This window comes from Streptomyces sp. MP131-18 (assembly GCF_001984575.1).
Lineage (GTDB): Bacteria > Actinomycetota > Actinomycetes > Streptomycetales > Streptomycetaceae > Streptomyces > Streptomyces johnsoniae.
Window position 1 is genome coordinate 2,776,872 of the sequence record NZ_LZNS01000001.1, and the last position, 224,076, is coordinate 3,000,947.

The following is a 224,076-nucleotide window of genomic DNA, read 5'->3' on the forward strand; positions in this document are numbered from 1 at the left end:
TAGTCCACCAGGTCGATGCCCTGCCGCTGAGTCCCCTCGGTACGGCCAGGCCGAAGGCGACGTCAACGTCGCCGGACAGATGATATTGAAGTCAAGCCGCTGGAAGACCAGTTCCACGCCCAGCAGATCGCCGATGGCCGCGACCGGTTCGCGGTCCACCCCGTTCTCGTCGTCGTCCGCGAAGAACATGGGCGGGTACGGTCCCGTGGTGCCGACGGTGATCACCCCGGCCTCCTGGATCTCTGCCGGGAGCATGTCGTGCGGCGGCACCTCCGAACCGCCCGCGGGGTCCTCCGCCCGAAGCAGCACCACGGCCAGCACCAGCGCCGCGGTACGGCCATGGCGGGACGGCAGGGACGGGGGGTGGTCCGGCCGGGAGCCAGGTGCCGTCCGCCGCGTTCACCTGCGCATGCGCCGCTGCCGGCCGGCCCACTTCGTCGACGGCGGGCGGCGCTGCCGGTTTTTGGCCAGGCAGCGTACCGCCGGCTCGCGCAACGGCCGGACAGGGAGCAGAGGTCGGGCCCCTCGTACGGCCTTCGGTAGATCACCACATGCGCGGGCACCTCGCCGGCGGAGAACGGCGCCACCCCAGTGGCCGCGTGCACCAGCACCGCCCCCAGGCTTAAGACGCCGGCGGCAGTGGCCAGTTGCTCGGCGCGCGCCTGTTCTGGCGCCATGAAGCCGGGCGAGCCGGACCCGCGAGCCGGTCCTGGTCCGCACCGAGGCGTGGATGGCGCGCAGCGCCTCGCTCAGCCCCCGGGCCAGCGCCCAGACGGTGGGGTGCAGCGCGTCGGCCACGTCCCGCAGTGCCGGTCCCGGCACGTAGCCGGTGCCACCCACGGCACGCTCGACCCCATGTCCGCAGCCAGCACCGGCGCCGTCCACCGGCCGCCGGCCGCTCCCCCAGTACGTCCGGGGTGTCCCCCGAGGCCGGGCCACCCGGAGTGCCTCGGATTGAAAAAATCAAGACTCCTGCGTTGCCATCTTAAAAAAATCAATATACAAATGAATGGCAAGCGCGTCGCCGAGAGTGAGGGAGCCGAGGGTGGACTGGCAGGAGCTGACGGATCTGACGCGCGGACAGCCGTTCACGGTCGAGCGGGTCCGCCTCGCCGGCAGCGGCGTCGTGGTCGAGGGACAGTTCGAGCCGCCGCAGCTGGCTCAGCTCAGCATTGACGACCAGGTGTTCGTTGCCGCGTTCGTTCGGTCGCACGGTTCGATCAAGGAGATGGAGCGGATCTTCGGGGTGAGCTACCCGACGATCAAGTCCCGGCTGAAACGGATCGCCGAGCACCTCGACTTCGTCGACACCGACCCGGCAGCTACCGGCGCCGACGTCGTTGACCGCCTGCGGCGGGGGGAGATCAGCGCGCAGGAGGCGCTTGCCGAACTGGAACGACCGCGATGATCCCGCAGCTGGTGACGGTGCGCTATCGCCGTTCCGACGGCCGTCGGCGGCGGTTGTTCGTCCCAGTCCTGCCGGTGGGTCTTGTGCTGTCACCGCTGCTGCTGCTCGCCGTGCCGGCCGGGCTGGTCGCATGCCTCGCCACCCGGGTGAGCCCGGTGGGCGCGCTGCGCGGCACCGGGCAGCTGCTGTGGGCACTGCCCGGCACCCGGTTCGAGATCGAGTACGGCCGAACGGCCGTGCTGGTAAGCGTCAGATGAGTCGGAGGAGAAGGAGCAACGATGGATGAGCAGCGCCGCCATATCCTGGAGATGCTGGCCGAGGGCAAGGTCACCGCGGACGAGGCCGAGCGGCTGATCGACGCCCTCGAACGAGAGCGGCCCGAGTCGCCGCCGCGAGCCGCGTCCGGCCCGAAGCCCCGGCCCAAGTACCTGCGCGTCATGGTGAACTGGGCGGGCGACTCCGGCGGTGACGGGCCGGGCCGGGTCAACGTCCGGGTCCCGCTACAGCTGTTGCGCGCCGGGGTCCGGCTCACGAGCCTCGTCCCGCCGCAGGCGCTCACCAAGGTCAACGCGAAGCTGGACAAGTCAGGGGTCCCGATCGACCTCACCGAGCTCAAGCCGCAGCACCTTGAGGAGCTCATCGAGCAACTCGACGACGTCACCGTCGACGTCGACGACCCCGACGCCAAGGTGCAGGTCTTCTGCGAGTGACGCCGCCGCGGTCCCGGACGCGGCACCGCGCACGCGCTTCAGTGCCCCTGCCCCCCGGAGTGGTCGTCGTCGATGCGTACGCCGCGCAGCGCGACGACGGCCACGACCGCGCTGACGGCCAGCAGTCCCGCACCGACCACCGCAGCGGCGTTGATCCCGTTGGTGAAGGCCGTGGTGGCGGCCTGGACCACCGGTCCGGCGAGCTGACCGGGTAGTTGCTCGGCCGTGCCGAGTGCCTCGCCCAGGGTCGAGCCGACCGCGTCGGCTGCGCCCGCGGGCAGGTCCGCCGGGAGGGCCGCGGTGACGTCCCGCTCGTACACGGCGGTGGCGATGCTGCCGAGGAAGGCGATACCGAGGGCGCCGCCCAGCTCGGTTCCGGTCTCGTTGAGAGCGGCTGCCGCGCCGGCCTTCTGCGGCGGTGCGGTGGCCACCACGAGGTTGTAGGCCAGGGTGATGACCATGCCCATCCCGAATCCGAGCACGCTGTAGCCGGTGAGTATCGCCCCGACGGTGTCGTCGGCCTCCAGCCGGGTGAGCAGGCCGAAGCCGACGGCGGCACACGCCAGTCCGGCGCCGATGACGGACCCGGGCCGCAGCCGGCGGACGATGACAGTGCCCACCACGATGCCGGCCATCGTCATGCCGACCATGGGAACCATCCAGAGCGCGGCCACGAACGGTCGGTAGCCGAGCACGAGTTGAAGGTGCTGGACGACCAGCATGCTGACTCCGGCCGAGGCCACGGTGAGTACGACGTTGGAGCCGATGGCCGCAGAGAATGCAGGACGCCGGAACAGACGGAGGTCGATCAGCGGCTGGACGGCCGCACGTTGACGCCGGACGAACAGGTAGCCCATGACCAGCCCGGCGGCGATGGCGACGAACGGCAGGGCGGCCGGCCCGTCCTCGGCCAGTTTCTTCAGCCCCCAGATGCCCGCCAGGATGGCCGCCATCGACAGTGCCGCGCCGAGCAGGTCGAAGCGTCCGGGGTGGGGATCGGAGTGCTCCGGCAACAGCAGCGGGGCAAGGATCAGCAGCAGCGCCATCACCGGAATATTGATCAGGAAGACCGATCCCCACCAGAAGTGCTCGACGAGCAGGCCGCCGATGATCGAGCCGATGGGGACGCCGGCGCCGAAGGCTGCTGTCCAGACCGCGACCGCGGTGCGCCGCTGGACGTCGTCGCGGAACATGTTGCGGATCAGCGCCAGCGTGGACGGGGCGAGAGTGGCCCCGCCGACACCGAGCAGCGCCCGGGCGAGTATCAGCATCTCGGGGCTGGTGGAGATGGCGGCCAGCAGCGAGGCACCCCCGAAGGCGACGGCGCCGAGCATCAGCAGCCGTCGCCGTCCGATCCGGTCGCCCAGGGTGCCCATCGTGATGAGCAGCCCGGCCATCAGGAAGCCGTAGATGTCCATGATCCACAGCAACTGGCCGGCGCTGGGCTCCAGCTCGGCGCTGATGCGGGGAGCGGCCATGAACAGCACCGACAGGTCCATGGACACCAGGAGGGCGGGCACGGTCAGGACACCCAGGCCGACCCACTCCTTGCGGCTCGCCTTGGTCGAGGTGGAGATCATGCAGCCATATGTACAAGCGTCAAAGACATTTGTCTAGTACAGGCGTACACGCTATGCTCACACTCATGGGAAGTCGCGAGGATCTGCTCGAAGGAGCGAAGCGCTGTCTGTCCGAGCGCGGTTACGCTCGGACCACGGCGCGCGACATCGTGGCCGCCGCTCCTGGCACCCACTTGGCCTCGATCGGATACCACTACGGTTCCAAGGAAGCTCTTCTCGACGCCGCGCTGATGGAGGCGATCGCGGAGTTGAGCGACCTGCTGGCGCAGTTGAGCACGGAGGACCCCCGGCGCCTGCCCGACGCCTGGCAGCGCAGCCTGGCCGAGTTCGACGAACACAAGCCCTTGCTGATCGCACATGTCGAGGCGTGGTCGCAGATTCAACGCTCGCCCCAGCTGCGAGAGCAGTTCGCGAGGCTCCACGCCGGCCAGGTGGCCAAAGGGGTCGAGCGCACGCAGGCCGTACGCCCCGGCCTCGATGCCGACACGGCCCGCGCCGTCACGACAGTCTCCGGCGCACTGGCCGACGGACTGATCGTGCAATGGCTGATCGACCCGGAGCAGTTGCCCAGTGGCCACCAGATCGCGGCAGGTCTGCGGGCCCTGGCCGACATGATCGACACGGCCGACGACTAGGCCCTGTCCGGCCGATCTTGCCGGGCCCGCGACGCCAGCTACGGCACCTCGCTGCGTTACCGAATCGCGCGAATACGGACAGGTATGAGCTGCGATCCGGCGCCTTGCGATGCACCGCATCTGACGCCGCGGGCTTATCCGACAAGATCGACAGGACAGGACCTAGGCCCCGTCCCGCGTCGTCCTGCCGCGTCGGCCCTGCCGCGGTTTCGGGCCCGGCCGGTACCCTTCCGAAGTGACAGAGCGACCTACGGCAGATGATGGGCGGCGGCCGGCGAATCAGGGGCCGAAGGCTGCCGCCCGCAATCGGACCGCGCTGATCGCGGCCGCCCGCGAAATCTTCGCGGAGCATGGTCTGAGCGCCCCGCTTTCCGCGATCGCGCGCCGGGCCGGGGTCGGGCAGGGCGTTCTGTACCGGCATTTTCCCGACCGGAACGCCGTGGCCGCGGCGGTTCTGGAGGAGAACGTACGGCAGATCGAGCAGGCGGCCGCAGCCGAGGACGCGACCCTGGCCATGGTGCTCGGTGTGGTGACCTGGCATCTGACGGAGTCAGCCGCCTTCGTGAGCCTCGTGCACGCCGAGACGGCGAACGGCCGGGTCGGCACCCACGCATACGCCCGGGACTTGTCGGAGCGTGTCGAGCGCGCCCTGCGGGGACTTCTGCCGGACGGTCACCGGCTGGGCGCGGCGAACGACCTCATGCTCGCCGTGGCCATGGTTTCCGGTGCTGTCACCGGCCCCACGCGCGAGGAGCAGGAACACCGGGCGCTGGCGGCCTGGCGGCTGCTCGGCGTCGAGGTGGGACCGGTGCGCCCCCACGACGGATGAGTACCGCAGGCGGTCAGCCGCCGTTGGACTGGCGGGTGCCTTCCGCCAAGGCATCGAAGGAGTACACGTAGCCTCCGGCGGGCCCGCTGACGGTCATGTACGCCGTGGTTCCCCCGGGGGTGATCGCCACGTTCGTCGCCGACTCGAGCCCTTCGCCGCGACCGGGCACCTCGACCGTGGCCAGGCGCTCACCGTGCTCGTCGTACACGATCATCGCCGGCCGGCCGTGCAGCGCCTGGTAGAGGTTGCCGTCCGCGTCCACGGCGATCGAGTCGGTCTGAGCGATGCCGCCGTCGACGCGGATGGCGGTGTGCCGGGACGTCACCGCCCCCTCGTCGTCGAGACGGAGGTAGGAGATCCGGTTCTCCACGAGTTCGCTGATCCACAGCCCGCCGTAGTCCCGATCGAACGAGATCCCGTTCGTCGCCGCCAGCTCCTCGGCCAGGACCGTGGCCTCGCCGTCGCGGTCGATGCGCACCACCCGGCCGTTCGCCTCGCCTTCGGACAGGCCTCGTGAGTCGCTGACATACAGGTTGCCCTCCGGGTCGAAGGCGATGTCGTCGGGGTTCATCCGCGCTCCGTCGACCTCGCCGGAGAAGAAGGCCCGCGGATCGCTGCCGTCCGAAGCCAGGCTCACGACCTCGCCATGGGCGTAGTCGGTGAGGTAGAGGCGGTCGTCGTAGGGGCTGAACTGGGCGGAGGTGTAAGCCCCTCGGCTGTCGGTGAAGACCGTTTCCGCCTCCTTCTCCCCGACGTTGACGCGCATCACCTTCGGCTCGCCCGCGGGCGCGGTGACGTCGACGACGATCAGGTGTCCGTACGCGTCGAAGACCGGCCCCTCCAGCAGGGTCATTCCGGTCTCCTCGTGCACCTCGGTCAGCTGCATGACCAGCTGTGCGTGGATGGTCCTTCCCTGGCCGCCAAAAGCCGCCTCGCCGCCAGGGTCACCGGCCTCCGCACCGCATCCGGTGAGGGTCAACGCCCCGGCCGTGGCGAGCGCGGCAAGGGATCGGATCGCAGGTCGTCGCATGGGGGATCACTCTTCCTGTCTGCTCCGTGCGCGCGGCACTCCCGGTCGGACGGTGCGCGGCCGGGCGTGCCCACACCTAACCGGACAATCTTGTCCGGTAGTTGCTACAGTAGTCGCAGGCCACGCAAGTGCGGGCTCCCCCAGCCCGGTTGCCGAGCGATGAAGCGGCTCCAGAAGACGCAGCAGGGCAAGACGCAGCACAGCAAGGATCGAGGCCCCCCATGACGATCCCCCGGGCGCCGGCCGCCGGCGACCTCGCCGCACTGAGGCGGCGCTACCGCATCGAACGTGAACGGCGCGTCCGCCCGGACGGCGGGCGCCAGTACCAGGCCGCCGACGCCGAGTTCGGCACTTACGCCGCGGACCCGTACGCCGGGGCGGTGCCCGAGCGCGAACCGCTGCGCGACACCGTCGACGTCGCCGTGGTCGGCGGCGGATTCGGCGGCATTCTCGCCGGGGCGCGGATGAGGCAGCAGGGTGTGGAGCGCGTCCGGATCGTGGAGAAGGGCGGCGACTTCGGCGGGACCTGGTACTGGAACCGGTACCCGGGCATCCACTGCGACATCGAGTCGCACGTATACCTGCCGATGCTCGACGAGACCGGATACGTGCCGAAGTGGAAGTACGCCCCCGGCGAGGAGATCCGGCTCCACGCGATGCGTATCGCCCAGCGGTTCGACCTGTACGCGCACGCCCTGTTCTCCACCACGGTCACCTCGCTCGCCTGGGACGAGGCATCCGCGTCATGGATCGTGGCCACCGACCGCGGCGACTCGTTCAGGGCCACGTACGTCGTCACCGCCACCGGCACCCTCTCCGAGCCCAAGCTTCCCGGCATTCCCGGCATCAAGGACTTCAAAGGGCACACTTTCCATACCTCGCGGTGGGACTACGCTTACACCGGCGGCGCACCGGACGGCGGCATGACCGGACTCGCACACAAACGCGTGGGGCTGGTGGGCACGGGCGCCACCGGGGTTCAGGTCGTTCCGATGCTGGCCGAGGATGCCGGTCACGTCTACGTCTTCCAGCGCACCCCCTCCAGCGTGGACGTACGCGCCAACTGCCCCACCACGGCCCGGGACGTCGGCGCCGACCACGACGGCTGGGCACGCGAGCGCCGGGAGAACTTCCTGCGCATCGTCTCGGGGGAGACAGCCGACCGGGATCTCGTGGCGGACGGCTGGACGGAATCAGCGGCCCTGCTCGAAAAGCTGCTGCCGAGCTTCCGCCGCCAGGGTGACCGGCGGGCGTTCGAAGCCGAGTACGAGGCAGCCGACGCGGCCAAGATGAACGAACTCCGGGCCCGCGTCGAGCGGACCGTCACCGATCGGGACACGGCAGAAAAGCTCAAGCCCTGGTACCGGTACGCGTGCAAGCGCCCCGCCTTCTCGGACCACTACTACCCGGCGTTCAACCGCGGCAACGTCACCCTGGTCGACACGGCGGACACCCACGGCATCGAGCGCGTCACCGAACACGGCGTCGTGGTCGGTGACACCGCCTACGAACTCGACTGCCTGATCTTCGCCACGGGATTCTCCGTCGGTGTCTCCGGCGTCCATTCCGGGAAGCTCCCCGTCCACGGCCGCGGCGGCACCCAGCTGCTGCACGCCTGGGCGCGGCAGGGACCGCGGACTCTGCACGGCCTCACCAGCCACGGCTTTCCCAACCTCATCCAGATGGGATCGCTGCAGAACGCCAGCAGCGTGAACTTCACGCATGTCCTGGACGAGCAGGCCGTCCACATCGCCGCCCTCGTCGCGGCCGCCGAAGCCAGGGCCGCGCTGATCGAACCGTCCCGCCGCACCGAGGACGCCTGGCTGGCGACCCTGGCGAAGGACGCCCCCGACCACGCGTGGTTCCACGCCGAGTGCACCCCCGGCTACTACAACCGCGAAGGAGGCGGCCGCCCGAACGGCCCGAGCGCCTACCCCCACGGCGCGTTCGCCTTCCATGAACTGCTGAAGCGCTGGCGCGAGACATCCATGGACGAGGCCCTGCGCAGTCCCCGGGCCGGGTGACGTGCCCTCGGTCGGCGGGGCAACGGGAGCCGGGACCGGAGAACCGAGGTGCCGGTGCGCTGCGTGTCGTAGGGCAGGCAACGAGGAAATCGCGCACAAAGGGGCCCCTGTGACGTCTGTCAACCGCACCCGCCGCACCGGAACGCTCGCCGCCATCGGTCTCATGACCGCCGCCGGTCTGTTCCTGACCGCGTGCAACGAAGACGAAGTCGCCGGCTCCGGCGGCGGTTCGGGCTCCGGCGGCGGTTCCGCTTCCGAGGGCGGCTCCGGCGGGGAAGAAGGAGAGGTCATCCCGGAGGGCGAGGGATACACCGGCGCGGTCGCCGGCACGCTGAGCTACCTGGCGCCGGGCGAGCTGCGGGTCGATGACCAGGCTTTCTACCTCGCCGAGAGCACGGAAGTCGTGGGTGGCGCGTTCTGCGCCGATCCGGAGGTCCCGGACACGGAGTGCACCACCGATCAGCTGGAACAGGCCGCACAGAACGGGGACATGACCGTGCTGGTGCAAATCCGGGACGGAGCCGCGGTGCGGGTCGACGGTCCCGGCATCGACCACCCCGTCAGCGGGTGGGAGATATCGGCCACCGGTCCGGTGTCCTATGTGGGCGAAGACCTGCTCGCGATCGAGGACCGTCACTTCCTCGTCACCGAGGACACGGCGGTCATGGGCAGCGACAATTGCGGCACCTACGACATCGAGCAGACGGACTGCACCGCCGAAATCCTTCAGGAGGTCGTGCAGGAGAGCGAGCTGTCCGCCACCGCGACGATCGTGGATGGCGTCGCCCAGCGGATCGAGTGGTGACGACGGCCGCTGGTTCGTGATCACCGCCGGAGGGGCCGTCAGCGAGCTGACGGCCCCTCCGCGCGGCACGCGGGCCGGGGCGGCGTTCGCGTCAACCGTGCTCCACGGTCAGGGGCTCGAAGCCGATGCGCGTGGTGGAGCCGTCGTCCGCCCACCGCACTTCCACCACGGCGCCGTCGACGGACACCCGAGTCACGGCGGTCGGCAGCGGGGCGGGCTCCGGCGTCGCCGTGAGGGTGGCCAGCGCCGCGAACAGCGCCGTGCCCTCTACCGCGGCCGTCAGGCGCGGGACGCCTGCCGTGCGCGTGAACGCCGTGCCCTGCGGGGCCCGGCGTTCCTCCAGGTCCGTCCAGCCGTGCAGGCCGTGCAGGGCCGAGACCAGGGGCTCGTCCGGTCCGGTCGCCCAGCCGGACTGCGCGACCCGGGACCCCGGTGGCGCCCCGATCACGCGGTGCACGCGCAGCTCGTACCGGCCCCGCGCCACCGTGACGCTCTCCACCCGCAGAGCCGGCACCATTCGGGCGCCCGAGGCGAAGACGGGCCGGTGCCAGGAGGCCGCCCAGCCCCAGCCGTCGCCGTGTCCGGCGCCCAGCGGGTGGATGCGGCGGCGCACGCTGGGCACCCCGGCGACCTCGACGCACAGGTGGTTGTCGGGGGCGTTGGCCGGCGCCGTCGGCCCGGTCCGCGTCGAGTACGCCTGCCGACCGTACAGCGGGTCCTCTTCCGCGGCCGACTCGCCCTGGTGCGGGGCGACATGGTCGCTGCCGTGGTTGTGCAGCCGGACGATGCCGTCCGCCCGGGTGCTGTGCACCAGCAGGCCGGGGGCGGGCAGCGCCAGCACCTGGTCGGCGGCCTCGCCGGGGGCGCTCTCCTCGGGCGCGGTCCACAGCGGGTGGTCCGCCGGAGCCAGCAGCGACACGAACGCCTTCGACGCCCAGTACGGCGAGGCGGGCCCTGAGTAGCGCTGCAGTGTCGCCTCGTGCGGTCCGTGCCAGCCGAGGCTGAGCAGGCCGTCCTCGCCGACCGCGCCGCGGTGCAGGAAGTAGCGCAGCGAGCCGCTCAGCAGGCGCCGTGACACCCCCGGCGCGAGCGGCGTGTGGCCGGTGACGGCGCCCAGCGCGACGGCCGTGCCGGCGGCGAAGCGGTAGGTCATGGAGCGTCCGAAGTACAGCGGGGCGCCGTCGCCGCCGAAGAAGTGCGCGAAACCGGCCAGATGCTCGCGCAGCCGGGAGCCGTACCGGTCCTCGTTCGCCGCCCTGCGGTCGTCCGCCAGGTGGGCGTCGAGCACCGGATAGGCGTGCAGCGCCCAGCCGTTGTAGTGGTCGAAGGCCCGGCCGTCGCCGTCGGCGTACCAGCCCTGGCCGCGGTACCAGGTCTCCAGCAGCTCCAGTGCGCGTTCCCGCGCGCGGGCCGTCTCGGCGTCGCCGCGCCCCACGGACTCCAGGAAGCCGGCCACGGTGAAGGGGAAGAGGTACCAGTTGTTGGCCGCGGGGACATGGCGGAGCGCGCCGCGCAGCCACTCCTCGGCGCGGTCCTGCACGGCCGGGTCGAGCCGGTCCCACAGCCAGGGCCGGGTCAGCCGCAGTCCGAGCGCCACCGACGCGGACTCGACCATGGGCTGGCCCTGGACGTGGTGGTCGAGGATGAGGGGCCAGGACTCGGTGTCGTCCCGGCCGGGGGCGCGCGTTCCGGAGGCGAGCCCCGCCGCGTACCGTTCGAGCCACCCGTGCGGGTCCTCGCCCCCCGCGCCGGCGACCCGGAACGCGGCGGCGAGGAATGTACGCGCGTACCCTTCCAGACCGTCCGACCGCACGCCGGAACGGGACGGCCGGCCCGGCAGGTCGAGCAGCGCGCGGCCGGGCGTGGCCCACCGCCACGCGGCGTCGAGCAGCCCGTCGGCGGCGGCCTCCCAGTGCGCACGTGCGTAGCCGGTGTACGGGCTCAGACCGCGGTCCTCCTCGGGGAGGCGCAGCGCGGGATGCGGGGATGGGCTCATGCCAGGAACTCCAGTCTTTCGCGTCGTACGGGGTGGGCGAAGCCGTCTCCGGCGGCCCAGCGGCGGGTCTCCGCGACGGCCAGGTCGGCCAGCCGCCGCCACTCGTTGCCCTGCGAGCCGGCGAGGTGCGGGGTGATGAGGACGTTCTCGCGGTCCCACAGCGGGTGGTCGGGCGGCAGCACCTCCGGATCGGTCACGTCCAGCACCGCGCGAATCCTGTCCAGGGACAGCACGTCCGTGAGCGCGTCCTGGTCCACGACGGCGCCGCGGGCGGTGTTGATCAGGCAGCTGCCGGGGCGCATGGCGGCGAGCAGTTCCCTGCTGACCAGCCCCCGGGTGGCGGGCAGCAGCGGGGTGTGGATGCTCACGATGTCGCTCTGCGCGAAGAGTTCGTCCAGGCCGACCGGGCGGGTGCCGAGGGCAGCCGCCTCCTCGTCCGGGACGTAGGGATCGTGCAGCAGGAGCCGCAGGTCGTACGGGCGCAGCAGGTCGATCACGCGGCGGCCGACGAGCGAGGCGGAGAGGATGCCCACGGTGCGGCCGTAGTTGCCGACGCCGTCGAGCCCGGTGAGCGGGTGTTCGCGCCGCCGGGTGACGCGCAGGGCACGGGCCCGTTCCAGGACGTGTTTGCCGGCGAGCAGAATCATCGCGACCGTGTACTCGGCGACCGGGAGGGCGTTGGCGGCGGCGGCCGAGGACACCTCGATGCCCCGCTCCCAGCAGGCTTCGGTGACGTGGTGGCGCACCGAGCCGGCGGTGTGCACGATCGCGCGCAGCCGTGGTGCGGCGTCGAGCACGGCCTGGTCCAGGGGCGGGCAGCCCCAGCCGGTGACGAGGAGTTCGACGTCCGCGAGCACGGCGCGGGCCCGGTCGGTGGTGAGGTCGTCCAGTGCGGGCGGCGGCTCCAGGTCGCACACCTCGGCGAGCGCGGCCAGGGACGCGGGGTCGAGGACGGCCGCCGCGGCCTGCCGTGACATGGCGAGGGCGGCACGCGGGCGGGTGGGGGCGGCGGGCGAGGTGGGCATCTGTCTCCCGGGTCCGGCTGGCATGACGGCTGGCGTAACGGCTGACATGACGTGAAAGTCGTTGCCGGCGTTGACGGCTTCGGGCTATTTGACCGCCCCCGCCGTGAGCCCCGAGCGCCAGAATCGTTGCAGCAGCACGAAGGCCAGGATCAGCGGCAGGACCGCGAGCAGCGAGCCCATGATCACCACGGGGAAGTACTCGGGCGAGACCGAGGCGGAGCTGTTCCACTGGTACAGGCCGAGGCTCACCGGGTACAGGTCCTGGTCCGACAGCATCACCATGGGCAGGAAGAAATTGTTCCAGATCGCGGTGAGCTGGAAGAGGAAGACGGTGACAAGGCCAGGACCGAGCATGCGCAACGCGACCCGCAGGTAGGTGGCCAGCTCGCCGGCGCCGTCCACCCGGGCGGCCTCGAGCACCTCGTCGGGCACGTAGCCCTGGCTGAAGATGCGGCCGAGATAGACGCCGAAGGGGTTGAAGAGGACGGGGATGAAGACCGACCAGAAGGTGTTCACCACGCCGGCTTCTGAGGCCATCAGGTACAGCGGCAGCGCCAGCACCGTCTGGGGCACCATGACCGCGGCCAGCACCAGACCGAACAGCTTCTCCTTGTGCGGGAAGTGGTACTTGTCGAAGGCGTAGCCGCAGGCCACGCTCAGCAGGGCGCCGATGGCGGCCCCAAGGAGCGCGTACAGCAGGCTGTTGACGTACCAGCGTCCGTAAAGGCCGCCGTCCATCGCGAAGAGGTCCTGGAGATTCTGTACGAAGGAGAAGCCGTCCAGGGACAGCAGATCGCTGCTGAAGAGGGAGTCACGGTCCTTCGAGGCGGCCAGGACCAGCCACAGCACCGGCAACAGCGTGTAGAGCACGGATATGCCGACCACGGCGTTCACGGCGGAACGGCCCAGCAGGCGGGGGCGCAGCAGAGGCGTTCCGCGGGTGTCCGGTGCCCTCATCGGGTGGCCTCCTCGGCGGAGTTGACGCGGCTGGTCCAGCGGGTCACGCCGTAGGACAGAGCGATCGTGCAGATCAGGAGCACGACGGCGGCGGCCGCGGCCAGACTGTAGTTGTTGCGTGTGAAGGCGGCGTCGTAGATGTACATGCTCGGCGAGAACCGCGAACTGATCATCGGTGACGACTGGCTGAGCAGCATCGGCTCGGTGAACAGCTGCAACGACCAGATGAAGGTGAACATCGCGACCATCACGATCGACGGGCGCACCAGCGGCGTCTTCACCTGCACGGCGGCGCGGACCGGGCCCGCGCCGTCGACGACCGCGGCCTCGACGACCTCGCGGGGCACGGCCTGGAGGGCGGCGTAGAAGATCACCATGTTGTAGCCGAGGTTGCTCCACAGCGCGATGTTCACGATGGACGGCAGGACGGTGTGCACGCCCAGGAAGTCGACGGTGATGTCGGCCTTGCCCAGCACCTCGATCACCGGGCTGATGCCGGGCGTGTACAGGTACAGCCAGATCAGCGCGGCGATGATGCCGGGCACCGCGTGCGGCAGGAACAGACCGAGTTGCGCCCACGACCGCAGGCGTACGACGCCGGAGTCCAGCAGCAGCGCCAGGGCGAGGGCGCCGAGCACCATCACCGGGATGTAGATCACGCAGTACAGCACGACCGTGCCGAGCCCGGACAGGAACGTCGGGTCGTTCAGCACGGCGGCGTAGCTGCGCAGGCCGACGAAGACGGTGCGTTCCGGGCCGAAGCCGAGGCCCGGCTGGTCCTCGCTGAAGAAGCTCAGCCACACGGCGGTCCCGACGGGGATCAGGAAGACCGTCACCAGGAGGATGAAGAACGGTGCCATCAGCACGCCGCAGGCGCCGAGTTGCCGGCGGCGGGCCACCTTGCGGGGGTCCCGGGCCCGCACGCGGCGGGAGCCGTCTGCGGTGGTGCCGTTCGGCGGAGCGGTCGTGACCGCGGGGGTCGCCGGGGCGGAGGGGGTCATGGGGGTGTCACCTGCCTTGCGTACGACCCGCGGGTGGGGTGGGGGCTCACGTGCTGTGCTCGCTGGTGGACAGTCCCAGCGCCCGCAGGTCGGGCATGGTGCCGGCCTGGGCGTCGCGTACCGAGTCGATGATCGTGCCCTCGCCACCGCTGGCCCGGGCGAAGCCGTCCTGCATGACCCGGCTGGTGGCGGTCATCCTCGGCCCCCAGACCCAGCCGTCGCGGACCGCGTGCGCCTGCTCCTCGAACAGGGTGTAGATGTCCTGGTCGCTGTAGTAGGAGCGGTCGAACGCGTCGCGGCCGACGGCGACCAGGTCCGGGACGGTCGGGTACGCGCTGCTGGCGCCGCTGGAGAGCCGGGCGCGCAGCGCGTCGGCGTGGGAGACCTGCCACTCGATGAACTCCATGGCGGCTTCCGGGTGCCGGCTGTCCTTGGTGACGGCGAAGGTGGAGCCGCCGTGGGTGCCGACGGCCGGCCGGTCCGGGTCCCACTGCGGCAGCGGTGCGATCCGCCACAGCCCCCGCTGCCCCGGGCGTTCGTTCATCTGCGCGCCCGCGTCCCAGGCGCCGGTGAGCCGGGCCAGTATCAGGCCGTTGCCGACCTGGGCGTCGAACTGTCTGCTGTCGCCCGGGTTCATGAAGACCAGGTCGTCGTCGATCAGCCGCTGCCAGTACGCCGCGACGTGCCGGGTCGGCCGGTCGGCGAGCGACACGTTCCAGGCGCCGCTACGGGTGTCGAACCACTGGGCGCCCGCCTGCCAGGCGTAGGCGGCGAAGTTCATCGCGCCGTCGGTGGGGAAGAGGGCGAGCCGCCGGTCGGGCGCCTTCCGGCGCACCGCCCGCGCGGTCTGCTCGAACTCCTCCCAGGTGCGGGGCACGGTGAGGCCGTAGCGGTCGAAGAGGTCGGCGCGGTAGTGCAGGACCATCGGCTCGATGTCCAGCGGCACACTGAAGGTCCGGTCCTGGAACGTGGTCAGGCCCAGCGACTGCGGCAGCAGCCGCGCGCGCAGCCGGTCGCTGATGAGCGAGGTGATGTCGCTGGCGACGCCGTCGATGGCGAAGCCGGGCACCTCGGGGTACTCGATGGTGGCCACGTCCGGGGCGTTGCCCGCGCGGGCGGCGTTGCTGAGCTTGGCGTAGCCGCCCTGGCCGCCGCTCGGGATCTGCTGGAAGTCGACCTGGACGCGGTCGTGTGTGCGATTGAACGCATCCACCACCTCCTGGCTGCCGCGAATGGCGGACCAGAAGGTGATGCGCGTGGTGGTGCTCGTGCCGCCTGATCCTCCGCTGCCGCTTCCGCTGCAGGCACCGAGGGTGCCTGTCAGGGGGAGCGCGGCGATCGCGGCGAGCACGGATCGACGGCTTTGTCGACCGGGCATGGACGCCTCCCCGGGTCGTGTTCGGGATACGGGCATCCTGATCGCATGAGCAGTAGCGGTCAATAGATCGATCAGAAAAGTTTCAAACGATCAATCAGTCATCCCGGCGGCCGGGTGAGGTACGGCGGAGCCGCGCACCATCAACGTGGGCAGCAGCTCGACCCGGCGCACCGGCCCGGCCGCCGCCCCCGAGCCGGCCGCTTGCCCGCCCGCCGCCAGCCGCAGCAGCAGCAACTCGGCGGCCAGGCGCCCGATCTCCACCTTGGGCGGCGCCACCGCCGTCAGCGGCGGACTGGCCAGCGCGGCCACCACGTCGTCGTACGCCACCACCGAGCAGTCCTGCGGAACCCGCACGCCACTGTCCGTCAACTGCTGCACCAGCATCAGCGCGTCCACATCGCTGTGCAGCACGGCGGCCGTGGCGCCACGCTGCCGCAGCAGCGCCGCGAGGTCGACGGCGACGTCCGCCTCGCCCTCGCCGCCCTGGCCCTCGCCGTGCCCGTCGCGCCGCTCGGGCACGGCGTTCGGGGAGCTGAGGGCCACCGACCAGTCCTCGACCAGCGGGTGCCCGGCCGCGATGTCGGCGAAGGCGGCACGGATCGCGCGCGCCGACGGGCTGTCGTTGCGGGCGGCCAGCACGATCCGCCGGTGCCCGAGGGAGAGCAGGTGGTCCACGGCGAGGTGCACGCCGTACCAGTGGTCGGAGCACACCGAGTCCACGGCGTGCAGCACGCTGCCGGGCCGGGGCCGGCGTTCCATCAGCACGGTCGGCACCGCCACCCGGGACAGCCAGCGACAGCCGGCCTCCTCCGCCGCCACGCTGCGCCAGCGCGGGGCGATCAGCAGCCCGGCGGCGCCGCCCGCCACCGCGCGCTCCACGATGGGCTGTTCGCTGTGCGCCGCGCTCGGCGCGATGTGCAGGGCGATCCGCATGCCGGCCTCCTCCAGCACCGGACGCGCGCCGTGCAGCGTCTCGTACAGGTACCCGTGGCGCTCCGGCACGACGAGGGCGATCGCGCCGCCCCCGGCCGGCGGCCCGGAAGGAGCCGCCGGCTCCTCCTTCGGGGGCGCGGCCGAGCGCGCCACCCCGTGCCCGCGCCGCAGCTTGCCGGCGCGCGCCAGCTCCTCGACGTCCCGGCGTATCGTGACCACCGATACGTCCAACTCCGAGGCGAGATCGGCGAGGCGGGCCACACCGTGCGACTGCACGGCCGCCAGAATCCGCTGACGCCTCACATCGACCGGCTCCCGCATGACGACTCCCTCGCCGTGTCCGTGTCCGTTTCCGTTGCGCGTTTCGCGTTGAGCGTTTGAACGCTTCGCGCGACAGGATATCGATCGGAGCCGCACCCGTCAGGTGGGAGGCCCCGGGCGCGGCCGGAAGATGGAGCTGGGACGGCATCGGCACGCGCACCACGCTGTCCCGCCTGGCTGAGCCGTTTCCCGGGCAGGAGGTCGACGAGCCGCCCGATGACGAGCCGCGGCGCAAGGACTTCACGAGCGACGAGGCGTACCTGGCCGAATTGGCCAAGTGGGAGAACGAGGAGCCGCCCTATGACGGCGATCCGGTCGGCGAGCTGACCCGCGGTGCGCTGTGCCTGCACTCGCTGGGCTGCGGCGAGGCGATCTGGCCGGTCGTCAGCGGACCTCTTGCGGGGCGGATGTGGGTCGACCACCTCGTGAGCGAAGGCGGGCTGTACGCCCTGCACACGGGCCGGCGCGCACCCGTGTTCTTCCGTGACTGGTTCCTCGGCGCCCGCGGTCGGTGACACCGATGGAGAAGCCAGTCGGACACCGCCGGTGCGCGACGTGCGGCGGCCGCTACCCCACCACCTTGTCGAACTACCGGGACCGCCAGGTGCCCCGCCCCATCTGCGAGGAACGGAAGCAGCGGTACCAGGAGATGCTCGTCCGGGCCGAAGAGCGGGCGTGGTCCACCTGCGCACGGTGCGGCGCACGGTACAACCCGCAGCGGCAGGACCTCTTCGGCTGCCCGGCCTGCGAGGCCAGGAAGCGCAGACGCCTGGTCGCCCTCGGCGCCGTCGTGGGCCTCCTCTGCGCAGCCGCCGGCGTGGCGGCGGGCAGCCCGCACGGCGTGCCCGGGTACGTGGGCGGCGGGCTCGCGGGCGCCGTCGTCGGCCTGTTCATGGGCGGCGTCATCGCCATCGCCTTCCCACCCGGCAGAGCACGCGGCAGCTGAGAACGGGCGGGCCCACGCTGGTGGACGTGCCACTGCCCACCGACGAGGTGCTGCTCCTCCGCCGTTTCGACGGCAGGTCCCATGCGTGCTTGAGCACCTCGCACGCCTGGGCGTAGTTGCCCGCCTCCGGCCCCGTGGTGTCCCGGGTCCGGTGAAAGGCCTGTTCAAGGACCTCGATGGCCTCCATGGCCCGGTCCGCGTCGGCCAGCAGTTCGAAAAGTTCGAGCTGAAGGGCGAAGGTGGTATCCCGGTCGGTGCCGGCGCGTTCATCGAAGGACATCCGCAGCACCGCCGGCGCGTCCCGGTGGTGGCCGGTCGCGCGCAGCAGGCGCCCGAGCCGCAGCCCGGCGGTGGTCATCGCGGCGCGCACCTCCCCGTCGAGCACCGGACCGGCGGCCGCCTCCGGCCGGCTCAGCGCCCGGTTGCGGACCAGAGGCAGCCTGCCGATGTCGTTCTCCTGACTGCGCCGCGGCAGCGGGCGGGACTTGGCCCGCAGCCGGTCGCCCACTACTGCCGCCCGGCGCACGGAGCGGGTGGACTGTCCGCTACCGGCGCAGTTCGAACGACATGTGCGCCGGCAGGGCGCGGAGGAAGTCGGGCGCGTCGAAGATCGCGCCGGCGGAGGCGACACCGACCGTCCTGGTTCGCCTCGTGAGGACACGGTGGACCGCTTCCACCGCGAGCGGCGCACTGACGGCGTAGATGTCCCGGCCGCTCACCACAGCGCGCCGTTCCGCGCCGCCGGAGCGCGCGACGGCTTCGACGAGGAAGGTCTGCGCGGACCGCCCGCGCTCGTCGACCGGCGTCGGCGCCGGGGTGTCCGGAGCCGCCAGGTCGCGGGCCGCCTCGACCGTCATATAGGTGCGCACCTCGGGGATGGCCAGGTGGCTGGGGACGGTGACGACATCGGCCATGGTGAACTCCCCGATCACTTCCCGGGCCCCCATCGGGGCGGGGAAGGACCACTTCAGGGTCGGCAGGTCGTCCTGGTGGTACTCCAGCCGTCCGTGGCGGTAGCGGACGCGCCGGCCGCCCCTGCGCTGCCCGGAGACCGCGCCCGCGTCGCGAGTCCCGGCTGTGGGGTGCCAACCGCTCAGCCCGTAGGCGACATGCGCCTCGTCGGCTGCTGTCCAATCGCCCATCGCCGCGGTGACCAGCAGGTCGCCGAGGCCGCCGAAGAAGGCCATCGCGGGGATCACCGCGGTGCCCGCGGCGCGGGCGCGGTCCGCGAAGTGCGTGAACGTGTCGAGGTTGGCCTCGATCTCGGCCGCCACATCCACATACGGGACCCTGGCGCGCAGTGCCGCCTCGATCACCGGTGCGGCAGTCGCGGCGAAGGGTCCGGCACAGTTGATCACGGCAGCCGCGTCGCCCAGCGCGCGGTCAAGTGAGGCCGGGTCGTCGACCGAAGCCGGCCGGGCGTCGAGCCCCGGATGGGACGCCGCGAGCGCCCGCAGCTTGTCCGCGTCGCGTCCGGACAGGACCGGGACGAACCCCCGATCACGCAACTCCGCCACCACGAAGCGCCCGGTGTGCCCGTAGGCGCCGAACACCGCCACTGTGTGACCCGATCTCATCAGTTCTCCCGTTGCCCTCGAATGACCAACGGTGGACATCCTGACGGCCGCGATTGACCATCGCGAGTGTCTGGAATGCCATGGCCCGTACAATTTCGGACATGAGTACCGTCGCGCTGGCCGTCACCGACGGGATGCTGCACTTCGAACTGTCCGTGGCGTACGAGGTCTTCGACGCCGCACCGGTCGGCGTGGCCGTCCCCTGGTACGACGTCGCCGTCTGCGGGTCGGACGCCGTGCGAGTCGGCAGGTTCCGGCTGGAGCCCGACCACGATCTCGACCGGCTCCGTCACGCCGGCACCGTGATCGTCCCCGCCTGGGCGGACGTCGACGAGGACCCACCCGCCGACCTGGTCGAAGCGGTGCGTGCGGCCCACGAGGCAGGCGCACGGGTGGCCTCCCTCTGCACGGGCGCGTTCGTGCTGGCCGCCGCCGGCCTGCTGGAGGGGAAGCGCGCGACCACGCACTGGGCGCACACCGAGGCCCTGGCCGCCCGCTACCCCCGGGCGATGGTCGATCCGGACGTGCTCTACGTGGACAACGGCAGCGTGCTCACCTCCGCCGGCAAGGCCGCCGCGCTGGATCTGTGCCTGCATCTGGTCCGCCTCGACCACGGCTCGGCGGTCGCCAACGCCGTCGCCCGCCGCCTGGTCGTGCCGCCGCACCGGGCCGGCGGCCAGGCCCAGTTCGTCGCCGCCCCCGTTCCCACCCGGGACAACCACCCGCTCGCCGCACTGTTCCCCTGGGTGATCGAACGGCTTGGCCGACCGCTGACCGTGGAGGACCTGGCGCGTCAGGCCCGGATGAGCTCCCGCAACCTGACCCGCCACTTCCACGCGGCGACCGGCACCACCCCGCTGCGCTGGCTGCTGACTCAACGGGTCCGCCGCGCCCAGGAGTTGCTGGAGACCACCACCGACAGTGTCGACGCCGTAGCGGCAGCTACCGGCATGGGCACCGCCACGACGCTGCGTCGGCACTTCAACCGCACTGTCGGCGTGCCCCCCGACACCTACCGCCGCACGTTCCGGTCACGGTCCCGCCCCGGCCCGGTTCAACCGGCCGAAGAGTGATCTGTGCCCCCCACCGCGCACCGCGCCGCAGGCAAAGGCCGCACACTCCGCGCCAAGCGGACCGCTACACGTTGCAGCGGAACGTCACACGCCAGGCTGTCACCTGCGCAAACGCCCCCGTCACGGCTTCCATCCAGCACCGATCCAGCACCGTAGCCACCTACCTCGGACCACGGCGCCATAGCGGCCGGACAGCGTCGCCATCGCCTCAAACGAGTCCCCCAAAGCGCACTCGTTCGGGCGAACCAGTCACGGTTCAAACGGAGGGCGAGACGGCTCTCGCCACCGCGTCGGGATCAACGCGATCAGCTGTTGAGGCCAGCAATCCGATCGCCGGGTGGCTACCTCAGCTCCGCAGGCATCGCGGACGAGGTTGTGGCCGCCCAGGCCGTCGAGGCCGAGTTCGGCGATTGCCCTGCTGGTCACTGTCCGGCCGCACAGCCACCCGTGGCTGTCTGATCCTGGTAGATAAGCCCGGACGACCAGGAGGATGCCCATGGAGAAGCCACCGATGGATCCCGCGGCGTATGAGGCGCGGGTGACCCGGCAACGCTGTCATTTGCATAAACGCCGTTCCGAAGCGCTCGGGTCAGCACAGAATCAGCACGGGAGAAGCGCATCGACACCCACACGGACCCCAGCACCTTGCCACCACCGGTAGGATGAGAGCCATGAGTGGTAGCAAGAAGTTTTCGATCAGCCTTCCCGAGGATCTCGCCGAGGCCGCGCGCGCCCACGTCGGTCCCGGCGGCTTCTCCGCCTACGTCGCCGAGGCCCTCGCGCAACGAGTAGCCATGGACAAGCTTCGAGAGATCGTCGTGGACTTCGAGACCGACAACGACCAACTCACCCGCGATGAGATTGAGGCCGCCCGAGCCCTGTTGCGCCATGACCACCGGAAGGCCGACGGGGCCGCCGCCTGATGCCCGGCACGCTGCTGCTCGACAGCGAGGGGCTTTCGAAGCTCTATCGCAAGGATCGAACGGTTGCGGCTCTGGTTCAGGCGGCGTCAGAGGAGGGCGTCCGCGTAGCCACATGCGCCATGACCACCCTTGAGGCCGACTATAAGCACATTCACCCCGCCCGCATCACATGGGTACTCTCCCGCATCGACGTCCACGACGTCACCAAGGAGATCGCCGCCCAGGCTGCCGTCCTCCTGCGCGCTCACCACCTCCACGGCCAGAAGTACGCCATCGACGCCACCGTGGCAGTCCTCGCGCACAACGCTCCTGGGCCGGTGACCGTCCTCACTTCCGACCCGGAGGACCTGACACTCCTCTGCGGCCCGGCCGTTGAAGTCACCAAGGTGTGATCGTCGACGGATGCTTCCCAAGGGCGGCCGCCACCGCACCGGCAGCCGATCAGGAACGCCATCAGGTCGGCACCATGTCAGCACGGGAACGCTCAGAGGGCTGGACTCATCCCGGTCCGCCCCCCTCCGGCCTGCACGTTGAAGCGGAACGCCACACACCGGGCTGTCACCTGCGCAAACGCCCCCGTCACGGCTCCCGTCCAGCACCGATCCAGCACCATAGCCACCCACCTCGGACCACGGCGCCATAGCGGCCCTGGCGGACACGCCGACGCCCAGTCGGCCGGAACGCACCCGGCTCCTCGTTCGTAAGTTCATGCCCCCTGGTCGAACCCGGTGCGGTCCGTCAGCGACCTTTCCCACTCCTCACTCGCCCGGGAACTGGAGCACCAGGCCCGTTCCATGTGCCACTCGCTTGCGCTGTCATTCCCTTGGCACCGAAGCCGGCGGCGAGCCGGGCGTATGTGTTCCGGAGAGCAGGTGCGCGAGAACGAGCAGGGCCTGGCGGTTCGCACTCAGGCGGCGCCACCGTGTTCGGCCTTCCTGACGCCGTGCCCGCAGGCGGGCAGGTAGCGCAGGGCCAAGTGGACACATCGACGCCGGACGGGCAGACAAGCACGCGGAAGCTCCTGGTGGGGCAGGTGATCTTGGTCGTGAGCCCGTCTACCAGGAGCTTCTTCAGATCAGGGTGGAAAGAGATCAGTGCCGGTGGTCACGGGCGAGGGTCTCACCGGCTTCCCAGGGTGACGCATCTGACCACGCCGGCCGGCTCAGGGGCATGCGTGAACGGCCCTGGCCCGGCCAGGACGTTCGCGCCGGGGCCGGGGGCCGCCCTCGCCTGTCGAGAGGCGGACAAAGCAGCCGTCGTCGCCGCGGGTGACGACCGCAAAGCCGCCGAGGAAATGCGACACAGGTTGTCAGGTTTCAGATAGACCATGTGTCCTCGGTCGGCGTCGCCGCGACGTGGACCGGACCCCACGAACGAACGAGGAACTCCATGGCACTCCTGCCCGATACACCGACACCGGACCTCCGCGGAAAGATCGCGCTGGTGGCGGGGGCCACACGAGGAGCCGGGCGCGGCATCGCCGTCCAGCTCGGAGCGGCGGGTGCGACGGTCTACGCCACCGGCCGCACGACCCGGGAACAGCGCTCGGAGTACGACCGGCCCGAGACGATCGAGGAGACCGCGGAACTCGTCACCGCCGCGGGCGGAAGCGGTATCGCGGTACCGACCGATCACCTGGTGCCGGAGCAGGTCCGCGCGCTGGCCGAGCGCATCGGAGACGAGCAGGGACGGCTCGACGTGCTGGTCAACGACATCTGGGGCGGCGAGCGGCTGTTCGCGTTCGACAAGCCGGTCTGGGAGCACGACCTCGACGACGGATTGCGGCTGCTCCGGCTGGGTGTGGAGACCCACGCGATCACGAGCCACTTCCTGCTGCCGCTGCTGGTGCGGCAACCGGGCGGGCTCGTGATCGAGATGACCGACGGCACCTCCGAGCACAACAGCACCAACTACCGCAATTCCTTCTTCTACGATCTGGTCAAGAACAGCGTGTTGCGCATGGCGTTCGTACTCGCACACGAGCTGAAACCGCACGGCGGGACGGCGGTGGCGCTCACTCCGGGCTGGCTGCGCTCGGAGATGATGCTCGACCTGTTCGGCGTCGCCGAGGACAGCTGGCGCGACGCGCTGGCCGCGGAGCCGCACTTCTGCATGTCGGAGAGCCCGTCGTTCGTCGGACGAGCGGTCGCGGCACTGGCCGGTGACGCCGATGTCGCGCGCCGGAACGGTCAGTCGCTGTCCAGCGGCCAACTCGCCCAGGAGTACGGCTTCACCGATCTCGACGGCTCGCGCCCGGACTTCTGGAGCTACTTCGCGGAGGTCCAGAACGTTGGCAAGCCGGCGGACGCCACCGGGTACCGGTGACGAGTACGGCTCACCGGCCGGGACGTCGGCCGCAAGCGGTCGGGCGGCGGGCGGCGGGCCGGGCCGCCCGGCTCCCCGGCCCGGTGAGCCGCGCCAGGTGGGGTGCGAGAACGGGCCGGGCGGTGTCAGCGTGAGGTGACCGACGAGGACGTGGGAAGTCGGGCCGCCGGCAAAGGCGCGGGGGAACGGGAGTCCGCGGCCACGGTTGTTCTCCCGACACCGGGCGGCCCCCACAGGATGGCGGAGCTGAGGCGCTGCTGGGCGGTCATGCGGCCCAGCGGGGCCTCCGGTGCCAGGAGGTGGTCCTGTCCGACGACGTCTTCCAGCCGGGTGGGGCGCAGGCGGTCGGCGAGCGGCCGGTCGGGCTCCTGGTCGAAGAGCGGCAGGGTCGGTTCCATCGGTCCCTCGGCTCGTGGGGGGCGGGCGGGCGCGCCTGGTGCGGGACCCTGGCGGGCGAGGCTCAGTTGCTGGTGGGGAAGCTCGCGGTGCTCATCGCGCACGAGGGCGGTCGCGTCGCGGCAGTCGCTCGACGACCAGGTCGTAGGAGTCTTCGACCGCGTCGGTGACCAGTCGTTCGGTGATGCCGGGTCCCGGCCCGAGTGAGACCCAGTGCCGTTTGTCGAGATAGCGGCCCGGGGTGATCGAGGGATAGTCGTGTACGTGGGCGCGGGCGTGTTCGGGTTCGCACTTGACTGTGATGATCTGCTCGTCCGGGTCGTCAGTGACGATCAGGAACACCTTGCCCGCGACTTTGTACACGTCGAGCTGGGGGGTGAAGGGACGGCCGTGGCTGACGTCGGGCAGGGCGAGGGCCGATCGGCGGGCGGTGTCCTGGAGCCGGTCGCCGGCCGCGCTCATCGGGATGCCCGCGTGGCGCTGGCGTAGGTGTCCGGGTCGACGGGCTGCTCGGCCTTGGGCAGGTGGGCGACGACGAGCCGGTAGGACTCGGTGACGAGCTCCCTGACGAGCTTCTTGTCGATGCCGTCCCCGCCTTCCAGCGTGATCCAGTGCTTCTTGTTCATGTGGTAGCCGCGGGTGATGTGGCTGTTGTGTTCCCGCAGGGCGAGGGCCTCGCGGGGTTCCGCCTTGAGGATCACGACGGGACGCCCGGGGACCTCGGTCATCAGCATGAACACCTTGTCGCGCACCTTGAAGACCTCCCAGTCGGGGCCGAAGGGATGCTCAAGATGGGCTCCGGGAAGTTCCTCCGCGCAGTCGGCGGCGGTCCTCTGCAGGGTCGGTCCGTTCATGGGCGGAGGGCCTCCTCGGGGGTGACGGTCTGCGGCATCGAGGACGGAGGGCACGCTGCGCGCTCGCGGCGGTACAGCCCATCCTTCCTCCGAGGCCGACAAAAAGGACAGTAAGCTGCGGACACGTGATGGTCGGCAAACGACACCCCAGGCAGGGCGGACAGTCCGGACGGGCCGCGGTTCCGCTGTACGGTTTCCAGCCCCCGGTCGGCACGCCCTACGGGCTGGAGGTGAGTACCGTCGAGGATTTCTTCGCCGAGCACGACGACTGGCCGTGGAACCCGCCACGTCCGGGCCGGGCCACCTTCCACTACCTCATCGCGGTCACCGAGGGCGTATTGCGGCACGACGTCGACCACGTCACGCGGACCGTCGCCCCCGGCCAGTGGCTGTGGGTACGCCCCGGGCACACGCAGTGCCGGCATCCGCCCGGCGCCGCCCGCGGCCCGTTCCTCCTGTTCGAGCCGGACATTCTGACGCCCGGCACCGCTCGCCTCCTGGCCCCGTTCACCGCGCACGAGGCCCCTGCCGTGCTCAGCCCACACCCCGACGACGCCGCCTGGCTCCACCAGACGGCACTCCAGCTCCTGGACGAGCACCGGGCCCTCGGGCTCCGCCCCCTCGACATGCACCGCGCACTGCGCCGCAGCCTGCTCGAATCGCTGCTGCTGCGCCTCGCCAACGCCCCCGGAGCCGCCCCCACGGGCACGACGGCCAGCACCGGCCGTGGTGACACCTACTGGCGGTTGGTGGACGCCCTGGAGCTGCACTTCCGCGAACTGCACCGGGCTGCGGACTACGCCGAGCTGCTCGGCTGCTCGGTCCGCACCCTCAGCCGCGCCGCCCGGGACGCGACCGGCAAAGGGGTGCGCGAGCTCATCGACGAGCGGCGCCTCCTCGAAGCCCGGCGCCTGCTGGGGCATGCCCGGTGGGACGCCCGGGCCGTGGCCGCCCACCTCGGCTTCACCGATCCCGCGAACTTCGGCCGCTTCTTCCGCGACCGCACCGGCACCACCCCGGCCGCCTTCGCCGCCCGCGATGTCACGACCGATCCGTGAGCGCAGTGAAGCGGTGGCCCGTGGACTCGTTCCTCAGTCGTCCAGAACGACCACGTGCTTGCCCGGCATGGCGCCCGACTCGACGTCGGCATGGGCGTCACTCACCTGTTCCAGCCCGTGGTAGACCTTCGCCGCCGGGACTTTGAGGCGCCCCGCGGCGACGGCTTGGAGTTGGTCGGCGAAGACGTCCGCCGGGAGGTCGGCGGCCTCGCCCGCGTAACTGGTCAGCCGCACCCCGACGGGGAGCATGAAGGGAGTGAAGTCGGGGATCGGCCACTGCCCCGCCAGGGCTCCGGCGAAGCAGACGGTGCCGTGGCGACGGACGGTGCGCAGGGTGTCGGCGAGGACCGAGCAGCCCACCAGTCCCCGTGCGGTGTCGACGCCATCCGGCATCTGTTCGCGCACCTGGTCGGCGAGAGTGCCGTTGTCGACGAGAGGGTGGTCGACGCCCACGTCCCGCAGCTCTCCGGCCCGCTCCGGGCTGCGGGTGGTGGACAGCACGGTGGCACCGAGGTTCTTCGCGATCGTGGCCGCGCTCAGCCCGACCGTGGAGGTGCCGCCGCGGATCGGCAGCGTCTGCCCGCAGGCCGAGGCCGGTGGCGAGGGAGCCGTACGCGGTCTGGAAACATCTCCGGCAGCGCGCCGACGACGTCCCACGGCAGGCCGGTCTCGAACAGGATGACCTGCGCCGCGGGGACGGTCACGTACTGGGCATACGAGCCGTCCAGCGAGCGGCCCATGCCGCCCATCATGGTCGCCACCTGCTGCCCCGCGCGCAGCCCACTGTCCGCGTCGGCCTGGTCGACCACACCGACGCCCTCGATGCCGGGGATGCGCGGGTAGGTGACTTCGGGGTCCGACTCGCCCTTGCGGGTGGTGACCTCGGACTCGTTGACGCCGAACGCCTTCACCTTGATCCGCACCCAGCCAGGCTGGCGTACGGGCACCGGCACTTCCTTGATCTCCAGTGCGTCCAGGCCGCCGGGCCGGGTAACGACGACGGCCCGCATCATCGCCCGTGCGGCGTCGTCGGCTGCTGTCGGCCGGCTCATACCGAACTCCTTCACCATGTTCGCCCCCCTTATATGTGAACGTGAAGCCGCGGCTCCACGACGCAGGCGTGCCCGGCGAGGTCGGCGACGACGTTCCGCAGCTGCCGCGGCCGCGGCAGGCGGGCCCGGCGGACGAGGGCGGCCGCGGCCTGTACCCCGTTCAGCGGCTGGCCCGCCCAGTGGGGCGCGACGCGGCTGAGCACCGGCAAGCTGGTGTGGTTCGAGTCACGCCACTCGCCTCCGAAACTGGGGGATGTCCCGCAATCGGCTTTGGCTTCGATCAGGGCCGCGGGCTGTCGGTCGCGCCTCCATCGCGGGGGCGGCAGCCCCAAGGGACTCTGACACCGTGTGTGAGCGACCGCCTACTCGACGGGGTCGAGGGCCTGCCTGTGCGGGAGGCATCAGGTGGTTGCGCAGAGCGGTGGGGCACCTGGTGGCTCAGGGGCCGTGGGTCGCCGGCGCGCCGTATCGGGCGAGCATGGTCAGCACCGCTTGGTCGACCGCGTTGATGATGGAGGAGTCGTCGGGCTCCCAGCGTGCGAGCAGCATCCGCGGCCAGAACACGTAGTTGGAGATCATCCCGAGGAATTGGGTCGCCGCCATCTCCGCATCGTCAAGCCGGGCTGTACCAGCGGCGTTCTCCGCCGCCAGGTAGCGACGGACCGATTCGAAGTAGGGCATCTTGCCGAGCTTGAACTGGGTCTCGCCGAGCTCCGGGAAGCGCGGTACCTCGGCGATGACGATGCGGAAGAGGGCGGCCATGCCGGGCTGGGTGAGAAGGTCCACGTATCGGCGTCCGATGGTCTCAAGTCCTGCGCGGAGGTTCCCTGGCTCGGGGAGGGGGGCCTCCTCGTCGCCGACCTTCCAGTATTCGGTGACGATCGCCTCGAACAGGGCCGCCTTGGTGGTGAACTGCTTGAACAGAGTCGCCCTCGACACTCCGGCCGCCTCGGCGATGCGGGCCAGCGAGGTGCCGTCGTAGCCGGAGTCGAGGAACAGCTTCGTCGCTGCCTCGATGATGGACGTCCGCTTCTGCGCCGCCACGCGCCGGTGGTATTCCGAAGGCTGTGCCGTCATGCCCTCCAGTATGCCTCCCGCTGCGAGGTGAGTCACTTGACTCACCCCTAGTCCCGCTCTTACCTTGAGAGAGGAGGTGAGTCACTCGGCTCACCATTAATGCAAGCCTGGAAGGAAGCATCATGGGGCGCTTTGAGGGCCAGACCGTCATCGTCACGGGCGGCAGCGGGGGCATGGGCAGCAGTCATGTGCAGGGCTACCACGCCGAGGGGGCGAACGTCGTCATTGCCGGCCGCGACGACGCCGCCGGCCGCGATCTAGCTGCTCAGCTCGGCCATCGGGCTCTGTCCGTTCACCTGGATGTCGCCAGCGAGGACGACTGGGCGGCGGCGGTGCGAGAAGCCGAAGGCCACTTCGGGCCGATCAGAATCCTGGTGAACAACGCGGGCGTCCAGAACCCGGCGGCCCCTATCGAGCACACCGAACTCCGCACCTGGGAGCACACCTTCAGCGTCAACGTCACCGGCCAGTTCCTCGGCATCAGGGCCGTGGCTCCGTCGATGCGCAGGGGCGGCGGCGGAACCATCGTCAACATCGCCTCGACCATGGCCCACGTCGGCACGGCCTTCTACGCCCCCTACACCGCCAGCAAGTGGGCCGTGCGCGGACTGACCAAGACAGCCGCGCTGGAGCTGGGGCGGGACAACATCCGGGTCAACTCCATCCACCCCGGCGTCGTCTCCACACCGCTGATCAACGAACCCACCGTCGCGGGCCAGCCGGCCATCGCCGACTTCTACTCGCCCGACCCCTTCGCCATCCCCCGCCTCGCCGAACCCTCTGACATCACCCGCCTGTTGCTCTTCATCACCTCCCAGGACGCATCTTTCGCCACGGGCTCGGAATTCGTCCTGGACGGGGGCCTGCTGCTCGGCCCTGCACTCCAACCCGAAGCCGGCATCGCAGTTTGAGCTGACATTGCAGTACGGAGCGTGCAGGCGTGGGCGTCCATGTTGTTCAAGACGAAGCGACCTTGTCCTGCGATGATGACGGGCTGTGGCAGTTGTGATCACGGCGTCCGAGCCGTCCTGGACAACTCCGTTCACTGGGCTGAGCCCGGGCTGCTCCGGCAGGTTGGTGGCCGCGTTGCGACGGGAGGGCACGGATGCGGTGCGGCGGGGCCGTCCGTGGAGTCTGCCGCTGGAAGACCGGGTGCTGCTCGGGAGGATGAGGAACAAACGAGTCAATTCCCACCTGCCCCCCTCGGAGCGGTGCTGACCCCGCTACGCCATGAGCATCAGGGCACTCACACCTTGCGGTTCCGACCATCCGATGGCCGAGCAGCCCAGCAGAATCGCGCCCCCGGGCTCCGGCAGAGCCGTGCGTTTGCCCTCCTGATCACCGGAAGCCCGGTGTCGTCCGCAACCTGAGGACAATGGCGGCCGCCCCGGGCCGCTGTGCTGACCGGGGGAACCCACGAGATTCGTCAGGCCGTTGTCCCGGTTGCCGGCCGGTCGCCCACGACGCCGGTTGACATCAACGCTGACATCGACGCCGGCGGAAAGCAGCGGTCCTCGGCGACCGGCCGCGACAGTGCCCCAGCCATCCGGGCAGGGCATGAGGCGTTCGAAAAGCGGAAGGTCGCGGGTTCACGGAAGCCGTCTTCGGCAGGCTTTGGCCGCCCTCTGCGGGAGTCCGAGCGCCTCCGCATCGCCGACCGGCCGCGGGCTGCGGCCGAACGGCGACTGCTGCCGGACGCCCCCGTTCTCGGCAACAAAACCCGCAGCCAAAGACCACCGTGCCACCGGCGGGGAGCGGACCGGCCGTCCTCCCCGCAACCTCAGGCATAGCGCGACGTGCCCGTGTCCGCCCCGGGCCTCGACCGCTCAACGGCCTGACCGCCTCGTTCGAGAGCGCGGATCTCGCGGTCACGGTCATCACCGAGGTCGAACCACGACCGCTCGGGGCGAGGACCGAAGTGACCACCTACCGCATCCTTCAGGAAGCGCACACCAAAGCGCGTGGTCCTCCCCTTGGCCATGGGTGCTCGCTGTGGCGGTCGCGGTGTCCTACAGCTGGTACACGCTGCGCGCGGTTCCCGCGGTGCGCCGGCATGTGTTCGAGCTGTCCCGGCTCAAGCTGATCGGGATCTGGGCGGCGGTTGTCAGCGGCGTCGTCGAGGAGATCGTGCTCCGGCAGCTGTTGGTGGACGGGCTGTCGGCCGCCGGTGCCGCCCGCGCCGTCCAGGTCCTGACCTCGGCGGCGGTCTCCGGGGCCGCACACGCACTCTGGGTTCTGATCCGAGGCGCGTGGAGGGTGGCCCTGCCAGTGGTCGCGTCCACCGCCGCGCTCGGCGCCCTCCTGGCGATCCTCCATCTCGTCGCGGACCGCAATGTGCTGCCCGCGATCGCCGCCCACGTGGCCATCAACCTCGTGATCGAGCCCTGGCTCATCCTCGCCGCCGTATCCAGCGCGCTCATCACTCATGCGGGTGATACGGCGCGATCGCATTCGGCCGGCTGCCTGAATGAGCGGCGCGGGTGAACCACCGGCTCGTCTCCCGGCGGTGGTCATCGCCACCGGGATCTCCGCGACCGGGCACCGCGAGACCCTCGGGCTGATGGTCGGCGACAGCGAGCCGAAGCCGTTTCGGACGACGTTTGCCGGATCAGTGGGTCTGCGCTATGACGGCCGTCATACGTTGAAGCGGAACTCCACCACGTCGCCGTCGCGCATGATGTAGTCCTTGCCCTCCATGCGGGCCTTGCCGCGGGAGCGGGCCTCTGCGACGGAGCCTGCGTCGATCAGGTCGTCGAAGGAGATCACTTCTGCCTTGATGAAGCCCTTCTGGAAGTCGGTGTGGATCACACCGGCCGCTTCCGGTGCGGTTGCGCCCTTCTTGATAGTCCAGGCGCGGGCCTCCTTCGGGCCCGCCGTCAGGTAGGTCTGGAGGCCCAGGGTGTCGAAGCCGACGCCGGCGAGGGTGGCCAGGCCCGGCTCGGTCTGGCCGACGGTCTGGAGCAGCTCCAGCGCCTCATCCTCGTCCAGCTCGGCCAGGTCGGCCTCCAGCTTCGCGTTGAGGAAAATGGCCTCGGCGGGGGCGACGAGGGCCCGCTGTTCCGCCTTGAACGCCTCGTCGGTCAGCTCGTCCTCGTCCACGTTGAAGACGTAGAGGAACGGCTTCACCGTCAGCAGGTGCAGCTCGTGCAGGGGCTCGGCACGTTCGGTGCCCTGGGCGATACCGGCCGAGAACAGGGTCCGGCCGTCCTCCAGGATGGCCTTCGCCTCCTCCACGGCGCGGACCATCGGCTGCTTGTCCTTCTTTACCCTGGCCTCCTTCTGGAGGCGGGGCAGTACCTTCTCGATCGTCTGGAGGTCCGCGAGCATCAGCTCGGTGTCGATCGTTTCGATGTCGCTCTTGGGCGAGACCTTGCCGTCCACGTGTACGACGTTCTCGTCGTGGAAAGCGCGGATGACCTGGCAGATCGCGTCGGACTCGCGGATGTTGGCCAGGAACTTGTTGCCAAGGCCCTCGCCTTCGCTCGCGCCCCGCACGATGCCCGCGATGTCGACGAAGTCGACCGTGGCCGGCATGACCCGCTGGGAGCCGAACACCTCGGCGAGCCGGGCCAGGCGGGCGTCGGGGACGCCCACGACGCCGATGTTGGGCTCGATCGTGGCGAACGGGTAGTTGGCCGCGAGCACGTCATTCTTGGTCAGGGCGTTGAAAAGGGTCGACTTGCCGACATTCGGCAGGCCGACGATTCCGATCGTGAGCGACACGTGTGACTTCCCGGAACGAGGGGGTGAGCTGAGGGCCGGTGAACCAGTCTACGGGCGCCGCGGAACGGCCCCGCCTGCCCCGGGCGGACAGTCATATGGCCCGCAAGCGTGTCCATCACCTCTTCTTTCACCGCCCGCGGATTACCGTGGGGGCGTGGAACACACTACGCACACGACCCGTGACGCACGGCGCCCGCAGGCCGCGGTGCGGACACGGGTGCCGCGCCCCGCGGGGCGCCCGGCGCCGCGGCCGGGGCCGCGGCAGCGGCGCCGGCTGCCACGGCCGCGGCTCACCGGGCTCGGCTGCGGTGTGCTGGCCACGGTGACGATGGTGGCGGCGGCCCGGTGCTGCGATCTGCTGGGCGGGGCCCCCACGCTCTACGGCGTGCTGTTCGTCGCGGCCTGCGTGGCCGCCGCGGTCTGGGTCAGGCCCGCGGACCTGGTCTGCGCCCCGATCGCCGCACCGATCGCGTTCGCCACGGGCCTGCTCGCCTCGGCGGGCCCCGCGGACACCGTGACCCAGCTGGCGCTGCGCGCGCCGTGGGTGTTTCTCGGCACGCTGGCGGCGGTGGCGATCACGCTGGTGCGCAAAGGTTCGGATCTGCTCCGCCGCCGCCTCGCCCGCCGCCGCGGGAGCGGCCGGGTCAGCCGCTGAGCTGCCAGGTCAGCTCGGTCTCACCGGACTCCCAGGTCACCTCGCCAGGCTCGACGCTCTCGGGGATGAGGAATGTCTTGCACATGGTGATCTCCTCGCCGGGGCCGATGGTCGGCGGGCTGTCGCCCGATCCCTCCGGGCAGCCGTTCGGCAGCCCCAGGTCGCCGAAGGCGGTGACGAAGCCGGCCATGGAGCCGTCGGTGAGGAACAGGCTCGTGTCCGAGATCGGCCGCGGGTACTCCAGAGTGTCCCCGCCCGCATGGGCGAACGTGACGTACACGTACGCCGGCCGCTGGCCGCTGGTGTCGGCGGAGGTGTTGAGGCTCGCCAGGTCGGCGTTGGCCCCCACGTCGACCCGATCGGCCGTGATCGTCAGGTCGGCGACGGTTCCGCCCTCCTCATAGGGCACCGGCTCGCTCGGCTCGCCCTGCCCCAGGGTGCCCGGGACTCCGCCGGCCGCCGCCTCCTCCTCAGCCGCATCGGCCTCCCCCGCCGGTGCGTCATCCTCGGCCGGGGCCGCTTCCTCGGTCTGCTCGGATTCGTCGGCGCCCGGGGTGAAGGCATCCTCGGAATCGTCGTCGGAACCGCAGGCGGTGAGCGCCAGCGCCAGCACGGCGGCCGGGGCGGCGGCACGGAGCCAGGCGGACTTCCGCATGAACACGTGAATCTCCCTCGTCATGAACATCTGTCATCGTCGCTGTACGGACCGTGCCGATCCTAGGGACGGGACAGCTGTGACCAGGGATAAAGCAGATACAACTGAGGTGCAGGAGCCCGGCCGGGCCTGGCCGAGGCCTAGGGCTTGGTCTTCGCGGCGGCCTCCGCCCGCAGGTCGCGGCGCAGCTCCTTGGGCAGGGAGAACTGGATGTGCTCCTGCATCGGCTGAACGATCTCCACGTCGCCGTAGCCCCGCTCGGCCAGCCATTCCAGGACCTCGTCCACCAGCACCTCGGGCACCGAGGCGCCTGAGGAGAGCCCCACCGTGGTCACGCCCGCCAGCCACGCCTCGTCGATCTCACCCGCGTTGTCGACCAGATGGGCGGCGCCGGCGCCCGCGCCGAGGGCAACCTCGACCATGCGCGCGGAGTTCGACGAGTTTTTCGAGCCGACGACGAGGACCAGGTCCGAGTCGGCCGCGACCTGCTTGATCGCGGTCTGGCGGTTCTGCGTGGCGTAGCAGATGTCGTCGCTCGGCGGGCTGACCAGCTTGGGGAAGCGCTCCTTGAGGGCGTCGACGGTCTCCATCGTCTCGTCCACGGACAGCGTGGTCTGGGAGAGCCACACGACCTTGCCGGGGTCGCGGACCTCGACGTCGGCGACGTCCTGCGGGCCGTCGACCAGGGTGATGTGCTCGGGCGCCTCGCCGCTGGTACCGATGACCTCTTCGTGGCCCTCGTGTCCGATGAGGAGGATGTCGTAGTCCTCCTTGGCGAACCGGACGGCCTCCTTGTGCACCTTGGTGACGAGCGGGCAGGTGGCGTCGACCGTGGCGAGCCGCCCGCGCTCCGCCTCGCGGTGGACCTCGGGGGAGACGCCGTGCGCGGAGAAGATCACGATTTCGCCCTCGGGCACCTCGGCCGTCTCCTCGACGAAGATGGCGCCCTTCTTCTCCAGGGTGCGGACCACGTACTTGTTGTGCACGATCTCGTGGCGGACGTAGATGGGCGGACCGTACTGCTCCAGGGCGCGCTCGACAGCTATGACGGCGCGGTCCACTCCCGCGCAGTATCCGCGGGGCGCGGCGAGCAGGACACGGCGGCGGTCTGTGTCGTTGGCCATGGGCCCATCGTAAGGGTGCGGCCGGTCCCGGCTGTCAGTGCGCGGCGCTAGCGTGGTCGTCATGGCAGTGCAGACGTCCGCGGAGGCGCCGATTCCCGTCGGCGAGGTGTCCCGGCTGATCGGGGGGTGGATCGACCGTCTCGGTGCGGTGTGGGTGGAGGGGCAGATCACCCAGCTCTCGCGCCGGCCGGGTTTCGGCGTGGTCTTCCTCACCCTGCGGGACCCGGCGCACGACGTCTCGGTGCGGGTCACCTGCTACCGGGCCGTGTTCGACAAGGTGGCGGACGTGATAAGCGAGGGCGCCCGCGTGGTGGTGTTCGCCAAGCCCGAGTGGTATGCGCCGCGCGGGGAGTTGTCGTTGCGTGCGACGGAGATCCGCGCCGTCGGGGTGGGCGAGCTGCTGCTGCGGCTCGAGCGGCTGAAGCGGGCGCTGACCGCGGAGGGGCTGTTCGCGGAGGCGCGCAAGCGGCGGCTGCCGTTCCTGCCGCGCTGCGTCGGCCTGGTGACGGGCCGCGCCTCGGCCGCGGAGCGCGACGTCCTGCGGAACGCGCGGCTGCGCTGGCCCGCGGTCCAATTCTCCGTGCGCAATGTGGCGGTGCAGGGGGTGCATGCGGTGCCGCAGGTGATCGAGGCGGTGCGGGAGCTCGACGCGGACGCGGACGTGGAGGTGATCGTGGTGGCCAGGGGCGGCGGCAGCGTCGAGGATCTGCTGCCGTTCTCCGACGAGTTGCTGGTGCGTGCCGTCGCGGCCTGCGGCACTCCGGTGGTCTCGGCGATCGGGCACGAGCCCGATTCCCCGCTGCTGGATCTGGTGGCGGACCTGCGGGCGTCGACGCCGACCGATGCGGCCAAGCGCGTCGTGCCCGACGTGGGTGAGGAGCTGGCGCGGGTGCGGCAGTTGCGGGACCGGGCCCGGTGGGTGCTCGCGTCCCGGATCGACCGGGAGGAGCGCGGCCTCGCGGCGGCGCGCAGCCGCCCGGTGCTGGCCGAGCCGCACCGGATGGTGGACGGTCGCGCGGAGGAGCTCCAGGCGCTGCTCGGGCGCTCCCGGCGCACGCTTGCGCATCTGCTTGACCGGGCGCGCGGCGATCTGGAGCACACCAGGGCGCGCGTCGTCGCGCTGTCCCCGGCGGCGACACTGCGCCGCGGTTACGCCGTCCTCCAGCGGGCGGACGGAGCGGCAGTGCGGGAGCCGGAGGACGTGGCGGATGGCGACGTGCTGCGGGCGAGGGTGGCCGGGGGCGCCTTCGCGGTGACGGTCGGCGAGCGGCCCCCGGCGGGCGGCATAGGGTGACGCGCATGACGGGCACGACAGGCGAGACGGGAACGACGGGCACGCCGACGGACGGGACCGGCGGGGCGGCGGCGGGAGCGGCGCTGGGCTACGAGCAGGCCAGGGACGAGCTGATCGACGTCGTGCGACGGCTCGAAGCGGGCGGGGCGACGCTGGAGGAGTCGCTCGCGCTGTGGGAGCGCGGCGAGGAGCTGGCCAGGATCTGCGGGGAGTGGCTGGAGGGCGCACGGGCACGGCTGGACGCGGCACTTGCGCGCGACGAGGCCGCGGAGGAAGCGGACGAGGAGCAGACCGGCGAGGCGGACGGGGAGGACGAGTAGGGCGCTGCCCGCTCCTCCCGGTCTCCCGGTCTCCCGGTCTCCTGCTTCTTGTCCCCGGCCCGACGGCCGACTCGACGGCCTACTCGACGACTTCGAGTGCCCCGGCGAACTGGGCCAGCCGTTCGAAACCGGCCGTGCCCATGACGACGGTGGTCACGCCCGGCTCCTGGAGCACCAGCGCGTCGTACTTCGGCCCTTCCCAGCGCGCCCAGTCCCGGCCCTCGACCTGCTCGGTCCCGCCGGTGTCCTCCGCGTCCCTGGTCACGTCGGCGACGAAGCCGGCCGCGTCGCCGTCGGCCTGGGTCAGTGCGGCGTACTCCTCGTCCGGGTCGAGGAAGCCGAGCCGCCACGTGGCGCCGAAGTCGCCCAGCGGCTCGTAGCGCACGGAGGTCGCGCGCCAGTCCTCCGGCAGCCCTTCCGGCACGAGCAGGTCGTAGGGGGCGGCGCGGGCGGCGGTGGCCGACTCGACCTCATACGAAACGGTCGGCGTCGCACCCTCGGGCTGGTCCTCGGGGTTGAGCCCGACGAGCACGAAGGTTCCGGCACAGATCACCGCCATGGACAGCACCATGTTCCGGACCGACTCGAAGCGCTGCCGCTTCCCCGGCCGTGCCCCGTCCTGCGGCGGGGCCGCGTCCGCGTCCGCGCCGGTGTCCGCGCCCGTGTCCTTCGCCGGCACGTCGTCCGGCGTCACGTCCGTCGTCACGTCGTTCGCCACCCTCCCATCGTCCCGCATACCGGGACGGGCCTCGCACCCGCCCCCGGGTTCGCTCATCCGAAGGCGGTGCTGCTCATCTGTTTCCGGACCGCTACAGTCGAAGACACCCTCAGCGCGACCCGCCGCAGAAAGGTCGTTCCCGATGACTGATCACCATCTCCCGCCCCCGCTCGACGTCGCACCCGAAGCTCCCGACCGCAACCTCGCGCTCGAACTGGTCCGCGTCACCGAGGCCGGGGCGATGGCCTCGGGGCGCTGGGTGGGCCGCGGCGACAAGAACGGCGCGGACGGTGCCGCGGTGCGCGCCATGCGCGCGCTGATCTCCACCGTCTCGATGAACGGCGTGGTCGTCATCGGCGAGGGCGAGAAGGACGAGGCGCCGATGCTGTTCAACGGCGAACGTGTCGGCGACGGTTCCGGCGCCGAGTGCGACGTGGCCGTCGACCCGGTGGACGGTACGACGCTCACCGCCAAGGGCATGGCGAACGCCGTCTCCGTGCTGGCCGTGGCGGAACGCGGCGCGATGTTCGACCCGAGCGCCGTCTTCTACATGGACAAGCTGGCCACCGGCCCGGAGGCCGCCGAGTTCGTGGACATCGACGCCCCGCCGGCGGTCAACATCCGGCGGGTGGCGAAGGCCAAGGGCGGATCGCCCGGCGACGTGACCGTGTGCATCCTGGACCGCCCGCGCCACGCGGACCTGGTCAAGGAGGTGCGCGAGGCGGGCGCCCGGATCAAGTTCATCCAGGACGGCGACGTGGCAGGCGCGATCATGAGCGTCCGCGAGGGCACGGGCGTGGATCTGCTCCTCGGCGTCGGCGGCACGCCGGAGGGCATCATCGCGGCATGCGCGATCACCTGCCTCGGCGGCACGATCCAGGGCAAGTTGTGGCCCAGGGACGACGCCGAACGAAAGGCGGCGCTGGACGCGGGCCACGATCTGGACCGGGTCCTGCACACCGGCGATCTCGTGCGCGGCGAGAACGTGTTCTTCGTCGCCACCGGCATCACCGACGGCGAACTTCTGCGCGGTGTGCGCTACCGGGCGGAAACGGCCACCACCCAGTCACTGGTGGTGCGTTCGCGCTCGGGCACGATCCGGCAGATCGACTCCACGCACCGGTTGTCCAAGCTGCGCGCCTACAGCGCCATCGACTTCGACACCGGCCGCTGATCCGGCAACCGCGTCCGCGGGTGCCCATGGGTGCCCGCGGGCACGGCGGTGCGGCACCACCGCCCGGCGGCATCGTGCGGCCGGCGGGCGGGGGCCGGTGGTGGAAGCACGCCCGGGTGAGACCCGGCCCGTGGGGTGCCTCCCGCGCGCGGGTTGCGCGTGCGGGTTGAGGGCCGGGGGGCGGAACGGGGTGCGGCCTCCGGGGCGCGGCGTGTCAGGCGATGCGGGTGATATCCGTGGTGCGGCTGCCGGAGGCGGCCTCGCGGCGCCGTCGGCGGCTGAGCACCACGCGGCGCTCGGCGGCCGTCAGGCCACCCCAGACGCCGTAGGGCTCCGGCTGGAGCAGAGCGTGCTCCCGGCATTCGAGGAGCACCGGGCACCGGGCACACACCGATTTTGCCGCCTGCTCCCGGGAGAGCCTGGCCGCGGTCGGCTCCTGAGAGGGGGCGAAGAACAGCCCCGCCTCATCCCGCCGGCAGGCGGCCTCCGAGTGCCAGGGTCCAGCAACATCTCTGGAACTGCGCTGTGTGGGGCCGGCTGATGACCACTGGGACTCTTGTGGCGGTGACGATTGCAGCACGGTCAACTCCTGACGACGGCTACGGAGGTCGCTCCTGGCTGGTGGACCCTCACCCGTCAAGGGGGAAGCCGCAGTTCACCCTTCCCGCCGTGCGGCCATACGAGTGACGGTCCCCCCAGCCCTACCCGCTGTGCGCACGCTTATGCACGGAGCGACAACGTCGCCGGTCGTATCAGCCTCCCGGGTCACTCGCGGCTGAGGTCGCGCACCCGCTTTCCCGGAACGTGCTTTGCTTCCACCCCGCCCCAGATGGCGACCCCCTGGACCACGACCACGGGGGCGTGCGGCTCGGTCGACTCGGCCTCGCGCACCTCGAAGCCGCCCATGATGCCGCTGCCGGCGCTGCGCAGGCTCACGTTCTCCGGGACCTTGATCTCGATGCCCCCGCAGATCGCCGTCGCATTGATGACGATGTACTGCTGCTCGAATATCGCCTCGGTCAGGTCCAGCTCGACGCCACCGCAGACGGCCACCGCATTGATCTTGCCGCCGACGCGCCAACGGCCCTGCCGGGTCGCGCCGCTGAGGACGGCCACCACATTCTTCGCGCTGGCCACATGCACCCCGTGCGGTGCGCGGACGGGGTGCGGAGACCCGGGAGGCGGCGGGGCGGGCCGGTAGGTGCCCTGGGCCGGCGGCGGCCCGGGGGCGGGCCGCTGACCGGCCGGCAGATCCCGGATCAGCGGCTCCAGCTCGGCGAGGGTCTTGGCCTTGAAGACCGCCTCGATCCGCTCCGAGTGCTCCTCGGCGTCGAGCCGCCCCTCGGCCAGCGCCTCGCGCAGGATGTCGGCTATCCGGTCACGGTCCGCGTCGGAGGCCCGGACAGGCTGCTTCTCCAGCGGCACGGCGGGCGGATTCTCAGCGTTCACGGGCCCAAGCCTACAGATACGCGATACATCGCGACTAGCCCCTGTACGTTAAAGTGATATCAGATTGCTAACCCATGGAGCGAGGATCGCATGACACCCGACGCACCCGGCACCACCGCCACACCCGCCGCCGGCACCGCCGACACCCCGGACATGCCCGCCCCCCGGGTGCGCGAGGCCCGCGCGCACAGCGTTCCCGGCGGCCTGGCGCTGCTGCTCACCTTTCTCGGGGCCCTGTTGGGGCTCGGCGTCACCGTCATGGGCATCCCCGTGACCGCGACCGGATCGCCGGGGCTCGGGGTGCCGATGATCGTGGTCGGCGGACTGCTGTTCCTCGTATCGGTGTTCCTCATGACCGGGCTCAACATGGTCGCGCCGGGCGAGGCCCGCGTCGTCCAGTTCTTCGGCCGCTACACCGGCACCATCCGCGACGACGGCCTGCGCTGGGTCAACCCGCTGACCACGCGCGCCAAGATCTCCACCCGCGTCCGCAACCACGAGACGGCCGTGCTGAAGGTCAACGACGCCGACGGCAACCCCATCGAGCTGGCCGCGGTGATCGTCTGGCAGGTCGAGGACACCGCGCAGGCCAGCTTCGAGGTGGACGACTTCATCGAGTTCGTCGGCACTCAGACCGAGTCGGCCGTCCGGCACATCGCGATCGAATACCCCTACGACGCCCACGGCGCGGACCAGCTCTCGCTGCGCGGCGACGCGGAGGAGATCACCGAGAAGCTGGCCGTCGAGCTGACCGCCCGCGTCCGGGCGGCGGGCGTCCGCATCATCGAGTCCCGTTTCACCCACCTCGCCTACGCCCCCGAAATCGCCTCCGCCATGCTCCAGCGCCAGCAGGCGGGCGCGGTGGTGGCCGCCCGGGAGACCATCGTCGAGGGCGCCTGCGGAATGGTGGAGGCCGCCCTCGAACGCATAGCGGAGCTGGAGGCCGTCGAGTTCGACGAGGAGCGCAAGGCCGCCATGGTCTCCAACCTCCTCGTGGTGCTGTGCGGCGACCGCGCCCCCCAGCCCGTGCTGAACGCGGGATCGCTCTACCAGTGACGGAAGGCTCCGCGCGCCGCGGGCGCAAGCAGGTGCTGCTGCGGCTCGACCCGGCCGTCCACGACGCGCTGAGCAAGTGGGCGGCGGACGAGCTGCGCAGCACCAACGCGCAGATCGACTACCTGCTGCGCCAGGCGCTCAAGGAGGCCGGGCGCCTGCCCAGGGGCGCCAGGCCACACCCCGGGCGCGGCCGGCCGGCCAAGAGCCGGCCCGCGGGGGACGTACCGGAGACGGCGGAGCCGGGGACGGCGGAAGACACGCGGGAGACGGGAGGCGCGGAAGGCGAAGAGGAGACCCGGCAGGCGGGGCGGCCCGAGGGCCCGGGCGGCACACGCCCCGGCTGACGGCCCCCGGGGTCAGCAGAGCGGCGTCAGGAGAGCGGCGTCAGGAGAGCGGCGGCGCCATCTCGAACCACACCAGCTTGCCCGTGCTCAGCCGCGTCGCGCCCCACTGGCGGGCCAGCCGCTGAACGAGGTACAGGCCGCGGCCGCCCTCGTCCGCCGGGCCCGCCTGCCGCAGCCGCGGCAGCTGCGGAACGTCGTCGCCGACCTCGCAGCGCAGCACGTCGGTGCGCAGCAGCCGCACGGACACCGGCCGTTCCGCGTACCTGACCGCGTTCGTCACGACCTCGCTGACCAGCAGCTCGACCGAATCCTCCAGCTCGCCGAGATCCCAGCGCGCCAGGCTCTCGCGGACCAGCCGACGCGCCTCGCGCACCGACTCGGCCCGCGGGTCCAGGCGGCAGTACGCGACATCGTCCGGTGCGATGCCCTCGAACCTGGCGGCCAGCAGCGCAATGTCGTCGTCCCGGTCGCCCGGGCCCACGATGTCGAGGATCTCGTCGCACAGCGGCTCCAGCGGCGCCGCCGAGTTGGGCCGGACCAGCCGCGAGATCTCGGCGAGCTTCTCGCGTAGATGTTCCACTCCGGTCCATACGTCCCGACTTCGCGACTCCACCAGGCCGTCGGTGTAGAGCACGAGCGTCGCCCCGGCCGGGGCGGCCAGCTCCACCGTCTCGAAGTCGACGCCGCCCACGCCGATCGGCGCGTTCGGCGGCAGGTCGAGCACCTCGGTCGAGCCGTCGACGTGCAGCAGAACGGGCGGCGGATGGCCCGCGTTCGCCGCCGTGATGCGGTGCGCGACCGGGTCGTACACCGCGTACAGGCAGGTCGCCATCCGGTCCGTGCCCAGCCGCTGCGCCTGCTCGTCGAGATGGTGCAGCACCTCCTGCGGCGGCAGGTCCAGCCCGGCCAGCGTCTGCACGGTGGTCCGCAGCTGGCCCATGATGGCCGCTGATGTGGTCGAGTGGCCCATCACGTCGCCGACGACGAGCGCGACCCGGCTGCCGGGCAGCGGGATCGCGTCGTACCAGTCGCCGCCGACGCGGGCGGACTGCGCCGCCGGGAGGTAACGGCTGGCCAGCCGCACACCGGTGGGCTGCGGCAGGTCGTCCGGCAGCATGGTGCGCTGCAACTCGTCGGCGATCGACGCCTCGCGGCCGTACAGCACCGCCTTGTCGACGCCCAGCGCCGAGTGGGTCGCCAGCTGCTGGGCGACCTGGAGGTCCTCCGCCTCAAACGATTCACGATCGGGCCTGCGGAGAAAGACGGCGGCGCCGATCACCCGGCGCCGACCGCGCAGCGGCGCGACGATCGCGCGCTGCCCCTCGGGCAGCGACACGGCGCCGGTCAGCTCGCGCAGCGCGGCCCTGGGCACCTGCGACTCCACGAAGACCGGCCGCACCCCGCGCAGGACCTCGGCGAGCGGCCCGTTACCCCGGACCTCGACCAGGGAGGTCGCGCTGGCCAGTATCGGCAGCACCGGGCCCGAGCCGTCCGCGCGCAGATCGCCGACCGAGCCGAGGGCGAGCGCCTCCGGGATGCGGTCGGTGCGGCGCAGCTTCAGCACCCAGGGCGTCACCGGCTGCTCGTCACCGACCGGCAGCGGATGTCTGAGGTAGACGAGGATCGCGTCGGAGAACGTCGGCACCGAGGCGCGGCACAGGCCGAGCACGATCTCGTCCAGGTCCATGCCCCGGGCGATACGACGGGTGGCGGCCCCCACGAACCGCAGCCGGTCGGTGTCGCCCATCCCGCCGTTCAGCCCCTCGCCCGAGGCGGGGCGCGTGGGCGGCTGCTCCGCGGATTCTGGCTCGGAGCGGGCGTGCGGCAGCCCCGAGCTGTCGGCGAAAGGAGATACGTCCGCCGTACGAGCCACGGGCTGCGGTGGGGTCGGGTCCGTCACGAGGGGGAGTCCATCCAGGCGGGAACTAGCGTGCGGGGTGGGGGCGTTGTGCGGTTGTGGGGGTCGATCCTACGGTTCTCGGCAGGGGATGCATCAAGAGGCTCTCGGGTGGGGCGGCAGGCTGCGGGCCGCCGGTGCGGGCGCCAGGCCGGTGGCGGGCCGGTCCCAGTCGCCGGGCAGCTGCGGGGTCCGCCAGCGCGGATCGGGCCGCCAGGAAGCCCAGGTCTCGGAGAACGGACGTCCCCACATGCGGACGAGGCGGATCGCCTCTTTTCCGGCCGCACGGACCCGTTCCGCCTGCCCGGTGTCCAGGAGTCCTGCCTCCTGGGCCTGGGCGAACTCGTCCTCGTCCCGCCACTCCCAGCTGCGGTCGGGATAGACCGCGATGTCGAGAAAGTGATCTTCGGAATCCACCCCGCCCGGCCACCGGCTCCGGGGCTCTTCAAGATTGACGTACCAGTTCTTGAAGCGCCACCCCCGATCCCAGAAAAGCCACACGGACCACGGCTCACCCGGCCGGGCCAGCTTCAGGACGCCGGCGCCGAACCAGCGCGAGCGCACCGCCGTCCTCGGCTTGGTGTAGCGCGTGGCCAGCGGCTCGTCGTGAACGGCGGTGCCGTCGGCCAGCTCCGGTTTGATGCACTCGGTCCCCGGCGCCATCCAGACGGCCAGCAGCCCGGGAGTGTCCTGGACAACGGTGACCGGACGGCAGATGTGCAACGCGTCGGACCCGTTGGCCCGGTATCGCCAGAGGATGTGGTCCCCCGGCCGCCACGGATGCGCGCCGCCTGCCGACTCTCTTCCCGTTGTCATCTACACATGGTATTCGGGTCGACGCGGACCGCGGGCGCATCCGGCGGCCGGGTTCAGGGGCGGGTCATACGCAGCACGTCCAGCGCCTCGTCGAGCTGCTCGATCGTCAACTCGCCGCGCTCCACATACCCCCCGTCGAGGACCGCCTCGCGGATCGTCTTGCGCTCGGCGAGCGCCCGCTTGGCGACCTTGGCGGCGGCCTCGTAGCCGATGTAGCGGTTGAGCGGGGTGACCACGGAGGGGGAGGACTCGGCGTACTCGCGGGCGCGCTCCACGTTGGCCGTGATGCCGTCGACGGTGCGGTCGGCGAGCAGGCGGGAGGCATTGGCCAGCAGCCGGACGGACTCCAGCACATTCTTGGCGATCACGGGCAGCATGACGTTCAGCTCGAAGTTGCCCGAGGCGCCGGCGGTGGTGACGGTCACGTCGTTGCCGATGACCTGGGCCGCCACCATGAGCACGGCCTCGGGGATCACCGGGTTGACCTTGCCCGGCATGATCGAGGAGCCGGGCTGGAGGTCGGGCAGCGCGATCTCGGCGAGGCCCGTGCGCGGCCCGGAGGACATCCAGCGCAGGTCGTTGCAGATCTTGGTGAACGACACGGCGATGGTCCGCAGCTGGCCCGAGGTCTCCACCAGGCCGTCACGGGCGCCCTGGGCCTCGAAGTGGTCGCGGGCCTCGGTCAACGGCAGCCCCGTGGTCCGCGCGACCTCGGCGATGACGGCGGCGGAGAAGCCGGGCGGCGTGTTGATGCCCGTGCCGACGGCGGTGCCGCCGAGCGGCAGCTCGGCCAGCCGGGGCAGCGAGGCCGTCAACCGCTCGATGCCATAACGCACCTGGGCGGCGTACCCGTCGAACTCCTGGCCGAGCGTCACGGGGGTGGCGTCCATCAGGTGCGTGCGCCCCGACTTCACCACGTCCGCGAACTCCGCGCCCTTGCGCTCCAGCGCCTCGGCCAGGTGCGTGAGCGCGGGGACCAGCTCGCCGGTCACCGCGCCGGTCGCCGCGATGTGGATGGAGGAGGGGAACACGTCGTTGGAGGACTGGCTCGCGTTGACGTGGTCATTGGGGTGGACCGGGCGGCCCAGGCGCTCGGTCGCCAGCGTCGCGAGCACCTCATTGGTGTTCATGTTCGAGGAGGTGCCGGAGCCCGTCTGGAAGACGTCGACCGGGAAGTGCTCGTCCCAGCGTCCCTCGGCCACCTCCTCCGCGGCCCGGACGATGGCCTCGGCCATGTCCTTCTCGATGACGCCCAGCTCGGCATTGACAGTGGCCGCCGCCGCCTTGATCCGGGCGAGGGCCGCAATGTGGGAGCGCTCGATGCGCTGACCCGAAATCGGGAAATTCTCCACGGCACGCTGCGTCTGCGCCCGCCACCTGGCGTCCGCGGGCACCCGCACCTCGCCCATCGAGTCGTGCTCGACGCGGTATTCGTTCGTACCACTCATAAGGACGAATCTACCGGTCTGCCGGGCGGGCTCAGTCGAGGGTTATCCGCTTGCCCGCCAACGCCCGACGAGCGCGCCGGGTGCGGCGCGCGCCGTGCTCGCGCATCAGTTGCTCGGCGACGGCGGTGCGCACCGGTGAGTCCAGCGAGCCGAGCTGGACGCACGCGCGTTCCGTCGGCCAGCCGTCGGGGCCGTAGTAGGCGGCCAGATCGGGGATGAGCCCGGCCCACAGCGCGGGCGAACGTTCCTCCAGCGCGCGCTCGGTCCGCCGGCGCAGCTCACCGGCCTCGCTCGGGCGCAGCCGGTCCGCGACGGCCGTCCGGTCGGGCGGCGCCTGCCGCCCCTCCCCCGGGTCCCGCGACGCCGTGTCCCGGCGCTCCTGCCGCGTATCGCCGGGTCCGGGGCGGGCGCGCAGACCGAGGGTGGGCGCCGTCGCGGGCGCCGGTTGCGGGGCGGCCGGGGCTGCCGGGGCCGCCGGGGCGCGCAGCAGATCGCGCAGGAGGTCGCGGGTCTCGGCGGCCGACGCCGGGCGGTCCGCGCGGTCCTTGGCGAGCAGCCGCAGCACCAGCGCATCGACCTCCGCGGGAACGTCAGGCCGCAGCGCACTCGGCGGCTCGGGCTCCTGGTGCACCTGCCGGTACATGACCTGCATCGCCGTGCCACCGGGCGGGAACACCGTCCGGCCGGTCAGCATCCCGAACAGCACGCAGCCCAGCGCGTACAGATCGGTACCGGCGTCCACGGGGCCGCCGGTGCACTGTTCGGGTGCCATGTAGTCGGGCGTTCCGATCACGGTGCCGGTGGCCGTGATCGAGGACCGACGCTGCTCGCTGAGTCCCTCGGCGAAGCGCGCGATGCCGAAGTCCAGCAGCTTCACTCGGCCGTGGCTGAGCATGACGTTGCCCGGTTTGAGGTCGCGGTGCACGATCCCCGTGCCCGGCGCGTGCGCGGCGGCCAGCGCGTCCGCGATCTGCGCGGCCCACTCCAGCGCGTCCGCCCGCGGCGGCACGCCCTCGGCCAGGCGCTCCATCAGTGACTGGCCGGGCACCAGCTCCATCACCAGGAAGACGGCGGGCCTGCCGTCGAACGTGCCGGTGAACAGGTCGTGCACCATGACGATGTGCGGATGTGCGAGCCCGGCGATGGCCATGGCCTCCCGCTCCAGACGCCGCACCAGCTCACTGTCCGCACCGTCCGTCGCGGTCTTGATCGCCACGTCGCGGCCGAGGCGCTCGTCCTTCGCCCGCCAGACCTGGCCCATGCCGCCCTCGCCGAGCTTGCTGAGCAGCCGGTACCGGCCCTCGACGACGTCCCCCACCGCCATCCGTCCCCCCTGCGCCGCGTCTGACCCGTTGTCAGTAGGACGGCTTAGGATTCCACAGCATGGCCCGGGACCGGGTCGGCGGGGCAGGGGGGTGGAGCATGCGCGGCGCCGTGGCGGCACTGGCGGGGCTGGTCGGGTCCGTTCTGATCTTAGGCCTGCTCATGGCGCCCCCGGCGCACGCCGCCGGGCAGCTGGACGCCGCGGCGGAGGCCCTGGCCGACGGCCCCGGCGTGTGGATCGCCGAGGACTACGAGGGCATCGACGAGCGGACCGTCGAGCTGATGCGCGCCCGGTACGCCGCCGCCGAGACGCCGATCCGGGTCGCGATGCTCACCGAGGAGATGGGCGAGGGCGACGCGGCGGCCGAGGAGCTGGCCGCGAGCGTCGGCGAGCGGGGCGTCTACCTCGTGTACAGCGAGGTGCCCTCGCCCGTCAGCGACAGCCCGGTGACCGCGAGCGCGTGGGCCGTGACGGGCGTGCCGGTGACCCGCGAGGACCTTGAGGCCGAGGACTCGCACCGCATCGGCATCCCCTCGGGCAACTTCCTGCTGTCGCTGCCCGACGCCCTCGACGACGACCTGCGGCCCTCGGTCGCCGCCGTCTCGGACGACGACCCGTTCTTCGTCGACCCCGCCGTCACCGCGGCGTTCCCCGCGCTGGACATGCAGTTGCTGCGCGATTCCTTCGCGGGGGTGCCGCGGATACGGGCCGCGCTGGTCTCCGGCGTCGGCGGCGCCCTGGAGGCGGCACAGGCGTCGATGCTGAGCGGCCTGCCCGACGACGGCGTTGCGGTGCTCATCCAGTGGGAGGACGACGGCGCCTTCTCCGCCGTGTTCGGCGCCGGCCCCGACGTGCCGTACGAGATATCCGATCTTGAGACCGTCATCGGCGCCTCGGCCATCACCGAAGTGCCGGTGGACCAAGTGCCGCAGCGGCTGGCCCTGCTGGCGGCGCTGCTCTCGTCCGCGGACCCCGCGGAGACCGCTCGGGCGGCGCTCGCGGACACCGCTGTCTACGTGCACCCCGGGATATCCGACTGGCGGACGACGCCGGAGGAGGTGGCGGAGCACGCCGAGGCGCTGACGGCGGCCGACCCGTCGGCCAGGGTGGCGTTCCTTCCCGAGCCCGTGCTCGACCTCCGCTTCGGCGATCCGCTGCCGGGGCCCGAGAGCGCGCTCGCCGAGCTGGTCGCCGCCGACGGGCAGAACGTGGCGGTGTTCACCGTCGCCCCCTACCACGGCGGCCGTGTGAGCACGACCTCCGCGACCGGGGAGGCGTCGTTCGTCGAGGCCGCCGGGTGGGCGCACGGCAGCGACGCGTTCATCGGGGAGACGCTGACCGACCTGCTGGGACGCATCGAGTCGGCGGACGGCTTCGGCCCCTCCCTCAGGCCTCCCGGCCCGGAGGCCCTCGGGCGCTTCGCCCTGCTGTTCCTGCTCCTGTCGGTCGCGGCCCTGCTGGCGCGCGTGCTCGGCAGGCGGCTCACCCGGCGCCAGCGCCGGGCCAGGGCCGCCGCCGTCCGCCGCAGGCGGCTGTCGATCATGCCGCCGGCCCGCGTCCGCAGCGAGTTGGCCACCGCGGAGCTGGCCGCGCGGGCGGCCGCCGCGGACCTCATACGGCTCGGCGACGACCTGGCGGACGTTCCGCTGCCCGCGTCCCCGAGTGCTCTGCGGGCGCTGAAGCGGCTGCGCGGCGAGTACGAGCGTCTGCTCGACGCCCACGCGAACGTCACGTCGCGCGAGGACGTCGTCCGCCTCCGCCAGGACCTCACGCGCGTCCGCCGCGGCCTCGACCGGCTGCCGCGCCCCGTGAGCCGCTGAGACCGCGGGACGCAGGACGCGGGCGCGGTCCGGCCGCCCCGCGGAAAACGGCGTGGGGCGGCCGGGCCCGCGTGTCACTCGGTGCGCAGCCCGTCGGGGCGCATCAGCCGCCACAGCAGCGGAAGGCTGACGAGGGTCACCAGCGCGATCGTGGCGGCCCCCGCCCCGGCCATCGGCAGGAACGCGAGCCAGCCGCCCAGCCGGAGACCGGCCATGCTCATCAGCAGCGCGCCGAGCCCCGTTCCGACGACCGCGGCCACCGCCAGGCCAAGGCCCACCGGCACGGCCGTCTGCCACAGCACCGATGCGGCCAGCGTGCCGCGCCGGGTGCCGAAGGCGACCAGCGCGGACAGCAGCCTTCTGCGTTCCCGCAGTTGCTCGAACATCGAGACGATCATGCTGGCGCCGATGAGCAGCATGATCCCGGTCGCGCCGACGAGCAGTGCCTGCTGGACCTGGAGCAGCTCGTCCGACACCCGCTCCGACTCCAGCTCCCACACCTGCGCGGGCGGGCTCGTCTCCCAGGCCACGTTCCGGACGTGCTCGATGACGTCGGCCTCGTGCGGATCGACCCGCAGCAGCACCTCGGTCCATGGGTCCGCCAGCAGTCCGGGGTCGATGGCGGCCGGCGTGGCCAGGATGCCGACGTGCTCCTGCCCGCTCGCATCCGGCCTCGACTCCACCAGGGGCGCCGTCTCGGGAACCGTCCACCACCGGGGCTCGCCGGCCGCCTCGCCGGTCTCCCAGCTGACGGCGAGGTTGAGCCGCTCCCCGGGCGCGGGCAGACGCGACTCCGGCACGTCGCCGCTGTTCGCAATGAAGACGTCGCCGTTCGCGCACGAGTCGAGGACGGCCGACTCCCGCAGCGTTCCGCAGTCGGCCACCAGCACGGGAGTGAAGTCACCTGTCTCCGTGACCGCATCCCCCACCACGCTGCCGAAGCTGTCCGTGACCCCGGGCACCGACTCAAGACGGCCGACCAGTGCGCTCATGTCGCCGCCGTCCGCGGACGTTCGGCTGACCTCGATCTGTGCGCGGTCCGGGTCGTCCCCGGTGGCCACCGTCTGGTCGGTCCGCGCGCCGAAGAACAGCATGTGCAGTGCGATCGCACCGGCGACCGCCACCGTGATGCCGCTGACCGTGCGCGCCGCGGCGCCGCTGCTGAGCTGGAGCCGCCGCGTGGCGAGCTGCCAGGAGACGGGACCGCCGCGCAGCCGCCCGACGACCCGTTCGACCAGCCACGGCAGCAGGACCGTGGTGCCCGCGAGAAGCAGCACGACGCCTGTGGCGACCTGTCCCTGTTCCGCGGAACTGCCGCTGTCGAACGAGCCCACGAACGGCAGGAGCAGCAGCAGCCCCAGCACCCCCGGGGCCAGCCGCCACATCAGACGGCGGCGCGGCACGGAGCTCTCCCGGACCACGCCCAGCGGCTCGATGGCTATCCCCCGCAGCGCGAGGAGCGACGCGACCACCGCCGAGACCGGCACCGCCACCAGGATCAGCGCGAGCAGCAGCGGGGACGGCACGATGTCGCCCGGATAGGTGCTGAACTCCCAGACCGTGATGGAGCCGAGAAACTGCCGCAGCGCGAGGAACGCCCCCACACCGGCCACCAGCCCGAACAGCGCGCCCACCAGGGCCTCGCCCGCCGCGATCCGCCGCGTCATGTCGGTGTCCGCGCCCAGCAGGCGCAGCGCCGCGAGCCGCTGGTCGCGGCGTTCGCCGCCGAACCGGACCGCGGTGGCCATGAACACGGCCACGGGCATCAGCAGGACCACGCAGATGACGACGATGAGCAGCACCAGCACGGGAGGCAGTTCGGTGCCCACGGAGTCGACGCCGAAGGCGTCAGTGCGCAACGCGCGCTCCTCGGGGAGCGCCTCGGCGCCCGCGTAGTACATCAGCTCGTTCGGGCCCTTGAGACCCTCGGCCCCGATGGTGCCGGCCCGCCGGTGGTCGAAGCGCTCGGCGAGCAGCTCGCCCTCCGGCGAATCCAGCAGCTCACCCAGCGCCGGGGAGACGGCCATCTCGCCCGGGGCGGGGAACGCGTCGAGGCCGGGCGGCGGTTCCGCCGTCGTGTCCGCACCCGCGTCGGGCCGCAGCAGCATGCCGCCGACGCTGTCGCCCCGGTATTCGGTGCCGTTGGAGATGTACTGCACCGTGTCCGGCCCGGGCGGCATTTCCTCCCCCAGGGACGCGGGAGAGCGGGCGTCGCCGCGCGCGTTCCGCTCCGCCACCGCATGCGGCACGGACGCGGCCAGCAGCAGCACGACGACGCCGAGCCCGACCCCCGCCGCGGTCAGCAGCGTGCGCGTCCAGCCCGGCCCGCCGGCCAGGGCGAACCGCGCGCCGACCGCCAGCTCCCGCGCCCACGAGGACACTCGCCCACCGCCGCTCACAGCACCACTCCGTTCGCTTCTCCGGCCGCGCGGCAACGCCCGCGCGCCCACCCCGACCGCGGCCACCAGGCCGCACGCGCGTCGCTCACAGTGCCCCCGCCATATCGCGGGCCCGGCCGTCGCGGACCACGACCTCGCGGTCGGAGTAGGCGGCCACCCGGGACTCATGGGTGACCAGCACCACCGCGGCCTTCGTGTCCCGCGCGGCGGCGACGAGAAGTTGCATGACGCGTTCGCCGTTGAGGGAGTCGAGTGCGCCGGTCGGTTCGTCGGCGAACAGCACGCGCGGCGTGTTGACCAGCGCGCGGGCCACGGCCACGCGCTGGCCCTGGCCGCCGGAGATCTGTCCCGGCCGGTGGTGCCGGACGTCGTCGACCTCGAGCCGGGCCAGCCACTCGGTGGCGCGGGCCGCGGCGGCCTTGCGCCCGGTGCCGGTCAGCCGCAGCGGCAGCGCGACGTTCTCCTCACAGGTCAACTCGGGTACCAGCTGGCCGAACTGGAACACGAAACCGAAGTCGGCGCGCCGCAGCGCGCTGCGTTCGCCGTCGGACAGGCTGCCCAGGTCGCGGCCGTTGTAGCGCACGGTGCCCTGATCCGGCGGGACGATGCCCGCCAGGCAGTGCAGCAGTGTGGACTTGCCCGAGCCCGAGGGCCCCATCACAGCGACGGTCTCGCCGGCGCGGATGGCGAAGTCGGCGCCCGCCAGGGCGGGCGTGCTGCCGTACGTCTTGTGCAGGCCCGTCGCGGCGAGCAAAGGGGTCTCCGCGGTCGCGGCCGGCGGTGCGGGGTCGTGTGCGGTGCTGCTCATGTGTGGATCTCCGATGCGAGCCGGTCGAGGCGGGCCGCGGTGAGGTCGAGCCAGCGCAGATCGGCTTCGAGGTGGAACAGGGCGTGGTCGCAGATGAGCTGGTCGGCGAGGTCGCCGGTGGCCTTGCGCCGGGTCAGCCCGCGCATCAGGCGCAGGTGTTCAGCACGCTGCATGTCGAGCAGCGAGTCGGCGTTGCGTCCGGTCAGCAGCGCGAGGACGACCTTGGTGTACAGAACGCTCTGGAGGTAGGGCTCGGGCTTCTCCGGGGTGGCGAGCCAGTCCTCGACATCGGTGACCCCGGCGTCGGTGATGGCGTACCGCTTGCGCTCGGGCCCCCCGCCCGCCTCTATGCCGTCGACCTCGACGAGGCCGTTCTTCAGGAGCCGGGACATCGTCGAGTAGACCTGCCCGTAGTGCAGTGGCCGGTCCTGCCCGAAGCGGGCGTCGAAGGCGCGCTTCAGGTCGTACCCGTGGCGCGGTCCGGCTTCGAGGAGGCCGAGGAGCGTGTGGCTGATGGACATGCCCCGCACTATACACATCGGGTATACATGCGGTGTATAGACGTGGTGCATAGCACCGTACCCGACGGTGTCGTCACCCCCGCAGCACGGAAAGGACCCAAGCACGCAACGTCGCCTGCCGCCGCCGCGTCTGATCCCCTAGCGTGAAGAGGCAGGACGCGGGGGCGGACGAGGCGGAGACGAAGTGACTGAACAGACGGCGCCGGACGCCGATCCGGAGCACAGGTCCGGCTCCGGCGCCGCCGACGGGGCCGGCGCCATCCGGGCCGACGCCGCCGAGCCGGATGCTGCCGAGCCGGACGCCGCCGACCCCGGCGCCACCGCGGACGAACGCCCCGCCGCCCCGGACGAACGACCGGCCACCGCGGCCGGTACGCGCGCCGAGGAGGCCCGCGGGACCGTCCTCACGGCCCGCCGGCTCGCGGTCGCGTTCGTCCGGCAGCCCTACTGGGAACGCCCCGGCTCCACCTGGATCGTCAGGCGCTGGCCCGACCTGACCGCCTGTCTGGCGGCCACGTTCTTCTTCTGGCTGTCGCTGACGCCCTCGCTGGTCCCCCGCCCCTGGTACTACCAGGGCGCGATCGGCGGCATCACCGCCGCCATCGGCTACGGCCTCGGGGCGCTGGCCTCCTGGCTGTTCCGCCTGCTCTCGCCCTGGCAGCCGAGCCGGCGGGTGCGGGCGCGCTGCTGGCTGGCGTACCTGCTGCTCCTTCCGTGCGTGGTCGCCTACCTGCTGGGCAGCAGCGCCGACATGCAGCGCGAGCTGCGGCGGCTCCAGGGGCTGCCGCCCACGCTCACCTGGCACTCGCTGATGATCGCCCTGATCTCCCTCGCGGTGCTCGCCCTCCTGCTGCTGGCCGCCCGCGGCATCCGCCTCGGCACGCGGCTGCTGACCCGGCTGCTCAACCGGTTCGTGCCGTGGCCCGTCGCGGTCGCGCTCGGCCTGGCGATGTCCACCACGATCGTCGTCATCGGCACCAGGGACGTCGTGTGGGACCGCGGCATCCTCGGCGTCGCCGACCGGCTGGCCGCCGCGAAGGACCGCAGCACCGACCCGGGCGTCATGCGGCCCTACTCACCGATGCTGTCCGGCAGCCCCGACTCACTCATCGACTGGGACGATCTGGGCAACAAGGGCAGAACGTTCACCGGCAGCGCCATCTCGGGCCAGGAGATCGCCGGCTTCACCGGCGAGGAGGCCGAGAACCCCATCCGCGCCTACGTCGGGCGCGCCGCCTACGACGACTACGCGGACGGCGCCGAACTGGCCGTGCGCGAACTGGAGCGCACCGGCGCCTTCGACCGCGCGGTGCTGGCCGTCACCGGTACCACCGGCACCGGCTGGGTCAACCCGACGACGGTGGAGGCGCTGGAGTACATGCACGGCGGCGACACGGCCGTCGTGACCATGCAGTACTCGTACCTGCCGAGCTGGGCCTCGTTCATGGTGGACAGGAACGAGGCGGGGCTCGCGACCGAGGCGCTGTTCGACGCGGTGCACGCACGGTGGGAGCAGGAGCCGGCGGACGAACGGCCCACCCTGCTGGTGTTCGGCGAGAGCCTGGCCGTCTCCGCGGTCGAGTCGGCGTTCGACGGCCTGGACGACATGATCGCCAGGACGGACGGCGCGCTGATGATCGGCCCGCCCGACTTCAGCCCGATCCACAGCGAGCTGACCGAGAACCGGGAGCCGGGCAGCCCGGTGTGGCGCCCGGTCTACGACGAGGGACGGAACGTCCGCTTCGCCCAGTTCCCCGACGCGGACCTGCTCCTGCCGGAGGGTCAGGTCTGGGAGGAGCCGCGGATCGTCTACCTCCAGAACGCGTCGGACCCCGTCGTGTGGTGGTCGCCCGACCTGCTGTTCAAGCGGCCCGAGTGGTTGCACGAGCCGCTGGGGCCCGACGTCACCTCGTCGATCGACTGGTTCCCGTTCGTCACGTTCTGGCAGACCACCGTGGACATGGCGGTCTCCTACGGGGCGCCCGCCCCCCACGGGCACCGCTACGGCTCCAATCCGGTCGACGCCTGGGCGGCCATCGCGCCCCCCGAAGGCTGGACCGCCACGGACACCGACCGGCTGAGCTGGCTCCTCGAAGTCCGCCACCCGCCGAAGCACGGCTGGGCCGGCTAGAGCTCCGGCCCCTGGCCTCCCGGGGTCTGCGGGCCCGGTGTCCGCGGGTCCGTGGGCGGGGGTGGCGCGGGGGCGCCGGGTGGGGGGCCGGTGGTGGGGGCGAGTTCGGCGATGGTGGCGCCGCTGCTCTCCTGGTTCGCGCGCCGGTCCGCCTCCTCCTGGTACGCCCGCAGGTAGCCGACCACCGTGCTGGTCACCGCGATCAGCGGCACCGCCACGATCGCGCCCGGAATCCCGGCCAGCATCGACCCGGCCGCAACGCCGAGCACGACGGCGAGCGGGTGCACGCGCACCATCCGGCCGAGGATGAACGGCTGGAGGACGTTGCCCTCGATCTGCTGGACCAGCAGCACCACGCCCAGCACCATCAGCGCGTCCACCGCGCCGTTGGTCACCAGCGCCACCAGCACGGCGAGCGCGCCCGAAGCGATGGCGCCGACCAGCGGCACGAACGCGGAGACGAAGACGATCACGGCCAGCGGTACGGCCATCGGCACATCGATGAAGAACAGGCCGAGCCCGATGCCGACCGCGTCGATCAGCGCCACTATCACCGTGCCGCGCACGTACCCGGTCAGCGTGATCCAGGCGCGCGGCCCGGCGCCGGCGACGCCCTCGCGGGCCGCCCGCGGCACAAGACGCAGGAACCAGTGCCACACCGCGCGGCCGTCGTAGAGGAGGAACAGGACGATGAACAGCGTGATACCGGCACCGGTGAAGAACTCGACCACGTAGTTGACGCCTTCGAGCCCGGCCGAGGTCAGCGTGTCGCTGTTGTCGCTGATCCATTCGTTGATGTCGTCGACCCAGCCGTCGAGGTTCTCCTCGGTGATGTCGAACGGCAGCTCCAGGACCCAGTCCCGCAGCTCCTCGATGCCCTCCTGGACCCGGCCGGTCAGATCCTCGGAGTTGTCTATCACCTGCCAGACCACGAACCAGCCCATCAGGCCCATGACGGCGAAACCGCCGAACGCCGTCACCGCCGTGGCCGCCCCGCGGCTGAAGCCCATCCGCTTCAGCCAGCCGACGAACGGCTGGAGCAGCGCGGTGATCAGCAGGCCGGCGGCGAAGGAGATGACCAGCAGGCTGACCGAGCTGACCACCTGCATGAGCATCCACACCACGGCGGCGAGCACCAGCGCCCGCCACCCGGCCTCGGCGGCCACCCGCACGCCCCACGGAATCGCCTCCGCGGGCTTGGGCCGCGGCCCGAGCGGCGGGCCGCTCGGCGGCACGGCCGGCGGCTCGCCGCCCGGGCCCGCGGGGCCGGGCGGCTCCGCCGCGGCGGGCCCCTCCCCGCTCACCACGCGCCGCGCCCTGGCCTGGAGCCGCTCCCTGGGCACGGGGCCCGTGCCGGTGTCCTTGACGACGCCCGCCGCCTCGGCCTCGGCCTCCCCCTGCCGGCCGGCCTCGTGCTCACGGCGCTCCTGCTCGCGTTCTGCGGCCGCCCGGAAGCCGGATACCCGTCTCCCCGCACGCGACAAACCGGCCCTTACCCGGCCCAGTGCTGACATCCCATTTCCCTCCGCCCCCAGTTTCCTCACGCGGTGCGCGGCACGACGTTACCGTGCACCGCGCCACGCCGGGGGACCGCACCGGACAACGGCGAAGTCCCCGTTCCGCAACGGAACGGGGACTTCGCACGGCGTGGCGTACCGGTACCTCTCAGTACCAGTTGTTGGCCTGCCAGAACTCCCAGGCACCGCACGGGCTTCCGTAGCGGTCCTCCATGTAGTTCACACCCCAGCGGATCTGGGTCGCCGGGTTCGTCTGCCAGTCGGAGCCCTGGGACGACATCTTCGAGCCGGGCAGCGCCTGCATCAGGCCGTAGGCGCCCGAGGACGGGTTGGTCGCCGTGTGGTCCCAGCCGCTCTCGTGGTCCACGATGTTGGAGAAGCACTGGAACTGGTCGGCCGCCACGATCTGGCGGGCCATGGCCTGCACTTCCGACTTCGTGTACGAGGACTGCACCGGGAACGTGGCGGACTCGCTCGCGGCGGCAGCGGCCCGCGCCTCTTCCGCGGCGCGCTCCGCCTCCTCGCGCTCGGCCTGCTCCTGCGCCTCGCGCTCGGCCTCCGCCCGGCGCTCCGCCGCGCTTTCGGCGGCCTGGATGCGTGCGGCCTCCTGCGCGGCGCGTCGCGCGTCGGCGTCGGCGGCATTGCTCTGCGACTCGACCTGCTGCGTTAGCGAGGCGGTGTGCAGATCGGCATTCGTGCCGGCGGGTATCTCAGCGAGCAGCGTCGCGTCGGCCGCGACGGCCTCGATGTTCTCCGCAGGGCGGCCCTGATCGTCTCCCGAGGCGACACCGACGGCAGCGCCGACGCTGGTCACCGCGGTGGCGGACGCCACTGCGAATCCCCGGACCGAAATCCCGGTCACACGGTTTCCTTCCGACATCGCCCGCCGGATGTCCCGCCGGGCGCAATCGTGCCCCTGACTCGGGCCTCCTCAAGTACTGATGCAGGAGGCGCTGGCCCGGTCGGGGCCGCGCGCGGTGAGGCGCGGGGTCCACGTGTTCTTCGGGCGGCATACGGCGAGCGGCTGTTCAGTTGTAAAAAGCAGTCCTTGCGGTGTCCTTGGGAGACACTCGGTGCCGTATGCGGGGCCTGACAGACGCACACACTGCCGGACCCGCACACCCGGAAGCAATTCAGCCCTCTGTGGGAAAGCTCACAGGCCGATAGGGCTTGCCAAACCGCCGATACCGTTCCGTGACCCGCCCGCCTGCGCTTATCCGGCGCGAACACCCCGGCGCGACGGGCACTTTGGGGCCGGTCACCCGATTCACGGAATTAGTCCGTCGTGCGCATACTTCGGCCCGCCCGCGCCTTTTGGGTACGAGCGGGCCGAAAAGCCGTTAAATACGGTCGTCTTCAAGCATTTCCGTCACGAGCGCGGCGATCGGCGACCGTTCCGAACGGGTCAGGGTCACGTGCGCGAAGAGCGGGTGGCCCTTCAGCTTCTCCACCACCGCCACCACGCCGTCGTAGCGCCCCACGCGCAAGTTGTCCCGCTGTGCCACGTCGTGCGTCAGCACCACCCGCGAGTCCTGCCCGATCCGGGACAGCACCGTCAGCAGCACGTTCCGTTCGAGTGACTGGGCCTCGTCGACGATGACGAACGCGTCGTGCAGCGACCGGCCCCGGATGTGGGTCAGCGGCAGCACCTCCAGCATGCCGCGGGCCACCACCTCCTCGATGACCTCGCGCGTCGTCACGGCCGACAGCGTGTCGAAGACGGCCTGCGCCCACGGGTTCATCTTCTCGGCCTCGGTACCCGGCAGGTAGCCGAGGTCCTGGCCGCCGACGGCGTACAGCGGCCGGAAGACGACCACCCGGCTGTGCTGGCGCCGTTCGAGCACCGCTTCGAGCCCCGCGCACAGCGCCAGCGCCGACTTGCCGGTGCCGGCCCTGCCCCCCATCGACACGATGCCCACCTCCGGGTCCAGCAGCAGGTCGAGCGCGATCCGCTGCTCGGCGCTCCGCCCGTGGATCCCGAACGCCTCCCGGTCCCCGCGCACCAGACGCACGCGCCCGTCCGGCGCCACGCGCCCGAGCGCGCGCCCGCGCTCGGAGGAGATCACCAGGCCGGTGTGCACCGGCAGCGTCGCGGCCGTCTCGTCGTGCAGGCTCTCCGTCGCGAACAGCTCGTCCACGGCCTCGGCACTCATCGGCATCTCCACCAGGCCGGTCCAGCCGTCCGAGTCGGTGATGGCCAGTTCCGCGCGGTACTCCTCCGCGGCCAGGCCCACCGAGGACGCCTTGATGCGCAGCGGCAGGTCCTTCGACACGACGGTGACGTCGTGGCCCTCCGCCTGGAGGTTGCGCGCCACGGCCAGGATGCGCGAGTCGTTGTCCGCGAGGCGGCCCCGCTCGTTGAGCATGGCCGGCGGGAGCACGGTCGGGTCCGAGTGGTTCAGCTCGACCCGCAGCGTGCCGCCGAGATCGCCGATGGGCAGCGGCGTGTCCAGCCGCCCGAACCGTACGCGGTACCCGTCGAGCCGGCGCAGGACCTGCCGGGCGAAGTAGCCCAGCTCCGGGTGGTGACGCTTCGCCTCTAGCTCGGAGATGACAACGACCGGAAGGACGACCTCATGCTCGTCGAAGCGGGTGATGGCCGCCGGGTCGGCGAGGAGAACGCTGGTGTCCAGGACGTACATGCGCCGGTCGTGCGAGCGCTTCTTGCTGGTGGCCACGAGTGGACGAACCCCCTCGAATGAGGTGCGGGAACAAGGCGCCCAGGGCGCCTGGGATCAAGACGGCCGGCCCCGGCCCGTGGCGCACGGGACCGGTACCGGCCCTTGTCCCCGCCTGAAAAAGGGGGTGCTGTGGTGCGCAAAGGGCCTCCCGGCGGACCACACGGATGCGCGGTCCGGGAAGAATATGCCCGCTCCCTGCGCATCTCATGCGAAGAATGCCCCGCCCGGTCCCCCCGCATCACCACCTGAAACCGGCCAGAACCGGTCAGACTCCGTAACGGCGATGACGCGCGGCGTAATCGCGCAGGGCCCGGAGAAAGTCCACCTTGCGGAACGCCGGCCAGTACGCCTCGCAGAAGTAGTACTCGGAGTGGGCGCTCTGCCAGAGCATGAATCCGGACAGCCGCTGCTCCCCGCTGGTGCGGATCACCAGGTCCGGGTCGGGCTGCCCGCGGGTATAGAGGTGCTCGGAGATGTCCTCCACCCCCAGGCCCTCGGCGACCTGGTCCAGCGTCTGCCCTTCCGCGGCGCGCTTGGCCAGCAGGGAACGGACGGCGTCGGTGATCTCCTGACGGCCCCCGTAGCCCACGGCAACGTTGACGAGTATCCCGCTGCGGTCCTTGGTCAGCTCCTCCGCCCGGCGCAGCACCTCACGCGTGCGCTCGGGAAGCACGTCGAGCGCCCCCACGTGGTTCACGCGCCAGCGGCCGTCCTCGGCGAGGTCCCGCACCGCGCCCTCGACGATCGACAGCAGCGTGGCCAGCTCGTTCGCCTCGCGGTTGAGGTTGTCCGTGGAGAGCAGCCACAGCGTGACGACCTCGACGTCCGTCTCGGCGCACCAGCCGAGCAGCTCGCGGATCTTGGCAGCGCCCGCCTCGTGCCCCTGCTTGGTCGTGCTGCCCGCGGCCTTGGCCCAGCGCCGGTTCCCATCGAGGATCACGCCGATGTGCTTGGCGCTCCTGTCGGTGTCGAGCCGGCCCTCCACCCGCCGTGCGTACAGCCTGACGGCCAGCCTGCGCAGCTTGTTCCTCATCGTGTGTGTCAGCCCCTCCATGGCCCTGACTCCCCTGGGTGTCCGGAACTCTACTGCCGCTCCACCGGGCCGTACGCCGGAACGGAGGATTCCGGCCAGCGGTGGCGCGGCGCGGGCGGCGCAGGGCGGAGCGGGGCGGGGAAAGCGGAAACGAAAGCGGGCCGGTCCGTGGGGGGGGATACGGACCGGCCCGAGGGGGGGATTCCACGGTAACGCATGAATGCCCTTGCCGGGGGCACCTTCCGTCAAGATTCAGGTCGCGAGTCCGCCGAGCAGGAGCGCGACCAGCGCGCCGAGCGCCATGAAGGGCCCGAACGGCACCGTTGACGCGCGCCCCGCCCGCCGGGCGATGACCAGCGACAACCCGTACCCGGCGACCAGCAGGAAGCCCACGAACGTGCCCAAGAACACAACCGCCCAGCCGTACCACCCAAGAGCGATCCCCACCGGCATCGCCAGCTTGACGTCCCCGAAGCCCATGCCGCGCGGGTTGATCAGGAACAGGACGAAATAAATGCCGCTCAGCACCGCCCCGGCCAGCAGCGCCCGGCCCCAGCTGCCGCCGGCCGCGTCCGACAGGGCGGCGAGCCCGAGCCCCGCGGCCACCGCGGCGGCCAGCGGCAGGGTCAGGACGTCCGGCAGCCGCTGCACCGCGAAGTCGACGGCCGCCAGCAACACCACGACCGGCACCGCGAGCAGCCACACCACCAGCTCGGGCCGCGCCCCCACCGCGGCGGCCAGCGCGGCGCAGCAGACGGCGCTCGCGGCGGCGGGCCGCACAGCCGGCGCCCCGTAACGTTCGGCGCTCGCCCCGCAGTCCCCGCAGCGGGCGGGCCCAAGCCAGCCGAACCGGCCGAGCAGACCGCGCCGCCCGTCCGCCAGCGGGTGCCCGGCGGGGCAGGCCGAACGCCACGGCCGACCCGGTTCGACGGACAGGCGGTAGGCGGGGCGCGCCAGGAGCAGCCCGGCCAGCGCGCCGTAACCTGCGGCGGCGGTGATCAGAAGGGGGTGCACGGCCCGAGCGTAATGCGGACGTGCGGCGGGCCGGCCTGCCCGAGTGGGGGGGAGGGCAGACCGGCCCGTGGAATGGGGCCGGACCGGAGCGGGGGGGTGGCTCACGGTCCGCCCCGCCAGTCGTCGTCGGGGTGGGAGTGACGACGCTGGCGCCAAAGATGTCAGCATCTGCCAACACGAGGGGAACCCTACCGCACCGTCTGGAAGGGTGTTACCCCCTCGCGCGCACAGTCCGGTGAGGTGCCGGTACACCGTTCGACCGGCTGTTCAACTGGGCTCACCATGCGCTTTTCCCGCGCTGCGGACGGTGCGGCGCAGCGCGCGGCCGTACCCGCGGGCGGCCCCGCGCTGCACCGCCCGGCCCAGCGGGCCGGCCGCCCGCGTATACCAGACGGCGCCGCGGCTGAGCGCCAGGACCGTCAGCCATACCGAGTCGTCGGGCAGCCGTTCGACGAGAAACGCCTCCTCGCCCCGTTCGGGGTGGCCGGGCAGCGTGCCGTAGGCGAACCCGGCGCGGTCCGGCTCGTTCACCGTCCACACCACGCGGCACGGCGCCCACAGCCGCAGCCGCCACACGCCGATGCCGACGGCGACCCGCACCCCCTCGGCGGCCTCGGCGGCCTCGGCCGCGACGGCCAGTCCGGCGGCGCGGTGCATGCGCCAGCCCAGCACCGCGGATCCCGCCGCGGCCCGCACCGCGGGGCCGTTCCCGAGGCGGGTGCGCGCCCGCAGCAGGTGGAACCCGTCCGGCGGCGGCCCCTCGGCCGACCGGGTCCAGCCCACGTGACCGTAGGTGAAGTCATCCGTGCTCATCCGTGAACCCCTGTTCCTCGTGCCGGACCCCGCCGCCCTACGATGCACCTCACGCCGTCCACGATCCGGGGGGAAGGACGCATGACCGCACACCGCACACCGTCGCACCCGCAACCACTCGGCCCCGCCGACCCGCGGGAGGTCGCGGGCTACGCGCTCCAGGCGCGTCTCGGCTCCGGCGGCATGGGCAGCGTGTACCTCTCCTATACACGCGGCGGCCAGCCGATCGCCCTGAAGGTGGTGCGCAGCGAGCTGGCCGACGATCCGGAGTTCCGGCGGCGCTTCGAGTTCGAAGTACGCGCGGCGCGCCGCGTACAGGGCGTCTACACCGTGCCCGTGCTCGACAGCAACACCGAGGGCTCCGCGCCGTGGCTGGCCACGGCGTATGTTCCCGGCCTCTCCCTCTCGGACGCGGTGCGCACCTACGGGCCGCTGCCGCCGGAAACGGTGCTGCTGCTGGTGGGCGGCGTGGCCGAGGCGCTCCAGTCGATCCACGCGGCCGGGATCATCCACCGCGACCTGAAGCCGGGCAACGTGCTGCTGGCCTCGGACGGGCCGAAGGTGATCGACTTCGGCATCGCGCGGGCCGCCGACGTCACCGCCCTGACGGGGACCGACGTGCGGGTGGGCACGCCCTCGTACATGGCGCCCGAGCAGATCACCGGCGCCTCGGCGGGGCCGCCGACGGACGTGTTCGCGCTCGGCCTCGTCGCGCACTACGCGGCAGGTGGCAGGCACCCGTTCGGCGAGGGTGCGGCGCACGCGGTGATGTACCGCATCGTTCAGGAGGAGCCCGATCTCGCCACGGCCCCCGAGGCGCTGCGCGGGCTGATCGCCGCCTGCCTGGCCAAGGACGCCGCGGCCCGGCCGACGCCCGCGGAGGTCATCGACGCGTGCCGGGCGCTCGCGCCCGGCCGCACGCTGCGCCGGCAGGAGAGCTGGCTGCCCGCGCCGGTCGCGGACGAGGTCACCCAGCGGCTGAACGCCCCACCGCCCGCGCCCACGCCGGAACTCGCGCCGCCCGCACCCGCGCCGCCGGCACCGCCCGCCGGGCCGCCGACGCCGGTGCCGGTGCCGGTGCCCTCGCGGCCGCCGGAGCCGGCGGGCCGGTCCAGGCCGCGCGGGCAGATCGCGCTGGCCGTGGTGGCGGTGCTCGCGGTGATCATCGCCGGCGTCCTGGCGCTGCAACTCGCCGGCGGGGACGACGAAGGCGGCGCGCCGCAGGGCGATGCCGCGGGCGGCGCAGTGGGAGAAGGAGGAGAAGGAGGAGAAGGAGAGGAGCCGGCGGACGATTCGGCGGACGGCGACCGCCCGCCGCAGCACACCGACCCGGACGCCCCCTACTACGTGGCACAGGAGGACGTCTCGCTGCCGCTGCGCGCGCCGATCTTCCACGAACAGCACAACGTCGTGGGCGGCGAGTGCTACGAGGCGAACGTCACGCAGTTCGACCCCGAGGAGCTGACCGTCCAGGCCGTCGCTTACGGCGACTTCGAGTTCCGCGGCCTCGACTCGGCCATCCGGTACATGTTCTGCGACGACGACTCGGTGGTGAACGACGGCATCTCGTTCACGCCCGAGCTGTTCGTCGGCACGATCGACATCCGGGAGCCCACGGCGGAGCAGTGCTACGCCGCCGCGCACGATGCGCCGCTGGCCAACCCCGTTCCGCCGGACGACATCCTGCGGGGCAGCAGCCTGTCGGAGGGCATGGGCATCTGCGTGGAGACGGCCACGGGCACGCTCACACTGCTGTGGATCGACCGCGTGGAGGTCAATCCCACCAACCGCGACCTGCCCACCTATGTGACGACCGCGACCCAGTGGAAGCCCAACAACGAGTAACGGCTCTCACTCCTCGGTCGGCCAGGAGATCTCCACCCGGCGGTTGCCCTGCCGGCCCTCCTCCGTGGTGTTGTCGTACAGCGGGTAGTCCTCGCTGTAGCCGCGCACGTTGAACTGGATCTCGGTCGGATTCTCGATGAGGTCGAGCAGCGCGTCCTGCGTGTTCCAGGCGCGCTCGTCGGACAGCACCCGGCCGCTCTCGTAGCTGCCCTGGTCGTCGGTGAACCCGAAGATGTTGACCTCCGCGGGGCCTGACGCGTCGATCGCGGCGGCCACGTCCTGGAGCGCCGCCTGCGCCTCGTCGCCCAGCTCGGCGCTGCCCTCCGCGAACAGCACGTCGGTCTGGAGCGTGAACTTGTGGGTGCCGCCCGTCCGTTCCTCGCGCTGCTCACCCCCGCCGGCGGGGGCCTGGCCGTCCTCGGCGCCGCCGGTTTCCCCACCGGTTTCCCCACCGGTTTCCCCGCCCGTGTCGCCGCCCGTCGTGCCGCCGCCGGTGGTGGGGTCCTCCTCGCCGGCCTCGCCGGAGGCCAGGTCCTCGGTGATGAACTTGATGTCGAGCACCCGCGGGTCGGCCAGCGTCGCGCCGTCGCCGAGCATCAGCCCGGCGGATTCCGGATCGATCTCGGGCGGCACGGGCTCCACATAGCCCGGCGGGGGGTCGTCCTCGGCCATCGCGGGCGTGCCGAGCGCGATGACGGCCGCGCCGGACAGCGCGATCGCACCCACCCGGCAGGAACGGTGCAGTCCGTACGTCATCTCTGCGTTCCCCTCAGCGGATCTGGATGGTGGCCGGGGGCATGTTGCCCACCTGGAACGAGACTTCGGCGGTCCCCTCCTCGGGCTCGGGGAACTGCGCGAACCACGGCACGGTCGCGCCCGCCTCGATGCCGGTCCCGAAACCCGTGCACAGGCAGCGCCCGCTGGTGTCGCGGAGGATCAGGTAGCGCTTGCCCTCCTCGTTGGCCACGACCGAGGCGCCTGCCATGGAGAACCCGTTCTCGGACAGCTCCCGCTCCGGGCCCGCCCAGCGCGTGGTGAACCAGGTGCCGTCGCCGCCGTTGGTGACGGTCCCCTCGACGGTCAGGAAACCGCCGGCCTCGCGCTCGGCGCGGGTGATGGCGAGTGTGATGCTCTCCTCGCCGGTCACCTCGGCCAGCAGCTCGGCCGGCTCCTCCTCGTCACCGTCCGGGGTCTCCTCGTCCCCGCCCTCCCCGCCGTCGGCGTTCGCACCGTCGTCCGGGGTGGCGTCCGCGCTCTCCTCGCTCTCCCGCGCATCACCGTCGTCGTCGCCACCCCCGCCCCCGCAGCTGGCCACGGCGATCACCAGGGCGGCGCCGAGCGCCACCACGATCAGGATGAGTCGGGACTTGTTCTCACGGAGATCCATCGGGCGCCGGTCCTTCGTGCGTCAGCATGTCGGTGGTCAGTCTTCTAGATAGACCCGGAAAAGATCACGAGCTTCGGGCAGGTCTTCATCGTCGGCGGGGTCGAACGACCAGTCCTCCTCCTCACATTCGAGCTCGACGCGGTCGGACTCCTCGGTCGTCACCTCGCACAGGCCCTCGAGAACGGCGGTCGCCCCGGCGAAGCCGTGCTGCGCCTCGGTGCCGGGGATCACCGTGTCCCCGACCGTCTCGGTGGTCCGCACGCGCACCGTGTAGCCGGTGCCGCCCTGCGCGAGCCCGCAGTCGTCGACCCCGGCGGCGTTGCGGCTCGCCAGCCGGGACGCCGACGGGCCGCAGGCCGGGGGCAGGTCCTCCCCGGCCAGGATGTCCTCCAGGTCGGCGTCCTCGTCGGCGTCCTCCCCGATGGCATCGAGGAACCTCTCGTACAGGTCGTCCCTGGCCTCCTGGGTCGCGGCCAGCGCCGCGGCGTCCGCGGCCGACTGCCCGCCGCCGCGCAGCACGGCGGCGCGTGCGAAGACGAAGAAGGTGAAGGCGACCAGCAGCAAGCCGGTCACCATCCATATATACAGCGGGAAAACGGCTCCGGCGTCCCCGCGCGGGCCGCGGGCGGTCAGCCGGAAAGGATTTCGTTGACCGCGTTCTGCACGGCGTCGGCGACCTGATTGTCGATTCCGAGACCCACCACGAGACCCACGATGGACGCGATCAGCAGCAACAGTCCCGCGTATTCCACGAATCCGGCCCCGCGGTCGGAGTAACGGCCGTGCAGCCGTTCCCCGATGGTGTGTCTCCAGGTCGACAGCAGCCTGCTCATGGCGTCCCTCTCCTCCGGCTGACGCCGGTTCAGCCGGCCTCTCCTGGCCCTTGTTCCGGCCCGATATGGGTGTCGGGCGGCAGCTGTGCCGCAACGGCGCCCGTATGAAGGCGGGATGCACCATGCCCGACCCCCTCCCAGCGGGCCAACGCGTACACCTATCGGCACTGACTGTGCCACAGAGTGCGCGGCTTGGGCAGAGAGGTCCAGCGGAAGGCGGGGGCAGGGGGCTGCCGTCGACGGCTGGGCGCACCCCTCCCGTGCGCGCGCATGAGGCACCGTGCCCATCGGCCGGGGAACCGAAACCACAGGGGCGGGAACGTTATACGCCCCGCCGCCCGGCCGCCCGCCGCGGCCTCGAACGCGCTCCCGGCGGGCGGTGGCGGTGCCGGAAGGGCGCGCGGGGCGCGCGCTCGCGGGCCCCGCGCCCGGCCCACGCCGGTCAGTCGCCGTCGAGGATGCCGGTGAAGTCCGTTCCCGAACCGAGGATCATGCCGGTGACGATGATGATCATGGTGGCCGGGACCATGAACACCAGCGTGGCCAGCGTCGCCATCGGTATGGCGCGGGCCGCGCGGCGGCGCGCGTTCTGGGCGTCGGTGCGACGCATGTCACGGGCGATCTGGATGAGCGTCTCGGCAATCGGGGCACCCAGCTCCTCGCCCTGCTGGAGCGCGGTGACGAACTGGTTGACCGGCTCCGAGTCGTTGCGGCGGCGCAGCTCGTCGAACGCCTGGCGGCGCGAGACGCCCATGTCCATCTGCCGAAGGGCGATGCGGATCTCGTCCGCCCACGGCCCCTCGTAGCGGGCCGAGACCCGGTCCAGGGCCTGGCGGAAGCCGAGCCCGGCGGAGACGACGACGGCCAGCACGTCGAGGAAATCGGGCAGGGTGCGGTCGATGACGTCGCGCCGCGACCTGATGCCCTGCCAGATGGCGGCATCCGCGGCGAACGCGCCGAAGGCCAGGCCGAACAGCGAGAAGAACGGCCAGCCCGCGCTGAAGAAGACGACGGCGGTCAGCAGCCCGAACGCGCCGTACACCGCGCGCCGGGCGGCGTACCTGTCGATCGTCAGACCGTCCGGGTTGCCCGCCTGGTCGATCCTGCGCCGCTTGCGGTTCACGTTCCGCCGGCCCATCAGCCGCAGCACCAGCGGCGCGAAGCGCATGCCGAGCCGGTCGACGGCGGAGCCCGCCGTCGAGACGCGGGACGAGCCGACCTCCAGCGCGAGCGCGAGGTCGGCGGGCAGCGGCGTGCCGGAGCGCAGCAGGCGGACGGCGACGAGGATGCCGAAAACGGCGGCACCCATGGCGAGTCCGAGCAGCAGTCCCACGGTGGCCTCCTGGGTGGGCTAGACGTCGATGCGGCCGAAGCGGCGCACGACGACGAATCCGACGATGTAGAGGCCGAGGGCCACGAGCATGGCGATCTGGCCGCCGGGGCTGCCGGTGACGCGGCCGAGGGCGCCGGGGGACATGGCGTTGATCATCAGCAGCGCGCCGAGGCCGAGCAGTGGGACGGTCACGGCGGTGGCGTTGATCTCGGCGAGCATGGTGCGCACCTCGCGGCGGGTCTCCTTGCGCTCCTCCAGCGTCGAGGTGAGGTTGCGCAGCGAGGCGACGATGGTGCCGCCGGCCCTGTTGGCCAGGATGAGGGTGGTGACCAGCACGTTCAGCTCGCGGGACGGCAGCCGCTCGCCCAGCTCGTTCAGTGCCTCCTCCAGGGAACGGCCCACGGCCAGCTGGTTGGCGACGGTGCTCAGCTCGGCACCGGCCGGGTCGTCCATCTCCTCGGCGGCCATGGACAGCGCGGTGCGCATGGCCAGTCCCGCCGCGGTGCCGTTGGCGATCAGCCGGGCCAGCTCGGGCAGTTGGCTGATGAACCGTTCGGTGCGCCTGGCGCGCTGCCAGTTGAGGAAGACGTTGCTGCCCCACACCCCCGCGGCGGCGAAGACCGGGCCGAAGAACGGCGCGAGCACCGCGGAGCCGATCAGCCAGAGCGCGGCGACGGAGGCGAGGGCGTAGGCGGCGTACTCGCCGACGGTGAGGTCCAGGCCCGTGGACTGGAGCTTCAGCCGCAGGCGGCGCCCCGGCTCGGTGCCGCGCAGCCGGCGGTCGAGTGCGTCGAAGCGGCGTTTGCGGCCGGGCGGGCCCGGCAGGGCGGCGGCCTGGAGCGGCCCCTCGTCGGGGCCCGCGAGGCGCCGCACGAGGGCCCGCCGCTGGGCCCGGCCGCCGGCGTAGACGTGGAAACCGGCGACCGCGCACACGAGGGCGAGGAGGGCGAGGCCGGTCGCCAGGAGGGAGAGGTTGCCCATGGTCAGCTCGCCTCGCGGGTGGTGAGGTGGGAGTCGTCCAGGTGGACGCCGAATGCCTGCGGGATCTGCTCGCCCGCCAGGTAGAGCCGGTCGGCGACGGCCCGCGGGATCGGGTGGTGGCGGAAGCGGCCGTGCACCCGGCCGTCGGTGGTCATCGGCTCGGCGCGGAACTCGGCGACGGTGGCGATGCGGAACGATTCGCGGCCGTGCGAGGCCAGTACGGCGATCTCGGCGAGGCGGCGGCAGCCGTCGGGGTGGCGGACGAGCTGGACCAGGATGTCGACGGCGCTGTTGATCTGGTCGCGCAGCGCCTCGAAGGGGACCTGGAGTTCGGACATCGAGGCCAGGGTCTGGAGGCGCAGCAGCGCGTCCTCGGCGCTGTTGGCGTGGACGGTGGCCAGCGAGCCGTCGTGGCCGGTCGACATGGCCTGGAGCATGTCGAGGGTTTCGCCGCCGCGGACCTCGCCGACGATGATGCGGTCGGGGCGCATGCGCAGGGAGTTGCGTACGAGGTCGCGGATGGTGACCTCGCCCTTGTTCTCGATGTTGGGCGGCCGGGATTCGAGGCGGATGACGTGGCTCTGCTGGAGCTGGAGTTCGGCGGCGTCCTCGACGGTGACGATGCGTTCGCCCTCGGGGATCAGGCCGCTGAGGGCGTTGAGCAGGGTGGTCTTTCCGGAGCCGGTGCCGCCGGAGACGATGATGTTGAACTTGGCGCGCACCAGGCCGGAGAGCAGCATCACCAGGTGCTCGTCGAGGGTGCCGAAGCCGATCAGCTCGGGGAGCGTGTAGACGCGGGGGAAGCGGCGGATGGTGAGGGTGGCGCCGCTGAGGGCGAGCGGCGGGATGATGACGTTGACGCGTTCCCCGGTGGGCAGCCGCGCGTCGACCATCGGATTGGACTCGTCGACGCGGCGGTTGACCGTGGAGACGATGCGTTCGATCGTCTGCATCAGCTGTTCCTCGGAGGCGAACCGCAGGGGCAGCCGTTCGACGCGTCCGCCGCGTTCGACGTAGATCTGGTCGGGGCCGTTGACCATGATCTCGGTGATGGAGGCGTCTTCGAGCAGCGGTTCGAGGATGCCGAGCCCGAGGGCCTCGTCGACGACGCGGCGGATGAGGAGGGCGCGCTGCTGCGTGGAGAGCACCGGGCCCTCGCGGCTGAGGATGTGGCCGAGGACGCGTTCGAGCCGGTCGCGGCGCTCGTTCAGGTCCAGGGAGGACATCTCGGCGAGGTCGATCTCCTCAAGCAGCTTGGCGCGGTAGGTCGCGACGAGCCGCCCGTCGCCCGGTCCCGCGGCGGCGGGCCGGTCGGGGGCGTTGACGCGGGACTTCAGGCCCATCGCTCGCTCCTTCAGCTCGGTTGTCTCAGTCGCACGGCATGGTCACGGTCCTGCTGACCTCGCCGAACCCGTCGATGAACGGCAGCACGGAGCGCACGTTCACGTTGGCCGTGACGCTGGCCTCCTCGCCGCACAGCGCGACGGGGTCGAACGTGACGGTCAGCCAGTCGCTGACGGCGGCCTCGCCCGCGGCTCGCCACTGGTCCTCGATCTCCTCCTGGGCGGCGGTCCGCGCGGCGGCGCGGGCCGCGGAGCCCGCCTGCTGGGCGGCATACCCGGCGATGCCGAGCTGAAGCCCGGCCAGCGCGACGAGGACCAGCAGCGGCAGCCAGCCGGCGAACTCGACGGCGGTCACGCCCGCGTCGCGCGGCAGTTCCTCGCCGTCCCGCCCGGTCCGCTCCTCCGCGTCGCGCCTCATCGTTCCCTGTTCTCCTCCGCCGCGCCGGCGCTGCCGGAGATGGTCATGGGGAGGTTCAGCGCGCCGGGAAAGAGCACGGGGACTTGCAGGTCGACGTGCGCGACGCGGACGTTGCCCTCCAGCGGGCAGGAGACGTCGGCCGACCAGGCGCCCGGCAGGCCCTCGGTGGCCGCGGCCACGCAGGCGCCCTCGGCGTCGCCTTCGGCCGCGGCGGCGGCGCGGGCGGCCTGGTCGGCCGCGTTGCCCGCGAGGGAGAAGGTGTAGCCGATGAGGATGCACTGCCAGATCACGGCCATCATCACCAGGATCAGCGGGAAGAGCCCGGCGAACTCGACGAACAGCGCACCCCGGTCGCGGTCCTGACCGGTCAGCCGCGCCCTCATGACCGCCTGCCGCGGCGTCTGCCGCCCGAGGCGGCGGGCTCGGGGGCGGTCAGGCCCAGTTCCGCGGCGACGGCCCACATCGCACGGCGCACCTGGCTGCGCCCGTCGAGGTCCTGGATGCGGCCGGCGTCCTGTGCCTCCTGCAGTTCGCGGAAACCGGCCGGGATCACGCCGCGCGCGACGTGGGTGCCGGTGATCCGGGCGATCAGCTGCGGCTGGATGGCGCTGGAACGGCCGTGGCGGTTGACGACGGTGAGGGTGTCGGCGGCCTTGCGGATGCGGAGCCGGTCCCACATGCGCACCATGCGGTTGACGGCACGTACGGAGATGACGTCGGGGGTGGTGACGAGGACGGCGACGTCCGCCATTTCGACGGCCGCCGCGTTGGCGCTGTTCATGTGGGCGCCGCAGTCCACGACGACGATGTCGTAGCGGGACCTGACGGCGGTCAGCAACTGCCGCGCGGTGGCCTCGCTGACGTCCTCGCCGCGTTCCCCCTCGGCGGGCGCGATCAGCATGGACAGGCCGGTCTCGTGCACGAAGACGGCCTCGGTGAGCACCTGCGGGGAGATGTCCTGGATGCCGGCGAGGTCGGCGACGGAACGGCGGAACTGCACGTCGAAATACGATCCGACGTCGCCGCACACCAGGTCGAGGTCGATCAGGACAGCGCCGCGTTCGAACGGCCCGGCGGTCTGGGCGGCCAGCGCCAGTTGGGTCGCGAGCAGGGTCGCGCCGACGCCGCCCTTCGCGCCGGACACGGTGATGATGCGACCGCCGGGACCGGCCGGGATCTCCTCGCCCGCGCCGAGGTGGCGGCGCATCCCGGCGGCCCACTGCGCGGCGGCGGAGACGCGGGCGGCCAGTTCGTCGTAGGACAGGGGCATGCCGACCAGGCCGCGTGCCCCGGCATCCATGGCCGCCGAGTACAGCCCGGCGGTCGGGTCGGCGGAGACCAGGACGACGCCGACGGCGGGGAAGCGGAGGGCGACCTCGCGGATCAGCTCCAGGGCGGGCAGCGGCCCCATGTGTTCGTGGACGACGACCACGTCCGGGAGTTCGGCGACCGACTGGTGGGTGAGCGCCGCGAGGGTGTCGAGGAGCGCGGTGGAGTCGGGGACGGAGCGCAGCGGCTCGCTGTCGGGGAGCTGGCTGAGCAGGGTGATCAGGGAGCGGGCGGTGTCGGGATCGCCCACCGCGGGCAGAATGCGCGTCGTCATCGGGTCCCCTGCTTCCTACGGGACGAGCCCGTCGAGCCCGGAGTGCGGTGCGCCGACGATGTCGCCAATGATGGAGTAGGAGCGTTCCTCGACCGGGACCTCCTCCTCGTCGCCCGGCGCCACGAGGGCGAGACGCACCTGCTCGGCGAACGCCTCGGCGAACGTCACCCGCTGCGCGTCGGTGTTGTCGAGCGCGAACGTGATCGGCACCGCTTCCATCCGGTTGCTGTCCTCGTCCTCCACCTCGGTCAGGTCGCCGACCTCGATGACCTCGGCGTTGTTGACCATCAGCTGGACGATCTCGGTCTCCTGCTCGGAGTCGCCGCCCTCCTCGACGCGGAACGCGGCGTACATGTTGATGGCGGCGCCGGGGTAGATCTTGCCGGCCACGCCGGTGGAGGCGTCGATCATGACCGCGATCTCCTGCTGGCCCGGGTCGAGCTCGGGTCGTTCGGCCAGCATGTCGGTCTGGAGCAGGGAGCCCTCGCGGAGCGGGCCGACGGCGACGCGGTCGTCTATCTGGCCCAGGTCGGTGACCGCGGAGTCCGGGACGTAGCGCTCCGGGATGCTCACCTCGCGCACGTGGTCGGGCGTCACCTCCTGGTACGGCTCGACGTCCTCGCTCAGCTCGTATGCGGTGGTCTCGGGACCGACCTTCGACTCCACGTCGTTGATCACCGCAAGTACCCCGGCGAACGCCGCGAGGGCGAGCAGGGCCGAGGCGAGCAGCAGCAGAATGCCGCGTCGCTGGCGCGCGTTCATGAAGCGTGTCCACCCTCTCCGTCGTGTGTGCGGTCATCCCGCGCCGGGCGCGAGCGCCTTGCGCCGTTGTGTCCCTATGGCCCGGGGCGTGCGCTCCGGCGGCGCCACCGGCGCCGAACAGAAGGCGCAGCGGTCGCCGATGAGCGTCAGGCCGCACCAGTGGCAGGCTTCCTGCCTCATCTGGCTCACCATTTGGTAGAGCAGGGAAACATCGGGAATGGCCGCGGCGAACTCCACCAGCTTTCCGGTGGCCCACCAGGCGGCGGACTCGGCGGGCATGGGGACGGGATGCAGCCCCTGTACCTGCCACTGCTCGGCCAGCCGGCCGGTGACCCACTCGCTGCCCAGCGTGCCGGGCGCGTACGTGAGCGTGGTGGAGAACTGAGGTCCGGCGAGCGTCACGTCGCCGTCGGCCCTGACGAGCTGCGGGGTGGGTCCTGCCAGCACGGCGCACTGACCGCCGGGCCGACCGGTGCCGTTGTGCGTCGGCAGCGTCACGGGGACGCGGTGCAGCCGACTGCCGGAGGCGAGCAGCGCGCCGGCGTAGATGTAGTGCGCCAGGAGGCGCGCGGAGGCGCCGAGCACGCCGGGGCTGAAGTCGCAGGCGGAGAGCTGCCGGAGCTGGCGTACCAGGACGGCGGTGCCGAGCGGCGGCAGGGCGCTCGGCAGCAGGGCTATCCGGTCGGACTCCAGCATGGCCCGTACGGCGTGGAGGCGCTGGACGTAGGGCAGCGGCGTGGTGGTCGGGTACAGCACGATGACGTGCCCGTGCCGGCCCACGAGGTCGCTGGTCTCCGCGAGGGCGTCGGTGAAGTCCTGCCGCTCCGGCGCGTTGAGCACGTGGGCACCCGGGGTGTGCTGGTCGGTGGGGGGCAGGACGAGGTCCGCGCTGGTGACCGCAATGGCAATCGGCATGCCGCTCCCCCGGGCTGAACACCCGTCTCGTTTGTAGGTGAGTCTGCCAGTTGGGCAGCCTATCGACTCCGCCTCGGGGTGGAACAGCTCGGACCGCGGGGCACGGGCTCGGTCCAGGCCATTGACAGCGCCGCTGGTCTGGACCAATCTGGCTCCTCAACGGTGGCCACCGTACCTCCACGCAGCACCCCCACCCCTGACGCTACGGAGGCGAGCGTGACCAGCATCCTTCCCCGTATCACCAAGCTGCTCGGCGCCACGGCCCTGGCCGGCGCCGTGGCCTTCGCGGGCCCCGCCATGATGGCCGGCGCCGCGGACCCGGCGGACGACGTCGCGGACGACACAGCAGGCGACATCGCGCCGAACGCCGTCCCGCGCCACGCGCTGACCGGCTATTGGCACAACTTCGACAACGGGTCCGTCGTCCAGCCGCTGAGCGAGGTGTCCGACGAGTACGACATCATCGCGGTCTCGTTCGCCGAGTCGACCGCGACGCCCGGCCAGATCGACTTCACCCTCGACCCGGCCGTCGGCTACGGCTCCGAGCAGGAGTTCAAGGACGACATCGCGGCCAAGCAGGCCGAGGGCAAGTCGGTGATCATCTCCGTCGGCGGCCAGAACGGGCACGTCGCGGTGACCGACGCCGCCTCGGCGTCAGCCTTCGCCGACAGCACCCTGGCCCTGATGGACGAGTACGGCTTCGACGGCGTGGACATCGACCTCGAACACGGCATCAACGCCCAGTACATGGGCCAGGCCATGCACGCCATCCACGCCGCCGCGGGCGACGGCCTCGTCTACACCATGGCGCCGCAGACCCTGGACATGCAGAGCACCGGCACCGAGTACTTCCAGCTCGCGCTCGACACGCGCGACTTCCTCACCGTCGTCAACATGCAGTACTACAACAGCGGTTCCATGCTGGGCTGCGACGGACAGGTCTACTCCTCGGGCAGCGTCGACTTCCTCACCGCGCTGGCCTGTATCCAGCTGGAGAACGGCCTCGCCCCCTCGCAGGTCGGCCTCGGCGTCCCCGCCTCGCCGAACGCCGCGGGCTCCGGCTACGTCACCCCCGACGTCGTCAACGCCGCGCTCGACTGCCTGACCCGCGGCACCAGTTGCGGCAGCTTCGTGCCGGACCAGACCTACCCCGACCTCCGCGGCGCCATGACGTGGTCCGTCAACTGGGACGCACACAGCGGCAACGCCTGGTCCCAGGCCGTCGGCCCGCACGTCCACGGACTGCCGTGACCGAAGGGGAACGCCGTTCCCCTCAGAGGCCCCTCAGAAGAAGGTGCGGATGTAGTCCGTGACCGTGCCGTCCCCCGCGACCAGCGGGATCAGCGGCCACTTCTCGAAGATGGTGCAGGGGTGGGACATGCCGAGGGCCACCCAGTCGCCCACCCCGGGCACCACCGCGGCCGCACCCGTGACGAACGCGTGCTGGTCGGCGAGCCGGCCGACCGCGAGGCCACCGCCGCCACGCACGCGTCCGTCGCGGGTGCGGACCGCCTGCACCTCGGGCAGCCCCAGGTCGTAGGCGATGTCCCGCTTCCCCGCGTTGATCAGCGCGAGCCCCGGCTCCGGCCGTGAGACCACCTGGGCCCACAGCCGGAACGCCGGGAGCAGCGAGCCCTCCTGCGGCACCCGGTTGAACGGCGTGACCTCGCGGTACCTGCCGTCGTCGTGGCTGACGTACGCGCCGGAGCGGAGTATCCGGCTGGCCGGGCGGGACAGTTCGGGCAGCCGCCCGAACGCCTCGGCGACCACGTCGAACCAGGCGCTGCCGCCCGCGCTGACGACGATGTCCTCGGGGCCGGTGAACCGGCCCGCCTTGTCGAACTCGATGGCGAGCGCGCACAGCGCGTCCAGCCACGCCCGCACCGACGCGGCGTCCGCACCGGGGACCTCCCCCTCGTACCCGGCGACGCCCACCAGCCGCAGCGTGTCCACCCCGGCCACGGCGTCGGCGACCGCCGCCGCCCCGGCCGGGTCCCTGACGCCGGAACGCCCGCCGGGCACGCCGAGTTCGACGACGACCTCGACAGGGCGGCCGGCGCCCGCGGCGCGCAGCGCCTCGTCCATCAGCGCGACGCCCGCGGCGGAGTCCACGTAGACCAGGCAGCGGAACGCCGGGTCCGCGTCCAGCTCCCCGGCCAGCCAGGCCAGTGCAGCCGCGTCCACCAGCTCGTTCGCCAGGAAGATGCGCCGCACCCCGAACGCCCGTGCCACACGCGCCTGGTGGGGCACGGCCACGGTGATCCCCCAGGCGCCGCGCGCCAGCTGCCGCCGGAACAGCTGCGGCGCCATCGACGTCTTCCCGTGCGGGGCGAGCGCCAGACCGTGGCGGTCGGCGAACCGTTCCATCGAGCCGATGTTGTGCTCGACCGCCTCGGCGGACAGCGTGAGCACCGGGGTGGTGAACCCACCGGTGTACAGGTCCCGCCGTTCGGCCGCGAGCGCGCCGACCGAACGGCCCGCCGCGTCGGGCGGCAGCCCCTTGAAGCGGTGATCGACGATCTCGTGGGCGAGCATGTCGAACGGCGTGGTCATGTCGACTCCGGGTGACCGAGTGAATGCGTACACGGGCAGGCCCGACCCTACCCAGCGCCGGGTACAGAGAAGGTCAACGGAGTGCGATCCGCGGGCAAGGAGCCCGCGCGGAACTGCTCGACGTACCCCGGCAGCGCGGCCGAGGCGAAGCCGGCCGCCTCGGCGGCGGCCATGTCCCTGGCCCCGTAGGCGCCTTCCCCCGCGGCGGTCATCGCCCACACCCCGGCCAGGCCGAGCCGCCACTGGAGCAGCGACTGCCGCACCTGCACCCCGCTGACCGCGTCGCGGCGCAGGGCCGAGGTGGCGCGGGTCATGGCGCCCGCGCGCACGACGAGGTAGTCGCCCGCGACGGCGTGGCCGAGCGCGAGGTGGCCGGCGCAGGCCAGCCCGAGGGCGGGCGGCAGCAGCACCGCGAACGCGACGGCCCCCGGGGTGCTGCCCGCAGGCAGGACCAGCAGGGCGCCGGCCGAGGCGGTCAGCACCCCCCACAGCAGGCGGCGGCGCAGCGCGGCCCGCGGGTGGCGGCGCAGGGGCGTGCCGAGGGCGGGGTCGCCGATGACGGCGGCCGCCACCCGGCGGGCGAGGCGCACCGGGCCGCGGGGCAGGACGGAGACACTGCTGCTCCACATCGAGAGCCCGGTGGTGATCACGGTGGTGTCGGCCATGCCCATCCAGCGCCACAGCAGCGGCTCGGAGACGGTGACGCCGCGCAGCCTGCGGTCGTCGCGGGTGACCTCGCGGGTCTTGAACAGGCCCTGCGTCGTGCGCAGGATGGTGCCGCCCTCCTCGCCGGGTATCCGGTCGAGGCGGAAGTGGGCGTGCTCGGTGACGAAGGAGCAGGCCCTGCCGACGCCGCCGAGCAGCACGGCGGCGGCGAACGCGGTGGCGGCCGTCGGGACCGGGCCGAGCTCCTCCCAGTCGGCGAGGGAGTTCAGCCAGGCGCCCGGATCGAGACCGAAGGAGGCGGCGGTCCAGAAGCCGCCCCACATCAGCCCCGCGGCGGTGACCAGGGCCCAGATGCCGGTCACGTTGTACACGATCCAGCGCCACTGGAAGGCGGCCATCGGCTCGGCCGACGGCTCGGGCGCGCTGCCGGTGAGGCGCCGGCGCAGCGCCTCGGCGTCGCGCTTGGACAGCGCGTCGAGGGTGAACGCGGCCTCCATGGCCGTGTTCATCTGGCCCGCGCCGATGGTGACGCGGCGCAGTCCGGCCAGTCGCTGGATCAGCCGGGCGCTGGTGTCGACGCTGCGGATGCGGTCGCGGCGGACGGACCTGTGGGTGCGGACGAACAGGCCGGTGCGGCGTTCCACGTACGCGTCGGTGATCCGGTAGCGCGTGGTGGCCCAGCGGACGACGTCGGCGACCGCGCCGGCCACGCCCCAGACGGCGAGCCCGGCGAGCGGGCCGATGGCGAGCGGCTCGGGCTCGAAACCGGTGAGCAGCAGGGCGAGCACGCCGGGCAGCAGGGAGACCAGCACGCGCAGCGCGTCGGCGAGGATCATGCGCGCGTCGAGCCGCTGCCAGCTCATGTCGCGTCGCCTGGGGTGCGGCCGGTGATCTCGGAGAGGCGCTCGGCCGCCCGGGTGGCCTGCTGCGGGTCGAGGCCGCTGATGCGGATGGCGCCGCTCGAGGAGGCCGTGGTGACGGTGAGCGTGGAAAGACCGAGCAGCTGCTCGAACGGGCCGCGCACGGTGTCGACGGTCTGGATGCGGGAGACGGGCGCGATGCGCCACTCGCGCACGAACCAGCCCGCGGCCGCGTACACGGCGTCGTCGGTGGTCTCCCAGCGGTGGACGGCGTAGCGCCACAGCGGCATGCCGGTGGCGTAGACGGGCCCGGCGACCGCGAGGGCCAGCAGGCCGGGGCCGGTCCAGGGGCGGACGGCGTCCCAGAGCGCGTGCGCGACGGCGAGGGCGCCGGCCAGGGGCAGTACGACGCCGAGCGCACGGGCGGCCCACAGCAGGATCGCCCGCCGCTCGACGCGGTGCCGCGGCGGCCGCAGCAGGACTTCACGATTCACCATGGGACAGACTGTCCCATGGAGGGACCCCCCTTGTCACGACGGTTTTGCGGCCTACCATTCCGGCATGGCAGAAACGGCGCCCACCGCCCCCGGCACGCTGGCGCGCACCCGCCGGGCGATCCTCGACGCGGCGATCTCGGTGTTCGCGGAGGACCGGGCGGCCTCGCTCGGCGATGTCGCGAAGGCCGCGGAGGTCGGGCGCAGCACGCTGCACCGCTATTTCCCCGACCGGGCCGCCCTGATCCTGGCCCTGTTCGAGGACTGCGCGGAGTCGGCCCACCGCACGCTGCGCGACGCGGCACTGGATCACGGGCCGCCGGCCGAGGCGTTCCGGCGCCTGATCGTCGCGCTGTTCGACCTCGGACCGCGGGTCAACTTCCTGTTCAACGAGCCGCAGCTGACCTCCGCCGAGTGGGAAGGGCCGCATTGGGAGCGGGCGAACCTGCCTGCCGCGGAGCTGTACACGCGCGGCCGGGCAGCGGGCTTCTTCGCCGCGGAGACCGACATGGAGTGGTTCTTCCGGACGCTGTGGTACATGCTCGGCGCCGGCTGGGAGGCGGTGGAGGAGGGCAGCCTCCCCCGGCACGAGGCCATCGCCGCGGTGACCAGAACGCTGGAGGGCGGCCTGCTGTCCCACGGACCGCGGGACGACGCGCGCTGACCCGCGGGGCACCACCCGCGTGGGCGAAAACACAGCGCGCCCCGCGTTTCACGGCCGTAAGGTGGCGGGCATGCAGGTGATCCAGTCGACCAAGCTCGCCAATGTCTGCTACGAAATCCGCGGCCCGGTACTCGAAGAGGCACAGCGGCTAGAGGCGGCAGGCCACCGCATCCTGAAGCTGAACACCGGCAATCCGGCAGCCTTCGGCTTCGACTGCCCGCCGGAGATCCTGGAGGACATCCTCCGCAACGTGGGGGACGCCCACGGGTACGGGGACGCGAAGGGGCTGCTGTCCGCCCGCCGCGCGGTGATGCAGCACTACCAGACCAAGGGCATCCACCTGTCGGTGGAGGACATCTACCTGGGCAACGGCGTCTCCGAGCTGATCCAGATGTCGATGCAGGCGCTGCTCGACGACGGCGACGAGGTGCTCGTCCCGGCCCCCGACTACCCGCTGTGGACCGCCTCCGTCTCGCTGGCCGGCGGCACCGCGGTGCACTACCGCTGCGACGAGCAGGCCGAGTGGATGCCGGATCTGGCCGACATCGAACGGAAGATCACCGACCGCACCAAGGCGCTGGTCGTGATCAATCCGAACAACCCCACCGGAGCCGTATACAGCACTCAGATGCTGGAGCAGCTCGCCGAGATCGCCCGGCGGCACCGGCTGGTGCTGTGCTCCGACGAGATCTACGACCGCATCCTGTACGACGGCGCCGTCCACACCTCGACCGCGGCCATCGCGCCCGACCTGCTGACGCTGACGTTCAACGGCCTGTCGAAGAACTACCGGGTGGCCGGGTTCCGCTGCGGCTGGCTGGCCGTGTGCGGGCCGAAGGAGCACGCGGCCAACTACATCGAGGGCCTGACCATCCTCGCGAACATGCGGCTGTGCGCCAATGTGCCCGCCCAGCACGCCGTGGCCGCCGCCCTCTTCGGGCGCCAGTCGATCGAGCAGCTGGTGCTGCCCGGCGGGCGCATCCTGGAGCAGCGCGACACCGCCTACGAGATGCTGACGCGGATTCCCGGGGTGACGTGCGTGAAGCCGAAGGGCGCGCTGTACGCGTTCCCGCGGCTCGACCCGAAGGTGTACAAGATCAAGGACGACCGGCAGATGGTCCTCGACCTGCTGCGGGCCGAAAAGATCATGATCGTGCACGGCACCGGGTTCAACTGGCCGGAGCCCGACCACTTCCGCATCGTGACGCTGCCGCAGGCCAGCGAGCTGGCCGACGCGGTCCAGCGCATCGGCTCGTTCCTCGACGGCTACAACCAGTACTGACCCCACGGGCGGGGCCCCGCACGCCGTTGTGCGGGGCCCGTCCCCCGTCTCAGCCCGCGCGCGCTGTCCTTTCCACGCGGTCCAGGCGGTCGGTGAGGGCCCGGTACTCGGCCCACAGCTCCTCGGGGGCTCGGGAGCCGAAGGTGTGCAGGTGCTCGGGGATCAGGGCGGCCTCCCGGCGCCAGACCTCCAGGTCGACCTCCAGCAGGAACGCCAGCTGCCGCGGCGTCAGAGCGAGCCCGTCCGTGTCGAGCGCCGCCGGCGCGGGCACCGTGCCGATCGGGGTCTCCACGCCCGCCGCCCGGCCGTCGAGCCGCTCGACGATCCACTTCAGCACCCGGATGTTCTCGCCGAAGCCCGGCCAGACGAACGCCCCGTCGGCGTCCTTCTTGAACCAGTTGACGTAGTAGATCCGCGGCAGCTTCGCCGGGTCGGGCGCCCGTTCCCCCGTCCGCAGCCAGTGCGCGAAGTAGTCCCCCATGTGGTAGCCGCAGAACGGCAGCATCGCGAACGGGTCCCGGCGCAGCTCGCCCACGGTGCCCTCGGCCGCCGCCGTCTTCTCCGAGGCGACGTTGGCGCCGAGGAACACGCCGTGCTGCCAGGAGCGGGACTCGGTGACGAGCGGCACCGCGGTCGCGCGGCGCCCGCCGAAGAGGATCGCGGAGATGGGCACCCCCGCCGGGTCCTCCCACTCCGGCGCGATCGTCGGGCACTGCGCCGCCGGCACGGTGAACCGGGCGTTGGGGTGCGCGGCCGGTGAACCGGCCGCCGGCGTCCAGTCGTTGCCGCGCCAGTCGGTGAGGTGCTCGGGCGGCTCCTCGGTCAGGCCCTCCCACCAGACGTCACCGTCGTCGGTGAGCGCGACATTGGTGAAGACGGAGTTGCCCCACAGCGTGCGGATGGCGTTCGCGTTCGTCTTCTCGCCCGTGCCGGGCGCGACGCCGAAGAACCCGGCCTCCGGGTTGATGGCGTACAGCCGCCCGTCCTCGCCGAACCGCATCCAGGCGATGTCGTCGCCGACGGTCTCCACCCGCCAGCCGGGCAGCGTCGGTTGCAGCATCGCCAGGTTGGTCTTGCCGCAGGCGGAGGGGAACGCGGCGGCCACGTACCTGGCTTCCCCCGCGGGCGGGGTGACTTTGAGGATGAGCATGTGCTCGGCCAGCCAGCCCTCGTCCCGGGCCATGACGGAGGCGATGCGCAGCGCGTAACACTTCTTGCCCAGCAGCGCGTTGCCGCCGTAGCCGGAGCCGAAGGACCAGATCTCGCGGGTCTCGGGGAAGTGCGAGATGTACTTGACCGAGTTGCACGGCCAGGGCACGTCCCGTTTCCCGGGCGCGAGGGGCGCGCCGACGGAGTGGACGGCGCGGACGAACTGGCCGTCCTCGCCCAGCTCGTCGAGCACCGCCCGGCCCATCCTGGTCATGGTGCGCATCGCGACGGCGACGTACGCGGAGTCGGTGATCTCCACGCCGAGCGCGGAGAGCGGGGAGCCGAGCGGGCCCATGCAGAACGGCACGACGTACATGGTCCGGCCGCGCATCGCACCGCGGAACAGACCTTGCGGCCCGGTGAAGGTCTCCCGCATGTCCGCGGGATCCATCCAGTTGTTGGTGGGACCGGCGTCCTCGGGCCGCTCCGAGCAGATGTAGGTGCGGTCCTCGACCCGGGCGACGTCGGTCGGGTCGGATGCGGCGTAGTAGGAGCCCGGCCGCTTCTCGGCGTTGAGCCGGATGAAGGTGCCCTTCTCGACGAGCCGCGCGCACAGGCGGTCGTACTCCTCCTGGGAGCCGTCGCACCAGACCACCTCGTCGGGTTCGGTCAGTGCGGCGATTTCTTCGACCCAGGTGACGAGCTTGTGGTGGCGAGTCGGGGCATGGGCGGCGACGGGAGCGGCTGGAGTCAGCGTCACGTTCGCTCCAGAGGGTTGAGGGTTTTACGTTCTGCGCTCATCCGACAAGACGGGCGCTCATCTGATGGTGCCGCCTTCTCACGTCTGTGTCCAGTGCGGCTCATGTGAGCGAATGGCCACCCGGAAGAGGCAACCCCCGCAGCACCCAACGCCCCGCGGCGCCCCCGAGAGGGGTTGACAGTCACTCACCTTTGAGAGTCACTGTCTTTTAATGGTCACTTCCAAGGAGGTGAGCCGTGAGCGATCCCCCGCCGCGAGGGCCGCGGCGCTGGTGGGCGCTCGGCGCCCTGACCGTCACCATGATCGTTCTGGGCTTCGACCTGACCATCCTCAACGTCGCGCTGCCCACCCTCGCCGTCGACCTCGGCGCGGACACCGCCGCCCAGCAGTGGATGATCGACGCGTTCCTCGTCGTCTTCGCCGCGGCGCTGCTGCCCGCCGGGCTCCTCGGCGACCGCCACGGCCGCCGCCGCATGCTCGTCACCGGGCTGGTCATCCTGCTGGCCGGCTCCCTGCTCGGCATGTGCGCCGACGGACCGGGACTCGTGATCGCCGCGCGCGCCGTGATGGGCCTGGGGGCCGCCCTCGTCAGCGCCCTGTCGGTCGCCGTCCTGCCGTCCCTGTTCGGTCCCGGGGAACGCACCCGGGCCATCGCCACCCTCACCACCGCACTCGCCCTCGGCATGCCGATCGGCCCGCTCATCGGCGGCTGGCTCCTCGACCACTACTGGTGGGGCGCCATCTTCCTCATCAACGTGCCGCTGCTCGCCCTCGGCATCGCCGCCTGCCTGCTGCTGCTCCCCGAGACCCGCAACCCGGCCGCGCCCTCGTTCGACCCGCTGACCTGTGCCCTGAGCGCCGGCGGCCTCGGCGCCCTCGTCCTCGGCCTGACCGAAGGACCGGCCCGCGGCTTCGCCGACCCCCTGGTGGCCGGCGCGCTCGCCACCGCCGCCGCCCTGCTCACCCTGCTGGCCGCCAGGGAACGCCGGGCAGCCGCGCCCCTGCTCCGGATCGGCCTGCTGCGCAACCCCGGATTCGGCTGGAACGCGGCGGTCGGCGCCCTGACCGGCTTCATCCTCGCCGCGCTGATCTTCGTCCTGCCCCAGTACCTCCAGTCGGTCCACGACCACGACGCGTTCGGCGCCGGGCTGCGGCTGATGCCGATGCTCGGCGGCGTGGTGCTCGCCGCCCGCGGCTGCCAGCCGCTGGTGCGGCAGTTCGGGTCCCGCGGGGTGATAGCCACCGGCCTGGTGCTGCTCTGCTTCGCCGGCGTGCTCGGCAGCACCACCCAGGTCGACTCCGGCTACGGGCTGACCGCCGTCTGGCTCGCCGTCGCGGGGCTCGGTTCCGGGCTCGCCCTCGTCCCCGCCACGGACGCGGCGCTCGACGCCCTGCCCGCCGCCCACTCGGGCGTCGGCGCCGGGCTGCTGATGACGCTGCGGCAGGTCGGCGGCGCACTCGGCGTCGCCCTGCTCGGCAGCCTCCTCGCCCGCGTCTACCGCGGTCACCTCGACACCGGCGGGCTGTCCCCCGAGGCCACCGCCACCAGCCAGGAGTCCGTCTCCGCCGCCCGTCTCCTCGCGGCCCGCACCGGCTCCGCCGAACTGGCGGAGGCGGCGCGGACCGCGTTCGTCCACGCCATGAGCGTCACGCTGTACGTCTGTGCCATCGCCGCCCTGGCCGCCGCGCTGCTCGCCGGACTGCTGCTGCCGCAGCGGCGCGCACCGGCCGCCGTCCTGACCGCCGAAGCCTCCGCCGAGGGAGAAACCCGCACATGACCCGCACGGCCCGGCCTGGGCGAACGCAAGAAGCAGCGCACCCGGCAGGCGATCCGCCGGGCCGCGTACCGCCGCTCCGCGGAACAGGGCTACGACGCCACCCGGGTCGACCAGATCGCCGAGGCCGCCGAGGCCTCCCGAGCACGGTGTTCCGGTACTTCCCGACCAAGGAGGACATCGTCCTCACCGACGACAACGACATCGTCCTTGAGGCCGCCCTGCGCGCGCGCCCCGCGCACGAGCCGCCCCTGACGGCGCTCCGCGAGGCGCTGCGCGTCTCGATCCACGAGGTCTGGTCCGCGCCCGGCGCCCGCGCCGTCACCGAACAGCGGATGCGCCTGGTCCGCACCGTGCCCGCGGTCCGGGCCCGCCTGGACGAGAGCTTCGCCGCCACCGGCGAACGCGTGGCCCCATCCTGGCCGAGCGCACCGGCCGCTCCCCCGACGAGCTGGAACTGCGCGTCTTCATCGGCGCCACCCTCGGCGGCCTGCGCGAAATGCCGCTGCACTGGGCCGCGGGCGACCTCACCGAAGACCTGATGGGCCTGCTCGACCGCGGCATAGACGTTCGCGAACACGACCTCGCGGACGATGCGGCCCCGCCGCCGCTCAGGCCAGCTGCGCCGCCAGCGACTCCGGGTCCGTGACGGGCGCGGCGCAGACGAAGCCGCGGCACACGTACGCCGCGGCGCGGCCCTCCCGCAGCGGGCGCCCGGCCAGCAGCGGCGGCGGGTCCGCGTCGTCCGGCTCGCCGCGGGCGACGACCGCGCCGGGCGCCGCCGCGCGCAGCGCGGTGCGGTGCAGCGCGTCCGCCGCCGCGTCGCCCCACGCGCCGACCACCGCGACCTCGCGCGGCCCGTCCACCGCGGCCTCGGCCACCGCCAGGCCCCAGCCGGTGAAACGCGGCGCCTGCGGACCGAGCGCCGTCACCACGCCGAGCGCCCGCTCGGCGGCGGCACGGTGCCGGCCGCTGCCGGTGTAGGCGGCGTAGGACAGCAGCGCGCCCGTCGCGGCCGACCAGCCCGACGGCGTCGCGCCGTCCGTCGGGTCCTGCGGGCGGCGGATCAGCCGCTCCGCGTCGTCCGCCGTGTCGAACAGCGTGCCGTCCGCACCCGCGAAACGCGTGAGCACCGTCTCCAGCAGCGCGCCCGCCCGGTCGAGCCACGCCCGCACGCCCGTCACCGCGTACAGGGTGAGGAAGCCCTCCGCCACGTCGCCGTAGTCCTCCAGCACGCCCGCGCCCGGCCCCGCGCGCCCGTCCCTTGAGGTGCGAACGAGGCGGCCGTCCGCGTCCAGGTGCACCGCCGCGAGCAGCTCGGCCGCGCCCGTCGCCGCCGCCACCAGGTCGTCCCGGCCGAAGCAGGCGCCGGCCTCGGCGAGCGCCGCGATGGCCAGGCCGTTCCACGCGGCGACGATCTTGTCGTCCCGCTCGGGGCGCGGGCGCGCGCCGCGGGCGTCGAGCAGCCGCGCCCGCAAACCCTCCGGCGCCTGCGCGCCCGGCAGCCGCAGCGTGCCCTCCTCGCCCGGACCGAAGACGGCCGCGGCCCGCTCCGCGTCGGCGGGCCCGAGCGCGGCTTGCAGCTGCTCGGGCGTCCAGGTGTAGAACGCGCCCTCCTCGGGCCCGCCGCCGTCCCGCGCCTCGCTGTCCGCGTCCAGCGCGGACGCGAACCCGCCCTCTCCGGTAAGCAGTTCACGCACCAGGAAATCCGCGGTCTCCAGGGCGATCCGGCGGGCGAGCGGCTCGTCGGTGACCCGCCACAGGTGGGTGTACACGCGGGCGAGCAGCGCGTTGTCGTACAGCATCTTCTCGTAGTGCGGCACCGTCCACGTGGCGTCCACCGCGTACCGCGCGAATCCGCCGCCGAGCTGGTCGTAGATACCGCCGCGCGCCATCGCCTCGCACGTCGCCGCCGCGATCCGCAGCGCCTCCCGCGAGCCCGTGCGCACGTGGTGGCGCAGCAGGAACTCCAGCGCCATCGACGGGGGGAACTTCGGCGCCCCGCCGAAACCCCCGTGCGCCTCGTCGAACTCCCCGGCGAGCCCGGCCGCGGCCATCGCCAGCTCCGCCTCGCCCGGCGGCCCCGGCGCGTCGTAGGACAGCCGCCGTTCCGCAAGGTCGCCGGTGATCCGCGCCGCGACCTGGGCGACCTCCCCGCGCCGCTCCGTCCAGGCCGTGTGGACGCCTTGCAGGAGCTGGGTGAACGAGGGGAGCCCGGCGTGCGGCTCCCTCGGGAAGTAGGTACCGAAGTAGAACGGCTCCCCGTCCGCCGTCATGAACACGGTCATCGGCCAGCCGCCCTGTCCGGTCGCGGCCTGCACGGCGTCCATGTACACGGAGTCCACGTCGGGGCGCTCCTCCCGGTCCACCTTCACCGGGAGGAAGTGCGCGTTCAGATAGGCGGCGACGGCCTCGTCCTCGAAGCTCTCGTGCGCCATGACGTGGCACCAGTGGCAGCTGGCGTACCCCACGCTCAGCAGTACCGGTACGTCCCGCCGCTTCGCTTCCGCCATCGCCTCCGCTCCCCATGGCCACCAGTCCACCGGGTTGGAGGCGTGCTGGAGCAGATAAGGCGACTGGGAGCCGGCCAGTCGATTCATACCGGTATCGTCGCACGACCGGGACCGTCCAGCCCACCGTGCGGGGCCGGGCCGGCGGGGCCGACCGCATGCCCGGTCAGTCCCTCCGGGGTGAGTCGGTACCGTCAGTGCCTCATCCGAGCGTCCACTGCTGGTTGCTGGCGCCGTGGCAGGTCCACAGGTGGACCTTGGCGCCATTGGCGGTCGAGTAGTTGCTCACGTCAAGGCAGAGCCCGGACTGCGCCGAGGTGATGGTTCCGCCGGCGTTCACCCGCCATGTCCGGTTCCGCCCGCCGTGGCACGCCCCGATGATCGCCGCCGTACCGTTGCCGGTACCGCTGCCCGCGGCCTCCGGACATCTGCGGGAATCGCCGCTGTAGACGGTCAGCTCCCCCGCGGCGGTGAGGGTCCACTGCTGATTGTCTCCTCCCCAGCAATCCCAGATCTGCGACTGCCTCCCCGGCTGAGTCGTCACATTCGGCACGTCCAGACATTCGTCCGCCGCCACCGCGCGCAACTCACCACTGCTACCGCCACCGCCGTCGCGACCGGCCGGAGGGTTGGCCCGGGTGACCAATCCGAGGTGCCACGGCCACTGGGAGTAGTCACCGCCGGCGTTCGGGCCCTTCCCCTGGTAGAGGAACTGGAGGTTGCAGGGGTCGATGGTCAGTGTCTGGTCGTTGGAGGCGCGGATCAGCTCGCCGTGACTGAAGTCGCTCGTCCACGGCTCGGCGCCGGGGGCGAAGGTGACGTTGTTGTGCCGCAGGAACGGGGTGGACTCGGTGGCGGCCAGCGGCGCCCACTCGTCGCCGACCGCGTCGAGGCTGTCGGCGGTCCAGGAGTTGAAGTAGCGCTTGCCGTCGCTGCCGATGCCCTCGATCACCATCGCCGTTGGTCGCGACGGTGAGCGTGCCGGTCTGCGCCGACGACGGCAACGCGGGCGCGACGGCGGCGAGCAGGCCCAAGTACCGCCGCAAAAGCGATCCGCACGGCTCTCAATCGCTTGCCGTTACTTGGTAGTCCACTGAGTGACATCTTTGGTACAGCCTCCCTGCTATACGGCATGAGATTGCGCAAGCGTGCAAGCGCTTGCTCAAATCTGCTTGTGCGCGGCAGGCACGGTCGAGATTCAGAAATCGACGATCCACGTCTTCAAATCTCTCTGTCGCGCCGACTCGGCCGTTATTGAAAGGATCGGCCCCGGGGATGGGCAGATCCGCGAGCGGCTTGACCACCACGGTGCCCAACGCGGGAAGGGCCGGAGCCTTCGAAACGCTTCACTCCCCGCCGGGACACCGAGGCAACCGAGCCGGGTTCGCTTATCGGAGAGATCGCTGCCGTACTGACCTGCGGGCCCTCGCGGGAAAGCAGCCGCTGCATCGCGACGCCGATCGCTTCGAAGTCCGCGACCCCGTCGAACGGGTCCCGGCGCCGCCGGAAATGGTGACGTGGCGGAGCCGGCCCGTCCGGTTCTGTCCGGACGGGCCGGCCGGGGCCCTGCCCGGGCCGGCACCGCCCGATGGATCGGCTACAGGTTCACCGAGTCCCCTCCTATGGTCACCACCAAGCGGCCGTCGGAGGCGAAGTTCCAGTCCAGGGCTCCGGAGTACGGGGCACACCTCGACCCGTTGGAGCCGGACCACCACTGGTTTCCGCCGGCGTCGTCGCCGATGATCCGGTCGTTCGACCCGCTGTCGCAGGAGGTGTTGTTCCGGAACGTCGAGTCGCCCGCGTCGAAGTTGTAGTTGCGCTCCTCGTTGCCGATGCTCAGGTTGTTCTCGATCGTCATCGACCCGGGGTTCCGGTTGTAGGTGAACCCGTGCTTGCCGTTGTCGAAGGCGATGGTCCGCACCACGGTGTGGTCGACCGCGATGTCCTCGCCACCGAGCTTGAACCCGTTGCGGTCGCCGCTGGAGTTCTGCGTGCCGTCCGACAGCGTCCCGTTCTCGTACGAGAGCGAGTCCTCGATGGTGACCGCTCCGATCGGGCCGGTGTCGTCCTTGGTGAACATGTCCCAGCCGTCATCGATATTGTTGTGGGCCACGCAGTACCGGAAGACGTTCCCCGGACCCACGGTGAGCTTCGGCGCGAAGCCGTCGGCGTCCTCGCCATCGGAGTCGGAGTTGTCGTGCGACTCCGAGCTGATGATGAGGTTGTTCGACGGCCACTGGGAGGACGGCGCACCGGCGGTGTAGCGCGACAGCTGCAGCCCGGTGTCGCGGTTGTGCCGCGTCACCACGCGCTCGATGATGTTGTTGTTCCCGCCCAGGAGTATTCCGTTGTCACCCGCGCGTTCGACGACGAGGCCATGCAGATGCCACCAGTCGCCGCCGATGGCCAGCCCGCGGTTGGCCGAGTCCTCGCTCTGGGCCGAGAAGTTCAGCACCGGGGTCTCGCCCGGGTAGGCGAACAGCTCGGTGCGGTTGCCCGAGGTGCCGTCGTTGCCCGGCTCGATGTGGACCGTCTGCGAGAAGTCGTAGGTCCCTCCCTGCATGTAGATCGTCCCGCCAGGCTCGATCCGGCCGATCGCCGAGGTGAGCGTCGTCGGGTCCGACTCGCTCCCGGAAGCGCCGTCGCTGCCGCCCGGCGCCACGTACAGCGCGTCCCCGCTCGGCGGCGGGTCGTCGCCATCATCCGGCGGGGTGCCGGTCGAGGAGTCCAGGTAGTCGATGTTCGGCAGGCCGCCCGAGCCGGTGGCGACCAGCCGGACGGTGTTGGTGCCCGAGCCCAGCTGCGCCGTCAGGGACTTGGTGGTCCAGGTGTTCCACGAGCCGGTGGTCTCGAACGAGACCGACTGGACCGTCGAGCCGTTGACGACCAGATCCGCGGTGCGGGCCGAGGTGCCGCCGTTGGCGAACCCGATCCCCAGGGCCGCCGAGCCGGCACTGGCCGCCTCGATGGTGAACCCCGCGGCCGCGCCGGTGGAGTTGGTGGTGTTGCAGAATCCGGTGCCGGAGTAGCCGGCGTAGTCGGAGTCGATCGTGCCGTCGCACGTCGCCGAGGAGGACTCGGCCTCGAACCGCACCGCCTCGCCGTCGTCCGGCGGCTCGGTGGGCCCGCCGTCGTCCGGCGGCGATCCGGCATAGGTCTCGAACTCGGCGATCCTCGGCGTGCCGCTCGAGCTGGCGATCTCGAAGTTGATCTTGCTCAGCGATGTCGTGGGGAAGGTGATGACTCCCGCCCCGCTGCCGGAGGCCAGGACGTCGCCGGTGTCGTGGTTGACGGCCCGCCAGGAGCCGATGTTGCCTTCGGCGCCTGCCGCCTCGCGAATGTTGATCGTGGACACCGTGGTGTCCGAGCCCCACTTGACCGAGATCCGACCGGTCGAGCCGGCCGGCGACCAGTAGGTGTTCATGTCGCCGTCGACGACGTTGCCGTAGCTGGTGCCGCCGGCCTTACTGGAGCCGTCGGCGCCGGCCCCGATGCTGAGGTTGGTGCCGACCGGGGGATCGGTCGGGTCCGGCGGGTCCGTCGGGTCCGGCGGGTCGGTCGGGTCCGGGGGCTCCGCTTCGCAGTTGCCGTCCGAGACCTGCAAGCCGTTGTCGGCTCCCGCCGTCTCGCTCACCACGTCCGGCACGCAGCCGGCGTCGTCGAGGCTGTAGCCGTACGGGATGCTGACGGTGGTGTTGGACTGCGGATCGGGGCCGGCCGGGTAGTTCTCGCTGCCCTCGCTCGACCAGGTCACGTTGTCGTAGATGTTGCCGTTGACCTCCCAGGAGCCGCGCTCGTCGGTGTAGAAGGTGCCCAGGACGTCCTTGGAGTCCTCGAAGTAGTTGTTGTCCACCTTGGCGCGAGCCCCGGCCCGGGAGTTGATGCCGGACTCGACGAGGCCCGCATAGTGGTTGTTGTACATGTGGGCGATGCCGCCGCGCAGCAGGGGCGTGCGGGAGTTCAGGTTCTGATACAGGTTGTGGTGGAACGTGACGAACCCGTTCGACCGGTCGCTCTCACTGGACCCGATGAGGCCGCCGCGTTCGGAGTTGCGGAGGATGCTGTAGGACAGGGTCACGTACTGGGTGTTGTTCTTCATGTCGAAGAGGCCGTCGAAGCCCTCGTCCTCGCCGCCCGAGGCCTCCAGGGTCAGGTGGTCGGCCCAGACGTTGCGGACGTTGCTCTCCATGCTGATGGCGTCGCCGCCGTTGGAGGTGGGTGAGCCCGACTTCTTGACGTTCCGAACGGTCACGTTCTGGATGATGATGTTGCTGGACTCACGGATGTGGATGCCCAGTTGGTCGAAGACGGCGCCGCTGCCGACCCCGACGATCGTGACATTGCTGACCTCCTTGAGGTCGATCACATCGTCGGTGACGTCGCAGCTGTCGCCCGAGACGTCGCTGGTGTTGCCGTGGTTGATAGTCCCTTCGACCTCGATGATGACCGGGGTGCTGGTGCTGGCCCGGTTGCACAGGGCCTCGTTGATCTCGGTCCCCGTGGTGGCCCGCACCGTCTGCCCGCCCGCACCACCGGTCGTCCCGCCGTTCTGCGTCGCGTAGCCGGTGGCGGCGGCGGTGGCGGCGGGGGCCGCCGACGCCCCGGTCACGGACACCGCCAGACCGGTGACGGCCAGGGCCGTTGTGGTCAGCACGGCACAGAGCCGCGCGGTTAATGGTCTGCTCATGCTTGTTCTTCCCGTCCGTTGTCGAATACCGGGTACTGCCGTTGCGCGGCCCGCCCGGAACGGGAGCGCGTCGCGTTGCGTGCTGCCTACTGAGAAAAGGCGTCGCCGTTGCCACCCGACGCGGCTTGATCACGGCACGCGCTCTACGGCGGCGACACCCTGTGGCCTGCTCCGAACCGGCGGCGGCTCGTACACGTCCTGCGGCGGGCACCGCGATAGACGCTCTGGCCGGTGCGAATCACTTGAGAGAGAAAGCGCTTTCTACAGCGAAGAAAGCGTAGGGCACCCGTGACGAAGTTGACAAGATTTATGACAGTAATGGTGTTCAGGGCTCTCCCCGCGTGCGGCGGGATTGCGGAAACTCAGGCGCTGTCGCAGATCAGAAGCGTTCTTCGAACCCCGGCAGGACGGGCGACCGGTGCGGCGGGCCGCCCGTGGGGACGGCCCCGAAGCCGACGCGGTAGCGAGTGCGCGGGCGCCGCGCCTTGACGATCCTGACGATGGTCTTGCCGATGACCGGCGGTGCCGATGTCATGCGGGCATTGCGCTGCGCGCTCACGGCGAGTGTCACGGCAAGCAACCCCTTCGGCCAGGGGTGAGTGTCACCGACACCGTCGAGGACCCCGTCACCAGCGACGTGACCGCCGGTCCTGACGGGACGACGTACGCGCTCAGCGGCGGGCTGGCCGCCCTCCTCGCGGGCCGGCCCAACGACGGGTTCGCCCTGCCCTCCGTCGATATCGGCTGAGCCGGGGCCGTTCTCCGGAAGACCAGCACCGCTCACCGGGGTCTGCCTCGGAGCCAGCGTCGTGCGGTAGCCCTCTCTGCTGCGGGCGGGCTACCGCACTTCTGCGTACCAAGACGGAGCACGAGGTGGTCGGCATTCTCGAACTGGTGCCGATGAGGAATCGAGCCTCGGCCCCAAGTCGCCCAGGAACGTGTGACGCCGTCACGGTGGGAGCCTGGCCGCGACGGTGCTGAAGCTGTGGGCCGACGAGCTGTGGCGTCGTGGCGCTCGACCCACCGCTCCCAGCGGACCACGAGGCGCGCTCAACGGCTATGCGGTCCGCACGCGGCCGGATGCGGTGAAGCCGGTCGCGCCAGCGCGGCGTCCACTGGTCCCGGCCGGCTTCTCACCGTACGCGCCCACACCGGTTTCCCTTGGAAACGCGGCAGGTCGGAGCCAACTGGTTGGGTGCGCCCACCGGCACCGGTGGCAGCTGGCGTACCCCACGCTCAGCAGTACCGGTACGTCCCGCCGCCGCGCCTCCTCGAAGGCTTCCGCACCACGGCCACCACGCGACCGGGTTGTCGGCGTGCTGGAGCAGGTAGGGCGAGGTCTCGGCGGCGAGTCGATTCGCCATGGGACCGGTCTGCCTCGCGGCGGGCTCAGCCCGCCTGGTAGGGCTTGGCCTCCAGGACCTTCACGTGCGCGGTGCTCCCGTTGGGCAGCTGGTACTCCGCGTCGTCGCCGACCTTCTTGCCGTTCACGCCGCTGCCCAGCGGCGACTGCGGGGAGTACGTCTCGATGTCGGACGTCGCGAACTCCCTGGAGGCCAGGAGGAAGGTCATCGTGTCGTCCGGGTCGCCGTCGAAGGCGATCGTCACCACCATGCCGGGCGCCACCACCCCGGTGTCCGCGGGGGCCTCACCGACCTGCGCACTCTCCAGCAGCTGGGTCAGCTGGCGCACGCGCGCCTCCATCTTCCCCTGCTCCTCCTTGGCCGCGTGGTACCCGGCGTTCTCCTTCAGGTCCCCCTCCTCGCGCGCCTGCTCGATCTTCTTGGCGATCTCGATGCGAGCGGGACCCGACAGGTGATCCAGCTCCGCCTTGAGCTGGTCATACGCCTCCTGGGTCAGCCAGGTGACAGTGTCGCTGGTCTGCGTCACAGGTGCTCCTTCGGGGTGAATAGGGAGGGGATAAAAAGGAAGGCCCGTCCCGGACATCTGCGCTCCTGGGCGGGCGATACATCGATCGAAATATCGACTCTAACAACGCCGGTCGATGTGCGGAAGGATTACCCTCCGCTGCCGGGGGCAAACACTGCGGCCCCTAGCCTGCGTCGGCCCGGGCCTGTGAGCAGCCCATCAGCTCCGCGGCGGTGGCCCGGCCCGTGGTGCGGAGCGTGACCGTGCGGTGCGCACTGTCGCCGTTCTCGTCGAACCTGAAGTCCGCGCGCCCCACCTCAAGGCCGTCCTCCGCCTGCGCGCGCACCGTACAGACGCCGTCGGTGTCCGCGGGCTTGCGCACCGCAAGGTTCACATCGATCTGCTCGTCGGAGACGACCTGGAAGCCGGTCAGCTCCCCCGACACCTTCTGCTCGCCGATGTAGGACACCCCCGCCCAGGCCACGAAGCCGAGCAGCAGGACGCCGAGCACCAGACCGATGATCTTCAACCGCCGGTCGGTGCGGGCGTCGGCGGCGCCGGAGCGGCCGTACCGGCCCTCGGGAGCCATTGCGCGCACATCAGCCATGACGGTCGGTCCTCGTGGTGAGACGGTCCTTGCGGTGGACGGCGGTCGGCGGGCGGTGGGAAATCCGGAATAGCCCGGCCGGTCCATCAGTCACTATAGAAGGCGTGAGCCGGACCCCGACCACCGACCAGACGACGAGGAATCTGCGTTGACCGAGCAGCTGCGACTCATGGCCGTGCATGCCCACCCGGACGACGAGTCCAGCAAGGGCGCCGCGACCATGGCGAGATATGTGTCCGAGGGCGTGGACGTACTGGTCGCCACGTGCACCGGCGGGGAGCGCGGCTCCATCCTGAACCCGAAGCTTCAGGGCGACCCCTACATCGAGGAGCACATCCACGAGGTGCGCGCCCGGGAGATGGCCGAGGCCAGGGAGATCCTGGGCGTGAAGCAGGAGTGGCTCGGCTTCGTCGACTCCGGGCTGCCCGAGGGCGACCCGCTGCCGCCGCTGCCCGAGGGGTGCTTCGCCCTCCAGGAGCTGGACGCGGCCACCGAGCCGCTGGTGCGCCTGGTCCGTTCCTTCCGGCCGCACGTGATGACCACGTACGACGAGAACGGCGGGTATCCGCACCCGGACCACATCATGACCCACAAGGTGTCGGTCGCCGCGTTCGAGGCCGCGGGGGACCCGGACCGCTTCCCCGGGGCCGGCGAGCCGTGGCAGCCGCTGAAGCTGTACTACAACCAGGGGTTCAACCGGCCGCGCACGCTCGCCCTGCACGAGGCGATGCTCGCCCGCGGCATGGAGTCGCCGTACGCGGAGTGGCTGGAGCGCTGGGACGACGCGGACCGGCCCGAGCGGCAGCTGACCACGCGGGTCCCGTGCGCGGAGTTCTTCGCGATCCGCGACAAGGCGCTGATCGCGCACGCCACGCAGATCGACCCGGACGGCGGCTGGTTCCGGGTGCCGCTCGACCTCCAGCAGGAAATCTGGCCGACCGAGGACTACGAGCTGGCCCGCTCGCGGGTGGACACTTCTCTACCCGAGTCCGACCTCTTCGCGGGTATCCGGGAGAATTGAACGCATGAGTGAGTTGCTGCCCCTCGCCGAGGAGCTGAACGAGTACACGGTGACGCCCGGTGTACTGGGCTTCATCGTCTTCGCGATCCTGGGCGTGGGCGTCTGGATATTGTTGAAGTCCATGAGCAAACACCTGGGAAAGGTCGATTTCACGGAGCAGAAGGGCAGCGCCGACGCAGAGCGGCAGCCCTCCCGTTCCTAGACCCTGTCCTGGCAACGATCACCTCCGGACCCGCCCGTACGGGAGGGTCCGGGGCCCCGGGTCAGGTGATCGGGGCGCCGATCACGTCCCGGGCGGCGCGTCCTGGCACCATGCCGAGACGCCAGGCGGGCCAGCCCGACTCAGGGCCCTGGCCGCGCTCCAGCATCAGGGCGTACGCGTGCGCGGCGTCCGTCAGCCGGGGGTCGCGCCTGGAGTGCGGCTCGCGCAGCAATTGCGCCAGCTCCTCCTGGGCGACCGCCTGGCCGACGTCCGAGCCGCCGGGTGAGGCCAGCGGCAGCAGCGTGCAGCGCAGCAGCTGCGCCCAGTCCGCGCCGCGGGCGTCCGCCCCCTCGCCCCAGCCCGCCGTGAACAGGCTCAGGGCCTCGTCGGCCAGTTGGAGGGCCGGCCCGAGGCGTTCGTTGCCCGCCTCGATGACCGCGAGTTCCACGCAGGACCACGCCTCGCCGTGGCCGACGCCGGCCCGCCGGAAGTCGCGGCGCGCGTCGGTCAGCAGCTGCCGGGCGAAGCCGCTGTTGCGCAGCGATCCGGTGGCCTCCGCCCGCATGTCGCGGGTGATGCGCGCCGAGTGGTGGCGCGCGGAGGCCAGGCCGTAGAGGTCCCGCATCCGGCTGAACATGGTCCGGGCCCGCTCCATCGTGCGCACCGCGCCCGCGGTGTCGCCCGCCTCCTCCAGCGCCTGGCCGAGGTCGTACAGCGTCCACGCCTCGCCGCGCGCGTCCTCCGTCTCCCGGTGCCTGGCCAGCGCGGTCTCCAACTGTTCCTGCGCGGCCGTCGCGTCCCCCGCGTGCACCCGCGCCTGGCCCAGCTCCGTCATCGCCCAGGCAACGCCGCGGACGTCCCTCGACCGCTCGTACAGGTCGAGGGCGAGCCGCAGTTCCCGCTCCGCGGCCGGGATCTCGCCTGCGCACAGCAGGGTCTGGCCCAGCTGGAACCGTGTCCACGCCTCGCCGTGCACGCTGCCGCTGCCCTGGTGGAGCCGCAGCGCCTCGCCCAGCATGCCGCGGGCGGCGACGATCCGGCCCTGTTCGCGCTCGACCGCGGCCAGCGCGTGCAGCGTCCAGGCGCGGTCGCCGTCCAGGACCTGGCCGTCCTGGAGCGCGAGCGCCTCGCGCAGCCGGTCGCCCGCCTCGGTGAGCTGCCCCTGGTGCTGGAGCGTGATGCCCAGGTCGCGCAGGGCGCGGGCGGTGCCCGCCTCGTGCTGCGCGCGCTGGTAGAGGGTGACGACGGAGCTGAGCGTGGAGCGCGCCTTGTCGAGATCGCCGAGCTGCCGGGCGGCGACGCCGGTGCGCCACTGCACGGAGCGGGTCAGCAGGCCCTGGTTGACGGCCTGCGTCAGCTCGTTCAGCTCGCCGAGGCGGTAGAGGTCGCCGCGCAGCAGGCAGTAGTCGCACAGCGCGCCGAGCAGGTGCGAAACGGCCTGGCGGTCGACGCGTTCGTCGGCGTGCCTGAGGGTGGCGGTGATGAAGCTGGTCTCGTCGTCCAGCCAGCGCAGCGCCGCGTCCAGGGAGGCGAAGCCGTGCCCGCCCGCCGCGGCGGGCAGCAGGTCGGCGCGCGTGGAGGTCTTGCCGTCCACCAGCCGGATCACCGTGTCGGCCAGCTCCGCGTAGCTGCGGATCAGCCGTTCCTGCGCGGCGGAACGCTCGCCGTCGCTCTCCTCGTCGAACAGCCGGGCGCGGGCGAAGCGGCGCACCAGGTCGTGCAGGCGGTAGCGGTTGCCGCGGACGTTGCGCAGCAGCCCGGTGCGGGTCAGCTCCTCCAGCTGGCGCGCCGCTTCCTGCTGGCCGACGCCGAGCAGCGCGGCGGCGGCGCGCGCGCCGAGGCTGGCGCGGCCGGCCAGCGCCAGGCGGCGCAGCAGTCTGCGGGCGATCTCCGGCTGGTCGGCATACCGCATGCGCATGACACGCTCGGGCGCGTCGAGTCCGGCGCCCACGTCCCCGTAGGCGGCCAGGTCCTCGGCGAGCCTGGCCGGGTCGCGCTCGTCCAGGGCCGAACCCGCCATCCGCAGCAGCAGCGGGCGGCCGTCGCACAGTTCGGTGACGCGCCGCCACGCCGCCTCGTCGTAAGGGCCCTGGTCGATCGTGGCCCCGTCGGTCACCGAGGCTCGCAGCAGCTCCTCCGACGCCGCCGTCTCCAGCGGGCCGAGCGTCATGTGGTGGACGGACGCGGGCAGTTCGGGGTCGAGGGCGAGCGGCTCGGCCGCGGTGACCAGGATCAGCGAGGCGGAGCGCACGGGCACGAGGGTGCGGACCTGGTCCGCGTCGGTGGCGTCGTCGAGGATGATGACGACGGGCAGTTCGGCGAGATGCCGGTGATAGCGCTCGGCGAGCCGGCGCAGCTGCGCCCCGTCGGTGTCCTGCCCGCTGTTCTCGCGGAACAGCAGCTGTTCGCGGGGCGCGCCGAGGCGGTTCATCAGGTGCAGCAGCGCGTCCCGGGTGCGCAGCGGGTCCTCGCTCTGGCCGCGCAGGTCCACCAGGCAGGCGCCGCGGAAGAGCTCGCGCAGCTCGTGGGCCGCCCACCGGGCCAGCATGGTGCGGCCGGAGCCGGACGGGCCGTGCACGACCACGACCGTGGGCCGCGTCTCGGTTCTGGCGCGGTCGCGGTTGACCCACTGGGTGATCTGCGTGAGCTGGCTGCGGCGCCCGATGAACGGGTGCCCCGGATCGGGCAGGCGGTCGAAGGAACGTGCCAGCACGGCGCGGGCGCGGGCCGCACCGCTCTTGTTCCCGACCCGCTGCTGCGGGCGGCTCTCGCGCTTGTCCCGCAGCGGATCGCGGCGGGGCGCGACGACCCGCTGCTGCTCCAGGTACGGGCGGATGCCGCGCACCTCGACCGCGGAGCGCCAGGCCAGCCGCAACTGCTCGACGCCGCCGGGCTGGTGACGGCTCCCCGCGGTGCGTTCCGCGGACCACAGGTGGGCCACGACGGCCTGTGCGGCGAAGCCGAGGAGCGCGGCGGCGGCGACGATGGCGGCATCGGTGAACGCCGTCGCGGCGGACACGTCGATGCTGCCCACGAGCAGGACGGTCGCGAGCGCGGCGGCGCCCGCCGCCCCGGCGAGGCCGCCGACGGCGCGCGGCGTGAACCGGTCGGCCAGCCGGCCGGGCGCGCTGTCCGCCTCGGCCTGGGCGTACGCCGCGTACTCCTCGTGCGCGGGGCGCACGATCTCCGCCAGCTCCCCCCGAGCGCGTTGCAGCAACTGGGCGCCGTCGATGCGCCCCTCGGAACGGCGCACCTCCTCCTCCACCGCGCGCACCAGCAGCCGGTCGGCTTCTGCCCGGTGTCGTTCGCTCAGCACGGTCTGTGTCTGCCGCATCGGCCTGCCTCCCCGTCAGTCGTCCGAACGCATGCCCAACCCGTCCTGTATCACGCTGGATTCGGTCAGATCGTTGCATGCTGGACGCATACTCGGAACGGAAGAGGGAACAACGGGGCCCCCGTTCGATCGCACAGCAATCGAACGGGGGCCTCGCGCGGCTCGGCCGTCCCGCGGGCGTCCCGCGGGCGCGCCCGTGCTCAGCCGGTGGCGCGCTTGTACTTCCGGACGGCGAGCGTGCGGAAGAGCGCGATGATGGCCACCGAGCAGAGCGCGGAGGCCAGCGCCGGGTGCTGCATGGGCCAGGCGTCGGGCGCCTGGTAGCCCGGCGGCAGATTGCCGAACAGCTCGCGCACGGCGAGGACGATGGCACTGAACGGATTCCACTCGGCGACGGGCTGGAGCCAACCAGGCATGTTCTCCGAGGGGACGAACGCCACGGAGATGAAGGTCAGCGGGAACAGCCACACCAGGCCGCCGGAGGTGGCCGCCTCCGGCGAACGCACCGAAAGGCCGATGAGCGCGCCGATCCACGTGAACGCGTACCCGAAGAGGAGCAGCAGGCCGAAGGCGGCCAGCGCGTTCAGCACGCCGTCGTTGATCCGCCACCCGACGAGGAAGGCGACGATGGCCAAGACCAGCAGGATCACCGCGGTCTGCGCCAGGTCCGCGAACGTGCGCCCCGTGAGGACCGCACCGCGCGCCATGGGCAGCGAACGGAACCGGTCGATGATGCCCTTCTGCATGTCCTCCGCGATACCGGCGCTCGCGCCCGCGGTCGCGAACGTGACCGTCTGCGCGAAGATGCCGCCCATCAGGAACTCCCGGTAGGCGCCCGCGTCGAGCCCCGCACCCGGAATGTTGATCGAGCCGCCGAAGATGTACGAGAACAGCACCACGAACATGATCGGCTGGATGAGGCCGAAAATCACGACCTCGGGAATGCGCAGCATCCGCAGCAGGTTCCGCTTCGCCACGACCAGGGAGTCCCGCATGCTCTGGGCGAACGTGATCCGTTCGCCGCTCGGCTGCGGCGCCCGCCTCGGCGCGGTGCCTTGCGCGGTGATACTCACTGGGTCTCCTCATTCTTCGCCGGGGCGGCGGACGCCGCGGCCCCGCCCGTCGTGTCGGTGCCGCCCGCCGTGCCGGCCGGTGCCGCCTCCTCGGTGGCGTGGCCGGTCAGCGAGATGAAGACGTCGTCGAGCGTCGGGCGGCGCAGGCCGATGTCGTCGATCTCGATGCCGTGGCTGTCCAGCTCGCGGATGACCTCGGCCAGCAGCTTGGCGCCGCCCGCCGCGGGAACGCTCAGCTTCCTGGTGTGCTCCACGAGCGTCGTCTCGCCGTCCCCGAGGCGCCGCAGCACCTCCTCCGCCGTGCCGATGTGCTCGCGGTCGTGCACGACGACCTCGACCACGTCGCCGCCCGTCTGGTCCTTCAGCTGGTCGGAGGTGCCGCGGGCGATGACCTTGCCGTGGTCCACGACGGCGATCGTGTCGGCGAGGTGGTCGGCCTCCTCCAGGTACTGCGTGGTCAGCAGCAGCGTCGTGCCGCCCGCCACCAGCTCCTGGATGACCTCCCACAACTGCTGCCTGTTCCGCGGGTCGAGACCGGTGGTCGGCTCGTCCATGAACATCACGGGCGGGCTGACGACCAGCGCGGCGGCCAGGTCGAGCCGGCGGCGCATGCCGCCGGAGTAGGTCTTCGCGGTGCGGTCGGCGGCCTCCGCCAGGTTGAACCGCTCCAGCAGCTCCGCGGCCCGCCGCTTCGCGTCCCGGCTCGACAGCTGGTAGAGCTGGCCCACCATCTGAAGGTTTTCCCGGCCGGTCAGGTACTCGTCGACGGCGGCGAACTGGCCGGACAGACCTATGGAACGGCGCACCTCGTTCGGATACTTGAGGACGTCGAGTCCCGCGACCTCCGCACGGCCGCTGTCGGGCTGCATGAGCGTGGTCAGGACGCGCACGGTAGTGGTCTTCCCCGCGCCGTTCGGCCCGAGCAGGCCGAGCACGGTGCCCTCAGGAACGTCGATGTCGACGCCGTCCAGTGCCCTGACATCGCCAAAGGTCTTCACCAGACCTTCGGCGTAGATGGCGCCTGGCATGTGGTCTCCCAGTGTGGAATGGCAGGGTTTCAGCGTGACCCGCGAGAGGCGGGGCCGCCAGTGTAGGCTAACGCGATGTATCGCGTTAGTGATTTATTGCGCGGGAGGCCGGCGCCCGCCGCCGGACCGCTCGCCCGCCGTCAGCCGAGGATGCGGTGCCCCGCACGCCGCAGGCCCTCCGTCACCTCCGCGCAGTGCCTCGGCCCCTGGGTCTCCAGCTGAAGCTCGACCTCCGCCTCGCTCACGCCGAGACCCGGATCGGTCCTGACGTGATTGACGGCTAGCACGTTAGCGTCGGCCACTGACAATTCCCCGAGCAGCGCCGCCAGCACCCCCGGCCGGTCCGGCACGCGCAGCCGCAGCGACAGGTAGCGCCCCGCCGCCGCCATCCCGTGCCGCAGGCTGCGGTCGAGGACCACCGGGTCGACGTTCCCGCCCGACAGCACGGCGACCACCGGACCGGTGAACGCCCCGGGATCGCTCAGCAGCGCCGCCACCGGGCTGGCACCCGCGGGCTCCACGACCAGCTTGGCCCGTTCGAGGCACAGCAGCAGCGCGCGGGAGAGCGCGTCCTCCGAGACGGTGCGCACCTCGTCCACCAGGTCGGCGATGATCCGGAACGGCACGTCGCCCGGCCTGCCGACCTTCATCCCGTCCGCCATCGTCGACACCTCGGGCAGCGCCACCGGCCGCCCCGCCGCCAGCGAGGGCGGGTAGGCCGCCGAGCCCTCCGCCTGCACCCCGACGATCCGCACGTCGGGCCGCAGCGACTTCACCGCGAGCGCCACCCCGGCCGCGAGGCCGCCGCCGCCGACGCCCACCACGATGGTGCGTACCTCGGGGCACTGCTCCAGGATCTCCAGGCCGAGCGTGCCCTGGCCGGCCACCACGTCCGGGTGGTCGAAGGGGTGGATGAGCACCGCCCCCGTCGTCTCGGCGTACTCCTGCGCCGCGGCCAGCGTCTCGTCCACCACCTGCCCGTGCGGCCGCACCTCGGCGCCGTACTCCCGGGTCGCCGCCACCTTCGGCAGCGGCGCGCCCACGGGCATGAACACCGTCGAGCGCACGCCCAGCAGCTCCGCGGCGAGCGCCACGCCCTGCGCGTGGTTCCCCGCGCTCGCCGCGACCACGCCGCGGGCGCGCTCGGCCGCGTCGAGGCCCGCGATCCTGGTGTACGCGCCGCGGAGCTTGAACGAGCCGGTCCGCTGGAGGTTTTCGCATTTGAGCCGGACGGGGGCGCCGATCAGCCGGCCTAGATGACGGCTGCCCTCCAGCGCCGTCACGCGCGTGATGCCGGTGAGCGTCTTCTGGGCGGCGAGCACGTCGGCCAGGCCGGGCCGGTGGGGAGCGGACATGCCGCAAGTCTCGCAGGCGCCCGCGGCACGGGCCCGGCCGGTGCACTCCGACCGCCGCCGCCGGATTGGCCATTGGGCATTCGCGGGCCCGCCGGGCGGCGTACGCTGTGCCAACCCCCGACCTACTCCGGTTCCGCCGACCCACCCCAGGACATGACGCCCGAATCGACGACAGACCACCTGCCCGACGTCACGGTGCTCGACGCACTCCAGCACGAGGTGGCCCTCTTCGCGCGGCGCGCCGAGCAGACCCGCCTCGGCGGGCTCGGCGCGGCGCGCGACTCGATGGACCGCGCGGCCTACCTGCTGCTCAGCAGGCTCGACCAGGACGGACCCGCCGGGGTCAAGGCCCTGGCCGCCCGGCTCGGCATCGACTCCTCGACGGTCACGCGGCAGGTCGCCCCGCTGGTCGACGCGGGCCTCGTCCACCGCACCGCGGACCCGGCGGACGGCCGTGCCGTGGTCCTGGCCCTCTCGCCGCCCGGCGCCGACCGCCTCGCCGAGGTGCGCTCCTCGCGCCGCCGGCTGATCGCCGTGCTCACCGCGGACTGGACCGGGGAGGAGCGCGCAGCCTTCCGCACGCTCCTCACTCGCTTCAATGCATCCGTCACGCGGCTCCAGGCCGCCGGGGCGGAGACCGGTCCCGAGACCGGTCCCGGGAGCGGCACGTAGGCCGGTCCCGAGACCGGCCGGTCCGCGCCTTTCAGCCGAGAGCCCGGGTGAGGTCGTCCAGGAGGTCGTCCACGGCCTCGATACCGACCGAGAGCCGCACCAGATCGCCTGGCACCTCGAGCGCGGAGCCCGCCACCGAGGCGTGCGTCATGCGGCCGGGGTGCTCGATCAGCGACTCGACGCCGCCCAGGGACTCGGCCAGCGTGAACAGCCGCGTCCGGTTGCACACCTCGACCGCCGCCGCCTCGCCGCCCGCCACCCGGAACGACACCATCCCGCCGAAGCCGCGCATCTGCTTCGCGGCCGTCTCGTGCCCCGGATGCGCGGGCAGGCCCGGGTAGTACACCTGGAGCACCTTCGGGTGCACCGTCAGGGCCTCCGCGATCCGCCCCGCGTTCTGCCCGTGCCGGTCCATCCGCACGGCCAGCGTCTTGATGCCGCGCATCACCAGCCACGAGTCGAACGGACCCGCGATGGCACCCATCGCGTTCTGGTGGAACGCCAGTTCCTCGCCCAGCCCCGTGTCCGACGTGACCAGCGCGCCGCCCACCACGTCGGAGTGCCCGCCCAGGTACTTGGTCGTGGAATACACCACCACATCGGCGCCCAGCGCCAGCGGCTGCTGGAGGTACGGGCTGGCGAACGTGTTGTCGACGACCAGTCGCGCCCCCGCCGTCCTGGCGAGGTCCGCCACCACGGCGATGTCCGTGATGCCCAGCAGCGGGTTGGACGGGGTCTCCACCCACACCAGCTTCGTCTCCGGCCGCAGCGCGGCCCGCACCGACGCCGGGTCCGTGGTGTCCGCCACCGACCACTCCACGCCCCAGCGCTCGACGACCTTGGCCACGAGCCGGAACGTGCCGCCGTAGGCGTCGTTCGGGATCAGCAGATGGTCCCCCGGCTTCAGCACCGTGCGCAGCAGGCAGTCCTCCGCGGCAAGGCCCGAGGCGAACGCCAGCGCCCGCACCCCGCCCTCGATCGCCGCCAGATTCTCCTCAAGGGCGGTACGGGTCGGGTTCGCGGACCGGCTGTACTCGTAACCGCCGCGCAGCCCCCCGACGCCGTCCTGCTTGAACGTCGAGGACTGATGAATGGGCGGGACCACCGCCCCGGTGACCGCGTCGGGCTCCTGCCCGGCGTGGATGGCGGCGGTCTCGAAGTGGCGCCGCAAACGCTGCTCGTTCATGACTCCACGGTAGTGCGCCGTACGGTGGAGTCACTGCCGTATCCGGCTCGCCACCGCACCCGGCATAAGGTGTTCACACACGCCGGGCCGCTATGCACCACACACGCCGAACGAGGGGGAGCCGCGCCGCCATGGAAGCCTTGTTGCTGCTGATCGTCCTGGTCACCGTCTTCGGTGTCGTCATCATGCCCATGCTGCGCCGGCGCAGGGAGCGCCAGGAGTTCGAACGCACCGCGGCGGCGGCCGAGGCGCAGACCGGCCCGCCGGGCCGGACCCGCGACCCCCTCTCGCTGGCCAAGGACGGCGACCCGGCCGCCGCCACCGGGCTCGTTCCCGTCGAGCAGCTCGACGTGCGCCTGCCAGGGCCCGACGAGGAGCTGGTCACGGCCCTCGACGAGGCGCAGCGCACCCAGGGCTGGCGGCCCGTGGGCCAGCTTCTCGCCCTCACCGACGACAGCGAGCAGCGCTGGCAGCGCGTGCAGTCGCTGGCCGGCGCCGCGGCCATGGAGCTGGCCACCTGGCGCTCCGCGGGCGAGCCGCCCGGCGGGAAGGACGCGGGCTGGCTGCGCACGTGGCGCGCCGAGGAGCCGAACGACGCGGGCGGCGCGCAGGTGTACGCGCAGTTCCTGGTGTGGCAGGCCATGGCCGACCCGGGCGCGGCCGAGCACCGCATCATCCTGGAGGAGGCCCGCACGGTCTGCGCCGAGGCGGCCCGGCTGGCGCCGGACGACCCGGCCCCGTACATCACGGAGCTGTTCATCGCCCGCGGGCTCAGCTACCGCAAGCCGGACTTCGAGGCGCTGTGGGGCAACATCACGCAGCGTGACCCCGCGCATATGGGCGCCCACCTCGCCGCACTGCCCTACCTGTCCGAGAAGTGGCACGGCTCCCGCGCGCAGGCCGACGCGTTCGCCACGTCCGCGGCGGCCGGCGCACCCAAGGGCAGCCTGCTGGCGGCCCTGCCGCTGTTCGCGGTCTACGACCACCTGCCCGACGTGCAGCTTTCGCAGGGGATGTACCAGGGCGCGGTGGTCTCGGACGCGATCGAGGCGGCCCAGTTCGCGGTGAACAGCGTCCGTGCCGGTCACCCGGTGGAGCCGCACGTGCGCCACCTGCTGCTGTGTTTCCTGGTGCGCGCGGAGCGGTACCCGGAGGCGGCGGAACAGGTACGGGCGATCGACGGTTATGTAGGAGCGATCCCCTGGGTGGACGGCGAGAACCCGGCCGGGCAGTACGCCGCCTACCGCGCCATGGCCATCGCCCGACAGTGAGCAGAGGAAGACCGATAACCATGCTGCATGCCTTCAAGACGCGCATCCCGACCAGCGAGGAAGCACTCCCCGGCCGGGACCGGCTCCCGTTCTCCGTCCCGGAGCGGCACACCGTCCTGGGCACCGCCCTCCAGGGGCCCTACCCGGAGGGCTTCGAGGTGGCCGATTTCGCACTCGGCTGCTTCTGGGGCGCCGAGCGGCGCTTCTGGCAGACCGAGGGCGTCTGGACCACCCTGGTCGGCTACCAGGGCGGCACGACGGCCAACCCGACGTACGAAGAGGTGTGCTCCGGCATGACCGGCCACACCGAGGCGGTGCGGGTCGTCCACGACCCGGCGAAGGTCAGCTACACCGACCTGCTGAAGGTCTTCTGGGAGTCGCACGACCCGACCCAGGGCTTCCGCCAGGGCAACGACATCGGCACCCAGTACCGCTCGGCGATCCACACCCACTCCGACGCCCAGCAGACGGCGGCCGAGGAGTCCAGGGCCGCCTACCAGAAGGTCCTCGCGGACTCCGGCTACGGCGAGATCACCACAGAGATCCTCCCCGCGGCCCCCCGCCCCTTCTACCCGGCCGAGGGCTACCACCAGCAGTACCTGGACAAGAACCCGGCCGGCTACTGCGGCCTCGGCGGCACGGGCCTCGCCTGCCCGATCGGCGTGGCGCGGGCCTGAGCGGCCGGCGGCCTCCGGCGGGCGCGGCGGGCGCGGCGGGCGCGGCGGGCGCGGCGTCCGCGAGTAGGTACTGAACGTCCGTTGCCGGGGTAGACGGTCTTCCGGACGCGCAGGGGCCGGCCGTCCTCTTCCAGCGCTGCCCGGCCTCGCCCGACCGGTGGGCGTACCACGCCGCGGGCGTCCGGGAGCCGATGGCCGGAGAGAGAAAGATGCTGGTGGAAGGCAAGTTCACGCCCTCCTATCGACAGTCTTGATGCAAGCATCGATTTCGTTCGCCAGCGGATCGTGGACTGGCAATTGCCCGCACTCGTAGATTTCAGTTCGTCAGCTTCTCCGACCTTCGGACGGAAGTAATGAACGAGCTATCCCAGAGATCTGCAAGGCGTTTCATCGTCACCAGCGTGTCGTCGGATGCCCACATGTGGAACCTCGTTTTCCTCCAGTTGCTGCTGGAAGAGCGGGGTGGCGAGGTGGTGAACCTCGGAGCGTGCGTTCCGGACGACCTGATCCTTGCCGAGTGCCGCAAACACCGCCCCGACGCCCTGGTGGTGAGCACCGTGAACGGCCACGGCCACCTGGACGGGCTCCGGCTCATCGAGAAGATCCGGTCCGATGCCGAACTGGCCGACGTGCGCGTCGTCATCGGCGGAAAGCTCGGCATCCGGGGGTCGGAAAATGCCCGGTTCGGCGCCGAGCTGGTAGCGGCGGGATTCGACGCGGCATTCGAGGCGGAGGCAGGACTCGCCGAATTCGATAACTTTCTTGGCACGCTTGAAGAGGGCTCCGTCCGTGAACTCGCGGTGACGGGGACGGGGGTTTGAAATGAACAGCGTGATGAGCAGCGCGGTGCCCGCCGCGCCCGCTGCGGCCGCACAGTCGCCCGTCGTGCCCGCACGTGGCCGGTTCTCCCGTTTCGTCCGGCGCAGCCACGAGCAGGGGCGCCTGGTGGTGCAGCCGCGGATGGGCTTCGCCGACACGGCGGCCATGCGGCGCGGCCTGGAGGCGGTACGGGCGGTGCACGGAGCCTCCGTCGGCACCGTTACCGTCGACAGCTATACCCGGGTCAACGACCATGACTCCGCCCGGCGGGCCCTGGAGCGCGGCGACGATCTGAACGGATATCCGGTCGTGGCCCACGGCATGGAGGAGACGGGCCGACTGCTTCGGGGAGTGGCCGGTGAGGACTTCCCCGTCCAGTTCCGCCACGGCTCCGCCCTTCCGCGGGACTTGTTCTCGGCGCTGGCCCGCGTGGGCGCGGACGCCACCGAGGGCGGCCCGGTCTCGTACTGCCTCCCCTACAGCCGCGTGCCACTGCCGCAGGCGACGGCGGCCTGGGCCGAGTGCTGCCGTGTCCTGGCGGACCAGGAGGGGACGGTACACCTGGAGAGCTTCGGTGGCTGCATGCTGGGACAGCTGTGCCCGCCGAGCCTGCTGATCGCCCTCAGCATCCTGGAGGGCATGTTCTTCCGCGAGCACGGGCTGCGGAGCATCTCGGTCAGCTACGCGCAGCAGACCAGCCCCGAGCAGGATCTCGAAGCGCTCGCCGCACTGCGCCGGCTGGCCGCGGAACTGCTGGGAGACGTCGACTGGCACGTGGTGCTCTACACATACATGGGCGTGTTCCCCAGGACGCCGCTGGGCGCCTACCGGATGCTGGAGGACAGCGTCCGTCTCGCGGTCCGCAGTGGTACCGAGCGGCTGATCGTGAAGACCGCGGTGGAGGCGTACCGGATTCCGACCATCGAGGAGAACGTGGACGCCCTGGAGTTCGCCGCCGCCGTGGCGGTGGACGAGCGGAGCCAGGCACCGGCCGGGCAGCCCGTCCCGCGGACCGGCATCTACGAGGAGGCGCTCGCGCTGATCACGTCGACGCTGAGCTTCGGCGACGACGTCGGGTCCGCGCTGGTGGGCGCGTTCGCCCGCGGGCACCTGGATGTGCCGTACTGCCTGCACCAGGACAACGCCAACCGGTCGCGCGCGGCCATCGACCCCGCGGGCACGCTGCGCTGGTCCGATCCGGGAGCGATGCCCGTGACCGCCTCGGGCGGATACGGCCGCGGTCCTGTCACGGCGCGCTCACTGCTCGACATGCTCGGCTACAACGAACGCCGGTTCGACAGCGAGGTGCTGGTCGGCGCGGCGATGAGGGGGCTGCTGTGATGACCGGGACGACCAGCACGCTGAACGCGGTGCGTGCCCACGGCAAGGTCCGGGCGGTGGTCAGCCAGGGCATCCGCGGGCTGTCCCTGCCGGACGGGCAGGGCTCGTGGAGCGGGCTCGACGCGGATGTCGCCCGCGCGGTGGCCGTGGCGGTGCTCGGCGACGCCGGTGGCGTGGAGTGGCTGCCGACCGACCCGGCCGAGCGGCTGACGCGGCTCGTCTCGGGCGCGGCGGACGTGGCCACCTGCAACCTGTCGTGGACGCTCGGACGGGAGGCCGCCGAGCCCGTTCTGTTCGCCGGGATCACCTGCTATGACGGGGAGGGCTTCCTGGTCAGGACCACGGACGCGATATCCGGCCCCGAGCAACTGGCCGGGCGGCGGGTGGCCATACAGGCAGGGACCACCACCGCGAGCAATCTGGCGGCCTGGTTCGGAGCGCGCGGGCTCCAGGTCGAGCCCATTGCCTATGCCACCCCCGCCGAGGCACTGGCCGCCTATGCGGACGGCGCGTGCTCGGCGTACGTCCTGGACCGCATCGCGCTGGCCGGCGCCCGTGCCACGCTGCCCCGCCCGGCGGACCATACCGTGCTGGAGGCCGCCATCTCCCGCGAGCCCATGGCACTCGCCGTCCGCGATGACGACCCGGCCTGGTTCCGGGTGTGCCGGTGGGTGCTCCAGTTCCTCATCGGCGCAGAACACGCCGTCCGCGAGGAGGGTTCGCCGCGGGCGGCGCAGGCCGCCGCCGACCAGGCGGGCAAACACGGCCAGGCACTGGGCCTGGACGAGGACTGGGCCCGTCGCGTACTGGACGCCGTCGGCACCTACGGCGACGTCTACGACCGCAACCTCGGCGCGGCTTCCGGCCTGGACATCGGCCGCGGCCCGAACGCCCCGTGGGCCGACGGAGGTCTGCATTACCCCCTGCCCCTGCACTGACGTTCCACCTGCTCGCGCCGGCCGATCGGCAGCCTCGATGAGGGCATCGATTTCGTTCCCCAGGGGAGCGTGGACCGGGCCCCGCCAGAGCTCGTAGCTTTTCCATACGCCAGCTTCTCGGAGCGGACGATGGGGGACCATCGCGACGCTGCCGACCGGCACCGCCCCACCTCATCTTCCGCCCCGCACCGACTTCCGCACCGAACGCCGGAAGAACGGGATTGCCCCCAGATCAGGAGTATGACATGAGCACGACAGAAACGCCCATGCGTCCGGAGACGCGCGGAGCGATCGAACTGACGGCGGCCATGCTGCTGTCGGGCACCCTCGGCGTCTTCGTCGTCGAGTCCGGCGCCTCCCCGTTCAACGTGGTCTTCTACCGCTGCGTGTTCGGCACCTTCTTCCTCGGCCTGTACTGCCTGATCCGCGGCTTCTTCAAGAACCACGGCTTCACCGCGAAGAAGCTCGGCCTGGCCGCACTCGGCGGCGTGTTCATCGTCTTCAACTGGGCGTTCCTCTTCGAGTCCTACGAGTCGACGTCCATCTCGGTGGCCACCGTCGTCTACCACACCCAACCATTCTTCGTGGTCCTGCTCGGGGCTGTGCTGTTCAAGGACCGCATCACCGCGCACAAGGCGGGCTGGCTGGTCGTCGCCTTCCTGGGCCTCATCCTCGTCGCCGGCGTCTCCTCCTCCGACCTCTCCGGTGACAGCGCCTACCTGACCGGCCTCGGATACGCCCTGCTGGCCGCCCTCTTCTACGGTCTGTCGACGATCATCACCAAGCGCGTCACCGGAGTGCGGCCCCACCTCGTCGCCCTCGTCCAGGTGCTGCTGGGCATCCCGCTGCTGCTGCCCTTCACCCAGCTCAGCGAGAGCGCCCAGTTCGGCTCCGGCTGGGCCTGGCTCGTCGGCCTCGGCGTCATCCACACCGGCGTCATGTACGTCCTGATGTACTCCTCGTACCAGAAGCTGCCCACCTCGAAGATCGCCGTGCTGGCCTTCGTGTACCCGGCCGCCGCCATGATCTGCGACTGGGCGGTCTACGGGCACCACGTCTCCTGGACCCAGGCGCTGGGCATCCCGCTCATCGTCGGCGCCTCCCTCGGTATCAGCCTCGGCTGGCGCCCCCGCCTGCGCCCGGCCCCCGTCTCCACGGCCCCGGCGCAGTCAGGACCGGACACCACGGCCGCGGAGGAAGCGAAGGAACTCGCCGCCACCGCCCCGGCACAGGACTCCGCCGCCCGCAAGCGCACCACCGTCTGAGAGGAAACCCCCGCCATGCCTCGCGTCACCGATCCCACCGCACCGCGTGTCGCCATGGTCGGCGCCACCGGAGTGGTCGGCACCACCCTCCTCCAGCTCATCGAGGAACGCGACTTCCGTTACCGCGAACTGCACCTGGTCGCCTCCGCCCGCTCGGCCGGGCGCGAGGTGACCGCGGAGGGCCACACCTACCGGGTGCAGGACCTGGACGGCTTCGACTTCTCCGGCGTCGACGTCGCCTTCTTCTCCGCCGGGGCCGGCGTGAGCAGGACCTTCGCGGTGAAGGCCGCCGCCCAGGGGGCCCTGGTCATCGACAACACCAGCGCCTTCCGGATGGACCCCGACAGCCCGCTGGTCGTTCCGCAGGTCAACGCACACGAGCTGGACGCCCGCCCGGCCAGTGGCATCATCGCCAACCCGAACTGCTCCACCATCCCGCTGGTCCGGCTGCTCGCGCCGATCCAGGAGCGCTGGGGCATACGTCAGGCCGTCGTCAGCACCTACCAGGCGGCCTCGGGCGCGGGCTACTCCGGCATCGAGGAGCTGCGCGCCGGCGCCCGCACCGTTCTCGACGATCCCGACAGCGCCGGCGTGACCGGAACGTTCACCCCGTCCCTCGCCTTTGATGTCATCCCGAGCATCGACCGCCTCCTGGACGACGGCTTCACCTTCGAAGAGCAGAAGATGCTCCAGGAATCCCGCAAGATCCTCGGGCTGCCGCACCTGGACGTCACCACCACCTGTGTGCGCGTGCCCGTGGTCAACAGCCACTCCGAGGCGGCCTGGGTCGAGTGCCACAACCCGGTCGACCGCGACGAGCTCGTCGGACTGCTGGCCGAGCAGTCCGAGGTCACCGTCCACGACGGCAGGACCGCGGGCGCCTTCCCCACTCCCCGCACCGCGGGGGACCCGAACCACGTCCACGTCGGCCGCATCCGCGTCTCCCCGCACAACCCGCGCGGCTTCTGGCTGTGGATCGTCGCCGACAACGTGCGCATCGGCGCGGCGCTCAACGCGCTGCAGATCGCCGAGGCCCTCACCCTGCGAGGTGTGCTGTGACCTCACCCGCCGTCCTCAAGTTCGGAGGCTCCACCTTCCCCGCCCTCCAGTCCTACGCCGACCTCGCCACGGCCCTGAGCCAGCGAATAGCGGACGAGCAGCGGCCCCTGGCCGTCGTGGTCAGCGCCATGCCAGGCGAGACCGAAAAGCTCCGGTCCATGCTCCACCAGGCCAACCCGCAGCCGGATGACGCCACCGGAGCCGGACTGCTGACCCTGCCCGACACGATCAGCGCCCACCTGCTGTCCACCGCCCTGCACCGGGCCGGGATCACGGCGACCGTGCTCGCCGGACACCAGCAGGGCCTGGTCACCGACGCCACGTTCATGTGGGCCAGGGTGGAACGGCTGGATGCCGCCCCGCTGCGGCAGGCCCTCGACCAGCACCAGGTCGTCATCATCCCCGGCGGCCAGGCCGCCGACCAGCACGGCCGTCCCACCTGGCTCGGCAAGAACAGCTCCGACCTGTCAGCCGTCCTCGTCGCCGCGGCGCTGGGCGCCGAACGCTGCGAGGTGCACTCGGACGTCGACGGCATCTACAGCGCGGACCCGAACGCGGTCAGCGGCGCCCGCCTGCTGTCCGAGGTGGCGTACGACGTCGCCGCCCTGATGTCGCTGTACGGCGCCAAGGTCCTGCACCGCAGGTCGGTCAGGACCGCCAAGCAGCACGGCATCACGCTGGTCTGCCGCCACAACCGGGCGCCCTTCCCCTCCGGCACGGTCATCGGCAGCTTGGGCGCTCCGACCGCGAGCGTCGTGCTGAACACGAAATCCACGGTCCTCGCCTACGACACCACGGCTCAGGCGGACCTGGCGCACAGCATCTTCCACACCGAAGGAATCGACACCGTACGCCTGGAGGACGGGCCGCACCTCATCATCGTCGGCGGCTACCTGGACATCGAACGCTTCCAGCGCGCCCACGATCTGCCCCGGGCCCGCGTGCTGGGCATCCCCGTCACCGAGATCACCGGAAGCCGCGCCATCACCCACATCGCCGACGAGCCCGAGCAGGCCCGCCGGCTCGCGCAGAAACTCCACGACGCACTGCCGGAACCCGCCGTCGGAATCCGGGTCCTGTGAACCACCGAACGCACCACCACCTGCACAGCCACCCGAACCACCGCACTCACCACCATGCCGAAGGAGCCACCATCATGAGCACGCCCACTCTTCAGACCAGCACCCACGCGCCGCAGACCCTGGGCCGGATCGAACTGCCGGACGCCGTCCGCGACTCGATCGGGCAGGCGCTCGCCGTCGCGCCGGACCCCGACCTGGACATCGACCGCTCCATGGCGCGCTACCACCAGATCTTTGCCACCCTGCCCCTCGAACTGCTCCAGCAGATCCTCGACTTCGGCCGCCACAGCGACACCCCCGGCGTCGGCTACGTGCGCAACCTGCCCGTCGACGCCGAGCTGCCTGCCACACCGGCGAACGGCGGCCCGGCCACCGGCAAGAAGACGTTCGTCGCCGAAGGCGTCCTGCTCGGCCTGTCCGGCCTGCTCGGCGAGCCGGTCGGCTTCCTGACGGAGAAGAACGGGCAACTCGTCCACGACGTCATACCCGTCGCGGGCGGCGCGACGTCCCAGACCAACCAGGGTTCGACCGTCTTCCTCAACTTCCACAACGACATCGTTCACGACGCCATCGGCCGCTACGACGTCAGCAACCCCGACTTCCTCGTCCTCAGCTGCTTGCGCGCCGACCACGAAGGCGTCGCCGCCACCCACTACGCCGACGCCAGGGATGTCGTCCGTGCCCTCGACTCCCGCACCTACGAGCTGCTGCGCAGCCCGCTGTTCCGCCTCAACGCCCCCGGCAGCTACGTGCGCGACGTGGCCGGCGGACGCGAGGTGCTCTCCGACCTGGTCCCCATGATCAGCGGGCCCGAGCACTTTCCGGAGATCTCGGCCTCCGCCAACGGCGTCCGTGCCATGACCACCGCGGCCGAAGCGGCCCTGGACCGCCTCCAGGCCGCCTGCCGCGAGACCGCCCACCAGGTCTACCTGCGCCCCGGGGAGGCGCTGCTGATCAACAACCGCAAGGGCCTGCACGCCCGCACCCCGTTCACCGCCCGTTATGACGGCGCCGATCGCTGGCTTCAGCGGAGTTACGTGCGCCGCAGCCAGTGGTCCATCCGCTACCGGCAGACCGAGGACAACCGCCGCGTCCACTACTGACCGGTCCCGTGGGGGGTGGGGGCGAGCCGGGGCCCCCACCCCCCACTCCGCGGGCACAACGAGCAAGAACGAGCGGGAACGACCAGCAAGAACAACGAGCGAGAACAACGAGCGAGAACGACGGGCAGGAACACGAGGAGGACACACTCATGGACGTCACGACCGCCGTACTGAGCCGCCGGAGTGCCCACACACTCGTGGAACCGGCCCCTGACGACGAGGAGTTCACCTACCTGCTCCGGGCCGCGGCCACCGCCCCCGACCACGGCCGGCTCCGCCCCTGGCGGTGGATACTGGTGCGCGGCGAAGGACGCACCGCGCTCGGCCGCTGCCTCGCCGACGACAGCCCCGCGCCCGGCCTCCGGCGGGATCAGGCGGAGGCCAAGACCCGCCGGGCGCCGCTCCTGGCCACCCTGGTGTTCAGGCCGGTGACCGACCACCGCGTGCCCGAGTGGGAACAGCTGGCCGCCACCAGCGCCATGACCGGCTTCCTGAGCCTCCTGCTGCACGCCCGCGGGTTCGGAAGCATCTGGCGCACGGGCAGGTTCACCGAATCCGCGCAGGCCCGCGGCCTGCTCGGCCTGCAGCCGACGGAACGCCTGCTGGGCTGGCTGTACATCGGCACCCCGGGCGAGCCGCAAGCGCCCAAGCGGCGGAAAGCCGACGACGTCACCGACCGGATCTCCGTCTTCGCTCCCGAACTGGTGAGCGTGTGAGGCGCCTTGACGGGCCGCCCGCACCGGCGCCGCCGGCCGGCTCAGCCGGACTCGGCCAGCGACATGTCCTCCCGCATCAGCCGCACCGCCTGGTCGATGAACAGCTTCAGCTCCCGTGACAGCCGCCGGCCGCTGCGCCACGCCAGCTGCGTGTGGACGGAGAACGGGGCTTCCCACCCCAGCTGCGTCATCTCGCCCTTCTCCAGCTCCCCGGCCACGGTCACCGAAGGCAGCAGGGCGACCCCCAGCCCGGACGTCACGCCCCTCTTGATCGCCTCTATGGTTCCGAACTCGAGGAAGGGAATCGTCCCTTCGACCCGCAGCTCCTCCTCGAACAGGTCGCGGTACGCGCATCCGGCCTCGGTCGCCAGGATGGACGCCGCTCTCAGATCGGCGAGGGATAAGCCGTTCCGTCCTGCCAGGGGGTGCCCCGGGGCCGCCACGAGCACCAGCGGCTCCTCCGCCAGCACCACGGTCTCCAGGCCCTGGTGCCGGGTCTCCTGCTCCATGAGGAAGCCGATGTCGAAGATGCCCTGGCGCAGCGCGTAGCAGGTCTCGGCGCACAGGCTCGGCCGCAGCGAGAGCTGCACCTTCGGGTAGCGATGATGGAAGAACTCCAGTAACGGTGGCATCCGGTACGAGGTGATACTCTCCATCGTGCCGATCATCAAGGTGCCCGACGGCCCGCCTCCACCGGCGAGATCCGCGCGTGCCGCGTCGGTCAGCGCCAGGATCTGCTCGGCGTACTCCAGCAGCTTCTCACCGGCAGCCGTCAGCCTGATCCGCCCGCCGAGCCGGTCGAAAAGCTCGACGCCCAGTGATGTCTCCAGCGCGCGAATCTGCGTCGTCACACTTGACTGTGCGTAGCTCAGCTCCTCCGCGGCGCGGGTGAAGCTCATCAGCGTCGCGACCTTCTGGAACGTCACCAGATGGCGAATCTCCACGGTACCCCCTGTGTTGAACATTCTGCCGAGAAAAGCATGCCTTCAACACGGGCTCCCCGCAGCACTCTCAAAGGCGACAAACGCCTAGGTATAGACCTCCCATCGAAATAGCGCGATGTGACGTTCGCCACTTGACATCTTCGCGTTGCAGTGGCACTCAACCCCCTCATCTACGGCGGCGCAACACGCGTCACCCGGGCACAGCGCCCTCTGCCGGCAGCGAATCTGCTACCGGCCGATAGCTCCCCTTTTCCACCGCAATCGGCTCCACAGTGGAGACATCGCGGCGGCATGGCCGCGTCCACATCAGGATCAGGAGGACCGATGCCATCACTCCTCACCGGGCCGGGTCCGGCCCCGGCGCCGAGGGCGGAAGAGGGGGACACCCCGGCGACGCGTTTCGACGACCACCTGTCCACCCAGCTGCTGACCCAGCGGATCGTGTTCCTCGGCACGCAGGTCGACGAGGTCTCCGCGAACCGGATCTGCGCCCAGTTGCTGCTGCTCTCCGCGGAGAACCCGCGGTCCGACATCAGCTTCTACATCAACAGCCCCGGCGGCTCCGTCTCGGCGGGGCTCGCGATCTACGACACGATGCAGCTGATCCCCAACGACGTGTCGACCCTCGCCCTGGGCTTCGCCGCCAGCATGGGGCAGTTCCTGCTCGCGGTCGGCACCCCCGGGAAGCGCCACGCACTGCCGCACGCGCGGATCATGATGCACCAGCCCTCCGGGGGCATCGGCGGTACCACCGCCGACATCGCCATCCAGGCGGAGAACCTGGAGTTCACCAAGAAAACCATCGAACGGATCACCGCCCGGCACACCGGCCAGACCGAGGAGACCATCTCCCGCGACGGCGATCGCGACCGGTGGTTCACCGCCCAGCAGGCCAAGGAGTACGGCATGGTCGACCACGTCGTCTCCTCCCTGACCGACGTCCGGCCGACCGGCACCCAGCGCAGGGCGGGGTTCTGACATGAGCCAGTACACGATCCCGACCGTCGTCGAACGCACCCCGAACGGCGAACGGGCCTACGACATCTACAGCCGGCTGCTGTCCGAGCGGGTCATCTTCCTCGGCACCGAGATCGACGACGGCGTCGCGAACGTCGTCATCGCCCAGCTCCTCCACCTGGAATCCTCAAGCCCGGACCGCGAAATCGCCATCTACATCAACTCACCCGGCGGCTCGTTCACCTCACTCATGGCCATCTACGACACCATGACGTTCATAGGCGCCCCGATCTCGACATTCTGCGTCGGCCAGGCCGCCTCCACCGCCGCGGTGCTCCTGGCCGGCGGCGACCCGGGACGACGCGTCGTACTCGAACACGCACGCGTGCTCCTCGGCCAGCCGGCGAGCCGCGGACAGCAGGGAACCGTCTCCGACCTCAGCGTCCAGGCCAAGGAGATGATGCGGATCCGCGCACAGGTCGAGGAAGTCCTCTCCCGCCACACACGGCACGACGTGGCCACCCTCCGGGCGGACATGGACCGGGACAAGGTATTCACCGCACAGGAGGCCGTGGCCTACGGACTCGCCGACCAGGTACTCAGCCGCCGCACACCGGAGAAAGGACGCTGAGTCCTCCGCCGCCACAGCCGCTCAGGCGGCCAGCAGCACAGGCCCGGAGGACACAGCCGCCCGCGGCCCGGCCGGGCGGCCCCTTCCGGTCAGCTCCGTAAGGGACGTGGCCCGGCCGTCCTCGGCGGTCGGCGCGGGGGCGGGGCCCGCCCGCCTGACGGGGGCCGGGCGGGCCACCTCGTCGTGCGCGAGGGCGAGGAGGTCGGCCAGGCCCAGGCCGAGGGCCTGGGCGGCGGCCGCGAGGACTTCGGACGACGCCTCCTTGCGGCCCCGCTCCAGCTCCGAGAGATACGGCATGGAGATGCGGGCCGCCTCGGCCACGTCCTTGAGCGTGCGCTCCTGGGCCCGGCGTTCGCGGCGCAGGACGTCGCCGACGACGTGCCGCCACAGGGGCTCCTTGGCCGGGCTGCCGGGCCCCGGCGCGGCGGGGGCCGTGGCTGGGGCCGCGGCCGTAGCTGGGGCCCCGGCCGTGGCCGAGCGCAGGGGGATGACGCGGGCTTCGTTCGGCACGTTGCTGCTGCTCACCCGTTCAGATTAGAAGCCACGCGCCGGGACGGCACCGCGCCGCATTCCGCCCCCCGCGAAACCGGGACGCCGGCCCCGCCCCGGGGTCCGGACGCCGGGGTCTCGCGCGGATCAACCGAAGTTGACGTCGCTGCAAATGTAGTAGGACTGGTCCAGGTGCGCGGCCTGCCAGATGGTGAAGACCACGTGGTGTCCGCTGCGGCCCGAGGTGCTGACCTCGATGTTGTTGATCTCCCCGGGCGGCATGCTCCCGGTTTCGGCCACGAGTTCGAGGTCGTCCCAGCCGAGCGGCTGCGTCTTCGGGTCGTAGCCCTGCTTGCTGACGTAGACCTGGAAGTAGTCGGTGCCGTGGTGGGCCTGATCCTGGAACACGACGGTGAAGTCGTCGGTCACGTCCGTCGTCTGCCACGCGCCCGGGGTGTCCATCGATGCGTAGCGGCCGTCCGCGGTCAGCCCGGCGCTGCACAGCTGGCCGTCGGGGATCGCACCCCTGTGGTCGCCGCCGACGTTCTCGCGGAACAGGCTGTTCCAGTTCCACATGGCGTTGGTGTCGTCCTGCCACGCCTCCCAGCACATGGGGTCCTGCTGCGCCATGGCCGGGTTCTGGAAGTCGTCGCCCCAGCGTTCCCAGCAGCCGTAGTTGCGGGACGGCGGGTCGATGACGGAGCCGTGGGCCGCGGCCGTGTCGGCCCACGGGATGAGGAAGAGCAGGGCGGCCGACAGCAGCGCGAGGACGCGCAGCGGGCCTCGGGCGGACAGCGCGGGTACAGCTGAGCTCATTGCGTTCTCCATCTTCCGGCTGTGGGGTTCCGGCTGGGAGCGCTCCCATAGATCAACGAGGCCCTACCCGGCACCCGTCGACTGAAACGTTCAATCCCCTCAGGGGACCGGCGCCTCGCGCGGCAGCAGGCGCGCGGCCCTCAAGTCCTGCCACAGCCCCCCGGGGACGGGGTGGGCGAGGAACGCCGCGTTCTGCTCGACCTCATCCGGCGTCCGGGCGCCGACGACGACCGTCGCGACCGCCGGGTGGGCCAGTGGGAAGCGCAGCGCGGCGGCCAGCGGCGGCACCCCGTACCGCGCGCAGATGCCGCGGATCGCCGCGACGCGGGCGCGCAGCAGCGGCGGAACGTTCCGGTAACCGTGCGGGGCACCGGGCGTGGGGTCGGCCAGCAGCCCGGACTGGAAGACGCCCGCCGCCATGACCGCGACCCCGCGCCGCGCGCACAGCGGCAGCAACTCGTCGAGTCCTGACTGGTCGAGCAGGGTGTAACGGCCCGCGAGCAGGATGCAGTCCGGGCCGGGCTCGGGCGCCTCGCGCAGGAAGCGGGCCGCGACATCCGCGTGATTCACGCCCAGCGAGACGGCCCCCACGGTGCCCGCCCGGCGCAGCTCGGCCAGGGCGCGGTAGGCGTCGGCGAGCGCGGCCGGGTAGTCCTCGTCGGGGTCGTGGATGTGCAGCACGTCGACCCGGTCGAGGCCGAGCCGGTCCAGGCTCTCGGCCAGCGAACGCAGCACCGCGGCGTACGAATAATCCAGGCGCGGCCCGAGCCCGGGAGGCGGGTCCGCCCAGATCTCCTGCGTATCGGGGCCGTTCGGCTCGATCAGGCGCCCCACCTTCGTGCACAGCACGAACCGGTCGCGCGGGCGCGGCGCGAGGGCCGCGCCGGCGTACGCCTCTGAGCGCCCGTAGCCGTACACGGGGGCGGTGTCGTACAGCCGCACGCCGAGCCGCCAGGCGCGATCGACGGTGGCGGCGGCCTGCTCGGCGGGAACGGGCACGAACAGCCCGCCGATGGACGCCAGTCCGAGCCCGAGACGGCTGACCTTCAGCCCGGTGCGGCCGAGCGGAACGAGTTCACCGGCGCGCACGGCCCGCCGCCCTCGACCTCGCGGCCGTCGCCCTCACCATCGCCGCCGCCCTCACCATCGCCGCCGCCGTCGGAACGGCGGGCGCCGGCTCCGGGCTAGCCGGCGGCGCCGTCATGGCCCCCGCCCCAGGTGCCGTTGGGGAGGCGGGAAACGGCGGCCAGCGTGGCACCGGTCTGGGCCAGCGGGTCCGGGCCGATCGGCCGCAGCACCACGGTGGAGGCACCGGCCTGCCACAGCTCCTGAACGCGGGCGGCGGCCGTGCCGGGATCACCCGCGGCCAGGAACGACTCCGCGGGCGGGATGCCGAGCCAGCCCGCCTGCGCCTCAAGGACGGGACGGGTGCGGTCGGGGTCGTCCGGCACGCAGAGATGGGTGAAGACGATCAGCTCGTGCGGGCGGCTTGCCGCGGCGGCCTCCCGTCCGCGGGTGATGTGGGGCAGCGCGGCGGCGATCTGCCGCGGACCCTGGCCCTCCGCGAGGATGGTGCCGTCCGCGGCCCGGCCGGACAGTTCGAGGGAACGCGGGCGTACCACGCCCGTCACGACCGGCGGCGGCTCGGCGGGCGGATGCACCAGGCGAACGCCATCGATGTGCACGGCCCGCCCGTCGACGTTGGCCTCCTCACCGGCGAGGAGCGTGCGCACGGTGGTGACGGTCTCCTCGAGCAGCGCGAGCGGGCTGGCGGGCGCCGCACCGACCTGCGCCATCCATTCGGGCACGCCGTGCCCGATCCCGGCGATGAGGCGGCCGGGGAACGCGCGGGCCAGGGTGGCGAGCTCCATGCCCAGCAGGGCCGGGTTGCGCAGCGGCGCGGGGGCGATGCCGATGCCGACGCGGAGGCGGGAGGTCGCGGCCAGGGCCAGCGCCGCCGAGGCGACGGCCCCGGCCCACGTCAGATCCTCGACCACCCACAGGTCGTCCGCCCCCTGTTCCTCCACCGCGGCGGCGAAATGGGCGAGGTCTTCTGGGCGTTGGTCCCGGTCGAACATCACGCCGAGGCGGAGCCTGCCGGTCGTCACAGTGGTCACGGGTCCCACCGTACGGGCAGGACATGGCGCCGTTCCATCCGGATACCCGCGGGGCGGGCGGGGCGCGTTGTCCGCGCGCCCCGCGGGTGGTTGTGCGGAGATCAGACGGCCTGCGCGCCGGGGCGGCCGGGCTCGACGATGAACCGGGCGGCCGTCTCGACGGGCGCGCCGGGGGTGGTGACATAGGGAACGACGCGGTAATCGGCCCGGAGTTCGCGCCCGGTGGCGCGCATGACCGTGTAGCCGCGCTGCGAGTTGTGCCACTTCAGGTGCGGGTTGACGCCCGCGGTGAGCCAGTCGTGGCCGACCTGGTCCATGGGGGCGCCGTCCTTGCCGGAGCTGATGGACGTACCGGCGAACTCGGTGGCGACGACCGGCGATGCCTCGTCACCGAAGTCGAGCTTCAGATCGGCGACCACGCTCCGGTGGATGTCGCCGGTCAGCACCACGGGGTTGGCGACGCCACGCCCGTGCAGGCCGGTCAGGAGCCGGTCGCGTGCGGCGGTGTAGCCGTCCCACATGTCGAGGCCGGAGGAGAGGACGGCGGGGTCGGGGTCCTGGTCGACCTGGGCGATGAGGGTCTGGTTGGCGAGCACGTTCCACGTGGCCCCGGAGCGCGCCGCGCCGTCGAGCAGCCACCGTTCCTGCGCGGCGCCCAGCATGGTGCGCGCGGGGTCGCTGCGCTCGGTGTCGCAGCCGGGCTTGGTGCCGTCACCGCAGACCTGGTCGTCGCGGTAGGAACGGGAGTCGAGCACGTGCAGGTCGAGCACGCCGCCGAACGGCAGCCGCCGGTACATGCGCACCGCCGATCCGTTCGGCTTCTGCGGCAGGCGGAGCGGCAGGTGCTCGTAGTACGCCTGGAAGGCGGCGGCCTTGCGTGCGCGGAAGCTGGCGATGTCCGCGTCGGGGAAGCCGTCGGTGTCGATGGCGGCGATGTCGGCTGCCCAGTTGTTCTCCACCTCGTGGTCGTCCCAGGTGAGAATCCAGGGGAACGCCCCGTGGGCGGACTGGAGATCGGCGTCGAGCTTGGTGAGCGCGTGCCGGTTGCGGTACTCGGCGAGGGTGTACGTCTCACGCTGGAAGGAGGCGTCCAGCTCCATGCCGCGGACCCCGGCGGTCGCGCCGACGCCGTACTCGTACTGGTAGTCGCCGAGGTGGACGACGAAGTCGAGGTTCTCCTCGGCCATGTGGCGGTAGGCGGTGTAGAAACCCTCGTACCAGCACTGGCAGGAGGCGAAGGCGAACGAGACCTCCGTGCCGCTCCCCTGGTCGTGCGGGGAGGGCGCGGTGCGGGTGCGGCCCGTCCGGCTGACCTCGCCGCCCGCGCGGAAGCGGTAGAAGTAGTCGCGGCCCGGGGCCAGTCCCGCGACCTCCACGTGGACGGAGTGGCCGAGCTCGGGCACGGCTTGGGCGATGCCCTGACGTGCCACGTCGCGGAAGCGTTCGTCGTGGGCGACCTGCCACTGCACGGCAACACGGCGCTCGGGCATGCCGCCCCGGCCGTCAACGGCGAGCGGGTCGGGGGCGAGGCGCGTCCACAGGACGACCCCGTCGGGCTCCGGGTCGCCGGAGGCCACGCCGAGGCGGAAGGGGTCCCCGGCGAAGCGAGGGCTGGCCCAGGCGGTGCCGTTGCTGAACCCGGCGGCGAAGAGGCCGAGCGCGGCCGTTCCGGCTCCGGCGCTACCGAGGAGGCGGCGTCTGGTGAGATCCATCGAAGAACCTGCCCGTCTGTGCACGGTGGTACTGACGGGCCGCCACGATCGTGGCGCGCGATGACGTTCGGGTGGAGGCTCGCCCTACGTTTCACCACCTTTCGGGGAACATCGGCACGTAGCGGGCCAATTGTCATACGGGGGATGTGGTGCGGGGGAACACCGGGTGGGGGTCATGTGAGGGGCGGCGCGGCATCCCGGACGAGGAGCGCCGCCTGAACTCGGTTCGCACAGCCGAGCTTGGCCAGCACCCGGCTCACGTAGCTCTTGATCGTCATTTCGCTCATGTGGAGGCGGTGGCCTATCTCGGCGTTCGTCAGGCCCTCGGCAATGAGCCGGGCAACGTCGGCCTCGCGCGGGCTGAGGGCTGTGATCAGCTCCGCCGCCTCCCTGCGGCGGCGCAGGTCGCCGGGGGTGACGACGCCGAGGACAAGCCTGGTCACGGCCGGGGAGAGAAACGCGTCGCCGCCATAGGCGGCCCGGACCGCCCCGATCAGCTCCTGCGGCGTGCAGTTCTTCAGGAGGAAGCCGGCGGCTCCCGCCTGAAGGGCGCGCAGCACATTGGGCTCCTGGCCGAAGGCGGTGAGCACGACGGTCCTGATCTTCGGTGCCCGGCGGTGCAACTCCTCGGCGGCGCTCAGCCCATCGAGGACGGGCATGGCGATGTCGAGCAGGGCGACGTGCACCCCCAGCCTGACCGCCTCCTCGACGGCCGCTCGGCCGTCGGTGGTCTCGGCCATCACCTCCATGTCGGATGCGGACTCCAGAACGGTGCGGATGCCCGCGGAGATCAGCGGCTCGTCGTCCGCGACCAGCACTTTGATCACCGCACCCCCATCAGCATGCCGGCGGGCAGGAAGAAGAAGATCAGGGTGGCCATGGCCACGCCCAGACCCGCGGTGCGCAGCATGGCCCGCACCCGGCCCGGATCGACGGCCTCGCTCCCCACGCCCTCCTCTTCCCCGGGTCCGGCCCCGACGGGAGCGAGGACACGGACGCGGGCACCGCCGCTTCCCGAGCCCCCCGAGCCCTCTGTGCCACCGGCGCTTCCGGGGCTTCCAGGGCTTTCGGTGCTTCCGGGGCGGGCCCGGGCGTCGGGGAGCATGGCGACGAGCCGGAACGCGCCGTCGGTCCGCCGGTGGTCGAGAAACCCGCCGACCGCGGTCACCCGCTCCCCGAGGCCGGTCAGGCCGTGCCCACCGGGCGGCTGCCGCCCGGCGGCCGCGGCGTCCGGTGCCACGCCGACGGGATTGACCACGGTGAGAAGCAGCGCATCCCCCTCCCACGCCACCCCCACCCTGACCGGGGCCCCGGGTGCGTGCTTCACGGCATTGGTCAGCCCTTCCTCGGCGACCCGGTACGCCGCCTGCCAGGCGGCGGCCGACAACTGCCGCGGCTCGCCGCGCTGCCGGAACTCGACGGCCAGCCCCGCCGTCCTGAACTCCTCGGTCAGTGTCTCTATGGCGGCCACGCCCAGGCTCTGGGCGCGCACGGCCTCCTCCTCGCCCCGCAAGGCGCCGACCAGTTCGTGCAGCTCGCTCATCGCGGCACGGGCGGCGACCGCCACGTGCGCGGCGGTCTTCCGCTCGCGCGGCGGCAGGTCGGACACCTCCAGGGCCGCGGCCTGCACGGACACCAGGGACAGCCGGTGCCCGAGGGAGTCGTGCATGTCGCGGGCTATGCGCAGGCGCTCCCTCAGCCGCTCCCGCTCGGCCAGCAGCTCCCGCTCGAGGGTCAGCTGCCGGTTCCGCTCGTCGAGGGCCGTCACCAGCCGGCGCTGCTGGGCGAGGTACCGACCGGTCAGCAGCGGCAGCGCGACGAAAGCGACGTAGCCGGATATGAGCTGCGGGAGGGCGCCCGGCCCATCCGCGCGGGCCACCAGCTGCGCCGCGAGGCTCCCGGCCACGGCGCCCGCGGTCACCGCGCCGTCGGTGCGGGACACCAGGACAGCGCCGGCCCGGTAGGCCGACCACAGCAGGACGAGGAAGGCGACGCCCGTCAGCGAGGCGAGGAGCAGCGCAGCCATCAGGGCGGGCACCGGGAGCCGCGTCCCGAGGACCGTCACCGCGCCGACGGCCAGCGCGAAGACCAGCACGGCCCAGGGCTGCCACGCCCCGGCCACGATCGCGGTATCCGCCGCGATCACTGCCGCGGCGGGGAAATGCCGTTTCATGGCGTCAGGTTACGGCGCGGCCCATCGGCTTCGGCCATGCACTTTCGTCAATGGAAGAGACGACTTTCGTCAGTAGTGGGCGACCGGGCGGACACGTAGCGTGAACGGCGTGATCGAAGTTCAGAATCTCAGCAAGTCCTACGGGGCCGCAGTCGCGGTGGACGGGCTTTCGTTCTCCGTCCTGCCCGGCCGGGTGACCGGCTTTCTCGGACCCAATGGGGCGGGGAAGTCCACGACGATGAGGATGATCCTCGGCCTGGACGGCCCGAGTGGTGGCAGGGCGCTCGTCGGCGGCCTCCCCTACCGGGAATTGGAGAAGCCGCTCCGGCAGGTCGGTGCGGTGCTGTCCGCCGGCGAGGTGCACCGCGGCCGGAGAGCGCGCGACCATCTGCGCTGGCTGGCCAGGAGCAATGGGATAGCGCCCAGACGGGTGGCGGAGGTGCTCGAGCTGACGGGCTTGGCGGCGGTGGCCGGGAAGCGGGCCGGGACCTTTTCGCTCGGCATGGCGCAGCGCCTCGGCATCGCCGCCGCGCTGCTGGGGGACCCGCACGTGCTCATGCTGGACGAGCCGGGCAACGGGCTGGACCCGGAGGGCCTTCTGTGGCTGCGGACGCTGCTGAAGAAGCTGGCGGCCGAGGGGCGGACCGTTTTGGTGTCGAGCCACCTGTTGAGTGAGATGACGCTGACGGCCGATCACCTGGTCATCATCGGCCGGGGGCGGCTGCTCGCCGACACAAGCGTGCACGCTTTCGTCGAAGAGCATGCGACGGCGGGTCAGCCCGCCTCGCTGGAGGCGGCGTTCCTGCGGCTCACGGGAGGCGAAGGGCTATGACCGGAATGGCTCTCGCCGCCGAGTGGATCAAGATGCGCACGATGCGGGGGGCCGTGTGGGCGCTGGTGGCGACCGCGGTGCTCGCCGTCGGCTTCAGCGCCCTGATAGGCGCCAGTATGCGCGGCTCCTACGACGACATGTCCCGGGAGCGCCAAGAGGACTTCGATGCGCTCGCGATGAGTTCATTCGGCATCGTCATGGCCCAGCTCGCCGTCGTCGTGTTTGCGATTCTGGTGATCGGCAGTGAGTACTCCTCGGGGACGATCCGCGCCTCGCTACTGGCCATACCGCGCCGCGGCCACTTCTTCACGGCCAAGATCCTGGCCGCCGTCCTGCCGGTGGCCGCGCTGGGGATCGTGGTCGTCCCCGTGTCGTTCGTCGTCGCGCAGGCGGCCCTCGGGCCCTACGGCGTCTCCTTCGGTGCGGAGGGGGTACCACGGCTGCTGGTGGGCGGCTGGCTGTACATGACGCTGATGGCGCTGTTCGCGCTGGGCCTCACCACGGTGCTGCGCAGCCCCGCCCGGGCGCTAGGGCTGATGCTTCCCCTGTTCTTCCTCGGCTCCCAGGGCCTGGGGAACGTGCCGGTGGTGGGCGCCGTCGCCCAGTACCTGCCGGACCAGGCGGGGGCGGTGATCCTCCACATGGCGGGGCCGCCGGAAGACATGAAGTTCGACCGAGATTTCGGCCCCTGGGCGGGCGTGGGCATCCTCGGCCTGTGGGCAGCCGTGGCGCTCGCGGCCGGTTACCGGGTACTCGGGAGGCGCGATGCCTGATCACCCCGTGGGCGCCACCCGGTCCGGCGCGGGCCGGGCCAGGAGGGTCCGCGCCAGGGCGTATGCCTCACTCAGGCTGGTGCCGCGGTAGCTCAGGGCGGCGAGCCCGGCGAGATGGTGGTCGGCGTTGACCGCGACGGTGCGGCGCAGCCGGCGGAACAGCGGGGCGTCGGACATCGAGTCGCCGTAGGCGACACAGTCCTCCACGGCGAGACCGTGGTCGGCGCACAGCTCCTCGACGATGCGGACTTTGTCCTGCGGGGTCAGCACGTTCGCCGGGTCGAGTGGGCGGGTGAAGGGAAGTTCGGGAAACCGGGAGGCCACCACATGATCGAAACCAAGCGGAAGCAGCTGTCGCGCAAAGAAGTCCGGCGACATCGTGATCACCACGGACCGGTCACCGCGGCGGCGGATGTCGGCGCACACATCCTCAATACCAGCCAGCCACGGACCGGCGGCGAATGCCGCGGTGACCGCGGCGGGGGTGAGGTGTGCCCACAGTACGCGGATGGCGGCAGAGAAGCCCTTCGTGTCCAGTTCCCCTGCCGCGAACCGCACTTCGAGTTCCGTCAGCTCGGCCAGCGTGCCGATCTGACGGGCCACCTCAAGATTGGCCGTCGTACCGCGCAGGAGTGTTCCGTCCATGTCGAAGACGTGCAGCATGACATGCCCTTTCACCGGTGTCCGCCAGGGGCGCCGCCCTTCATCCTCACCTACCGGTGTCGATCCCGGCCAGGTAGCTTTCGTCCGCCTGCGCCCCGGCCACCGAGCCGGGCGGCACCAGCTTCTCGAGCTGCTGGAAGACGGCCTCGTCCAGCGACAGGTCCGCCGCCGCCGCGTTCGCCCGCACGTTGGGCACGCGGCGCGTGCCCGGAATCGGGACGGTGCCGCGGTGCAGCAGCCAGGCCAGTGCGAGCTGTGCGGTCGTGATGCCCTGCTCCGCCGCCAGGGCGGCCAGCGCGTCGACGAGTGTCAGATTCCGGCCGAGGTTGCCGGGCTGGAAGCGGGGGTTGCCGCGGCGCCAGTCCTGCGGGCCGAGGTCCGCGGTCCCGCGCACGGAGCCGCCGAGCAGCCCTCGTCCCAGCGGGCTGTACGCGACGAACGCGGTGCCCAGCTCGGCGCAGGTCGCCAGCAGTTCGTCCTCCGGTGCCCGGTTGAAGAGCGAGTACTCGGTTTGCAGGGCCGCGACGGGATGCACCGCGTGTGCGCGGCGCAGCGTGGCCGGGGACACCTCGGACAGCCCGATGTGTCCGATCTTCCCCGCCGTGACCAACTCGGCAAGAGCACCGACGGTTTCCTCGATCGGCGTGGTCGGGTCGAGCCGGTGGAGGTAGTACACCTCTACATGGTCGGTGCCCAGCCGCTCCAGGCTGGCGTCGAGGGCTCGGCGCACGTACGCGGGGCGGCCGAGTCCGCTCAGCAGTTGCCCGTCGGCGCCCTGGTTCCCGCCGAACTTCGTGGCCAGGACGATCTCTTCGCGGCGCGCCCCCAGGACCCTGCCGATCATCCGCTCGCTGTAGCCGTCGCCGTAGATGTCGGCCGTGTCGACAAGTGTGATGCCGGCGTCCACGGCCGCGAGCAGGGCCGCCTCGGCGTCCTCGGCCGCCACCTCGTCGTACACGTTCGTCACCAGCGTCATGGCACCGAACCCGACCGCCGATACGAGCGGCCCATGCTGACCCAGGCTGCGATAGCGCACGATGCATCTCCCTTTTGCTCTTCGGGCTCACGCCGATTCGCCACCGATCCTGGCGTGCCGCGCGGACGCTCAGCCAGTGCCCAGCGGAAACTAGCCCTGGCAGGGCTAGGAACGGCTTCTGCCGACACGCTGGACCAGCGGGTCGTCACGTACCCGGCAGAGCCGGGCAGCCCGTCGCGGGCCACGCCGGGCATACGCCGGGAAACGCGAGGAGCGGGACGGGGCGCCCTTGCTGCCATAGTCAGGCGGGCGGCTGCCAGCCGGTCGCGGCGGCCCAGTGCTCCGCCGCACCCATGAGCACCTCGGTGGCCGGCGCCTTGATCTGGCCGTATTCCAGCCAGTCGGGCACGGTGGCGGACAGGCGCTGCTTGAAAGCGCCCCAGGCGCGGCGGGCGTCCGCGTCGGCCCGCAGGTAGTCGCGGAAGAGCAGCGCGAAACGGGCATTCGGGCCGTCGGTCTCGCGCACGTGGACGTTGCAGGTGCGCGCGCCGACCGGCGGAGCAAACACCAGCTTGGCGCACCGGACTCCGCCGCTGACCTCGGTGCGGTTCCACGGCTCCGGCCGGCAGCGGAAACCGATCGCCGTCATCAGGGGCACGTCCACGGCCTCGGCCACGCCGCGGACCCGCACCTGTACGTCGATGCAGTCCTTCGCGGGCAGCCCCGGCACGGCGGTGGAGCCCACGTGTTCCACCGCGATCGCCCGCGCGCCCAGTGCCGCACGCAGGGCCGCGGCCAGCCGGTCGAACTCGGCCGCCCATCCGGCCCGGTGGTCGACCACCTCGACCGGGCGCCACTCGTCCGGAAACGGCATCTCGGCACGCTCCTCCCCCAGGCATCCCGCACGCACCATCGAAGGAGATCGTATGACGCACCGCAGCACCTCGGGGCCCGGTCCGGCACGCCGGCCCGTGCCCGAAAGGGCTGCCCGGCCCGCGACTCGGCCACGACGTCGTCCGGAAGCCGCTCGCACGGCGCCGCTCGGCGGCCGACCGCTTCCGGGCAGACGGGCTCTAGCCGTTGCCGCGCTCCTGGGCGTCCTCGCGGGGCTCGGCGGGCTCGCCGCTCTCGCGGCGCGCGTCGGCCGCGAGCCGGTCGGCGAGTTCGTCCATGACCAGGCCCGGCCGGTAGATCTCTCCCGTACGGTACGCGGTTCTGCCGACGACCTGCCCGGTCACCGGCACGGTGATCAGCTGGAAGACGGCGACGAGCAGCAGCGCCCACGCAAACTTGACCGAAACCTGCAACTCGGTGCCCAGCAGGATGAGGACAACGCCGAGCGTCTGCGCCTTCGCGGCGGCGTGCAGGCGGCAGATGGCATCGGGGAACCGCAGAACCCCGACCCCGGCCAGCAGGCAGAAGAGGGCGCCCACCAGCATCAGCACGGAAGAGACGACGTTCGTCAGGGCGGTCACCGGATGTCCTCCCGCTCCCCCACCAGGTGGGCTGCGGTGACCGATCCGATGAAGCCGAGCAGCGCCAGGACCAGCAGCAGGGGAACGGAGCGCCCGGCGTCGTTGGCCGCGACGTGCACCGCCAGGGCCGAGACGATCAGGGTCACCAGCACGTCGAGCGAGACGATCCGGTCCAGCACACTGGGGCCGCGCACCAAGCGCACCAGCGTCAGCAGCGCGGACACGGACAGCATGATGAGGGTGAGGGCAAAGACCACGTTCACTTGGGGGCCTCCTTGGGTGCCTCCTTGAGTGCGGACACCGTGGCCCGCTCGGCCTGCCGCACGGAGCGGCGGCGGCGTTCGGCCTCCGCCCGGGTACCCGCGGGCAGCCCGTGCACGTACAGCACCCGGCGTTCGCGGTCGATTTCGAGTACGAGGCTGCCCGGGCTCATGGCGGTGAAGAACACGGTGGCGGCGATGATCACGTCGCTGTCCTCCTCCAGAGGCACCTCCATGACCGCGGCGGGTACGTGCCCGCCGTGCCGGATCGCGGCCCACGCCACGGAGGTGGCGGAGCTGACGAGCTGGATCAGGAGGTGCCAGAAGAGGCCGATCAGCCGCAGCGGGCGCAGGGTGACCCGCAGGTCGACCGCCGGCATGCGGAACGCGGCGCGGACCGCGATGACGACGGCGAGGCCGCCGATCAGCACCACCGCACTGACCGACCCCCAGAGCATGAGCCACAACAGCAACAGCCAGAGCGGCTGGACCAGGTAACGCAACGTCATGCTTCCTCCTCAGCGGGCGAGCAGGTCGTGGGCGGCGCGTTCGCTCAGCTCGGCCAGCGGTCCGGCTCCTGCCGCGATGGCCAGGCCGACGAGCACGATGCCCGCGGTGGCGCCGACGGTCAGCCGCTGGTGGCCGGAGGGCCCGGCGACCGGCGAGGAGACGGCGCGCCACATCCGGACCATGGCGTACAGCGTGAGCAGGCTGGTGACGAGCGCGGCGGCGGACATCAGGTAGGCGGCGGTCCCTCCGTCGGCGACCGCGGCCTTCAGCAGGGCGAATTTGGCGATGAATCCGGAGAAGGGCGGGATACCGGCCATGCTCAGCGCGGGCAGCAGGAAGAGGGCGGTGACGACGGGAGGAGTTCCGTGCTGCTCGGCCGCGCCGGCGCCCTCGGAGGAGTCGCGGGATTCGAGACGGTGCAGCGCCGCGGTGCCGGTTCTGGCCACCACCAGTCCCGCAACGAGGAACAGCCCGGCCTGCACGACGATGTGATGAATGATGTAGAGGATGGCGCCGGTGAAGCCCGCGACGTCGAAGAGTGCAATGCCGAACAGCATGAACCCGATATGGCTGACGAGGGTGAAGGACAGCAGCCGGTTGATGTCGTCCTGGGCGATGGCGCCGAGGATGCCGACGAGCATCGTCAGCACCGCCGCGCCGGCCACCAGCCACCACGTGTCCTCCCGCGGGAAGAGCTGCGACTGGGTGCGGATCATCGCGTAGACGCCGACCTTGGTGAGCAGCGCCGCGAAGACGGCGGTGATCGGCGCCGGGGCGGTGGGATAGCCGTCGGGGAGCCAGAAGTGCAGCGGCACGACGGCGGCCTTGATGGCGAAGACCACGAGCAGGAACGCACCGAGCGCCGAGCGCACACCGTCGTCGAGCCCCGCGGTCCGCTCGGCCAGTTCGGTGAGGTTGACGGTGCCGGTGGCCGCGTAGATCAGGGCGACGGCCGTCAGGAACAGGAGCGAGGACATGAGGCTGGTCATCGTGTACGTCATGCCGGCGCGCACGCGCGCGGCTCCGGCGTTCAGCGTGATCAGCACGTAGGAGGAGGCGAGCATCACTTCGAACGCGACGAACAAGTTGAACAGGTCACCCGAGAGGAAGGCCAGGCTCACGCCGCTGACGAGGAGCAGATACGCGGGGTGGAACGGGACGATCGAGGAGCCGGCACGGTCCGGCGTGCCCTGCCCGATGGCGAACAGCAGCACGGCGAGGGCGACCAGCACCGCCACCGCCAGCAGCAGCGCGGACAGCAGGTCGGCCGCGAGCGTGATGCCGAGGGTCGGTGCCCACCCGCCGAACGCGACCTCCGCGCGGCCGTCGCGGTCCACGGCGACGAGCAGGAGCACGGCGTCGACGAAGACCGCCGACAGCACCAGCACGGTCAGCAGCCGCTGCGCGAAGCCGTGACGGGACAGGCCGAGCGAGATCCCGGCCGCGAGGATCGGCAGCATCACCGGCAGCGAGACCAACCATGTCATCCGCCCTCCTCCCCTCGCCTGTCGCCGGAGCCGACGGGGCCGCGGGCGCGGGGGCCGCCGCCGAAGCCGTCGTCGCCCTCGTCCTCGTCGTCCTCGACGTCCGCGGTCGGCTCGGTGTCGGCGCGTTCCCTGACGTCGCCGATGCGGCGGTCCTCGATGTCGTCGGGCACCTCGTCGTGCCCCGACAGCCGCCAGGACCGGTAGGCGAGCGCGAGCAGGAAGGTGGTGATCCCGAAGGTGATGACGATGGCCGTCAGCGCCATGGCCTGGGGCAGCGGGTCGGCGCCGCCGGTGGTCAGCAGCAGCAGGTTGGTGCCGTGCCCGAGCACGATGAAGCCGAGCAGAATCCGCGTCAGGGACCGCTGGAGCATCAGGTGGACGCCGGCGGCGAACAGGCCGCCCACCACCAGCGCCATGGTCAGGTCGAGGCTCTTCATCAGGCTCGCGCTCCCTCCGCGGCGGACAGCAGCTTGAGGATCACGCCGACGACCAGCACGTACACCCCGATGTCGAAGCTCAGGGACGTGCTGACGTGCAGCCAGGTCGTGGCGGACAGCGGTTCACCGCCGAAGGCGAGCGGCACGAGCCCCGTTCCGGCGGCCAGGACGAGGCCGCCGCCCGCCACGATGCCGGGGTCGATGGGCGCGACGAGACCCAGGTCGGTGCGCCCGCCGACGAGGTAGCGCAGCACGAACGCCTGCCCGGCGACCAGTCCCCCGGCGAAGCCGCCGCCCGGCCCGTAGTGGCCGAAGAACAGCAGGAAGACGGAGAAGACCAGGATGGAGGGGAACAGCACGCGGGTGAGGACTTCCATCGCCACGGAACGTTCGGCGCCGGGGCGTTCCGCCACGCCGGGCAGCCAGTGCTGGCGCGGCTGGTCCCAGCGGGCGGCGGGCGACCGTTCCGGCGGCTGGTCACGTGCGTAGACGGGCGGCTCCTGGGGCCCGGTCACGGGCGCGGTCTGGCCCGGCTCCGCGTCCTCGCCGCCCCAGACACGCACGAGGCTGACCACACCGATCGCGGTGACAAGGAGGACGGAGATCTCACCGAGGGTGTCCAGGGCGCGGAAGTCGACGATGATCGCGTTCACGGCGTTCTCGCTGCCGGTCTCGGCGAGGTGCCGCGCATAGTCGGGGGCGTCGGAGCCGTCGCGCCGCGCCTGCGTCGCGACGAGCGCGAACACCGCCACCAGCGTGCCGGTGGCCAGCGCGACCGCGGCGCGCACCCAGCGGCCCCTGGCCGACGGGCTCTCCGGGGTGAACCGCGGCGGCAGCCGGCGCAGCACCAGCACGACGACGACGAGGGTGAGGGACTCCACGAGGAACTGGGTGAGCGCCAGGTCCAGCGCGTCGCGCGCCACGAAGAGGCAGGCCACGCCGTAGCCGACGGCGCCGGTGAGCAGCACGGCCGCCAGCCGGTGGCGGATCATCGTGGCCGCGAGGGCGGCGCCGAGGACGATGGCGGCGGGGGCGAGTTCGGTCCACGACCGCCACAGGTCGACGTGGCCGGTCGGGGAGGCGCCGGACAGCAGAGTGACGAACGAGAGCAGCACGACCGTGGCGAGGACGACGGTGAGATAGAACGGCAGCGAGCCGACCTGGGTGACGCGGGTGAAGCTGATCGCGAACGCGCCGAGCCCGCGGATCGACGCGCGGTACCCGCCCTGCGCATCGGGCAGCCGCGGCAGCGAGGACCTGAACGCGGCCATCCCGCGGCGGCCGAGGTGCATCGCGAGACCGAGCAGCAGGGTCAGGACGGACAGTCCCAGGACCCAGGTGAAGCCATGCCACAGCGCCAGGTGGTACGGCTTGTCACCGGCGGGCGGCTGGTAGGCGTCGGCGTACGGGCCGGTCAGGCCGTCGGTGACGCCGGGCAGCAGACCGAGGGCCGCGCCGAGCGCGGCCGGCACCGCCGCCGGCGCGAGGAACGCGGCGGCCGGTCGGCGCGCGGGCGTGTCGGGCAGACCGGGTTTCGCCGCGAACGCGCCCCACAGGTACCGCGCGGACAGGGCGACGGTCAGCACCGAGCCGGCGAACAGGGCGAGCGGGGTCCACGGCACTCCCGCGACGCCGCCATGCAGGAAGGCGTCGTAGCGGGCCTCCTCGCCGATGAAGCCGAGCAGTGGCGGCAGCCCTGCCATGGAGGCGGCGGCGAGCACGGCGACGGCGCAGGTGGCGGGCAGTCGTGCGCCGAGCCGGGACAGCCGCCGCAGGTCGCGGGTGCCGGCCTGGTGGTCGATGACGCCGGTGACCATGAAGAGGCTGGACTTGAAAAGCGCGTGCGCGAGCAGCATGACGGCGCCGGCCACCGCCGCGGTTCTGGTGCCGGCGCCGAGCAGCGCGATCAGCATGCCGAGTTCGCTGATCGTGCCCCAGGCCAGCAGCCGTTTGAGGTCCTTCTCGCGCAGCGCCCGCCAGGCGCCGAGCACCATCGTCGTGAGACCCGCGGTGAGGACCAGCAGGCGCCAGGGCGCGACGTCGGCGAAGCCGGGCGCCAGCCGCGCCACCAGGTACACGCCGGCCTTGACCATGGCGGCGGCGTGCAGGTAGGCGCTGACCGGGGTGGGCGCGACCATGGCGACGGGCAGCCAGGAGTGGAACGGCATCTGCGCCGACTTGGTGAACGCGCCGACGAGGATCAGTACCAGGGCCACCGGGACGTACCCGCCGCGCGGCGGGTCCGCGATCAGTTCGGAGAGCCGGTAGCTGTCCCCGGCCCGGCCGAGCATGATCAGGCCGAGCAGCATCGTCAGGCCGCCGAGGACGGTTGTCAGCAGGGCCTGTTCGGCGGCGCGGCGCCGTTCCGTGTCGGGTCTGCGGCCGGCGATGAGGAGGAAGGAGACGACGGTGGTGAGTTCCCAGAAGGTGTAGAGCAGCAGCAGGTGGTCCGCGATGACCAGGCCGAGCATGACCCCGGCGAACGCCAGCAGCCAGCCGGCCTCCCGGCCCGCGTCGCGGCCGCGGTAGTAGTAGGCGCCGTAGGCGAGGACCAGGGCCCCGATGCCGCTGACGATCAGCACCATCAGCAGGGACAGCGGGTCGAGCCGCACGTCGAGGCGCAGGCCGAGGGCGGGTACCCAGGCGAGGCTTTCGTGCTGGGGTTCGCCGTCGAGCACGCGGCCCGCGCGGGTGAATGCCCATACGAGGGTGGCCAGCGGCGGGAGCGCCGCGACGGCCCACGCCGCGCGGCCCAGGCGCGGCGCCAGCAGCGGCACCAGCGCGGCGACGCCGAGGTGGGCGACCACCAGCACCAACATGCAGCCGCTCCCTCACCTCGTCGTCGACGGCTCCCGCATGGGTTCCCTGTGATCAGCAGAAATAACAGGGTTTGAGCCGAATGGCCGCCGGAGGGCACGGACGAGGCGGACGGGCCGGACGGGGCGTCAGGCCACTTGGCAGCGCAGGGGTTCGCCCGCGAGGGCGCGGGCGGCTTCGTCCGCGGCGAGGCGCTGGAGGGCGTCGAGTGACTCGGTCGAGTAGAACGCTGCGTGCGGGGTGAGGAGCACGTTGGGCAGGCCGCGCAGCGGCGAGTCCGCCGGCAGCGGCTCGGGGTCGAACACGTCGAGGGCCGCCGCCGCCACATGGCCGGTGCGCAGGGCGTCGGCCAGGGCGGCGGTGTCGACGAGGGCGCCGCGCGAGGTGTTGACGAGGACGGCCCCCGGCCGCATGCGGGCGATGTTCCGCGGGCCGATCAGGTGGTGGGTGCCCGGGGTGGCGGGGGCGTGGAGTGACACGGCGTGGGACCGGGCCAGCAGCTCGGGCAGGTCGACGAACTCGGGGTCCTCCGGCCCGCCGGCGGGGTCGGCGAAGGGGTCGGTGGCCAGGACGTGGAAGCCGAACGTGCGGAGCCTGGCGTGAACGGCGCGGCCGATCTGGCCGGTGCCGACGAGCCCGACGGTGGTGGCGGCGAAGCTGGGCAGCGGCCCGGCGTCGCCGGGGGCGCACCAGCCGTGGTCGCGGATGGCCCGGTCGTAGACGGACAGCCGCCGCAGCAGCGCGAGCAGGGCGGCGGTGGCGTGGTCGGCGACGGTGTCGGTGCCGTAGTCGGGCACGTTGGCGACGCGGACGCCGAGGGAGCGGGCGGCACTCACATCGACGTTGTCGTAGCCGATGCCGTAACGGATGACGGTGGCGCCGGGCTTCAGGGCGGCCAGGACGGGCCGCGTCATCGGGGCGAAGTTGACGAAGGCGACGTCGGCGCCGCGGACGGCGCCGACGGTCTCGTCCTCGGTGGTGCAGTGGTGCTCGGCGAAGTCCGCCGCGAAGCGGGCGGCGACCGCCCGTTCGTGGCGGACATCGCCGAACGCCTGGTCGGTGACGATGACTCGGCTCACAGCAGACCCCGGCCGGCGAGGTTGGCCATGAGCGCGCGGATGCCGAACGTCCAGGGCGGCGCCTGCTCGCTGTGCGCGACGGTGTTCACCAGCGTGCCGAGGCGCGGCGCGGAGATCCGTACCACGTCGCCGAGGTGGTGGGTGAAGCCCTCGCCGGGGGCGTCGCGGTCGTGCGTGGGCGCGAACATCGTTCCGGTGAACAGCATGATCCCGTCCGGGTACTGGTGGAGCGCGCCGGTGGTCTGGGCGACCAGGTCCAGGGGGTCGCGGCTGATCTCGCCGAGCGAGCTGCCGCTCTCCAGGGTGAAGCCGTCGGTGCCGGTGATGGTCAGGGAGATGTCCAGGGCCCGCGCGTCGTCGATGGTGAAGCCGTCGTCGAAGAGGCGGATGAACGGCCCGAGGGAGCACGAGGCGTTGTTGTCCTTGGCCTTGCCGAGCAGCAGGGCGCTGCGCCCCTCGACGTCCCGCAGGTTGACGTCGTTGCCGAGGGTGGCGCCGACGGCCCGGCCGCGGGAGTCGACGGCGAGGACGAGTTCGGGCTCCGGGTTGTTCCACGTGGAGCGGCTCCAGATGCCGACGTCGGCGCCGACGCCGACCGCGGAGAGCACCGGGGCCTTGGTGAAGACCTCCGCGTCGGGGCCGATGCCGACCTCCAGGTACTGCGACCACAGGCCCTCCGCGATCAGCACCTCCTTGGCGCGCGCGGCGGTCTCCGAGCCGGGCACGAGGTCGCCGATGTGGCCGCCGATGACCTCGCGCACCCGCGAGCGCACCGCGGCGGCACGCGCCCGGTCGCCCGCGGCGCGCTCCTCGATGACCCGTTCGATCATGCTGCGGACGAACGTGACGCCGCACGCCTTCAGCACCTGGAGGTCGCAGGGCGCGAGGTAGTGCGGCACGTCGCGGCGGCCGGTGAGGGTGGCGTGCAGCACGTCGGCGGCGGGCCAGGTCCGCGCGGCGGGCGCGGTGGCGGCGAACGCGGCCGGGTCGGGGTGGTCGAGCAGGTCGGCGACGGTGGGGGCGAGCGGGGTGAGATCGGCGAGCTCCCCGCCGCGCAGGACGGCGACCGAGGGGCCGCCGTCCTGCGGGTCGTGCAGGCGGGCTATGAGGACGGCGCGGTCGGCGTCCTCGGGGAGTATCGCGGCGGAGTGGTCGATCAGGTTCATGGTCATGACTCCGTTACGGCGTGACGGCGGGCCAGTTCACGGTAGTGGGTGGCGTTGCGGCGGATGTCGGCGATTTCTTCCGCGGTCAGCTCGCGGCGCACCTTCCCCGGTACGCCCGCGACGAGCGAGCCGGGCGGCACCCGGGTGCCCGCCAGGAGGACGGTGCCCGCGGCGATCAGCGAACCGCGGCCGACGTGCGCCCCGTTGAGCAGCACGGCGCCCATGCCGATCAGCACGTCGTCCTCGATGGTGCAGCCGTGCACGACGGCGCGGTGCCCGATGGAGACGCCGGCGCCGACGAGGGCGGGGAATCCGGGGTCGGCGTGCAGCACGCAGCCGTCCTGGACGTTGCTGCCGGGGCCGATGTCGATGCGTTCCGCGTCGGCGCGGACGACGGACCCGTACCAGAGGCCGGCGTCCTGCCCGACGCGCACGGCGCCGATGACGGTCGCGCCGGGTGCCAGCCAGGCGCCGGGGGCGAGTTCGGGGTGGTGGCCTTCGAAGGGGCGCACGGTCATGGGGTCTGCACTCCGTACCATCGGGCGGCGGTGGCGCCGCGGATCTGGGCGAGGCCGTCCTGTCCGACCCCTGCCCGGGACAGTACGGCGGTGAGGTCGGCCAGCGCGCCCCCGTAGTCGCGGCGCAGCAGCACCACCGGCCAGTTGCTCGCCAGCATCAGCCGCTCGGGCCCGAACACCTCGACGGCATGCGCCACGTACGGCAGCAGCGCGTCGGCGTCCCAGCGCGGCCAGGCGGTCAGCACGTCGATGCCGACGGACACCTTCAGCGCGACCCCGGGCTGCGCGGCGAGTGCGGCCAGGCGGGCGGCCCACGGCGCGCGGTCGCCGGTCTCGACCGGAGGGCGGGCGAGGTGGTCGACGACGATGCGCAGCTCGGGAACGGCCTCGGCGAGTGCGGTGATGTTGCGGACCTGTTCCGGGGTGAGGGGGACGACGTCCCAGGTCAGGCCGCGGTCGGCGAGCTCGCGGAAGAGGGCGAGTGGCCCGGGAGCGGTGAGCCAGTCCAGCGGGTCGCGGGCGACGAGGGCGCGCACGCCGCGCAGCAGCGGGTGGGTGAACCGCGCCAGTTCCGCGCGCGCCGCGTCGGGCGCGGCGAGCGGCAGCCAGCCGACGACGGCGGCCACGTAGTCGGCTGCCTGCGTGGCGTAGGCGGCGAGGCGGTCGTTCTCCTCCTCGGTGTCCACGGACTGGACGAGCACGGTGGCGTCGACGCCCGCGGCAGCCAGTTCGGCCCGCAGGTCCGCCGGGTCGTAGTCGCGCTCGATGGAGTGGTGTTCTGCCGTGCGCCACGCCTGGTGCTGGCGCGCGACGCGCCAGAAGTGGTGGTGGGAGTCGATGACGGGCGCCGCGGCGGCGACGGACGGGTCTGCGGTCATCAGCGGCCTTCCCAGCGGGGCGTGCGGTGGTCGAGGAAGGCGCGGACGCCTTCGGCGAAGTCGGCGCTGCCGTAGGTGCGGCGCAGCAGGTCGTCGGTGTCGGCGGGCGCGGTCGCGGCGAGCAGCCGCCGGTCGGTCTCCTTGACGGCGGCCAGCGTCAACGGGGCTGAGGTGACGAGCCGTTCGACGAGGGCCGCGGCGTGCTCGTCCAGCTCCCCGCGGGGGACGACGCGGTGCACGAAGCCCGCGGTGCGGGCCTCCTCGGCGGCCAGCGTTTCGGCGGTGAGCAGCATCGCCATGGTGCGCCCGGCGCCGAGGCGGTCCTTCAGCCGGGCGATGACGGGCGCGGGCAGGCAGTTGCCGAGGGTGCGCGCGATAGGCGCGCCGAACACGGCGTCCGGGGTGGCGAGCAGCACGTCGCAGGCGGCGGCCAGGGCGAGGCCGCCGCCCACCGCGGGGCCTTCGACGACGCCGAGCAGGGGCGCGCGCAGGCGCAGCAGCCGGTCGAGGACGCGGCCGACGCGCCGCTCGTAGTCGAGGCCGTCACGGCCGGCGTTGCCGTGGGCGCCGAACGCCGTGAAGTGCCTGATGTCGGTGCCCGCGGCGAACGCCCGGCCGCCCGCGCCGCGCAGCACCACGGCGCGCACGCCCGGCTCGTCGGCGACGTCGCACGCCTGGGCGAGCTGGTCGTACATGGGGAAGGTGAGGGCGTTGCGCCGCTCGGGGTTGGACAGCGTGATGCGGACGCATGCGCCGTCGCGCACGGCCAGGACCTCGCCGTTCACTTACGCCTCCTCGCCGTCGGGCCGACGCGCCGGTTGCCCGCGCCGTTCCCCGCGCCGTTCCCCGCCCGGGACCCCGCGCCTGATCTCCGCGAGCACTTCCTCGGTGTGCTCGCCGATGAGCGGCGGGTGCCTGCGGAGGGTCGCGGGGCTCGCGCCGAGCGTCAGCGGCGGGCCGAGCACCTTCACGCGCCCCGCCACCGGGTGGTCCATCTCCCGGACCAGGCCACGGGCCTTGACGTGCGGGTCCTCGTCGAGGACCTGCGCGTAGTCGAGGATCGGCCCCGCCGGGACGCCCGCGGCGAGCAGGGCGTCCACCCAGGCCGCGGTGTCGTCGTCGGCCAGCCGTTCCTCCAGCAGCGCGGCCAGCTCGTCGCGGTGGTCCATGCGGTCCATGTTGGTGGCGAACCGCGGGTCGTCGGCCAGGTGTTCCAGACCGAGCGCGCCGCAGAGCCCGTGCCACAGGCGCTGGTTGTTCGCGCCGACGGTGAGGTGGCCGTCGCGGGTGCGCAGGGCCTGGTACGGGCCGGACATGCGGTTGGCGGAGCCGAGGGGGGCCGGGGGCTCGCCGGTCGCCCAGTACTCGGTGGACTCCCACACCGACATGGCGATGATCGCCTCGTACAGGGAGGTCTCCACGCACTGGCCGCGGCCGGTGCGCTGCCGGTAGAGGCAGGCGGCGAGGATGCCGCCGACCATCAGCAGCCCGGCGCCGAGGTCGCCGACGGGCAGCCCGTTCTTGACGGGCCGGCCGCCGGGCTCGCCGGTGACGCTCATCGCGCCGGTCATGCCCTGCGCGATCAGGTCGTAGCCGGGGCGCTGCGCGTAGGGGCCGCTGCTGCCGAAGCCGGAGACGCTGGCGTAGATGAGCCCGGGGTTGAGGGCGGACAGGGTCTCGTAGTCGGCGCCGAGGCGTTCGGCGACGCCAGGCCGCCAGTTGTGCACGACGATGTCGGCCGTGCGCACCAGGTCGTGCAGGTCGGCCAGGCCCTGCTCGGTCTTGAGGTCGAGGCAGACGCTCCGCTTGTTGCGGTTGAGGGCGAAGAACGCGGTGGAGTCGCGCCCTTCACCGGTCTCGCCCCAGGAGTGGCGGGTCTGGTCGCCGCCGCCCGGGTTCTCGACCTTGATGACGTCCGCGCCGAGGTCGGCGAGGATCATGGTGCAGTACGGCCCGGCCATGACCTGGGTCAGGTCGACGACGCGCAGGCCGGCGAGCGCGGCGTCGCCGTCGGGGTCCGTCCGGTCGTTCATGGTGCTCTCCGTGTGATCGGCGCGATCGGCGTGATCGGCGTGCGGGGGGTGCGGGGGGCGGCGTGGCCGCCTGGGCGGTTTCAGGAGGCGAGGCCGGCGTTGGCCTCGGCGAAAAAGGTGTCGACGGCCTCCGGGACGGTCGCGCTGCCGAAGGCGACGTCGTCGTAGGCGCGGGTGAACGCGGATTCGAAGACCGCCATGTAGCCGGGCGGGTAGAGGACGATCGGCGGATCGTTCTCGACGATGTCCTGGTAGAGGGTCAGCTCCCGCTTCTTCAGGTCGGGCAGCTCCGGATCGTCCAGCTGGCGCTGGAGCAGGCGCGTGTTGGTGACGGCGCCGTTGTCCGAGGCGTAGATGTCGCCGCTGCGCTCGTCGTTGGCCCAGAAGTCGATGAACGCGGCGGCGGTGGGCACGTTGCCGCAGTTGCGCGGGATCGCCATACCGGAGGTGATCAGCACGTTGCCGGGGCCGGCGGGGCCGCCGGGCAGCGGCAGCGTCGTCAGCCGCTGGCCCTCGCCCGCGCCGTCGAGGGTGCCCTGCGCGGGGGTGAGGGCGTTGCCCGGCCGGTTGTCGCTGAGGACGTCACCCTGCGCGAGGTAGCCGGCCTCGGGCGAGGTCGGCTCCTCGGAGTTGGCGGCGGGCGAGTTGGTCAGGCCCTCCTCGGTGATGTCCTGCCACATCTGCCAGTACTCCGTCAACAGCTCCTTGGAGAACCCGAGCTGATTGCCGTCGAACATGTTCTCGCCGCGGCCCTGGACGTAGGCGATGAAGAAGTTGGGCAGTCCGCCGCGCAGTGAGGTGGCGGCGATGTCGTCGGGCAGGCCCGCGTCGGCCCGGCGCAGGAAGTCGATGTAGTCCTCCCAGTCGTAGCCGGGCGCCGGCAGCGGGGCGCCGGCCTCCTCGGCCAGCGTCTCGTTGACCATCAGGGCGTCGTAGGCCGCGCCGGTCGGCAGCATGTAGAGCTTGCCGTCGGGCCCGCGGCCGGTGTCCAGGACGGCCTCGGGGATGTCGCTGACGTCGATCGCGCCGGACTCGATCATCGGATCGAGGGGCAGCAGCGCGTCGCGGTCGGTGAAGTCGCCGAGCGTGCGCGCCTGGAGCTGGGTGACGCAGGGCATGTTCCGGCCCGCGCCCTGGACGTTCAGGCGCTTGAAGTAGTTGCCGAAGTCGGCGGCCTCGCGCTTCACGCCGGCCCCGGGGAACTCCGCCTCGAAGGCGTCGGCGACCGCGTTGGTGCGTTCGTTGCGCGAGGCGGAGCCCCACCAGGAGAACCGGATGTCGCCGGAGACCTCGCCCTGGCCGCGCAGTTCGTCCTCGGTGTGGTCGGGCAGGCTCTGGCCGCAGGCCGTCAGCAGGGTCAGCAGGCCGGCGGTGGCGAGGGCCGCCGCGGAGCGGATTCTCATGATCGTGTCCTCACTTCAGCCCGCTGGTGGCGATGCCCTCGACCAGCAGCTTCTGGGCGGCGATGAAGAAGCCGAGCACCGGCACGAGGGAGAGCGTCGACATGGCGAACAGGGAGCCGTAGGCCGACTGGCCGGTGGCGTCGAGGAACGACGCGAGGCCCTGCGACACGGTCCAGGTGCCGGGCTCGGTCAGGTAGAGCATGGGGCCGAGGAAGTCGTTCCAGGTATTGATGAACGTGAACAGGGCGGTGGTGCCGAACGCCGGGATGGACAGCGGCACGATCACCCGGCGGAAGATGCCCCAGTGGCCGCAGCCGTCGATACGCGCGGCGTCGTCGAGGCTGCGCGGCAGGGCACGGATGAACTGCACCATCAGGAAGATGAAGAACGCGTCCGTGGCCATGACCTTGGGCACGACGAGCGGCAGGAAGGAGTTCACCCAGCCGAGCTGATTGAACAGGATGTACTGCGGGACGAGCGTGACGTGGTACGGCAGCAGCAGGGTGCCGATGACCAGCGCGAACAGCGTCTTCTTGAAGCGGAAGTCGAGCCGGGCGAACGCGTAGGCCGTCAGGGAGCAGCTGATCAGGTTGCCGGCGATGCACAGCACGGTCAGCGTCAGCGAGTTGAAGAAGAAGCGGGAGAAGTTCAGCTGGTCGCCGCCGGTCCAGCCGTCGCGGTAGTTGTCGGTGGTGAAGTCGCCGGTGAACAGGCCGAGGGTGCTGAAGACCTGGTTGTCCGGGCGGAAGGAGGCGCCGACCATCCACAGCAGCGGGTAGAGCATCAGCACCAGCGTGATGATCATGACGCTGTGTTTGACCAGCGCGCGCAGCAGCGGGCTGCGCGTGGGCCGGTTACCGAAGAGCAGCCGGCGCGGGCGGCGCGGGGGCGCGGCCCGGGGCGTGGGCGTGGTCGTGGTCATCGTTCGTCTCCGTAGTGGACCCAGTACCGGGAGCTGAGGAAGAGGAGCCCGGTGAACACCGCGAGCCCGAGGACCAGCACCCAGGCCATCGCCGCCGCGTAGCCCATGTTGAGCTGGGCGAAGCCCTGTTCGTAGAGGTAGAGCGTGTAGAAGAGGGTCGAGTCCGAGGGGCCGCCGGTGCCGTTGCTGACGACGTAGGCGCCGGTGAACGCCTGGAAGGCGTTGACGACGCTCAGCAGCAGGTTGAAGAACACCAGCGGCGACAGCATCGGCAGTGTGACGCTGCGGAAGCGGCGCACGGGTCCGGCGCCGTCCACGGCCGCCGCGTCGTACAGCTCCTGCGGGATCTGGCGCAGCCCGGCGAGGAAGATGACCATGGCGGAGCCGAACGTCCAGACCTGGAGCACCACGATCGTGTAGAGCGCGGAGCCCGGGTCGCCGACCCAGCTGCCGTGGTCGATGCCGACGGCGGCCAGCGCCTTGTTGACGATGCCCTCCTCGCCGAAGATCTGGCGCCACAGCGCCGCGACGGCGACGCTGCCACCGATGAGCGACGGCATGTAGAACAGCGCCCGGTAGCCCGTCAGGAACCGCATGCCGCGGTTGAGCAGCATCGCGAGGCCCAGCGAGACGGCCAGCAGCAGCGGCACCGACCACAGGACGTAGGTCAGTGTCACGTCCACCGAGTCGAAGAACCGCGGGTCCGTGGTGAACATGCGCCGGAAGTTGTCCAGGCCGATCCACTCGGGGGCGCTGGACAGGTCGTACCTGGTGAACGCCAGATAGAGGGAGAACAGCATCGGGCCGATCGTGAAAACGGCCATCCCGATGAGCCAGGGGGTGAGGAACGCGTAGGCGGCCCGGTTGTCCCCCGCGGCGCGCCGGCCGCGTCCGCGGACGGCTATGGGCTGCTGTGTCGCGGGCCGGGGGAGCCGTTCGGCGGCTCTCCCGGCCCCGCCCGCAACGTTTTCCTTCATCGCAAAACCTCCGCAGGGGCGTTGGTGCGGCTCGCGGCGCGTCAGCGCCGCCGCGCGGACCGCGCGTGTTGCTCCACGCGGTCGGCCATGATCTGGGCCAGGAGCCCGGCGACCGGAACGGCCACGCCCGCGGCGCGGGCCGCGGAGGTCACCTCCCACAGGTCCTTGCTCCAGGGGCGTTCGGCCACGGGCGTGCCGCCCGCGTCGTACGCTTCGGCGACCTCGTCGAAGAAGCCCCAGTTGCGGGCCACCCACGAGTCGCCGAGCCCGCCCGAGACCGCGGCGAGCACGTCCTGCTCGGCGACCCCGTAGGCGGCGGCCAGGTCCAGCGCCTCGTGGGCACCGGCCAGCGCGGCGAACATCATCAGCTGGTTGGCGAGCTTGGCGGCCGAACCGGCCCCGGACGGGCCGACGTGGCGCACCTGGCTGCCGACCGCGGCGAGGACGGGGCGGGCCCGTTCGAACACCTCGGCCGCGCCCCCGGCCATCACGGCCAGGTCCCCGCGGGCGGCGCGCTCGGCACCGCCGCTGACCGGCGCGTCGAGGAGGCCGACGCCCCGGTCGGCGGCGCGCGCCGCCAGGTCGCGCGCCGTCGCGGGCAGGACCGTGCTGTGCACCAGCACCAGGGCGCCCTCCGCGAGCCGCGGCAGCAGCGTGCCGAGCACGCTGCCGACCGCGGCGTCGTCGGGGACGGCGAGCGCGATCACGCCGCAGTCGGCGAGGTCGTCCGCCTCGGCGACCGGGCGGGCGCCCGGCCCGGCGAGGGCATCGGCGCGGCCGGGCGCCCGGTCGTACAGCGACACGTGCCAGCCCGCGGCCAGCAGCGCCTCGGCCATCGGCCGGCCGAGGTTGCCGAGCCCGGCGAAGCCGATACGGGTGGTTGCTTGGCTGATCACTGGACCGAGGCGTCCAGCGGGCGGCCGAGCTTCTCGTACAGCGCGCGACGGCCGCGCATGTCGTTCTCCAGCTCCTGGCGCGCGTACTTCGCGACGGTCCCGGCGTGCTCCACGGGCACCGCGAGCACGCCGTCGCCGTCCGCGACGACGATGTCGCCCGGCCGGATCAGCACGCCGCCGATGTCGACCGGCACCTGGAGGGAGTCGAACTCCACCCGGCCCTGCACCATGCTCTGTGCGCGGTACCGGCAGAAGATCGGCACCTCCTGCATGATGCACTCGTCGGTGTCCCGGACCCCGCCGCTGGTCAGCACGCCGGTGGCGCCGGCCGCGTGCCACTCCAGCGAGTTGTTGGACCCGACCTCGCCGACGGGGAGGCCGGCGGACTGGATGACGACGATCTCGCCCTGCTGGATGGTGGACGTGATCTTGTTCGGGTAGATCTCCCGGTACCAGCGCCCCGCCCACTCGGTGTACTCCTCGGGCGTCAGCGGCGGCACGGCCTTCTCCGAGGGGCGCAGCCGCATGGTGCGGGCGATGCCCGTCATGGTGGCGCCCTGCCAGAGCGGCTTCACCTCCGGCGACACGGTGCCCTTCGCGTGCAGTCCGGCCCAGTCGAGGCCGTCCCGTACGTCGGCGACGCGCAGGCCGTCGAAGAGGCGCAGCAGTTCAGCAGTCTCCATGGAATCTCATCCCCATCGATTCGGTCCCAGCGATTGGGCTGGGTGAACTATTGTCTACAATAGTCATCCGGCGGTGGCAAGACCCTGGAACGATGGAGGTTGTCATCAGTCACCGCGAGCCGAAGACCTCCCGAAAGGCTGCTCCATGGCATCCCAGCCCGCCAGCGACGGCGATCAGCTGAATCCCCCGAGCCTCGTCCACCTCGCGGCGGGGGCCATCCGGAAAATGATCCTCTCGGGCGAACTCGGCCCCGGAGAAAGGCTGATCGAGCTGTCGCTGACCGAGCGGCTCGGCATCAGCCGGCCGCCGCTGCGGGAGGCGATGCGCCTGCTGGAGCAGGAGGGCCTGATCGTCGTCCAGCCGCGGCGCGGGGCGACCGTGGCCACGCTGACCGATCAGGACGTCTACGAAATCCTGACGCTGCGCTCGGCCCTGGAGCGCACGGCGATCGAGCTGGGCGTGCCGGTGCGCGTCCCGGCGCGGCTGACCGCCTGCCGCGCGGCGCTGGAGCGGATGGAGGAGAGCGCCCGCGCCGAGGACCGCGCCAGGCTGGTGGAGAGCGGCTACGCGTTCCACGCCTCGATCGTGGCCCTCGCGGGGCACCGGCGGATCAACGAGATATATGCCTCGCTGCACCGGCAGTTGCTGCTGTGCATGGCCCGCAACCTGTTCGTACGGGAGCGGTACTACGAAGACCTCGACGTGCACGTGGCACGCCACCGCCACCTGTTCGACCTGATCGAGGCCGGCGACCCCGAGCGGGTCCTCGCCGAGCTGGCGGTCCACGGCGAGCGGTCGTTCTCCCAGCGCTGAGGCGGGCCCTGCCGCACCGCCACGACGGGCGGCGCGGCAGGACCGTGCGGTCAGGCCGTGCGGTCAGGCCGTGCGGTAGGCGTCCACGACGGTCTGCTCCGTCGTGCTGCCGTCCGGGCCCGCCACCGTGGCGCGGAACGAGACCGTGCCGCCGGCCGCCGGGTTGGTCACGGTGATCTCCCCGTCGGCCACCGGCGTTTCGACCCAGGTGCCGCCGCCGTCGTAGGACACCTCGACGGTGACGCCGTCCGTGCCCGGCCCGGCCGCCGCGCCCTCGACGGACACCGGTACGGTGCTCACCTCCCCCGCGGGCGCGGTGCTTCCCGTATCGAGCCGCGGGGCGAAGCGCACCAGCGAGGTGGGCAGCACGGCCCACTCGTCGCCGGGCACGGTCGCGGAGGTGAAGCCGAACGTCACGGTGACCTCGGTGCTCACCGCCGCCCCCGGGCGGCGGGCCGTGGTCGTCAGCTCGTAACGGCCTTCCCCCGGCGGGACGGCCAGGGCGGTCCAGCCGCGGATGTAGTCGTCCAGCTCGTGGACCACCTCCCCGTCGCGGGTCAGCGTCGTCGCGCCGGACTCGGTGTCCACGTAGCCGCTGTGGCCCGAACCGTCCGCGAGTACCGCCACGTTGACGTCGAACGTGTCGCCGTTGCGGTGGACGCCGCCGCCGGTCGGCAGGGCGGGCCCGAACACGCCCACGTTCACGACGTGTTCCACGTGGTCGCCCGGCTCGTACGCACGGGGCGCGCTGCCCAGCCACCCGGCTTCGCCCTCGCCGGAGAACTGGAGCGCGTAGTCCCACGAACCGCGCGTGACGTGCAGCGAGGTGGTGGCGGGCAGGTCGCGGTAGGGGCCGTACGAGGCGAGCCGGCCGCCGGAGACGATCAGCTGGCCCGTGGTGCCCTCGGCCAGCGCGCCCTGCGTGATGCTCAGCTCGGCGAAGTCGTCCGCCGGGTAGGCGTGCGCGTACCCGTCGAAGAACGAACCGGCCCGCTCGGCCGAGACGTGGTACTGCGCGTCGTCGCCCGCGGTCCAGGCCCCGGCGATGCGGGCGTGCAGCTGATCGTCGGGCAGTGGCGGCCCGGCGAACCCGGTGTGCAGAGTGGCCCGTTCGGGGTCGTGGTCCCAGGAGATGCCGGCCTCGACGGCCGGCAGTTCGAGATCGGCGGCCAGGGCGAACGGCACGGCCGCGGCGTCGGGCACCGTCGGCAGGACCGGCTCCGCCGCGGCGGCGTCGAAGACGACCGTGGCGTCCGCCGCGAGGTCAGGAACGTGCTCGGCCTGCGCGGCGACGTCCGTCACCCGGCCGGCGCCGTCGACGGCCTCGATGGAGGAGACCAGCAGGTAGTCGCCGTCCGCGGGCAGCCGGACGCTGCGCGTGCCCTGTCCCGTCACGTCCGTCACGTCCCAGGACTCCCCGGTCGCCACGTCGAGCGCGTACAGCGACCAGTCGTCCGGTGCCCCGCCGTCGGCGGCGATGCCCTCGACGGTGACCACGTGGGCCTCGCCGAGCAGCTCGACGCCACCGGCCGTGCGTACGGTCTGCTCGCCGCCGGTGGCCGTGACGTACACGCTGTAGCCGCCGGTGGCCCCGCCCGCCGCGGCGGTCGCGGCGGTGACGGTGACGGCGGCGGTCCCGCTCGCCGGCACGGTGACCGAGGTGGTGTCGAGGGAGAACATGCCGTCCGGCGCGGGCGTTCCGTCCGGGGCGAGGCCCGTCAGGGACAGCTCAAGCGTGACGTCCTCCGGTCCCAGGTTCCGGTAGGTCAGCTCCTCGGCGGGCGGCGGGTCCTCGGTGTGCGGCCACTCGACCGCGCCGAAGCCGAGAGAGACCGGCTCGGCCACGATGTGCTGCCCGACGGCGCGCGCCACGTCCACCCGGCCGGCGCCCTGCCGGAACGCGCCGTGGCCTGCGGCCGGTTCCGCGGATGCCACCAGCGCCGCCTTCAGCCGGTCGCCGGTCCAGTCGGGGTGCGCCTGCGCGAGCAGCGCAGCGGCGCCCGCGGCGTGCGGGGCGGCCATGGACGTACCGGAAATCGCCACATACCCGTCCGCGACGGGCTCGCCTTCCTCGGCGACGACGCTGCCCTCGGCCGCCGCGGCGCCGATGTCCACACCCGGTGCCGTCAGGTCCGGCTTGAGGCCCGCGTCGCCGGCCCGCGGGCCGGTGGCGGAGAAGGCGGCGGGCTCGTCGGCGTCGTCGACCGCGCCGACGGTCAGTGCCGCGTCCGCGGTGCCGGGCGAGCCGAGGGTGCCGGGCTCGGGCCCGTCGTTCCCCGCGGACACGACGAACAGCGCGCCGGAGGCGGCGGAGAGCGTGTTGACGGCCTCCTCCAGCGGGTCGACGCCGGGTGTGTCCGGGCCGCCGAGGCTCATGTTGACGATGTCGGCGTCCTGTTCGACGGCCCACTCCATGCCGGCGATGATCCCGGAGTCGAAGCCGTAGCCGTAGTCGTCGAGCACCTTTCCGTTCAGCAGCCGCGCGCCCGGGGCCACGCCGCTCCAGGTGCCCCCCGTTCCGGCCAGGATGGAGGCCACGTGCGTGCCGTGGCCGCGGCGGTCCTCGATCCGCTGCGCCTCGGAGAAGTTGGCCGAGGCGGTCACCTTTCCGCCGTCCAGGTCGGGGTGCGTCTCGTCGATGCCGGTGTCCAGCACGGCGACGGTGACGCCGGAGCCGTCGAATCCGGCCTCCCACGCCTGCGGGGCGCCGATCTGCGGGACGCTGGTGTCCAGGCTCGCCCGCCGCACGGTGTCCAGCGTCAGGGAGGTCACGCCCGAGGACAGCGTCCGCGGGCCGGTCAGCGCGTCCCAGGCCGCCGCGGCCTCGTCCGCGTCGAGGGTCAGGGCCTCGGCCCCGATGCTGTCCAGGTCGGCGCGTATCTCCGGCTGCCCCCCGTCGAACAGCCGGGCCGGGCGCTCGCCCTCGTAAGCCACGATGACGGGCACACCGTCGCCCGCCAGCCGCCGGTATCCGGGGCGGCTCAACTCGGTCACGTCGAACAGCCGCGGGTCGACCAGCCCCTGCGCGATCAGCGGCCGGGCGTCGGAGGGCACGACGAACGTGCCGTCGGCGCCGCGCGACACCGAGAAGGGCACGTGGGCGCGGCCTTCCGCGCGCTGCACGCCGAGCACCTCCCCGTCCGCGCCGAGGGCGACCCGGTCGCCGGTGACCAGCGTGACCTGGCCGGGCGCCCGGGTGGGCGCCGTGGTGCCGTGGTCCGCACCGGCCGGCGGGGCGATGAGCAGCCCCGCACCCATGGCGGCAGCGGTGGCCGCGATCGCCACCGGCCTTCTTCGCTTCTTGTGCACAGTGCTCCCAAGCGTCGTGAGGTGACTTGCACTTGGGGACCCTAGGAGCCCGCCACCGTTTTGTGTGCGGTGGCAAACAACTGTCTGTTCCGTTGCCCGAGATTCGGCCACATTCCGGCCGGGGGCGGACGGCATGAAAAAACCCGGCCCCTGGGCGGGACCGGGTTTTCTGGTGCGGGTGGAGCTGGGCGGGGAGCGTCAGAGGGCGCTGCCCGCCTGCCAGTCGGCCCAGCTCATATTCCAGCCGTTGAGCCCGTTGTCCGGCTGGATTTCGCGGTCCGGCGAGTTCACCACGGTGACGATGTCGCCGCGGAGCGACTCCTCGAAGAACCAGGCGCCGTCCTTGTCCGGATCGTCGGCACCCTGGGCGTCCGCGAGCCCTATGCAGCCGTGACTCGTGTTGCTGGAGCCGAAGACGCTGTTGGCGGCCCAGTAGTTGCCGTGGATGAACGTGCCGGAGGTCGACAGCCGCATCGCATGCGGCACGTCGGGTATGTCGTACTCGCCCTCGCCGTCGTCGTCCGTGAAGCCGACGGTGGCGCCGTCCATCCGGGTCTCCTTGAACTTTTCGGAGATCACCATGATGCCGTTGTACGTCGGGTTCTCCGCGCTGCCGGCGGATATCGGGATGGTGCGCAGCGGCTCCCCGTCGCGCACGACCTCCATCTGGTGGCTCTCCGCGTCGACCGTGCTGACCTGGGAGCGGCCCACGGTGAAGGAGAAGCTGCGGTCCTGCCAGCCGACGACGTCCGCGCCCGCGTCGATCCCGTCGAAGCCGAGCGCGACGGTCACCTCGCTGTTGGCCCGCCAGTAGTCCTCGGGCCGGAAGTCGAGCCGGGTGTCGCTGAACCAGTGCCCCACCACTTCCTGGCCGGAGCTGGTATTGATCTCGACCGCGGCCTCGATCTCCGCGCGGTTCTCGATGGGCTTGTCGAAATTGAGCGAGACCGGCATGCCCACGCCGACGGTCTCGCCGTCCTCGGGAGTGAAGTACCCGGTGAAGCTGCTCTCCGGGGAGACGGTGGTGAACGTGGTGCTCTGGTGCGCCTCGCGTCCCTCGCCGTCGCTGGCCCTGACGGCCAGCTGATACCTGGTACCGCGGTCCAACTGGGCGTCGGGCGCCCAGCTGGTCTGGTCCCCGGATATCGTCCCGGCCACCTCGGAGCCGCTCTCCGTGGCCGTCATGACCACTTCGTCGAGCGTGCCTTCCTCGACCGAGACCTGTACGTCGTCATTGATCCCGACGCCGTCCGCCGCGTCCTCGGGAGTAATGGAAATCACCGCGGCCGACGTGTCCGCGTCCTCCGCGGCACGGTCCGCGTCCGACTGCTCACTGCTCCCACCCCCCTCGTCGGAAGGCTCGTCGTCCCCGCCGCCGCCGCATGCCGACAGTGTCAGCACCCCGCTGAGCAGCGCCGCCGCCGTTATCAGGCCCTTGCGCCGCATCCCGTCCCTCATCCGATCGCCACTCCGTCCGCTGCCGCCTCTCCCTGAGGACACATGGGAGAGAACGTGATAAGGCGGCAGCCGGTTCCACTCTAAGTGAACCCATGCGATAGCTCGCCAGTTCGATGCCGGCTCGGTCAGTCCTCCTCGTCCTCGTCCTCCCAGCCGCCGTCCTCGTCCAGCTCCGCGGGCTCGCTGCTCCAGGACGCCTGGGCGAGCACCACCCCGGGCACGTCCCCGACCAGGTCGACCGGGTCGATGAGGTAGGCCACGGCCTCCGCCTCGTCCCTGGACACGGCCTGCGCCGCCTGGTCGCGCTCCTCCGGCGGCATCAGCGCGTCGCCCTCGATGCGCGCCCACGCGGCCCTGATCAACTCGTCGGGCTCCGCGATCTCCAGCACCATCTCCACCCGGACGCGGACGCGCCGCGTCTCCTCGCCGAGTTCCCCACTGCTCAGTTCATCACTCATGCCCCGGAGGGTAAGGCGCCCGGCCATCACCTCTTCCCCGCGACCCGCACGGGCCCGTAACATCGCTCCCCATGGACGGTCACCCTCACCGCCCGGACCGCCGCCCGCTGATATGCAGCGCCGTGGCGGCCGGCGTGCTCGGCCTCGTCTGGCTGCTGCCTTCGGCCCACGCCGACGGGGACGACGCCGACGGCACCTCGGGCGTCATGCCGGTCGAGCACACACAGCCGCACGTCGAGCCGGATCAGTAGCCGGCCCGTCGCCCCGCGTTCAGGCCAGCGGCCCGGCCGCCGACTCGGCCGCCTCGATCAGCCCTCCGCCCCGTACGAAGCGCTCCGCGGCCGCCAGGTCCGGCGCCAGATAACGGTCCTCCCCCCGCCCGGCCACCCCCGCGGCGCGGGCCGCGCCGATCACCGCGAGCGCCGCGGGCCCCGGGCGCAGTCCCCGGCCCGCCAGGCCTTCCCTGAGCTCCAGCGCACGCGTCGCCGCGTACAGCTCGACGGCCACCACCCGCCCGAGCCCGTCCACCGCGGTCCGCAGCTTGCGGGCGGCGGACCAGCCCATGGACACGTGGTCCTCCTGCATCGCCGAGGACGGGATCGAGTCGACGGACGCGGGCACCGCCAGCCGCTTCAGCTCGCCGACCAGCGCCGCCTGCGTGTACTGGGCGATCATCAGCCCCGAGTCGACCCCCGCGTCCTCGGCGAGGAACGGCGGCAGCCCGTGCGAACGGTTGCGGTCGAGCAGCCGGTCCGTGCGCCGCTCGGTGATCGAGGCCAGGTCGGCCGCCGCGATCGCCAGGAAGTCCAGCACGTACCCCAGGGGCGCGCCGTGGAAGTTCCCGTTGGACTCCACCCGCCCGTCCACCACCACCGGATTGTCGACAGCGGCCGCCAGCTCGCGCTCCGCTACGGTCCTGGCGTGCGCGAGGGTGTCCCTGGCCGCCCCCGCGACCTGCGGCGCACAGCGCACCGAGTAGGCGTCCTGGACGCGGGGGGCGTCGTCCTGATGGTGCCCGGTGAGACCGGAACCGGCCAGCACGCGCAGCATGTTGGCGGCGCTTGCGGCCTGGCCCGGGTGCGGGCGCAGGGCGTGCAGCTCGGGGGCGAGCACGCGTTCCGTGCCGAGCAGCGCCTCCAGGGTCAGCGCGGCGGTCACGTCGGCCGAGGTGAGCAGGCGGCCGAGGTCGGCGCAGGCCATGATCAGCATGCCGAGCATGCCGTCCGTGCCGTTGAGCAGCGCGAGCCCCTCCTTCTCCCGCAGCTCGACCGGGGCGATGCCGTGCGCGGCGAGCAGCGGGCCCGCCGGGCCCACGGTGCCGTCCGGGCCCTCGGCCTCCCCCTCGCCGAGGAGGGTCAGCGCGCAGTGGGCGAGCGGCGCGAGGTCGCCTGAGCAGCCGAGGGAACCGTGCTCGTGGACGACGGGGGTGAGCCCCGCGTTCAGCACGGCGGCCATCGTGGCGGCGACCTCGGGGCGCACGCCGGTGTGGCCCGAGGCGATCGTCTTCAGCCGCAGGAACATCAGCGCGCGCACCACTTCGCGCTCGACGCGCGGCCCGAGCCCCGCGGCGTGCGAACGGACGATGTTGCGCTGGAGCCGCTCGCGCAGCTCGGGCCCGATGTGGCGCACGGCGAGCGCGCCGAAGCCGGTCGAGACGCCGTAGACCGGCTCGGGCCCGGCGGCGAGCCCGTCGACGACGCGCCTGGCCGCGGCCATGGCGGCGAGCGCCTCGTCTGACAGGCCGACCCGGGCGCCGTGCCGGGCCACCGCGATGACGTCGTCGAAGGAGGTGCCGGAGGGACGCACCAGGATCTGCATGGACATATTCAGGGAGCCTAAGGAGTGAATCGGCATCCGTCATCACCGGGGCGTGGGGAACGGGCCGCCGGCCGCCCGCGGAAGCGGCGGCGCTGCGGTCCGCCCGCGCCCGGGGCGTCCGCCAGGGCGACGACCACGTCGCGCGCCCCGCCCCGGCCCGCGACGACGGGCGCCGCGGAGCCCGCGGCCTTCGCCTGGTACTGCGCGGCGTCCGCGAGCCGGAACAGCCGGCGCGCCGAGCGCAGCGGCCCGATCGCGTCCCCCGTCGATGCCATTCCGCAGGCGACGCCCTCCCCGATGTCCAGATCGCGCGCCCTGCGGCAGATCTCCGCCGCGGCCCGCTCCACCTCCGCGGCCTCCGGGCCCACCGCGAGCAGGCAGAACTCGTCTCCCCCGAGCCGCGCGGCCAGCGCCCCCGGCACCGCCGCACCGCACAGCGAGAGCACCGTGCCGAACCGTTCGAGCAGCCGGTCGCCCACGGCGTGGCCGTAGGTGTCGTTGACCCGCTTCAGGCCGTTGATGTCGCACACCACCAGGCTGACCCGGGCGCCCGTGAGCCGGTGCTCCTCCAGGGCCTCGTCCAGGCGTATGTCCACCGCGCGGCGGTTGGCGAGGCCGGTCAGCGGATCGGTGAACGCCAGCCGCCGCGCCTCCGCCAGCCGCTCGTACTGGACGAGCCCGGCCGCGATGACGGCCGCGAGCACCGACGCGAAGTCGGCGTCCGCCCGCCCGAACACGGCGGCCCCCCGGCCGCGTTCCACGTACAGCTCGCCCCACGCCCGCCCGTGCAGCACGATCGGCGCCACCACGCACGAACCGCGGCCGCGGCGGCGCAGCGCCGCCGCCCGGCGGCTGCCGCGCGGCCCGGACGCCGACTCCACCCAGGCCCGCGCCTCGCCGCCGCGCGCCCAGCGCTCGTGCAGGAACTCGGTGATCTCGGGGAAGTCCCGCACCGGATACGACTCGTCGGCCGGGAACTCCTCCTCCCCCTCCCCCAGCTCCCCGGTGTTCACCAGGACCCGCAGCCGCCCGCGTTCGCGCTCCCAGACGGACATCGCCGCGAACGTCCCGCCCAGCGCCTCCCTGGCCCCCGCGGCGGCGGCCTGCGCCACCTCGGGAAGCCCGTGCGCGGCCGCCATGCTCTGCGCCAGCTCCAGGACGGCCCGCAGCCGGCTCTCGTCACCCATACGCCCAGGCTAGGAGCGTTCCGCGCGCTTTGGGGCCTTCAACTACTCCCTGCCCCTTTCGTACGAGCGCGAGCCGCCCCCCAGCGCGGCCCGGCGCCCCCGCGCGCCGGTGCGGCACCACCGGCACGTGCGCCGGAGCCCGCCCGCTACTCACCCGGCCAGTCGGGCGTGCGCTTCTCGTTGAACGCCGCCACGCCCTCCGCCCGGTCGGGCGAAAAAGCCACCGTGCGCCAGGCCGCGTCCTCCACTTCGAGCCCCGCCTGGAGCCCGAGCCCCGAGCCGGTGCGCAGCGCGCGCTTCGCGGCGCGCAGGCCCACCGGCGAATTGGCCGCGATCCGCGCGGCCAGGGCCAGCGCCGCCGCCCGCGCACCGCCCGGCTCCGTCAGCTCGTCGACCAGGCCGAGCCGCCGCGCCTCGTCCGCCGCCACGCGGCGCCCGGTGAAGATCAGCTCCGCCGCCCGCGCCGCCCCCACCCGCCGCGGCAGCAGCTGCGTGCCGCCGCCGCCCGGGATGACGCCCACGGTCACCTCGGGGAGCCCCACCACGGCCGTCGGCTCCGCGACGATCAGGTCGCAGGACAGTGCCAGTTCGAACCCGCCGCCGAGGGCGAAGCCCGCCACCGCGGCCACCGCGGGCACCGGCAGATCGAGCACCGCCGTGAACGCGGCCCGCAGCACCGTGCGGTGCCGGCCGAACTCGGCGTCGCTCAGCCCGTTGCGCTCCTTCAGATCGGCACCCACGCAGAACGCCCGCTCCTGCGTCGAGGCCAGCACCACCGCCCGCACCGAACGGTCGGCCGCGAGGTCGGCGCAGGCGGCCGTGAGGCACCGGGCCAGCTCGGTGGAGATCGCGTTCATGGCCCGTGGCCGGTCGAGGCGCACCTCCGCCACGTGACCGTCCCGCTGGACCACGACCCATTCCCCGTACCGGCGCGTCTCCATGGCCCGTCAGACTACCCCCGCCGGGCCAGCAGCCACGGCTCGACGATGCCAAGGCCGCGGACCGGGCGCTGGTACAGCGGCTGGAGCGCGAAGCGGTACGCGGCGGCGCGGCCCTCGTCCGTGTCCGCCGCCTTCTCCGACTGCGGCGCGAGTCCCGCCGCGGTCAGCTCGTCCCGCAGGGCGCCGTCCACCAGGACCATGTTCTTGGGCGCTATCGAGGTCAGCCGGCTGGCGAGGTTGACCGTGTTCCCGAAGACGTCGCCCATGCGCGTCGTCACCGTGCCGAAGGCGATGCCGACCCGCAGCTCCGGCATCATCGGATCGTCCCCGAGCGTCTCCACCAGCCGCAGCCCGATGTCGGCCGCGGTGCCCGCATCGTCCGCCGCGAACAGCACCTCGTCGCCCAGCGTCTTGATCAGCCGCCCGCCCTGCGCGGCGACCTGGTCGGCCGCGGTCGTCTCGAACGCCTCCACCAGCTCGCCGAGCTGCTCCTCCTCCAGGCGCCTGGTCAGCCGCGTGAAGCCCACCAGATCGGCGAAGCCGACGGCGAGCCGCCGGTCCACCATCTCCGCGTCGTCCTGCGCCTGCACCACCCGGCCGCTGGCCGCGGCGAGCTGCCGCCGCCACACGTAGATCAGGAACTCCTCCAGCTCCGGCAGCAGCAGCTCGACCAGCGGATAGGTCACCTCGCTGCGCGTCATGCCGGGCTCGGGCGGCTCGGTCAGCCCTTCGAGGAACGAGTCGATCTGCCAGTCCGCGAGCCTGGCCGTCGTCTGGCCCGTCGAACGGGCGACCTGGATGGCCATGGACTCGCTCAGCAGCCCGGCCTCCACCAGACCGGCCAGCCGCCGCAGGGCCAGGACGTCCGACTCGGTCAGCACCCGGGCCTGGCCGATGTCGGGGAAACCCATCGCCCGCCAGAAGCGCGACGCGAGGTCCATGGATACGCCTGCGGCGCGGGCCGCCTGAAACGGGGTGTACTGCCGTTCCGCGCCGAGGATCAGCTCCTCGATGCGCAGTGCGATGTTTTCGGCGTCCACGGTGCCGTTCGTGTGCTCCGCGCCCGCGTCCGCGCCCGTATCCGAGTCCGTGTCCGCGTCCGCCGCGGGCCCCGGCGCGGACGTGTCCGGATCACCCTCGGCCACGGCCACCCGCCCTAGGAGAAGAAAATCCTCCGCTGCGCACTGCCCTACCGTTCCGCTCAGCCGCGCCCGTCACTCGCGGACCTTCCCGCAAGCTTCTCCGCCCGGGCCACCGGGCTGGAGGCGTCGCTCGTCATGAGGCCCAACCCTACGGCAGGTGTGCCCTATGTCACGTCGCGCGGAGATGGATGATGTCAGCCGCTGCCACTTCCCGCCGGGCACCGTCGTCACCCTCGATGACCAGCCTGCCTTCGCCGTCGACCGCCGCCGCCGTGCCCCGCACCTCGCCGCCGCCCGGCAGTTCGGCCCGCACCCGGCGGCCGAGCGTGGCGCAGCCCGCCGCGTACGCGTCGAGGAGCCCCGCGGCCGCCGGGTCGCCGCCGGCCGCGGTCCACCGCGTGTACCAGTCGTCCAGGGAACGCAGCACCGCGCGCAGCAGCGGGTCGCGGTCCGTCGAGACGGCCCCGGCCAGCAGCAGCGAACCGGCCCCGGGAACGGGCAGCTCCGCCGCGCCCAGCGACACGTTCAGCCCGATGCCGAGCACCACGGTGCCGCCCTCGGCGCGCTCCGCGAGGATGCCGCCGAGCTTGCGCTCCTCGCCGTCCACGGTCACCAGCACGTCGTTGGGCCACTTGAGCGCCGTGTCCACGCCCGCGGCGCGCGCCAGCGCGGTGGCGGTGGCCACGCCGGCCAGCAGCGGCAGCCAGGTCAGCCGCTCGTCCGGCACCGCCGGCCCGGTCCGCAGCAGCACCGAGAAGAACAGCCCGGAGCGCGGCGGCGCGCTCCAGGTCCGGTCCAGACGCCCCCGGCCGCTGTGCTGCTCCTCGGCGACCAGCACGGTGCCCGCGGCGGCCCGGCCGGCGCGGGCGGCGGCGGTCAGGTCGGCGTTCGTCGAGCCGGTGCGCGGCACGACGTCCAGGCGGGTCCACAGCCCGTCGGGCCGGATCAGCGCCCTGCGCAGGGCCCGCTCGTCGAGCGGGGGGCGGTCGAGGTCGGACCAGCGGCTCGACGGTGGAGTCATGCGGCCAGCCTACGGTGTGGCCAACGCCGCACCTGCGCCAGAACGCCGCGCCGTTAGCCTACGGATCAGCAGCCGCCGACTACATGGAGGAGCCGCTTCCGTGGCCGAGAACATCCACACCACCGCGGGGAAGATCGCCGACCTCGGGCACCGGGTCGCCGAGGCCACGCACGCGGGATCGGCGCGCGCCGTGGAGAAGCAGCACGCCCGGGGCAAGCTGACCGCGCGCGAACGGATCGGACTGCTGCTCGACGAGGGCTCGTTCACGGAGCTGGACGAGTTCGCCAGGCACCGGGCGACGGGCTTCGGCATCGAGCACAACCGCCCCTACGGCGACGGCGTGGTGACCGGTTACGGCACCGTGGACGGCCGGCCGGTGGCCGTGTACTCGCAGGACTTCACCGTGTTCGGCGGCTCGCTCGGCGAGGTCTACGGCGAAAAGATCGTGAAGGTCATGGACTTCGCGCTGAAGACCGGCTGTCCGGTCATCGGGATCAACGACGGCGGCGGGGCGCGCATTCAGGAGGGCGTGACGGCGCTGGGGCTGTTCGCGGAGATCTTCCGGCGCAACGTGCACGCCTCGGGCGTGGTGCCGCAGATCTCGCTGATCACCGGCCCGTGCGCGGGCGGCGCGGTCTACTCCCCGGCGATCACGGACTTCACGGTGATGGTCGATCAGACCTCGCACATGTTCATCACGGGCCCGGATGTGATCAAAACCGTCACCGGCGAGGACGTCGGCTTCGAGGAGCTGGGCGGCGCCCGCACGCACAACACCCTGTCCGGCGTGGCACATCACATGGCGGGCGACGAGAAGGACGCGTTCGAGTACGTCAGGGCGCTGCTGTCCTACCTGCCGTCCAACAACCTGACCGACGCACCCGCCTTCCCGCGGGAGGCCGATCTGGCGGAGTCCGCGGAGGACGCGGAGCTGGACGTGCTGATCCCGGACTCGGCGAACCAGCCGTACGACATGCACGAGGCGATCGAGCACGTGCTGGACGACCAGGAGTTCCTGGAGACGCAGCCGCTGTTCGCGCCGAACGTCATCACCGGCTTCGGCCGGGTCGAGGGCCACCCGGTCGGCGTGGTGGCCAACCAGCCGCTCCAGTTCGCGGGCTGCCTGGACATCAACGCCTCGGAGAAGGCCGCCAGGTTCGTGCGGACCTGCGACGCGTTCAACCTGCCGGTGCTGACGTTCGTCGACGTGCCGGGCTTCCTGCCGGGCACCGACCAGGAGTACAACGGCATCATCCGGCGCGGGGCCAAGCTGATCTACGCGTACGCGGAGGCGACGGTCCCGCTGATCACCGTGATCACCAGGAAGGCGTTCGGCGGCGCCTACGACGTGATGGGGTCCAAGCACCTCGGCGCCGACCTCAACCTGGCCTGGCCGACGGCGCAGATCGCCGTCATGGGGGCGCAGGGCGCGGTGAACATCCTGCACCGGCGCACGCTGGCGGCGCTCGAATCGGACGAGGAGCGCGAGGCGACACGCGCCCGGCTCACGGAGGAGTACGAGGACGCGCTGCTCAACCCGTACGCCGCCGCGGAGCGCGGCTATGTGGACGCGGTCATCAGGCCGTCGGAGACCCGCCGGCACGTGGTGCGGGGCCTGCGCGCCCTGCGGACCAAGCGCGAGCAGCTGCCGCCGAAGAAGCACGGGAACATCCCGCTGTGAGCCCTGGCCGTCAGGAGGACGTCCGTTGATCAAGGTGCTGCGGGGCAACCCGACCCCCGAGGAACTCGCCGTCGCCATCGCCGTGGTGCGGGCCAGGGCCGCCGCCGCGGCGGCGGCCGCGGAAGCGCCCGGGCCGCCCGCCGCCCGCGCCGCCTGGTCCGACCCGGCCAGGACCGTGCCGCGCGCCCCGCGCACGCCGGGGCCGCACGCCTGGCGCACCAGCTACTGGCCCGCATGACCGGGCGTTGCGGAGGCGCCCGCGCCTGCACCGCGCCTGCAACGCGCCTGCACCGCGCCTGGAGCGCCGCCGGGCGCCCGCATGGCACCGCGGTGGAGAACGGCGGGAGAACGGGGCGCCCGCCCGCGGGGAATCGCTGGAGCGCCTGTGGCCACCCTCCTGTCCGGCGCACGGCATGGCACAACTGACGGACACGTCTGAGTACGTGTACTCAGGCGCGCGGCGGGTCCCCTGCCGCACCATGACCCCATGCGGTGGTCGGACATGCGGGAGAGGCCCGACGAGGAGGCCGGGGCAGCCCAGGCCATGCTGGCCCGCCTCGGCTGGGTGCTCGCGGCGGCCATGGGCCTCGTCGTGCTGCTGCTGGCCCGCTGACGCCCCGGCGCCGCACGCCGTTACGCTGGCGCCCATGAGCCACGCGTCACCCACCCCGGCCAGGCGGCTGATCCTCGCCTCCCAGTCCCCCGCGCGCCTCGGCCTGTTGCGGCAGGCCGGGCTCGCCCCCGAGGTGATCGTCAGCGGCGTGGACGAGGACGCGCTGACCGCGTCCTCCCCCGCCGAGCTGGCCCGGGTGCTCGCCGAGGCCAAGGCCGCGGCCGTCGCGGAACGCGGAGAGGCCGCCGGGGCCCTGGTCGTGGGGTGCGACTCGGTGCTCGACATCGACGGACAGGCATTCGGCAAGCCCGCCGACGCCGAAGAGGCCACCACGCGCTGGAAGTCGATGCGCGGCCGGAGCGGGGTACTGCACACCGGGCACTGCGTGATCGACACCTCGGGCGGCGCGCGCGCCGCCGCCACGGCCTCGACGACCGTCAGATTCGGCTCGCCCTCCGACGCCGAGATCGCCGCCTACGTCGCCTCAGGCGAACCGCTGCGCGTCGCCGGGGCGTTCACCCTCGACGGCAGGTCGGCCCCGTTCATCGACGGGATCGACGGCAACGCCGGGACCGTCATCGGGCTGTCCCTGCCCCTGCTGCGCACCCTGCTCGCCCGGGTCGGGGTCGCCATCACCGACCTGTGGGCCTGACCCGGCCGCGGGGCCCGCGTCCTCGGGCGGCGGGTACAGCGTCAGCGTCAGCATGATCAGCCCGAACACCACGATCAGCACGGCGAACGCGGCCCAGCCCACGAGCCCGACCGCCAGCGCCCCGAGCACCGCGTGCAGCACCGCCGCCGCGGCCAGCGCCGCGCGGGCCACGCGGTGCGGCGCCACGTCGCGGATCGCCGTGCGGGCCAGCAGCGCCCCGCACAGCAGCAGGTAGGCGGCCAGCGCGGCGCCCGCCGACCAGGCGCCGGCCCTGATCGCCGTCGGCGACACCCCGCCGAGGGACATCTCCTGGCGGTCCGCCGCGAGTCCCAGAATCCAGTGCACCAGCCCGAGGACCGCCGCACCGCCCGTCACCACGACCGCCGCCACCGCGGCCACGCTTCGTCTGCCCCGGTTCACCCCGCGCACGCTACTGCCGGGTAACGCCCGCGACAACCCTGGTGGACAGCCCGCCGTCCGAAGAGCAAAGAATCTTTGACCTGTTTGTCAGGTCTCTACAACCACCCCCCGTACAGCCTGTGTCAGGCCACCGGAGGTGGAAGGCATCTGCCCACGTCTAAGGTGAACCTCAGCGAGGTGCGTACCTTGGGACAGCAAGGCAGCCGGACGACGAAGTGGTCGGCCCTCACAGTCCGTGTGGGCAAGGTCACCCCTGAGGGCGACTCGTTGCGGGGTGTCGCCAGTACATAAACTCGCCCTGTTCCAAGGAGGGAGCCATCGTGCGCAAGGTGCTCATCGCCAACCGCGGCGAAATCGCGGTCCGGGTCGCCCGGGCCTGCCGGGACGCCGGTATCGCCAGTGTGGCCGTCTACGCCGAGCCGGACCGGGACGCCGTGCACGCGCGCGCCACCGACGAGGCGTTCGCGCTGGGCGGTGACACTCCGGCCGCCAGCTACCTGGACTTCGACAAGGTCCTCAAGGCGGCGGCCGATGCCGGGGCGGACGCCGTCCACCCGGGATACGGATTTCTTTCCGAGAACGCCGACTTCGCGCAGGCGGTGATCGACACGGGTCTCACCTGGATCGGTCCGCCGCCCGCCGCGATCCGGGCGCTCGGTGACAAGGTCGCCGCGCGGCACATCGCGCAGCGCGCGGGCGCCCCCCTGGTCGCCGGCACCACCGACCCCGTCTCCGGCGCCGACGAAGTCGTCACGTTCGCCCGCGAACACGGGCTGCCGGTCGCCATCAAGGCCGCCTTCGGCGGCGGGGGCCGCGGTCTGAAGGTCGCCAGGACGCTGGAGGAGATCCCCGAGCTGTACGACTCGGCGGTCCGCGAGGCGCAGGTGTCGTTCGGCCGCGGCGAGTGCTTCGTCGAGCGGTACCTGGACCGCCCCCGGCACGTGGAGACGCAGTGCCTCGCCGACACCCACGGGAACGTGGTGGTGGTCTCCACCCGCGACTGCTCGCTCCAGCGGCGCCACCAGAAGCTCGTCGAGGAGGCGCCCGCGCCCTACCTGAGCGAGGCGCAGAACGCCGAGCTGTACGCGGCGTCGAAGGCCATCCTCAAGGAGGCGGGCTATGTCGGCGCCGGCACCTGCGAGTTCCTCGTGGGACAGGACGGCACCATCTCCTTCCTCGAGGTCAACACCCGTCTCCAGGTGGAGCACCCGGTCACCGAGGAGATCAGCGGCATCGACCTGGTCCGCGAGCAGCTGCGCATCGCCGAGGGCGAGGAGATCGGGTACGACGACCCCGCGCTGCGCGGCCACTCCATCGAGTTCCGCATCAACGGCGAGGACCCCGGGCGCAACTTCCTGCCCGCGCCGGGCACCGTCACCACGTTCGCCCCGCCGCACGGGCCAGGGGTGCGGGTGGACGCCGGTGTCGAGTCCGGCTCGGTGATCGGCCCGGCCTGGGACTCGCTGCTGGCCAAGCTGATCATCACCGGCGCGGACCGCAAGCAGGCGCTGGAGCGCGCGGCGCGCGCGCTGGCCGAGTTCCACGTGGAGGGCATGGCGACGGCCCTCCCGTTCCACCGCGCGGTGGTGCGCGATCCGGCGTTCGCGCCGGAGCTGGACGGCGGCAAGGGCCCGTTCAGCGTCCACACCCGGTGGATCGAAACGGAGTTCGTCTCGGCGATCCCGCCGTTCGACGCATCCGCGGGTGCGGACGGCGAGGAGGGCCACGTGCGCGAGACGGTGGTCGTCGAGGTTGGCGGCAAGCGGCTCGAAGTCTCGCTGCCCGCGACGCTGGCCATGCCGCTGGCGCGCGCCGCGGTCGCGGGGGGCGCTCGCCCGGCGCGGCGCAAGCCCGTCAAGCGCGCCGGCTCCGGCGCGACGGGTGAGACGCTGGCCTCGCCCATGCAGGGCACGATCGTGAAGGTCGCCGTCGAGGAGGGGCAACAGGTCGAGGAGGGCGAGCTGATCATCGTCCTGGAGGCGATGAAGATGGAACAGCCCATCAACGCCCACCGCTCGGGCACGATCGTGGACCTGAAGGCCGACGTCGGCGCCTCCGTCTCCTCCGGCGCCGCCATCTGCGGGATCAAGGACTAGGGAAGCACGCCGCCCGAGCAGCGAGCGGTCCCACCTCCCCGGGGGCACCTCCCCGGGGGCGCCTCCCCGGGGGCACCTCCCCGGGGGCACCTCCCCGGGGGCGCCTCCCGGACGGAGTCTGGGGGAGGAGTCCGGGGGAGGAGTCCGGGCACGTGCCGGGACGCCCCGGGGAAGACGGCCCCGGTCGTACGTCACCCCGCGCCGCGAACGGGCCGCGAACGGGCCGCGCGGCACGGACGCGGCGACCGCACCTGCGCGGGCCGCAGTCGGGTGGGCGGCCCGGCTCCGCCCCGGTGGGGGCGGAGCCGCCGGTGGCCTTCCCGACCGGCCTTGAGGCCCTACCGACGGCGGGTCGGCGCCAGGTCGGACATACGCTGGCCGAGCGGTGCGGACGCCGCGAGGCCGGGGTGCACCGCGCCGCGCGGCGCAGGCAGCGGAACGTCCCGCCGCGCGGCCTCGGTGCCGCGGTCGGTCCGCTCGGCGCGGTCCGTCCGCTCGGCGGGCCCCGCCTTCCCCCCCGCCACGGCGGCGGGGGCGGCCACCGAGATCCGCACGCCCTGGTCGGCCAGGGCCTCGATCTCCGTGCCCGCCCGTTCGCACTCGGGCGGCGGCTGATCGGTCACGAGCTGCGTGATCAGGTCCGTGGGCACGGTCTGGAAGGCCGTCTCCGCGCCGAGCTTGGTGTGGTCGGCCAGGACGACCACCTCGGCCGCCGCCCGCACCAGCGCGCGGTCCACGCTCGCGGCAAGCATGTTGGACGTGGACAGGCCGCGGTCGGCCGTCAGTCCGGAGCCCGACAGGAACGCCCGGCTGACGCGCAGCCCGACGAGCGACTGCTCGGCGCCGCTGCCGACCAGCGCATAGTTGGAGCCGCGCAACGTCCCCCCCGTCATCACCACCTCCACGCGGTTGGCGTGCGCGAGCGCCTGGGCCACCAGCAGCGAGTTGGTGACGACGGTCAGCCCCGGCACCCGGGCCAGCCGGCGGGCCAGCTCCTGGGTCGTGGTGCCGGCGCCCACCACGATGGCCTCGCCCTCCCGGACCAGGCCGGCCGCGTACTCCGCGATGGCGGTCTTCTCCGCCGTCGCGGCCAAGGCCCGCTGGGGAAAGCCCGACTCCCGGGTGAACCCACCCGGCAGGACCGCACCACCGTGTCTGCGGTCCACCAATCCTTCTGCCTCCAAGGCGCGTACATCGCGCCGAACGGTCACTTCCGAGGTCTGGACAACGCGGGCGAGCTCCCGGAGCGACACGGCTCCGTTGGCGCGCACCATTTCGAGAATCATCTGACGACGTTCTGCAGCGAACACGGAACCGACAGTAACCCCAACGACCATCTTGTTTCAGCCGGTTGCGAGGAATTACCGAAGTTGACTATGCGTACGCCCCCGGCGTGATATATGCCAGGGGCGCATTCGCGTGATACCAGTGGTGACCAGTGCCTACTGTTCTTCGGCGAGTTTCCGGGTATGCAGCTGCCGGGCCGCCTCGGCGATCGACCCGGACAAAGACGGGTACACGGTGAACGCTTTTGCGATCTGTTCCACCGTCAGACTGTTGTCGACCGCGATCGATATGGGGTGGATCAGCTCGCTCGCCCGCGGCGCGACGACCACGCCGCCGACCACGATCCCGGTACCGGGACGGCAGAACAGCTTGACGAAGCCGTCCCGCACGCCCTGCATCTTCGCCCGCGGATTGCGCAGCAACGGCAGCTTCACCAGCCGGGCGTCGATCCGCCCCTCGTCCACGTCCTCCTGCGTGTACCCGACGGTGGCGATCTCGGGGTCGGTGAAGATGTTGCCCGAGACGGTGTTGAGATCCAGCGGTGCCACCGCGTCGCCCAGGAAGTGGTACATCGCGATCCGGCCCTGCATCGCCGCCACCGAGGCCAGCGCGAGCACCCCGGTGCAGTCCCCTGCCGCGTACACGCCGGGGGCCGTCGTCCTGGAGACCTTGTCGGTCCAGATGTGACCGGAGTCCTTCAGCTTGACCCCGGCCTCCTCCAGGCCCATGTCGCTCGTGTTCGGCACGGCGCCGACCGCCATCAGGCAGTGCGTGCCCGAAATGGTCCGCCCGTCGGACAGCGTGATCTCCACCCGGCCGCCCGCACGTTTCACGGCGGCGGCGCGCGAGCGCGCCATCACGTTCATCCCGCGGCGGCGGAAGACGTCCTCGAGCACGGCCGCCGCGTCCGGGTCCTCGCCCGGCAGCACCCGGTCGCGGGAGGAGACCAGCGTGACCCGGGACCCCAGCGCCTGATAGGCGCCCGCGAACTCCGCGCCCGTCACCCCGGACCCGACCACCACCAGCTCCTCGGGCAGCTCCCCGAGGTCGTAGACCTGCGTCCAGGTGAGGATGCGCTCCCCGTCCGGGCGGGCGTCGGGCAGCTCCCGCGGCTGGCCGCCGGTGGCGATCAGCACACAGTCCGTCTCCAGGTCCTGCGCCACGCCGTCCGTACCGGTGACGGCGACCCGGCGCGAACCGTCGGACGCCCGATTGGGCATCAGCCGCGCGCGCCCGCGCAGCACCCGCACGCCGGCGCGCGTCACGGAGGAGGTGATGTCGTGCGACTGGGCGAGCGCGAGACGCTTCACCCGCCGGTTGACCTTGCCGAGGTCGACGCCGATGCCGCGCACCTCGTCGCCGATGCCGTCGCCGTCGTGATCGATCTCGATGCCCAGCTCCTCCCGCGAGGAGTCGAAACCGGTCATCACCTCGGCGGTCGCGATCAGGGTCTTGGAAGGGACGCAGTCGGTGAGCACCGACGCGCCCCCGAGGCCATCGCGATCCACGACGGTCACCTCCGCGCCGAGCTGCGCCGCCACCAGCGCCGCCTCATAGCCGCCGGGTCCGCCACCAATGATCACGATGCGAGTCACCTTTCCAGTGTCTCGTACGACTCGTCCGTTCTCGCCTTTGGCCCCCCGGCGGGCCGGATCTGCCTGCCACGCCCGCCACTCCCGTACGCTCGGGGGCATGTCGCTCTACGCCGCTTACGCCGGTAACCTCGACCCCCGGTTGATGGCCCGCCGCGCACCGCACTCACCTCTGCGTGGCACCGGCTGGATCACCGGCTGGCGGCTCACGTTCGGCGGTGAGGAGATGGGCTGGGAGGGCGCCCTGGCGACCGTCGTGGAGGACAACGGCGCGCCGCCCGGCTCCGACGTGTTCGTCGCGCTCTACGACATCGCCCCCATGGACGAGGACGCGATGGACCGCTGGGAGGGCGTGAGCCTCGGCATCTACCGCCGCACCCGCGTCCAGGTTCACACGCTGGACGGTACGGCGGCCGCCTGGGTCTACGTGCTGAACGCGTACGAGGGCGGCCTGCCCTCGGCCCGCTACCTCGGCGAGATCGCCGATGCGGCGGAGGCCGCGGGCGCACCTCACGACTACGTGATGGAGCTGCGCAAGCGCCCCTGCTGACGGCGCGTCCCGCCCGCCCCTGCGCGGCCTCCGCCGCCGGGGGCGTGAGCGGGCGCACGGTGGATGGCTGTTATGCGCCCCTAGGAACGTCCCGCGTCTACGCGCGTAGGCCGGAACCCGTTAGGCTCGGCGCGTGAACGCTTCTGAAATCGAGGACTCGGCGGACGCCGCGGCTGCACGGGTCCGGGAGTTGACCGGTGTGGCAGCCCACGACGTCGCGCTGGTCATGGGCTCGGGATGGGTCCCGGCCGCCGATGCGCTGGGGGAGCCGCAGCACGAGTTCCACGTGACCGAGCTGCCCGGCTTCCCCCCGCCGGCCGTCGAGGGTCACGCCGGCAGAGTCCGTTCCCACCGGGTGGGGAACAAGCGTGCGCTGGTCTTCCTCGGCCGCACCCACTACTACGAGGGGCGCGGCGTGGCCGCCGTCGCACACGGGGTGCGCACCGCCGTGGCGGCGGGCTGCAAGACCGTCGTGCTCACCAACGGGTGCGGCGGCCTGCGGGAGGGCATGCGCCCCGGACAGCCCGTGCTGATCAGCGACCACATCAACCTCACGGCCGCCTCGCCCATCGCCGGGGCCAACTTCGTCGACCTGACGGACCTCTACGCCCCGCGGCTGCGGGCGCTCTGCCGGGAGATCGACCCGACCCTCGAAGAGGGGGTCTACGTGCAGTTCCCCGGGCCGCACTACGAGACGCCCGCCGAGATCCGCATGGTTCGCGCGATCGGCGGGGACCTGGTCGGCATGTCCACCGTTCTCGAAGCCATCGCCGCCCGTGAGGCGGGGGCCGAGGTGCTGGGCATCTCGCTGGTGACCAACCTCGCGGCCGGTCTCACCGGCCAGCCGCTGAGCCACGAGGAAGTCCTGCGCGCGGGCCGCGACTCCGCGACGCGCATGGGCGCCCTCCTGGCCCGGCTCCTGAACCGCATCTGAACGTCCCCGCCCCGCACGCCCACGAACGACGACACGAACGACGACGACACGAACGGGACAGTCGAGACGCGATGGCGAACGAGCTGATCACGCGGGCCCGCGCCTGGCTCGCCGAGGACCCGGACCCGGAAACCCGCGCGGAGCTGGCCGCGCTCATCTCCGAGGCCGAGTCGGAGGAACGGCCCGCCGACGTTCCCGGCGGCGCGCCCGACGTGCCCGGCGGCGCGCCGGCCACCGCGGAGCTGGCCGCGCGGTTCTCCGGCACGCTCCAGTTCGGCACGGCCGGCCTGCGCGGCGAGATGGGCGCGGGCCCGATGCGCATGAACCGCACCGTCGTCATCCGGGCAGCGGCCGGCCTCGCCGCGTACCTGCGCGCCCAGGCGCGGAACGCCGAGGGGGCGGCCGCCGGCCCTGGACTCGTCGTCATCGGCTACGACGCCAGACACCGGAGCGCCGACTTCGCCAGGGACACGGCCGCCGTCGTCACGGGCGCCGGGCTGCGCGCGGCGCTGCTGCCGCGCCCGCTGCCGACGCCGGTCCTCGCGTTCGCCATCCGTCACCTCGGAGCGGTCGCCGGGGTCGCCGTGACCGCGAGCCACAACCCGCCGCAAGACAACGGGTACAAGGTCTACCTCGGCGACGGCAGCCAGATCGTGCCGCCCGCCGACGCCGCCATCGCGGACGAGATCGCCGCCGTCGGCGCGCCCGCCGACGTGCCGCGGCCCGCGGCGGGCTGGGAGGTCCTGGGCGAGGAGATCGTGGCGGCGTACCTGGCCAGGACGGCGGCGGCACTCGCGCCCGGCTCGCCGCGTGCCGCCACGGCGGTGTACACGCCGCTGCACGGCGTCGGGCAGTCCGTGCTGACCGCCGCGTTCGCCGGGGCCGGTTTCCCCGCACCGGTCGAGGTGCCCGAACAGGCGGCGCCCGATCCGGACTTCCCCACCGTCGCGTTCCCCAACCCGGAGGAGCCTGGCGCCATGGACCTGGCGCTGGCGCGCGCCCGCGCGACCGTTCCGCGGCCCGATCTGCTGATCGCCAACGACCCGGACGCGGACCGCTGCGCCGTCGGCATCCCCGATCCGGGCGCGGACGGCGGCTGGCGCATGCTGCGAGGTGACGAGTTGGGCGCGCTCCTCGCGCACCACCTCGTGCGCCGGGGCGTGCGCGGTACGTTCGCCACGTCGATCGTCTCGTCCTCCCTGACGGGCCGCATCGCGGAGGCGGCCGGGCTGCCGTTCCGCGAGACGCTGACCGGCTTCAAGTGGCTCGCGCGCGTTCCCGGGCTCGGCTTCGCCTACGAGGAGGCGCTCGGCTACTGCGTCGACCCGGCCGGGGTCCGCGACAAGGACGGCATCACGGCGGCCCTGTGCGCCGCCGAACTGGCCGCCGGGCTGAAGGCGGAGGGCCGCACGCCCGCCGACGTGCTCGACGAACTCGCGCTCGCCCACGGGCTGCACGCCACCGACCAGCTGTCGGTGCGCGTCCCTGACCTGTCCCTGATCGCCGGGGCGATGCGGCGGCTGCGCGCCCGGCCACCGCGCGAGCTGGCCGGTCTTGCCGTCACGCGCGCCGAGGATCTGGCGGAGGGCGCCGGCGAGCTGCCCCCGACGGACGGGCTGCGCTACACGCTGGGCGGCGGGGGCGAGGTCTCCGCGGCCCGGGTGATCGTGCGGCCCAGCGGAACGGAGCCGAAGCTGAAGGCGTACGTCGAGGTGGTGCTGCCGGTGTCCGCGCGCGAGGACCTGCCGGGGGCCCGGGCCGCGGCCGCCGCGGTGCTGCGGCGCGTGTCGGAGGACCTGCGCGACGCGCTGGGCCTGGTGCCGCCCGTCGGGTGACACGGCGGGCCCCTTTCGTGTGGGCGGCGCGTCCGCGCAGGCGGGGCCGTTTCGACAGGACGCGCCGCGGCCGGGCAGGATCGCCCGCATGGCATCCCCCACCACCCAGGTTTCCGTCGGCGCCGTCGGCACCGTCGCCGCGCGGCGCACCGAGCGGGCCGTGCGCCTGGCCACCGCCGCGGGCCGTGAACTCGGCCTGCGGCCGAAGGACCCGCGCGTGCTGTACGACGTCTTCAACGTGCTGGTGCACCTCGCCCCGGAGCCGGTGGTCGTTCGGGTGCCGTCGCTCGTGCTGTCCTCCGCGGAGGAGCAGGGGGTGAAGCAACGGCGGGAACTGGCCGTCGCGGGCTGGCTCGCCGACACCGGCGCCCCGGTCGTGCGCCCCAGCCCGCTGGTGCCGCGGGAGCCCGTGGTGTGCGAGGGGACCTCGATGACGTGCTGGGAGTTCGTCGACGAGAAGGACCGGCTCACCGTCGAGGAGATGGCGGCGGCCGGCCCGGAACGGCTCGCGGGGCGGTTCGCCGAGGGGGCGGGCTGGGCCGCCGGGCTGCACGAGCGGCTCGCCGCCTATCCCGGGGCGGACGACCTGCCCATGCTGACGCCGCTCGTTCCCGGCACCGGCACGATGCTGGCCGAGCTGCGGAAGCGGCCGCAGTTCCTCACCACCGCCGACCTCGACCGGGCGGCGGCGGAGTACGCGGCCGCGGAGGACTTCGTGGCGGACCCGGCGGCGTACTTCCCCGGCGTGCGGCTCCAGCCCCTGCACGGCGACGCGCCCGGTTACAACGTCCTGCGGACCGCGGACGGTCATCTCTTCTGCGATTTCGAGGACGCCACGTACGGACCGGTGGAGTGGGACCTCACCCAGGTGGGCGCCACGGGCGTCGAGGCGTACGAACGCGCCTCCGGCGTGCGCCTCGACCGTGCCCTGCTCGGCCTGCTGGACGGGGCCCGGCTGCTCCAGACCGTGGGCGCGCTGGCGCTCGTGCCGATGATGCCGGAGCTGGCATCGATGCTCGAACCGGCCATCGAGCAGTGGCGGGCGCGCGAGCCGCTGACGGTGGTGAAGGCCTGACGCCGGGCGCACAAATGCGTGGACGCGGCCGTCCGGGCCTGGCTAGGCTGCGCCCATGTCCAGCCCCGAGGCGTCAAGACGCTAGCCACCGGCCGTCCGGTGGCTGCTCGTCCGTCGCGCACGCCATGGCGCTGAGGCTCCGCCGCCCCTGAGGGCCGCGGTGCCGGGCACCGCGTTCCCGCGTCCTTCCGCCACCGGATCGTCGGCCTGCGGGCTGTTTCCGACCGGCCGTCCGTCGTGCCTCACGACGACGGCGGGTTTCTTCGCGCGGCAGTCGCGCGCGCCCGCGTCAACGGCCGTCTGCCCCGGGGACGTTCGTGTGCCGTCGTCCCTGTGCCCTGTGCCCTGTGCCCCGTGCTGCCCGTGCCGTTGCCGGTGTGTGCCTGCCGCTGCCCTGTCGGTCCACGATGTGGTTGCGGAGCTATTTCATGCCTTTTGCCCTTTATCTTCTCGGTCTTGCGGTATTTGCACAAGGCACGTCCGAGTTCATGCTGTCGGGCCTCATCCCCGGCATCGCCGACGACCTGAACGTCTCCGTTCCGGCCGCCGGCTCGCTGACCTCGGCCTTCGCCGTGGGAATGGCCGTCGGCGCCCCGCTGATGGCCGTTCTCAGCCTGCGCTGGTCGCGGCGGCTCGCGCTGCTCGCGTTCCTCGTCGTCTTCCTGCTCGTGCACGTGATCGGCGCGCTGACCACCAGCTATCACGTGCTGCTTGTCACCCGCGTCGTCGGGGCGCTCGCCAACGCCGGGTTCCTCGCGGTGGCCCTGGCGACCGCGGCCGCCATGGTCGGGCCGAACGCCAAGGGGCGCGCGACCTCGGTGCTGCTCGGCGGCGTCACCGTCGCCTGCGTGGCAGGCGTCCCCGCCGGGGCATGGCTCGGCCAGCTGTGGGGCTGGCGCGCGGCGTTCTGGGCCGTGGCCCTGATCTCCCTGCCGACGATCGCCGCGACGCTGCGGTCCGTGCCCGCGGGGGCTCCGGACGGCGCCGCCGCGCCGCGGGCGCGCCGCGAACTGCGCGCGCTGCGCAGCCCGCGCCTGCTGGTGACGCTGCTCCTCGGGGCCCTGGTGAACGGGGCGACCTTCTGCGTGTTCACCTATCTCGCGCCGCTGATGACCGAGGTGACCGGCTTCGGGGAGGGCTGGGTGCCCGCGGTACTGGCGATGTTCGGGCTCGGCTCGTTCCTCGGGGTGACGATCGCCGGGCGGGTCGCGGACGTGCGGCCCGTCCGGCTGCTGGCCTGGGGCGGAGCGGCGCTGCTGGCGGGCTGGGTGCTGTTCGCGCTGGTGGCGGGGAACGCGGTCGCGGCCCTCGTGCTCGTCCTGGCGCAGGGCACCCTGTCGTTCGCGGTCGGCTCCACGCTGATTTCCCAGGTGCTCTACGCGGCGGCGGAGGCGCCGACCCTGGCCGGCGGGTTCGCCACCGCCGCGTTCAACGTGGGGGCGGCGGTCGGCCCGTGGGCGGGCGGCCTCGCGATCGGTGCGGACCTCGGCTACCGCTCCCCGCTGTGGGTCGGCGCGGGGCTCGTGGCACTGGCCCTCGCCGTCGCGGGCACGGCCGCGGGACTGCGGGGGCGCGCCCGGCCTTGGAACGGCGGGCGAGGCACAACGGCCCGTCCGGCGACGGCGGTTGCACGGGCGGACCGGGGGGCGCGCGGCGGACCGGCCTAGGCTTGGGCGCATGGAGACGCCCCGGGCCGGCTGCTACGCCTGCGAACAGGAGACCGGCTTCGGCGCCCTGCCGCCGCGCGAGGCCGTCGCGTCCGACCGCCACTGGCGGGTGGCGCACGCGCTGGGCACGGCCCTGCCCGGCTGGCTGGTGCTCCTGCCGCGGCGGCACGTCACGGGCGTGGACGAGCTGACGGACGCGGAGGCGGCGGCGCTCGGGCCCTGGCAGGCCGCTCTGTCACGGGCGCTGCGCGAGGTGACGGGCTGCCCCAAGACGTACGTGGCGCAGTTCGGCGAGCAGGACGGCTTCGCCCACCTGCACTTCCACGTGATTCCGCGCGGCGCCGAGCTGCCCGCCGCGCGGCGCGGGCCCGGGATCTTCGACCTGCTGCGGCGGCCCGCGGCGGAGCGGGTGCCGGACGCGGAGGCCGACGGCATCGCGCGCGCCGTCGGCCGCGCCCTCCGGCACGGGCCGGCGGGCGACGGCTGAACGCGGGCGGCCCGGCCCGACCGTTCAGCGCTACGGCTGCGGCTGCGGCTGCGGAATGGCGTGCTCGGCCGCGCGGCTGGTCTCCTCCCACGCCGCCCATGTCCGCAGCCGGGCGTTGCTGACCTCCACGGCCATGTCGTAGACGGCGCTGCCGAGCAGTAGGCGCAGCGGCGGCTCCTCGCTGTCGACCAGCTTCATCAGGGCCTCCGCGGCGAGCCGCGGGTGGCTGTCGACGGAGCCTTCCGCCCACTGCTTCTCCAACTCGGCGCGCAACCCCGCGTACGACGGATCGGCGGTGGCGGTGTGCATGGCCGTGTACAGGTCGGTCCAGTAACCGCCCGGTTCGACGATGGTCAGCCGGACGCCGAAGTGCGCGGCCTCGGCGGCGAGCGCTTCGCTCATGCCCTCAAGAGCAAACTTGCTCGCGCTGTACAGGCCCGTGCTCGGGTAACCGCCAAGGGCGCCGATGCTGGAGATCTGCACGATGTGGCCGCCGCGCTGCGCGCGCAGGACCGGCATGACGGCCTGGCCGACCCACAGGGCGCCGAAGAAGTTGGTCTCCATGGCGGCGCGGGCCTCCGCCTCGGTGAACTCCTCGATCATGCCCATCGCCATCGTCCCCGCGTTGTTGACGACGATGTCCAGGCGGCCGAGGCGCGTGGCCGCCTCCTCGACCGCCGCGAAGACAGCGGCGCGGTCGGTGACGTCGGCGGTGAGCGTGATCAGCCGCCCGTCGTGGCGGGCGCGCAACTCGTCCAGGGAGGCGGTGGTGCGCGACACCGTGGCCACCCGGTCCCCCGCGTCGAGTGCGGCCTCGGCGAAGGCGCGGCCGAGGCCGCGGCTGCCGCCGGTGATGAGCCAGGTGCGGCTGGATTCGGTGCGCATGGACGCCTCCCGGGTAGGGCTTTGCCGGCACGAGACGTTGCGTCTCGCTTGTTTCCTCGACAGCATGCCCGCCGGGCGGCACGCAGTCAAGACGGACCGTCTCGTATTGCGCCTTGCTAGTCTGGCGGCCATGACGTCACGGCAGCAGAACCGGCCCAACCCCGCGCGCCGCAGCGAAGCATCCCGGCAGGCCATCCTCACCGCGGCGTTCGACCTGGTCGGCGAGGTCGGCTACGCCAGGCTGAGCATCGAGGGCATCGCTGCCAGGGCCGGCGTCGGGAAGCAGACGATCTACCGCTGGTGGCCGTCCAAGGGAGCGGTGCTGTTCGACGCGCTGCTGACCCTCGCTGCCCAGGGCTCGGACGACGCCACCGGCGCCGCCGACGCCGCCCTGCCGGACACCGGCGATCTGGAGCGGGACCTGAAGACGGTGCTGCGCGCGACCGTCGAGGAGCTGACCGACCCCCGGCTCGACGGCATGATGCGGGCACTCTCCGTGGAGATCATCACCGACCCCGCCCTCGCGGCGCTCTACGCGGAACGGCTCGACGGCCCCATGCGGAAGCTGAAGCTGGCGCGGCTGCGCAGCGCACAGCAGGCGGGCCAGCTGCCGCAGGACACGGATCTGGACCTGGCGGTGGACATGCTGTGGGGCGTGCTGCGCACCACCTGGCTGGATCGCAGCCGCCCCCTTACGGCCGAGTACGCCGATCTCCTGGTGCGGACCGCGCTGAACGGCCTCCGCGGCCCTGCGCACCGCTGACCCGCCGCGTCCGCCGATGTCGATATCGGACCGTCCGCTCCGACCTTGTCATGAGGGCCGGGCCGGCGTGGACACCCGGCCGAACCCGGCGGAAACCCCGGCGTAGCCGCTCGACGAGGCAGCGCGAACGGAAAGGACATGTCATGGGACGGCCAGTGGTGCGCTTCGAGATCATCGGGAGCGCCCCGGCGACATTGCGCGACTACTACGGACACCTGTTCGGCTGGACGTTCCACGTCGGCGACGCGGCCACCGAGCAGGTGTCCGCGCCGGGCTGCTACGGCTTCGGGACCCGACCTGCACCGGGCCGGCCTGGCGAGCGAGGCGATCCGGCTGGCCCGGCTCCTCCACGGCGTGCTGCCGGACGACGGAGAGGCCGCGGGATTGCTTGCCCTGATACTCCTCACCGACGCCAGACGCCCCGCGCGCACCTCAGCCGACGGTGGCCTGGTGCCACTCGCCGAGCAGGACCGCAGCCGCTGGCATCGCCCGTTCCTCGACGAGGGCATCGCGCTGACCAGGCGGACCCTGGCCCGCGCCCGGATCGGTCAGTACCAGGTCCAGGCGGCACTGGCAGCGGTGCACGCGGAGGCGGAACGGGCCGAGGACACCGACTGGCCACAGATCGTCGCGCTCTGCCAACTGCTCGAAACACTTGCTCCCAATCCGATGGTCACCCTCAATCACGCCGTTGCGGAGGCGATGGTCCACCTCCCCGAGCCGGACTCACGCTGCTGGAACCGCTGGACGCGGACGCCCGGCTCGCCGGCCACCACCGGCTCCACGCGGTGCGGGCCCACCTGTTGGAGATGGCGGGCGACCGTGCCTCCGCGCGCTCCTGCTACGAGACCGCGGCGAGACTGACGACCAGCCTTCCGGAACAGCGCTACCTGAGGGACCGCGCGACTCGCCTCGCCCCCTGACGTGGCCGGAGCAGGGCGTGGGAGGCGAACGGATCAGCAAGCGCGGCCCACCCCGGACGCCCACCGCCCCGAACGGCATCGCATAGCCGCACACCGGGCCCGCTCGGGCGGACCGCCACGGAACCCGGGTCAGCCGGTCAGCCGGTCAGCCGGTCAGCCGGTCAGCCGGTCAGCCGGTCAGCCGGTCAGCCGGTCAGCCGGTCAGCCACATGATGGCCAGGCCCACCGCGCCCACGGCGAGCGGCGCCAGAATCTCGTAGCTCCAGCGCACGCCGACCGTGCCGCCCTGCGTCTTCTCCCCGTGGCGCTCCGCCAGCTCCCGCAACTCGGCCACGGCCGCGTCGCCCGGCGGGACGCGCGGCCCGGTGTCCTGCGAGCCGGCCATGCCGCCCCCGCCGAAGTTGAGGCCCATCAGACCGCCGCGGGCCGGCCGCCCGGAGGCGACCTGGTCGTTGTGCCGTGTCGCCTTCGAACGGGCCCGCATCGACACCGGGATCGCCCACATCTGGTACTTCGTGCCGCCGGCCAGCACCTCCGTGGAATAGCTGGACCTGATGGTGTCCACCGCGCCCCAGGGGGCGGTGATGGTGCGGAACGGATTCCGCACGCGCAGCCGCTCGTCCGAGGCGAAGACGGCCGGACGCAGAGTGAAGGCGACGACCAGCGGCACCACGAACAGCAGGGTGGATGCCGCCGTCAGCGGCGTCCTGTCCTCACCACGCAGGATCGCATCTCCGCCCAGCCACCCGGCCAGACCGAGCAGCAGCACACCTGCCGCGATGGCGGACCCGGAGCGGTAGACGCGGTCGGCATACTTCTGGGGCTCACTCATGCCTCCGATTCTGCCGGAACGGCCCGCGTGCCGGTGCGGCCCACTACCCCTGGCCCGGAACCGCCTCCTCGGCGGAGTCGTACAGCACCTCCCCGTCCGCTCCGTATCCCTTGATCACAGGGCTGCCGCCCGGCGCGTCCTCGCCCATGCCCGCGACCGCGAAGTACCCCGCCTCCACCACGGCCTCCTCCGTGGCACCCGCGTACTCCACGGTGACCCGCACGACCTCAGGGTCCAGCGTGCCGAAGTGAGCCCAGCGGAAGGGCATCGTCCATTCACCCATCATCGGCCCGAGGTACCGGCCGGCGCCCGGCTCGGGGCGCACCGCAGGCCCCGGGTCCGAGGGCGTGTCCGTGCTGGTCTGCATGCCGACGGAGCCGGCCGCCTCCCCGCGATCCGCGCACACCAGCTGGAAGTGGGGGTCCGCCGAGGGGTCGTCGCTGACCGCAAGGACCTGGCGTATCGGCTCCGCCCCCCGATTGTCGTCGCCCTGAGAGACCCAGGCGAGGAGGATGCGCAGCTCACCGATCTCTATGTCCGGCTGCTCATGGTCCGAGAAGGCAGACGAACCGCCCCAGTCCGCTATACAGCGGGCGAGCGAATCGGCGGCCTGCTCGAACGTGATGCCGTCCAAGAGCTGCCGCTCGGGGTCCGCAGGCCCGGCCGGATCTGCGGACGCCCCCGACCCCGCCCCCGCGGCGGACTCGGAGGGCGCAGCGGACGGCGAGGCCGCAACGGACGAACGGCCGTCCCCGCCGAGCCAGTCCTGGTGCGCCCCGATGGCCACGCCGGGCACCGCGATCAGGACGGCGGCCCCGGCTCCGAGCACCGCCCGGCCACGCCGCCGAGCCCACCGGCCGCGCCGCACGATGGAGTCGTACGGCGCCTCCCGCGGCGCCGCGCCCGCCGCCCGCTCCGCGAGCATGCGCCTCAGCTCCGTCTCGACGGCGCTCGCCTCCCCGTCGTCCCCATCGCCCCCGCCGCCCACACCCGCGGCACCGGCGCGGTAGCCGGCCCCTCCGCCGCCCCCGCGGCCGTCCGGGGCCGGGCCGCCGCGCTCCCAGCGGTGCGCCTCCCGGCCGCCGTGGCGGCCCGTCGGGGCGTCACCCCCGGCGTTCGCGCCTCCGGCGCTTCTGTCGGTCATCGCATACCTCGGTCTCTCCGCATTCGCTGCCGGGGTCTCATCCGGACCGCTACGTCGTTTCATTTGCTTCGTTCGCTCGTTCGCTCGTTCGCTCGTTCGCTTAGTGCTTCGCATACTTGGCTCGTTGGCTCATCGGCTCGTTCGCTACGCAGGTCCCGGGCGCTTCAGGTGTTGTCGGCGCTGCCCGCCAACCGGCCGGTCGCCGATGAAACGGCCACGGCCCGACCGGGTCATGCGGGCACAACGGTCAGAACGGTGCGGGCACCGCGCTCTGGCCGAGGACGGCTCTGAGCTTGCTCAGCGCCTTGGACGCCTGACTCTTGACCGTGCCGACCGAGCAGCCCAGCGTCTGCGCCACCTCCGACTCGGACAGGTCCTCCCAGTACCGCAGGATCACGACCAGCCGCTGCCGCCTCGGCAGCCCCGCGAGGGCCGCCGCCAGCACCTCCCGCTCGTCCGCGCGTGCCATGTCGTCCGTGGCGACCGCGGCATCGGGCGGCATGTCCGTCAGATGCTCCGGCACCCTCCGCTTGCGGAAGCGGTCCTTGTGGCAGCTGATCAGGATGCGCCGCACATAGGCGTCCGGATTGTCACTGCGCTGGACCCGTGACCACGACCGGTACGCCTTGGCGAGCGCGGTCTGCGCGACGTCCTCCGCAAGATGACGGTCACCGGTGAACAGGAACGCCGTCCTGACCAAGCCGGGCCATCGGCTGCGCACGAACGCCTGAAACGTGTCCTCCGGCGTCTCTGAGTCCTCAGTCTTCATCCGGGCACCCCCTCACCTACCCGACCACCATTCCGCCGCCCCAGGTTGCCCACCCGAGGTCAGCAGTTCCCCTGTGCATCCGCATTGATACCGCCTCATTGCTGCCGCTCGGACTCCGCTTGGCCGGTGACAGGCGACTACGCGCGTAGATATGCTGATCTGGTGAGCATGCCATCCACAGCACCGGCGCTGCCGCTGGCGGACGTGACCGTGTCCGATGCCGCGCTGCGCCGCTTCCTGCACGGGCTGCCCGGAGTGGACGCGGTGGGGCTCGAGAGCCGCGCCGCCGCCCTGGGGACCCGTTCGATCAAGACAACGGCCAAGTCCTACGCCATCGATCTGGCGATTTCCATGATCGACCTGACCACCCTCGAAGGTTCCGACACCCCGGGGAAAGTACGGTCGCTGTGCGCGAAGGGCGCCGCGCCCGATCCGTCGGACCGTTCCGTCCCCGCGGTCGCCGCCATCTGCGTCTACTCGGACATGGTGCGCGAGGCCAAGGAGGCGCTGCGCGGCACCGGGATCGCGGTCGCCTCGGTCGCGACCGCGTTCCCCGCCGGGCGTGCGGCCCGTTCCGTCAAGCTCGCCGATACGCGGGAGGCCGTGGCCGCGGGTGCCGACGAGGTGGACATGGTCATCGACCGGGGGGCGTTCCTCTCCGGCCGCTACCTCCAGGTGTTCGAGGAGATCACCGCCGTCAAGGCCGCCTGCGGCGAGGCTCATCTGAAAGTGATCCTGGAAAACGGCGAGCTGGCGACGTACGACGCCATCCGCCGCGCCTCCTGGCTGGCGATGCTGGCGGGCGCCGACTTCATCAAGACGTCGACCGGCAAGGTCGCGGTCAACGCCACCCCCGCCAACACGCTGCTGATGCTGGAGGCGGTCCGCGACTTCCGCGCCACCACCGGCCGCCAGGTCGGCGTCAAGCCGGCCGGCGGCATCCGCACCGCGAAGGACGCGCTGAAGTACCTGGTGCTGGTGAACGAGACGGCGGGCGACGACTGGCTCGACCCGGCCTGGTTCCGGTTCGGCGCCTCCAGCCTGCTGAACGATCTGCTGATGCAGCGTCAGAAGCTCACGACCGGTCGCTACTCCGGCCCCGACTACGTAACGGTGGACTGAAGGCCCCATGACCGCGATGAAGTTCGAGTACGCACCCGCACCCGAGTCACGTTCGACCGCCGCGATCGCCTCGTCCCACGGGCTGTTCATCGACGGCGAGTTCCGGCCCGCCGCCGGGGGCAAGGTCTTCAAAAGCATCGCGCCCGCCTCCGAGGAGGTGCTTTCCGAGGTGGCGCACGCCGGCGCGGACGACGTGCACGCCGCCGTGGAGGCGGCGCGCAGAGCGTTCCCGCGCTGGTCGGGGCTTCCGGGCGCCGAGCGCGCGAAGTACCTGTTCCGGATCGCGCGGCTGATCCAGGAGCGCTCCCGTGAGCTGGCCGTGCTGGAATCGCTCGACAACGGCAAGCCCATCCGCGAGTCCCGCGACGTCGATCTCCCGCTGGTGGCCGCGCACTTCTTCTACTACGCGGGCTGGGCGGACAAGCTGCCGCACGCCGGCTTCGGCCCCGACCCGAAGCCTCTCGGCGTGGCCGGACAGGTCATCCCGTGGAACTTCCCGCTGCTGATGCTCGCCTGGAAGATCGCGCCCGCGCTCGCCACGGGGAACACGGTGGTCCTGAAGCCGGCCGAGACGACCCCGCTGACCGCGCTCCGCTTCGCGGAGATCTGCCGCCAGGCCGCGCTGCCGCCCGGCGTCGTCAACATCGTGACGGGCGACGGCACCGCGGGCGCCGCGCTCGTCGAGCACCCGGGCGTCGACAAGATCGCGTTCACCGGCTCCACCGGCGTCGGCCGGCGCATCGCCCGCACCGTCGCCGGCACCCGCAAGAAGCTGACGCTCGAACTGGGCGGCAAGGCCGCGAACATCGTCTTCGACGACGCGCCCCTCGACCAGGCCGTCGAGGGGATCGTGAACGGCATCTTCTTCAACCAGGGCCACGTCTGCTGCGCCGGGTCCCGCCTCCTGGTGCAGGAGTCCGTCGCCGAGGAGCTGCTGGGCGCGCTGAAGCGCCGCATGGCGACGCTGCGCGTCGGCGACCCGCTGGACAAAAACACGGACGTCGGCGCCATCAACTCCGCGGCGCAGCTGGCCCGCATCCGCGAGCTGGCCGACGCGGGCAGCGCGGAGGGCGCGGAACGCTGGTCGCCGCCGTGCGAACTGCCCGCGGACGGCTACTGGTTCCCGCCGACGCTGTTCACCGGCGTCACGCAGGCCCACCGCATCGCCCGTGAGGAGATCTTCGGCCCGGTGCTCTCCGTGCTGACGTTCCGGACCCCCGAGGAGGCGGTGGCCAAGGCCAACAACACGCCGTACGGGCTGTCCGCGGGCATCTGGACGGAGAAGGGCTCGCGCATCCTGTGGCTCGCGGGGCAGCTGCGCGCCGGGGTCGTGTGGTCCAACACCTTCAACAAGTTCGATCCCACCTCGCCGTTCGGCGGCTACCAGGAGTCCGGCTACGGCCGCGAGGGCGGACGGCACGGTCTGGGGGCCTACCTCGATGTCTGACCCGATGTCCGACTCGATGTCCGACTCGATGTCCGACTCGATGTCTGACCCGATGTCCGACCCGACGTCCGAGCAGCCGCACACCCCCGAGAGGACGGACGGATCTGCGATGCCGAAGCCGGAGCACGCCACGCCCCTTGCGGTCCTCAAGACCTACAAGCTGTTCATCGGGGGCGCGTTCCCCCGCTCCGAGAGCGGACGGGTGTACGAGGTGACCGATCCCCAGGGCAACTGGCTGGCCAACGCGCCCCTCGCATCCCGCAAGGACGCCAGGGACGCGGTGGCCGCCGCGCGCAAGGCGTTCCCGCGCTGGTCGGGAGCCACCGCCTACAACAGGGGCCAGGTGCTCTACCGCGTCGCCGAGCTGCTCCAGGGGCGCCGCGACCAGTTCCGCGCCGAAGTCGCCGCCGCCGAGGGCCTGTCGAAGGCGCAGGCGCGCGCGGCCGTCGAGGCGGCGGTCGACCGCTGGGTCTGGTACGCGGGCTGGACCGACAAGGTGACGCAGATCGCCGGTTCCTCGAACCCGGTGGCGGGCCCCTACTTCAACCTCTCCTCGCCCGAGCCGACCGGCGTGGTCGCCGTGCTGGCACCGCAGGACTCCTCGCTGCTCGGCCTGGTCTCCGTCCTCGCCCCGGTGCTCGCGGGCGGCAACACGGCGGTGCTGGTCGCCGGGGAACGCACGCCCCTGCCCGCCCTGTCCCTGGCCGAGGTGCTGGCCACCTCGGACGTGCCCGCGGGCGTGGTCAACGTGCTGTCCGGCCGCACCGCGGAGCTGGGCCCGCCGCTCGCCGCGCACCAGGACGTCAACGCGATCGACCTGACCGGTGCCGCGGACCCGGCGCTGGCCGCCGAGCTGGAGGCGACGGCCGCGGAAAACCTGAAACGTGTCCGCCGCCCGGCCGTGGACGCCGAGGACTGGACGGCCGACCCCGGCACGTCGCGCCTGCTGGCGTTCCTGGAGACGAAGACGGTGTGGCACCCCATGGGCGTGTGACCCCCGCCGCCGGCACCACGCGGCGGGAACGCGGCGAAGCGGGGCCCGGCCGAACCCCCCGGCCGGCCGAGCCCCGCGACGTTCCCCCGTTCCCCGTGTCCCCCTCGTTCCCCCGTTTCCCCCTGGTCCCCCCTCGTTCCCCCGTAACCCCGCCCCCTCGGGCGGCGTCCCCCACGCGTTCAGGCCACCAGCTCGCCGAAGGACTCCTCCTGGTCCTGGCCGAGGCTGAGGGCCCGGTCCTCGCGCAGCCGGCGCAGAGTGCGCCAGATGCTGCTCTTCACCGTGCCGACGCTTATGTTCAGCGTGTCCGCGATCTCCGGGTCGGTGCGGCCTTCGTAGTAGCGCAGCACCAGCATGGTGCGCTGCTGCTCTGGCAGCCGCGCCAGCGCCTGCCAGAGCACGGTGCGCAGCTCGGTGCCGCGCATCGTGTCGTGCTCGCCGGGCGCCTCGGGCAGCTCCTCGGTCGGGTACTCGTTCAGCTTCCGCCGCCGCCAGGCGCTGATGTGCAGGTTGGTCATCGTTCGCCGCAGGTATCCGCCGACCGCCGCCTTGTCGCTGATCCGGTCCCAGGCGCGGTACGTGGACAGCAGCGCGCTCTGGAGCAGGTCCTCGGCCTCGTGCCGGTCACCGGTCAGGTGGTAGGCGGTGGCGTACAGGGAGGCGCGGCGCTCTCGCACGTAGGCGGTGAACTCCGCCTCCGTGGCCCCCTCGCGCCGCACGCTCCCGTTCCGCCCCCCAGGCGCACCCACCGCGGTCAGGTGTGGGCGCTGGTGCCCGATGCCGCGCCGGCCCCCCAGCCGGTTGGCCGCACCGGACTTCTCCCCGCACCGGACGGGAACCATTGCGGTGGTCGTGCGCGTCTCGCTCACCGCCGTGCCAGTGACGCTGTGCACTGCGCTCATCTCCGCTCCCCCTCGTTCACGCCGTCCGTGTTCGTTGGGGAATACATTGCCGGGCCAGTTTCATGGGGTGGTCCCCCAACTGTCACAGCGGTGTCACAGGCCCTCCGGCCGCCTCCACACCTGACGGGAACGCTTCAATGGCAGGAGAGTCGAACTCCCGAGGGTCCATAGGCCACAATGACCCGCGTGGCTTTCCTGTTGCTGATCGAGGACGACGAGGCGGTTCGCACGGCCCTGGAGATGAGTCTGACTCGCCAGGGACACCGTGTCGTGACCGCCGCGACGGGTGAGGACGGCCTGAAGCTTTTGCGTGAGCAGCGGCCGGACCTCATCGTCTTGGACGTCATGCTGCCCGGTATCGACGGTTTTGAGGTGTGCCGGCGCATCCGCCGCACCGACCAGCTGCCGATCATTCTGCTGACCGCACGCAGCGACGACATCGACGTCGTCGTCGGCCTCGAATCGGGAGCCGACGACTACGTCGTCAAGCCCGTCCAGGGCCGCGTCCTCGATGCCCGCATCCGCGCGGTGATGCGCCGCGGGGAACGGGAGTCCAACGACTCGGCCACCTTCGGCTCCATCGTCATCGACCGGGCCGCCATGACCGTGACGAAGAACGGCGCCGACCTCCAGCTCACCCCCACCGAGCTGCGCCTTCTCCTTGAGCTCAGCCGGCGGCCGGGCCAGGCCCTGTCCCGGCAGCAGCTGCTGCGCCTGGTCTGGGAGCACGACTACCTCGGCGACTCTCGCCTGGTCGACGCGTGCGTCCAGCGCCTGCGGGCCAAGGTGGAGGACGTGCCCTCCTCGCCCAAGCTCATCCGCACCGTGCGCGGTGTGGGCTACCGGTTGGACGCCCCCGCGTGAGCGATGCCAGCGACGGCCGGGTGCGCGGCTGGCTCCGGGCGCTGCTGCGCCTGACCAGCCTGCGGCTGCGCCTGGTCACCGTGTTCGCGCTGGTGGCTCTCGTGGCGGCGGTCTCGGTGTCCGGCATCGCCTACTGGCTCAACCGTGACGCCGTCCTCACCCGCGCGCAGAACACGGCGCTGCGCGACTTCCGCAAGTCTCTGGGTGACCGGGCGACCACACTCACCGAGAGCCCGATGTGCAACGATTTGCACAGTATGGCCGCCGGAGTGGCGGAAAACACACTCGACTACCAGGTCGTGCTCATCGACGAGGCGTCGGACGGGCAGATATGCCAGGCCGAGTCCGACCCGGGCCGGTTCAACCTGGACATGGTTCCGGCCTCGCTGATCGAGGCCGTGCACGACCGGCGCGACGGCGACGGCTCCGCCGAATACCACCTCTACTGGCAGCGCATCTCCCTCGACGGCGACCCGTTCCTCATCGGCGGCACCCGCGTCATCGGCGGCGGCCCCACCGGCTACATGCTGGCCTCCCTCTCCCCCGAGCAGGACGACCTCAACTCCCTGGCCTGGTCCCTCGGCATCGCCACCGCGCTCGCGGTCGTCGGCTCCGTCCTCCTCGCCCAGGCCGCCGCCACCATGGTGCTGCGGCCGGTGCAACGTCTCAGCGACGCCGCCCAGCGCCTCGGCGAGGGCAAGCTCGACACCCGCCTCGAAGTGCGCGGCGCCGACGAACTCGCCGAGCTGACCCGCACGTTCAACAGCAGCGCCGCCTCGTTGGAGCAGCGTATGCAGGACCTCAGCGCCCGCGAGTCCGCCAGCCGCCAGTTCGTCGCCGACATGTCGCACGAGCTGCGCACCCCGATGACCGCCATCACCGCGATGACGGAGGTCCTGGAGGACGAGGTCGACAACCTCGACCCGATGATCGCCCCCGCCGTGCAGCTCGTCGTCAGCGAGACCAGGCGGCTGAACGACCTCGTGGAGAACCTGATGGAGGTCACCCGCTTCGACGCCGGCACCGCGCGCATGGTGCTCGACGACGTCGACATCGCCGACCAGGTCACGGCCTGCATCGACGCCCGCGCCTGGCTCGACGCCGTCGAGGTGAACGCGGACCGCGGCATCATCGCCGAGCTCGACCCGCGCCGCCTGGACGTCATCCTGGCCAACCTCATCGGCAACGCCCTCAAGCACGGCGGCTCCCCGGTCCGCGTCACCGTCCGCGAGGAGCAGACCGCCGCCCGCGGCGGGCACGACGTGCTCGTCGAGGTCGCCGACCAGGGGCCCGGCATCCCGGACGCCGTCCTGCCGCACGTCTTCGACCGCTTCTACAAGGCCAGCGCCTCCCGCCCGCGCTCCGACGGCAGCGGACTCGGCCTCTCCATCGCGATGGAGAACGCGCACCTGCACGGCGGCGACATCGACGTGCACAACGCACCGGGCGGCGGCGCGGTGTTCACGCTGCGACTGCCGCGCCAGGCAAGGCTGCCGGAACACGAGGCGGCCGGCGCGGAGCACCGCGGTGGCGGCACGGCGGCAGGAGGTGCCGGATGACGAGGGCCGCGCGCACGGCGGGCGTACTGCTGCTGACGGCCGCGACCGTCGGCTGCGGCATCAGGGCGACGGACGTGCCCGTCGACGCGGGCCCCGCGCCCAGCCGCGCCGCCTGCGACACGACGCCCGAGGCCGAGGAGTCGGCGGCGGACACCGAGGTGTACCTGCTGTGCGGCTCGCACGTCGAGTCCGTCGCCCGTCCCGTCGACCTGCCCGCCGGTTCCGAGGACCGGGTCGGCGCCGCCAAGGCGCTGCTGGACGCATTGCAGACCGACCCGAGAAGCGAGGAACGGGCCGCGGGCTTCACCAGCGAGGTCCCGGACGACCTGGAGGTCTCCGGCCCGGTGGCCGACGACCCGGCCCCAACGCTGCGGCTGAGCCAGGGCCCCGCCGACCTCACCGCCGCCGCCCTGGTGCAGATCATCTGCACCTTCGCCAGCAGCGACCACATAGCGGGCAACGGGCAGACGGTGATGCTCGGCGGCCCGGCCGGGGCAACGGCGGAGCACGAACCCCGCGTCTATGCCTGCACGAACGCGATGCGCACCACCCCGGAGGCGGCCCACTCGGCCCTCCCGCCGCCCTGAACGCCGCGGCCGCGCACATGGCCGCGCACATGCCGCGCCCGCGTGGCACCCGTTGCGGTGGTGCCCGCAGCGGCGGTGGCGTGCCGGACCCGGATAAGACGCAGGTCACACCGAGCGGCGGAACCGGCCAGTAGCCTTCGGCGTCCTGATCCCCGTGCAGCATCATCCAGCGGGCTCCCCCGAGCCCGGTGCCGGCCCGCGCCTGCGGGTTGCGGCTCTCGCCCTCCTCACGGTCTACGTGGTCGCCATCGCCTGGCTCGCACTCCGGCCGCTCGAAGTGCTCTGGGTCTCCCCGGCCAACGTGGAGCCGCTCGCCACCATCCGCGCGGACATCGACCGGGGCCCCGAGGAGGCCGTCCGCACCATCGGCGCGGGGATGCTGCGCCTCGTCCCGCTCGGCGTTCTGCTGCCGCTGCTCGGCCGGTACCTGGGGGGCACCAGGTTCGCCTCACTGGCCCGCACCGTCTTCGCGGGCGGCATGATCTCGCTGATCCTCGAATACCTTCAGTCGCTGGTCCCCAGCCGCGTCGCGGACGTCGACTCGATCATCCTCAACACCTTCGGCATCGCCGTCGCCCACCAACTGGCGTACGGCCGCCTGCGGACCCTCGTCTTCCACGAGCCGCGCCCCACCCCGCGCCGACCAGTGGCGCGGCGGCTGTCGCCGCGCGCCGCCGCGGCCCCCGAGCAGCACTTCCACCAGGCCCGCCGGGTTCGCACGCGCCCGCGCGTCTGGGCGGCCCCCGGCCCGGCCGACCGGGACGCGCCCGCGCTGTCGTCGTTCCGCGGCTGAACTGGCCGCCGGGGCCGCCCGCGCGCCGGGGCGCCGCTGCCGCGCCGTCAGCGTCCCGTCAGCGCGCCGCTGCCGCCTCGTCGAAGGCGGCGCGGGCGGCGGCGACGGTGCCGCGGTGCCGCTCGGCCCACTCGGTCAGCCCGGACAGGTGCGCGTGCAGCTCACGCGCCATGTCGGTCGCCGCGTACTCCACCCGCGGCGGCACGGTGGGGTGGACGGTCCGCACGAGGAAGCCGTCGCGCTCCAGCTGGCGCAGGGTCAGCGTCAGCATCCGGCGGCTGATCCCGTGGATCGCGCGCTCCAGTTCCGTGAAGCGCATCGGCCGGCGCGCCGTCTCCAGCAGCACGACGATGCTCCACTTCCCGCTCACCCGCGAGATCACTTCGAGCAGCGTGCACGCCTCCTGCTCATCGGCCCGCTCGGGCACATGCGTGTTCCGCTGTGACATAAAAGTGCCTTCTTCCCGCCCGCCGTCGCCTCGCCCATCATGGCGACCGTAGCAAGGGGAACGGCCCCTGCCCGTACGACGAGGAACGGCCCATGACCACCGCTTTCGACGACACGACGCGCGCGCTGCTCGACGGCACGAACGTCGCCACTCTCGCCACGCTGAACCCGGACGGCAGCCCGCAGACGTCCGTGGTGTGGGTGATGAGCGACGGGGGCACCGTTCTGCTGTCCACCACCGCCGCCAGGCAGAAGGCGAAGAACATCGCCAGGGACCCGCGGGTCGCCCTGACGGTCTTCGACGCGGCGGACCCCTACCTCTCCCGCGACATCCGCGGCACCGCCGAGCTGACCGGGGACCCGGACAAGCTGCTGGGCAGGCGGCTTTCGCACAAATACCTCGGCCAGGACCCGCCGTTCGAGCCCGACGACGTGGTCCGGCTCGTCGTCCGCATCACTCCGACCCGGGTGCTCGGCTTCGCCGGGTGAGGGCGGGCCGCGGCGGTACGGCGAAGGGGCCGCCCCCTCTCGGGAACGGCCCCCGGCGCCGAACGGGCGGGCGCGGGCGCTCACATGGCGAGCTGCACGCCGTCAAGGAGCTGGTCGGTCGGCAGGCCGAGCTTCTCGGTCGGGTCCACCGGCAGCCCGCCGAGCAGGTCCATCGCCGGCTCGGTGAGCTTCTCCGTGGCGGAGCCCCCGGTGGTGTGGGTCAGCGTTTCCGTCAGCGCGGGCAGGGCTTCCGACTTGCCGGACAGCAGGTTCTTCCCGGTGCCGACCACCTCACCGGTGCCGCCGGGCAGCGCGCCCGCCGCCTCGTCGAGCGAGGGCAGGGTGCCGGCCACCTTGCCCGCCGTCTGGCCGACCGCGTCGGGGACGGCGGCGGAGGCTGCACCCGCTCCGGCGGCGGTGAGGGCGGCGCCGAGCGCGACGACCCCGAGACTCTTCATCGTTGCCTGCTTCATCTGTGACTACGTCCTTGAGTGGGTTTCGAGCGGCGCCCCGAAGGTAACCGCTGGAAAGTGCCGCCGCAATGAATCGAAATGCGCGCCGTTACCCGTGACCCGCCCGGCGCACCCGGTCGTACCGGCCACCGCCGCACCACACTTCGCCTGCTCAACCCGCAGGTCAGGACGCTGAGGAACCCTTTTCCCTGAACAGCCATTCGGAGCGTAGCGCGGCGTACCCCGGTTTGATGACCTCGTTGATCATCGCCAGACGTTCATCGAAAGGAATGAACGCGGATTTCATCGCATTGACCGTGAACCACTGGAGGTCGGCCAGCGTGTACCGGAATGTACGCACCAGATGGGTGAATTCGGCGCTCATGCTGGTGCCGCTCATCAGCCGGTTGTCGGTGTTCACCGTGGCGCGGAAGTGCAGGCGCCGCAGCAGACCGATCGGGTGCTCCTCGTACGAGCCGGCCGCGCCCGTCTGGAGGTTGGACGTCGGGCACAGCTCCAGCGGGATGCGCTTGTCGCGGACGTAGGCGGCCAGCCGCCCGAGGGTGACGGAGCCGTCCGCGCCGACCTCGATGTCGTCGATGATCCGCACCCCGTGTCCGAGCCGGTCGGCACCGCACCACTGGAGCGCCTGCCAGATCGACGGCAGGCCGAACGCCTCGCCCGCGTGGATGGTGAAGTGGTTGTTCTCCCGCTTCAGGAACTCGAAGGCGTCCAGGTGCCGGGTGGGCGGGAACCCGGCCTCCGCGCCCGCGATGTCGAACCCGACGACCCCCAGGTCGCGGTAGCGGTTGGCCAGTTCGGCGATCTCCAGCGCGCGCGCCGCGTGCCGCATCGCCGTCAGCAGGGCACCGACACGGATGCGGTGACCCGCGGATGCGGCGAGCCGCATGCCTTCGCGGAAGCCCTCGTTGACGGCCTCGACCACCTCTTCGAGCCCGAGGCCGCCCTGAAGGTGCTGCTCGGGCGCGTACCGGATCTCCGCGTACGCGACGCCGTCCGCGGCGAGGTCGAGGACGCACTCGGCCGCGACGCGCCGCAGCGCCGGCGCGGTCTGCATCACGCCGACGGTGTGGGTGAACGTCTCCAGGTACCGTTCCAGCGAGCCGGAGTCGGCCGCCTCCCGGAACCAGGCGCCCAGGCGCTCGGGATCGGTCTCCGGCAGCCGGTCGTAGCCCTGCTCGCGGGCGAGTTCGGCGACGGTGGCGGGCCGCAGCCCGCCGTCGAGGTGGTCGTGCAGCAGCACCTTGGGGGCGCGCAGGATCTGTTCCGGGCTCGGCGGTGTCTCGGTCGCTGTCGTCGCTGTCGTCGCTGTCGTCGGAGTCACGGGGGCACTCTAACGCCTACGCGCGTAGATCACCGGGGAGTTCACGCCGCGCCGGGCGGGGCGCACGGTCAGTGCTCCGCACCCTGGTCGGCGGCGGGCGGCGGGCCGGCCAGGCGTCCGCGGCGGCCGAGCAGGAACCGTTTGAAGTCGGCCACCGGACGCGTGTCGGGGCGGCCCGCCATCCACGCGACGCCGATCTCGCGCACGGCGCGCGGCGCACTGACGGCCAGTTCGCGAACGCCGGGACGGGCAACCGTCGGGGGCGGCAGCAAGGCGACGCCGAGGCCCGCGGCGACCAGACCGCGCAGCGTCTCCGGCTCCTCGCCCTCGAACGCCACCCGCGGCCTGAACCCGGCCTGCTCGCACAGCGCTTCGGTCAGCCGCCGCAGCCCGTACCCCGGTTCGAGCGTGACGAACGGCTCCTCCGCGGCCTCCGCGAGCCGGACGCGGCGGCGCGCGGCGAGGCGGTGGTCGGCGGGGACGACGAGCAGCAGGCGCTGCTCGTCGAGGCGGCGCGTGACGAGGTCGGGCGCCTCGGGAACGGGCGAGGTCAGGCACAGGTCCAACTCCCCCGCCCGCATGCGCTCGATCATGTCCTCGCCGTAGCTCTGCACGAGCGCGAAGCGGACCCGGGGATGGTCCTCGCGGAACTCGCGCAGCAGCGCGGGCACCGTCTCCGGGCCCATGGTGTGCAGGAAGCCGAACGCCACCTTCCCCGCCGCCGGATCGGCGTCGGAGCGGACCGCGTCCACGGCGCGCTCGACCTCCCCGAGGGCGCGTTCGACCGAGCGGGCGAACGCCCGGCCGGCGGGCGTGAGGGCGACGGTGCGCCCGCGGCGGGCGAGGAGCGCCATGCCGAGGTCGGCCTCCAGTCTGGCCATGGCGCGGCTGAGCGTGGGCTGCGGAACGGACAGGTCGCGCGCGGCCTGGGTGATGTGTTCGTGGCGGGCGACCCCCGCGAAGTGCGCGAGGCGCGGCGCCAGCAGCGCGGCCCAGGAGCCGGGCGAGATGTCCGCCCGGGGCGACGTGACCGAGGCGCCCGCCGTTACCGAGAAGTCGTTTTCGTTGCGTGGAGATGACATGCCGCCCCTTCACCTGTGCTTATGCTTCAGCATTATATAGAGCAGCCGGTTCATGCATTGGACGCATAAAAAGGGTCGGCGTACGTTTGCAGTATGCCCAGCCCAGCAACGGGGGCTCCCGCCACCGCGGGGGCCTCTCCCTCGCCTTCCCCGGCCGCTACCCCGGCCCGTTCCTTCTCCCTGACTTCCCTCTCTTCGCACGTGCGCATCAACCTCGCGCTGTTCGCGATCGGTCTCGCCACCTTCGCGATGCTGTTCTCCACGCAGGCCCTGCTGCCGGACATCGCCACCGCCTACGGCATCAGCCCCGACCGGGCCAGCTGGACGGTGTCGGCGACCACCATCGGCCTGGCCGTCGCGGTGCTGCCGCTGAGCACGCTCTCCGAGCGGTTCGGGCGGCGGCAGACGATGACCGTCTCCGTCGCGGTCGCCGTGGCCCTGGCCGTGGTGATCCCGTTCGCGCCCGACCTGTCCACACTGATCGCGCTGCGGGCGGTGCAGGGCATGGCCATAGCGGGCATCCCCGCCTCCGCGGTGGCGTACCTCTCCGAAGAGCTGGACGGGCGGGCGACCGTGGGCGCGGTCGGCCTCTTCATCGCGGGCAACAGCGTGGGCGGCATGTCCGGCCGGGTGCTGACCGGCTGGGTGGCCGAGGGCTTCGGCTGGCGGGCCGCGCTCGGCGCGGTCGCCGTGCTGGGAATCGCCGCCGCCGTGCTCTTCCGGGTGCTGCTGCCGCGCTCGCGCAACTTCACGCCCGCGTCCCTGCGCCCGCGGCTGGTGCTGCGCACGGTCCGCGACCACCTGGCCAGACCGCTGCTGCTGCGCCTCTACGGCATCGGAATGCTGCTGATGGCCGCGTTCAGCGCGGTGTACACGGTGATCGGCTTCCGGCTGGTCGAGGAGCCGTTCAACCTCTCGGCCGGCCTGGCCGGTTCGGTCTTCGTCATCTACCTCGTCGGCACCGGCTCGTCCTCCGCGACGGGGCCGCTGATGGAACGGCTCGGGCGGCGCGGTGCGCTGTACGTCGCGATCGGCACGGTGACGGCCGGGCTGCTGCTGACCCTCGCCGACCACCTGGTGGCCGTGCTGACCGGCCTCGTCCTGATCACGGCGGGCTTCTTCTTCGGGCACGCGGTGGCCTCCGGCTCCGTGAGCCGTACCGTCACGCACGGCAAGGCGCAGGCATCGGCGCTGTACCAGGTCGCCTACTACCTGGGGGCGAGCATCGGCGGCACGGCGGGCGCCATGATCTTCCACCACGCGGACTGGGCGGGACTCGTCGCCTCCGCCCTGGTCGCCCTGCTGGCGACGGCCGCCATCACGCTGTACGCCACGCGCCGCGCGCTCGTCGAGCGCCGGGCGCTTGCCACGGCCGCCTGAGGCGTCGCATCCACCGGGAGAACGAGAGGGAATCACTCTCAGTGAGGAGAAGGTTCCTTACTTTCGTCTCCTGTGCGGGGGCGGGGGCGCGGGACATGCTGGACGCGTGAACACACTCTCACTCTGCGTGATCGCCGTAGCCCGTCTCGTGATGCGCACGGGCTCCCGATCCGGCCTCCGGCCGGGTGTCCCGTCCGGCCTCCGGTCGGGTGTCCCGTCCGGTGGCCCGTTCAGCATTCCGCGGCGTATCGCCGCCGGAGCGGTCGGCGCCCTCGGTTCCGGAGCTAGGGCGGGGCGGGCGCCGCGCGCCCCCTCTCACACCAATCGCCCCTGCCCGGCACGCTGTCCGCCGTCGCACCATGAGTACGACCGTGCAGCGTCTGGGGAGGGCGAGGATGGGACAGCACAGCAAGCCGGAGCCGGACCCGGGGGAGGGCACTCCCCCACCGGAGAACGCGGACAGCCAGGTCCCGGTGCCGCCGGCACCGGAGGGCAAGCACAAGAAAGAGAAGAAGAAGTAGGTGTGCCGGTTCGGGGAGCGGCAGCACCGGCTGGCGGCCGCGATGGCCGACTCCGGGAGCTGGCCCGAAGACTCGCCGTGGATCCGGGAGGCCGTTGCCGCCCTGCCGCGGCATCTGTTCGCCCCCGACCGGCTGTGGCACTGGGACGGCCGGGCATACACGCCGGTCGACCGCGCGGCGGACCCGGAGCGCTGGGCCGACCAGGTCTATGCGGGCCCGGATCAGCCGGCGGTGACACAGGTCTCGGGCGGGCTGCCGACATCCAGCCTGTCCTGCCCGTCCATGGTGGCGGACATACTCGACTCGCTGGACCCCGAGCCCGGCCACCGCGTCCTGGAGCTGGGCACCGGCACCGGGTGGAACGCGGCGCTGCTGGCCTGGCGTGCGGGCCCGGGCCGGGTGATCAGCCTGGAGGTGGACGAGGAGATCGCCCGGGCCGCGGAGCGGCGGCCCACGGGGGCCACCGTCGTCGTGGCGGACGGCACCGCGGGCTGGCCACAGGGCGCGCCGTTCGACCGGATCATCGCCACCTATGCGGTGGAGCGGATTCCCTGGGCCTGGGTGGCCCAGACCCGCCCGGGCGGCCGGATCGTCGCGCCCTGGGGGCGGCTGGGCCATGTGGCCCTCACGGTCGCCGAGGACGGCCGGTCGGCGGCGGGCTGGATACAGGGCCTCGCCACCTTCATACCGAGCCGGGGTGCCGCCCCCGCCCGGTCCTGGCGAGAGGTCCGCGGATCGGAGCCCGCCCCGGAGCAGTCCCGCGCGGCCCGTGACCCGAGACCGCTGCACGACGACGCCCACCTGCTGTTCGGCCTGCGGGTCCTGCTGCCCGACGTGCGGATCGCCACCCACTCGGGGCCGCGCGGCATGACGGCGTGGCTCCACGACGGTGTGGCTTCCTGGGCCGTCCTCACCGCCCGGCCCGATGCCCCGCCTTCGGTGCGCGGAGCGGGCCCGCGCGTCCTCGCGGACGAGGTGTCCGCGGCCTGGGACAGGTGGCTGGCCCTCGGCTCGCCCCAGCTGTACGACTTCGGCATGACCGTCACCCCGCGTGCCCAGCACGTCTGGTGCCGCACCCCGGCCGCGGACGCCAGCTGGGCCGTGTAGCTCCCGGGTCCGGGCCGCGGTGCGGCAGGAGGGCGGTCAGGTGGCGAGGTACCGCGGGGTGACCTCGCCGATGGCGCGGTCGAGGATCTCCAGGCCGAGATCCAGTTCCTCCTTGGTGCTGGTGAGCGGCGGGGCTATGCGGAAGGTGCCCGCGGTGCCCGGGAGTTGGACGATGTTCATGTGCAGCCCCAGCTCCAGGCAGCGCCGGGTGACCAGGGTGCCCATCTCGTCCGAGCCCTGCTTGCTGGTGCGGTCGAGGACCAGTTCGAGGCCCTGGAGGAGTCCGCGGCCCCGGACGTCGCCGATGGCCTCGTGCCGCCCCTGCATCCCGAGCAGGCCTTCGCGCAGGTGGGTCCCGAGGCGCGCCGCGCGCTGGTCCATCTCCTCACGGACCAGGACGTCGAGCACCGTGTTGCCGACGGCGGCGACCAGGGGGTCGGAGACGTGCGTCGTGAGGAAGAGGAAGCCACGGTCGTGGGCCTCCTGTTCGATCTCGGGCGAGGTCACGACGGCGGCCAGCGGCAGGCCCGCGCCCAGCGTCTTGGAGAGGGTGAGGATGTCGGGGACGACGCCGTCCCGTTCGAAGGCGTACCAGGTGCCGGTGCGGCACAGCCCGGTCTGGGCCTCGTCGAGGATCAGGAGCATGCCGCGCTCCTCGCACTTCCGCTTCAGTGCCGCGAGGTAGCCGAGGGGGAGTTCGATGACGCCGCCGGTGCTGAGGATCGGCTCGACGATGCAGGCGGCCAGGCTGCCGGTGGACTGTGCGTCGATGAGTCCGAAGGCGTGGTCGAGTTGCTTGCGCCAGTCGAGGGTGCCGTCGGGGGTGGTGAAGTCGGGGCGGTAGGCGTCGGGGGCGGGGATGGCGAAGTTGCCGGGTGCGGACGGCCCGTATCCCTTGCGGCCCGCGCTGTACGTGGCGTTCGCGGCGGCTTGCGTCATGCCGTGCCAGGAGCGGGCGAAGGAGACGATCTCGTGTCTGCCGGTGACGAGCTTGGCCATGCGGATGGCCGCCTCGTTGGACTCGGCCCCGGTCGTGAGCAGCAGTGTCTTCTCCAGCGGGGCGGGGAGCGACTCGGCCAGCCGGCGGCACAGGTCCACGACGGGACGGGAGAGCATGCCGCTGAAGAGGTGATCGAGCGTGGCGGCCTGCCGCCCGAGGGTGGCGACGATGTCCGGGTGGGAGTGGCCGAGGATCGCGCTCATCTGGCCGGAGGTGAAGTCGAGCAGTCGGCGGCCGTCGGCGGTGTGGACGTGGCTGCCGGCGGCGTGGGTGATGATCCGCGGGGTGAAGGGGGTGCCGTAGCGCAGGACGTGCCGGTCGACATCCGCCCAGAAGGCTTGGGTGTCCGCTTCGGTGTCGGTCATGACCGGACCGTAACGAGATCGGATCGGCCGGGTCCATCGCGCATTTCCGCGCATGCTGTTCGGCCACCGCGAACAATTACGCTGGAGTGATGCCTCTGAACCCGTGGCGGCTGCAACTGCTGGACGCATTCGGCCGGCTCGGCACGGTCCGGGCGGTGGCCGCGGAGCTGAATATGAGCCCGTCCAGCGTCTCCCAGCAGCTGGCGGCCCTGGAGGCGGAGACCCGCACCCGTCTGCTGGAGCGCGTGGGCCGGCGGCTCGTTCTGACCCCCGCAGGCGCCCTGCTGGCCGAGCGGGCCCGCGACGTGCTGGAGCGGCTGGACGCCATCGAGGGCGAGCTGGCCGAGCTGCGCTCGGAGCCCGTCGGCCGGCTGCGCGTGTCCAGCTTCGCCAGCGGCGTGCTGCCGCTTCTGGTGGCGGCCGCCACCTCGCTCGCCAGGACGCATCCGCGCCTGGATCTGGAGCTGCTCGAAGTCGAGCCGCACGAGAGTATCCCGGCCCTGCTGGCCGGCTCGTGCGACATCGCGGTGACGGTGGACACCGGGGACGACCCGCCGGTGCCCGGTATCCGCACCGTGGGACTGGCCACCGATCCGCTGCTCCTCGTCCTGCCGCCCGGGCACCGCCTGGCCCGTGCCCCCGTCCTCACCCTCGCGGAGCTGGCGCAGGAGCGGTGGGCCCTCGACCGCCCGGGCACGTACCTCGGCGAGCTGGTGCCGCGGCTGTGCCGGCGGGCCGGGTTCGAGCCGCTGGTGGCGGGCCGCTTCCCGAGCCACCACATCCTCGTCGGCCATGTGGCCGCCGGTCTGTCGGTCGCCGTGCTCCCCGGGCTCGCCGTCGCGCCGCGGGCGGCGGTCGTCACCCGGACCCTGGAGCCGTTCGGCGAGCGCCGGATCGTTGCCGCGGTGCGACGAGTCACCGGGCGCCGCGCGGCGACCTCGGCGGTGCTCACGGCCCTCGGGGCCGCCGCCGCCGAGGCCGCGGGTGCCGGGCCGCCGCCGAGGCCGCGGCGGCGGCCCGGCGGCGGGGGCTGACGGCGCGCACCGGAGGCGGGCCGCCGCCGTGCGATGCTGGTGTGCATGACGCTGGAGGACCTGGTCCGGCTGCGCCGCGCCCGGGACATGATGGACCGCGACTACGCGCGGCCGCTGGATGTTCCGGCGCTGGCGAACGTCGCCCTCATGTCGCCCGGGCACTTCTCCCGCAGCTTCCGCGCCGCCTTCGGGGAGACGCCCTACAGCTACCTGATGACCCGCCGTGTCGAGCGGGCGAAGGCCTTGCTGCGGCGGGGGGATCTGAGCGTCACGGAGGTCTGCGTCGCGGTCGGATGTACCTCGCTCGGGTCGTTCAGCTCGCGCTTCACCGAGCTGGTCGGCGAGAGCCCCAGCGCCTACCGGTCCCGCCGCCACGAAGCAGGCGCCCCGATCCCGGCATGCGTCGCCAAAATTCACACGCGACCGGTCAGGATCGGAGAAGCGAAATCCGCCGCCGCCTCATAGCGTCGGGGCATGAACATCAAGCTTTCACAGTGCTTCATCGCAGTCGACGACCATGACAAGGCGCTCGCCTTCTACCGCGACGTCCTCGGTCTTGAGGTGCGCAATGACGTCGCCTTCGAGGGGATGCGCTGGGTGACCGTCGGCTCCCCCGCGCAGCCGGACGTGGAGATCGTCCTCGAACCGCCGCTCGCCAACCCCAACGCCTCGCCGGCCGACAAGCAGGCGATGGCCGAACTGCTGGCCAAGGGCATGCTGCGCGGCGTGATCTTCGCCACCGACGACTGCGACGCCACCTTCGAACGCATCCGGGGCGGCGGCGGAGAGGTGCTGCAGGAGCCGATCGACCAGCCGTACGGCGTTCGCGACTGCGCCTTCCGCGACCCGGCGGGCAACATGCTCCGCTTCACCCAGCCCCGCACATAGCAGGACCGCGTCGCTGGCCGAACGGCCGGGCGCCCGGTGAGGATGGCGGGCATGACAGCAAGAATCACGCACATTCCGGCCCCCGATGGCGTCGCACCGGCGGCCAACTACGCGCACGTCGTCCTGGGCACGGGCACCTTCGTCGCCGTCTCCGGGCAGGTGGCGCTCGACGAGGCGGGGGAGGTCGTCGGCAGGGGCGACGCCGCCGCGCAGGCCCGGCAGGTATTCGAAAACCTGCGGCGCTGCCTGGCCGCCGCGGGAGCGACGTTCGCGGACGTCGTGAAGCTGACGTACTACGTGACCGACGTCGCCCACCTGCCCGCGGTGCGCGCCGCGCGCGACGAGGCGCTGGGCGCCGGGGCGCTGCCCGCGAGCACCGCGGTGCAGGTGGCGGCGCTGTTCCGGCCGGAGTTCCTGCTGGAGGTCGAGGCGTTCGCCGTGGTGGACGGCGCCTGAGCGGGAACGCCGCGACGGCGCGTTGACGGTCTTCCCGGACAGGGCCGTCCGCGTTCCCGTATGCCGCGGCACGGCGATCCTTCTTCGGACGGAACTATTCGAAAAGCTTGCGGACTTGCTCATTGAAGGTGAGTGCGGCGAGCACGCCGAACAGCAGGATCGACCAGACCAGCGCGGCCAGCCGGAAACCCCTGATGCGGATGGCCTTCGGCAGCATCCGGCGGTTGATCGCGATGAGCAGCCCGGAGTAGATGAACATCATCGTGCCGCCGCTGCACGCCGCGATGATGGCGAGCGTCAGCGGCTGCGTCATGCCCGCGAGGATCACGACGATGCCGATGAGCGCGAGTCCCCAGACCAGCACGGCGTAGAGCTTGCTCTCCGACATCTTCGGCAGATAGCTGGTCTTGAGCACGTCGGCGGCCAGCCTGCTGGTGTAGTCGACGATGCCCAGCGCGGCGGCGAACATCGACACGGCACCCACCGCCCAGAAGAACGTGCCGAACCAGGGCCCGACCGACTCCTTCAGCGCATTGCCCTCGATTTCGAGGAACGAGACGTCGTTGCTCAGATCGGGGCGGCCGTAGACCGTCACGTAGGCGAGCAGCGACATGAAGGTGATCGAGAGGAAGGAGATGAGGACGAACGTCGAGAGCTGTTCCCGGTTGGCGAAGCGCCACCAGCCCCGCCAGTGGGCCAGATTCTCCTCGGTGGGCCGGAAGATGAACCCGGCCCGGCCCCGTGCCTCCGGCTCGTGCGTCACCGGCGAGACGATTTTCGGAACGTAACGCCCCATGCCGAAGCCCTTGTCCCTGATCCAGTTGCTCTGCACCAGGTTCTGCCCGCCGCCCGCCCCGGCGAACGCAAGCGCGCCGAGCAGCACGGCGAAGCCGAGTTCGGAGGGGAAACCGGGCTCCGTGACGATCTTGCGCGCGTCCGCCCAGTCGGAGCTGCCGAACGCAAAGACGGCGGTGACCAGGAGCAGGACCAGCAGCGCGGCGATTTTGATCATCTGTGCGCGTTCCAGCGCGTTATAGACGACCGGGGCCAGCGTGAGAATGAGCGCGACGATGATGAGAATGACCGTGGCGATGACCGCCACGTCCCCGCCGAAGAGGTAGGTCACCAGCGTCGCGGAGCTGGTGGCCCAGGCGGGCCAGAGGTTGGCGAAGTAGGCGAGGGCCGCGAACACCAGGCCCCAGTGCTTCCACAGGCGGCTGAAACCGGTGATCGCCGTCTCCCCGGTGGCGAGCGTGTACCGCTCGATCTCCATGTTGAGGAAGTACTGGGTGACCAGCCCGATCAGGGCCGCCCAGACGAAAACCAGCCCGGCCTGCGAGGAGATGTAGGGAAAGAGGATGAACTCGCCGCTGGCCATGCCCACGCCCGCGGCGACGATGCCCGGGCCGATGTAGCGCCACTGTCCGGTCGGCGGCGGCGGCAGATCGCGCACGGTGGGGCGGGGAACGTACTTCGTGGGGAACGCGTCGGACGGATCGGACGGGGCGGCCTCGGCCGGGCCCCTGTCGTGTGCGTCGTTCATGGGAATGCCCTTTCCCTTGCGGCTCCGACGGGAGGTACGGGCAGTGCGTCAGCGCTGTACGGCGGCCCTGGCCGGCAACGGCCTTTTCCGGGGAGGGGACGAACGGCCGTCGACGGCGTATCCGTGTTCGCGGGCGGGGCGGGGCGGGCGGGGCGGGCAGGGATGTGCAGGGGGAGACCCGCGTGCGGAACCGACTCAACCACCGCGTCGTCCACGGGGGCAAGATCTGCGACCGGGGACCGAGGACTTGCGCCCGACGGGCTTCCCCGCCCCCTGCCCGATCCGCGCCGCGGGCCGGCGGAGGAGGATGTCCCGGTGACTGACATACGCCAGCCTCCCGGCTCGGTCACGGGCGGAGGCCGCACCTGGGCGATCGTTCTCGCCTCGTGCATCGGACAGTTCCTGGTCGTTCTCGACGTCTCGGTGGTCAACATCGGGCTGCCCAGCATGCGCGACGACCTCGGTCTCGGCGGCTCGGCCATGCAGTGGGTCGTCAACGCCTACGCCCTGACGTTCGCCGGATTCCTGCTGCTCGGCGGGCGGGCCTCCGACCTCTTCGGCCGCAGGAACGTGTACCTGCTCGGACTCGGCCTGTTCACCGCGGCCAGCCTGGTCGGCGGTCTGGCCCAGAACGGCGGCACGCTGATCGCCGCGCGTGCCGTGCAGGGCGTCGGGGCCGCCGCCCTGGCGCCGGTCACCCTGTCACTGCTGACCAGCACGTTCGCCGAGGGCCCCGCCCGCACCCGCGCCATCGCCGCGTGGACCGCGGTCGGCGCGGCCGGCGGCGCGGCGGGCGGCCTCATCGGCGGGGCGCTGACCGACTACACGTCCTGGCGCTGGGTGCTCCTGATCAACGTCCCGATCGGCCTGGCCGTCGGCGCGGTCGTCCTCGGCTGGCTGCGCGAACCCGCCGGGACCAGGGCCAGGCCGCGCCTCGACCTGCCCGGCGCGGTGCTGGTCACGGCGGGCGTCGCCGGGCTCGCCTACGGAGTCAGCCGCAGCGAGACGGACGGCTGGACCTCGCGCTCCGCGCTGCTGCTGATGCTGGGCGGGCTGGTGACGCTGGCGGCGTTCGTCGCGGTCGAGGCGCGCAGCGCCCAGCCGCTGATGCCGCTGCGGCTGTTCCGCATCCGCAGTGTGGCCGTCGGCAACGTCGTGATGCTGGTCAGCATGAGCGGCAGCTTCGCGATGTGGTACTTCCTCACCCTGTACATGCAGAACGTGCTCGACTACAGCGCCGTGCGCACCGGCCTGTCGTTCCTGCCGCACACCGCGGCGATCATCCTCGGCTCGCAGCTGGCACCACGGCTGATGGCGCGCTTCGGCAGCCGCACGATGGCCATGGCCGGCGGGCTGCTGATGGCGGGCGGGTTCCTGTGGCAGAGCGCCGCGCTCACGGCGGACGGCACGTTCGTGACCGCTGTGCTGGGGCCCGCCCTGCCGATGGCCGCCGGGGCCGCGCTGATGCTGACCCCGCTCACCGACACGGCGACCTCGGGCGCGTCGGCGCAGGACGCGGGCGGCGTGGCCGGGCTGATCAACACCTCACGGCAGATGGGCGCCGTCCTCGGCCTGTCCGTGCTGTCGGCGGTCGCCGCTTCGGGCGCGGCGGGCGAGCCGGGCGCGGGCGCCGCCGCCCTCGCGGACGGCTACGGGCGGGCGTTCCTCACCGCGGGGCTCGTCGTCACGGCCGCAACCGTCCTGGTGCCCCTGCTGCCGCGGCCGCGCCGAGCGGCCGACGGGCCACACGACGAGGCGGACACCGGTCGGCACCCGCACCCCCACGAGGCCCCGGCCCCCAGCGCCACCGCCTAGCCGGCCCCGCGGGCGGCAACGGGGGCCTGGCGTTCCCCGTTTCACACGCCGAGCACGATCTTGGCGGTGGTGAAGTAGATGACCAGGCCCGTGGCGTCCACGAGTGTGGTGACCATCGGCGCGGACACCACCGCCGGGTCGATCCGCAGTTTCTTCGCCAGCAGCGGCATCGTGCCGCCGACCGTCGAGGCCCAGGCGCAGATCACGACCAAGGTCAGCGCCACGACGCTCGCAATGTCCCAGCCGACGAACAGCGCGCCGACGAACAGGCCGACCAACGCCAGCATGCAGCCGAGCAGCAGCCCGGTGCGGCACTCGCGCCAGATCACCCGCAGCAGGTCGGAGGTCCGCACCTCGCCCACCGCGAGGGCGCGGACCGCGGCCGTGGCCGCCTGCGCGCCGGAGTTCCCGCCCGTTCCGATCAGCAGTGGAACGAACAGCGCCAGCTGGGTCACCTCGTTCAGCTCGTCCTCGAACATCTGCGTGACAGAAACGGTCAGCGTGGCGGCGACCATCAGCAGCATCAGCCACATCACCCGCACCCGGGACATCCGGAAGACGCTCACCGACATGTAGTGCCGTTCGAGCGGCTCGGCCCCGGACTGCCTGGCGACGTCCTCCGTATCTGCGGCCTCGATGACCTCGAACGCGTCATCGCTGGTCAGCAGCCCGACGAGCCGCTCCTCGCTGTCGACGACGGGCAGGTCGAGCACATTGGTCTCGCGCATCAGCCGCGCCGCGTCCTCCGCGCGGTCGGTGGCCCTGGCCATCGGCGGGGCGGTCTCCACCAGATCCGACACCATCGCCCGCGGCTCGCTGAGCACCAGCTCCCGCAGCTCGACGATCCCGGTCAGCCGCCGCCCGGCGTCCACCACCGGCAGCGTGTAGATCGTCTCCGCCTGCGCACCCCTGCGGCGCACCACCTCAAGAGCCTGGCCGACCGTCAGGTCCTGTTGCAGCGCGACGGTCTCCGGCGTCATGTACCGGCCGACCGAACCCTCCGGGTAGCCGAGCAGCGCGGCCGTCATCTGCCGTTCGTGCGCGCTCAGCCCGGCCAGGACCCGCTGGGCGACCTTGGCCGGGGCCTCCTTGAGCATGCGGGCCCGGTCGTCCGGGTCCATGTGCTCGACCAGGTCGCGGAACGCCTGGTCGCGCAGCCCTTCGAGAATCTGCTGCTGGTCGACCGGGTCGAGCTCCTCGAAGACTTCGAGCGCGCGGTCCTTGTCCAGCAGCCGGAACGTGATGACGGACTCGACGGCGTCCATCCGGGCGATCTCGTCGGCGATGGCGTAGGGCGGCTGGGTCTCCAGCCACTCCAGCGCCCCGGCGAGGTCCTGCTCCTCCAGCAGGACAGGCAGGTGAGTCATGACGGGGGAACCCCCAGGGAGCGGAAGGCGGTCACGGGCATCCGGAGTGCGCGCACACGCCTGCCGCCCCAGGCCACATGGCTACCTGGGCGGGAAGGCGCGGCGCGGGGGATGACTAGGAGGCTCACTGCGCATCGCAGCGTCACCTCCTGCCGTGCCGAGCCGCGGAAACCGTCTCTCAGGGTACAAGGCATCGGTCACGATCATGGCAAAAATTCCGACATTATGGACGGCCAGTGGCCGTCCGCCATGAACGTTTTCCGGCGGGGAGCGGTCGCTCAGGCAATACGGTCGAGAACGGTCGGGCGAACGGTCGCCTCGTCACCCGAACCGATCCTGATGGCGTCGCCCACGAGTTCGGCCAGCGCCGCCTCGAACCGTTCCGGGGTGTCGGTGTGCAGCGTCAGCAGCGGCGCGCCCGCCGTCACCACGTCGCCCGGCTTCGCGTGCAGTTCCACGCCCGCGCCCGCCTGCACCGGGTCCTCCTTGCGGGTCCGGCCCGCGCCGAGCCGCCAGGCCGCCACCCCGACCGCGTACGCGTCCAGGCCGGTCAGCACGCCCGACTCCGGCGCCGTCACGGTGTGCCGCTCCGCGGCCCGCGGCAGCGGCGCGTCCGGATCGCCGCCCTGGGCGGTGATCATGCGCCGCCAGCGGTCCATCGCGGAACCGTCCGCGAGCGCCCGCGCCGGGTCGGCGTCCGGCAGCCCGGCCGCGTCCAGCATCTCCCGCGCCAGCGCCAGCGTCAGCTCGACCACGTCGGCGGGGCCGCCGCCCGCCAGCACCTCGACCGCCTCGCGCACTTCGAGCGCATTGCCCGCGGTGCGGCCCAGCGGGGTCGCCATATCCGTGAGCAGCGCCACCGTCCGCACCCCGTGGTCGGTGCCGATCTCGACCATGGTGGCGGCCAGTTCCCGCGCGTCCTCGACCGTCTTCATGAACGCGCCGGAACCCGCCTTGACGTCCAGCACCAGCGCCCCGGTGCCCTCGGCGATCTTCTTCGACATGATCGAGGAGGCGATCAGCGGAATCGACTCGACCGTGCCCGTCACGTCGCGCAGCGCGTACAGCTTCCGGTCGGCCGGGGCCAGGCCCTCCCCCGCCGCGCACACCACGGCACCCGTCTCCCGCAGCACCCGCAGCATCTCGTCACCCGACAGGCCCGCCCGCCAGCCGGGGATCGACTCCAGCTTGTCCAGCGTGCCGCCGGTGTGCCCGAGCCCCCGGCCCGACAGCTGCGGAACGGCCGCCCCGCAGGCCGCGACCAGCGGCGCGAGGGGCAGCGTGATCTTGTCGCCGACGCCGCCCGTCGAGTGCTTGTCCGTCGTCGGCAGCGGCAGCGCCGAGAAGTCCATGCGCTCCCCGGACGAGATCATCGCCGCCGTCCAGCGGGCAATCTCGGACCGGTCCATCCCGTTCAGCAGGATCGCCATGGCCAGCGCCGACATCTGCTCGTCGGCGACCTCGCCCCGCGTGTAGGCGGCGATGATCCAGTCGATCTGCTCCGGGGTCAGCGCCCGGCCGTCGCGCTTGGCGCGGATAATCGTGATCGCGTCCATGGGCCTACTGTTCCAGGTGCCAGGACTGCGGCAGCAGGTCCCCCAGCGGCATGACGCCCTCCGGGGTCTCCACGGCCAGGCCGGGCCCGCCGTGCTCCATCAGCAGCTGCCGGCAGCGCCCGCACGGGGTGATCACCCGGCCCTCGCCGTCGCAGCACGTGAAGTGCGTCAGCCGCCCGCCGCCCGAGGCGTGCAGCGCGGACACCAGGCCGCACTCCGCGCACAGGCCCAGGCCGTAGGAGGCGTTCTCCACATTGCAGCCCGTCACCACCCGGCCGTCCTCGACGAGTGCCGCGGCGCCCACCGGATAGTCCGAGTACGGGGCGTAGGCCCGGGACATGGCGTCCCTGGCCGCCGCCCGCAGCGCCGCCCAGTCGGCCCCGGCCGTCATGTCGCCTGCCCTCTCCGGTACGGCCGCCCGACGGCCCGTGGCGTGCGCAATCGCTGCGCGAACAGCGTCAGGACCAGCAGCGTCGTCAAGTACGGGCTGGCGGTGACCAGTTCGAGCGGCAACGTGTCCGTCGACTCGTACCACAGCCACATCACCCCGCCGAGCACCGCGATGGCCATGGCCGCGGCCCGCTTGCCGCGGTAGAACTGCCAGACCGCGAGGACCAGCAGCCCCAGCGCGAACAGCAGCAGCATCGCGTGCACCACCGGCCGGTCGCGGGTCTGGAGCACGTCCATGAACCCGAAGAGCCCGGCGCCCGCGGCGACCCCGCCCGGCCGCCAGTTCCCGAAGATCATGGTGGCGAGGCCCAGGTAGCCACGGCCGCCCGTCTGTCCGTCCTGGTACATGCGGATCAGCACCGCCAGGTAGGCGCCGCCGAGACCGGCCAGACCGCCGGAGACGGCGAGCGCCAGGTACTTGTACAGGTAGACGTTCACGCCCAGCGACTCGGTGGCCTCCGGGTTCTCGCCGCAGGAACGCAGCCGCAGGCCGAACGACGACTTCCACAGCACCAGGTACGTGCCGACGAAGATCAGCACGGCCAGCAGCGTCAGCCACGACACCTCGTGCACCGTGGCCCGCAGGATGCCCGCGAGGTCCGAGAGCAGGAACCAGTTCTTCGCGTCCAGATCACCCAGCCAGTCGGAGATGCCCGGCACCGTGAACGGCTCAAGGCGCTCCATCTGCGGCGACTGCTTGTCGTTGCCGCCGCGGGCCAGCGCCTCGCTGCCCTCCGCGGCGAACCACAGCTTCGCCAGGTACTGGACGACGCCGAGCGCCAGGATGTTGATGGCGACGCCGGAGACGATGTGGTCCACGCCGAACGTCACCGTCGCCACCGCGTGCAGCAGCCCGCCCAGCGCGCCGCCCACGATCCCGGCGAGCACCGCGGCCCACGGCCCGTGCTGCCAGCCGATCCAGCCCGCCGAGAACAGGCCGAGCATCATCATGCCTTCGAGGCCGATGTTGATCACGCCGGCCCGCTCGGCCCACAGCCCGCCGAGCCCGGCCAGGCCGATCGGCACCGCGAAACCCATCGCGGCGCCCCACTGGGCGGCCGAGGTCAGGCTCTGCTGGTCGGTGATCGCCCGCACCAGCGAGAGCAGCAGCAGCGCCCCGGCGATGATCAGCAGCACGACCGGGTACGTCAGCCTGCCGCGGCGCTCCTCGGCCACGCGGCCGCGGGGGCGCACCTTGCCGGCGAGGGTGGACAGGGGCGTGGTCACGCGGACACCTCCGCCGAGTCGTGGGGGCCCTTCGGGCCGTTCGGTCCGCCGGCGGCGGACTGGGCGGCCAGCTGTTCGCCGACCTTCCGCTGCTGGCGCCTGATGCCCCAGCGGCGGACCAGTTCGTAGGCCACGACGACGGAGAGGACGATGACGCCCTGCATCACGCCGACGATCTCCTGGTCGTAGCCCTCGAATTCGAGCTGCGTGCCGGTCCGTTCGAGGAAGCCCCACAGCAGCGCCGCGAAGCCCATCCCGACCGGGTGGTTGCGCCCGAGCAGGGCGATGGCGATGCCCGTGAAGCCGAGCCCTTCGGGGAAGTCGTTGCCGTAGTTGCCCGACTCGTTGAGCAGCGTCGGCATGCCGACGAGGCCGGCCACCGCGCCGGACAGCAGCATCGCGGTGACGACCGTCCGCTTGACGCTGACGCCGCTGGCCTCGGCGGCGGGCTCGGAACGGCCGACCGCGCGCAGGTCGTAGCCGAAGCGGGTGCGGCCCAGCACGAACCAGTACACGATGCCGACCGCGACGGCGATGAGGATGGTGCCGTGCACCGGGTCGGGGCTGGTGGGGAACTCGAAGAACCAGCTGGAGGACGGGATGTCCTCGGTGTGGACAATGTTCTCGTCGCGCTCGGCGAGCCGGCCCTCCTGGAGGAAGTACGCGATGAGGGAGCCGCCGATGAAGTTCAGCATGATCGTCGTGATGACCTCGCTGACCCCGCGGCTCGCCTTCAGGTAGCCGGCGATGCCCGCCCAGATCCCGCCGCAGACCATCGCGGTCAGCAGGATGACCGGGATCTGCACGACGCCGGGCAGGCTCAGCGCACCGCCCACGACGGCGGCGAAGAACGCGGCGACCCGGTACTGGCCGTCCACGCCGATGTTGAACAGGTTCATGCGGAAGCCGATGGCAACGGCCGCCGCGGCCAGGTAGTAGGGGATCGCCTTGTTGATGATCCAGACCTGGCTGTCGCTCTTGGACCCGTAGTCGGCCATCACCTCGAAGGCACGGAACGGGTTGTCCCCGGTCAGCCCCATCACCGCGGAGGTGATGGCCAGCGCCGTGACCAGGGCGAGCAGCGGTGCGCTCAGGCCGAGGAGGAGCCGCTCCCTGCGGTCCCCGTCGCGGAGGCCCGCCAGGAGACGGCCGCCCGGCCGCGCCTGTCCTGCGGGGGTGTCGGTACTCATGCGCTCAGCCCTCCTCTCCCGGCCCGGAGCCCGTGCCCGGCTCCGGCTTCGTTTCCGTTCCCGGCTCCGCGGTGCCGACGCCGGCCCCGGCCGTGCCGGTCATCGCGGTGCCCAGCTCCTCGGGGGTGACGGTGGCCGGGTCGGCGGAGGCGACCAGCCGGCCCCGGTACATGACGCGGAGGCTGTCGGAGAGCCCGATCAGCTCGTCGAGGTCCGCGGAGATCAGCAGCACGGCCAGCCCCTCCCGGCGGGCGCGCCGGATCTCGTCCCAGATCTGTGCCTGCGCGCCCACGTCGACCCCGCGCGTGGGGTGGGCGGCGATCAGCACCTTCGGCCGGTGACTCATCTCCCGCCCGACGATCAGCTTCTGCTGATTGCCGCCGGACAGCGAGCCCGCGGTGACCTCGATGCCCGGGGTGCGGACGTCGTACTCGCGCACGATCCGCTCGGTGTCGGCGCGCGCCCCCTTCGCGTTCAGCAGCGGGCCGCGGCTGTTGGGCGGCTCGGTGACGTGGCCGAGCATGCGGTTCTCCCAGAGCGGCGCGTCGAGCAGCAGCCCGTGCCGGTGCCGGTCCTCTGGGATGTAGCCGATGCCCCGCTCGCGGCGGGTGCGGGTCGGGGCGTGCGAGACGTCCTGGCCGGCGAGCGCGATGGTGCCGCCGTCGGGCTGCCTGATGCCGATGATCGCCTCGACCAGCTCGGCCTGCCCGTTCCCCTCCACGCCCGCGATGCCGAGGACTTCGCCGCGGTGGATGGTGAAGTCGATGTCGGCGAGCACCTCGCGCAGCAGGCCGTCGGCGTCGCGCCCGGACAGGTGCAGCCCGGCAACGGTGAGCACCGGCTCGTCCGTGACGGTCGACTCCCGCGTCTGCGGGGTCGGCAGCTCGCTGCCGACCATCAGCTCGGCCAGGCGCTTCGGCGTGGTGCCCGCCGGCGCGACGGTGGCCACCGTGGTGCCGCGTCTGATGACGGTGATGTCGTCGGCGACCGACAGGACTTCGCCCAGCTTGTGCGAGATGAACAGCACGGTGAGGCCCTCCGCGGTCAGCTCCCGCAGGTTGCCGAACAGCGCGTCGACCTCCTGCGGCACCAGCACGGCGGTGGGCTCGTCGAGGATCAGGGTCCGCGCGCCGCGGTAGAGGACCTTCAGGATCTCCACCCGCTGCCGGTCCGCGACGCCGATCTCCTCGACCAGCAGGTCGGGGCGGACGCCGAGGCCGTAGGCGTCGGACAGCTCCAGGATGCGCCGCCGGGCGCCGGCGCCGATACCGTGCAGCTTCTCGGCGCCGAGGACGACGTTCTCCAGCACGGTCAGGTTGTCGGCGAGCATGAAGTGCTGGTGGACCATGCCGATGCCGCGGGCGATGGCGTCGGCCGGGGACCGCAGCACGACCTGTTCGCCGTCCACCGTGATGACGCCCTCGTCCGGCCGCTGCATGCCGTAAAGGATCTTCATCAGCGTGGACTTGCCCGCCCCGTTCTCGCCGACGAGGGCGTGGACGGTGCCGCGGGCGACGGTGATGTCGACGTCGTGGTTGGCGACGACGCCGGGGAAGCGTTTGGTGATGCCGCGCAGCTCGACGGCGGGAACGCCGGAGGCTTCGGCGGGCTGCGGTGGGCTGTCGGCGGGTGGGATGACGCACTCTCCTCCGGGCCTTCAGGGAGCGAAGGCCCAAGCGGTGGGACGCGGGCCGGGCGTTGGTCTGCGGAACGCTACCGCGCCTGCCCCGTACGGCGGCGCCCCCCGCACAGGTCTACTCGCGTAGGTCCGCTCACCGGAGCCCCCGGCCCTGCGGTCACGGCACCGGGCCGCCCCCGGCCCGCGCCCGGGCCGCGCGGGCCGGGGGCGGGACGCGGGCGCGGCCGGACCGCGCATGTCAGGGGTTGGGGGTGTCGTTGACGGTGACCTCGCCGTCCACGATGCGACGCGTGGCCTCTTCCAGCTCGGGGGCGAGATCGTCGATGAAGCCGCCCGAGGTGGCGAGCGCGACGCCGTCCTCGGCCAGGGTGTACTCGTGGTGGCCGGTCAGCGGCTCGCCCTCCTCGACGCTCTCGATGAGGTCGTACACCGCCACATCCACGCCCTTCACCACGGAGGTGAGGATCGAGTCCTGGTACTCGGCGAGCCCCGGCTGCTGGTACTGGTCGGAGTCCACGCCGATGCCCCACGCACCCTCGACGCCGGCGATCTGCTCGATCGAGCCCTGGCCGGAGGAGCCGGCCGCGGTGTAGATCACGTCCGCGCCGCGGCTGAGCATGCCGTCGGCCTGCTCGGCGGCGCGCGCCGGGTCGCTGAAGCCGCGGTCGTCGTCGCGGTACAGGTAGTTGACCTCGATCTCGATGTCGGGGTTGGTCTCCCTGACGCCCTGCTCGAAGCCCGCCTGGAACTTGCCGATCAGCGGGTTCTGCACGCCGCCGATGAACCCGACGATATTGCTCTCCGTGGTCAGCGCGGCGGCCACGCCGGCGAGGTAGGAGCCCTCGTGCTCGGCGAAGGTCATGCCGTAGGTGTTGTCGCCCTCGGGCACGGAGTCGACGACGCCGAACGTGGTGTCCGGGTACTCGGCCGCGACCTCGGTGATCGCGTTGCCGTAGAGGTACCCGACCCCGATGACCGGGTTGTAGCCGGCCTCGGCGAGGGAGGTGAGGCGCTGGACGCGGTCGGCGTCGGTCTCGCCGTTGCGCGCGGTCTGGTACTCGACCGAGACGCCCAGCTCCTCCTCGGCACGGTCGCCGCCGCGGGCGGCGGCCTCGTTGAACGAGTGGTCGTTCCGCCCGCCGACGTCGAAGGCGATGCCGACGCGGCCCTCGCCCGACGACTCCTCGTTGTTGGACTCCGTGGAGCTTTCTCCGCAGGCGCTGGCGGTGAGCGCGATGACCGCCGAGACGGCGACCGTTGCTGCAAGCCTGGATACGCGGCGCAAGAGGACGATTCCTTCCGTCGAAAGCGCCTCTTACGGCGCCGTTCCGCGAATCGTAACGCGCGTAGACCACGCGAGAAGCCCCGCATTCCTCCCGTTATCAGATCGGTGTGAACGCAACGTGTGCGCAACATTGAACGGTGCACGCACGTCCCGCGCGGCGGCGGCTTCGCTCAGCTCAGCAGGGCGGCTCCGGTGAGGAGGTCGACGCCGACGCCGATGGCGCTCTCGTCGATGTCGAAGTCACCCTGATGGATGTCCCGCGGGGCGGCCGACGCGTCCCCCGGGGGCCGCACGCCGAGGCGGGCCATCGCGCCGGGCACGTGCTCCAGGTACCAGGAGAAGTCCTCGCCGCCGAGGCTCTGTTCGGTCTCGCCCACCGCCTGCGCGCCGAAGCGGGCGGTCATCGCCTCGGCGAGCAGGGCCGTGGACGCGGCGTCGTTGACCACGGGCGGGACGCCGCGGATGTACTTGATCTCGGACTTGGCGCGGTACATCGCCGCCACCTCGTCCACCGCCGCGTGCACCAGGTCGGGCGCCGCCCGCCACGCGGCCAGGTCGAGGCAGCGCATCGTGCCCGACAGCTCCGCCGTCTGGGGAATCACGTTGGGCGCGTGGCCGGTGGTGAGGCGGCCCCAGGTGATGGCCATACCGGCGCGTGTGTCCACGCGGCGGGCGATCAGGGCCGGCACCTCGGTGGCCACCTTGGCCGCGGCGGTGACCAGGTCGGTCGTCAGGTGCGGGCGCGCGGTGTGGCCGCCGGGCCCGGCGAGGGTGACCTCGATCCGGTCGCAGGCCGAGGTGATCGCGCCGACGCGCACGCCGATGCGGCCCGCGTCCACCTTGGGGTCGCAGTGCAGGGCGAGAATCCGCCCGACGCCGTCCAGGACGCCGGTATCGACGACGTCCTGGGCGCCGCCGGGCAGCACTTCCTCGGCCGGCTGGAACAGCAGCCGCACCGGACGGGGCAGCAGGCCGCGCCCGGCCAGCCGGGTCAGCATCAGGCCCGCGCCGAGCACGATGGTCGCGTGCACGTCGTGCCCGCAGGCGTGGGCGCGGCCGGGCACGGTGGAACGGTAGGGCACGGTCTTGGTGTCCGGGATGGGCAGCGCGTCGATGTCGGCGCGCAGCGCCAGAAGCGGCCCCTCGGCGCCGGGCGGCCTGATGTCACAGACCAGACCGGTGCCGGTGTCGAGCACCCGCGGCGCGAGACCGGCTCTTTCGAGCCTGTCCTTGAGCACCGCGGTGGTGCGGACCTCCTGGTTGCCCAGCTCGGGGTGCATGTGCAGGTCGCGGCGGAACGCGATCAGCTCCGCCCGCAGGTCTGCGTCGAGCGTCGTGGGCGTGGACTCCGGAGACAGCAGATCACTCACGTGATTGAGATTAGCCTCATCCGAGCCCTCGGGGGCGGTTGATCATCCAAAGTTCATACTCCAGAAGGAGGGTGCGGCGCATGACGCGGAGCGTGAATGGGTATGACTCGCCTTTTCACTCCCGTTCCGCCCCTCCCCCTGTGGCGCAGGTCACGTCGCTTCGCCGTGCGCCTGCCGCGGGGACGAGGCCGGGGCGGGCCGGCCGCGGGTGCCGCGGGTGCCGCGGGCCGTACTGGTCACCTGGGAGAGGAAGCCGCTCGCGCGTGCGGTGACGCCGTCGGTGAACCACGCCTCGGCGACCTCGCACACCACGACCTCCGCCGTGGTGTCCGAGAGGACCCGCGGCAGGGTGTGGACGACGGTGGAGGGAAAGCTCAGGATCTTCGACCCGATCGGCCCGCGCCGCGCGACCAGTTCGAGCGGGAGATCGGGCCTGATGATCTCGACGCCGGCCTCGTTCGTCAGGCGGCGCAGCTTCTCGCTGCCCTCCTTGCGGTGCGCGAAGTACCGCGTGACGCCGTGTTCCGCGGCCAGTTCGCGGACCGCGCCGACATAGCGGTCCTCGTGCAGGACACCCGTCTCGACCAGCGAGGTGCCGACGAGGTCGGCGCCGCCGGTGAGCCGCGGGGCGCGGAAGTGGTCCCTGGTCCAGGAGAACGTGTTGTCGGTGACGGTGACGCCCGCCAGGGCCTCGACCGGCATCGCGGTGAACACCTCGACGCTGCGCCCGGCCGCGGGGGTGAGCCGGCGCACGGCCCGGCGGGCGACCGGCGCGAAGAGCACGGCCCGCGGACCGCGCGCCGCCGGCCGGTGCCAGCGCACCAGCCGCTCGCCGCGCGCGAGTTGCGCGGCGAACTCCATGGTGGCGGTGCCGTCGTCGACGACGACGACGTCACAGCGCCCGGCCATGGACAGCAGCAGCTGGAGATAGTGGGAGAACGGGTCCCCGATCACGAGCCTGCGGGCCCGCCGCAGCGGCCCTGCGAGCGCGGCCAGGGCCCGCGACGGCGTCACGGCGCCACCGCGGGCCTCGCGCCACAGCACACGGCATCCGGAGTCCCTCGCCAGCTGCGCCATGCGGCGCAACTGGCCCCTGCTGGTCGGGTCTTGGGGCGGCAATATGATCACGGTGAAGGCGCCGGGTCCGGTGGTGTGGGCCCATTCCAGCGTGTTCAGCAGCTGAACCGGGCTCTCTGCGAACGCCAGCGTCTCCGCGCGCGCGTCAGTCATGCCTCTCCGTCCGCTTTCCTGTGTGCAGATGTCCGGGCCGCCTCGCGCCGGCGGCCCGGAAGCCCCGTCAGACCGAGGCGGGTGCAGGCGCCGAGCCGCCCTGATCGGCCACGACGCCCTTGACACGGCGCAGCTTCTTCATCGGACCGAGCTCGCTGTCGTAGACCTTCTTGACGCCGTCCCCGAGGGAGTCCTCGATGATCCGAATGTCCCGGACCAGGCGCGTCAAACCCTGCGGCTCGACCGAAGCGGCTTGGTCGGAACCCCACATGGCGCGGTCGAGGGTGATGTGCCGCTCGACGAACGTGGCGCCGAGCGCCACCGCGGCCAGCGTGGTCTGCAGACCGGTCTCGTGCCCCGAGTACCCGATGGGCACGTTGGGGTACTCGGCCTGGAGGGTGTGGATCACCCGCAGGTTCAGCTCCTCGGCCTTGGCCGGGTAGGTGCTGGTGGCGTGGCAGAGCAGGATGTTCTCGCTGCCGAGCACCTCGACCGCGTGCCGGATCTGCTGGGGCGTGGACATCCCGGTGGACAGGATGACCGTGCGGCCGGTGGCGCGCAGGGCGCGCAGCAGCTCGTCGTCGGTCAGGGAGGCCGAGGCGACCTTGTGGGCCGGCACGTCGAACTGCTCCAGGAACTCGACGGCCTCGGTGTCCCAGGGCGACGCGAACCAGTGGATGTTGCGCTCGGCGCAGTACTCGGAAATGGCCCGGTACTGCTCCTCGCCGAACTCCACCCGGTGCCGGTAGTCGATGTAGGTCATCCGGCCCCACGGGGTGTCCCGCTCGATGTCCCACTGGTCGCGCGGCGTGCAGATCTCCGGAGTCCGCTTCTGGAACTTCACGGCGTCACAGCCGGCTTCCGCGGCGGCATCGATCAGCGCGAAGGCGTTCTCCAGGTCGCCGTTGTGGTTGATGCCGATTTCGCCAGTGATGTAGACCGGGCGGCCGGGGCCCACGACACGGTCCCCGAAGGTACGGAGGCGGTTGCCAGGGGTCATGATGCTGTCAGTTCCTTTCCGAGAATCCACGAGGCGATCTCGCGGATCGCGCCTGCGCCTCCCGGCGCGGAGGTGACCGCGCGAGCGGCGCCGCGCACCACGTCGTGGGCGCTGGCGACCGCGACCGGCCAGCCGACAAGGTCGAAGCACGGCAGGTCGTTGACGTCGTTGCCCGCGTAGAGCACGCGCTCCGGCGCGATTCCTTGCTCCTCGCACCACTGCTTGAGGGCGAGGTCCTTCCGGTCGATGCCGTGCAGCACGGGGATGCGCAGCTTGCGCGCCCGTGCGGCAACGACCGGGTTCTCCTCCGTGGACAGAATCAGCAGGGGCAGTCCCGCGCGGCGCAGCGCGGCGATGCCGAGCCCGTCGCCGCGGTGCACGGCGACCAGCTCCCGTCCTTCGGAGTCGACGAGCACCCGGTCATCCGTCTGGGTGCCGTCGAAATCGAGTACCACCGCGTCGATATCGGCGCGGGTCGGCAGGTAGTCGGGGAACGGGGCGGCAGGGAACGCGGCCTTGCCGCCGTCGAACAGCGGAGCCAGCGCGCGGGCGCGCGCCAGGTCGTGCGGGTCGTCGATCTCCAGCACGCGGGCCGGATCGGTGCGCACCAGCTCGGTGCGCCCGAAGAAGCGGTGCCGCTCCTCGCGGAAGCCCTCGGCGCGCATCGCGTAGGCGGCGCCGGTCTCCAGCAGGTCCTGCGGCCGGTCCTGGCGGCGCGGCCGGTATGCCTTGTCGTGGTTGACGCCGTGGCCGCCGGTGTGGCCGGCCTCGCGCCAGATGTAGCCGTGGAACGCGGCCACCGTCAGCGCGGAGTCGGCGCCGTCGAGGACCGCGGCCGCCACGCCGTCCAGCTCCTCGCGGGTGAGGAAGGGGCTGGTGCACTGGACGAGGAGCACGACGTCGACCGTGACGCCGTGCCGCTCCTCGTAGACGCCCATGGCGTGCAGGACGGCGGCCTCGCTGGTCGCGGTGTCGTTGGAGATCTCGGTGGGGCGCTCGATCACTTCCGCGCCCGCGGCGTGCGCGGAGGCGGCGATGCCGGGGTCGTCGGTGGAGACGACGACGGAGGTCAGCAGGCGCGTCGCACGGCACTCGCGGACGGCACGGGTGATGAGGGGGGCGTCACCGACCGGCGCGAGGTTCTTCCCAGGCACCCCCTTGGAACCCCCGCGCGCGGGGATCACAGCCAGAACAGTGCTCATGGTCACGCCTTCATTTCCTGGTCGGTTACCTTCTGGGATGATTGTCCGCCCGGCGGCGGGAGTTCCGCAGCGCTCGCGTCCGTCGCAATGGTCACAGCTGCCCCCAGCGGCGGATGATCGGCGCGACGCGCTGCACTCCCGCGCGGTAGGCGCCGCGAGCGGTACGGCGGAGCAGGCGGCGCGAGGCTCCCCGCATGCCGTCCTGCGAACCGGCCGCCTGGTGCCCGGCCTTCGGCTCGCCCTTGAGGTCGAGCCCGTGCCGGGCGAGGACGCCGGGCAGGTAACCGGGGGCGGTGCGGGCGGTGTAGTAAGGGGCGAGCGGCAGCAGCCCGGCCTGCCCGCGCTGGTCGAGCAGCCCGGCGAGCCGGCCGCGCGCGGTGGCGAAGGCGTGCTCGTGCGGGGTGGCGATGCCCTGGTCGGCCAGCCATTCCGGCTCGGGCTCGGGCAGGTACCCGGCGTCCAGCTCGTCCCAGGAGGCGAAGCAGCCGGAGCCGATGAAGTAGTGGTTGCCCAGGGCCTCGCGGATGCCGAGGTCGCTGAGGACCGCCGTGGGAACGGACCGGTGCAGCGACTCCAGGGCCGCGGTGGAACTGACGGTGACCAGCAGGTCGGTCTCGTCCAGGATCTCACCCATGTTGCCGTAGGCGAGACGGAAGTTGGCCGGCTGATCCTCCTTGATCCGCTCCGCGAGGCGCTGGTAGGGCAGCTCCTCGATGTGCGTGGTGTGCTCGCTCGGCTTGCTGCGGAGCTTGAGGATCACCTCGCGGTCCGGGTGGCGCCTGGCGTGCGCGACGGCGCGCTCCAGCAGGTACACGCGGTCCTTGCGCGTGGTGGGAACGGACGGCTGGACGGCGAACACGACCCGGTAGGGCCGCTCGCCGCGCTCCGCGGGACCGGGGTCGTACGCGCGTCCGTCGAGGAACGGCAGCGCGCATTCGGTGACGCAGGAGCTGTCGGCGCGCACTCCGTCATAGACCGCGCGGAACCGCCGCGCGTCATAACGGCTGTTGGCGAGCACAAGATCGGCGCCGTGCCGAAGAAGGAGGCCGTCCGGCAGTTTTTCGTAGACGACGCCGACATAGCCGGTGATGACGACGGGTCTGTGCGTCGCGGTACGCCAGGCGTGCGCCAGTCCGTGCAGCATCGCCTGGATGGTGCCCCCCACGCAGGCGAGGACGAGGACGTCGAACGGCTCGTCCGCCCCGTCGCCGTGTGCGCGCCGCCCGAGGTCGGCGAGGAAGTCCGCCGCGCTGACCTCGGAGAGAGCGTCGGCGTCCGCGCCGATCTCCGCCAGCTGGCGCTCCGTCGGTGTGGCGCGCCCCCACAGCAGATAGCCGTGGACGGTCGACCCGGGAGCGATCCGGCGCGCGGTGAGCGCGCCCCACTTCCACCGGGTATCGGAATCCGCCAGCACTGCCACACGGAGTGGGGTGGGGGATGAATCGGGCACGGATTGAACATTAGGCAGCGGTATCGAGTGCCGGGCCAACTCAGTCACAACAAACAGTTAACAGCATGACACGCTAAAACCAACTCACCCGTCGCGGGCACAGGTTCAACTCACGATAAGCGGAAGTTCATAAAGAAATCCCGAAGCAGATGAACGATGTTCACCTGACGGGGCAGGATGAGCACGAGGCGGCCCGGGTACGCCCCGGCGGCTTCGCACGCCCGGCGCCCGCCACTCAGCGTACCGTCGCCATCACGTCACGTGACACCTGGTGGGGAGGCGAGCGCGCCCCGCACCGCGGGCCGGTGGACGTGCGGGGTGATTGACCCCCAGGAGCATCCGGCGAGCATTCCAGTGAGCTTCCGGAGCGGCGCGCGGCGGGCAGAGGCCGACGGGAAGCGGCCGGCGGGCGCGCGGCCCCCCGCGGGGGCCTGGTCGTGTCAGGGAGGCCGGAGGCCGGGTGCGCGGGCGGGGCTAGGGGGAAAGCCGCCCCGCCCGCGCCTGGGGCTCCCTGAGGTACGGGGGGGACCTCGGGATTGCCCCGTCGGCCGGTGACCAGTCGGCCTGTTCCTTACTGCGCCGTAGCCTCGATTTCCGTTACACGCCGGGGAAGTGCGCCCGGAGCGTCAGTCCTCTCCGAGCTCCACCAACTGCGCCAGCCTGCGCAGACCCCGATGGTTCGCCGTCCGTACCGCGCCGGGACGGCAGCCGAGAAGAGAGGCCGCCCGCCGCGAGTCGAGGCCGAACAGCGTGCGTAAGACCACGGCTTCCGCCTGCTCCTGCGGCAGCTCGCGGACCAGGGCGAACGCCCTGGTCGTGGCCAGTGCGGCCATGGCCTCCTCGGCGGTGTCCGACGAGGCGGGCACGTCGGCGAGCGTCGTCTCGTCGGCGCGCATCTCCTGCGGGCGCCGCCCGCGTGCCCTGAGGTGATCCAGCGCGCGATTGCGCGCGATTCTCGCGGTCCAGCCCCGGAAACGGTCGGCGTCGCCGCTGAAGCGGGAAAGGTCCCGCGATATGTGCAGCCACGCCTCCGCTGTGACATCCTCCACGTCCGGCTCCGCGACGATGGTGCGCACGTAGCCGAGCAGCCGCGGATGGACCGCTTTGAAAACGGCCCCGAACGCGGTTTCGTCCCCTTCCTGCGCCGCGTGCACCGCCGCGGTCAGGTCGATGTCTGCCCCCTGCACTCCCGGCCCCCCTTTGCGGCCCTGACACCGCAGTCTTCTCAGAGCTGGTAACTGTGAGTCTCTGGTGTCTGAACGCTACGCGTCCCGGACGGCTGAGTCCATGGCGCATCCGGACGTATCCGCTCGGTAACAGAATGGCGGGACCGGACGCTGTAGGGGATACGGACCCGGGCCCGGCCAGGCTCGCGTCCGGCGGCAGCCGGGGTCTCTCCTGTGGGGGGTGGCGGCCCCGGCTGTTCGCAGTCCCCGCGGCCTGGCGGCGCCTGAAGGCTCCGCGGCTCATGTCCGCTCCACTCGTTCGACCAACTGGGTGAACTCCGCCCAGCCGGGGCCTGGTTCCCGCGGGTCCCACAGTTTCTGGGCGACGGCGGCGAGCGGCAGCCTGATGCCCTCGGCCACCTGCTCGGGAGTCTGGGCATCGGCGAGGTCGCACCAGACGGCCAGCCGCCCGCCCGGCACGTGCTCGGCACCGGCGTACTCCTCCGGCACCGGGGTGCTGCCGCGCAGCACGTCGGGCGTCCACTCCTCGTAGATCCGCTGCCCGGTCGGGTAGGTGAACTGGTTCGGCTCGCCGAGCACGTAGTAGAGGTACTCGGAGTTGAGATTGACCAGCCGCCATCCGCCGTCCAGGTACTCCTCGGGCTCGCGGGCGCCCTGCTCGCGACCCGTCCAGTAGGCGACCTGCCGGTCCTGGTCCGGCTCGACGACGCCGCCGCGGTGCATGCCGTCGTTCCACACCTGCGGCATCTTGTCCGCCTCGCGCGCGGTCTCGGCGCGGTCGTTCAGCCAGCCGGTGGCCAGGTCCGAGACGCCGGCGTCCGCGCCGTGGCGCTCGCGCGCGGCCTCCGCGAGCCCCGGGTAGGTGGCCTCGGGGTCCGTGGCGTTCAGCGCCACGTACTCGTCGCCGCCGAGGTGCATGAAGCGGCCGGGGAAAAGGTCGGCGTACTCGCGCAGCAGCTCGTCGACGAGGTCGGCGGCGGCCGGGTCGGCGATGTCGATGGCGCCCTCGGCCGGACTGCCGTCCGCCCTGGTCAGCTGGAGGTCGGGGTGGGCGGCGAGCACCGCGCCGAGGTGGCCGGGCGAGTCGATCTCGGGGATCACGGTGATGTGCAGCGACTCGGCGAGGTCGAGGATGCCGCGTACCTCGTCCTTGGTGAGGTGCGTGTCGGAGACGACCTCGGGGTGGGAATCGCTCTCGATGCGGAAGCCCTGGTCGTCGCTGAAGTGCAGCTGGAGCTGGTTGAGCTTGAGGTCGGCCATCTCGTGCAGCCGGTCCTCGATCCACGCGGCGGGGAAGTGCTTGCGCGCGATGTCGAGCATCAGGCCGCGCTGCGGCCGGTCCGGCCGGTCGGAGACGGTGCCCTGCGGCAGGCCGCCGCGGTCGGTCACGGACTGCCGCACGGTGCGGGTGCCGTAGAACACGCCGGCCTCGGTCCTGCCGGTGACGGTGACCTGCCGGTCGTCGGTCATCAGGGTGTAGCCCTCGGCGCCGGTGTCCGCGTCCGGGTCGAGGACGAGGGCGATGTCGCCTGGGCCCGCGCCGTCCGCGGCGCGGTCGGCGTCCAGTTCCCCGGCGAGCCGGTCGGCCTCGTCGGCGAGCGGTCCCTCGGGGTCGGCGACGACGCGGGTGGAGTCGGCTGGTGCCCAGCCGGGCCCGGAGGCCGATTCGAACGACCGCACGAAGGGGATGGTTTCCGGGGCCCCCGAGGGGCCGGTGGGCAGGGCGGAGGGGGCGGGGGACGTGGGGGTGGCCGCTTGCCGGCCGGCCGCTCCGGGACGCTCCGTGACCGGCGCGTCGTCGGTCCGCTGTACGACGGTGACCACCGTGGCAACGGCGATCACCAGCACAGCCGCGGCCAGTGCGAATATTCGCCATGGCGCACGTTGCATACCTCGAAGGTAACCGTTGGCCATGGCCCCGCAAACGGATGACGTCCCCGCCCGTTTGCTTCCGCCGAAGGCCCCAGGGACGGTGCGAGCGGGCCCCGCGGATACCATGACCGCGGCCGGTGGACCGTATCCGGCCGGGCCAGCGGCCCACTGAGCGTCGTGTGAAGGGTTCTTCCGTGCCGGCAGGAACGTTGTACCGCGGCCGGGAAGGCATGTGGTCATGGGTGGCGCACCGCGTCACCGGTGTCCTCGTTTTCTTCTTCCTGTTCGTCCATGTGCTGGACACCGCCCTCGTCCGCGTCTCCCCCGAGGCGTACGACGACACCATCGCGCTGTACAAGATGCCCCTGGTCGCCGTGATGGAGTACGGCCTGGTCGCCGCCGTACTGTTCCACGCGCTGAACGGGCTGCGCGTCGTGGCCGTCGACTTCTGGTCGAAGGGCGCCCGCTACCAGAAGCAGATGCTGTGGAGCGTGGTGGGCGTGTGGGCTGTTCTGATGGCCGGGGCCGCCTATCCGGTGCTCGGGCACGCGTTCCGTGAGCTGTTCGGGAGCTGATGATCATGGCCATCGACACGAACGGGTCCAGCCCCTCCGGCTACGGTCCCGACCACCCCGCGCCCGTCATCGAGCCGCCGCGCGCCCGCACCCGCCGCACCCCGCGCACCACCCGCACCAACTTCGAGATGTACGGCTGGCTGTTCATGCGGGTCTCCGGCATCCTCCTCGTGGTGCTGGTGATCACGCATCTGATGATCCAGCTGGTCCTCGACGGCGGTGTCAGCAAGGTGAGTTTCGCCTTCGTGGCGGGCCGCTGGGCCTCACCGTTCTGGCAGGCATGGGACCTCATCATGCTGTGGCTGGCCATGCTGCACGGCGGTCTCGGCCTGCGGACCATCATCAACGACTATGCGCAGCGCGACGGCACGCGCTTCTGGCTGAAGATGCTCCTGTACACGGCCACGGTCTTCACCGTGCTGCTGGGCACCCTGGTGATCTTCACCTTCGACCCGAACATCAGCTGAAGGACCCCGGGGTGTGACGACAGCCATGCAGATCCACAAGTACGACACCGTCATCGTCGGCGCGGGCGGCGCCGGCATGCGCGCGGCCATCGAGGCCACCAAACGCAGCAGGACCGCGGTCCTGACCAAGCTGTACCCCACCCGCTCCCACACCGGCGCCGCCCAGGGCGGTATGGCCGCGGCCCTCGCGAACGTCGAGGACGACAACTGGGAGTGGCACACCTTCGACACGGTCAAGGGCGGCGACTACCTGGTCGACCAGGACGCCGCGGAGATCCTGGCCAAGGAGGCCATCGACTCGGTTCTCGACCTGGAGAAGATGGGCCTGCCGTTCAACCGCACGCCCGAGGGCCGCATCGACCAGCGCCGCTTCGGCGGCCACAGCCGCAACCACGGCGAGGCCCCGGTGCGCCGCTCCTGCTACGCGGCCGACCGCACCGGGCACATGATCCTCCAGACGCTGTACCAGAACTGCGTGAAGGAGGGCGTGGAGTTCTTCAACGAGTTCTACGTGCTCGACCTGCTGCTGAACGACGTGGCCGGGGTCCGCAGCACCGCGGGCGTGGTGGCGTACGAGCTGGCGACCGGCGAGCTGCACGTCTTCCAGGCCAAGGCGGTCGTCTTCGCCTCCGGGGGCAACGGCAAGTTCTACCGGGTCACCTCCAACGCGCACACGCTCACGGGCGACGGGCAGGCGGCAGCGTTCCGGCGCGGACTGCCGCTTGAGGACATGGAGTTCTTCCAGTTCCACCCGACCGGCATCTGGAAGATGGGCATCCTGCTCACCGAGGGCGCCCGCGGCGAGGGCGGCATCCTGCGCAACAAGGACGGCGAGCGCTTCATGGAGAAGTACGCGCCGGTGATGAAGGACCTGGCCTCCCGCGACGTCGTCTCGCGGTCCATCTACACCGAGATCCGCGAGGGCCGCGGCTGCGGTCCCGAGGGGGACCACGTCTACCTGGACCTCACCCACCTGCCGCCCGAGCAGCTGGACGCGAAGCTGCCGGACATCACCGAGTTCGCGCGCACCTACCTGGGCATCGAGCCGTACACCGACCCCATTCCGATCCAGCCGACCGCGCACTACGCGATGGGCGGCATCCCGACCAACGTGCGCGGTGAAGTGCTGGCCAACAACACCGACGTCGTGCCCGGCCTGTACGCGGCCGGCGAGGTCGCCTGCGTGTCCGTGCACGGCGCGAACCGGCTCGGCACCAACTCGCTGCTCGACATCAATGTGTTCGGCCGCCGCGCGGGCGTCGCCGCCGCCGAGTACGCGGCCACCGCCGGCTTCGTCGACCTGCCGGAGGCGCCCGCGCAGTTCGTGGCCGACGAGGTCGAGCGGATGCGGGACGCCACGGGCAACGAGCGGGTCACCGAGATCCGCAAGGCGCTCCAGGACACCATGGACAAGAACGCGATGGTCTTCCGCACCGAGCAGACGCTCAAGGAGGCGCTGGAGGAGATCACGGCGCTGCGCAGCCGCTACCGGAACGTGTCGGTCCAGGACAAGGGCCGCCGCTACAACACCGACCTGCTCGAAGCGCTCGAACTGGGCAATCTGCTGGAGCTGGCCGAGGTGCTGGTGTTCTCCGCGCTGGCCCGCAAGGAGTCCCGCGGCGGGCACTACCGCGAGGACTACCCCAACCGCGACGACGTCAATTTCATGCGGCACACGATGGCGTACCGCGAGACCGACACCGAGGGCAACGAGTCGATCCGGCTGGACTACAAGCCGGTCGTCCAGACCCGCTACCAGCCGACGGAGCGTAAGTACTGATGGCAACCCCGACGTTGGAGAAGCAGCCCGCGGCCGACACCGGCCACCTGGTGACGGTGACGTTCCGCATCCGCCGGTTCGACCCGGAACGGTCCGCGGACGCGTACTGGCAGGACTTCGAGCTGAGGATCGATCCGAAGGAGCGGGTGCTCGACGGGCTGCACCAGATCAAGTGGGAGCACGACGGCTCCCTGACGTTCCGCCGCTCCTGCGCGCACGGCATCTGCGGCTCGGACGCCATGCGGATCAACGGCAAGAACCGGCTGGCCTGCAAGGTCCTCATCAAGGACATCGCCGATGTCAAGGACGGCGTCGGCACCAAGCCCGTCGTGATCGAGGCGATGAAGGGCATGACGGTCCTGAAGGACCTGATCGTCGACATGGACCCGTTCTTCCAGGCGTACCGGGACATGATGCCGTTCCTGATCACGTCGGGGAACGAACCGACCCGCGAGCGCCGCCAGTCGCCGCGCGACCGGGAGCGCTTCGACGACACCACCAAGTGCATCCTGTGCGCCGCCTGCACCTCCTCCTGCCCGGTGTTCTGGAACGACGGGCAGTACTTCGGCCCCGCGGCCATCGTCAACGCGCACCGCTTCATCTTCGACTCGCGCGACGAGGGCGGGGAGCAGCGCCTGGAGATCCTGAACGACCGGGACGGGGTGTGGCGTTGCCGCACCATCTTCAACTGCACGGACGCCTGCCCGCGTGGCATCCAGGTCACCAAGGCCATCCAGGAGGTCAAGCAGGCGCTGATCACCCGCCGCTTCTGACCGGGTCCCTCAGCGGGCGGCGCGGAGCACCAGTGTGACGAAGCCGAGCACCCCGCGGTAGCCGCCGAGCCAGCCCGCGCGGTGCGCGGTGGCCGTCTCCAGGGCCTCGGCCGCGGCGGGGTGGTCGGCGTGGTCGAGGACCCAGCGGGTCAGCGAGCCGGTCCAGTGCCACTCGTAGTCGTCCCACTCGGCGAGCGAGGAGGTATGCCCGAACACCGGTGCCCAGCCGTCCTCCAGGACCAGCTCGACGGTCGTCCCCAGATCGGCGAACTCCTCGGGCACCGCGTCGAGCGCGGCCAGCGCCGCCGGCGTGGGCGGGCGTTCCCAGAAGCCCTCCCCGACGACCACGCAGCCGCCGGGCGCCAGATGGGGACGCACCGACGTCAGGGTCTGGAGCAGCCCGCCGAACGCGTGGGTGGCACCCACGCACAGCACCGCGTCGAACGGCTGGTCCGACGTGAAGCCCGCGGCCGACGTCTCGTGCAGCGTCAGGCGGTCGGCCACCCCGGCGCCCTCGGCCGCGCGCGCGGCGGCGGCCAGCGCCGCCCCGTTCACATCCACGCCCACCGCCCGCGCCGCCGGCCGGGCGGCCAGCGCCCGCAGCGGCCACGCGCCCTCCCCGCAGCCGAGGTCGAGCAGGCGCCCCGCGCCGTCCGGCACATGCGCGAGGGCCGCGTCCAGCAAGGCGTCGGCCGAGGCGTCGGACAGCGGCGCCGCGATCGGGTGCTCCGCGTGGGTGATCAGGTGCCTCTCATAACTCTCCATGCCGCAAGCCTCGCACCCCCCGGCGGCTTCCCTGCGGCCGGACGCGGTGTCACGCTGAAACACATGAACGATCTGTTGTCCCGGCTGCGCGCGGGCCTGCCCGCGGAAGCGGTCCTCACCGACAGCGACGTCACCGCCTCCTACGCCCACGACATGGCCAGCTTCTGCCCCGCGGGCGCGCCCGCGGCCGTGGTGCTGCCCCGCACCGTCGAGCAGGTCCAGCACGTGATGCGCACGGCGACTTCAGTCCGGGTGCCCGTCGTGCCCCAGGGCGCGCGGACCGGCCTGTCCGGGGCGGCCAACGCCACCGACGGCTGCATCGTGCTGTCCCTGCTCCGGATGGACCGCGTCCTGCGGATCGACCCGGTCGACCGCATCGCCGTGGTGGAGCCCGGGGTGGTCAACGCCGACCTGTCCAAGGCGGTGGCCGCCCACGGCCTGGCCTACCCGCCGGATCCCTCCAGCTGGGAGCAGTGCACCATCGGCGGGAACATCGGCACCGGCTCGGGCGGCCTGTGCTGCGTCAAGTACGGGGTGACCGCCGAGTACGTGCTCGGCCTCGACGTCGTGCTCGCCGACGGGCGGCTGCTGAGCACCGGCAGGAGCACCGCCAAGGGCGTCGCCGGATACGACCTGACCCGCCTGTTCGTCGGCTCGGAGGGCACGCTGGGCGTGGTGGTCCGCGCCGTGCTGGCGCTCAAGCCGGCGCCACCGCGGCAGCTGGTGCTGGCCGCCGAGTTCGGCTCGGCCGCGGCGGCGGGCGAGGCGGTCGCCCGGATCATGGCCGAGGGGCACACGCCCTCGCTGCTCGAACTGATGGACGCCACGACGATCGCCGCGGTCAACCGGATGACGAAGATGGGCCTGCCCGAATCGACGCAGGCGCTGCTGCTCGCCGCGTTCGACACCGCGGACCCGGCGGCCGACCTGGCCGCGGTGGGCGAGTTGTGCCGCGCCGCGGGCGCGGCCGAGGTGGTCCCGGCCGACGACGAGGCCGAGTCCGAGCTGCTGCTGGCCGCCCGCCGGGCGGCGCTGCCCGCGCTGGAGGCGGTGAAGGGCACCACGATGATCGACGACGTGTGCGTGCCGCGCAGCAGGCTGGCCGACATGCTCGACGGGGTGGCCCGCATCGCGGCGGAACACCGGCTGACCATCGGCGTGTGCGCCCACGCCGGCGACGGGAACACGCATCCCACCGTGTGCTTCGACGCCACCGACGAGGACGAGGCGCGGCGGGCCCGCGCCTCGTTCGACGCGATCATGGACCTCGGCCTGCGGCTCGGCGGCACCATCACGGGCGAGCACGGCGTCGGCGTCCTCAAACGGGACTGGCTCGCCCGCGAACTCGGTCCTGTGGGCCTTGAGATGCAGCGTTCCATCCGTCAGGTCTTCGACCCGCTCGGCATTCTCAACCCGGGCAAGGTCCTCTGAGGGCGCGGGTCACTGCTCCGTCCCGGGCAGCGCGGGCCCTGGCGGGGTGCACAGGTGGTCGACCAGCCGCCGGTGCAGCTCCTCGGGCTCGCGGTTCAGCTCCGGAACGACGCGGGTGCGCCAGGTCTCGGCGAACCGTTCGAGTGCCCGGTCGAGCGCGCGCTGCTGCATGCGCCGGGTCGCCAGCAGCGGCACCGCGGCGACCGGCCTGGCCAGGCCGCGGCCGCGGATCATGACGACGACGTCGAGCCGCCAGGTCCCGTCCGGGCCCGGGCGGGGCCCGGCGTGGACGGCAGCCCGCAGTATCGGGTGCCGGGCGCGGACGATCAGCGCCGGGCGGCCGGGCGAGGCGCCGCCCGTGGTGACGGCCTCCCACCAGCGGCCGAGGTCGAGCACGCCGCTCAGCGTGAACCAGCGCAGCCGCCTGCGGCGCCCGTCCGGCCGCCGCAGCGCACCGTCCAGGGACACCTCGGCCCGTTCCGGACGCTCGGCGCCACGCAGCCACAGGGCGGACACCATGCGGGCGCTCGCCGTCCTGCCGCCCTCGGGGATCAGGTGCGCGGGCTCGGTCACCTCGATCCGCACCCCCGTTTCGCGACCGCGGTCCCAGGCCAGCAGCTCGGCGTCCACGGTCTGTCCCTCGCTGTCGACCAGCCCGTATCTCGCACCGGGCCGCAGATGCTGCCCGGAGCGCAGGGCGATGTCGACAACGGGCCTGCCGTCGGGGGCGACGAGCTGGCTCCCTTCACCGCGCAGGCTTTCCAGGACCGCGTGCGCCACGTCGAGGGAGCGCTCGACGTGGCCGCGGCTGACGGAGGTCAGGGTGATCGTGTGCCGTAGGCGTGCCATGCCCGCATCCTGCCGTACGGATCAGATCCGGCGCAGCTCCCACAGGCGCCACACGCCGCTGTTGGACGACAGGTTCTGGATGCCGGAGATCTCCGTGGTGCTGATGGTGATGCGCTTGTCCTGCCAGATCGGGATGAGCGACGCGGCCTCGCTTGCCTGTTCGTGAATCGTGCGGAAGTCCTCGGCCGCCCGGCCGCGGTCCGGCTCGGCCTGCGTGGCTTCTATCAGCCGGTTGACCGAGTCGCTGCTGAAGCCGGTGTTGAGGCCGTCGGCCTGTCCGACGAGCTGGTCGGTGAACGTGGACGGGTCCGGGTAGTCCGCGCGCCAGCCGATGAGGTAGGCGTCGAAGGGGTGCTGCCCGTAGATGGCGGGCAGGAACTCGGCCCACGGGTAGTACGTGATCTCCACGTCGAAAATGCCGTCCGCTTCGAGCTGACGCTCGATCAGCTCCGCCTCGGCGTGGTTGGCGGCGCCGCGCGAGTAGGCCAGGTCGAAGGGCACGGGCAGCTCGTGGCCCGCGGCCTCCAGATCGGCGCGCAGGCCGTCGGCCTCGGTGTCCATGTACCGGTCGTAGTAGGGCGTGCCGTGGCCCGTGAAGCCCACCGGGATCAGCGAGTACAGCGCCTCGACGGTGTCGTGCTGCACGCGGCGGGTGATGGCCTCGCGGTCGAGCAGCGCGGCGGCGGCCTGCCGGAGCTGCTCGTCCGCCATCGGCGCGCCGCCACGGGTGTTGAAGCCGAGCGTGCGGATGGAGGTGCCGGTGGACTCGGTGAAACGGTACTCCGGGTCGCTGGCGCTGAGGTCCGCCATGACCTCGGGCGGCATCTTCCCGTCGTTCACGTCGATCTCGCCGCTCTCCCACGCGTCGGCCAGCAGCTCCTCGGCGGAGGCGTCCTCGGTCTCGGTGAAGTACTCGACGCGGATCGAGTGCTCGGGGACTTCGGCGGCGCCGTCGTAGTCCGGGTTCGGCTCGAGTTCGGCGTACTGGTCGGCCTCGAAGCCGGTGAGCAGGTAGGGGCCCGAGCCGTCGACCTCGTTGTCGGCGCGGGGTTCGAGCTCCTCGTAGTTCTCGCGGTCCACGATCGCGCCCGCGGAGCTGGCCACGACGAAGGGGAAGGTCGCGTCCGGCTTGCTCAGCTCGAAGATCACGTCGCGGCCGTCGACGCGCACGGCGTCCAGCGTGGCCAGCAGGCTGGACGGGCCGGCGTAGGTGAACTTCTCGTCCTCCGGAATGCTGTCGTCCGCGTCCTCCTGCGCCGCCCGCTCGGTCATGGCGAGGATGCGGTCGAAGGAGAACTTGACGTCCTCCGGGGTGATCTCCCGGCCGTTGCTGAAGGTCAGCCCGCCGCGCAACTCGCAGCGGTAGACCGTCAGATGGTTGTCCGTGAACACGCACTCCTCGGCCGCGTCCGGGACGGGCTGCTCCTCGCCGGGTGCGTAGGTCAGCAGTGACTGGTACAGGTTGCTCGTCAGCATCGACGCGCCCGCGTCGAACGCACCGCCCGGATCGAGCATGGATGGTGTGGAGGTGGTGCCCACGACGATCGGGTCCTGCCCGTCACTGTCCGACCGGAAGAACATCCAGCCGCCAACCGCACCGACCACCAGTACCAGGGCCAGTCCGATACCTATGGCCCCTCTGGCCCGGATTCGTCGCACTCCCCGCGCCTCTCCTCGGAAGACATCATGCGGGGCCAAGCCAACCACAGGGGCATATCCCATGGAGTACGCAGGGGGCAACGGACGGGCCACAACTCGCGCTGTGACCGGGCCGTCACGTCTCGGGAACGACTCCCGGCACTCCGGGAACGTCGATGTGGAACTCCACCTCCACCGGCCGCCCGTCGAGCCTGACCGCCACGCTCTGGCTGCCGAGCTGGGGCGAGAAGGCGGCCAGCAGGTACTCTCCATGCGTCGGCGCGATCACCGTGAACCCGCCGTCCTCCGCACTGCGCGTCTTCACCAGGTGCCGTCCACCGCCGGCCCCGGACAGCGTCACCACCGCGCGGGGCAGGGCGACCCCCAGGGAGTCGCGTACGCGGCCCCGGATAATGAGGGCCTCCGCCCCGATCTCGTCCGCCATGCCTTCGCTCCTCCGCCACCGCGTTCTGTATCCGTCACGCTGTCAGTTTGTTCCCTGGTCGTTATCCAAGACAC

At 72.1% G+C, this 224,076-nt stretch carries 209 protein-coding genes and 9 pseudogenes; 87 read left to right on the forward strand and 131 right to left on the reverse strand.

Annotation, left to right across the window (positions count from 1 at the left end; translation table 11 throughout):
* A pseudogene (locus STBA_RS37750) lies at positions 1-321 on the reverse strand (hypothetical protein); the annotation flags it as partial.
* A gap of 724 nt (positions 322-1,045) precedes the next feature.
* Between STBA_RS37750 and STBA_RS12195 the strand changes: the two are divergent.
* From STBA_RS12195 to STBA_RS12205, 3 genes are read left to right on the forward strand one after another with little or no spacing between them, the layout of a single operon-like run.
* Positions 1,046-1,408 carry a DUF2089 domain-containing protein gene (locus tag STBA_RS12195; RefSeq protein ID WP_079251872.1) on the forward strand — a complete coding sequence of 121 codons (363 nt, stop codon included), beginning with the start codon at positions 1,046-1,048 and terminating at the stop codon, positions 1,406-1,408.
* A complete protein-coding gene (locus STBA_RS12200) occupies positions 1,405-1,665 on the forward strand; it encodes a hypothetical protein (RefSeq protein ID WP_077059277.1) in 261 nt (86 codons plus the stop codon). Before STBA_RS12195 ends, STBA_RS12200 begins: the two co-directional genes overlap by 4 nt.
* A gap of 21 nt (positions 1,666-1,686) precedes the next feature.
* Positions 1,687-2,118 (forward strand): hypothetical protein, encoded by a 432-nt coding sequence (locus STBA_RS12205; protein ID WP_077059278.1) that lies wholly within the window; start codon positions 1,687-1,689, stop codon positions 2,116-2,118.
* Between the two features lie 38 nt (positions 2,119-2,156).
* Here STBA_RS12205 and STBA_RS12210 read toward each other — a convergent pair whose 3' ends face one another.
* Entirely contained in the window at positions 2,157-3,698 is a 1,542-nt protein-coding gene (locus STBA_RS12210; RefSeq protein WP_077059279.1) for an MFS transporter, read from the reverse strand.
* A 65-nt stretch (positions 3,699-3,763) separates the two neighbouring features.
* Between STBA_RS12210 and STBA_RS12215 the strand changes: the two genes are divergently transcribed.
* The gene (locus STBA_RS12215) at positions 3,764-4,333 is read left to right on the forward strand and encodes a TetR/AcrR family transcriptional regulator (protein WP_077063273.1); all 570 of its coding nucleotides are present in this window, start codon (positions 3,764-3,766) and stop codon (positions 4,331-4,333) included.
* A gap of 235 nt (positions 4,334-4,568) precedes the next feature.
* Positions 4,569-5,162 (forward strand): TetR/AcrR family transcriptional regulator, encoded by a 594-nt coding sequence (locus STBA_RS12220; RefSeq protein ID WP_077059280.1) that lies wholly within the window; start codon positions 4,569-4,571, stop codon positions 5,160-5,162.
* 13 nt (positions 5,163-5,175) lie between these two features.
* Here the strand turns inward: STBA_RS12220 and STBA_RS12225 are convergent, their stop codons facing one another.
* Positions 5,176-6,192, reverse strand: a complete 1,017-nt coding sequence (locus STBA_RS12225; protein WP_077059281.1) for an SMP-30/gluconolactonase/LRE family protein — start codon at positions 6,190-6,192, stop codon at positions 5,176-5,178.
* Between the two features lie 221 nt (positions 6,193-6,413).
* On the opposite strand from STBA_RS12225, the gene STBA_RS12230 reads away from it, so the two are divergent.
* Together STBA_RS12230 and STBA_RS12235 are read left to right on the forward strand one after the other, a co-directional pair.
* Positions 6,414-8,216: an NAD(P)/FAD-dependent oxidoreductase gene (locus STBA_RS12230; RefSeq protein ID WP_077059282.1), complete on the forward strand. Its 1,803-nt coding sequence runs from the start codon at positions 6,414-6,416 to the stop codon at positions 8,214-8,216.
* Positions 8,217-8,325: 109 nt separating this feature from the next.
* Positions 8,326-9,021 carry a hypothetical protein gene (locus STBA_RS12235; RefSeq protein WP_077059283.1) on the forward strand — a complete coding sequence of 232 codons (696 nt, stop codon included), beginning with the start codon at positions 8,326-8,328 and terminating at the stop codon, positions 9,019-9,021.
* A gap of 91 nt (positions 9,022-9,112) precedes the next feature.
* Here STBA_RS12235 and STBA_RS12240 read toward each other — a convergent pair whose 3' ends face one another.
* From STBA_RS12240 to STBA_RS12265, 6 genes are all read right to left on the reverse strand, one after another.
* Positions 9,113-11,017 carry a DUF2264 domain-containing protein gene (locus tag STBA_RS12240; protein WP_077059284.1) on the reverse strand — a complete coding sequence of 635 codons (1,905 nt, stop codon included), beginning with the start codon at positions 11,015-11,017 and terminating at the stop codon, positions 9,113-9,115.
* Complete coding sequence (locus STBA_RS12245; RefSeq protein ID WP_077059285.1) at positions 11,014-12,042, reverse strand: hydroxyacid dehydrogenase; 1,029 nt, start codon at positions 12,040-12,042, stop codon at positions 11,014-11,016. Before STBA_RS12245 ends, STBA_RS12240 begins: the two co-directional genes overlap by 4 nt.
* An 84-nt stretch (positions 12,043-12,126) precedes the next feature.
* Complete coding sequence (locus STBA_RS12250; protein WP_077059286.1) at positions 12,127-12,999, reverse strand: carbohydrate ABC transporter permease; 873 nt, start codon at positions 12,997-12,999, stop codon at positions 12,127-12,129.
* The gene (locus STBA_RS12255) at positions 12,996-14,000 is read right to left on the reverse strand and encodes a sugar ABC transporter permease (protein ID WP_077059287.1); all 1,005 of its coding nucleotides are present in this window, start codon (positions 13,998-14,000) and stop codon (positions 12,996-12,998) included. Before STBA_RS12255 ends, STBA_RS12250 begins: the two co-directional genes overlap by 4 nt.
* A gap of 46 nt (positions 14,001-14,046) precedes the next feature.
* The gene (locus STBA_RS12260; RefSeq protein WP_077059288.1) at positions 14,047-15,378 is read right to left on the reverse strand and encodes an extracellular solute-binding protein; all 1,332 of its coding nucleotides are present in this window, start codon (positions 15,376-15,378) and stop codon (positions 14,047-14,049) included.
* A 90-nt stretch (positions 15,379-15,468) separates the two neighbouring features.
* Entirely contained in the window at positions 15,469-16,632 is a 1,164-nt protein-coding gene (locus STBA_RS12265) for a substrate-binding domain-containing protein (RefSeq protein ID WP_077059289.1), read from the reverse strand.
* Between the two features lie 56 nt (positions 16,633-16,688).
* On the opposite strand from STBA_RS12265, the gene STBA_RS12270 reads away from it, so the two are divergent.
* On the forward strand, positions 16,689-17,147 hold the full coding sequence (locus tag STBA_RS12270) for a hypothetical protein (protein WP_077059290.1): 459 nt from the start codon (positions 16,689-16,691) through the stop codon (positions 17,145-17,147).
* Positions 17,148-17,152: 5 nt separating this feature from the next.
* Positions 17,153-17,578, forward strand: coding sequence for a hypothetical protein (locus tag STBA_RS12275; RefSeq protein WP_077059291.1), 426 nt, complete (start codon positions 17,153-17,155; stop codon positions 17,576-17,578).
* On the opposite strand, the gene STBA_RS12280 is transcribed toward STBA_RS12275, so the two are convergent.
* On the reverse strand, positions 17,535-18,104 hold the full coding sequence (locus tag STBA_RS12280; protein ID WP_143659471.1) for a hypothetical protein: 570 nt from the start codon (positions 18,102-18,104) through the stop codon (positions 17,535-17,537). The genes STBA_RS12275 and STBA_RS12280 overlap by 44 nt on opposite strands.
* A 19-nt stretch (positions 18,105-18,123) precedes the next feature.
* On the reverse strand, positions 18,124-19,155 hold the full coding sequence (locus STBA_RS12285; protein WP_077059293.1) for a saccharopine dehydrogenase NADP-binding domain-containing protein: 1,032 nt from the start codon (positions 19,153-19,155) through the stop codon (positions 18,124-18,126).
* 101 nt (positions 19,156-19,256) lie between these two features.
* Here STBA_RS12285 and STBA_RS12290 point away from each other — a divergent pair, with 101 nt between their 5' ends.
* From STBA_RS12290 to STBA_RS12300, 3 genes are all read left to right on the forward strand, one after another.
* Complete coding sequence (locus tag STBA_RS12290) at positions 19,257-20,228, forward strand: helix-turn-helix domain-containing protein (protein ID WP_077059294.1); 972 nt, start codon at positions 19,257-19,259, stop codon at positions 20,226-20,228.
* A gap of 671 nt (positions 20,229-20,899) precedes the next feature.
* On the forward strand, positions 20,900-21,151 hold the full coding sequence (locus STBA_RS12295; RefSeq protein ID WP_077059295.1) for a hypothetical protein: 252 nt from the start codon (positions 20,900-20,902) through the stop codon (positions 21,149-21,151).
* Positions 21,151-21,543, forward strand: a complete 393-nt coding sequence (locus STBA_RS12300; protein ID WP_077059296.1) for a DNA-binding protein — start codon at positions 21,151-21,153, stop codon at positions 21,541-21,543. The genes STBA_RS12295 and STBA_RS12300 overlap by 1 nt, the downstream gene beginning before the upstream one ends.
* Before the next feature lie 436 nt (positions 21,544-21,979).
* On the opposite strand, the pseudogene STBA_RS12305 reads toward STBA_RS12300, so the two are convergent.
* Positions 21,980-22,162: pseudogene (locus tag STBA_RS12305) on the reverse strand (IS5/IS1182 family transposase); the annotation flags it as partial.
* A 378-nt stretch (positions 22,163-22,540) separates the two neighbouring features.
* On the opposite strand from STBA_RS12305, the gene STBA_RS12310 reads away from it, so the two are divergent.
* Positions 22,541-23,476 carry an SDR family oxidoreductase gene (locus tag STBA_RS12310; RefSeq protein WP_077059297.1) on the forward strand — a complete coding sequence of 312 codons (936 nt, stop codon included), beginning with the start codon at positions 22,541-22,543 and terminating at the stop codon, positions 23,474-23,476.
* A 125-nt stretch (positions 23,477-23,601) separates the two neighbouring features.
* Here the strand turns inward: STBA_RS12310 and STBA_RS12315 are convergent, their stop codons facing one another.
* The 3 genes from STBA_RS12315 to STBA_RS12325 all read right to left on the reverse strand — a co-directional run bounded on the left by STBA_RS12315 (position 23,602) and on the right by STBA_RS12325 (position 24,726).
* Positions 23,602-23,874, reverse strand: a complete 273-nt coding sequence (locus STBA_RS12315; RefSeq protein WP_253194681.1) for a hypothetical protein — start codon at positions 23,872-23,874, stop codon at positions 23,602-23,604.
* A 91-nt stretch (positions 23,875-23,965) separates the two neighbouring features.
* The gene (locus STBA_RS12320) at positions 23,966-24,334 is read right to left on the reverse strand and encodes an MmcQ/YjbR family DNA-binding protein (protein ID WP_077059298.1); all 369 of its coding nucleotides are present in this window, start codon (positions 24,332-24,334) and stop codon (positions 23,966-23,968) included.
* Entirely contained in the window at positions 24,331-24,726 is a 396-nt protein-coding gene (locus STBA_RS12325) for an MmcQ/YjbR family DNA-binding protein (protein WP_077059299.1), read from the reverse strand. Before STBA_RS12325 ends, STBA_RS12320 begins: the two co-directional genes overlap by 4 nt.
* Positions 24,727-24,851: 125 nt before the next feature.
* Between STBA_RS12325 and STBA_RS12330 the strand changes: the two genes are divergently transcribed.
* The gene (locus STBA_RS12330; protein ID WP_077059300.1) at positions 24,852-25,784 is read left to right on the forward strand and encodes an AraC family transcriptional regulator; all 933 of its coding nucleotides are present in this window, start codon (positions 24,852-24,854) and stop codon (positions 25,782-25,784) included.
* A 33-nt stretch (positions 25,785-25,817) separates the two neighbouring features.
* Here the strand turns inward: STBA_RS12330 and STBA_RS12335 are convergent.
* Positions 25,818-26,836 (reverse strand): annotated as a pseudogene (locus tag STBA_RS12335) (alcohol dehydrogenase catalytic domain-containing protein).
* A gap of 77 nt (positions 26,837-26,913) precedes the next feature.
* Here STBA_RS12335 and STBA_RS38760 point away from each other — a divergent pair.
* A pseudogene (locus STBA_RS38760) lies at positions 26,914-27,061 on the forward strand (ATP-binding protein); the annotation flags it as partial.
* Positions 27,062-27,274: 213 nt separating this feature from the next.
* Here STBA_RS38760 and STBA_RS12340 read toward each other — a convergent pair.
* Entirely contained in the window at positions 27,275-27,913 is a 639-nt protein-coding gene (locus tag STBA_RS12340; protein ID WP_077059301.1) for a TetR/AcrR family transcriptional regulator, read from the reverse strand.
* A gap of 122 nt (positions 27,914-28,035) precedes the next feature.
* On the opposite strand from STBA_RS12340, the gene STBA_RS12345 reads away from it, so the two are divergent.
* From STBA_RS12345 to STBA_RS36410, 4 genes and pseudogenes are all read left to right on the forward strand, one after another.
* Positions 28,036-28,824 (forward strand): glucose 1-dehydrogenase, encoded by a 789-nt coding sequence (locus STBA_RS12345; RefSeq protein ID WP_077059302.1) that lies wholly within the window; start codon positions 28,036-28,038, stop codon positions 28,822-28,824.
* 85 nt (positions 28,825-28,909) lie between these two features.
* A pseudogene (locus STBA_RS12350) lies at positions 28,910-29,074 on the forward strand (IS5/IS1182 family transposase); the annotation flags it as partial.
* Positions 29,075-29,470: 396 nt separating this feature from the next.
* Positions 29,471-30,397 carry a CPBP family intramembrane glutamic endopeptidase gene (locus STBA_RS38765; RefSeq protein ID WP_253194683.1) on the forward strand — a complete coding sequence of 309 codons (927 nt, stop codon included), beginning with the start codon at positions 29,471-29,473 and terminating at the stop codon, positions 30,395-30,397.
* Positions 30,388-30,491: pseudogene (locus STBA_RS36410) on the forward strand (transposase); the annotation flags it as partial. The gene STBA_RS38765 and the pseudogene STBA_RS36410, both read left to right, overlap by 10 nt.
* Before the next feature lie 56 nt (positions 30,492-30,547).
* Here STBA_RS36410 and ychF read toward each other — a convergent pair.
* The gene (ychF, locus tag STBA_RS12360) at positions 30,548-31,636 is read right to left on the reverse strand and encodes a redox-regulated ATPase YchF (RefSeq protein ID WP_077059304.1); all 1,089 of its coding nucleotides are present in this window, start codon (positions 31,634-31,636) and stop codon (positions 30,548-30,550) included.
* A 154-nt stretch (positions 31,637-31,790) separates the two neighbouring features.
* Here ychF and STBA_RS37755 point away from each other — a divergent pair, with 154 nt between their 5' ends.
* Positions 31,791-32,291 carry a DUF6542 domain-containing protein gene (locus STBA_RS37755; RefSeq protein ID WP_171987694.1) on the forward strand — a complete coding sequence of 167 codons (501 nt, stop codon included), beginning with the start codon at positions 31,791-31,793 and terminating at the stop codon, positions 32,289-32,291.
* On the opposite strand, the gene STBA_RS36420 is transcribed toward STBA_RS37755, so the two are convergent.
* Complete coding sequence (locus STBA_RS36420) at positions 32,281-32,970, reverse strand: hypothetical protein (RefSeq protein WP_143659472.1); 690 nt, start codon at positions 32,968-32,970, stop codon at positions 32,281-32,283. The two genes, STBA_RS37755 and STBA_RS36420, sit on opposite strands and share 11 nt — an antisense overlap.
* 116 nt (positions 32,971-33,086) lie before the next feature.
* Positions 33,087-34,070: a 4-hydroxy-3-methylbut-2-enyl diphosphate reductase gene (locus STBA_RS12375; RefSeq protein WP_077059307.1), complete on the reverse strand. Its 984-nt coding sequence runs from the start codon at positions 34,068-34,070 to the stop codon at positions 33,087-33,089.
* A gap of 61 nt (positions 34,071-34,131) precedes the next feature.
* Between STBA_RS12375 and xseA the strand changes: the two genes are divergently transcribed.
* Positions 34,132-35,364, forward strand: coding sequence for an exodeoxyribonuclease VII large subunit (gene xseA, locus STBA_RS12380; RefSeq protein ID WP_077063274.1), 1,233 nt, complete (start codon positions 34,132-34,134; stop codon positions 35,362-35,364).
* Between the two features lie 5 nt (positions 35,365-35,369).
* Positions 35,370-35,684, forward strand: coding sequence for an exodeoxyribonuclease VII small subunit (locus tag STBA_RS12385; protein WP_077059308.1), 315 nt, complete (start codon positions 35,370-35,372; stop codon positions 35,682-35,684).
* 79 nt (positions 35,685-35,763) lie between these two features.
* On the opposite strand, the gene STBA_RS12390 is transcribed toward STBA_RS12385, so the two are convergent.
* The gene (locus tag STBA_RS12390) at positions 35,764-36,402 is read right to left on the reverse strand and encodes a DUF4245 domain-containing protein (protein WP_253194685.1); all 639 of its coding nucleotides are present in this window, start codon (positions 36,400-36,402) and stop codon (positions 35,764-35,766) included.
* A gap of 142 nt (positions 36,403-36,544) precedes the next feature.
* On the opposite strand from STBA_RS12390, the gene glpX reads away from it, so the two are divergent.
* Positions 36,545-37,576, forward strand: a complete 1,032-nt coding sequence (gene glpX / locus STBA_RS12395) for a class II fructose-bisphosphatase (RefSeq protein ID WP_077059309.1) — start codon at positions 36,545-36,547, stop codon at positions 37,574-37,576.
* A gap of 214 nt (positions 37,577-37,790) precedes the next feature.
* Here glpX and STBA_RS12400 read toward each other — a convergent pair whose 3' ends face one another.
* Together STBA_RS12400 and STBA_RS12405 are read right to left on the reverse strand one after the other, a co-directional pair.
* Positions 37,791-38,156, reverse strand: a complete 366-nt coding sequence (locus tag STBA_RS12400) for a WhiB family transcriptional regulator (protein WP_171987695.1) — start codon at positions 38,154-38,156, stop codon at positions 37,791-37,793.
* Between the two features lie 185 nt (positions 38,157-38,341).
* The gene (locus STBA_RS12405; RefSeq protein ID WP_253194687.1) at positions 38,342-39,025 is read right to left on the reverse strand and encodes a DUF1707 domain-containing protein; all 684 of its coding nucleotides are present in this window, start codon (positions 39,023-39,025) and stop codon (positions 38,342-38,344) included.
* Between the two features lie 90 nt (positions 39,026-39,115).
* Between STBA_RS12405 and STBA_RS12410 the strand changes: the two genes are divergently transcribed.
* Positions 39,116-40,081, forward strand: a complete 966-nt coding sequence (locus STBA_RS12410) for an SPFH domain-containing protein (protein WP_077059311.1) — start codon at positions 39,116-39,118, stop codon at positions 40,079-40,081.
* The gene (locus STBA_RS38770; protein ID WP_107485215.1) at positions 40,066-40,425 is read left to right on the forward strand and encodes a hypothetical protein; all 360 of its coding nucleotides are present in this window, start codon (positions 40,066-40,068) and stop codon (positions 40,423-40,425) included. Before STBA_RS12410 ends, STBA_RS38770 begins: the two co-directional genes overlap by 16 nt.
* 40 nt (positions 40,426-40,465) lie before the next feature.
* On the opposite strand, the gene STBA_RS12420 is transcribed toward STBA_RS38770, so the two are convergent.
* The 4 genes from STBA_RS12420 to STBA_RS12435 form a co-directional block, all read right to left on the reverse strand.
* The gene (locus STBA_RS12420) at positions 40,466-42,325 is read right to left on the reverse strand and encodes a SpoIIE family protein phosphatase (RefSeq protein ID WP_077059312.1); all 1,860 of its coding nucleotides are present in this window, start codon (positions 42,323-42,325) and stop codon (positions 40,466-40,468) included.
* A 93-nt stretch (positions 42,326-42,418) separates the two neighbouring features.
* The gene (locus STBA_RS12425) at positions 42,419-43,138 is read right to left on the reverse strand and encodes a DUF402 domain-containing protein (protein ID WP_077059313.1); all 720 of its coding nucleotides are present in this window, start codon (positions 43,136-43,138) and stop codon (positions 42,419-42,421) included.
* 53 nt (positions 43,139-43,191) lie between these two features.
* Complete coding sequence (locus STBA_RS12430; protein WP_077059314.1) at positions 43,192-44,586, reverse strand: class II fumarate hydratase; 1,395 nt, start codon at positions 44,584-44,586, stop codon at positions 43,192-43,194.
* A 31-nt stretch (positions 44,587-44,617) separates the two neighbouring features.
* A complete protein-coding gene (locus STBA_RS12435) occupies positions 44,618-45,910 on the reverse strand; it encodes a serine/threonine-protein kinase (protein WP_077059315.1) in 1,293 nt (430 codons plus the stop codon).
* 59 nt (positions 45,911-45,969) lie between these two features.
* Between STBA_RS12435 and STBA_RS12440 the strand changes: the two genes are divergently transcribed.
* The gene (locus STBA_RS12440) at positions 45,970-47,730 is read left to right on the forward strand and encodes a hypothetical protein (protein WP_143659473.1); all 1,761 of its coding nucleotides are present in this window, start codon (positions 45,970-45,972) and stop codon (positions 47,728-47,730) included.
* Positions 47,731-47,804: 74 nt separating this feature from the next.
* On the opposite strand, the gene STBA_RS12445 is transcribed toward STBA_RS12440, so the two are convergent.
* The 3 genes from STBA_RS12445 to STBA_RS12455 form a co-directional block, all read right to left on the reverse strand.
* Positions 47,805-50,129 carry an FtsX-like permease family protein gene (locus STBA_RS12445; RefSeq protein ID WP_077059317.1) on the reverse strand — a complete coding sequence of 775 codons (2,325 nt, stop codon included), beginning with the start codon at positions 50,127-50,129 and terminating at the stop codon, positions 47,805-47,807.
* An 85-nt stretch (positions 50,130-50,214) separates the two neighbouring features.
* Positions 50,215-50,937, reverse strand: coding sequence for an ABC transporter ATP-binding protein (locus STBA_RS12450; RefSeq protein ID WP_077059318.1), 723 nt, complete (start codon positions 50,935-50,937; stop codon positions 50,215-50,217).
* On the reverse strand, positions 50,934-51,458 hold the full coding sequence (locus STBA_RS12455) for a PadR family transcriptional regulator (RefSeq protein ID WP_077059319.1): 525 nt from the start codon (positions 51,456-51,458) through the stop codon (positions 50,934-50,936). Before STBA_RS12455 ends, STBA_RS12450 begins: the two co-directional genes overlap by 4 nt.
* 184 nt (positions 51,459-51,642) lie before the next feature.
* Here STBA_RS12455 and STBA_RS12460 point away from each other — a divergent pair, with 184 nt between their 5' ends.
* Complete coding sequence (locus STBA_RS12460) at positions 51,643-53,589, forward strand: alpha/beta hydrolase (RefSeq protein WP_253194689.1); 1,947 nt, start codon at positions 51,643-51,645, stop codon at positions 53,587-53,589.
* On the opposite strand, the gene STBA_RS12465 is transcribed toward STBA_RS12460, so the two are convergent.
* The 6 genes from STBA_RS12465 to STBA_RS12490 all read right to left on the reverse strand — a co-directional run bounded on the left by STBA_RS12465 (position 53,586) and on the right by STBA_RS12490 (position 60,647).
* Entirely contained in the window at positions 53,586-55,103 is a 1,518-nt protein-coding gene (locus STBA_RS12465) for an AI-2E family transporter (RefSeq protein ID WP_171987697.1), read from the reverse strand. The two genes, STBA_RS12460 and STBA_RS12465, sit on opposite strands and share 4 nt — an antisense overlap.
* A 151-nt stretch (positions 55,104-55,254) precedes the next feature.
* Positions 55,255-55,968, reverse strand: a complete 714-nt coding sequence (locus tag STBA_RS12470; protein WP_077059320.1) for a transglycosylase SLT domain-containing protein — start codon at positions 55,966-55,968, stop codon at positions 55,255-55,257.
* A 478-nt stretch (positions 55,969-56,446) separates the two neighbouring features.
* Positions 56,447-57,748, reverse strand: a complete 1,302-nt coding sequence (locus STBA_RS12475) for a PhoH family protein (RefSeq protein ID WP_077063279.1) — start codon at positions 57,746-57,748, stop codon at positions 56,447-56,449.
* 304 nt (positions 57,749-58,052) lie between these two features.
* On the reverse strand, positions 58,053-58,841 hold the full coding sequence (locus tag STBA_RS12480) for an isoprenyl transferase (protein WP_253194691.1): 789 nt from the start codon (positions 58,839-58,841) through the stop codon (positions 58,053-58,055).
* A gap of 231 nt (positions 58,842-59,072) precedes the next feature.
* On the reverse strand, positions 59,073-59,834 hold the full coding sequence (locus STBA_RS12485; protein WP_077059321.1) for an A24 family peptidase: 762 nt from the start codon (positions 59,832-59,834) through the stop codon (positions 59,073-59,075).
* Between the two features lie 267 nt (positions 59,835-60,101).
* Positions 60,102-60,647: a DUF1990 domain-containing protein gene (locus STBA_RS12490; RefSeq protein WP_077059322.1), complete on the reverse strand. Its 546-nt coding sequence runs from the start codon at positions 60,645-60,647 to the stop codon at positions 60,102-60,104.
* An 81-nt stretch (positions 60,648-60,728) separates the two neighbouring features.
* On the opposite strand from STBA_RS12490, the gene STBA_RS36430 reads away from it, so the two are divergent.
* Positions 60,729-62,492, forward strand: a complete 1,764-nt coding sequence (locus tag STBA_RS36430; protein WP_077059323.1) for a serine/threonine-protein kinase — start codon at positions 60,729-60,731, stop codon at positions 62,490-62,492.
* 6 nt (positions 62,493-62,498) lie between these two features.
* On the opposite strand, the gene STBA_RS12500 is transcribed toward STBA_RS36430, so the two are convergent.
* The 12 genes from STBA_RS12500 to STBA_RS12555 form a co-directional block, all read right to left on the reverse strand.
* On the reverse strand, positions 62,499-63,248 hold the full coding sequence (locus tag STBA_RS12500) for an OmpA family protein (protein WP_077059324.1): 750 nt from the start codon (positions 63,246-63,248) through the stop codon (positions 62,499-62,501).
* 13 nt (positions 63,249-63,261) lie between these two features.
* Positions 63,262-63,879 (reverse strand): hypothetical protein, encoded by a 618-nt coding sequence (locus STBA_RS12505; RefSeq protein ID WP_077059325.1) that lies wholly within the window; start codon positions 63,877-63,879, stop codon positions 63,262-63,264.
* Positions 63,880-63,915: 36 nt separating this feature from the next.
* Positions 63,916-64,455 carry a hypothetical protein gene (locus STBA_RS12510; protein ID WP_077059326.1) on the reverse strand — a complete coding sequence of 180 codons (540 nt, stop codon included), beginning with the start codon at positions 64,453-64,455 and terminating at the stop codon, positions 63,916-63,918.
* 53 nt (positions 64,456-64,508) lie between these two features.
* Positions 64,509-64,712, reverse strand: a complete 204-nt coding sequence (locus STBA_RS12515; protein WP_077059327.1) for a hypothetical protein — start codon at positions 64,710-64,712, stop codon at positions 64,509-64,511.
* A 442-nt stretch (positions 64,713-65,154) separates the two neighbouring features.
* Positions 65,155-66,045: a DUF5936 domain-containing protein gene (locus STBA_RS12520; RefSeq protein WP_290443807.1), complete on the reverse strand. Its 891-nt coding sequence runs from the start codon at positions 66,043-66,045 to the stop codon at positions 65,155-65,157.
* Positions 66,046-66,063: 18 nt separating this feature from the next.
* Positions 66,064-67,026 carry a type II secretion system F family protein gene (locus tag STBA_RS12525; protein WP_077059328.1) on the reverse strand — a complete coding sequence of 321 codons (963 nt, stop codon included), beginning with the start codon at positions 67,024-67,026 and terminating at the stop codon, positions 66,064-66,066.
* A gap of 2 nt (positions 67,027-67,028) precedes the next feature.
* Positions 67,029-68,369: a CpaF family protein gene (locus tag STBA_RS12530; protein ID WP_077059329.1), complete on the reverse strand. Its 1,341-nt coding sequence runs from the start codon at positions 68,367-68,369 to the stop codon at positions 67,029-67,031.
* A gap of 25 nt (positions 68,370-68,394) precedes the next feature.
* Positions 68,395-68,787 (reverse strand): TadE/TadG family type IV pilus assembly protein, encoded by a 393-nt coding sequence (locus STBA_RS12535; RefSeq protein WP_077059330.1) that lies wholly within the window; start codon positions 68,785-68,787, stop codon positions 68,395-68,397.
* Positions 68,784-69,170: a TadE/TadG family type IV pilus assembly protein gene (locus STBA_RS12540; RefSeq protein WP_077059331.1), complete on the reverse strand. Its 387-nt coding sequence runs from the start codon at positions 69,168-69,170 to the stop codon at positions 68,784-68,786. Before STBA_RS12540 ends, STBA_RS12535 begins: the two co-directional genes overlap by 4 nt.
* Positions 69,167-70,390 (reverse strand): AAA family ATPase, encoded by a 1,224-nt coding sequence (locus STBA_RS12545; RefSeq protein WP_077059332.1) that lies wholly within the window; start codon positions 70,388-70,390, stop codon positions 69,167-69,169. The genes STBA_RS12540 and STBA_RS12545 overlap by 4 nt, the downstream gene beginning before the upstream one ends.
* Before the next feature lie 15 nt (positions 70,391-70,405).
* Positions 70,406-71,152: a Flp pilus assembly protein CpaB gene (cpaB, locus tag STBA_RS12550; RefSeq protein WP_077059333.1), complete on the reverse strand. Its 747-nt coding sequence runs from the start codon at positions 71,150-71,152 to the stop codon at positions 70,406-70,408.
* Positions 71,153-71,185: 33 nt separating this feature from the next.
* Positions 71,186-72,067: a hypothetical protein gene (locus tag STBA_RS12555; protein ID WP_077059334.1), complete on the reverse strand. Its 882-nt coding sequence runs from the start codon at positions 72,065-72,067 to the stop codon at positions 71,186-71,188.
* Between the two features lie 297 nt (positions 72,068-72,364).
* Between STBA_RS12555 and STBA_RS12560 the strand changes: the two genes are divergently transcribed.
* On the forward strand, positions 72,365-73,318 hold the full coding sequence (locus tag STBA_RS12560) for a chitinase (RefSeq protein ID WP_079252392.1): 954 nt from the start codon (positions 72,365-72,367) through the stop codon (positions 73,316-73,318).
* 33 nt (positions 73,319-73,351) lie between these two features.
* Here the strand turns inward: STBA_RS12560 and STBA_RS12565 are convergent, their stop codons facing one another.
* Genes STBA_RS12565 through STBA_RS12575 form a run of 3 tightly spaced genes read right to left on the reverse strand, consistent with a single transcriptional unit; the run spans position 73,352 to position 76,643 of the window.
* Positions 73,352-74,620 carry an alanine racemase gene (locus STBA_RS12565; RefSeq protein WP_077059336.1) on the reverse strand — a complete coding sequence of 423 codons (1,269 nt, stop codon included), beginning with the start codon at positions 74,618-74,620 and terminating at the stop codon, positions 73,352-73,354.
* Between the two features lie 47 nt (positions 74,621-74,667).
* Positions 74,668-76,149, reverse strand: coding sequence for a PH domain-containing protein (locus STBA_RS12570; protein ID WP_077059337.1), 1,482 nt, complete (start codon positions 76,147-76,149; stop codon positions 74,668-74,670).
* Positions 76,146-76,643 (reverse strand): PH domain-containing protein, encoded by a 498-nt coding sequence (locus tag STBA_RS12575; protein ID WP_077059338.1) that lies wholly within the window; start codon positions 76,641-76,643, stop codon positions 76,146-76,148. Before STBA_RS12575 ends, STBA_RS12570 begins: the two co-directional genes overlap by 4 nt.
* A gap of 64 nt (positions 76,644-76,707) precedes the next feature.
* Here STBA_RS12575 and STBA_RS12580 point away from each other — a divergent pair, with 64 nt between their 5' ends.
* Together STBA_RS12580 and STBA_RS12585 are read left to right on the forward strand one after the other, a co-directional pair.
* Positions 76,708-77,304 (forward strand): TetR/AcrR family transcriptional regulator, encoded by a 597-nt coding sequence (locus tag STBA_RS12580; protein WP_077059339.1) that lies wholly within the window; start codon positions 76,708-76,710, stop codon positions 77,302-77,304.
* Between the two features lie 70 nt (positions 77,305-77,374).
* A complete protein-coding gene (locus tag STBA_RS12585) occupies positions 77,375-78,586 on the forward strand; it encodes a pyridoxal phosphate-dependent aminotransferase (protein WP_077059340.1) in 1,212 nt (403 codons plus the stop codon).
* Positions 78,587-78,635: 49 nt separating this feature from the next.
* Here STBA_RS12585 and STBA_RS12590 read toward each other — a convergent pair whose 3' ends face one another.
* Entirely contained in the window at positions 78,636-80,495 is a 1,860-nt protein-coding gene (locus STBA_RS12590) for a phosphoenolpyruvate carboxykinase (GTP) (RefSeq protein ID WP_253194693.1), read from the reverse strand.
* 236 nt (positions 80,496-80,731) lie between these two features.
* Between STBA_RS12590 and STBA_RS12595 the strand changes: the two genes are divergently transcribed.
* Both STBA_RS12595 and STBA_RS39460 read left to right on the forward strand, forming a co-directional pair.
* Positions 80,732-82,273, forward strand: coding sequence for an MFS transporter (locus tag STBA_RS12595; RefSeq protein ID WP_077059341.1), 1,542 nt, complete (start codon positions 80,732-80,734; stop codon positions 82,271-82,273).
* A gap of 146 nt (positions 82,274-82,419) precedes the next feature.
* Positions 82,420-82,812, forward strand: a complete 393-nt coding sequence (locus tag STBA_RS39460; RefSeq protein WP_077059342.1) for a hypothetical protein — start codon at positions 82,420-82,422, stop codon at positions 82,810-82,812.
* A 69-nt stretch (positions 82,813-82,881) separates the two neighbouring features.
* On the opposite strand, the gene STBA_RS12605 is transcribed toward STBA_RS39460, so the two are convergent.
* From STBA_RS12605 to STBA_RS12630, 4 genes are all read right to left on the reverse strand, one after another.
* Entirely contained in the window at positions 82,882-84,870 is a 1,989-nt protein-coding gene (locus STBA_RS12605) for a thioredoxin domain-containing protein (protein WP_077059343.1), read from the reverse strand.
* A 112-nt stretch (positions 84,871-84,982) separates the two neighbouring features.
* Positions 84,983-85,735 (reverse strand): non-reducing end alpha-L-arabinofuranosidase family hydrolase, encoded by a 753-nt coding sequence (locus STBA_RS12610; protein WP_077059344.1) that lies wholly within the window; start codon positions 85,733-85,735, stop codon positions 84,983-84,985.
* A 642-nt stretch (positions 85,736-86,377) separates the two neighbouring features.
* Positions 86,378-89,467 carry a right-handed parallel beta-helix repeat-containing protein gene (locus tag STBA_RS38775; protein ID WP_079251880.1) on the reverse strand — a complete coding sequence of 1,030 codons (3,090 nt, stop codon included), beginning with the start codon at positions 89,465-89,467 and terminating at the stop codon, positions 86,378-86,380.
* Positions 89,468-89,846: 379 nt separating this feature from the next.
* Positions 89,847-90,002: a hypothetical protein gene (locus tag STBA_RS12630; RefSeq protein WP_216355923.1), complete on the reverse strand. Its 156-nt coding sequence runs from the start codon at positions 90,000-90,002 to the stop codon at positions 89,847-89,849.
* 60 nt (positions 90,003-90,062) lie between these two features.
* Here STBA_RS12630 and STBA_RS37760 point away from each other — a divergent pair, with 60 nt between their 5' ends.
* Positions 90,063-90,215, forward strand: coding sequence for a hypothetical protein (locus STBA_RS37760; protein WP_253194695.1), 153 nt, complete (start codon positions 90,063-90,065; stop codon positions 90,213-90,215).
* A gap of 309 nt (positions 90,216-90,524) precedes the next feature.
* Here STBA_RS37760 and STBA_RS39465 read toward each other — a convergent pair.
* The 3 genes and pseudogenes from STBA_RS39465 to STBA_RS12645 all read right to left on the reverse strand — a co-directional run bounded on the left by STBA_RS39465 (position 90,525) and on the right by STBA_RS12645 (position 91,943).
* Positions 90,525-90,831 (reverse strand): annotated as a pseudogene (locus tag STBA_RS39465) (DUF255 domain-containing protein).
* Between the two features lie 25 nt (positions 90,832-90,856).
* The gene (gene greA, locus STBA_RS12640) at positions 90,857-91,357 is read right to left on the reverse strand and encodes a transcription elongation factor GreA (RefSeq protein WP_077059345.1); all 501 of its coding nucleotides are present in this window, start codon (positions 91,355-91,357) and stop codon (positions 90,857-90,859) included.
* A 163-nt stretch (positions 91,358-91,520) separates the two neighbouring features.
* A complete protein-coding gene (locus STBA_RS12645; RefSeq protein ID WP_077059346.1) occupies positions 91,521-91,943 on the reverse strand; it encodes a DUF4307 domain-containing protein in 423 nt (140 codons plus the stop codon).
* Between the two features lie 148 nt (positions 91,944-92,091).
* Here STBA_RS12645 and mca point away from each other — a divergent pair, with 148 nt between their 5' ends.
* Together mca and STBA_RS12655 are read left to right on the forward strand one after the other, a co-directional pair.
* On the forward strand, positions 92,092-92,964 hold the full coding sequence (mca, locus tag STBA_RS12650) for a mycothiol conjugate amidase Mca (protein ID WP_077059347.1): 873 nt from the start codon (positions 92,092-92,094) through the stop codon (positions 92,962-92,964).
* A 4-nt stretch (positions 92,965-92,968) separates the two neighbouring features.
* Positions 92,969-93,166, forward strand: coding sequence for a hypothetical protein (locus STBA_RS12655; protein ID WP_077059348.1), 198 nt, complete (start codon positions 92,969-92,971; stop codon positions 93,164-93,166).
* 61 nt (positions 93,167-93,227) lie between these two features.
* On the opposite strand, the gene STBA_RS12660 is transcribed toward STBA_RS12655, so the two are convergent.
* The 4 genes from STBA_RS12660 to ilvA all read right to left on the reverse strand — a co-directional run bounded on the left by STBA_RS12660 (position 93,228) and on the right by ilvA (position 99,956).
* Positions 93,228-96,500: a tetratricopeptide repeat protein gene (locus STBA_RS12660; RefSeq protein WP_171987698.1), complete on the reverse strand. Its 3,273-nt coding sequence runs from the start codon at positions 96,498-96,500 to the stop codon at positions 93,228-93,230.
* A 200-nt stretch (positions 96,501-96,700) separates the two neighbouring features.
* Positions 96,701-97,495 (reverse strand): ABC transporter permease, encoded by a 795-nt coding sequence (locus STBA_RS12665; RefSeq protein ID WP_079252393.1) that lies wholly within the window; start codon positions 97,493-97,495, stop codon positions 96,701-96,703.
* A gap of 74 nt (positions 97,496-97,569) precedes the next feature.
* Positions 97,570-98,601 carry an ATP-binding cassette domain-containing protein gene (locus STBA_RS12670; RefSeq protein ID WP_077059349.1) on the reverse strand — a complete coding sequence of 344 codons (1,032 nt, stop codon included), beginning with the start codon at positions 98,599-98,601 and terminating at the stop codon, positions 97,570-97,572.
* A gap of 140 nt (positions 98,602-98,741) precedes the next feature.
* Positions 98,742-99,956, reverse strand: a complete 1,215-nt coding sequence (ilvA, locus tag STBA_RS12675) for a threonine ammonia-lyase (protein ID WP_077059350.1) — start codon at positions 99,954-99,956, stop codon at positions 98,742-98,744.
* A 153-nt stretch (positions 99,957-100,109) separates the two neighbouring features.
* On the opposite strand from ilvA, the gene STBA_RS12680 reads away from it, so the two are divergent.
* Entirely contained in the window at positions 100,110-100,628 is a 519-nt protein-coding gene (locus STBA_RS12680; RefSeq protein ID WP_077059351.1) for a MarR family winged helix-turn-helix transcriptional regulator, read from the forward strand.
* 31 nt (positions 100,629-100,659) lie between these two features.
* Here STBA_RS12680 and STBA_RS12685 read toward each other — a convergent pair whose 3' ends face one another.
* On the reverse strand, positions 100,660-101,814 hold the full coding sequence (locus STBA_RS12685; protein ID WP_077059352.1) for a cystathionine gamma-synthase: 1,155 nt from the start codon (positions 101,812-101,814) through the stop codon (positions 100,660-100,662).
* Between the two features lie 131 nt (positions 101,815-101,945).
* Between STBA_RS12685 and STBA_RS12690 the strand changes: the two genes are divergently transcribed.
* From STBA_RS12690 to STBA_RS12735, 10 genes are all read left to right on the forward strand, one after another.
* Positions 101,946-103,085 carry a hypothetical protein gene (locus STBA_RS12690; RefSeq protein WP_077059353.1) on the forward strand — a complete coding sequence of 380 codons (1,140 nt, stop codon included), beginning with the start codon at positions 101,946-101,948 and terminating at the stop codon, positions 103,083-103,085.
* Positions 103,086-103,105: 20 nt separating this feature from the next.
* Positions 103,106-103,762, forward strand: coding sequence for a peptide-methionine (S)-S-oxide reductase MsrA (gene msrA / locus STBA_RS12695; RefSeq protein ID WP_077059354.1), 657 nt, complete (start codon positions 103,106-103,108; stop codon positions 103,760-103,762).
* 353 nt (positions 103,763-104,115) lie between these two features.
* Complete coding sequence (locus STBA_RS12700) at positions 104,116-104,583, forward strand: cobalamin-dependent protein (RefSeq protein WP_077059355.1); 468 nt, start codon at positions 104,116-104,118, stop codon at positions 104,581-104,583.
* Positions 104,584-104,596: 13 nt separating this feature from the next.
* Positions 104,597-105,922: a methylaspartate mutase gene (locus STBA_RS12705; RefSeq protein WP_079251881.1), complete on the forward strand. Its 1,326-nt coding sequence runs from the start codon at positions 104,597-104,599 to the stop codon at positions 105,920-105,922.
* Positions 105,922-106,860: a transporter substrate-binding domain-containing protein gene (locus tag STBA_RS12710; RefSeq protein WP_077059356.1), complete on the forward strand. Its 939-nt coding sequence runs from the start codon at positions 105,922-105,924 to the stop codon at positions 106,858-106,860. The genes STBA_RS12705 and STBA_RS12710 overlap by 1 nt, the downstream gene beginning before the upstream one ends.
* Positions 106,861-107,105: 245 nt before the next feature.
* Positions 107,106-108,125: a DMT family transporter gene (locus STBA_RS12715; RefSeq protein WP_253194698.1), complete on the forward strand. Its 1,020-nt coding sequence runs from the start codon at positions 107,106-107,108 to the stop codon at positions 108,123-108,125.
* A 15-nt stretch (positions 108,126-108,140) separates the two neighbouring features.
* Positions 108,141-109,184: an aspartate-semialdehyde dehydrogenase gene (locus STBA_RS12720; RefSeq protein ID WP_077059357.1), complete on the forward strand. Its 1,044-nt coding sequence runs from the start codon at positions 108,141-108,143 to the stop codon at positions 109,182-109,184.
* Entirely contained in the window at positions 109,181-110,266 is a 1,086-nt protein-coding gene (locus STBA_RS12725; RefSeq protein WP_077059358.1) for an aspartate kinase, read from the forward strand. Before STBA_RS12720 ends, STBA_RS12725 begins: the two co-directional genes overlap by 4 nt.
* Before the next feature lie 74 nt (positions 110,267-110,340).
* Complete coding sequence (locus STBA_RS12730; RefSeq protein ID WP_077059359.1) at positions 110,341-111,369, forward strand: TauD/TfdA family dioxygenase; 1,029 nt, start codon at positions 110,341-110,343, stop codon at positions 111,367-111,369.
* 149 nt (positions 111,370-111,518) lie between these two features.
* Positions 111,519-112,085, forward strand: a complete 567-nt coding sequence (locus STBA_RS12735) for a nitroreductase (RefSeq protein WP_077059360.1) — start codon at positions 111,519-111,521, stop codon at positions 112,083-112,085.
* A 41-nt stretch (positions 112,086-112,126) separates the two neighbouring features.
* Here the strand turns inward: STBA_RS12735 and STBA_RS12740 are convergent, their stop codons facing one another.
* Positions 112,127-113,029 (reverse strand): LysR family transcriptional regulator, encoded by a 903-nt coding sequence (locus STBA_RS12740; RefSeq protein WP_077063286.1) that lies wholly within the window; start codon positions 113,027-113,029, stop codon positions 112,127-112,129.
* 324 nt (positions 113,030-113,353) lie between these two features.
* Between STBA_RS12740 and STBA_RS12745 the strand changes: the two genes are divergently transcribed.
* Together STBA_RS12745 and STBA_RS12750 are read left to right on the forward strand one after the other, a co-directional pair.
* Entirely contained in the window at positions 113,354-114,007 is a 654-nt protein-coding gene (locus STBA_RS12745) for an ATP-dependent Clp protease proteolytic subunit (RefSeq protein WP_077059361.1), read from the forward strand.
* Position 114,008: 1 nt separating this feature from the next.
* Positions 114,009-114,617, forward strand: coding sequence for an ATP-dependent Clp protease proteolytic subunit (locus STBA_RS12750; protein WP_077059362.1), 609 nt, complete (start codon positions 114,009-114,011; stop codon positions 114,615-114,617).
* A 21-nt stretch (positions 114,618-114,638) separates the two neighbouring features.
* Here STBA_RS12750 and STBA_RS12755 read toward each other — a convergent pair whose 3' ends face one another.
* From STBA_RS12755 to STBA_RS12785, 7 genes are all read right to left on the reverse strand, one after another.
* Complete coding sequence (locus STBA_RS12755; RefSeq protein WP_107485037.1) at positions 114,639-115,127, reverse strand: helix-turn-helix transcriptional regulator; 489 nt, start codon at positions 115,125-115,127, stop codon at positions 114,639-114,641.
* A 126-nt stretch (positions 115,128-115,253) separates the two neighbouring features.
* Positions 115,254-115,922, reverse strand: a complete 669-nt coding sequence (locus STBA_RS12760) for a lytic polysaccharide monooxygenase (RefSeq protein ID WP_077059363.1) — start codon at positions 115,920-115,922, stop codon at positions 115,254-115,256.
* Positions 115,923-116,021: 99 nt separating this feature from the next.
* Positions 116,022-117,011 carry an aldo/keto reductase gene (locus STBA_RS12765; protein WP_077059364.1) on the reverse strand — a complete coding sequence of 330 codons (990 nt, stop codon included), beginning with the start codon at positions 117,009-117,011 and terminating at the stop codon, positions 116,022-116,024.
* A gap of 95 nt (positions 117,012-117,106) precedes the next feature.
* Positions 117,107-118,000, reverse strand: a complete 894-nt coding sequence (locus tag STBA_RS12770; RefSeq protein WP_077063287.1) for an LLM class flavin-dependent oxidoreductase — start codon at positions 117,998-118,000, stop codon at positions 117,107-117,109.
* A 140-nt stretch (positions 118,001-118,140) separates the two neighbouring features.
* Positions 118,141-119,751 carry an alkaline phosphatase D family protein gene (locus STBA_RS12775; RefSeq protein WP_077059365.1) on the reverse strand — a complete coding sequence of 537 codons (1,611 nt, stop codon included), beginning with the start codon at positions 119,749-119,751 and terminating at the stop codon, positions 118,141-118,143.
* A gap of 173 nt (positions 119,752-119,924) precedes the next feature.
* The gene (locus STBA_RS12780; RefSeq protein ID WP_077059366.1) at positions 119,925-120,578 is read right to left on the reverse strand and encodes a response regulator transcription factor; all 654 of its coding nucleotides are present in this window, start codon (positions 120,576-120,578) and stop codon (positions 119,925-119,927) included.
* The gene (locus tag STBA_RS12785) at positions 120,575-121,924 is read right to left on the reverse strand and encodes a histidine kinase (protein WP_079251884.1); all 1,350 of its coding nucleotides are present in this window, start codon (positions 121,922-121,924) and stop codon (positions 120,575-120,577) included. The genes STBA_RS12780 and STBA_RS12785 overlap by 4 nt, the downstream gene beginning before the upstream one ends.
* A gap of 109 nt (positions 121,925-122,033) precedes the next feature.
* Here STBA_RS12785 and STBA_RS12790 point away from each other — a divergent pair, with 109 nt between their 5' ends.
* Together STBA_RS12790 and STBA_RS12795 are read left to right on the forward strand one after the other, a co-directional pair.
* Positions 122,034-122,756 (forward strand): ATP-binding cassette domain-containing protein, encoded by a 723-nt coding sequence (locus STBA_RS12790; RefSeq protein WP_079251885.1) that lies wholly within the window; start codon positions 122,034-122,036, stop codon positions 122,754-122,756.
* A complete protein-coding gene (locus STBA_RS12795; protein ID WP_079251886.1) occupies positions 122,753-123,529 on the forward strand; it encodes an ABC transporter permease subunit in 777 nt (258 codons plus the stop codon). Before STBA_RS12790 ends, STBA_RS12795 begins: the two co-directional genes overlap by 4 nt.
* Here STBA_RS12795 and STBA_RS12800 read toward each other — a convergent pair whose 3' ends face one another.
* The 20 genes from STBA_RS12800 to STBA_RS12895 all read right to left on the reverse strand — a co-directional run bounded on the left by STBA_RS12800 (position 123,530) and on the right by STBA_RS12895 (position 142,709).
* A complete protein-coding gene (locus STBA_RS12800) occupies positions 123,530-124,192 on the reverse strand; it encodes an HAD-IB family phosphatase (RefSeq protein ID WP_077059368.1) in 663 nt (220 codons plus the stop codon). It abuts the gene before it with no gap.
* Between the two features lie 46 nt (positions 124,193-124,238).
* Positions 124,239-125,228: an aldo/keto reductase gene (locus STBA_RS12805; protein ID WP_077059369.1), complete on the reverse strand. Its 990-nt coding sequence runs from the start codon at positions 125,226-125,228 to the stop codon at positions 124,239-124,241.
* Positions 125,229-125,469: 241 nt separating this feature from the next.
* On the reverse strand, positions 125,470-126,042 hold the full coding sequence (locus tag STBA_RS12810; RefSeq protein WP_077059370.1) for a GrpB family protein: 573 nt from the start codon (positions 126,040-126,042) through the stop codon (positions 125,470-125,472).
* A 199-nt stretch (positions 126,043-126,241) separates the two neighbouring features.
* Positions 126,242-126,643 (reverse strand): monovalent cation/H(+) antiporter subunit G, encoded by a 402-nt coding sequence (gene mnhG, locus STBA_RS12815; protein ID WP_077059371.1) that lies wholly within the window; start codon positions 126,641-126,643, stop codon positions 126,242-126,244.
* Positions 126,640-126,906 (reverse strand): monovalent cation/H+ antiporter complex subunit F, encoded by a 267-nt coding sequence (locus tag STBA_RS12820; protein ID WP_107485038.1) that lies wholly within the window; start codon positions 126,904-126,906, stop codon positions 126,640-126,642. The genes mnhG and STBA_RS12820 overlap by 4 nt, the downstream gene beginning before the upstream one ends.
* Positions 126,903-127,412: a Na+/H+ antiporter subunit E gene (locus tag STBA_RS12825; protein ID WP_079251887.1), complete on the reverse strand. Its 510-nt coding sequence runs from the start codon at positions 127,410-127,412 to the stop codon at positions 126,903-126,905. Before STBA_RS12825 ends, STBA_RS12820 begins: the two co-directional genes overlap by 4 nt.
* 9 nt (positions 127,413-127,421) lie before the next feature.
* Positions 127,422-128,900, reverse strand: a complete 1,479-nt coding sequence (locus tag STBA_RS36450) for a proton-conducting transporter membrane subunit (RefSeq protein WP_077059372.1) — start codon at positions 128,898-128,900, stop codon at positions 127,422-127,424.
* The gene (locus tag STBA_RS36455; RefSeq protein ID WP_077059373.1) at positions 128,897-129,337 is read right to left on the reverse strand and encodes an NADH-quinone oxidoreductase subunit K; all 441 of its coding nucleotides are present in this window, start codon (positions 129,335-129,337) and stop codon (positions 128,897-128,899) included. Before STBA_RS36455 ends, STBA_RS36450 begins: the two co-directional genes overlap by 4 nt.
* Positions 129,337-132,156 (reverse strand): Na+/H+ antiporter subunit A, encoded by a 2,820-nt coding sequence (locus STBA_RS36460; RefSeq protein ID WP_077059374.1) that lies wholly within the window; start codon positions 132,154-132,156, stop codon positions 129,337-129,339. The genes STBA_RS36455 and STBA_RS36460 overlap by 1 nt, the downstream gene beginning before the upstream one ends.
* Before the next feature lie 126 nt (positions 132,157-132,282).
* The gene (locus STBA_RS12845; RefSeq protein WP_077059375.1) at positions 132,283-133,233 is read right to left on the reverse strand and encodes a C-terminal binding protein; all 951 of its coding nucleotides are present in this window, start codon (positions 133,231-133,233) and stop codon (positions 132,283-132,285) included.
* Positions 133,230-134,405 (reverse strand): fumarylacetoacetate hydrolase family protein, encoded by a 1,176-nt coding sequence (locus tag STBA_RS12850; protein WP_216355924.1) that lies wholly within the window; start codon positions 134,403-134,405, stop codon positions 133,230-133,232. Before STBA_RS12850 ends, STBA_RS12845 begins: the two co-directional genes overlap by 4 nt.
* The gene (locus STBA_RS12855) at positions 134,402-134,917 is read right to left on the reverse strand and encodes a gamma carbonic anhydrase family protein (RefSeq protein ID WP_077059377.1); all 516 of its coding nucleotides are present in this window, start codon (positions 134,915-134,917) and stop codon (positions 134,402-134,404) included. The genes STBA_RS12850 and STBA_RS12855 overlap by 4 nt, the downstream gene beginning before the upstream one ends.
* Complete coding sequence (locus tag STBA_RS12860; protein ID WP_077059378.1) at positions 134,914-135,795, reverse strand: amidohydrolase family protein; 882 nt, start codon at positions 135,793-135,795, stop codon at positions 134,914-134,916. The genes STBA_RS12855 and STBA_RS12860 overlap by 4 nt, the downstream gene beginning before the upstream one ends.
* On the reverse strand, positions 135,795-136,580 hold the full coding sequence (locus STBA_RS12865) for an enoyl-CoA hydratase (protein ID WP_077059379.1): 786 nt from the start codon (positions 136,578-136,580) through the stop codon (positions 135,795-135,797). The genes STBA_RS12860 and STBA_RS12865 overlap by 1 nt, the downstream gene beginning before the upstream one ends.
* Positions 136,581-137,828, reverse strand: a complete 1,248-nt coding sequence (locus STBA_RS12870; protein ID WP_077059380.1) for a CoA transferase — start codon at positions 137,826-137,828, stop codon at positions 136,581-136,583.
* 80 nt (positions 137,829-137,908) lie between these two features.
* Positions 137,909-139,231: an ABC transporter substrate-binding protein gene (locus STBA_RS12875; protein ID WP_077059381.1), complete on the reverse strand. Its 1,323-nt coding sequence runs from the start codon at positions 139,229-139,231 to the stop codon at positions 137,909-137,911.
* Positions 139,232-139,241: 10 nt separating this feature from the next.
* Positions 139,242-140,153 carry a carbohydrate ABC transporter permease gene (locus STBA_RS12880; RefSeq protein ID WP_079251888.1) on the reverse strand — a complete coding sequence of 304 codons (912 nt, stop codon included), beginning with the start codon at positions 140,151-140,153 and terminating at the stop codon, positions 139,242-139,244.
* Complete coding sequence (locus tag STBA_RS12885; protein WP_079251889.1) at positions 140,150-141,130, reverse strand: sugar ABC transporter permease; 981 nt, start codon at positions 141,128-141,130, stop codon at positions 140,150-140,152. The genes STBA_RS12880 and STBA_RS12885 overlap by 4 nt, the downstream gene beginning before the upstream one ends.
* A gap of 41 nt (positions 141,131-141,171) precedes the next feature.
* Positions 141,172-142,026 carry an NAD(P)-dependent oxidoreductase gene (locus STBA_RS12890; RefSeq protein WP_077059382.1) on the reverse strand — a complete coding sequence of 285 codons (855 nt, stop codon included), beginning with the start codon at positions 142,024-142,026 and terminating at the stop codon, positions 141,172-141,174.
* Positions 142,023-142,709, reverse strand: coding sequence for an RraA family protein (locus STBA_RS12895; RefSeq protein ID WP_077059383.1), 687 nt, complete (start codon positions 142,707-142,709; stop codon positions 142,023-142,025). The genes STBA_RS12890 and STBA_RS12895 overlap by 4 nt, the downstream gene beginning before the upstream one ends.
* A gap of 145 nt (positions 142,710-142,854) precedes the next feature.
* On the opposite strand from STBA_RS12895, the gene STBA_RS12900 reads away from it, so the two are divergent.
* Positions 142,855-143,523 (forward strand): GntR family transcriptional regulator, encoded by a 669-nt coding sequence (locus tag STBA_RS12900; RefSeq protein ID WP_077059384.1) that lies wholly within the window; start codon positions 142,855-142,857, stop codon positions 143,521-143,523.
* A gap of 63 nt (positions 143,524-143,586) precedes the next feature.
* Here STBA_RS12900 and STBA_RS12905 read toward each other — a convergent pair whose 3' ends face one another.
* The 3 genes from STBA_RS12905 to STBA_RS12915 form a co-directional block, all read right to left on the reverse strand.
* Positions 143,587-146,808 carry a S8 family serine peptidase gene (locus tag STBA_RS12905; RefSeq protein ID WP_253194700.1) on the reverse strand — a complete coding sequence of 1,074 codons (3,222 nt, stop codon included), beginning with the start codon at positions 146,806-146,808 and terminating at the stop codon, positions 143,587-143,589.
* Between the two features lie 222 nt (positions 146,809-147,030).
* Complete coding sequence (locus STBA_RS12910) at positions 147,031-148,290, reverse strand: Ig-like domain-containing protein (RefSeq protein ID WP_077059385.1); 1,260 nt, start codon at positions 148,288-148,290, stop codon at positions 147,031-147,033.
* A gap of 125 nt (positions 148,291-148,415) precedes the next feature.
* On the reverse strand, positions 148,416-148,748 hold the full coding sequence (locus STBA_RS12915; protein WP_077063294.1) for a hypothetical protein: 333 nt from the start codon (positions 148,746-148,748) through the stop codon (positions 148,416-148,418).
* Between the two features lie 71 nt (positions 148,749-148,819).
* On the opposite strand from STBA_RS12915, the gene STBA_RS37130 reads away from it, so the two are divergent.
* A complete protein-coding gene (locus STBA_RS37130; RefSeq protein ID WP_143659474.1) occupies positions 148,820-148,999 on the forward strand; it encodes a hypothetical protein in 180 nt (59 codons plus the stop codon).
* Positions 149,000-149,018: 19 nt separating this feature from the next.
* Here STBA_RS37130 and hutH read toward each other — a convergent pair whose 3' ends face one another.
* The 5 genes from hutH to STBA_RS12940 form a co-directional block, all read right to left on the reverse strand.
* Complete coding sequence (gene hutH, locus STBA_RS12920) at positions 149,019-150,572, reverse strand: histidine ammonia-lyase (RefSeq protein WP_077059386.1); 1,554 nt, start codon at positions 150,570-150,572, stop codon at positions 149,019-149,021.
* A gap of 11 nt (positions 150,573-150,583) precedes the next feature.
* The gene (locus STBA_RS12925; RefSeq protein ID WP_077059387.1) at positions 150,584-151,753 is read right to left on the reverse strand and encodes a sensor domain-containing diguanylate cyclase; all 1,170 of its coding nucleotides are present in this window, start codon (positions 151,751-151,753) and stop codon (positions 150,584-150,586) included.
* 146 nt (positions 151,754-151,899) lie between these two features.
* Entirely contained in the window at positions 151,900-152,694 is a 795-nt protein-coding gene (locus STBA_RS12930; protein WP_077059388.1) for an enoyl-CoA hydratase-related protein, read from the reverse strand.
* Between the two features lie 11 nt (positions 152,695-152,705).
* On the reverse strand, positions 152,706-153,734 hold the full coding sequence (locus STBA_RS12935) for an adenylate/guanylate cyclase domain-containing protein (RefSeq protein WP_107485220.1): 1,029 nt from the start codon (positions 153,732-153,734) through the stop codon (positions 152,706-152,708).
* Positions 153,735-154,005: 271 nt separating this feature from the next.
* Positions 154,006-154,857 (reverse strand): biotin--[acetyl-CoA-carboxylase] ligase, encoded by an 852-nt coding sequence (locus STBA_RS12940; protein WP_077059390.1) that lies wholly within the window; start codon positions 154,855-154,857, stop codon positions 154,006-154,008.
* Positions 154,858-154,957: 100 nt separating this feature from the next.
* Here STBA_RS12940 and STBA_RS12945 point away from each other — a divergent pair, with 100 nt between their 5' ends.
* The 5 genes from STBA_RS12945 to STBA_RS12965 all read left to right on the forward strand — a co-directional run bounded on the left by STBA_RS12945 (position 154,958) and on the right by STBA_RS12965 (position 160,319).
* Positions 154,958-156,538: an acyl-CoA carboxylase subunit beta gene (locus STBA_RS12945; RefSeq protein ID WP_253194702.1), complete on the forward strand. Its 1,581-nt coding sequence runs from the start codon at positions 154,958-154,960 to the stop codon at positions 156,536-156,538.
* A 25-nt stretch (positions 156,539-156,563) separates the two neighbouring features.
* A complete protein-coding gene (locus tag STBA_RS12950; protein ID WP_077059391.1) occupies positions 156,564-156,776 on the forward strand; it encodes an acyl-CoA carboxylase epsilon subunit in 213 nt (70 codons plus the stop codon).
* Positions 156,777-157,025: 249 nt separating this feature from the next.
* Positions 157,026-157,151, forward strand: coding sequence for a hypothetical protein (locus STBA_RS39265; protein ID WP_290443819.1), 126 nt, complete (start codon positions 157,026-157,028; stop codon positions 157,149-157,151).
* A 34-nt stretch (positions 157,152-157,185) separates the two neighbouring features.
* Positions 157,186-157,803 (forward strand): nucleoside triphosphate pyrophosphatase, encoded by a 618-nt coding sequence (locus STBA_RS12955; protein WP_077059392.1) that lies wholly within the window; start codon positions 157,186-157,188, stop codon positions 157,801-157,803.
* A gap of 740 nt (positions 157,804-158,543) precedes the next feature.
* Positions 158,544-160,319: a biotin carboxylase N-terminal domain-containing protein gene (locus tag STBA_RS12965; RefSeq protein WP_077059394.1), complete on the forward strand. Its 1,776-nt coding sequence runs from the start codon at positions 158,544-158,546 to the stop codon at positions 160,317-160,319.
* A 338-nt stretch (positions 160,320-160,657) separates the two neighbouring features.
* On the opposite strand, the gene STBA_RS12970 is transcribed toward STBA_RS12965, so the two are convergent.
* Together STBA_RS12970 and STBA_RS12975 are read right to left on the reverse strand one after the other, a co-directional pair.
* Positions 160,658-161,605 (reverse strand): DeoR/GlpR family DNA-binding transcription regulator, encoded by a 948-nt coding sequence (locus tag STBA_RS12970; RefSeq protein ID WP_077059395.1) that lies wholly within the window; start codon positions 161,603-161,605, stop codon positions 160,658-160,660.
* 156 nt (positions 161,606-161,761) lie between these two features.
* A complete protein-coding gene (locus STBA_RS12975) occupies positions 161,762-163,201 on the reverse strand; it encodes an NAD(P)H-quinone dehydrogenase (protein ID WP_077059396.1) in 1,440 nt (479 codons plus the stop codon).
* Between the two features lie 97 nt (positions 163,202-163,298).
* Here STBA_RS12975 and STBA_RS12980 point away from each other — a divergent pair, with 97 nt between their 5' ends.
* The 6 genes from STBA_RS12980 to STBA_RS13005 all read left to right on the forward strand — a co-directional run bounded on the left by STBA_RS12980 (position 163,299) and on the right by STBA_RS13005 (position 169,746).
* Complete coding sequence (locus STBA_RS12980; protein WP_077059397.1) at positions 163,299-163,748, forward strand: gamma-glutamylcyclotransferase; 450 nt, start codon at positions 163,299-163,301, stop codon at positions 163,746-163,748.
* Positions 163,749-163,881: 133 nt separating this feature from the next.
* Positions 163,882-164,682 (forward strand): purine-nucleoside phosphorylase, encoded by an 801-nt coding sequence (locus STBA_RS12985; RefSeq protein ID WP_077059398.1) that lies wholly within the window; start codon positions 163,882-163,884, stop codon positions 164,680-164,682.
* A gap of 71 nt (positions 164,683-164,753) precedes the next feature.
* Entirely contained in the window at positions 164,754-166,517 is a 1,764-nt protein-coding gene (locus STBA_RS12990) for a phospho-sugar mutase (RefSeq protein WP_077059399.1), read from the forward strand.
* A gap of 88 nt (positions 166,518-166,605) precedes the next feature.
* The gene (locus STBA_RS12995) at positions 166,606-167,592 is read left to right on the forward strand and encodes a phosphotransferase (RefSeq protein WP_077059400.1); all 987 of its coding nucleotides are present in this window, start codon (positions 166,606-166,608) and stop codon (positions 167,590-167,592) included.
* A 428-nt stretch (positions 167,593-168,020) separates the two neighbouring features.
* Complete coding sequence (locus STBA_RS13000) at positions 168,021-169,259, forward strand: Cmx/CmrA family chloramphenicol efflux MFS transporter (protein ID WP_077059401.1); 1,239 nt, start codon at positions 168,021-168,023, stop codon at positions 169,257-169,259.
* A gap of 10 nt (positions 169,260-169,269) precedes the next feature.
* Positions 169,270-169,746 (forward strand): HIT family protein, encoded by a 477-nt coding sequence (locus STBA_RS13005; RefSeq protein ID WP_077059402.1) that lies wholly within the window; start codon positions 169,270-169,272, stop codon positions 169,744-169,746.
* Positions 169,747-169,776: 30 nt separating this feature from the next.
* On the opposite strand, the gene STBA_RS13010 is transcribed toward STBA_RS13005, so the two are convergent.
* The gene (locus STBA_RS13010; RefSeq protein WP_077059403.1) at positions 169,777-170,631 is read right to left on the reverse strand and encodes an SDR family NAD(P)-dependent oxidoreductase; all 855 of its coding nucleotides are present in this window, start codon (positions 170,629-170,631) and stop codon (positions 169,777-169,779) included.
* A gap of 130 nt (positions 170,632-170,761) precedes the next feature.
* Here STBA_RS13010 and STBA_RS13015 point away from each other — a divergent pair, with 130 nt between their 5' ends.
* Positions 170,762-171,394 (forward strand): TetR/AcrR family transcriptional regulator, encoded by a 633-nt coding sequence (locus tag STBA_RS13015; protein ID WP_077059404.1) that lies wholly within the window; start codon positions 170,762-170,764, stop codon positions 171,392-171,394.
* 279 nt (positions 171,395-171,673) lie between these two features.
* Positions 171,674-172,317, forward strand: a pseudogene (locus tag STBA_RS37765) (DUF6596 domain-containing protein); the annotation flags it as partial.
* A gap of 193 nt (positions 172,318-172,510) precedes the next feature.
* Here STBA_RS37765 and STBA_RS13025 read toward each other — a convergent pair.
* The 3 genes from STBA_RS13025 to STBA_RS13035 form a co-directional block, all read right to left on the reverse strand.
* The gene (locus STBA_RS13025; RefSeq protein ID WP_077059406.1) at positions 172,511-173,149 is read right to left on the reverse strand and encodes a PH domain-containing protein; all 639 of its coding nucleotides are present in this window, start codon (positions 173,147-173,149) and stop codon (positions 172,511-172,513) included.
* 43 nt (positions 173,150-173,192) lie between these two features.
* The gene (locus tag STBA_RS13030; protein WP_077059407.1) at positions 173,193-174,293 is read right to left on the reverse strand and encodes a hypothetical protein; all 1,101 of its coding nucleotides are present in this window, start codon (positions 174,291-174,293) and stop codon (positions 173,193-173,195) included.
* Positions 174,294-174,540: 247 nt separating this feature from the next.
* A complete protein-coding gene (locus tag STBA_RS13035; RefSeq protein ID WP_077059408.1) occupies positions 174,541-175,062 on the reverse strand; it encodes a SigE family RNA polymerase sigma factor in 522 nt (173 codons plus the stop codon).
* A gap of 168 nt (positions 175,063-175,230) precedes the next feature.
* Between STBA_RS13035 and deoC the strand changes: the two genes are divergently transcribed.
* The 3 genes from deoC (at position 175,231) to STBA_RS13050 (ending at position 178,625) form a co-directional block, all read left to right on the forward strand.
* Positions 175,231-176,184, forward strand: a complete 954-nt coding sequence (gene deoC, locus STBA_RS13040; protein ID WP_077059409.1) for a deoxyribose-phosphate aldolase — start codon at positions 175,231-175,233, stop codon at positions 176,182-176,184.
* Between the two features lie 16 nt (positions 176,185-176,200).
* Positions 176,201-177,631, forward strand: a complete 1,431-nt coding sequence (locus STBA_RS13045; protein ID WP_077063296.1) for an aldehyde dehydrogenase family protein — start codon at positions 176,201-176,203, stop codon at positions 177,629-177,631.
* 109 nt (positions 177,632-177,740) lie between these two features.
* Positions 177,741-178,625 (forward strand): aldehyde dehydrogenase family protein, encoded by an 885-nt coding sequence (locus STBA_RS13050; protein ID WP_077063297.1) that lies wholly within the window; start codon positions 177,741-177,743, stop codon positions 178,623-178,625.
* Positions 178,626-178,804: 179 nt separating this feature from the next.
* Here the strand turns inward: STBA_RS13050 and STBA_RS13055 are convergent, their stop codons facing one another.
* On the reverse strand, positions 178,805-179,527 hold the full coding sequence (locus STBA_RS13055) for a SigE family RNA polymerase sigma factor (protein ID WP_077059410.1): 723 nt from the start codon (positions 179,525-179,527) through the stop codon (positions 178,805-178,807).
* A 186-nt stretch (positions 179,528-179,713) separates the two neighbouring features.
* Between STBA_RS13055 and STBA_RS13060 the strand changes: the two genes are divergently transcribed.
* The 4 genes from STBA_RS13060 to STBA_RS13075 all read left to right on the forward strand — a co-directional run bounded on the left by STBA_RS13060 (position 179,714) and on the right by STBA_RS13075 (position 183,330).
* The gene (locus STBA_RS13060; protein ID WP_171987700.1) at positions 179,714-180,391 is read left to right on the forward strand and encodes a response regulator transcription factor; all 678 of its coding nucleotides are present in this window, start codon (positions 179,714-179,716) and stop codon (positions 180,389-180,391) included.
* Positions 180,388-181,950, forward strand: coding sequence for a HAMP domain-containing sensor histidine kinase (locus STBA_RS13065; RefSeq protein ID WP_079251894.1), 1,563 nt, complete (start codon positions 180,388-180,390; stop codon positions 181,948-181,950). The genes STBA_RS13060 and STBA_RS13065 overlap by 4 nt, the downstream gene beginning before the upstream one ends.
* Entirely contained in the window at positions 181,947-182,537 is a 591-nt protein-coding gene (locus STBA_RS37770; protein ID WP_077059413.1) for a hypothetical protein, read from the forward strand. Before STBA_RS13065 ends, STBA_RS37770 begins: the two co-directional genes overlap by 4 nt.
* 154 nt (positions 182,538-182,691) lie before the next feature.
* A complete protein-coding gene (locus STBA_RS13075; RefSeq protein WP_077059414.1) occupies positions 182,692-183,330 on the forward strand; it encodes a VanZ family protein in 639 nt (212 codons plus the stop codon).
* Between the two features lie 58 nt (positions 183,331-183,388).
* On the opposite strand, the gene STBA_RS13080 is transcribed toward STBA_RS13075, so the two are convergent.
* Positions 183,389-183,778, reverse strand: a complete 390-nt coding sequence (locus STBA_RS13080; RefSeq protein WP_077059415.1) for a helix-turn-helix domain-containing protein — start codon at positions 183,776-183,778, stop codon at positions 183,389-183,391.
* Positions 183,779-183,870: 92 nt separating this feature from the next.
* On the opposite strand from STBA_RS13080, the gene STBA_RS13085 reads away from it, so the two are divergent.
* Positions 183,871-184,266, forward strand: coding sequence for a PPOX class F420-dependent oxidoreductase (locus STBA_RS13085; protein WP_077059416.1), 396 nt, complete (start codon positions 183,871-183,873; stop codon positions 184,264-184,266).
* An 80-nt stretch (positions 184,267-184,346) separates the two neighbouring features.
* On the opposite strand, the gene STBA_RS13090 is transcribed toward STBA_RS13085, so the two are convergent.
* From STBA_RS13090 to STBA_RS13100, 3 genes are all read right to left on the reverse strand, one after another.
* Positions 184,347-184,724 carry an ATP-binding protein gene (locus STBA_RS13090; protein WP_366510786.1) on the reverse strand — a complete coding sequence of 126 codons (378 nt, stop codon included), beginning with the start codon at positions 184,722-184,724 and terminating at the stop codon, positions 184,347-184,349.
* Positions 184,725-184,902: 178 nt separating this feature from the next.
* A complete protein-coding gene (locus tag STBA_RS13095) occupies positions 184,903-186,063 on the reverse strand; it encodes an adenosine deaminase (RefSeq protein ID WP_077059418.1) in 1,161 nt (386 codons plus the stop codon).
* Between the two features lie 68 nt (positions 186,064-186,131).
* Complete coding sequence (locus STBA_RS13100; protein WP_077059419.1) at positions 186,132-187,145, reverse strand: LysR family transcriptional regulator; 1,014 nt, start codon at positions 187,143-187,145, stop codon at positions 186,132-186,134.
* A 93-nt stretch (positions 187,146-187,238) separates the two neighbouring features.
* Between STBA_RS13100 and STBA_RS13105 the strand changes: the two genes are divergently transcribed.
* From STBA_RS13105 to STBA_RS13110, 3 genes are all read left to right on the forward strand, one after another.
* On the forward strand, positions 187,239-188,525 hold the full coding sequence (locus STBA_RS13105) for an MFS transporter (protein ID WP_077059420.1): 1,287 nt from the start codon (positions 187,239-187,241) through the stop codon (positions 188,523-188,525).
* A 395-nt stretch (positions 188,526-188,920) separates the two neighbouring features.
* Positions 188,921-189,046, forward strand: a complete 126-nt coding sequence (locus STBA_RS39270; protein ID WP_290443821.1) for a hypothetical protein — start codon at positions 188,921-188,923, stop codon at positions 189,044-189,046.
* Positions 189,047-190,153, forward strand: coding sequence for a methyltransferase domain-containing protein (locus tag STBA_RS13110; RefSeq protein WP_253194704.1), 1,107 nt, complete (start codon positions 189,047-189,049; stop codon positions 190,151-190,153).
* 36 nt (positions 190,154-190,189) lie between these two features.
* Here the strand turns inward: STBA_RS13110 and STBA_RS13115 are convergent, their stop codons facing one another.
* Positions 190,190-191,518 (reverse strand): aspartate aminotransferase family protein, encoded by a 1,329-nt coding sequence (locus STBA_RS13115; protein ID WP_077059421.1) that lies wholly within the window; start codon positions 191,516-191,518, stop codon positions 190,190-190,192.
* A gap of 89 nt (positions 191,519-191,607) precedes the next feature.
* Between STBA_RS13115 and STBA_RS13120 the strand changes: the two genes are divergently transcribed.
* Genes STBA_RS13120 through STBA_RS13135 form a run of 4 tightly spaced genes read left to right on the forward strand, consistent with a single transcriptional unit; the run spans position 191,608 to position 193,896 of the window.
* Positions 191,608-192,552, forward strand: a complete 945-nt coding sequence (locus STBA_RS13120; protein ID WP_077059422.1) for a LysR family transcriptional regulator — start codon at positions 191,608-191,610, stop codon at positions 192,550-192,552.
* A gap of 45 nt (positions 192,553-192,597) precedes the next feature.
* The gene (locus STBA_RS13125; protein WP_077063299.1) at positions 192,598-193,017 is read left to right on the forward strand and encodes a helix-turn-helix transcriptional regulator; all 420 of its coding nucleotides are present in this window, start codon (positions 192,598-192,600) and stop codon (positions 193,015-193,017) included.
* Between the two features lie 9 nt (positions 193,018-193,026).
* Entirely contained in the window at positions 193,027-193,440 is a 414-nt protein-coding gene (locus STBA_RS13130) for a VOC family protein (RefSeq protein WP_077059423.1), read from the forward strand.
* 51 nt (positions 193,441-193,491) lie between these two features.
* The gene (locus tag STBA_RS13135) at positions 193,492-193,896 is read left to right on the forward strand and encodes a RidA family protein (RefSeq protein ID WP_077059424.1); all 405 of its coding nucleotides are present in this window, start codon (positions 193,492-193,494) and stop codon (positions 193,894-193,896) included.
* A gap of 94 nt (positions 193,897-193,990) precedes the next feature.
* On the opposite strand, the gene STBA_RS13140 is transcribed toward STBA_RS13135, so the two are convergent.
* Positions 193,991-195,439, reverse strand: a complete 1,449-nt coding sequence (locus STBA_RS13140) for an Nramp family divalent metal transporter (RefSeq protein ID WP_077059425.1) — start codon at positions 195,437-195,439, stop codon at positions 193,991-193,993.
* Positions 195,440-195,754: 315 nt separating this feature from the next.
* On the opposite strand from STBA_RS13140, the gene STBA_RS13145 reads away from it, so the two are divergent.
* Positions 195,755-197,254, forward strand: coding sequence for an MFS transporter (locus STBA_RS13145; RefSeq protein ID WP_253194706.1), 1,500 nt, complete (start codon positions 195,755-195,757; stop codon positions 197,252-197,254).
* 41 nt (positions 197,255-197,295) lie between these two features.
* Here STBA_RS13145 and mgtE read toward each other — a convergent pair whose 3' ends face one another.
* The 14 genes and pseudogenes from mgtE to STBA_RS13215 form a co-directional block, all read right to left on the reverse strand.
* A complete protein-coding gene (gene mgtE, locus STBA_RS13150; RefSeq protein WP_077059426.1) occupies positions 197,296-198,621 on the reverse strand; it encodes a magnesium transporter in 1,326 nt (441 codons plus the stop codon).
* A 278-nt stretch (positions 198,622-198,899) separates the two neighbouring features.
* Complete coding sequence (locus STBA_RS13155) at positions 198,900-200,177, reverse strand: thymidine phosphorylase (protein ID WP_077059427.1); 1,278 nt, start codon at positions 200,175-200,177, stop codon at positions 198,900-198,902.
* A gap of 4 nt (positions 200,178-200,181) precedes the next feature.
* Positions 200,182-200,568 carry a cytidine deaminase gene (locus STBA_RS13160; protein WP_077059428.1) on the reverse strand — a complete coding sequence of 129 codons (387 nt, stop codon included), beginning with the start codon at positions 200,566-200,568 and terminating at the stop codon, positions 200,182-200,184.
* Positions 200,565-201,842, reverse strand: coding sequence for an ABC transporter permease (locus STBA_RS13165; RefSeq protein ID WP_171987880.1), 1,278 nt, complete (start codon positions 201,840-201,842; stop codon positions 200,565-200,567). The genes STBA_RS13160 and STBA_RS13165 overlap by 4 nt, the downstream gene beginning before the upstream one ends.
* An 8-nt stretch (positions 201,843-201,850) precedes the next feature.
* The gene (locus STBA_RS13170; protein ID WP_079251897.1) at positions 201,851-203,044 is read right to left on the reverse strand and encodes an ABC transporter permease; all 1,194 of its coding nucleotides are present in this window, start codon (positions 203,042-203,044) and stop codon (positions 201,851-201,853) included.
* A gap of 4 nt (positions 203,045-203,048) precedes the next feature.
* Positions 203,049-204,680: an ABC transporter ATP-binding protein gene (locus STBA_RS13175; RefSeq protein ID WP_077059430.1), complete on the reverse strand. Its 1,632-nt coding sequence runs from the start codon at positions 204,678-204,680 to the stop codon at positions 203,049-203,051.
* A 241-nt stretch (positions 204,681-204,921) separates the two neighbouring features.
* Positions 204,922-205,968 (reverse strand): BMP family ABC transporter substrate-binding protein, encoded by a 1,047-nt coding sequence (locus STBA_RS13180; RefSeq protein WP_077059431.1) that lies wholly within the window; start codon positions 205,966-205,968, stop codon positions 204,922-204,924.
* Positions 205,969-206,138: 170 nt separating this feature from the next.
* Positions 206,139-207,338, reverse strand: a complete 1,200-nt coding sequence (locus STBA_RS13185) for an amidohydrolase (RefSeq protein WP_077059432.1) — start codon at positions 207,336-207,338, stop codon at positions 206,139-206,141.
* A 150-nt stretch (positions 207,339-207,488) separates the two neighbouring features.
* On the reverse strand, positions 207,489-208,568 hold the full coding sequence (locus tag STBA_RS13190; protein ID WP_077059433.1) for a hypothetical protein: 1,080 nt from the start codon (positions 208,566-208,568) through the stop codon (positions 207,489-207,491).
* Between the two features lie 67 nt (positions 208,569-208,635).
* The gene (locus STBA_RS13195; protein WP_077059434.1) at positions 208,636-209,568 is read right to left on the reverse strand and encodes an N-acetylneuraminate synthase family protein; all 933 of its coding nucleotides are present in this window, start codon (positions 209,566-209,568) and stop codon (positions 208,636-208,638) included.
* Positions 209,565-210,770, reverse strand: coding sequence for an N-acylneuraminate cytidylyltransferase (locus STBA_RS13200; RefSeq protein WP_077059435.1), 1,206 nt, complete (start codon positions 210,768-210,770; stop codon positions 209,565-209,567). Before STBA_RS13200 ends, STBA_RS13195 begins: the two co-directional genes overlap by 4 nt.
* Positions 210,771-210,861: 91 nt before the next feature.
* The gene (locus STBA_RS13205; protein ID WP_077059436.1) at positions 210,862-212,220 is read right to left on the reverse strand and encodes a DUF6716 putative glycosyltransferase; all 1,359 of its coding nucleotides are present in this window, start codon (positions 212,218-212,220) and stop codon (positions 210,862-210,864) included.
* A 641-nt stretch (positions 212,221-212,861) separates the two neighbouring features.
* A pseudogene (locus tag STBA_RS13210) lies at positions 212,862-213,407 on the reverse strand (RNA polymerase sigma factor); the annotation flags it as partial.
* Positions 213,408-213,686: 279 nt separating this feature from the next.
* The gene (locus STBA_RS13215) at positions 213,687-215,297 is read right to left on the reverse strand and encodes a family 20 glycosylhydrolase (RefSeq protein WP_077059437.1); all 1,611 of its coding nucleotides are present in this window, start codon (positions 215,295-215,297) and stop codon (positions 213,687-213,689) included.
* Between the two features lie 176 nt (positions 215,298-215,473).
* On the opposite strand from STBA_RS13215, the gene sdhC reads away from it, so the two are divergent.
* From sdhC to STBA_RS13235, 4 genes are read left to right on the forward strand one after another with little or no spacing between them, the layout of a single operon-like run.
* On the forward strand, positions 215,474-215,854 hold the full coding sequence (gene sdhC / locus STBA_RS13220; RefSeq protein WP_077063301.1) for a succinate dehydrogenase, cytochrome b556 subunit: 381 nt from the start codon (positions 215,474-215,476) through the stop codon (positions 215,852-215,854).
* Positions 215,855-215,859: 5 nt separating this feature from the next.
* Positions 215,860-216,321, forward strand: coding sequence for a succinate dehydrogenase, hydrophobic membrane anchor protein (gene sdhD / locus STBA_RS13225; protein ID WP_077063302.1), 462 nt, complete (start codon positions 215,860-215,862; stop codon positions 216,319-216,321).
* A gap of 25 nt (positions 216,322-216,346) precedes the next feature.
* Positions 216,347-218,101 (forward strand): succinate dehydrogenase flavoprotein subunit, encoded by a 1,755-nt coding sequence (gene sdhA, locus STBA_RS13230; protein WP_077059438.1) that lies wholly within the window; start codon positions 216,347-216,349, stop codon positions 218,099-218,101.
* Positions 218,101-218,874 carry a succinate dehydrogenase iron-sulfur subunit gene (locus tag STBA_RS13235; RefSeq protein WP_077059439.1) on the forward strand — a complete coding sequence of 258 codons (774 nt, stop codon included), beginning with the start codon at positions 218,101-218,103 and terminating at the stop codon, positions 218,872-218,874. Before sdhA ends, STBA_RS13235 begins: the two co-directional genes overlap by 1 nt.
* 9 nt (positions 218,875-218,883) lie before the next feature.
* Here the strand turns inward: STBA_RS13235 and STBA_RS13240 are convergent, their stop codons facing one another.
* Positions 218,884-219,639: a class I SAM-dependent methyltransferase gene (locus STBA_RS13240; RefSeq protein ID WP_077059440.1), complete on the reverse strand. Its 756-nt coding sequence runs from the start codon at positions 219,637-219,639 to the stop codon at positions 218,884-218,886.
* A 63-nt stretch (positions 219,640-219,702) separates the two neighbouring features.
* Between STBA_RS13240 and STBA_RS13245 the strand changes: the two genes are divergently transcribed.
* Complete coding sequence (locus STBA_RS13245) at positions 219,703-221,070, forward strand: FAD-linked oxidase C-terminal domain-containing protein (RefSeq protein WP_077059441.1); 1,368 nt, start codon at positions 219,703-219,705, stop codon at positions 221,068-221,070.
* Between the two features lie 9 nt (positions 221,071-221,079).
* On the opposite strand, the gene STBA_RS13250 is transcribed toward STBA_RS13245, so the two are convergent.
* From STBA_RS13250 to STBA_RS13260, 3 genes are all read right to left on the reverse strand, one after another.
* Complete coding sequence (locus STBA_RS13250; protein WP_077059442.1) at positions 221,080-221,919, reverse strand: hypothetical protein; 840 nt, start codon at positions 221,917-221,919, stop codon at positions 221,080-221,082.
* Between the two features lie 21 nt (positions 221,920-221,940).
* Entirely contained in the window at positions 221,941-223,578 is a 1,638-nt protein-coding gene (locus tag STBA_RS13255; protein WP_077059443.1) for an ABC transporter substrate-binding protein, read from the reverse strand.
* Positions 223,579-223,693: 115 nt separating this feature from the next.
* A complete protein-coding gene (locus STBA_RS13260; protein ID WP_077059444.1) occupies positions 223,694-224,002 on the reverse strand; it encodes a carboxypeptidase-like regulatory domain-containing protein in 309 nt (102 codons plus the stop codon).
* Between the last annotated feature and the right edge of the window lie 74 nt (positions 224,003-224,076).

What these genes read in the sequence shown, in the direction of transcription:
- STBA_RS12200 (WP_077059277.1), top strand. Translation starts at nt 1,405, where the DNA reads ATGATCCCGCAGCTGGTGACGGTGCGCTATCGCCGTTCCGACGGCCGT.
- STBA_RS12205 (WP_077059278.1), top strand. Translation starts at nt 1,687, where the DNA reads ATGGATGAGCAGCGCCGCCATATCCTGGAGATGCTGGCCGAGGGCAAG.
- STBA_RS12210 (WP_077059279.1), bottom strand. Translation starts at nt 3,698, where the DNA reads ATGATCTCCACCTCGACCAAGGCGAGCCGCAAGGAGTGGGTCGGCCTG.
- STBA_RS12215 (WP_077063273.1), top strand. Translation starts at nt 3,764, where the DNA reads ATGGGAAGTCGCGAGGATCTGCTCGAAGGAGCGAAGCGCTGTCTGTCC.
- STBA_RS12225 (WP_077059281.1), bottom strand. Translation starts at nt 6,192, where the DNA reads ATGCGACGACCTGCGATCCGATCCCTTGCCGCGCTCGCCACGGCCGGG.
- STBA_RS12230 (WP_077059282.1), top strand. Translation starts at nt 6,414, where the DNA reads ATGACGATCCCCCGGGCGCCGGCCGCCGGCGACCTCGCCGCACTGAGG.
- STBA_RS12240 (WP_077059284.1), bottom strand. Translation starts at nt 11,017, where the DNA reads ATGAGCCCATCCCCGCATCCCGCGCTGCGCCTCCCCGAGGAGGACCGC.
- STBA_RS12245 (WP_077059285.1), bottom strand. Translation starts at nt 12,042, where the DNA reads ATGCCCACCTCGCCCGCCGCCCCCACCCGCCCGCGTGCCGCCCTCGCC.
- STBA_RS12250 (WP_077059286.1), bottom strand. Translation starts at nt 12,999, where the DNA reads ATGAGGGCACCGGACACCCGCGGAACGCCTCTGCTGCGCCCCCGCCTG.
- STBA_RS12255 (WP_077059287.1), bottom strand. Translation starts at nt 14,000, where the DNA reads ATGACCCCCTCCGCCCCGGCGACCCCCGCGGTCACGACCGCTCCGCCG.
- STBA_RS12260 (WP_077059288.1), bottom strand. Translation starts at nt 15,378, where the DNA reads ATGCCCGGTCGACAAAGCCGTCGATCCGTGCTCGCCGCGATCGCCGCG.
- STBA_RS12265 (WP_077059289.1), bottom strand. Translation starts at nt 16,632, where the DNA reads ATGCGGGAGCCGGTCGATGTGAGGCGTCAGCGGATTCTGGCGGCCGTG.
- STBA_RS12275 (WP_077059291.1), top strand. Translation starts at nt 17,153, where the DNA reads ATGGAGAAGCCAGTCGGACACCGCCGGTGCGCGACGTGCGGCGGCCGC.
- STBA_RS12285 (WP_077059293.1), bottom strand. Translation starts at nt 19,155, where the DNA reads ATGAGATCGGGTCACACAGTGGCGGTGTTCGGCGCCTACGGGCACACC.
- STBA_RS12290 (WP_077059294.1), top strand. Translation starts at nt 19,257, where the DNA reads ATGAGTACCGTCGCGCTGGCCGTCACCGACGGGATGCTGCACTTCGAA.
- STBA_RS12295 (WP_077059295.1), top strand. Translation starts at nt 20,900, where the DNA reads ATGAGTGGTAGCAAGAAGTTTTCGATCAGCCTTCCCGAGGATCTCGCC.
- STBA_RS12300 (WP_077059296.1), top strand. Translation starts at nt 21,151, where the DNA reads ATGCCCGGCACGCTGCTGCTCGACAGCGAGGGGCTTTCGAAGCTCTAT.
- STBA_RS12310 (WP_077059297.1), top strand. Translation starts at nt 22,541, where the DNA reads ATGGCACTCCTGCCCGATACACCGACACCGGACCTCCGCGGAAAGATC.
- STBA_RS12315 (WP_253194681.1), bottom strand. Translation starts at nt 23,874, where the DNA reads ATGGAACCGACCCTGCCGCTCTTCGACCAGGAGCCCGACCGGCCGCTC.
- STBA_RS12320 (WP_077059298.1), bottom strand. Translation starts at nt 24,334, where the DNA reads ATGAGCGCGGCCGGCGACCGGCTCCAGGACACCGCCCGCCGATCGGCC.
- STBA_RS12325 (WP_077059299.1), bottom strand. Translation starts at nt 24,726, where the DNA reads ATGAACGGACCGACCCTGCAGAGGACCGCCGCCGACTGCGCGGAGGAA.
- STBA_RS12340 (WP_077059301.1), bottom strand. Translation starts at nt 27,913, where the DNA reads ATGACGGCACAGCCTTCGGAATACCACCGGCGCGTGGCGGCGCAGAAG.
- STBA_RS12345 (WP_077059302.1), top strand. Translation starts at nt 28,036, where the DNA reads ATGGGGCGCTTTGAGGGCCAGACCGTCATCGTCACGGGCGGCAGCGGG.
- STBA_RS38765 (WP_253194683.1), top strand. Translation starts at nt 29,471, where the DNA reads ATGAGGCGTTCGAAAAGCGGAAGGTCGCGGGTTCACGGAAGCCGTCTT.
- STBA_RS36420 (WP_143659472.1), bottom strand. Translation starts at nt 32,970, where the DNA reads ATGACGAGGGAGATTCACGTGTTCATGCGGAAGTCCGCCTGGCTCCGT.
- STBA_RS12375 (WP_077059307.1), bottom strand. Translation starts at nt 34,070, where the DNA reads ATGGCCAACGACACAGACCGCCGCCGTGTCCTGCTCGCCGCGCCCCGC.
- xseA (WP_077063274.1), top strand. Translation starts at nt 34,132, where the DNA reads ATGGCAGTGCAGACGTCCGCGGAGGCGCCGATTCCCGTCGGCGAGGTG.
- STBA_RS12385 (WP_077059308.1), top strand. Translation starts at nt 35,370, where the DNA reads ATGACGGGCACGACAGGCGAGACGGGAACGACGGGCACGCCGACGGAC.
- glpX (WP_077059309.1), top strand. Translation starts at nt 36,545, where the DNA reads ATGACTGATCACCATCTCCCGCCCCCGCTCGACGTCGCACCCGAAGCT.
- STBA_RS12410 (WP_077059311.1), top strand. Translation starts at nt 39,116, where the DNA reads ATGACACCCGACGCACCCGGCACCACCGCCACACCCGCCGCCGGCACC.
- STBA_RS12425 (WP_077059313.1), bottom strand. Translation starts at nt 43,138, where the DNA reads ATGACAACGGGAAGAGAGTCGGCAGGCGGCGCGCATCCGTGGCGGCCG.
- STBA_RS12430 (WP_077059314.1), bottom strand. Translation starts at nt 44,586, where the DNA reads ATGAGTGGTACGAACGAATACCGCGTCGAGCACGACTCGATGGGCGAG.
- STBA_RS12435 (WP_077059315.1), bottom strand. Translation starts at nt 45,910, where the DNA reads ATGGCGGTGGGGGACGTCGTCGAGGGCCGGTACCGGCTGCTCAGCAAG.
- STBA_RS12440 (WP_143659473.1), top strand. Translation starts at nt 45,970, where the DNA reads ATGGCCCGGGACCGGGTCGGCGGGGCAGGGGGGTGGAGCATGCGCGGC.
- STBA_RS12450 (WP_077059318.1), bottom strand. Translation starts at nt 50,937, where the DNA reads ATGAGCAGCACCGCACACGACCCCGCACCGCCGGCCGCGACCGCGGAG.
- STBA_RS12455 (WP_077059319.1), bottom strand. Translation starts at nt 51,458, where the DNA reads ATGTCCATCAGCCACACGCTCCTCGGCCTCCTCGAAGCCGGACCGCGC.
- STBA_RS12465 (WP_171987697.1), bottom strand. Translation starts at nt 55,103, where the DNA reads ATGTCAGCACTGGGCCGGGTAAGGGCCGGTTTGTCGCGTGCGGGGAGA.
- STBA_RS12475 (WP_077063279.1), bottom strand. Translation starts at nt 57,748, where the DNA reads ATGTACGTCCTGGACACCAGCGTTCTCCTCGCCGACCCGGCGGCCATC.
- STBA_RS12480 (WP_253194691.1), bottom strand. Translation starts at nt 58,841, where the DNA reads ATGGAGGGGCTGACACACACGATGAGGAACAAGCTGCGCAGGCTGGCC.
- STBA_RS12490 (WP_077059322.1), bottom strand. Translation starts at nt 60,647, where the DNA reads ATGAGCACGGATGACTTCACCTACGGTCACGTGGGCTGGACCCGGTCG.
- STBA_RS36430 (WP_077059323.1), top strand. Translation starts at nt 60,729, where the DNA reads ATGACCGCACACCGCACACCGTCGCACCCGCAACCACTCGGCCCCGCC.
- STBA_RS12500 (WP_077059324.1), bottom strand. Translation starts at nt 63,248, where the DNA reads ATGACGTACGGACTGCACCGTTCCTGCCGGGTGGGTGCGATCGCGCTG.
- STBA_RS12505 (WP_077059325.1), bottom strand. Translation starts at nt 63,879, where the DNA reads ATGGATCTCCGTGAGAACAAGTCCCGACTCATCCTGATCGTGGTGGCG.
- STBA_RS12510 (WP_077059326.1), bottom strand. Translation starts at nt 64,455, where the DNA reads ATGGTGACCGGCTTGCTGCTGGTCGCCTTCACCTTCTTCGTCTTCGCA.
- STBA_RS12515 (WP_077059327.1), bottom strand. Translation starts at nt 64,712, where the DNA reads ATGAGCAGGCTGCTGTCGACCTGGAGACACACCATCGGGGAACGGCTG.
- STBA_RS12525 (WP_077059328.1), bottom strand. Translation starts at nt 67,026, where the DNA reads ATGGGCAACCTCTCCCTCCTGGCGACCGGCCTCGCCCTCCTCGCCCTC.
- STBA_RS12530 (WP_077059329.1), bottom strand. Translation starts at nt 68,369, where the DNA reads ATGGGCCTGAAGTCCCGCGTCAACGCCCCCGACCGGCCCGCCGCCGCG.
- STBA_RS12535 (WP_077059330.1), bottom strand. Translation starts at nt 68,787, where the DNA reads ATGAGGCGCGACGCGGAGGAGCGGACCGGGCGGGACGGCGAGGAACTG.
- STBA_RS12540 (WP_077059331.1), bottom strand. Translation starts at nt 69,170, where the DNA reads ATGAGGGCGCGGCTGACCGGTCAGGACCGCGACCGGGGTGCGCTGTTC.
- STBA_RS12545 (WP_077059332.1), bottom strand. Translation starts at nt 70,390, where the DNA reads ATGACGACGCGCATTCTGCCCGCGGTGGGCGATCCCGACACCGCCCGC.
- cpaB (WP_077059333.1), bottom strand. Translation starts at nt 71,152, where the DNA reads ATGAACGCGCGCCAGCGACGCGGCATTCTGCTGCTGCTCGCCTCGGCC.
- STBA_RS12555 (WP_077059334.1), bottom strand. Translation starts at nt 72,067, where the DNA reads ATGCCGATTGCCATTGCGGTCACCAGCGCGGACCTCGTCCTGCCCCCC.
- STBA_RS12560 (WP_079252392.1), top strand. Translation starts at nt 72,365, where the DNA reads ATGATGGCCGGCGCCGCGGACCCGGCGGACGACGTCGCGGACGACACA.
- STBA_RS12565 (WP_077059336.1), bottom strand. Translation starts at nt 74,620, where the DNA reads ATGACCACGCCGTTCGACATGCTCGCCCACGAGATCGTCGATCACCGC.
- STBA_RS12570 (WP_077059337.1), bottom strand. Translation starts at nt 76,149, where the DNA reads ATGAGCTGGCAGCGGCTCGACGCGCGCATGATCCTCGCCGACGCGCTG.
- STBA_RS12575 (WP_077059338.1), bottom strand. Translation starts at nt 76,643, where the DNA reads ATGGTGAATCGTGAAGTCCTGCTGCGGCCGCCGCGGCACCGCGTCGAG.
- STBA_RS12580 (WP_077059339.1), top strand. Translation starts at nt 76,708, where the DNA reads ATGGCAGAAACGGCGCCCACCGCCCCCGGCACGCTGGCGCGCACCCGC.
- STBA_RS12585 (WP_077059340.1), top strand. Translation starts at nt 77,375, where the DNA reads ATGCAGGTGATCCAGTCGACCAAGCTCGCCAATGTCTGCTACGAAATC.
- STBA_RS12605 (WP_077059343.1), bottom strand. Translation starts at nt 84,870, where the DNA reads ATGAATCGACTGGCCGGCTCCCAGTCGCCTTATCTGCTCCAGCACGCC.
- STBA_RS12610 (WP_077059344.1), bottom strand. Translation starts at nt 85,735, where the DNA reads ATGGTGATCGAGGGCATCGGCAGCGACGGCAAGCGCTACTTCAACTCC.
- STBA_RS38775 (WP_079251880.1), bottom strand. Translation starts at nt 89,467, where the DNA reads ATGAGCAGACCATTAACCGCGCGGCTCTGTGCCGTGCTGACCACAACG.
- STBA_RS12630 (WP_216355923.1), bottom strand. Translation starts at nt 90,002, where the DNA reads ATGACATCGGCACCGCCGGTCATCGGCAAGACCATCGTCAGGATCGTC.
- STBA_RS12645 (WP_077059346.1), bottom strand. Translation starts at nt 91,943, where the DNA reads ATGGCTGATGTGCGCGCAATGGCTCCCGAGGGCCGGTACGGCCGCTCC.
- STBA_RS12655 (WP_077059348.1), top strand. Translation starts at nt 92,969, where the DNA reads ATGAGTGAGTTGCTGCCCCTCGCCGAGGAGCTGAACGAGTACACGGTG.
- STBA_RS12660 (WP_171987698.1), bottom strand. Translation starts at nt 96,500, where the DNA reads ATGCGGCAGACACAGACCGTGCTGAGCGAACGACACCGGGCAGAAGCC.
- STBA_RS12665 (WP_079252393.1), bottom strand. Translation starts at nt 97,495, where the DNA reads ATGCGGGACTCCCTGGTCGTGGCGAAGCGGAACCTGCTGCGGATGCTG.
- STBA_RS12670 (WP_077059349.1), bottom strand. Translation starts at nt 98,601, where the DNA reads ATGCCAGGCGCCATCTACGCCGAAGGTCTGGTGAAGACCTTTGGCGAT.
- ilvA (WP_077059350.1), bottom strand. Translation starts at nt 99,956, where the DNA reads ATGTCCGCTCCCCACCGGCCCGGCCTGGCCGACGTGCTCGCCGCCCAG.
- STBA_RS12680 (WP_077059351.1), top strand. Translation starts at nt 100,110, where the DNA reads ATGACGCCCGAATCGACGACAGACCACCTGCCCGACGTCACGGTGCTC.
- STBA_RS12685 (WP_077059352.1), bottom strand. Translation starts at nt 101,814, where the DNA reads ATGAACGAGCAGCGTTTGCGGCGCCACTTCGAGACCGCCGCCATCCAC.
- STBA_RS12690 (WP_077059353.1), top strand. Translation starts at nt 101,946, where the DNA reads ATGGAAGCCTTGTTGCTGCTGATCGTCCTGGTCACCGTCTTCGGTGTC.
- msrA (WP_077059354.1), top strand. Translation starts at nt 103,106, where the DNA reads ATGCTGCATGCCTTCAAGACGCGCATCCCGACCAGCGAGGAAGCACTC.
- STBA_RS12700 (WP_077059355.1), top strand. Translation starts at nt 104,116, where the DNA reads ATGAACGAGCTATCCCAGAGATCTGCAAGGCGTTTCATCGTCACCAGC.
- STBA_RS12705 (WP_079251881.1), top strand. Translation starts at nt 104,597, where the DNA reads ATGAGCAGCGCGGTGCCCGCCGCGCCCGCTGCGGCCGCACAGTCGCCC.
- STBA_RS12710 (WP_077059356.1), top strand. Translation starts at nt 105,922, where the DNA reads ATGACCGGGACGACCAGCACGCTGAACGCGGTGCGTGCCCACGGCAAG.
- STBA_RS12715 (WP_253194698.1), top strand. Translation starts at nt 107,106, where the DNA reads ATGAGCACGACAGAAACGCCCATGCGTCCGGAGACGCGCGGAGCGATC.
- STBA_RS12720 (WP_077059357.1), top strand. Translation starts at nt 108,141, where the DNA reads ATGCCTCGCGTCACCGATCCCACCGCACCGCGTGTCGCCATGGTCGGC.
- STBA_RS12730 (WP_077059359.1), top strand. Translation starts at nt 110,341, where the DNA reads ATGAGCACGCCCACTCTTCAGACCAGCACCCACGCGCCGCAGACCCTG.
- STBA_RS12735 (WP_077059360.1), top strand. Translation starts at nt 111,519, where the DNA reads ATGGACGTCACGACCGCCGTACTGAGCCGCCGGAGTGCCCACACACTC.
- STBA_RS12745 (WP_077059361.1), top strand. Translation starts at nt 113,354, where the DNA reads ATGCCATCACTCCTCACCGGGCCGGGTCCGGCCCCGGCGCCGAGGGCG.
- STBA_RS12750 (WP_077059362.1), top strand. Translation starts at nt 114,009, where the DNA reads ATGAGCCAGTACACGATCCCGACCGTCGTCGAACGCACCCCGAACGGC.
- STBA_RS12760 (WP_077059363.1), bottom strand. Translation starts at nt 115,922, where the DNA reads ATGAGCTCAGCTGTACCCGCGCTGTCCGCCCGAGGCCCGCTGCGCGTC.
- STBA_RS12770 (WP_077063287.1), bottom strand. Translation starts at nt 118,000, where the DNA reads ATGTTCGACCGGGACCAACGCCCAGAAGACCTCGCCCATTTCGCCGCC.
- STBA_RS12775 (WP_077059365.1), bottom strand. Translation starts at nt 119,751, where the DNA reads ATGGATCTCACCAGACGCCGCCTCCTCGGTAGCGCCGGAGCCGGAACG.
- STBA_RS12785 (WP_079251884.1), bottom strand. Translation starts at nt 121,924, where the DNA reads ATGAAACGGCATTTCCCCGCCGCGGCAGTGATCGCGGCGGATACCGCG.
- STBA_RS12795 (WP_079251886.1), top strand. Translation starts at nt 122,753, where the DNA reads ATGACCGGAATGGCTCTCGCCGCCGAGTGGATCAAGATGCGCACGATG.
- STBA_RS12800 (WP_077059368.1), bottom strand. Translation starts at nt 124,192, where the DNA reads ATGCTGCACGTCTTCGACATGGACGGAACACTCCTGCGCGGTACGACG.
- STBA_RS12810 (WP_077059370.1), bottom strand. Translation starts at nt 126,042, where the DNA reads ATGCCGTTTCCGGACGAGTGGCGCCCGGTCGAGGTGGTCGACCACCGG.
- STBA_RS12825 (WP_079251887.1), bottom strand. Translation starts at nt 127,412, where the DNA reads ATGACGTTGCGTTACCTGGTCCAGCCGCTCTGGCTGTTGCTGTTGTGG.
- STBA_RS36450 (WP_077059372.1), bottom strand. Translation starts at nt 128,900, where the DNA reads ATGACATGGTTGGTCTCGCTGCCGGTGATGCTGCCGATCCTCGCGGCC.
- STBA_RS36455 (WP_077059373.1), bottom strand. Translation starts at nt 129,337, where the DNA reads ATGAAGAGCCTCGACCTGACCATGGCGCTGGTGGTGGGCGGCCTGTTC.
- STBA_RS36460 (WP_077059374.1), bottom strand. Translation starts at nt 132,156, where the DNA reads ATGTTGGTGCTGGTGGTCGCCCACCTCGGCGTCGCCGCGCTGGTGCCG.
- STBA_RS12850 (WP_216355924.1), bottom strand. Translation starts at nt 134,405, where the DNA reads ATGACCATGAACCTGATCGACCACTCCGCCGCGATACTCCCCGAGGAC.
- STBA_RS12855 (WP_077059377.1), bottom strand. Translation starts at nt 134,917, where the DNA reads ATGACCGTGCGCCCCTTCGAAGGCCACCACCCCGAACTCGCCCCCGGC.
- STBA_RS12860 (WP_077059378.1), bottom strand. Translation starts at nt 135,795, where the DNA reads ATGACCGCAGACCCGTCCGTCGCCGCCGCGGCGCCCGTCATCGACTCC.
- STBA_RS12870 (WP_077059380.1), bottom strand. Translation starts at nt 137,828, where the DNA reads ATGAACGACCGGACGGACCCCGACGGCGACGCCGCGCTCGCCGGCCTG.
- STBA_RS12875 (WP_077059381.1), bottom strand. Translation starts at nt 139,231, where the DNA reads ATGAGAATCCGCTCCGCGGCGGCCCTCGCCACCGCCGGCCTGCTGACC.
- STBA_RS12880 (WP_079251888.1), bottom strand. Translation starts at nt 140,153, where the DNA reads ATGACCACGACCACGCCCACGCCCCGGGCCGCGCCCCCGCGCCGCCCG.
- STBA_RS12885 (WP_079251889.1), bottom strand. Translation starts at nt 141,130, where the DNA reads ATGAAGGAAAACGTTGCGGGCGGGGCCGGGAGAGCCGCCGAACGGCTC.
- STBA_RS12895 (WP_077059383.1), bottom strand. Translation starts at nt 142,709, where the DNA reads ATGGAGACTGCTGAACTGCTGCGCCTCTTCGACGGCCTGCGCGTCGCC.
- STBA_RS12900 (WP_077059384.1), top strand. Translation starts at nt 142,855, where the DNA reads ATGGCATCCCAGCCCGCCAGCGACGGCGATCAGCTGAATCCCCCGAGC.
- STBA_RS12910 (WP_077059385.1), bottom strand. Translation starts at nt 148,290, where the DNA reads ATGAGGGACGGGATGCGGCGCAAGGGCCTGATAACGGCGGCGGCGCTG.
- STBA_RS12915 (WP_077063294.1), bottom strand. Translation starts at nt 148,748, where the DNA reads ATGAGTGATGAACTGAGCAGTGGGGAACTCGGCGAGGAGACGCGGCGC.
- STBA_RS37130 (WP_143659474.1), top strand. Translation starts at nt 148,820, where the DNA reads ATGGACGGTCACCCTCACCGCCCGGACCGCCGCCCGCTGATATGCAGC.
- hutH (WP_077059386.1), bottom strand. Translation starts at nt 150,572, where the DNA reads ATGTCCATGCAGATCCTGGTGCGTCCCTCCGGCACCTCCTTCGACGAC.
- STBA_RS12925 (WP_077059387.1), bottom strand. Translation starts at nt 151,753, where the DNA reads ATGGGTGACGAGAGCCGGCTGCGGGCCGTCCTGGAGCTGGCGCAGAGC.
- STBA_RS12930 (WP_077059388.1), bottom strand. Translation starts at nt 152,694, where the DNA reads ATGGAGACGCGCCGGTACGGGGAATGGGTCGTGGTCCAGCGGGACGGT.
- STBA_RS12940 (WP_077059390.1), bottom strand. Translation starts at nt 154,857, where the DNA reads ATGACTCCACCGTCGAGCCGCTGGTCCGACCTCGACCGCCCCCCGCTC.
- STBA_RS39265 (WP_290443819.1), top strand. Translation starts at nt 157,026, where the DNA reads ATGCGGTGGTCGGACATGCGGGAGAGGCCCGACGAGGAGGCCGGGGCA.
- STBA_RS12955 (WP_077059392.1), top strand. Translation starts at nt 157,186, where the DNA reads ATGAGCCACGCGTCACCCACCCCGGCCAGGCGGCTGATCCTCGCCTCC.
- STBA_RS12970 (WP_077059395.1), bottom strand. Translation starts at nt 161,605, where the DNA reads ATGATTCTCGAAATGGTGCGCGCCAACGGAGCCGTGTCGCTCCGGGAG.
- STBA_RS12980 (WP_077059397.1), top strand. Translation starts at nt 163,299, where the DNA reads ATGTCGCTCTACGCCGCTTACGCCGGTAACCTCGACCCCCGGTTGATG.
- STBA_RS12990 (WP_077059399.1), top strand. Translation starts at nt 164,754, where the DNA reads ATGGCGAACGAGCTGATCACGCGGGCCCGCGCCTGGCTCGCCGAGGAC.
- STBA_RS12995 (WP_077059400.1), top strand. Translation starts at nt 166,606, where the DNA reads ATGGCATCCCCCACCACCCAGGTTTCCGTCGGCGCCGTCGGCACCGTC.
- STBA_RS13000 (WP_077059401.1), top strand. Translation starts at nt 168,021, where the DNA reads ATGCCTTTTGCCCTTTATCTTCTCGGTCTTGCGGTATTTGCACAAGGC.
- STBA_RS13005 (WP_077059402.1), top strand. Translation starts at nt 169,270, where the DNA reads ATGGAGACGCCCCGGGCCGGCTGCTACGCCTGCGAACAGGAGACCGGC.
- STBA_RS13010 (WP_077059403.1), bottom strand. Translation starts at nt 170,631, where the DNA reads ATGCGCACCGAATCCAGCCGCACCTGGCTCATCACCGGCGGCAGCCGC.
- STBA_RS13015 (WP_077059404.1), top strand. Translation starts at nt 170,762, where the DNA reads ATGACGTCACGGCAGCAGAACCGGCCCAACCCCGCGCGCCGCAGCGAA.
- STBA_RS13025 (WP_077059406.1), bottom strand. Translation starts at nt 173,149, where the DNA reads ATGAGTGAGCCCCAGAAGTATGCCGACCGCGTCTACCGCTCCGGGTCC.
- STBA_RS13030 (WP_077059407.1), bottom strand. Translation starts at nt 174,293, where the DNA reads ATGACCGACAGAAGCGCCGGAGGCGCGAACGCCGGGGGTGACGCCCCG.
- STBA_RS13035 (WP_077059408.1), bottom strand. Translation starts at nt 175,062, where the DNA reads ATGAAGACTGAGGACTCAGAGACGCCGGAGGACACGTTTCAGGCGTTC.
- deoC (WP_077059409.1), top strand. Translation starts at nt 175,231, where the DNA reads ATGCCATCCACAGCACCGGCGCTGCCGCTGGCGGACGTGACCGTGTCC.
- STBA_RS13045 (WP_077063296.1), top strand. Translation starts at nt 176,201, where the DNA reads ATGAAGTTCGAGTACGCACCCGCACCCGAGTCACGTTCGACCGCCGCG.
- STBA_RS13050 (WP_077063297.1), top strand. Translation starts at nt 177,741, where the DNA reads ATGCCGAAGCCGGAGCACGCCACGCCCCTTGCGGTCCTCAAGACCTAC.
- STBA_RS13055 (WP_077059410.1), bottom strand. Translation starts at nt 179,527, where the DNA reads ATGAGCGCAGTGCACAGCGTCACTGGCACGGCGGTGAGCGAGACGCGC.
- STBA_RS37770 (WP_077059413.1), top strand. Translation starts at nt 181,947, where the DNA reads ATGACGAGGGCCGCGCGCACGGCGGGCGTACTGCTGCTGACGGCCGCG.
- STBA_RS13080 (WP_077059415.1), bottom strand. Translation starts at nt 183,778, where the DNA reads ATGTCACAGCGGAACACGCATGTGCCCGAGCGGGCCGATGAGCAGGAG.
- STBA_RS13085 (WP_077059416.1), top strand. Translation starts at nt 183,871, where the DNA reads ATGACCACCGCTTTCGACGACACGACGCGCGCGCTGCTCGACGGCACG.
- STBA_RS13090 (WP_366510786.1), bottom strand. Translation starts at nt 184,724, where the DNA reads ATGAAGAGTCTCGGGGTCGTCGCGCTCGGCGCCGCCCTCACCGCCGCC.
- STBA_RS13100 (WP_077059419.1), bottom strand. Translation starts at nt 187,145, where the DNA reads ATGTCATCTCCACGCAACGAAAACGACTTCTCGGTAACGGCGGGCGCC.
- STBA_RS13105 (WP_077059420.1), top strand. Translation starts at nt 187,239, where the DNA reads ATGCCCAGCCCAGCAACGGGGGCTCCCGCCACCGCGGGGGCCTCTCCC.
- STBA_RS39270 (WP_290443821.1), top strand. Translation starts at nt 188,921, where the DNA reads ATGGGACAGCACAGCAAGCCGGAGCCGGACCCGGGGGAGGGCACTCCC.
- STBA_RS13115 (WP_077059421.1), bottom strand. Translation starts at nt 191,518, where the DNA reads ATGACCGACACCGAAGCGGACACCCAAGCCTTCTGGGCGGATGTCGAC.
- STBA_RS13120 (WP_077059422.1), top strand. Translation starts at nt 191,608, where the DNA reads ATGCCTCTGAACCCGTGGCGGCTGCAACTGCTGGACGCATTCGGCCGG.
- STBA_RS13125 (WP_077063299.1), top strand. Translation starts at nt 192,598, where the DNA reads ATGACGCTGGAGGACCTGGTCCGGCTGCGCCGCGCCCGGGACATGATG.
- STBA_RS13130 (WP_077059423.1), top strand. Translation starts at nt 193,027, where the DNA reads ATGAACATCAAGCTTTCACAGTGCTTCATCGCAGTCGACGACCATGAC.
- STBA_RS13135 (WP_077059424.1), top strand. Translation starts at nt 193,492, where the DNA reads ATGACAGCAAGAATCACGCACATTCCGGCCCCCGATGGCGTCGCACCG.
- STBA_RS13140 (WP_077059425.1), bottom strand. Translation starts at nt 195,439, where the DNA reads ATGAACGACGCACACGACAGGGGCCCGGCCGAGGCCGCCCCGTCCGAT.
- mgtE (WP_077059426.1), bottom strand. Translation starts at nt 198,621, where the DNA reads ATGACTCACCTGCCTGTCCTGCTGGAGGAGCAGGACCTCGCCGGGGCG.
- STBA_RS13155 (WP_077059427.1), bottom strand. Translation starts at nt 200,177, where the DNA reads ATGGACGCGATCACGATTATCCGCGCCAAGCGCGACGGCCGGGCGCTG.
- STBA_RS13160 (WP_077059428.1), bottom strand. Translation starts at nt 200,568, where the DNA reads ATGACGGCCGGGGCCGACTGGGCGGCGCTGCGGGCGGCGGCCAGGGAC.
- STBA_RS13170 (WP_079251897.1), bottom strand. Translation starts at nt 203,044, where the DNA reads ATGAGTACCGACACCCCCGCAGGACAGGCGCGGCCGGGCGGCCGTCTC.
- STBA_RS13190 (WP_077059433.1), bottom strand. Translation starts at nt 208,568, where the DNA reads ATGACTGACGCGCGCGCGGAGACGCTGGCGTTCGCAGAGAGCCCGGTT.
- STBA_RS13195 (WP_077059434.1), bottom strand. Translation starts at nt 209,568, where the DNA reads ATGACCCCTGGCAACCGCCTCCGTACCTTCGGGGACCGTGTCGTGGGC.
- STBA_RS13200 (WP_077059435.1), bottom strand. Translation starts at nt 210,770, where the DNA reads ATGAGCACTGTTCTGGCTGTGATCCCCGCGCGCGGGGGTTCCAAGGGG.
- STBA_RS13215 (WP_077059437.1), bottom strand. Translation starts at nt 215,297, where the DNA reads ATGCAACGTGCGCCATGGCGAATATTCGCACTGGCCGCGGCTGTGCTG.
- sdhD (WP_077063302.1), top strand. Translation starts at nt 215,860, where the DNA reads ATGGCCATCGACACGAACGGGTCCAGCCCCTCCGGCTACGGTCCCGAC.
- sdhA (WP_077059438.1), top strand. Translation starts at nt 216,347, where the DNA reads ATGCAGATCCACAAGTACGACACCGTCATCGTCGGCGCGGGCGGCGCC.
- STBA_RS13235 (WP_077059439.1), top strand. Translation starts at nt 218,101, where the DNA reads ATGGCAACCCCGACGTTGGAGAAGCAGCCCGCGGCCGACACCGGCCAC.
- STBA_RS13240 (WP_077059440.1), bottom strand. Translation starts at nt 219,639, where the DNA reads ATGGAGAGTTATGAGAGGCACCTGATCACCCACGCGGAGCACCCGATC.
- STBA_RS13245 (WP_077059441.1), top strand. Translation starts at nt 219,703, where the DNA reads ATGAACGATCTGTTGTCCCGGCTGCGCGCGGGCCTGCCCGCGGAAGCG.
- STBA_RS13250 (WP_077059442.1), bottom strand. Translation starts at nt 221,919, where the DNA reads ATGGCACGCCTACGGCACACGATCACCCTGACCTCCGTCAGCCGCGGC.
- STBA_RS13260 (WP_077059444.1), bottom strand. Translation starts at nt 224,002, where the DNA reads ATGGCGGACGAGATCGGGGCGGAGGCCCTCATTATCCGGGGCCGCGTA.